Raw genomic sequence first — 226,862 nt, forward strand, 5'->3', positions numbered from 1 at the left:
TTACCCGGTCGTCCCTATCATGGATATCCTCTCCGAGTTCTTCGAGCGCACCCATCTCCAGGGCCGGCTGTTCTTCTCCGGCCGGGTCGACGGCACGCTCGTGCTCGACAAACCACCGGGCATGGCGTTCATCCACGTCATCAGCCAGGGCGGTATCGACATGATTCAGCCCGGCCTGCCGAAGATATCGATTGCCGAGCCCAGCGTGCTGTTTTGCCCGAGCAGTTGCCGTTACCGGTTGCGTTCCAGTTCAGCACAGGGCGCCGAGCTGGTCTGCGCCTCTTTCCAGTTCGGACGCAACACGCTCCAGCCCTTCCCCCTTGGCCTCAAGGAAACGCTGGTATTTCCCATCAGCGGCCTGGAAAACATTGCTCCGGTGATCGGCTCGCTGATCGGCGAATTCCAGGATCAGGCACCCGGCAGAACCAAGGCACTCAACCTGTTGCTCGAATACATCTTCGTACTGCTGGTGCGACGCTCCGTCGTCGAGCAAAAGATTTCCAGCGGCCTGCTCTATGCCTTGCAGGACGGGCGCCTTGGCGCAGTGTTCAATCGCATTCAGCAAGAGCCCGAAGCCGCCTGGACCGTGGAAAAACTGGCAGCGCTGGCTCACATGTCCCGCTCGAAATTCTCGGCGTACTTCACCCGGATCATGGAGGTCTCACCGATGGGCTACGTCACCGCGTGGCGAATGAAAGTCGCCCAGGACTTGCTGCGCGACGGTGTACAAATCAAAGTCATCGCTGCATCGGTCGGGTACAGTTCGCAAGCGTCGTTTTCCAGAACCTTCCTGAACGTGGTGGGCTCGCCCCCCGCCGAATGGCTCAAGCATGATAGCCGTGAGGAGATTCCCCCGGTGGTGGCCCACGTGCAGCAAATCGCGTCGGACGACGCACTTTAAAATCGCTTGATCTTCCAGCCCAAGAGAGCAAAGACATGATCACTTGTTATCTGAAATATGTACTCGATCCCTACCAGATCGCAGCGTTCGAACACTATGGAAAGTTGTGGATTCCCCTCGTTGAAAAATTCGGCGGCCAGCATCACGGCTATTTCCTGCCGTCCGAAGGCGCGAACAATATCGCCATGGCGATGTTCAGCTTTCCAAGCCTTGCCGCGTATGAGCGTTATCGCCAGGACTCGATGAAAGATCCCGAGTGCATCGCGGCGTTCAAGTTCGCCGAAGAGACAAAATGCATCCTCAGTTATGAGCGCAGTTTCTTCAGGCCCGTATTTGGCGATCAGGCGCAGCAACCGGCCTGATGTCGGTCGGCAGTGTGCAGCCCTACCCAGGAGAAATTGCATGGGTTCCTCTTACAAAACCGCACGATCCTGGCTGCAATCTCTGCTGCTCCTGACTATCGTCATTCCCGCCATGACCAGCGCCGAGCCACGGCCCGAACACATGGTCTATCTGCGCACGATCGCCCCCACCATCGAGCAGGACATCCGCTACGCCAGCGCCCACAACTTCACCGGTCATCCACTCGACGGGTACGCCGCCGCCGAGTGTCTGTTGACGCTGGATGCGGCTAAAGCGCTGGCACGGGTGCAGGCGTCATTGCAGGTGCAAGGCTATGGCTTGAAGGTGTTCGACTGTTATCGGCCCAGTCGTGCAGTCGCCGATATGGGCCGCTTCGCTTCCATGCCTGGCGACCCACGCAAGGCCGAGTTCTACCCACGCGTGGACAAGCAGGATTTCTGGCGCCTGGGGTATGTGGCACGGGTGTCGAACCACTCCCGCGGCTCCACCGTCGACCTGACACTCATCGGTCCGACAGCGATGCCCGCCGCAACCTGGTCATCCTCGGCGACGCAGGTCGATTGCACAGCGCCCTATGCCCAGCGCTGGCACGACGGCGCGCTCGACATGGGCACCGGCTTCGACTGCTTCGATGAGCGGACGCATACCGCCAACCCGACCATCAACGCGACCGCGAAGGACAATCGTCAGTGGCTAAGCCGTGCGATGGAAAAAGAAGGATTTTCCGGGTACTCGAAGGAGTGGTGGCACTTCACTTACACCGGCGCCGGAGCGCCGAACGAGGTCATGGATTTCCCGATTACACCGCTCAGCGCCAGCGAAGCGCTCGACGCCAGCCATCAGCTGATTGTGGTCACCAGCAAAAACTGGGATGACATCCAGGGCACCGCCCAACGCTACGAACGGGACGGCAAAACCTTTCGAAAATCGGGTAATGCGTTTGCGGTCGTGGTCGGCAAAAACGGCATGGCCTGGGGCAAGGGCTTGAGCAGCGATGAGCCAGGCGACGGGCCGGTCAAACGTGAAGGTGACGGCAAAGCGCCGGCCGGGGTATTCAAGCTCGGTACGGCATTTGGCTACGACAACACGACCGAAACGAAACTGCCTTACCTCGCCTTGACGCCGGCCATCGAATGCGTCGACGACAGCCACTCCGCACGCTACAACGAACTGGTCGACGGCTCGAAGATCGCAAAGGACTGGAACAGCGCTGAACGCATGCGCAGCGAGGAAGGCTATCGCAAAGGCATTGTCATCGAGCACAACACACCGGCGTCCCCCGCCTCGGGCTCGTGCATTTTCTTCCACATCTGGCGCAGCCCGACCTCACCGACGGCGGGCTGCACGGCCATGGATCAGGCGGACATTTCCCGTTTGTTCGACTGGCTCGATCCTCGCCAGTCGCCCCTGCTGGTGCAAATGCCCGAGGCGCAATACGAACACTTGCGTGAACGCTGGAATCTCCCGGAACGGTGAGGCATCAGCCTTGCTTCAAATCGAGGCAATAGGTGTAGTAACCCGTTTCGCGCACGTAGCCCAATGATTCATACAAGCGTTGTGCGCCGTGATTGTCCGTGGCCGTTTCCAGCGTCATGCCTTTCGCGCCGGTGAGCAACGCGAAGGTCCGCGCGGTGTTCATCAGTTGCGTCCCGACCCCGCGGCCTCGGGCCGCGGGTGCGGTGAACAGGTCGCCGAGCAGCCAGGTGCGATGCGCGTCGATGGAGGAAAACGTCGGGAACAACTGGACGAAACCCAGTGCTTCGCCGGTGGCGTCCTGGGCGAAGAAGATCACCGACTCATCCCGGGCGATGCGCTCGGCGATAAAGTCACGCGATTGCGTCAGGTTTGAGGGTTGGCCGTAGAAACCTCGATAGGCGTCGAACAGGCTGGCAACGTTGTCGAGGTGAGTGGCGTCGGCGCGATGAACCTGGACATCCATGGGAGAGGTCTCCATGAGACAACAGTGGTGTGTCGGGCAATGTCGATAAACGGCGTGACGATGACGCTGTAAACCGTCAGGTATCTGTCGTGATCCTGTTCACCGGTGCCGAACCGGAGGGCTTCGGGTTTAGGCAAGAGCATCCACGACGGGCTCGCCTTCATCCAGGCAAGGTCATTGCCAATCACGCCGTAACCGAGAACGGTTCTTGAGTGTAGTTCCGTTTCCGGGCGCTGCACGTCCCTTTGGAGTAAAGGGCAAGCTTCACGCCGCATAATTCCGTTCACATAGATCCGGGCCCGCGCTTAAGTGAACAGCATCGCCCTCGCCACAGGGTGTGTGGCTGACGTAAAGTCAGGGGACTTTCCGGAGTCCGACATGACCAAACCCGCGCCAACGATCTACCTGTCCGATACATCTGACCGGGCGCTGTTCGATCGGATCGCCGATGAATTGAGGCAAGCACTCGACGGAACGTGGGTTGTACAGGCCAGCGGGCTGGACCAGCGTTATTGGGATCTGGAGGCCGAGGGGCAGGTCATCACGCTGCACCTGGAACATTACCTGGGGATCATGCTGCTGGTGGATGACGCCGATCCCGACTGGGTGGCATCGGAACGCTTTCAGGCGTTGGTGCAGCGGTTGCAAGTGGGTGAGTTGCCGGCGATGGTGCCCTTGGATGCGCCATCGCCGGCAAGCCAGGTTCCTGTGAAAAAACGGTTCTGGCACTGGCGCTAGAACGTGATGGCCGCTGCGGGCGTCGCGTCGATCCGCGTCACCGAGCCGGTCAAATGCGCCAGGTCCTTGTTGTGCTCGGCGATGATGTCTTCGGCGGCGAGGTTTCCATTGTCTACCGTGGAGTGAGCGTCAGCCGCCAGCACCACGTCGTACCCCAGTTTCAGCGCCTGACGCACGGTGGCGTTGACGCAATAATCGGTTTGTAAACCGCAGATGATCAGACGTTCGAAATCCTCCTTCGGCAGCAATTTTTGCAGGTTGGTCTGGTAGAACGAATCCGGTGTGGTCTTGCGTACACGCCAATCCTTGGGCGAGACGTCCAGCCCCTCGGCCAGTTGCCAGCCTTTGGCGTTATGCGCCAATGGGCTGCCCGCTTCCTCATGCTGGATCAGCACCACCGGAATCCCGGCCTGTCGGGCGCGGGTGCTGAGACCGTTGATGGTGTCGATGACACGCGCAATCTCGAAGCATTCGTAGTCGCCAGCACAGAGCGCCTGCTGGACGTCGATGATTAACAGTGCAGTGGACATGATTCCTTCCTTGATCTGTCGGTAAGTCAGGGGACAGAAAGTAAATCCGCCCCCCTGCGAACACAACCCTTAGTAACCCAGCGACAACCCGGTGTTGCGACGCGGATCGTTCGCCCCGTAGAAACGGTTCTTGCCCACCGGTTTTCCGTCCAGCGACGGCGCGCCGACCAGAATCGCCGCGATATGGTTGGCATCCTGCGGCCCGGCGAACTTATGTCCCCAGCTTTCAAGCAGCTTCACGGTGTCCGGGCTGGTGGTGAAGGTTTCCAGGTTGGTCTCTTCCGGCAACCACTGCTGGTGGAAACGCGGCGCATCCACCGCTTCCTGGATGTTCATGCCATAGTCGATCACGTTGAGGATGGTCAGCAAGGTCGCGGTGATGATGCGGCTGCCACCCGGCGTGCCGACCACCATGACGACTTTGCCATCCTTGGTGACAATGGTCGGGCTCATGGACGACAGCGGCGCCTTGCCCGGCGCGATGGCGTTGGCCTCGCCCTGCACCAGGCCGTACATGTTCGGCACGCCGATTTTCGAGGTGAAGTCGTCCATTTCATCGTTGAGGATGACCCCGGTCTTGCTGGCCATGACGCCAGCGCCGAACCAGTCGTTCAAGGTGTAGGTCACCGAGACCGCGTTGCCCCATTTGTCGACGATCGAATAATGGGTGGTGTTGCTGCCTTCATGGGGCGCGACGCCGGGTTTGAGCTCGCGGGACACGCCGGCCTTTTGCGGATTGATGGCGGCGCGGATTTTGGTCGCGTAGTTTTTATCCAGCAGATGGGCGATCGGGTTTTTCACGAAATCCGGGTCGCCGAGGTAGCTGTTGCGGTCGACATACGCGTGGCGCATGGCTTCGATCTGGTAGTGCATGCCCTGCGCCGAGTGGTAGCCCAGGTCCTTCATCGGGTAACCGTCGAGGATGTTCATGATCTCGCAGATCACTACGCCGCCGGAGCTTGGCGGCGGTGCCGAGACCACGTGGTAGCCACGGTAATCACACTCGATGGGCGCCAGTTCGCGGGTCTTGTATTTGTCGAGATCGGCTTGGGTGATGATGCCCTTGTTGGCCTGGCTGGAAGTGACGATCGCGTCAGCCACCCACCCCTTGTAGAAGCCGTCGGCCCCCTTCTCGGAGATTTCCCGCAGGGTCTTGCCCAGGTCTTTTTGAACGAGTTTCTGCCCGACTTGCATCGGCTCGCCGTTGCTCAGGAAGATCGAGCCGGAATCCTTGATGTCCTTCTTGAACACGTCGGTGGCGTACTCCAGCAAATCGACATCGCCCTGCTCCAGTGTGAAACCGTCTTCAGCGAGCTTGATGGCCGGGGCGATCACTTCCTTGCGCGGTTTGGTGCCGTACTTGCTCAGCGCCAGCTCCATGCCGGATACCGTGCCCGGCACGCCTACGGCCAGGTGGCCACGGGTGCTGAGATCCGGCACGACATTGCCCTCTTTGTCGAGGTACATATCGGCAGTGGCGGCCAGCGGGGCTTTTTCGCGGAAGTCGAGGAAGGTCTTGCGCCCGTCCGCCAGTTGAATGGTCATGAAACCGCCGCCACCCAGGTTCCCCGCCGCGGGATACACCACCGCCAGCGCATACCCGACCGCGACCGCGGCATCGACGGCGTTGCCACCGTTCTTGAGCACATCCACACCCACGTGGCTGGCCAGGTGCTGGGCGGTGACCACCATGCCGTTTTCGGCGGCGACAGGCGCGACGGAGGCCGCGTGGGCCATCAGGCAACTGAGCGCCAAGGAGGTCGCGATGAGCGATTTGGCAAAAGGTTCGAACTTCATGAGTCGGTCTCTTTTTGTTTTTAGGGTCGGTAAAAAACAGAGAAAACGTGTCAAGAGCAGTACGCAGTATGGCTGGGATTGCGTATTGCGCCTCCCCAACGAGGCAGTATGCTTGTCCCCTGTTCACCCGTTTTGGAGTTCGCCGGCATGACGTTTACCTTCACCACCCTGGCCTCTCCGGTCGGCGAATTGAAGCTGGTCGCGAACGGTGCAAGACTCGCGGCCATCCTCTGGGAAAACGACAAACCGAACCGTGTGCGGCTTGGCCCGCTCAGCGAAGCTCCGGACAACCCGATCCTGGTTCGCGCCCGGCAGCAGTTGACGGAATACTTTGCCGGCACACGAAATCGCTTCGACCTGGAACTGGATTTCACCGGGACTGATTTTCAAAAGAAGGTGTGGCAAGCGCTGTTGACCATTCCCTTCGGCGAAACGCGCAGCTATAGCCAGATTGCCGAGCAGATCGGCAACCCGAGCGCGGTTCGCGCGGTGGGTGCGGCGAATGGCAAGAACCCGATCTCGATTGTTGCGCCGTGTCATCGGGTGATTGGCGCCTCGGGGAAACTGACGGGGTTTGCGGGTGGGCTTGAGGCGAAGGAATTGTTGCTGACGCTGGAGGGATGCGAATGGTCGGGCGCCAACAGGATGGGCGATTTGTTTTCGAATTAACGCCCGCTCCTTTGTGGCGAGGGAGCTTGCTCCCGCTCCAGTGCGCAGCACTGGCAAAATCCTGGATAAGGCTGAAGATTTTGGGACCGCTTCGCAGCCCGGCGCCAGCGAGCTCGCCACAGGGAGGATGACTCACGCCGAGAAGATGTTTTTCATCGCCGCATGCTGCAACAGCATGATGGTCTTCGCATCGCAGATTTCGCCACGATAAAACGCCTCGAGCGCCGCCTCGAACGACCACTCCAGCACTTCCAGCTCTTCGGTCTCTTCCTCCAGCCCGCCACCCTCGCCGACTTTCGATGAAGCGTCGTATTCGGCGATGAAGAAGTGCAGTTTTTCAGTCACCGAGCCCGGGCTCATGTAGGCCTCAAAGACCTTCTGCACATGGTGCACGCGGTATCCGGTTTCCTCTTCCGCTTCATCGCGTATGCGCGCTTCCGGCGCGGCACCTTCAAGCAACCCCGCCGCCACTTCGATCAGCAAACCGTCGTGACCGTTGACGAACACCGGCAAGCGGAACTGCCGGGTCAGTACGACGGTTTTTTTCTCTCGGTTGAACAGCAGAATCGCCGCGCCATTGCCACGGTCGTAGACCTCGCGGGTCTGGCGCTGCCATTCACCATTGTTGCGCTGGTAATCAAAGGTGATTTTCTTCAGCAAATACCAGTCGTGGGACAGCACCTGGGACTCGATGATGTTGACCCGTTCGGCTGTGTTCGGCATGACAAGGCGTCCTTAAATCGTCAGAAGACGCCCATCTTAGACGAAAAGACCTTCATGACAGTTGAGCCTTGTATTCCCTCTCATATTGCCCGGCGAGCGTTTCCTTCTGCTTGTCGTCGAGCAACTTGCCGGCCATCTGGAAGAACTTCTGCTCTTCCTCTTTCAAGTGGTGATGGACCTTCTCGGAGAGTTTCTTCGCGGTCGCCAGCCAGGCAGGGCTCGACATCTCGGTCTCGTCGAGCTCTTCCATCATTTCGTCCATCTCGTGGTGTTCGGAAATCGCATGGCGGCTGAGGTCGACACCGTTGTCGAATTCCATCAACGGCATATAGAAATGCCGCTCTTCAGCGGTTTCATGGGCCTGGAGTTCGGACTTGAGCTGTTTGTACGCTTCGACGCGTTCCGGGGTGTCGCCGCTGGTCTTGATCAGTGCATCGGCGTAGGTGCGTTGGCGGTCATGGCTTTCGCGCAAGGCTTCAAAAATGTTCAAGGCAGGTGGCCCTCATCGGTTGCGTTCTGGAATGACGCTGTAAAGGCTAGACATCTGCGCGCTGGCGACGGTTCCTCTGTTCGTCGGGGGGATAGAACAAACGTCGCGACCCGGATACGCTCGTGCCTCACTGCCATAAGGATGTAGCCAATGACATTAAGCATCGAACTGTTGCAAAACCCGACACTGGAAGATCGCGAGGCGATCCTTGCACCGTTGCGCGCCTACAACGTCGCGCAAGCGGGTGACGGCAAGGCGCAACCGCTGGCCTTGATGGTTCGCGATGACCAGGGTGAAACCCTGGGCGGACTGTATGGCCGGTTTTTCTATCAGTGGTTGTTTATCGAATTGCTCTCGGTGCCAGAACAGGGCCGGGGACAAGGCATAGGCTCCAGGCTGATGCAGATGGCCGAAGACCTGGCGCGGGAGAAGGAGTGCGTGGGGATCTGGCTGGACACCTTCGATTTTCAGGCGCCGGAGTTTTACAAGAAGCTCGGGTATAGCGAGTTGGGCCAGATCGCTGATTACCCGCCGGGGCACAAGCGGTTCTTCTTTCAGAAGCGCCTGATTAACAACGCCTAACCTGTAGGAGCCGGTTTGCTGGCTCCTACAAAGGGTATTGCGGTGTTCAGTAAATCAGAGGCAAGTCGCCAGTGCCGCCAACCGGCGCTTGGCGACAAAATCGTCATGCCGGGCGTAATAACTCAACGTCGTACCCGAGGCATCCGCGGTGATGTCCACAAAGGATTCCGCCGAACGCGTGTAAACAGTCGACCCGCCCTTCTTGCCCGGCTGCAGGTACGCGCCCGCATCGACGCCGAACACCGCTTCGTCCTGCCAGGAAAACTGCACGCACTGGGCAACGACCTTTTCCGGCTTGTCCGACGTCAGGGTTTTGTACGGGGCTCCGGTGCGGGCATCGTTCATTGCCGAACCGGCACATCCCGCCAGCAACGTTGCGGCCAGCGCCACCATCAGAATTCGCATTGCATGTGCTCATCAAGAAAAAGCGGACTGTATCACCGTGGGCAGGCGTATCGTTCTGCTTTACTTCATTTATACCGCGACACCGCGCAACGATTCGCGCACCCTGTCGCGCCAAACGCTGTATCGCCCCTATTTCCGGGCCTATTTTTTCTGGAACGTCCATGACACCCAACGCCGAGTTTTACAAACCGACCGCTGAATACGCCGACAAGCTGATCAGCCAGATCGGTCAGACGCCTTCCTGGATCGCCAAGCGAATCGGCGTCACCGACAAACGGATCCGTTACATCCTCGATGGCGAACGCACCGTGAAGGGCGAAACCACGCCGATCCAGATGACCTACCCGGAGCAGTGGGCCCTCGAATGCCTGGCCGCTGCGGCCAAGGCCAGCAAGAAGCAGTCTTCGTAACCCATTCTCAAGGAGCGACCATGGCGGCAACCGAACAGCAACACGAGCAGGCGCTGAGGAAGTTTCTCGATGAGCGCCCCGAGCTGCGCCACGAACTCGACAACCTCAACCCGCTGCTGGCCCAGGCCAAGGGTGAAACAGCGGCGCAATTTCGCGACGAACGCTTGCATGAAGCGTTCGAAGCCGAGGCCGAGCGCCTGGGCTTGTTCGCCTGGGAGCTGACGCTGCAACTGACGGCCGCGACGGCCGAGGATTATCAGGCCCAACGCATGGAAGTGCACAAGGAAGTAGCGGAAATGGCAGGGATGGACTGGCGGGACTATTGCGAGTTATATGGATTGAATCCGTAACCGTCACCGATCAAGGATCCCGCCACCGATGCTGCCTTCGTCCTCCACAACCCGCGCCAGTCCGGGGCACCTGCACACCCAGAAATGGCGCGGGCGTATCGGCCTGTCGCTGGTCGCCGCACTCTCCGTACTCGCCGGCATGACCGACGCCATCGGCTTCATGGCCAGCGGCGACTTCGTCTCCTTCATGAGCGGCAACACCACTCGCCTGGCCGTGGCGATCAGCGACGGCGATATGGGCCTGACGTTGCGCCTGCTGCTGCTCGTGGGGACGTTCATCCTCGGTAATGCCTTGGGCATTGTGGTCAGTCGTCTGGGCGGGCGTCGGGCGCTGCCGTTATTACTGTGCATCGCCATGCTGTTGTGTGCGGCCGCGGCCTGGCCCTATGACGAACAACTGCCGGCGCTGCTGGCAGCGATCATCGCCATGGGCATGCTCAATGCGGCCGTCGAAGAAGTGAACGGTCTGCCGGTGGGGCTGACCTATGTCACCGGCGCCTTGTCGCGCTTCGGCCGCGGCCTGGGACGCTGGATGCTCGGCGAGCGGCGCAACGGATGGCGGGTGCAACTGATCCCCTGGACCGGCATGTTTGCCGGCGCAGTGCTCGGTGCCGTGCTGGAACAGCATCTCGGGCTCCAGGCGCTGTTTGTCAGCGGATTGCTGGCGGGTGCGCTGGGGGCGCTGTCGTTGAAGGTTCCGCGGCGCTGGCAGTTGGGGTATATGCCGCGTTGACCCTGTATCGACTGTTCGGGCCTCATCGCGGGCTTGCCCGCGACGAGGCCCGCATAGACAACATCGATTTAGCCGCACCCGCGATAAAGCTTTATCATGGCCGCAGTTTTGCTGATCGAGTCCGTCATGAAGTTCGCCATCGCGCTGTTTTCCGCCGCCCATGCGCCCTCCTCGCGCCGCGCCTTGCTGTTCGCCCAGGCTGCGCTGGCCGGCGGGCATGAAATCGTCCGGCTGTTTTTCTATCAGGACGGCGTGTACAACGCTTCCAGCAGCGTGGTCACGCCGCAGGATGAGCTGGATTTGCCCAAGCAATGGCGCGCCTTCGTCACCGAGCACCAGCTGGACGGCGTGGTCTGCATCGCCGCCGCCCTGCGCCGTGGCGTGTTGAACGAAGAAGAAGCCGGGCGCTATCAGCGCGAGGCCATTGCCGTCGGCGCACCGTGGGAGTTGTCCGGGCTCGGCCAGTTGCATGACGCGGTGCAGGATGCCGACCGCCTGATCTGCTTCGGAGGTGCGTGACATGCCTAAATCCCTGCTGATCATCAGTCGTCAGGCACCGTGGTCCGGGCCGAGCGCGCGGGAAGCGCTGGACATCGTGCTGGCCGGCGGCGCGTTCGACCTGCCGATCGGCCTGCTGTTTCTCGATGACGGCGTGTTCCAGCTCGCCGCGAAACAGGACGCCAGGGCCCTGCAACAGAAAGACCTGAGCGCCAACCTGCAGGCGTTGCCAATGTTCGGCGTCGAAGACCTCTTCGTCTGTGGCGACAGCGCCGCTGAACGCGGTCTGGACCCGACCGGTCTGGCTCTCGAAGAAGCCCAGGTGCTGAGCGCCCACGACATCACCGCCCTCATTGACCGTTACGACCAGGTGATCACCCTCTGATGTCGACTTTGCATGTGTTGTCTCATTCCCCGTTCGGCGACGATCGCCTGACCAGTTGCCTGCGCGTGATCGGTGCAAACGATGCGCTGCTGCTGACCGGCGACGCGGTGTACGCGTTGCAGCCGGGCACCGTACCCTGCGACGCGCTGAACGCTCGCCACCCGACGCTGTTCGTGCTGGCCGAAGATGCCCGGGCGCGCGCGCTGGACATTCCTGACACCGCCAAGGCCATCGACTATCCAGCTTTCGTCGAACTGTCGATTCACTACGACAAGGTCAACAGTTGGCTATGAATTCACTGACCGTCGGCGCCCGCGCCATCGAGCTGGACAAGGATGGATTCCTGGTTGAATTGAGCGACTGGTCCGCTGAAGTAGCCCGTGCCCTCGCCGCCGCCGAAGACATCGAGTTGAGCCCTGACCATTGGGAAATCCTCGAACTGCTGCGCAGCTTCTACGCCGAATTCCAGCTGTCCCCGGCGACGCGCCCGCTGATCAAATACACCGCGTTGAAGCTCGGCCCGGAAAAAGGCAACAGCCTGCACCTGAACCGACTGTTCAAAGGCACCCCTGCCAAACTCGCCGCGAAACTGGCGGGCCTGCCCAAACCGACGAATTGCTTATGACCGACTACCCAGCGCTGACCCTCGAAACGCCCGCCGAACACCCCTTCGCCCAGTTCGTGCGGATCCTCGGCAAAGGCAAGCGCGGCGCCCGCGACCTGACCCGAGAGGAAGCACGCGAAGCCATGGGCATGGTGCTCGACGACAAGGTCGAAGACACTCAGCTCGGTGCATTTCTGATGCTGTTGCGGCACAAGGAAGAAAGTGCCGAGGAAATGGCCGGGTTCACCGAAGCCTTGCGTGATCGTTTGCAGGCACCGGCATTGAATGTCGATCTGGACTGGCCGACCTACGCCGGCAAGAAGCGTCATCTGCCGTGGTATCTGCTGGCGGCCAAGTGCCTGGCGCAGAACGGCGTGCGGATTTTCATGCACGGCGGTGGCGCGCACACCGCCGGGCGGCTGTACAGCGAGCAATTGCTGGACGAGTTGAACATCCCGCTGTGCCGCAACTGGCAGCAGGTCGGATCGGCCCTCGACAACGGCGGCCTCGCATTCATGCCGCTGGTGGATTGGGCACCGCAACTGCAACGCATGATCGACCTGCGCAACACCCTCGGCCTGCGTTCGCCGATCCATTCCCTGGCGCGCATTCTCAATCCGTTGCGCGCTCGATGTGGCCTGCAAAGCATTTTCCACCCCGGCTATCAGGCGGTGCACCGTGATGCCAGCGGCTTGCTCGGCGACACGGCGATCGTGGTCAAGGGCGATGGCGGCGAGATCGAGATCAACCCTGACGCCGACAGCCACTTGTATGGCACCACCGGCGGCGAGAGCTGGGATGAAGAATGGCCACAGCTGTCGAGCCAGCGCCACGTCAAACCCGCCTCGCTCGACCGCGGACATTTGAAAGCCGTATGGCGTGGCGACGTGGTCGACAGCTACCCGCAAATGGCGCTGATCGCGACCATGGCCCTCGCCTTGCGCGGCCTCGGCCAGACGCGCGAGCAAGCCTTCGAAACCGCCCAGCAGTATTGGGACGCTCGGGACAGATCGATTTAACCGATCATAACCCTCCAACCTTTGCGCTTTTTTATCGAACCTATCCGAATAGACTCCTCTCCAACGCTTATCGGTTGAGGAGTCTTGAACATGGGTTTGTTAGTTGAAGGTCGCTGGCGTGACCAGTGGTACGAAAGCAGCAAGGACGGCGCATTCCAGCGTGAACAGGCGCAGCGGCGCAACTGGCTGACCGCCGACGGCAAACCCGGCCCGACCGGTGTCGGTGGCTTTGCGGCAGAAGCGGGTCGTTATCACTTGTACGTGTCCCTCGCCTGTCCGTGGGCCCATCGCACGTTGATCCTGCGCAAACTCAAAGGCCTCGAAAGCCTGATCGACGTGTCCGTGGTCAGCTGGCTGATGCTGGAAAACGGCTGGACCTTCGACCAGCATTTTGGCTCGACTGGCGACAAGCTCGATCACCTCGACTTCATGCACCAACGTTACACCGCCGATACCGCCGACTATACCGGGCGCGTCACCGTGCCGGTGCTCTGGGACAAACAGCAGAATCGCATCGTCAACAACGAGTCGGCGGAGATTATCCGCATGTTCAATGGCGCGTTCGATGAGTTGACCGGCAATGACCTGGACTTTTACCCGGCGCCGCTACGGGGCGAGATCGATGCACTGAACGAACGGATTTATCCGGCGGTGAACAACGGTGTGTACCGCGCCGGGTTTGCCACATCGCAAAAGGCTTATGAAGAAGCGTTCGCTGAGGTGTTTGCCGAGCTGGATCGGCTGGAAGCGTTGTTAGGCGCTAATCGTTATCTGGTAGGCGAATACCTGACCGAAGCGGACATTCGGCTGTTCACCACGCTGATTCGCTTTGATGCGGTGTACTACGGACATTTCAAGTGCAACCTGCGGCGGATTGCCGATTACCCGAACCTGTCGAATTGGCTGCGCGAGATTTATCAGTGGCCGGGGATTGCCGAGACGGTGGATTTTACCCACATCAAGAACCACTACTACGGCAGCCACAAGACCATCAACCCGACGGGTATCGTGCCGAAAGGGCCGGAGCAGGATTTCAGCGCGGCCCATGATCGGGCACGGTTGAGCGGGAAAGGGGTTTGGCGCAAGGCCTGAGGTTTGTGCAATTTTAGAGGCCCCTAATCGCTAGCAGGCTAGCTCCCACACTGGATCTGTGTCGCTCACAAATCCCCTGTGGGAGCTAGCCTGCTGGCGATGCGACCGACCCGGTGTTCAGACCTGCGCCTGAGCCCCTTCAAACCACGCCAGTTTCTCGCGCAGCTGCACCACTTCCCCAACAATCACCAGCGTCGGTGCATGCACTTCATGCTCCGCCACCAGCCGTGGAAGATCGGCCAGGGTGCCGGTAAACACCCGCTGATTGACCGTGGTGCCCTGCTGGATCAACGCCGCCGGGGTATCCGCCCCGCGACCATGCTTGATCAACTGCTCGCAGATGATCGGCAAGCCCACCAGCCCCATGTAAAACACCAGGGTTTGCGCCGGTGCGACCAGATCGGCCCATGGCAAATCGGTGGAGCCGTCCTTCAAGTGGCCGGTGACGAACCGCACCGACTGCGCGTAATCGCGGTGGGTCAGCGGAATCCCGGCATACGCCGCGCAACCGCTGGCCGCCGTGATTCCCGGCACGACCTGGAACGGGATGCCATGGGCCGCCAGCTCTTCGATCTCTTCACCGCCGCGCCCGAAAATAAACGGATCCCCGCCCTTCAACCGCACGACGCGCTTGCCCTGCTTGGCCAGGTCCACCAATTGCTGGTTGATCTGATCCTGAGGCACCGCGTGATCGGCGCGACGCTTGCCGACGTACACCCGCTCGGCATCGCGACGGCACAAATCGAGAATCGCCGGCGCCACCAAACGGTCATACAGCACCACATCGGCTTGCTGCATCAGGCGCAAGGCGCGGAAGGTCAGCAGGTCGGGATCACCCGGCCCTGCACCGACCAGATACACCTCACCGGTTTTTGTCGGCGGCTCGCCAGCGATTTTCGCCAGCAGCAAACGCTCGGCTTCAGCGCCCTGCCCGGCCAGTTGCCGATCGGCGATCGGGCCCTGAAACACATCTTCCCAGAACGCCCGACGCTGCTGCACATCCGGAAGCAGGCCTTTGACCTGGTTGCGGAAACGCGCGGCCAGACCGGCCAATTGCCCGTAGGTGGAAGGAATCCAGGTTTCGATTTTCGCCCGGATCAGCCGCGCCAGTACCGGCGCATCGCCGCCGCTGGAGATGGCAACAATCAGCGGCGACCGGTCGACAATCGCCGGAAAAATCACGCTGCACAAGGCCGGCGCATCCACCACGTTGACCGGCACGCAGCGCCGGTGAGCATCGGCAGAGACTTGCGCGTTCAGCGGTTCGTCATCGGTGGCGGCAATGATCAGCCCGCAACCGTCCAGATCCGCCTCGACGTAACCGCGCAGCAAGCACTCGCCACCGCTGCCGGTCACCAGTTCACGCAGTTGCGGTTCGATTTCAGGTGCGACCACCCGCAGCAGCGCACCGGCATCGGCCAGCAGGCGGGATTTGCGCAAGGCAATCTCCCCCCCGCCGACGACCAACACACGACTGCCGCGAAGGTTGTGAAACAGCGGCAGATAGTCCATTTAGCCGATGACCTCGAGGCCACCCATGTACGGTTTCAGCACTTCAGGCACACGGATCGAGCCGTCGGCCTGCTGGTAGTTTTCCAGCACCGCCACCAGCGTACGACCGACTGCCAGACCGGAACCGTTCAGGGTGTGAACCAGTTCAGGCTTGCCGGTTTCCGGGTTGCGGAAACGCGCTTGCATACGACGGGCCTGGAAATCGCCGCAGTTGGAGCACGACGAAATCTCGCGGTATTTGTCCTGGCTCGGAATCCACACTTCCAGGTCGTAGGTCTTGACCGCACTGAAGCCCATGTCGCCGGTGCACAGTGCCAGGGTGCGATAAGGCAGCTCCAGCAGTTGCAGGACTTTCTCGGCGTTGGCAGTCAGGCCTTCCAGCGCTTCCATCGATGTCGAAGGCTCGACGATCTGGACCATCTCGACCTTGTCGAACTGGTGCTGACGAATCATGCCGCGGGTATCGCGACCCGATGCGCCGGCTTCGCTACGGAAGCACGGGGTGTGGGCGACAAACTTGATCGGCAGCAGCTTCGAATCGACGATCTCGCCGGCGACGATGTTGGTCAGCGACACTTCAGCGGTCGGGATCAGGTACAGATCGGCTTCGCCTTCGCGGGTGATCTTGAACAGGTCTTCTTCGAATTTCGGCAACTGGCCAGTGCCTTGCAGCGCCGGCGCCTGGACCAGATAAGGCGTGTAAGCCTCTTCGTAACCGTGTTCGCTGGTGTGCAGGTTGATCATGAACTGCGCCAGGGCGCGGTGCAGACGGGCGATCGGGCCACGCAGCAAGGCGAAACGCGCGCCGGACAGCTTGGCGGCGGTTTCAAAGTCCAGCCAGCCGAACTTCTCGCCCAGGGCGACGTGGTCCAGGACCGGGAAATCGAATGCGGTCGGGGTGCCCCAGCGGCGCACTTCGACGTTGCCGTCTTCGTCATCACCGATCGGCACGGACTCGTGCGGCAGGTTAGGAATGCCGAGCAGGATCGAATCCAGTTCGGTCTGGATCCCGTCCAGCTCGACTTTACCGGCGCTCAATTCATTCGCCATGCGCTCGACGTCCGCCATCAACGGCGCGATGTCTTCGCCGCGCTGCTTGGCCTGACCGATGGATTTGGAGCGCGCATTACGTTCAGCCTGCAGTGCTTCGGTGCGGGTCTGGACGGTCTTGCGCTGTTCTTCCAGCGCTTCGATGCGCGCAACATCCAGCGTATAGCCACGGGAAGCCAGGCGGTCCGCTACGTCCTGAAGGTTGCTACGTAACAGTTTGGAATCGAGCATGTCGGTCTCTCGTTATCAAAGTTTGGTCAAGGACAGGCCAGCCCAGGTGGCGAGCAGCCCGCCGAATACGCTGATGGCAGCATAGCCCAGGGCCAGTGGCACTTGCCCGCTTTCCAGCAGGCGCACCGTATCCAGTGAAAAGGATGAAAAAGTCGTCAGGCCCCCGAGGAAACCGACAATCAGCCCGGCGCGCACTTCGAAAGGCACTTCCGGGCGAATCAGAAACAGACCGTATAGAACGCCGATCAGCAAACAGCCGACGATATTAACGGCCAGCGTCGCGGTATAGAAGTGCCGCGGCCAATTAGCGTTGACCCAATTACCGGCGGCAAAGCGCAACAGTGTGCCGGCGACACCGCCGACGGAAACCGCAACGATCAATGGAAGCACTATTTTCTCCTTTGCCGGGGGCTGAGACGGTCCAGTTGCGCAAGGTGATTGAGCTTTTCGCCGATCTTCAGCTCCAGGCCACGGGGCACTGGCTGATAGAACGGTTGTGGTTCAAGCTCTTCGGGGAAGTAATCTTCGCCGGCAGCGTAGGCGTCCGGTTCATCGTGGGCATATCGATATTCATCGCCATAACCGAGTTGCTTCATCAGCTTGGTCGGCGCGTTGCGCAGGTGCAACGGCACTTCGAGCGAGCCATGTTCGGTGGCGCTGCGCATGGCCGCCTTGAAGCCCATGTACACCGCGTTGCTTTTCGGCGCGCAAGCCAGGTAAGTGATGGCCTGGGCCACCGCCAGTTCGCCTTCCGGACTGCCGAGGCGCTCCTGCACTTCCCACGCCGCCAGGCACAGGCTCAGGGCGCGGGGGTCGGCATTGCCGATGTCTTCGCTGGCCATGCGCACCACGCGCCGGGCGAGGTAAAGCGGATCGCAACCGCCGTCGATCATCCGCGCGAACCAGTACAACGCGCCATCGGGATTGGAGCCGCGTACCGATTTATGCAGCGCGGAAATCTGGTCGTAGAACGCTTCGCCGCCCTTGTCGAACCGCCGACGGGTGTCGCCGAGCAGACTTTGCAGCAGATCGACGCCGATTTCACTGTTGTCTTCGGCGAGATCCGAGGCGTTTTCCAACAGGTTGAGCAGGCGCCGGCCATCACCATCGGCGGCAGACAACAGCATCTGGAAACCTTCATCGCTGAGGGTCAGTTGCCGTTTGCCCAGGCCACGCTCTTCGGTCAGCGCGCGGTGCACCAGCTTGCGCAGGGCTGCTTCGTCGAGGCTTTTGAGCACATAGACACGGGCTCGGGAGAGCAACGCATTGTTGAGCTCGAATGAGGGGTTTTCCGTGGTCGCGCCGATGAAAATCAGCGTGCCGTCTTCAACGTACGGCAGAAACGCATCCTGCTGCGACTTGTTGAAACGATGCACTTCATCGACGAACAGGATGGTGCGCTTGCCATACTGTCCGGCTTGCTGCTTGGCGATTTCCACCGCCTGGCGGATTTCCTTCACACCAGCCAGGACTGCCGAGACCGTTTCGAAGTGCGCATCCGAGACTTCCGCGAGCAGCCGCGCCAGCGTGGTTTTACCCACGCCCGGCGGCCCCCAGAAAATCATCGAGTGCAGGGCACCCTGCTCGAGCGCTTCGCGCAATGGCTTGCCGCGAGCGAGCACGTGTTCCTGACCGACGTACTCATCCAGATTGGCCGCGCGCAAACGGGCGGCCAAGGGCTGGGAGATCGGGGCGCTGCGAAACAGGTCCATCACGTACGTTAAAACCTCGGTTAAGTACAACGCTCTCAAGCCTGCCGGAAACCTGTGGCGAGGGGATTTATCCCCGTTCGGCGGCGCAGCAGTCGCGAAATCATTGCATGCGGTATTCCTGATACACCGCACTGGCAGATCTGGGGCCGCTTCGCGGCCCAACGGGGATAAATCCCCTCGCCACAAAGGCTGACCCCGCAGGCTCTGCGTTTTACTCTTGAATGACGTCCGCACCTTTAGGAATGTCGAACTTGAATTTCGACGCAGGGATCGGCTCGTTGGCCTTCACGCCGGTAAACAGGATGTTGGTGCGCTGACCGACGCTGTCGATCAGTTGCATGTCGTTGACCAGGCCATTGCGGAACGACAGGCGCAGGCTGTCGAACAGGGTGTCCTTGGTTTTCGGCTTCAAGGTGAAGTCGATCACGCCGCCGGCTTCCTTGGCGCTGATGGCGAAGCTCTCGCTGATCTTGGACACATCACCCGACAGCAGCAACGCCGGCGTCTGGCTCAGGCGCAGGTCGAGGGTCTTGATGGTGGCCTGCTCCAGGTCCGGATCCCACAGCGTCACCTTCTTGCCGTCGGAAACCACGACCTGCTCGGCGGGCGCATCGGTATGCCAGTAAAACAGGCCCGGGCGCTGCAGAGACATTTCACCGGCCGTTTCCTGCAATTGCGTGCCGCTGCCATCGAGGGTCAGCTGCGAGAAACGCGCGGTCAGGGTCTGGGATTTTTCCAGCAGTTGGGTCAGACGCGTCACGTCCTTGTCGTCGGCGTGGGCCGAGAGCGTGGTCAAAGCCAGAACCGGCAGCAACAGCATGCGGATAAGACGCATGGGAGTCCTCATAACATTCGTGGGAGTTCGGGCGGCGCGTTACCGCGCCATCCTTTCAAATCAAATCAGTCGCGTACCGGGCCAGGGGCCAGGACTTCACGCGAGCCGTTGGTGTTCATGGATGTCACGACCCCGGCCATTTCCATGGCTTCGATCATGCGTGCGGCGCGGTTGTAGCCGATTTTCAGCTTGCGCTGAACCGCGGAGATCGACGCGCGACGGCTTTCCAGCACGAACTGCACCGCTTCGTCGTACAGCGCATCGGTTTCGGCATCGTCATCACCGCCGCCACCGCCATTCTCAAAGCCGCTGCCGGCCTCTTCGACACCCGCCAGGATCTCGTCGTTGTATTCCGGCGCACCGCGCAGTTTCCAGGCTTCAACCACCCGGTGAACCTCGTCATCGGACACGAACGCACCGTGAACCCGAATCGGCAGGCTGGTGCCTGGCGGCATGTAGAGCATGTCACCGTGGCCCAACAGTTGCTCGGCGCCGCCCTGATCGATGATGGTCCGCGAGTCGATTTTGCTCGACACCTGGAACGCCATGCGCGTCGGGATGTTCGCCTTGATCAGACCGGTGATCACGTCAACCGACGGACGCTGGGTCGCGAGGATCAAGTGGATACCGGCCGCACGGGCCTTCTGGGCGATACGGGCAATGAGCTCTTCAACCTTCTTGCCGACGATCATCATCATGTCGGCAAACTCGTCGACGACCACAACGATGGTCGGCAGTTTGGTCAGCAGCGGCGCTTCGTCGTGAATGCTTTCGCGCTTGTACAAAGGATCGGTCAGCGGCGTTCCGGCGTCCTGGGCTTCCTTGACCTTGGCGTTGAAGCCCGACAGGTTGCGCACGCCCATCTTCGCCATCAGTTTGTAGCGACGCTCCATCTCCGCCACGCTCCAGCGCAGGGCGTTGGCCGCGTCCTTCATGTCGGTCACGACCGGGCACAGCAGGTGCGGAATGCCTTCGTAGATCGACAGCTCGAGCATTTTCGGGTCGATCATGATCAGCTTGGCGTCTTCCGGGCCGGACTTGAACAGGATCGACAGGATCATCGCGTTCACACCCACCGATTTACCGGAACCGGTCGTACCGGCCACCAGTAGGTGCGGCATTTTCGCCAGGTCGGTGATGACCGGCTTGCCGCCGATGTCGTGGCCCAGGGCCAGGGTCACCGGGGATTTGAAGTTGTCGTACTCAGGGGTCGACAGCACTTCGGAGAAGCGCACAATCTGCCGGTCTTCGTTCGGAATCTCGATACCGACGGTGGTCTTGCCCGGAATCACTTCCACCACTCGCACGCTGGTCACGGCCAGGGAACGGGCGAGGTCTTTCGCCAGGTTGGCGATACGGCTGACCTTGACCCCGGCCGCAGGCTGGATTTCGTAACGGGTAATCACCGGCCCCGGGTGAATCGAATCCACCGAGACTTCGACACCGAATTCCTTGAGCTTGATTTCCAGCAAATGGCCGACGGCGGCCAGGGATTCAGGCGAGTAATTGAGTTGTTTCTTTTCTGCGGGATCGAGAATCGAGATCGGCGGCAAGGTGCCTTCGACGGCACTGTCGACGAACAGCGGCGCCTGCTTCTCTTTTTCCACGCGTTTGCTCGGCGCGGCGGGTTTCGGCGGCGCAGGGGCAATCACGGGCGGCACCTGCTTCTCGCGGTCCGACATGTGCTTGCTCAGGGCCTGCTCGCGCTCGATCAGGCGTTCCTTGACCTTGGCCTGCTCGCGCTTGTCGGTAACGGTCGGCGCGACCACGTCATGCACGCGATCGTCGACTTCACGCAACTGTGCCACCAGTTGCTTGCGTTCGACACGGGCGGCCCACCAGCGATTGGCCGCGCCCTGGAACAGTTCGAACAGGTCGAGGGTGATCTTGCCGGTGACGTCCATCACCTTGAACCACGACAGGTCGGTGAACACCGTCAGGCCGAACAGGAACAGGGCGATGAACAGCAACGTGCTGCCCTGAATGTTCAGCGCGTTCCTGGCCAGGTCGCCAAGGCTTTCACCCAGCGCACCGCCCGCACCGGCCGGCAGACCGGTCGCGGCGTGGAAATGGATGTGCGCGAGCGCCGCGCCCGACAGCACCAGGAACACCAGACCGATCAGGCGCCAGGAGAACAGCCAGCCGCTCCACTGCCACGGCTCGTGGCGTTGACGGAAGATCTGCCACGCCTTGATCGCCAGCAACAACGGGAAGATATAAGCAAAGTAACCCAGCACCATGAACAGGATGTCGGCGCTGTAGGAGCCGACCGGGCCGCCGAAGTTCTGAACATCGTCGATCTTGCTGTTATGACTCCAGCCCGGATCGTCCTTGCCGTAAGTCAACAAGGCCATCATCAGGAACAGGCACAAGCCGCCGATGGCGATCAATGCACCTTCCTTGAGTCGGTAGTGCAAATGCTGGCGCCAAAGCGGAACGACGGCTGGTTTAGGTGCTGCGGTGGATTTCTTCAAAACGCTTCTTTTCCTGCGCCTTTGGCGCGTCCATCTGTTGAATGACTATAAAAAACTGCCCAATCCAGGCAGGTAAAAAAGTTAACAGGCGCAACTGGGACTACTTTTAACACTGCACTCCGGTTTTTATAAACACGGTGCGCACTGAATATTCAAGTGACCGGCACGCATTGTACGGGTTTGTTCGTACGATGCCATGCTGGCAGGCCATGGATCAGCATAGCCAACGGCGCGTACCTGCGATTCAATTTGAGCACGCATTCTCTTTTGTGACAAAGGCTTATGAGGTGTTTTATGAGCGAATCCAAGCATTGCCGCCTGATCATTCTGGGTTCCGGCCCAGCCGGTTACAGCGCGGCCGTTTATGCCGCCCGCGCCAACCTCAAACCGGTGGTCATCACCGGGATACAGGCAGGTGGCCAGCTCACCACCACCGTCGAAGTCGATAACTGGCCCGGCGACGTCGAAGGCCTGACCGGCCCGGCACTGATGGAACGCATGCAAAAACACGCCGAGCGCTTTGACACAGAGATCGTTTACGACCACATCCATACGGCCAAGTTGCAACAACGCCCGTTCGAACTTACCGGCGACGGCGGCACTTACACCTGCGATGCACTGATTATCGCCACCGGTGCCTCGGCGCAATACCTGGGCCTGCCATCGGAAGAGACTTTTGCGGGTAAAGGGGTGTCCGCCTGCGCGACGTGCGACGGTTTCTTCTATCGCAATCAGGTGGTCGCTGTCGTCGGTGGCGGCAATACCGCCGTTGAAGAAGCGCTGTACTTGTCCAACATCGCCAAGGAAGTTCACCTGATTCACCGACGCGACAAGTTGCGCTCGGAGAAAATCCTTCAGGACAAACTCTTCGAAAAAGCCGCCAACGGCAATATTCGCCTGCACTGGAATCAAAATCTCGACGAAGTCCTGGGCGATGCCAGCGGCGTGACCGGCGCCCGCCTTCGCGACAGCCATACCGGTGAAACTACTGAGCTGCCGCTGGCCGGCGTGTTCATCGCCATCGGTCACAAGCCCAACACCGACCTGTTCATCGGTCAACTGAACATGCACGACGGCTATCTGCGGGTCAGGGGCGGCAGCGAGGGCGATGCCACGGCCACCGAGATCCCCGGCGTGTTCGCCGCCGGTGATGTGGCGGATCACGTTTATCGCCAGGCCGTCACTTCGGCCGGGGCCGGTTGCATGGCCGCGCTGGACGCAGAAAAATACCTCGACGACATTCCGACCGTTTGACGGCAAACTTCACGGTGGGCGCACCTGCCCACCACTGCCCTCCCCTTCTGTAAGCCCGGATGCCATGCTGACTTGGTTACAACGCAACACCCTGACGTTCCCGCCGCTGGAAAAAGCCATGCGCGATCCCAACGGATTGCTGGCTGCGGGCGGCGATCTGTCCGCCGATCGTCTGATTCAGGCTTATCGCCACGGTTGTTTTCCCTGGTTCTCGGAAGGCCAGCCGATTCTCTGGTGGTCGCCGGATCCGCGTACCGTGCTGTTTCCCGACGAACTGCACGTCTCGCGCAGCCTGAACAAGCTGCTGCGCCAGCAACGCTATCAGGTGACCTTCGATCAGGATTTTGCCGCGGTCATCCGCGCGTGCGCCGCACCCCGGGATTACGCCGACGGAACCTGGATCACCGAGGCCATGCAGAACGCCTACCTCGCACTGCACCAGCGTGGCTACGCGCATTCGGTTGAGGTCTGGGACCAGGGTGAACTGGTCGGCGGGCTGTATGGATTAGCGATGGGCCAGCTGTTTTTCGGCGAGTCCATGTTCAGCCGAGCCGACAATGCCTCCAAATTTGGCTTTGCCACCCTGGTCAAACATCTGAAAGACTCGGGTTTCGTGCTGATCGATTGCCAGATGCCCACCGACCATTTGCACAGCCTGGGCGCCCGGGCCATTCCGCGTCGCGAGTTTGCCCGCTACCTGACGCAGCATCTGGATCAGCCCAACCGCGCCAGCTGGGTTTGCTGAGCGACTTTTGCGCCGGTGGCTTACACTTAATTCAAAGCTTATCCCCGAGGGTTGATCATGACCGAGTTGGCGCGTTTGAAGTTTTATGCCACTCAGCCCCACTCTTGCAGTTATCTGCCCGAGGAGCAGGCCACGACCTTGTTCCTCGACCCTAGCCAGCCCATGGATGTGCATGTCTATGCAGACCTGTCTGAAATGGGTTTCCGCCGCAGCGGCGATCATCTTTACCGGCCTCATTGCCAGAATTGCAATGCGTGTGTGCCGGCGCGCATTCCCGTGGCGCAATTTACGCCCAACCGTCAGCAGAAACGCATTTTCAAGCGCAACGCCGACTTGCAGGTACGTCCCGCCAAACCCAAGTTCAGCGAAGAATACTTCGACCTGTACCAGCGCTACATCGAACAGCGGCATGCCGACGGCGACATGTACCCGCCGAGCCGTGACCAGTTCTCGACGTTCCTGGTGCGTGACCTGCCGTTTTCCCGTTTCTACGAATTTCGCCTGGATGGCCAACTGTTGGCGGTGGCCGTGACCGACTTGCTGCCGAACGGTCTGTCGGCGGTCTACACCTTCTACGAACCCTCTGAGGAACGACGCAGCCTGGGGCGCTATGCGATCCTCTGGCAAATCGCCGAAGCCCAGCGGCTGCAGCTGGAAGCGGTTTACCTGGGCTACTGGATCAAAAACTGCAAAAAGATGAGCTACAAGACCCAATATCGCCCCATCGAACTGCTGATTAATCAGCGCTGGGTCATCCTGAACTAGAACCCCTTGGCTTAAACCCCATTTTTCGGGCACAATGCACGCCGCTTTTGCCTGGCGCAGTTGCACCGGGCCATTCATTGGACACCGAGGGCTTTACTGCATGTCGAAAGAAGACAGCTTCGAAATGGAAGGCACTGTCGTCGACACCCTGCCCAACACCATGTTTCGCGTGGAGTTGGAAAATGGGCACGTCGTAACCGCGCATATCTCCGGCAAGATGCGCAAGAACTACATTCGTATTCTTACCGGTGACAAAGTGCGCGTCGAGCTGACGCCCTATGACTTGAGCAAAGGGCGCATCACTTACCGCGCTCGCTAATCAAGTCAATACAAGACGCCCGGCTTATGCCGGGCGTTTTTGTTTGCCCGGGATTTGACGAATTCCCCATGCAGGGCAGCGTACAAACTCCAGACAGCAAAAAGGCGCCTTTCGGCGCCTTTTGCTTTATTTCGATTGAACGTCAGGCCATTTCCGCCGTGGTTTCGAACTCGAAGGTCAGCTCGCCGTCCTTCAGATCGATATGCACCACACCGCCATGGTCGGCCAGTTCGCCAAAGAGGATCTCTTCCGCCAGCGGACGCTTGATCTTGTCCTGGATCAAACGCGCCATTGGTCGAGCGCCCATTGCCGAGTCGTAGCCACCCGCCGCCAGCCAGCTGCGCGCCGCATCGCTCACTTCCAGCTGCACGCGCTTGTCTTCCAGCTGCGCCTGAAGCTCGGTAAGGAACTTGTCCACCACGCTTTTGATGACCTCATGGCTGAGGCGACCAAACTGGATAATGGTGTCCAGACGGTTACGGAACTCCGGCGTGAAGCTCTTCTTGATCACTTCCATCGCATCGGACGAGTGGTCCTGATGGGTGAAACCGATCGAAGCACGCGCTGCGGTTTCGGCACCGGCGTTGGTCGTCATGATGACGATCACGTTACGGAAGTCCGCCTTGCGCCCGTTGTTATCGGTCAGCGTACCGTGGTCCATGACCTGCAGCAGCAGGTTGAAGACTTCCGGATGCGCCTTCTCGATTTCATCGAGCAACAGCACGCAGTGAGGCTGCTTGGTGATGGCTTCGGTCAGCAGACCGCCCTGATCAAACCCGACATAGCCAGGAGGCGCACCGATCAGACGCGATACGGTGTGGCGCTCCATGTACTCGGACATGTCGAAACGAACCAGTTCGATACCCAACGCCTTGGCCAACTGACGCGCCGCTTCGGTTTTACCGACACCGGTCGGGCCTGCGAACAGGAACGAACCGACAGGCTTGTCTGGCGACTTGAGGCCGGCACGTGACAGTTTGATCGCAGTCGACAGCGAGTCGATTGCGGCATCCTGACCAAACACCGTCAGCTTCAGGTCACGCTCGAGGTTACGCAGCAGTTCTTTATCGGAACTGGTGACGTGCTTAGGCGGAATTCGCGCGATTTTCGCGACGATGTCCTCGACCTGAGGCACTTCGATGCGTTTCACGCGTTTCTCGATCGGCTGCAGACGCTGGTAGGCACCCGCCTCGTCGATGACGTCGATCGCCTTGTCCGGCATGTGCCGGTCATTGATGTAACGCGAGGCCAGTTCGGCAGCGGCGCGCAGGGCTTCATCACTGTATTCGATATTGTGATGGAGCTCGAAACGCCCTTTCAGGCCGCGCAGGATGCCAATGGTGTCCTCCACCGAAGGCTCCGACACATCGACCTTCTGGAAGCGTCGTGCCAGGGCACGGTCCTTCTCGAAGATCCCGCGGAATTCCTGGAAGGTGGTCGAACCGATGCACCGGATATCACCGGACGACAGCAGCGGCTTGAGCAGGTTCGAGGCATCCATGACGCCACCGGACGCGGCACCCGCACCGATGATGGTGTGGATCTCATCGATGAACAGGATCGCCTGCGGACGTTTTTTCAGCTCGTTGAGCAACGCCTTGAAGCGTTTCTCGAAATCGCCACGGTATTTGGTCCCGGCCAGCAAGGCCCCCAGATCGAGGGAATACACCACGCTGTTGGCCAGCAGATCCGGCACCTGGTTGTCGACAATGCGCTTGGCCAGGCCTTCGGCAATCGCGGTTTTACCCACGCCCGCCTCGCCCACCAGCAGCGGGTTGTTTTTGCGCCGACGCGCGAGGATCTGCGCGACACGCTCGACTTCGAGCTCACGACCGACCAGCGGATCGATACGGCCCTGGCGCGCGAGTTCGTTGAGGTTGCTGGCATAAGCATCCAGAGGATTGCCTGAGGAAGAAGACTCACCGCCCTCGTCGTCCTGCATATCTTGCTCACCTTCAGAGTGATCGCCATGCCCCGGCACTTTGGAAATGCCGTGAGCGATGTAGTTGACGACATCGATGCGCGCAACGCTCTGCTGTTTCAGCAGGAACACTGCCTGACTCTCTTGCTCACTGAAGATCGCAACCAGCACGTTGGCGCCAGTCACTTCGCGTTTGCCCGAGCTCTGTACGTGGAAAACAGCACGCTGCAGGACACGTTGAAAGCCCAGGGTTGGCTGGGTCTCGCGATCCTCGTCATGAACGGGGATCAACGGCGTAGTGGAGTCGATGAACTCCTGCAGATCATGCTTGAGTTTGTCGAGGTTTGCGCCGCAGGCACGCAAAACGGTGGCGGCAGCCTCATTATCCAATAGGGCCAGCAGGAGATGTTCGACGGTCATGAACTCATGACGCTTCGAACGGGCTTCCTTGAAGGCAAGATTGAGGGTGACTTCGAGCTCGCGGTTTAACATAGCTTCACCTCATACCCAAGTGGTCGGCGATTAACCGTCCTTCTCGATTTCACAGAGTAGCGGATGCTGGCTTTCCCTGGCGTACTGGTTGACCTGCATGGCCTTGGTCTCGGCAATGTCGCGGGTAAACACTCCACATACTGCCCGCCCTTCTGTGTGGACGGCCAGCATGACCTTGGTCGCCAGCTCGCGATTCAGGTTAAAAAACACCTCGAGCACTTCGACGACGAAATCCATCGGTGTGTAGTCATCATTGAACAAAACCACCTTGTACATCGGCGGCGCCTGTAAAGCAGGCTTGGCCTCCTGAACAGCAATGCCTGCGGAATCGTCGTCGTGTAAATCAGGGCGATCCTGATTGAATGTTAGTCGAATCTGGCTGATTGCATGCATGGAAAGAAAGGTTCGTCAGTTGTGCGAATACAGTAGTGGGGACGGTCATGAACGATTTCAACACCGACTGCCTGGTCACCTTGACTATCGGCAAAACGGTGTTACAACCAATAGAGCCCACAGTGGGTAAAAAAGGTCCGCGGAGTCAATCTTATTTACAGGATCTGACTGCGGATGTACGGGATGATACTCCAGTGATGGAGTCTGTTGCAGAGGGATATGAACATGGCAGTCGGTAAGGTGAAATGGTTCAACAATGCGAAGGGATTCGGTTTCATTAACACCGACGCCAGAGAAGGTCGTGACGAGGATGGTAAAGATATCGATTTCTTTGCCCATTATTCGGCCATTGAAATGGACGGCTACAAGACCCTCAAGGCCGGGCAAACTGTAAACTTCGAGATCATCCAGGGCCCCAAAGGATTGCACGCCGTCAAGATCACGGCAGCGCCGACTGAGAATGATCACGCCAAGCCCTCCCATCATGGCCACCATGAAAAGGTATCGAACTGACGCGACCGGTCATCCAGTCATAAAAAAACCGCCCGAAGGCGGTTTTTTTGTGCCGACTCGCTTACATATGCGAAATCAGTGCATCACCAAAGCCGGAAGAAGACACCAGTTTCGCGCCCTCCATCAGACGTTCGAAGTCATAGGTCACGGTCTTCGCGGAGATCGCGCCGTTGGTGCCCTTGATGATCAGGTCTGCGGCTTCGGTCCAACCCATGTGACGCAGCATCATCTCTGCGGACAGGATCAGCGAACCCGGGTTGACCTGGTCCTTGCCAGCGTACTTCGGCGCAGTACCGTGGGTCGCTTCGAACATCGCGATGGTGTCAGACAGGTTGGCACCCGGTGCGATACCGATACCGCCCACTTCTGCCGCCAGGGCGTCGGAGAGGTAGTCGCCGTTCAGGTTCAGCGTCGCAATCACATCGTATTCGGCCGGGCGCAGCAGGATCTGCTGGAGCATGGCATCGGCGATGGCATCCTTGACGATGACGTTCTTGCCGGTTTTCGGGTTCTTGAACTGCATCCACGGACCGCCGTCGAGCAGGGTCGCGCCGAACTCTTCAGCCGCCACTTCGTAGGCCCACTCCTTGAAGGCACCCTCGGTGAACTTCATGATGTTGCCTTTGTGCACGATGGTCAGCGAATCGCGGTCGTTGTCGACCACATACTGCAGAGCTTTTCGCGCCAGACGCTTGGTACCTTGCAGCGAAACCGGCTTGATGCCGATACCGCAGTTTTCGTCGAAACGGATCTTGGTGACGCCCATTTCATCTTTCAGGAACTTGATGACTTTGGTCGCTTCCGGCGAACCGGCTTTCCACTCGATACCGGCGTAGATGTCTTCCGAGTTCTCACGGAAGATCGTCATGTCGACGTCACCTGGCTTCTTGACCGGGCTAGGCACGCCTTCGAACCAACGCACGGGGCGCAGGCAGACATAAAGGTCGAGTTGCTGACGCAGGGCCACGTTCAGGGAACGGATGCCACCACCGACCGGCGTGGTCAGAGGCCCCTTGATGGAAACAACGTAATCCTTGACTGCGTCCAGGGTTTCCTGAGGCAGCCAGGTGTCCTGATCGTAAACCTGAGTCGCTTTCTCCCCGGCGTAGACTTCCATCCAGGAAATTTTGCGCTCGCCGCCGTAAGCCTTCTTAACAGCAGCATCGACAACCTTGATCATGACCGGGCTGATATCAACCCCAATACCATCGCCTTCGATGAAGGGGATGATCGGGTTGTTAGGAACATTGAGAGAATGGTCCGCGTTGACGGTGATTTTGTCGCCGACTGCTGGAACCTGAATCTTCTTGTATCCCATGCTGAACTCCATTGTTTGGATTGAACATCTGGCTTCGTTCGAGCGTACCCCAGTTAAATCGGCACGCAAACCCTATGTTCCATCCATCTGCCGCAAAGCTGCATAGTTCGCGGCGTACAAGCCTGAAAGCAAAGGGAAAAGCGCCAAACTCAAGCACGGTGCAAGACTCTACGCCCCACGCTCCCCTGCGACCTTTAGACCAATGGACGAGAATCGTTGCATATGAACCATCGGCAGATTGCCAGCTACCTATGTATAATGCCGCCCGCTGACCACAGAGTCACGACGGCCGACCTCTCTAGCACGAGACTTTGGACCTGAAAAAGCAGGATTGTTATCGCAGTCCACCCGCTTGCCGCTCGACTGATGCACCCAACATCACCGCGCACAAACCTCGACATTCGGCTCATGGATGACTTTGAACGAACGCGCTTACCCGGCGCCCCTCGAGTTTCTGCGCACGCTTTAGCAAAGAAGAGAGAGTTAATCCGAATATGCCCACCCGCTCGAAGATCATCTATACCTTCACCGACGAAGCTCCCGCCCTCGCCACCTATTCACTGCTGCCTATCGTAGAAGCGTTCACCGCTTCGGCTGATATCGCCGTTGAAACCCGCGATATCTCTCTTGCAGGGCGCATCCTGGCCAGCTTCCCCGAGCAATTGGGTGATAAAGCCGTAGCCGACCACCTCGCCGAACTGGGCGACCTGGCCGTTACGCCTGAAGCCAACATCATCAAGCTGCCGAACATCAGCGCTTCGGTCCCGCAACTGCAAGCCGCGATCAAAGAGTTGCAAGCCCAGGGCTTCGCACTGCCGGACTACCCGGAAACCGTGACCAGCGACGCCGACAAAGAAGCCAAGTCGCGTTACGACAAGATCAAGGGCAGCGCCGTGAACCCGGTTCTGCGCGAAGGCAACTCCGATCGTCGCGCCCCGCTGTCGGTCAAGAACTACGCACGCAAGCACCCGCACAAAATGGGCGCCTGGGCTGCGGACTCCAAGTCCCACGTCGCGCACATGAGCACCGGTGATTTCTACGGCAGCGAAAAAGCTGCCCTGATCGACGCCGCTGACGCCGTCAAAATCGAACTGATCGCTCAAGACGGCACCACCACCGTCCTGAAAGAGAAGACCACCGTGCAAGCCGGTGAGATCCTCGATTGCGCGGTCATGAGCAAAAACGCTCTGCGCAGCTTCATCGCTGCCGAGATCGAAGACGCCAAAGCCAAGGGCGTGCTGCTGTCGGTTCACCTGAAAGCCACCATGATGAAGGTCTCCGACCCGATCATGTTCGGCCAGATCGTTGCCGAGTTCTATAAAGACGCACTGGCCAAGCACGCCGATGTGCTGGCACAGATCGGCTTCAACCTGAACAACGGCATCGGCGACCTGTACGCTCGCATCAAGGCGTTGCCTGCCGAGCAGCAAGCGCAGATCGAAGCGGACATCCAGGCGGTCTACGCCGTTCGTCCGTCGCTGGCCATGGTCAACTCCGATAAAGGCATCACCAACCTGCACGTGCCAAGCGACGTGATCGTCGACGCCTCGATGCCGGCGATGATCCGTGACTCCGGCAAGATGTGGGGCACTGACGGTCAGCTGCACGACACCAAGGCCGTGATCCCGGATCGCTGCTACGCGACCATCTACCAGGCGGTGATCGAAGACTGCAAGCTGCACGGCGCTTTCGATCCAACCACCATGGGCAGCGTGCCAAACGTTGGCCTGATGGCGAAAAAAGCCGAAGAGTACGGCTCGCACGACAAGACTTTCCAGATCAAGGCAAACGGCGTGGTTCGGGTTTCCGACGGTGCTGGCCGCACTCTGCTGGAGCAATCGGTTGAAGCCGGCGACACCTTCCGCATGTGCCAGACCAAAGACGCGCCGATCCAGGACTGGGTCAAACTGGCCGTCAACCGCGCTCGCGCCAGCGGCACGCCGGCGATCTTCTGGCTGGACCCGATGCGCGCCCACGACGGCGTGGTGATCGAGAAAGTTCAGGCTTACCTGAAGGATCACGACACTGCCGGCCTGGACATCCAGATCATGGCGCCAGTCGACGCGATGAAGTTCACCCTGGAGCGTACTCGCGCAGGCAAGGACACCATCTCGGTGACCGGCAACGTATTGCGCGACTACCTGACTGACCTGTTCCCGATCATGGAACTGGGCACCAGCGCCAAGATGCTGTCGATCGTTCCGCTGATGAATGGCGGCGGTCTGTTCGAAACCGGCGCTGGCGGTTCGGCACCGAAGCACGTTCAACAGCTGCTGGAAGAGAACTTCCTGCGTTGGGATTCCCTGGGCGAGTTCCTGGCCCTGGCCGCGTCCCTTGAACACCTGGGTGTGACGTACAACAACCCCAAGGCGCTGGTTCTGGCCAAGACCCTGGACCAGGCCACCGGCCAGTTTCTGGACAACAACAAGTCGCCATCGCGCAAAGTCGGCAACATCGACAACCGCGGCAGCCACTTCTACCTGGCGCTGTACTGGGCTCAGGCCCTGGCCGCCCAGACCGAAGACGCTGCACTGCAAGCGCAGTTCGGCGAACTGGCCAAGACCCTGACCGAGAACGAAGCAACCATCGTTGCCGAGCTCAACGCCGTTCAGGGCAAACCAGTGGACATCGGCGGTTACTACCACGCCAATGCCGAGCTGATCAGCAAGGCCATGCGCCCGAGCAACACTTTCAACGCCGCAATCGCTGCGCTGGTTTAAGGTTGTAAGGATGCAAAGAAGCCCCGGCCCTGTGCCGGGGTTTCTGTTTTTGAAGACAACACAAAACCCTGTGAGAGCTGGCCTGCCAGCGATAGCGGCTTATCATTCAACATTGATGGTGACTGACTCATCGCAATCGCTGGCAGGCCAGCTCCCACAGGGATAGTGTTTCAACCTTTGGAATTTGAGGAAGCTTCATGGACTGGAAACCCCACATCACCGTCGCCACCATTGTCGAAGACAACGGTCGTTTCCTGATGGTCGAAGAAACCAAGCACGGACGAACGGTGCTCAATCAGCCCGCCGGTCACCTCGACCCGGACGAAACCCTGATCGAAGCGGCCGTGCGCGAAACCCTGGAAGAAACTGGCTGGGATGTCGAAGCGACCGGCGTGGTGGGCATTTACCTCTACACCGCCCCCAGCAACGGCGTGACCTACCAGCGGGTCTGTTTCAGTGCAAAACCGCTCAAGCACCATCCGGACTATCAGCTGGACGACGGCATTGTCGGCGCAAAATGGCTGACGCGTGACGAATTGCTGGCACAGCGCGCAAACTGGCGCAGTGAGCTGATCATCCGCTGTATCGATGATTATCTGGACGGCCAACACTACAGTCTCGAACTGATCCGCCCTTCTCTTTAGCCTTGCGGGCTTCGGCCTGTTAGAATCGCGTCCTTTTTCAAGACACTCATTGAATCCCTATGCGTGATCCAGCCCCTTCTGACACACAAAAGAAGCGCGTCATTGTCGGCATGTCCGGCGGCGTGGACTCTTCCGTTTCCGCTCTCCTGCTGATCGAGCAGGGTTATGAGGTGGAAGGCCTGTTCATGAAGAACTGGGAAGAAGACGATGGAACGGAATACTGCACCGCCATGGACGACCTGGCGGATGCCCAGGCCGTGTGCGACAAGATTGGCATCAAGCTGCACACCGCCAACTTCGCCGCCGAGTACTGGGACAACGTGTTCGAGCACTTCCTGGCCGAATACAAGGCCGGCCGCACGCCGAACCCGGACATCCTGTGCAACCGCGAGATCAAGTTCAAGGCGTTCCTCGACTACGCCATGGTGCTCGGTGCCGACCTGATCGCCACCGGTCACTACGTACGCCGTCGCGACATCGATGGTCGTACCGAACTGCTCAAGGGCCTGGACCCGAACAAGGATCAGAGCTACTTCCTGCACGCCGTCGGCGGCGAACAGATCGCCAAGACGCTGTTCCCGGTCGGCGAACTGGAAAAACCACAGGTCCGTGCGATTGCCGAGAAATACGAACTGGCGACCGCAAAGAAAAAGGATTCCACCGGGATCTGCTTTATCGGCGAGCGCCGTTTCAGTGATTTCCTCAAGCAATACCTTCCGGCCCAGCCCGGCGAAATCAAGACCACCGAAGGTGAAGTCATCGGCCGTCACCACGGCTTGATGTACCACACCATCGGTCAGCGTCAGGGCCTCGGCATCGGCGGGCTGAAAGACGCCAGCGACGAGCCGTGGTACGTGCTGATCAAAGACCTGGAGCACAACGAACTGATCGTTGGCCAGGGCAATGACCACCCTTACCTGTTTTCCCGCGCCCTGCTTGCCTCGGACATCTATTGGGTCAACCCGATCGACCTGAGCGAGCCGCGCAAGCTGACCGCCAAAGTCCGTTATCGCCAGAGCGACCAGCCTTGCACGCTGGAAAAGACCGCCACCGGCTACCGCGCGGTCTTCGATGACCCGCAACGCGCGGTCACCCCGGGCCAGTCCGTGGTGTTCTACGACGGTGAAATCTGCCTTGGCGGCGGCGTAATCGAAGTGGCGGAACCGTGGACCAGCAAAGGCTCTCTTCAAGGCGCACAGCAATGAGTCCGACTCAGGAGCAACTGACGGCGCTGGGCGGCGTGTTTCTGGCCGCCGTTCTGGTGGACAAGATCGCCAAAACCGGCCAGACCACCGAAGCCGGCCTGACGTGCATGCTCGGCAGCCTGCTGATTCGCGACCCCAAGGACACGCTGGAAGTCTACGGCGGTGACGACATCAACTTGCGCGAAGGCTATCGCGCGCTGATCGGCGCCCTCGAGCGCGACCCGAGCACCCTGCAGCGCGAACCGTTGCGCTACGCCCTGGCGATGCTGGGGCTGGAGCGTCAACTGGCCAAGCGTGGCGACATGCTGGACGTGATCGGCAAGCGTCTGCCGCAGATCCAGTCTCAGGTCGAGCACTTCGGCCCGGCGCATGAAAACGTGATCGCGGCGTGTGGTGCGCTGTATCAGGATACGCTGAGCACCTTGCGCCAACGGATTCAGGTCCACGGTGATATGCGCAACCTGCAGCAACCGAGCAACGCCTCAAAGATCCGCGCGCTGTTGTTGGCGGGGATTCGTTCGGCGCGCCTGTGGCGACAGTTGGGTGGTCATCGCTGGCAGTTGGTGGTCAGCCGTCGCAAGTTGCTCAAAGAACTTTACCCGCTGATGCGCAGCAGCTGAACCGCGCCCGCGACACCGTTTTGTAGTCAGTAACGCGTAATACGCTGGTCAGTTGGCGACGGACCGGCGGATTTTTTCATGTATGATACGCGCCCCATTTCGTTGCCCGACTGTCCGAGAACACCCCATGCAGCTTTCTTCGCTCACTGCGGTTTCCCCTGTTGACGGCCGCTACGCCGGCAAAACCCAGGCCCTGCGCCCAATTTTCAGCGAATACGGTCTGATCCGTGCTCGCGTTCTGGTTGAAGTGCGCTGGCTCCAGCGTCTGGCCGCTCACCCCGCCATCAGCGAAGTGCCGGCGTTCTCCGCCGAAGCCAACGCCGTGCTGAACACCCTGGCGGAAAACTTCTCCCTTGAGCACGCCGAGCGTGTCAAAGAGATCGAGCGCACCACCAACCACGACGTCAAAGCCATCGAATACCTGCTCAAAGAGCAAGCGGCCAAGCTGCCGGAACTGGCTGCCGTCAGCGAATTCATCCACTTTGCCTGCACCAGCGAGGACATCAACAACCTGTCCCACGCCCTGATGCTGCGCGAAGGCCGTGATGACGTGATGCTGCCGCTGATGCGCCAGACCGCCGAAGCCATCCGCGAACTGGCCATCCGTTTCGCCGACGTGCCAATGCTGTCGCGCACCCACGGTCAACCGGCCTCGCCGACCACCCTGGGCAAAGAGCTGGCGAACGTGGTTTACCGCCTGGAGCGTCAGATCGCTCAAGTCGCTGCCGTTCCGCTGCTGGGCAAGATCAACGGCGCTGTCGGCAACTACAACGCTCACCTGTCGGCCTACCCTGAGATCGATTGGGAAGAAAACGCCCGCGCCTTCATCGAAGACGAGCTGGGCCTGGGCTTCAACCCGTACACCACGCAGATCGAACCGCACGACTACATTGCCGAGCTGTTCGACGCGATCGCCCGTTTCAACACGATCCTGATCGACTTCGACCGCGACATCTGGGGCTACATCTCCCTGGGTTATTTCAAACAGCGCACCATCGCTGGCGAAATCGGTTCGTCGACCATGCCGCACAAGGTCAACCCGATCGACTTCGAAAACTCCGAAGGCAACCTGGGTATCGCCAACGCACTGTTCCAGCACCTGGCCAGCAAGCTGCCAATCTCCCGCTGGCAGCGCGACCTGACCGACTCCACCGTTCTGCGTAACCTCGGTGTCGGCTTCGCCCACAGCGTGATCGCGTACGAAGCCAGCCTCAAAGGCATCAGCAAACTGGAGCTCAACGCTCAGAAAATCGCTGCCGACCTCGACGCTTGCTGGGAAGTATTGGCCGAGCCGATCCAGACCGTGATGCGTCGCTACAACATCGAAAACCCGTACGAGAAGCTGAAAGAGTTGACCCGCGGCAAGGGCATCAGCCCTGAAGCGCTGCAAACTTTCATCGACGGCCTGGACATGCCAGCCGCCGCCAAGGCCGAGCTGAAACTGCTCACCCCGGCGAACTACATCGGTAACGCTGTAGAGCAAGCCAAGCGCATCTGATCGACCGTTTTAACCGTTTGAGACGCCCGGCAGCGCCGGGCGTTTTTATTCCCGTCTGAAAAGTGCTTTTTTTCAATAGGTTACACATGAATCCTGATATTCCTCTTCAACTTCTGGGTGGCATCACGGCGCGCGAATTCCTGCGTGACTACTGGCAGAAAAAACCGCTGCTGATCCGTCAGGCAATTCCTGATTTCGAAAGCCCGATCGACGCCGACGAATTGGCCGGCCTGGCGCTGGAAGAAGAAGTTGAATCGCGCCTGGTAATCGAAAACGGCGAGCGCCCTTGGGAATTGCGTCGCGGTCCGTTCGCCGAAGACGAATTCAGCAAACTGCCGGAACGTGACTGGACCCTGCTGGTTCAAGCGGTTGACCAGTTCGTTCCGGAAGTTTCTGAGCTGCTGGAAAACTTCCGCTTCCTGCCGAGCTGGCGCGTCGACGACGTGATGATCAGCTTCGCCGCCCCGGGTGGCAGCGTCGGTCCGCACTTCGATAACTACGATGTGTTCCTGCTGCAGGGTCACGGCAAGCGCAACTGGAAAATCGGCCAGATGTGCGATTCCGAGAGCAAGTTGCTGCAACACGCGGACCTGCGCATCCTCGCTGATTTCGAAGCCACCGATGAGTGGGTCCTGGAACCTGGCGACATGCTCTACCTGCCGCCGCGCCTGGCCCACTGCGGTGTTGCGATTGATGACTGCATGACCTACTCGGTCGGCTTCCGCGCCCCGAGCGCTTCTGAAGTGCTGACTCACTTCACTGACTTCCTCAGCCAGTTCCTGACCGATGAAGAGCGCTACACCGATGCCGACGCCCTGCCGGCGGTCGATCCGCACCAGATTCAGCACGACGCCCTTGATCGCCTGAAAGCCTTGCTGGCCGAGCACATGAGCGACGAGCGCCTGCTGCTGACCTGGTTTGGCCAGTACATGACCGAGCCGCGCTACCCGGAACTCGTGGTAGGCCCGGAAGAGATCGAAGAAGACGACCTGCTTGCCAGCCTGGAGCAAGGCGCAATACTGATCCGCAACCCGAGCGCACGCCTGGCCTGGTCCGAAGTCGATGACGACCTGTTGCTGTTCGCCAGCGGCCAGAGCCGTTACCTGCCAGGCAAGCTGCGTGAGCTGTTGAAAATGATCTGTGCTGCCGACTCCCTGCACGCCGACAATCTGGGCGAGTGGCTGACCGACGAAGACAGCCGCGGCTTGCTGTGCGAACTGATCAAGCAAGGAAGCCTGGGGTTTGCTGATGAATAAAATTCACGTACGTGTCGCAGACTGGCAAAAGGATAACGCCGAGATCCGGCGCATTCGTGAGACGGTGTTCATCGCCGAGCAATCCGTTCCGCCTGAACTGGAATGGGATGCAGATGATGCAACAGCGGTGCATTTTCTGGCCTTCGAAGGCGACTTTCCGATTGGCACCGCCCGCCTGCTGCCCGACGGGCATGTTGGCCGGGTGTCGGTGCTGAAAGACTGGCGCGGCTTGAAAGTGGGCGATGCGCTGATGCAAGCGGTGATCGGTGAAGCCGAGAAGCGCGGCTTGAAGCAGCAGATGCTGAGCGCGCAGGTTCAGGCGACGGCGTTCTATGAGCGCCTGGGCTTCAGCCTGGTCAGTGAGGAATTCCTGGAAGCCGGGATTCCGCATGTGGACATGGTGCGACATTCCGCCTGAGCCCCTGTGGCGAGGGAGCTTGCTCCCGCTGGGGCGCGAAGCGGCCCCAAAAACGTTGGACGGCTAAGCAGCCCAGCGGGAGCAAGCTCCCTCGCCACAAAAGCTTCAAAGCACTGCACAAAACGCCCTGTCATCACATGATGTCGGGGCGTTTTGCTGTCTACGATTCAACTTGCCCCACGGCGGGCCGACAAACTGGCAAACTCAAGACATCAAGAAGTCGGAGATAACGGATATGTCCCTACGCACCCTGCTCACCACGCTGCTGTTGACCTGCAGTCTTTCGGTCATGGCCGCCACCGAGATCGTGCCGTTGAACTACCGCACCAGCGCCGACATGCTGCCGATGGCCCAGGATTTCATCGGCAAGGATGGCCAGGTCAGCGCCTATGGCAACCAGCTGATCGTCAATGCCGATCAGCGCAAGATCGACGAACTTAAAGCCCTTGTTGCCCAACTCGATACTCAGCCAAAACGCCTGCTGATTACCGTCGATACCAACGAAAACAACTTCCAGGGCGACCAGGGTTATTCAGTCAATGGCGCCAAACCGAGCCAGACCCGAATCATCAATCGCAGCACCGAAAGCCGTGACGGCGGCATTCAGCAAGTCCAGGCCAGCGAAGGCTCACCGGCACTGATCCAGGTCGGACAAAGCGTACCGCTGACCAGTACGCAGATCGACTCCTACGGCGACCTGCGCAGCCAGACCGAATACCGCAACGTCACCCAGGGTTTCTACGTTACCGCGAGCGTCACCGGCGACATCGTTCACCTGTCGATCAGTACCAACCGTGACCGCATGAGCCAGGAACGTCCCGATGTAGTGAATGTGCAAAGCACCGACACAACCGTCACCGGACGCCTGGGCGAATGGATCACCCTGGCCGGCGTGAACCGCCAGACTCAGGCCGACAAACAAGGCCTGACCCGCAGCTACTCGACCCAGGGCCGGGATGACATGACCCTGCGGGTGAAAGTCGATACTTTGGACTAAACCACCGAAAACTGACTGATTAGTCGTATTAGACCAAAGATGTAGTGCTTGAAAAAAAGCACTACAAAACGTTTGACGAGCCAAAAAAGCAAAGGCATGATGGCCTCGCTCCCGCTAATCAGGGGCCCTGGCAAGGGCCTTCGAAGCGATGCTCGCATCTACCCCGCGAGCCGTTTCGTGTCTGTACCGCCCACAAGGTGTGTTTGACGAGGTTGCCGACTGGAACGAAGTTGTCCCGAGGGACGGAAGCGTATTTAGGTAAACCCGGCATCACACTGAAGTTCGTATAGAGGCCCACGACGCCCGAATGCGCCCGCCAGTCCGCCCTTACCTGCTCACTTCCCCTCGAGCCCATCGTTCATCCTGTCGCCAATCCCGCCAAATACCCCTTGACCGCCTAAGCTTCTGGTCAGCGAGCTGCCTCATGCGCCCCTTTGAAATTGCGTGTTCGGCTGGAGCAGGAATTTTCCACCCAAGACCTATGCGACGAGGTTTATCTCCATGGCACTGACACGCGAACAGCAAATTGCAGCCCTCGAAAAAGACTGGGCTGAAAACCCACGCTGGAAAGGCGTGACACGCGCTTACTCCGCTGCTGACGTCGTCCGCCTGCGTGGCTCGGTTCAACCTGAGCACACCTTTGCAAAATTGGGCGCCGAGAAGCTTTGGAACCTGGTTACCCAGGGCGCCAAGCCGTCCTTCCGTCCTGAGAAAGATTTCGTCAACTGCATGGGCGCCCTGACCGGCGGCCAGGCTGTACAACAAGTCAAAGCCGGTATCCAGGCGATCTACCTGTCGGGCTGGCAAGTCGCGGCGGACAACAACTCCGCCGAATCGATGTACCCGGACCAGTCGCTGTACCCGGTGGATTCGGTTCCAACCGTGGTCAAGCGCATCAACAACTCGTTCCGTCGTGCTGACCAGATCCAGTGGAAAGCCGGTAAAGGCCCGGGCGACGAAGGCTACATCGACTACTTCGCTCCAATCGTGGCAGACGCTGAAGCCGGTTTCGGCGGCGTACTGAACGCTTACGAGCTGATGAAGAGCATGATCGAAGCAGGCGCCGCCGGCGTTCACTTCGAAGACCAACTGGCTTCCGTGAAAAAATGCGGCCACATGGGCGGCAAGGTACTGGTTCCTACCCAGGAAGCTGTGCAGAAGCTGACCGCCGCTCGTCTGGCAGCTGACGTTGCCGGCACGCCGACCATCATCCTGGCTCGTACCGACGCCAACGCGGCTGACCTGCTGACGTCCGATTGCGACCCGTACGACCAGCCATTCGTGACTGGCGAACGTACTCAGGAAGGCTTCTACAAAGTGCGCGCCGGTCTCGACCAGGCGATCGCTCGCGGCCTGGCTTACGCGCCGTACGCCGACCTGATCTGGTGTGAAACCGCCAAGCCGGATCTGGACGAGGCTCGTCGCTTCGCTGAAGCGATCAAAAAGGAATACCCGGACCAACTGCTGTCGTACAACTGCTCGCCTTCCTTCAACTGGAAGAAAAACCTGGACGACGCGACCATCGCCAAGTTCCAGCGCGAATTGTCCGCCATGGGTTACAAGCACCAGTTCATCACCCTGGCCGGCATTCACAACATGTGGCACAGCATGTTCAACCTGGCGCACGACTACGCCCGCAACGACATGACTGCCTACGTGAAACTGCAAGAGCAGGAATTCGCTGACGCCGCCAAGGGTTACACCTTCGTGGCTCACCAGCAGGAAGTGGGCACCGGCTACTTCGACGACATGACCACCGTGATCCAGGGTGGCTCGTCTTCGGTTACCGCGCTGACCGGTTCGACTGAAGAAGAACAGTTCCACTGATCTGACTCACCGAAACAAACGGCCGTTGCGGACCGAATAAAAGCTAACCGCAACGCCGCACATCTGACGCCCCGACTGGTTCGGGGCGTTTTTTTGCCTGTGATTTTTCACCGGCCCTGCAAACCCCTGCAGGAGTCCGGACAAAAAACCTTGATCCAGAGCATTCTTACGATCAGGAAAACACGGTAAAACGACCCTGCCCGCTACTTGCAGTAACGCGCATATAAGACAACTTTCCGGCCACCCACCCGCTAAACACTTTAAAAACCAAGCCAAACAATATTGATTATCATTTAGCTGCAACTATGTTCGTTACATTCCCTACAAAACAATATTGATGAAAACCCTGCTAATGCCCGCAACGCATGGGCTGCGTGGGTTGGGAGGCTTGCTATGTCCTTATTCCGCTAAATAATTTCGCTATCTGAATTTTACTTGCACGGTGTTGTGCCATAAAATCAGCGGGATTGATTGCTGCGACATATCGTCACTGCTTTGTTTCTTTTCAAGCTCAGAGACCTTTGCTCTCTGTTAAGGATTACCAGCATGCCCGAAGCGACAGGACTCATGGCCCACAACTGGGGCTTTGCCATTTTCCTTCTGGGCGTTGTCGGCCTGTGCGCCTTCATGCTCGGCGTCTCCAGCCTCCTCGGGTCAAAAGCCTGGGGCCGCAGCAAAAACGAACCGTTCGAGTCCGGCATGCTACCTACAGGTGGCGCCCGCTTGCGGCTCTCAGCCAAATTCTATCTGGTCGCGATGCTCTTCGTGATCTTCGATATCGAAGCCCTCTTTCTCTTTGCCTGGTCTGTGTCCGTCCGCGAAAGCGGCTGGACCGGATTCGTCGAAGCTCTCGTTTTCATAGCAATTCTGTTGGCAGGTCTTGTCTACCTGTTCCGAGTGGGCGCCCTTGACTGGGCTCCGGAAGCTCGTCGCAAGCGGCAGGCGAAGCTGAAACAATGAGGCTTTGGCAATGCAATACAATCTCACCAGGATCGACCCCGATGCTCCTAACGAGCAGTATCCGATTGGCGAACGGGAAACCGTTTCCGATCCGTTAGAAGATCAAGTCCACAAAAATATCTTCATGGGCAAGCTCGAAGACGTGCTTAACGGCACGATCAACTGGGGGCGCAAGAACTCCCTGTGGCCGTATAACTTCGGTCTTTCGTGCTGCTACGTGGAAATGACCACCGCCTTCACGGCGCCCCACGACATCGCGCGCTTTGGCGCCGAGGTTATCCGGGCATCGCCGCGCCAGGCGGATTTCATGGTTATCGCCGGTACCTGCTTCATCAAGATGGCGCCGATCATCCAGCGTCTCTACGAGCAAATGCTCGAACCTAAATGGGTAATTTCCATGGGTTCGTGCGCCAACTCCGGTGGCATGTACGACATCTACTCTGTCGTTCAAGGGGTGGACAAGTTCCTGCCCGTGGACGTCTACGTGCCTGGCTGCCCGCCCCGTCCTGAAGCTTTTCTGCAAGGCTTGATGCTCTTGCAGGAGTCGATTGGACAGGAGCGTCGTCCGCTTTCCTGGGTCGTTGGTGATCAAGGCGTTTACCGCGCCGAGATGCCTTCCGAGAAGGAAAAGCGCCGCGAACAGCGAATCGCAGTCACCAACCTGCGCAGCCCCGACGAAGTCTGATCCAGATCTGCTTCTTTAATAGAACGAGACACTGGCTTCATTCTTTACGTTGACCGAAAGCGATAAATAACCATGACTACAGGCAGTGCTCTGTACATCCCGCCTTACAAGGCAGACGACCAGGATGTGGTCGTCGAACTGAACAACCGTTTTGGCCCCGAGGCATTCACCGCCCAGCCTACCCGCACCGGCATGCCGGTGCTTTGGGTTGCCCGCGCCAGACTCGTCGAAGTCCTGACCTTCCTGCGCAACCTGCCCAAGCCGTACGTCATGCTCTATGACCTGCACGGCGTGGACGAGCGTCTGCGCACCAAGCGTCAAGGGCTGCCAAGCGGCGCCGACTTCACTGTGTTCTATCACCTGATGTCGATCGAACGTAACAGCGACGTGATGATCAAGGTCGCCTTGTCCGAGAGTGACCTCAGCGTACCGACCGTCACCGGCATCTGGCCGAACGCCAACTGGTACGAACGTGAAGTCTGGGACATGTACGGCATCGACTTCAAAGGTCACCCGCACCTGACCCGCATCATGATGCCGCCGACCTGGGAAGGTCACCCGCTGCGCAAGGACTTCCCGGCCCGTGCCACCGAGTTCGACCCGTTCAGCCTGACCCTGGCCAAACAACAGCTTGAGGAAGAAGCCGCGCGCTTCAAGCCTGAAGACTGGGGCATGAAGCGTTCCGGTGCGAACGAGGACTACATGTTCCTCAACCTCGGCCCGAACCACCCTTCCGCGCACGGTGCGTTCCGCATCATCCTGCAGCTGGACGGCGAAGAGATCGTCGACTGCGTGCCGGACGTCGGTTACCACCACCGTGGTGCCGAGAAGATGGCCGAGCGTCAGTCCTGGCACAGCTTCATCCCGTACACCGACCGTATCGACTACCTCGGCGGCGTGATGAACAACCTGCCGTACGTGCTCTCGGTCGAGAAGCTCGCCGGTATCAAGGTGCCCGAGAAGGTCGACGTCATCCGCATCATGATGGCCGAGTTCTTCCGGATCACCAGCCACCTGCTGTTCCTGGGGACTTACATCCAGGACGTCGGCGCCATGACCCCGGTATTCTTCACCTTCACCGACCGTCAGAAGGCGTACACGGTGATCGAAGCCATCACCGGTTTCCGTCTGCACCCGGCCTGGTATCGCATCGGTGGCGTCGCCCACGACCTGCCGCGCGGCTGGGAAAAACTGGTGAAGGATTTCGTCGAGTGGATGCCAAAGCGTCTGGACGAATACCAGAAAGCCGCGCTGGACAACAGCATCCTCAAAGGCCGGACCATCGGCGTCGCCGCCTACAACACCAAAGAGGCCTTCGAATGGGGCGTCACCGGTGCAGGCCTGCGTTCGACCGGTTGCGACTTCGACCTGCGTAAAGCCCGCCCGTACTCCGGGTACGAGAACTTCGAATTCGAAGTGCCGCTGGCCGCCAATGGCGATGCCTACGATCGTTGCATCGTGCGTGTCGAAGAAATGCGCCAGAGCATCAAGATCATCGAGCAGTGCATGCGCAACATGCCGGAAGGCCCGTACAAGGCGGATCACCCGCTGACTACCCCGCCGCCGAAAGAACGCACGCTGCAACACATCGAGACCCTGATCACGCACTTCCTGCAAGTTTCGTGGGGCCCGGTCATGCCGGCCAACGAATCCTTCCAGATGATCGAAGCGACCAAGGGCATCAACAGTTATTACCTGACGAGCGATGGCGGCACCATGAGCTACCGCACCCGGATTCGCACCCCAAGCTTCCCGCATCTGCAGCAGATCCCTTCGGTGATCAAAGGCAGCATGGTCGCGGACTTGATCGCGTACCTGGGTAGTATCGATTTCGTTATGGCCGACGTGGACCGCTAAGCATGAACAGCACGCTTATCCAGACAGACCGTTTCACCTTGAGTGAAACCGAGCGCTCGGCCATCGAGCACGAGTTGCATCACTACGAAGACCCGCGCGCGGCGTCGATCGAAGCCCTGAAGATCGTCCAGAAGGAACGTGGCTGGGTGCCTGATGGCGCGCTCTACGCCATCGGCGAGATCCTCGGCATCCCGGCGAGCGACGTTGAAGGCGTGGCCACTTTCTATAGCCAGATCTTCCGTCAGCCAGTCGGCCGTCACATCATTCGCGTCTGCGACAGCATGGTCTGCTACATCGGCGGCCACGAGTCCGTGGTCAGCGAAATCCAGAGCAATCTGGGTATCGGCCTGGGTCAGACCACCGCCGACGGTCGCTTCACCTTGCTGCCGGTCTGCTGCCTCGGCAACTGCGACAAGGCCCCGGCGTTGATGATCGACGACGACACTTTCGGTGATGTGCAGCCTGCCGGCGTTGCCAAATTGCTCGAGGGCTACGTATGACCCTGACTTCCTTCGGTCCTGCCAACCGCATCAAGCGTTCGGCCGAGACTCACCCGCTGACCTGGCGTCTGCGTGACGACGGCGAAGCCGTATGGCTCGACGAGTACCAGGCCAAGAACGGTTACGCCGCTGCACGCAAGGCCTTCGCCGACATGGCTCAGGACGACATCGTCCAGACCGTGAAAGACGCCGGCCTCAAGGGTCGCGGCGGTGCAGGCTTCCCCACTGGCGTTAAGTGGGGCCTGATGCCAAAAGACGAATCCATCAACATCCGCTACCTGCTGTGCAACGCGGATGAAATGGAGCCGAACACCTGGAAAGACCGCATGCTGATGGAGCAACTGCCCCATCTGCTGATCGAAGGCATGCTGATCAGTGCCCGCGCGCTGAAAACCTACCGTGGCTACATCTTCCTGCGTGGCGAATACACCACCGCCGCCAAGCACCTCAACCGTGCCGTGGAAGAAGCCAAGGCAGCCGGCCTGCTGGGCAAGAACATCCTGGGCAGCGGCTTCGATTTCGAGCTGTTCGTCCACACCGGCGCCGGGCGTTACATCTGCGGTGAAGAAACCGCACTGATCAACTCCCTTGAAGGCCGCCGCGCCAACCCGCGCTCCAAGCCGCCCTTCCCTGCCGCCGTTGGCGTGTGGGGCAAGCCGACGTGCGTGAACAACGTTGAAACCCTGTGCAACGTCCCGGCGATCATTGCCGACGGCGTGGACTGGTACAAATCGTTGGCCCGCGAAGGCAGTGAAGACATGGGCACCAAGCTCATGGGCTTCTCCGGCAAGGTCAAGAACCCTGGCCTGTGGGAATTGCCGTTCGGCGTCACCGGTCGTGAGTTGTTTGAAGACTACGCCGGCGGCATGCGCGACGGTTACAAGCTCAAGTGCTGGCAGCCAGGCGGCGCCGGTACCGGTTTCCTGTTGCCGGAACACCTCGACGCACAAATGTACGCCGGCGGCATCGCCAAGGTGGGCACCCGCATGGGTACCGGCCTGGCCATGGCGGTGGACGACAGCGTCAACATGGTTTCCCTGCTGCGCAACATGGAAGAGTTCTTCTCCCGTGAGTCGTGCGGTTTCTGCACCCCGTGCCGTGACGGTTTGCCGTGGAGCGTCAAGCTGCTGCGTGCGATCGAGAACGGCGAAGGGCAAGCCGGCGATATCGAGACCCTGTTGGGTCTGGTCGGCTTCCTCGGCCCGGGCAAGACCTTCTGTGCTCACGCACCGGGCGCCGTGGAGCCGTTGGGCAGCGCAATCAAATACTTCCGCCATGAGTTCGAAGCCGGCATCGCGCCTACCAGCGCCGTCGTCCCGCCTCTGGCCAGGCCGATCGTAGTCGGCGCGTAAACGCTTAAAAAAGCGAAGGGTCCGTGCCCTTCGCTTTGTCGTGTGATGACGCCGCAAGCGGCTGAGTTGATTCATGCGAATAACAAGATTCCATTAGCCACGCCCGCTGACACCGGGCCAACGAAGAACTTTGAACCATGGCCACTATCCACGTAGACGGCAAAGAGCTCGAAGTCGATGGGGCAGACAACCTGTTACAGGCGTGTCTGTCGCTAGGCCTCGATATCCCTTATTTCTGCTGGCACCCAGCCCTAGGCAGCGTTGGCGCTTGCCGCCAGTGTGCGGTCAAGCAGTACACCGACGAGAACGACAAGCGTGGTCGGATCGTCATGTCCTGCATGACGCCCGCCACCGACGGCAGCTGGATCTCCATCGACGACGAAGAAGCGAAAGTATTCCGCGCCAGCGTCGTTGAATGGCTGATGACCAACCACCCTCACGACTGCCCGGTCTGTGAGGAAGGCGGCCACTGCCACCTGCAAGACATGACGGTGATGACCGGCCACAACGAGCGCCGTTATCGCTTCACCAAGCGTACTCACCAGAACCAGCAACTGGGCCCGTTCATTTCCCACGAGATGAACCGCTGCATCGCTTGCTACCGCTGCGTGCGCTTCTACAAGGACTACGCCGGCGGCACCGACCTCGGTGTGTTCGGCGCCCACGACAACGTGTACTTCGGTCGCGTTGAAGACGGCACCCTGGAAAGCGAGTTCTCCGGCAACCTCACCGAGGTCTGCCCGACCGGTGTGTTCACCGACAAGACTCACTCCGAGCGCTACAACCGCAAGTGGGACATGCAGTTCTCGCCGAGCATCTGCCATGGCTGCTCCAGCGGTTGCAACATTTCCCCGGGCGAGCGCTACGGTGAACTGCGTCGTATCGAAAACCGCTTCAACGGTTCGGTCAACCAGTACTTCCTGTGCGACCGTGGCCGTTTCGGCTATGGCTACGTCAACCGCGAAGACCGCCCGCGTCAGCCTCTGCTGGCCAACGGCACCAAGCTGAGCCTCGACGAAGCGCTGGATAAAGCCGCTGACCTGCTGCGCGGTCGCAACATCGTCGGTATCGGTTCGCCCCGCGCCAGCCTCGAAAGCAACCACGCGTTGCGCGAGCTGGTCGGCGCCGAGCACTTCTACTCCGGTATCGAAGCCTCCGAGCTGGAACGCATTCGCCTGGTCATGCAGGTGCTGAAAGACAGCCCGCTGCCGATCCCGAACATGCGCGACATCGAAGACCACGATGCGATTTTCGTCCTCGGTGAAGACCTGACCCAGACCGCAGCCCGTATGGCGCTGTCCCTGCGTCAATCGGTCAAGGGCAAGGCCGAAGACATGGCCGACGCCATGCGCGTTCAGCCTTGGCTCGACGCTGCGGTGAAGAACATCGGTCAGCACGAACTGAACCCGCTGTTCATCGCCAGCCTGGCTGAAACCAAGCTCGACGACATCGCCGAAGAATGCGTTCACGCCGCTCCGGACGACCTGGCCCGCATCGGTTTCGCCGTGGCTCACGCCCTCGATGCCAGCGCTCCGGCGGTTGAAGGCCTGGACTCTGAAGCCCTCGACCTGGCCAAGCGCATTGCCGACGCCCTGCTCGCGGCCAAGCGTCCGCTGATCATCGCCGGCACCTCGCTGGGTTCCAAGGCGCTGATCGAAGCGGCCGCGAACATCGCTAAAGCCCTGAAGCTGCGCGAGAAGAACGGCTCCATCAGCCTGATCGTGCCTGAAGCCAACAGCCTCGGCCTGGCCATGCTCGGCGGCGACTCGGTCGACGACGCGCTGCAGGCAGTGATCGATGGCAAGGCCGACGCCATCGTCGTGCTGGAAAACGATCTGTACACCCGTACCGACAAAGCCAAGGTTGATGCCGCACTGACCGCTGCGAAAGTGGTAATCGTCGCGGACCATCAGAAGACCGCCACCAGCGATCGCGCGCACCTGGTGCTGCCAGCCGCCAGCTTCGCTGAAGGCGACGGTACGCTGGTCAGCCAGGAAGGTCGCGCCCAGCGCTTCTTCCAGGTCTTCGACCCGAAATACATGGACGCGAGCATCCTGGTTCACGAAGGCTGGCGCTGGCTGCATGCCCTGCGCGCCACCCTGCTGAACCAGCCGATCGACTGGACCCAGCTGGACCACGTCACCGCTGCCGTCGCTTCGAGCACGCCGCAACTGGCGCGTATCGTTGATGCCGCACCGTCCGCCGCGTTCCGCATCAAGGGCATGAAACTGGCCCGCGAACCGCTGCGTTACTCGGGTCGTACGGCCATGCGCGCAGACATCAGCGTGCACGAACCGCGTACCCCGCAAGACAACGACACCGCGTTCAACTTCTCGATGGAAGGTTACTCGGGCTCGGCCGAACCGCGTCAGCAAGTGCCATTTGCCTGGTCTCCGGGCTGGAACTCGCCGCAAGCCTGGAACAAGTTCCAGGACGAAGTCGGTGGCCACATCCGCGCTGGCGACCCGGGCACCCGCCTGATCGAAAGCAGCGGTGACTCGCTGAACTGGTTTGCCGCTGTCCCGCGCGCATTCAACCCGGCGCCGGGCACCTGGCAGGTCGTGCCGTTCTTCCACCTGCTCGGCAGCGAAGAGAACTCTTCGAAAGCCGCACCGGTTCAGGAACGCATTCCGGCTGCCTACGTGGCGCTGGCCAAGTCCGAAGCCGACCGTCTGGGTGTCAACGACGGTGCCATGCTGAGCTTGAACGTCGCTGGCCAGACCTTGCGTCTGCCACTGCGCATCAACGAAGAGCTGGGTGCCGGTCTGGTTGCATTGCCGGCCGGTATCGCCGGCATTCCGCCCGCGATCTTTGGCAAATCCGTTGATGGTCTGCAGGAGGCAGCGCTATGACTTGGTTCACTCCTGAAGTGATCGGTGTGATCATCTCGGTCATCCAGGCCATCGTGATTCTGCTCGCCGTAGTGGTCTGCGGGGCGCTGTTGAGCTGGGTCGAGCGTCGTTTGCTCGCCCTCTGGCAGGACCGTTACGGTCCGAACCGCGTCGGCCCGTTCGGCGCGTTCCAGATCGCAGCGGACATGATCAAGATGTTCTTCAAGGAAGACTGGACGCCACCGTTCGCCGACAAGATGATCTTCACCCTGGCACCGGTCGTGGCCATGAGCGCCCTGCTGATTGCCTTCGCGATCATCCCGATCACCCCGACCTGGGGTGTGGCGGACCTGAACATCGGCATCCTGTTCTTCTTCGCCATGGCCGGTCTGTCGGTCTACGCGGTGCTGTTCGCCGGCTGGTCGAGCAACAACAAGTTCGCCCTGCTGGGCAGCTTGCGGGCTTCGGCGCAAACCGTGTCGTACGAAGTGTTCATGGGCCTGTCGCTGATGGGCATCGTGATCCAGGTTGGCTCGTTCAACATGCGCGACATCGTTGATTATCAAGCCCAGAACCTGTGGTTCATCATTCCGCAGATCTTCGGTTTCCTGACCTTCTTCATCGCCGGCGTCGCCGTGACTCACCGTCACCCGTTCGACCAGCCGGAAGCGGAGCAGGAACTGGCCGACGGTTACCACATTGAATACGCCGGGATGAAATGGGGCATGTTCTTCGTCGGCGAGTACATCGGTATCGTGCTGATTTCGGCGCTGCTGGTGACCTTGTTCTTCGGTGGCTGGCACGGTCCGTTCGGCATTCTGCCGCAGATCCCGTTCATCTGGTTCGCGCTGAAAACCGCGTTCTTCATCATGATCTTCATCCTGCTGCGCGCCTCGATTCCGCGCCCACGGTATGACCAAGTGATGGATTTCAGCTGGAAGTTCTGCCTGCCGCTGACCCTCGTCAACATGCTGGTGACCGCTGCGATCGTGTTGCTCAACACGCCCGCCGTCGCGGCTCAGTGAGGATAGAGAATCATGAAGTACATATTTGACATCGTGCATGGCTTCTTCACCCAGCTTCGCAGCCTGGTGATGATCTTCGGCCATGCCTTCCGCAAGCGCGACACGCTGCAGTACCCGGAAGAAGCCGTGTACCTGCCGCCGCGCTACCGTGGCCGTATCGTCCTGACCCGCGACCCCGATGGTGAAGAGCGTTGTGTAGCCTGCAACCTGTGCGCCGTGGCGTGCCCGGTCGGCTGCATCTCGCTGCAGAAAGCTGAAACCGAAGACGGTCGCTGGTACCCGGACTTCTTCCGCATCAACTTCTCGCGCTGCATTTTCTGCGGCCTCTGCGAGGAAGCCTGCCCGACCACCGCGATCCAGCTGACACCGGATTTCGAGATGGCCGAGTTCAAACGTCAGGACCTGGTTTACGAGAAAGAAGATCTGCTGATCTCCGGCCCCGGCAAAAACCCTGATTACAACTTCTATCGTGTTGCAGGTATGGCGATTGCCGGGAAGCCGAAAGGCTCCGCGCAGAATGAAGCCCAGCCGATCAACGTGAAGAGCTTGCTGCCTTAAGGAAGAAAGATGGAATTCGCTTTCTATTTCGCATCGGGTATCGCTGTGGTGTCCACGCTTCGCGTGATCACCCACACCAACCCTGTGCACGCCCTGCTCTACCTGATCATTTCGCTGATCGCCGTGGCCATGACGTTTTTCGCCCTCGGCGCACCGTTTGCCGGTGTTCTGGAAGTGATTGCCTACGCTGGCGCCATCATGGTGCTGTTCGTGTTCGTGGTGATGATGCTGAACCTGGGCCCGGCCTCGGTTCAGCAAGAGCGCGTCTGGCTCAAGCCCGGCATCTGGCTCGGCCCGGTGATTCTCGGCACCCTGCTGCTGGTTGAACTGCTGTACGTGCTGTTCTCCCATCAGAGCGGCCAGGCCATCGGCCACACCACCGTAGACGCCAAGGCCGTGGGCATCAGCCTGTTCGGTCCTTATCTGCTGGTGGTCGAACTCGCCTCGATGCTGCTGCTCGCCGCAGCCGTCACGGCGTTCCACTTGGGCCGCAACGAAGCCAAGGAGCAATGACGATGCCTGCTATCCCTATGGAGCATGGTCTGGCGGTCGCCGGCATCCTGTTCTGCCTCGGTCTGGTTGGCCTGATGGTCCGCCGCAACATTTTGTTTGTGTTGATGAGTCTTGAAGTGATGATGAATGCCTCTGCACTGGCCTTCATCGTTGCCGGTAGCCGCTGGGCGCAGCCGGATGGACAGATCATGTTCATCCTGGTGATCAGCCTGGCAGCCGCCGAGGCCAGTATTGGCCTGGCGATTCTGCTGCAGCTGTATCGCCGCTTCCACACTCTCGATATCGACGCTGCCAGCGAGATGCGCGGATGAATCTTCTCTATCTGACTTTCGTATTCCCTCTCATAGGTTTCCTGCTGCTGTCGTTCTCCCGTGGACGCCTCTCGGAAAACCTGTCGGCGCTGATCGGCGTCGGTTCCATCGGCTTGTCCGCCATCGTCACGGCCTACGTGATCTGGCAATTCAATGTCGCGCCACCTGAAGGCGGTCACTACACCCTGGTGTTGTGGCAGTGGATGGCGGTGGAAGGCTTCACGCCGAACTTCGCGCTGTACCTGGACGGCCTGTCCGTAACCATGCTCGGTGTGGTCGTCGGCGTCGGCTTCCTGATCCACCTGTTCGCGTCCTGGTACATGCGCGGTGAAGCCGGTTATTCGCGCTTCTTCGCCTACACCAACCTGTTTATCGCCAGCATGCTGTTCCTGGTGCTGGGCGATAACCTGTTGTTCCTGTACTTCGGCTGGGAAGGCGTGGGCCTGTGCTCGTACCTGTTGATCGGTTTCTACTACAGCAACCGCAACAACGGTAACGCCGCACTCAAAGCCTTTATCGTGACCCGCATCGGCGACGTGTTCATGGCCATCGGCCTGTTCATCCTGTTCGCGCAACTGGGCACGCTGAACGTCCAGGAACTGCTGGTGCTGGCACCGCAGAAATTCCAGGCCGGCGACTTCTGGATGGTCATGGCCACCCTGATGCTGCTGGGCGGCGCTGTCGGTAAATCCGCGCAACTGCCGCTGCAAACCTGGCTGGCGGATGCGATGGCCGGTCCTACCCCGGTTTCGGCACTGATCCACGCCGCGACCATGGTGACCGCCGGTGTCTACCTGATCGCCCGTACCCACGGTCTGTTCACCCTGGCGCCGGAGATCCTGCACCTGGTCGGCATCGTCGGCGGCGTGACCCTGGTCCTCGCCGGTTTTGCCGCACTGGTCCAGACCGACATCAAACGTATCCTCGCCTACTCGACCATGAGCCAGATCGGCTACATGTTCCTGGCGCTGGGCGTCGGTGCCTGGGATGGCGCGATCTTCCACCTGATGACCCACGCGTTCTTCAAGGCCCTGCTGTTCCTTGCCTCCGGTGCGGTGATCGTTGCCTGCCACCACGAGCAGAACATCTTCAAGATGGGCGGCCTGTGGAAGAAACTGCCACTGGCCTACGCCAGCTTCATCGTCGGCGGCGCGGCCCTCGCGGCCTTGCCACTGGTGACCGCAGGTTTCTATTCCAAGGACGAAATCCTTTGGGAAGCGTTCGCCAGCGGCAACAACGGTCTGCTGTACGCCGGTCTGGTCGGTGCGTTCATGACGTCGCTGTACACCTTCCGCCTGATCTTCATCGCGTTCCACGGTGAAGCGAAGACCGAAGCGCACGCCGGCCACGGCATTGCTCACTGGCTGCCACTGTCGGTGCTGATCGTATTGTCCACCGCCATTGGCGCGATGATCGTTCCGCCGCTGCACGGTGTACTGCCGCAAAGCGTCGGCCACGCCGGCGGCGAAGCCAAGCACAGTCTGGAAATCGCTTCGGGCGCCATTGCCCTGGCCGGTATCCTGCTGGCCGCGCTGCTGTTCCTCGGCAAGCGTCGTTTCGTTACTGCAATCGCCAACAGCGGCATCGGCCGCTTCCTTTCGGCCTGGTGGTTCGCTGCCTGGGGCTTCGACTGGATCTACGACAAACTGTTCGTCAAGCCATACCTTGCGATCAGCCACGTACTGCGCAAAGACCCGCTCGACCAGACCATCGGTCTGATCCCGCGTATGGCCAAAGGCGGTCACACCGCCCTGAGCCGTACCGAAACCGGTCAACTGCGTTGGTACGCGGCCTCGATGGCAGCCGGCTCCGTGCTGGTCATCGGCGCCATCGTGCTGGTAGCGGTCTGAATATGAACCTTGCGAACTTGCGAAAGGAATTGAGCCCGTCATGATTCTGCCTTGGCTAATCCTGATCCCCTTTATCGGCGGCCTGCTGTGCTGGATGGGTGAGCGCTTCGGCGCTACCCTCCCCCGCTGGATTGCGCTGATCACCATGTCCCTGTTGCTCTCCCTCGGCCTCTGGCTGTGGGCCACCGGTGACTATTCATTTGCACCAAAGCCCGGCGCCGATCCGACCTGGGCGCTTGAGTTCAAGCACATCTGGATCGAACGCTTCGGCATCAGCGTGCACCTGGCCCTCGACGGCCTGTCGCTGCTGATGATCATGCTGACCGGTCTGCTGGGCGTACTCTCGGTCCTCTGCTCGTGGAAAGAAATCCAACGTCACGTTGGCTTCTTCCACCTGAACCTGATGTGGATCCTGGGCGGTGTCGTTGGCGTGTTCCTCGCCCTCGACCTGTTCATGTTCTTCTTCTTCTGGGAAATGATGCTGGTGCCGATGTACTTCCTCATCGCGCTCTGGGGTCACAGTTCTTCGGACGGCAAGAAAACCCGGATCTACGCGGCGACCAAGTTCTTCATCTTCACTCAGGCTTCCGGCCTGATCATGCTGGTGGCGATCCTCGGTCTGGTTCTGGTCAACTTCAACGACACCGGCGTGATTACGTTCAACTACGCCGACCTGTTGAAAACCAAGATGTCGCTGACCACCGAGTACATCCTGATGCTCGGCTTCTTCATCGCCTTCGCGGTGAAGCTGCCTGTGGTGCCGTTCCACTCCTGGTTGCCTGACGCTCACGCCCAGGCGCCAACCGCGGGTTCGGTTGACCTCGCCGGTATCTTGCTGAAAACCGCTGCCTACGGTCTGCTGCGTTTCGCCCTGCCGCTGTTCCCGAATGCCTCGGCCGAGTTCGCGCCGATCGCCATGACCCTCGGTCTGATCGGGATCTTCTACGGCGCGTTCCTGGCTTTCGCACAAACCGACATCAAGCGTCTGATCGCCTTCTCATCCGTTTCCCACATGGGCTTCGTACTGATCGGCATCTACTCCGGCAGCCAACTGGCGTTGCAGGGCGCGGTGATGCAGATGCTGGCGCACGGTCTGTCGGCCGCGGCACTGTTTATCCTGAGTGGTCAGCTGTACGAACGCACCCACACCCGCGACATGCGTGAAATGGGTGGCCTGTGGTCGAAGATCGCTTACCTGCCGGCCCTCAGCCTGTTCTTTGCAGCGGCGTCGCTGGGCTTGCCGGGCACCGGTAACTTCGTCGGCGAGTTCCTGATCCTGATCGGCACCTTCCCGGCTGCGCCTGTGGTCACCATCATCGCGACGTCGGGCCTGGTGTTCGGTTCGGTCTACTCGCTGATCATGATCCACCGTGCGTACTTCGGTCCGGCCAAATCGGACGCGGTACTGCATGGCATGGACGGTCGCGAAATGATCATGGTGGTCGGGCTTGCGGCGCTGCTGATCTACATCGGCGTGTACCCGCAACCGTTCCTCGATACCTCTGCTGCGACGATGCATGGCGTGCAGCAATGGCTCGGCACCGCCTTCACTCAACTCGCTTCGGCCCGGTAAGAGCGCTATGGAATTCACGACTCAACACTTTATCGCGCTAGCGCCGTTGTTGATCACCAGCGCCACGATCATCGTGGTGATGCTGGCGATCGCCTGGCGCCGCAACCACTCGCAGACCTTCCTGATTTCCGTGGCGGGTCTGAACCTGGCGCTGCTGTCGATCCTGCCAGCCCTGAAAGTCGCGCCACTGGCTGTGACTCCACTGCTGCAGATCGATAACTTCGCCTGCCTGTACATGGCGCTGATCCTGGTCGCCACCCTCGCCTGTGTGACTCTCGCCCACGCCTACCTCGGCGATGGCGGTTCGGGTTACCCGGGCAACCGCGAAGAACTGTACCTGCTGATCCTGATGGCCGCCGCCGGTGGCCTGGTTCTGGTCAGCGCGCAACACCTGGCCGGGTTGTTCATCGGTCTGGAACTGTTGTCGGTGCCGGTCTACGGTCTGGTGGCTTATGCCTTCTTCAACAAGCGTTCGCTGGAAGCCGGTATCAAGTACATGGTGTTGTCGGCCGCCGGCTCCGCGTTCCTGTTGTTCGGTATGGCCCTGCTCTACGCCGATTCCGGCAGCCTGAGCTTCGTCGGTATCGGCCAGGCCCTCGCGGCCACCGGCCTGCCAAGCTCGCTGGCGCAACTGGGCCTGGGCATGATGCTGATCGGCCTGGCGTTCAAACTGTCGCTGGTACCGTTCCACCTCTGGACCCCGGACGTTTACGAAGGTGCTCCGGCACCGGTGGCGGCGTTCCTGGCGACCGCGTCCAAAGTCGCGGTGTTCGCGGTGATGGTGCGTCTGTTCCAGATCTCGCCAGCGGCGAGCAGCGGTGTACTCAGCGACGTGCTGACCATCATCGCCATTGCCTCGATCCTGTTCGGTAACCTGCTGGCCCTGACCCAGAGCAACCTCAAGCGTCTGCTGGGTTACTCGTCCATCGCCCACTTCGGTTACCTGCTGATCGCCCTGGTGGCGAGCAAGGGTCTGGCCGTGGAAGCCATCGGCGTGTACCTGGTCACCTACGTGATCACCAGCCTCGGTGCGTTCGGCGTGATCACTCTGATGTCCTCGCCCTACAACGGCCGTGACGCCGATGCCCTGTACGAATACCGCGGCCTGTTCTGGCGCCGTCCGTACCTGACCGCCGTCCTCACCGTGATGATGCTGTCCCTGGCCGGTATCCCGCTGACCGCGGGCTTCATCGGCAAGTTCTACATCATCGCCACCGGTGTCGAGTCGCACCAGTGGTGGCTGGTCGGTTCCCTGGTACTGGGCAGCGCCATCGGCGTGTTCTACTACTTGCGCGTGATGGTCACCCTGTACCTGATCGAGCCAAACCTGCGTCGCCACGATGCGCAGCTGCACTGGGAACAACGTGCAGGCGGCGTGATGCTGCTGGCCATCGCCGCACTGGCGTTCTTCCTTGGTCTGTATCCGCAGCCGTTGCTGGTCCTGGTGCAACAATCGGGGTTGGCGGGTTGATCGCCTAGCGATACCCGGTAGAAAACAGAAACGGCACCTTCGGGTGCCGTTTTTGCGTTTGTGGGATTTGTTTCCGTTGCCCTGCCCTCTCCCGACAATCCCCGAAAGCTCTCGCCGTATTACCGGCCTCTTCCTACATCCAACATTGAGCAGTTGGAACGACGCATCTTTACCGCCTGCAAAAATTCTGGCTATATTTGTCCAGAATCTGAGGAGGAAGGAACCATGATCGTCGTTCCGTTAGCCGAAGCAAAAAATAATTTGTCCAAACTTGTCGACGACGCGGCAGCCGGCCAGACCATCACGATTTCCAAACATGGTCGCGCCCTTGCTCGACTGGTTCCCGTCGGGAAAACCTACGGACAGCGCATTGGAGCTATGAAGGGCAAACTTATACTTCCTCAAGACTTTGATGCTCCACTGCCCGACGAACTGCTGGATGCCTTTGAAGGAACTCATGAATGAGGGTTCTGCTCGATACCCATGTACTGCTCTGGACCCTTAGCGATGATCCCAAGCTATCTGGTAAAGCCAGAAAGCTCATCGAAAGCGCCGCCGACATTTACATCAGTGCGGCGACCTTCTGGGAAATGGCGATCAAGGTCGGGCTTGGGAAACTTAACGTTGATCTGGATGAAATCCGCCAATACTGTCTCGAAAGCGGGTTCATCGAGTTACCGGTAACTTCGGAGCATGCCATTGCAGTAAAAGACCTGGAACATCACCATCGAGATCCATTCGATCGCCTGATTGTTGCAACGGCCCTTACTGAACCCATGAAACTCCTTACCGCTGACTCAGTTGTTGCTCAGTACACGGATATGGCTGTTTTGGTCTGATCGCTCCACTCTAATTAATGCGCTGCCTCTAATGCCCTCATCGCGAGCAGGCTGCTCGCGACAGCGGCGGAACAGGCACTAATAAAAACGGCACCTTTCGGTGCCGTTCGCCTTTCTCGGTTCTGCGGTTTACTTACGTGCGTCCGCCCACGACTTCAGCAGTTCGTTGTAGCTCACGGTTTCGCCCTTCGGCTTCTCGTTCGCCAGTTTCGGTTTCGGTGCACCCGGTTGATCGAACCAGTATTGCGCATCGCGCTCGGGGTTCATTTTCGGGGCGCAGGTGGCTTGGGCTTTGGAGCGTTCCAGACGGGACATGATTGCGTCCTGGTCCTTGGCCAGACCGTCGAGCGCCTGTTGCGGGGTTTTGTCGCCGCTGGCGGCTTCGGCGATGTGGCTCCACCACAATTGCGCCAAACGCGGATAGTCCGGCACGTTGGTCCCGGTCGGGGTCCATTGCACGCGGGCCGGGCTGCGGTAGAACTCGACCAGGCCACCAAGTTTCGGCGCCAGATCGGTCATCGCTTGGGAGTTGATGTCCGACTCGCGAATCGGTGTCAGGCCGACAATGGTTTTCTTCAGCGACACGGTTTTCGACGTCACGAACTGCGCATAGAGCCAGGCCGCCAGTTTCTGCTTCTCAGGCGTGGATTTCATGAACGTCCAGGAACCCACGTCCTGATACCCCAGCTTCATGCCCTCTTCCCAATACGGACCGCGTGGCGAAGGTGCCATGCGCCATTTCGGTGTGCCATCGGCGTTCACCACCGGCAGACCCGGTTTGGTCATGTCAGCCGTGAATGCGGTGTACCAGAAGATCTGCTGGGCGATGTTGCCTTGGGACGGTACCGGGCCGGACTCGGAGAAGGTCATGCCAGCCGCTTCCGGTGGCGCGTAGGCCTTGAGCCAGTCGACGTATTTGGTGGTTGCAAAGACCGCCGCCGGGCCATTGGTGTCGCCACCGCGCGTCACGCTGGAACCGACCGGGTGGCAATCCTCGACGCGGATACCCCATTCGTCCACCGGCAAACCGTTAGGCAATCCCTTGTCGCCGCCACCCGCCATGGAGAACCAGGCATCGGTGAAACGCCAGCCCAGTGACGGGTCTTTCTTGCCGTAGTCCATGTGCCCGTAGACCCGCTTGCCGTCGATTTCCTTGACGTCTTCGCTGAAGAACTTGGCGATGTCTTCATAGGCTGACCAGTTCACCGGCACGCCCAGTTCGTAACCGTACTTTTCCTTGAATTTGGCTTTAAGGTCCGCACGCTCGAACCAGTCGGCGCGGAACCAATAGAGGTTGGCGAACTGTTGGTCGGGCAGTTGATAGAGCTTGCCGTCGGGAGCGGTGGTGAAGGAAAGGCCGATAAAATCCTTGAGGTCCAGGGTTGGCGAAGTGAAGTTCTTGCCTTCATTGGCCATCAGGTCGGTGATCGATTCCGTCTTGCCGTAGCGGAAGTGCGTACCGATCAGGTCCGAGTCATTGACCCAGCCGTCATAGATGCTCTTGTCTGACTGCATCACGGTCTGCAGCTTTTCCACCACGTCGCCTTCTTGCAGCAGGTCGTGGGTCACCTTGATCCCGGTGATCTCGGTAAAGGCCTTGGCCAGCACCTTGGACTCATATTCGTGAGTGGTCAGGGTTTCCGAGACAACCTTGATGTCCATCCCGCGAAACGGCTCGGCGGCCTTGATGAACCACTTCAGTTCCGCGAGCTGCTGATCTGCCGTCAGGGTGGACGGCTTGAACTCACTGCCAATCCATTTCTTCGCGGCGTCTTCATAGGCATCGGCCCAGGCCGAAGCGCTCAAACCGCTGAGTGCCAGCATGGCTGCCAATGAAATGCTATGTCGCAGCTTATTGTTTTTGTCGAACATAGAGACCTCCTTATTGGGTTTCGGAGCAACATTGCCGAGCGATTCGACTAGCCCCAACGCATCACAGCCAACAGCCACACCAGGGACAACGCGGACGCTACCCAGATGCTCCAGTCGGTGACGCCGATTACCAGCAAATGCAGGTAGGCGCTGCCGAGAAGACCGATAAACAGCCGATCGCCACGGGTGGTGGCAATCGGCAAGAAACCACGCCGAAGAATGCTCGGCGAACGCAATTCCCAGGTCGTCATGCCGACCAGGATCAAGGCAATGACACAGAAAAACGTTGCCGTCGGGACGGTCCAGCTCATCCATTCCATCATCAGTTCCTCATACCCGGCCCAGGGCAAAGCCCTTGGCCACGTGGTTACGGACAAACCAGATCACCAGCATGCCCGGCAGGATGGTCAACACCCCTGCCGCCGCCAGCACACCCCAATCGATACCGGATGCCGAGACGGTGCGCGTCATGACCGCCGCAATCGGCTTGGCATTCACCGACGTCAGCGTCCGCGCCAGCAGCAACTCGACCCAGGAAAACATGAAGCAGAAAAACGCCGTCACACCGATCCCCGAGCCAATCAGCGGCACAAAAATCTTCACGAAGAACTTGGGAAAACTGTAGCCATCAATGTAGGCGGTTTCGTCGATTTCTTTCGGAACGCCGGACATGAAGCCCTCGAGAATCCACACCGCCAACGGCACGTTGAACAGACAATGCGCCAGTGCCACCGCGATGTGCGTGTCGAACAGACCGATCGAGGAATACAGCTGGAAGAACGGCAACAGAAACACCGCCGGCGGCGCCATGCGGTTGGTCAGCAGCCAGAAGAACAGGTGCTTGTCGCCCAGGAAGCGATACCGCGAGAACGCGTACGCTGCCGGCAGCGCCACGCTCAGAGAGATCACCGTGTTCAGGCTCACGTAATACAGCGAGTTGAGGTAACCGGTGTACCAGGCAGGATCAGTGAAGATCACCTTATAGTTGGCGAAGGTGAAATCCTGCGGAAACAGGGTCAGGCCGCTGAGGATTTCGGTGTTGCTCTTGAACGACATGTTCAGCAGCCAGTAGATCGGCACCAGCAGGAACAGGATGTAGATCAGCAGCGGAATGAGCTTTCTTTTACTCATGGCAGACCTCAGCGGTTGGCGTCAGAGTGAGTCATGGCGGTGTAGAACAGCCAGGACACCAACAGGATGATCAGGAAGTACACCAGCGAGAAAGCTGCCGCCGGGCCGAGGTCGAACTGTCCGATGGCCATCTGCGTCAGGGTCTGGCTGAGGAAGGTCGTGGCATTCCCCGGCCCGCCGCCCGTGAGCACGAACGGCTCGGTGTAGATCATGAAACTGTCCATGAACCGCAGCATCACCGCGATCAACAGCACGCTCTTGAGCTTGGGCAACTGGATGTGTCGGAAAACTGCCCAGGCCGATGCCCGATCAATCCTCGCCGCCTGGTAGTACACGTCCGGAATCGCCCGCAGGCCTGAGAAACACAACAGCGCCACCAACGACGTCCAGTGCCAGACGTCCATCACCAGCACCGTGACCCAGGCGTCCATGGTGTTGGCCGCATAGTTATAGTTGATGCCCATCGCATTGAGGCTCGACCCGAGCAAACCAATGTCGGCCCGGCCGAAAATCTGCCAGATCGTCCCGACCACGTTCCACGGAATCAGCAGTGGAATCGCCAGGATGATCAGCACCAGCGACGACCAGCGGCCCTTGGTCGGCATGGTCAGTGCGATGGCGATGCCCAGCGGGATTTCGATCAGCAATACGCAGCCTGAATAGATGAACTGACGGAGCAACGAGTCGTGCAGCCGTGGGTCGAGCAGCACCTGTTTGTACCAGTCGGCACCGACGAAGTAGCGGCTGGACTGGTCGAAGATGTCCTGCACCGAATAGTTGACCACGGTCATCATCGGGATCACCGCACTGAACGCCACCAGCAAAAACACCGGCAGGACCAGCCACCAGGCCTTGTTGTTCTGCACCTTGTTCATGGCTGCACCTCCAGCAGGTAATCGTCGGCATAGACCATCAACCACTGCGCCGGGAAGCTGATGTACGCCGTGCCTTCCGGCACCGGTTTGTCTTCGGCCAGGCGCACTTTCAACGGCGCGCCGTCGAGGTTCAGGGTCATGATCTTGTAGGTGCCCAGGTCTTCAACGTGTACGACCTGTGCCTGCATCGCGTCATCAAACGGCTCGTCCCACACATGCACGAACTCCGGACGGATGCCGACTTTCAGGGTTTTCCACTCGGATTCGGCGATGCGTTGCAATTGCGCGTCAGACAAGGGCAAGTGCGTCGAAGCGAATCCGACGCCACCGGGTTGCGGTTGAACCTCGATCAGGTTCATCCCCGGGCTGCCGATGAAGTAGCCGACAAAGGTATGGCTCGGCCGTTCGAACAATTCTCGCGGCGTACCGAATTGCACAATCTGCCCGCCGTACATCACCGCAATCTTGTCCGCGAAGGTCGAGGCTTCGAGCTGATCGTGGGTGACGTAGACCATCGTGATGTTGAACTGCTCGTGGATCTGCTTGAGCTTGCGCCGCAGCTTCCACTTCAGGTGCGGGTCGATCACCGTCAGCGGTTCATCGAACAGAATCGCCGAGACGTCATCACGCACCAATCCGCGGCCCATGGAAACTTTCTGTTTTTCGTCGGCGGTGAGGTTGCGCGCCTTCTTGCTCAGCAGCGCCTGGAGGTCGAGGACCTCGGCAATTTCCTGCACCTTGCTGTGAATTTTCGCTTCGGCCATGCCCTGATTGCGCAGTGGGAAGGCCAGGTTGTCGAACACCGTCATGGTGTCGTAAACCACCGGAAACTGAAAAACCTGGGCAATGTTGCGCTTCTCCGGGGTCAGGTCGTTGACCGCTTTACCGTCGAACAGGACGTGGCCCTGGGACGGACTGAGCAACCCGGAAATGATATTGAGCAAGGTCGACTTGCCGCAGCCCGAAGGCCCGAGCAAGGCATAGGCACCGCCCTGCTCCCAGACGTGGTCCATCTCGCGGATCGCGTAATCCTCGGGACCGCTCGGCGTACGGGTGTAACTGTGGGCGAGGTTCTGCAAACGGATTTCGGCCATCAGGCAACCCTCGCGATACGGCGGCCGGGCGCCTGGACCAGTCGTCCCTGCGCATCGAACACAAACAGTTTATGGGTCGGAATGTAGATGCGGATCGGCGCATCGACGTCGTATTCGTGAACCCCGGGCAAATGCAGCACCAGCAGGAAATGCTCGTTGCGCACGTGCAGGAAGGTTTCCGAACCGCTGATCTCGGCGACTTCGACGGTCACCGCCAGTTCGAGGTCATCGTCGTTGCTCGGCACCAGCGAGATATGGCTGGGGCGCACGCCGAAGCGGAACTCGCCCTCGCCCACCGGGCGCAAATCCACGTTCAACGGGAAGTGCACGAAGTTGGCGAAGCTGACTTCGTTACCGGCAATCCGTCCGGGCATCAGGTTGATTGGTGGCTCGGAGAACAATTCTGCCGCCAGCACGGTTTGCGGCTGGTGATAGACCTCCGCAGCCTTGCCGCTCTGGATCACCCGGCCTTCGTGAAGAATGGTCGTGGTGCCACCGAGCGCCAGCGCTTCGTTGGGTTCGGTGGTGGCGTAGATGGCGATGGTGTGGCGCGCCTTGAACAACTCGCGCATTTCCTGACGCAGCTCTTCGCGCAGTTTGTAGTCGAGGTTGACCAGCGGCTCATCGAACAGGATCAGTTCGGCGTCCTTCACCAGCGCCCGGGCCATGGCCGTGCGCTGTTGCTGGCCACCGGAGAGTTCCAGCGGATAGCGCTGGAGAAACTTCTCGATGCGCAGCATCTTCGCCGTTTCCAGCACTTTGCTCTGGATCAGCTCGTTGGAAACGCCGCCCTGGCGCAACGGCGATGCGATGTTCTCGAACACCGTCATGGTCGGGTAATTGATGAACTGCTGATAGACCATCGACACGTTGCGCAAGCGCACCGGGCGTTGGGTGACGTCGACGCCGTTCATCAGGATGCGGCCGCTGTCGGGCTTGTCCAGACCGGCCATCAGGCGCATGAGGCTGGTTTTGCCGGACAGCGTGCGGCCGAGCAAAACGTTGAAGGAACCGGGTTCGAAACTAAGGCACGCATCGTCGATCCAGGTCTGGCCCTCGACGGTGCGGCTGACGTGCTCCAGAGTGAGTGACATGGCTCGGCCTTTTTATTATTGGAGTCAAGCGACCGGAGCTACAGAGCGACTTTCGTGCCAGAAATTGCAAGTTGTTGATCTGGCTTGAAAATCCTTCAACAAGCGAAAAAAATGGTTCGTTGCTGAACAGAAATGAACAACCGCGACTGAACAATTGAACAGTTCAACGGTTGACAATGAACAATAGTGAACAACACTCTACGGACTGTTTACGGCCCCACAAAGTCGTGGTGTGCCAGAACCATCACGTGCGACATTCAACGTGATGTGCAAAAAAACCATAAAAACAATAAAAGCTTGCTCAGAGATCGACTGCCATGGCCGCACCCGCCTCGCCGCTCTCCCACGACGCCATCATCCAGGACTCCTGGTCCCGTTGCCGCGCGTTCGGTCTCGATCACCAAAGCGCTCCGGCATTCGACCAATTGCCGGCCGAGGGCATCGCGCAGTTGCTGGAAAGCCAGCATTCACTGGTGCAGACCACCCACCAGGAAGTCCTGCCCTACTACGAGAACATCCTGAGCAATTCCAATTGCCTGATCATGCTCGCCGACAACCAGGGCCAGGTGCTGACCTCTTGGGGCACTCAGCGCTTCATCGAGCCGAGCCTGACCCGTGGCTTCAGCGCCGGCGCCAGTTGGATGGAGCGTTGTAGCGGCACCAATGCGATCGGCACCGCGCTGGCCTGCGAGCAGGCAGTGCACATCGAGCACGATGAACATTTCCTCAAGGCCAACCGCTTCATGACCGGTTCCGCCGCACCGATTTTCGATGCCGAACGCAAGGTGATCGCGGTGCTGGACGTGTCCAGCGACAGCTACCTGCCGCCGTCCCACACCCTCGGCATGGTCAAGATGATGAGCCAGACCGTGGAAAACCGGCTGATCCTCAACCTGTTCCATGGCCAGCATTTTCAACTGACATTCAACACCGGGTTGAACAACCTCGACAGCCAATGGGCGGGTTTGCTTATTTTCGATGAGAGCGGCCAAGTACTGTCCGCCAACCGCCGGGCCGACAATTTGCTCGGTATCAGTCTGTCGCGGGTCAGTATCGAGAGCCTGTTCAAGGTGTCGCTGCTGGAACTGCTGAATCAGCCGGACGGCTTGCCCTTCTCCCTCCAGGCCTCCGGGCGTAACCGCTTCCAGTGCCTGTTGAAACGCCCGAAACAGGCACCGATTCAGGCGCGGCTATTTTCTGAAACAAAGAGCGCCGAACCTGCCGCAAACGCGCCCGCCGCGATCAGCCTCAATACGCTGCACTTTGGCGACGGTCGCGTGGAAAAAGCCGTGCGCCAGGCCGAGCGCTTGCTGGAAAAAGACATTCCGCTGCTGATTCACGGCGAAACCGGCGTCGGCAAGGAAGTGTTCGTCAAGGCACTGCATCAGGCCAGCTCTCGCAGCAAACAGCCGTTCATTGCCGTCAACTGTGCAGCGATCCCCGCCGAACTGGTGGAATCCGAGCTGTTCGGCTACGAGAAAGGTGCGTTCACCGGCGCAAATCAGAAAGGCAGCATCGGGCTGATCCGCAAGGCTGACAAAGGCACGCTGTTCCTCGATGAGATTGGCGACATGCCACTGCCGACGCAGGCGCGACTGTTAAGGGTTTTGCAGGAACGCTGTGTTCAACCGGTGGGCAGCAGCGAGTTGTACCCGGTGGATATCCGCATCATTTCGGCCACCAACCGCTCATTGCGCGAGCAGGTTCAGTTGGGCCGTTTTCGGGAAGATCTTTATTACCGGATCGGCGGTTTGACCCTCGAATTGCCACCGCTACGGGAACGCAGTGACAAGCAGGCACTGTTCAAGCGCTTGTGGGAGCAACACCGCGAGCCGTCGCAATGGGCCGGGTTGAGTCGAGAAGTGCTCGAACTGTTCGGCCGTCATCCGTGGCCGGGAAATCTACGTCAGGTCAGCAGCGTGATGCAGGTGGCGCTGGCCATGGCCGAAGAACAGCCGGTGCGGCCGGAGCATTTGCCGGATGATTTTTTTGTCGATCTGGAGATGGAGCCGGTGGATTCGCCGGAAACCCTGGCGGTGGATTTGAATGATGCCGAGGATTTGAATCGGCAGTTGCAGGCGGCTGGGGGGAATATCTCCCATTTGGCGCGACGTCTCGGAGTCAGCCGCAACACCTTATACAAGCGGTTGCGCCAGGCTGAATGACCAGCCGCCCACACTGTTTGTGTTCGACTGGAGACCATCGCGAGCAGGCTCGCTCCCACAGGGAATCTGTGCCGCGCACAGCACTCAAACATAGCTAAGATCCAATGTGGGAGCGAGCCTGCTCGCGATGACGCCAGCCTGGGCACCGCTGCACTTGCTCCGACCCAAAAACAAAAACCCGCACAAGGCGGGTTTTGTTTTGCAGCAATCACAGCAATCAGTCAGCCAGACGCCAGGTCGTGCCGCCCTTGCCATCTTCCAGCACCACGCCCATGGCGGTGAGCTGGTCGCGGATCCGGTCGGATTCAGCCCAGTCTTTAGCCGCACGAGCCGCCAGGCGCGCCGCAATCAGCGCATCAACCTCAGCCGCATCGACCCGCCCTTCAGCACCGGCCTGCAGGAAGTCATCCGCCTCCAGCTGCAACACACCCAACACACTGGCCAGTTCCTTCAAGCGCGCCGCCAGCCCCGCCGCCGCGTCGAGATCGCTCTCGCGCAAACGGTTGATCTCGCGAACCATCTCGAACAGCACCGCGCAGGCTTCCGGCGTGCCGAAGTCGTCGTTCATCACCTGGGTGAAGCGCTCGACAAAGGCTTCGCCGCCAGCCGGCGCCACGCTCGGCAGGCCTTTCAACGCATGGTAGAAACGCTCGAGTGCGCCTTTGGCGTCCTTGAGGTTGTCTTCCGAATAGTTGATAGCACTGCGGTAGTGGCTCGACACCAGCAGGTAACGCACGACTTCCGGGTGGTACTTTTCCAGCACATCGCGGATGGTGAAGAAGTTGTTCAAGGACTTGGACATCTTCTCGCCATTGATGCGAATCATGCCGCAATGCATCCACGTGTTGGCGTAGGTCTTGCCGGTCGCCGCTTCGCTCTGGGCGATTTCGTTTTCGTGGTGCGGGAATTCGAGGTCGCTGCCGCCGCCATGAATGTCGAAGGTCTCGCCCAGGCAGCAGGTCGACATCACCGAGCATTCGATGTGCCAGCCCGGACGCCCGTCGCCCCACGGTGACGGCCAGCTCGGCTCGCCCGGCTTGGCGCCTTTCCACAGCACGAAGTCCAGCGGGTCCTGCTTCGACTCGTCGACTTCGATCCGCGCGCCGATGCGCAGGTCTTCGATTTTCTTGCGCGACAGCTTGCCGTAGCCCATGAACTTGGCGACGCGGTAGTACACGTCGCCATTGCCCGGTGCGTAGGCGTAACCCTTGTCGATCAGGGTCTGGATCATGGTCTGCATGCCAGCGATGTGATCGGTGGCCCGCGGCTCCATGTCCGGCTTGAGGATATTGAGGCGCGCCTCGTCCTCATGCATCGCGGTGATCATGCGTTCGGTCAGCACGTCGAACGGTTCGCCGTTCTCCCTGGCCCGGTTGATGATCTTGTCTTCAATGTCGGTGATGTTGCGCACATACGTCAGGTTATACCCGCTGAACCGCAACCAGCGGGTCACCAGGTCGAACGCGACCATGCTGCGGCCATGGCCAATGTGGCAGTAGTCGTACACGGTCATCCCGCAGACGTACATGCGCACATTGTTGCCATCCGCCGGCTTGAAGACTTCTTTGCTCTTGGTGAGCGTGTTGTAGATCGAAAGCACGTTAGAGGTTCCTTGAATCACTGGCCCCACGAATCACGCAAGGTCACGGTACGGTTGAACACCGGATGACCGGGTTTCGAGTCCTTGATATCCGCGCAGAAATAACCTTCGCGCTCGAACTGGAAACGGTCTTCCGGCTGTGCATTGCCCAGCGAAGGCTCAGCACGACAACCGGTCAGCACTTGCAGCGAGTCAGGGTTGATGTTGTCCAGGAAACTGGCGCTGTCTTCGGCCTTCTCAGGGTTCGGCGAGCGGAACAGGCGATCGTACAGACGCACTTCGCACTCGACGCTGGCCGCGGCCGGCACCCAGTGAACCACGCCTTTGACCTTGCGGCCTTCAGGGTTCTTGCCCAATGTTTCCGGGTCGTAGGAGCAACGCAGCTCAACGATGTTGCCGTCGGCGTCCTTGATCGCTTCGTCGGCACGGATCACGTAGCTGCCGCGCAGACGCACTTCGCCGTTCGGCTCCAGGCGCTTGTAGCCCTTTGGTGGCTCTTCCATGAAGTCATCGCGGTCGATGTAGATTTCACGGGAGAACGGAAGCTTGCGCACACCCAGTTCTTCTTTTTGCGGATGACGCGGCAGTTCGAGGTGATCGACCTTGTCTTCCGGGTAGTTGGTAATCACGACCTTCAGCGGACGCAGCACGCACATGGCGCGCGGAGCGTTCTGGTCCAGATCCTGACGAATGCTGAATTCAAGCATGCCGAAGTCGACCACGCCGTCGGAACGGTTGGTGCCGACCATGTCGCAGAAGTTGCGGATCGACGCCGGTGTGTAGCCACGGCGGCGGAAACCGGACAACGTGGACATGCGCGGATCGTCCCAACCGAAAACGTGCTTTTCATCGACCAGTTGCTTGAGCTTGCGCTTGCTGGTGATGGTGTAGTTCAGGTTCAGGCGGCTGAACTCGTACTGACGCGGTTTCGCCGGCACGGGCAGGTTCTCGAGGAACCATTCGTACAGCGGACGGTGGCTTTCGAACTCCAGGGTGCAGATCGAGTGGGTGATGCCTTCGATGGCGTCCGACTGACCGTGGGTGAAGTCGTAGTTCGGGTAGATGCACCACTTGTCGCCGGTCTGGTGGTGATGCGCGTGACGGATGCGGTACATGATCGGGTCGCGCAGGTTCATGTTCGGCGAGGCCATGTCGATCTTGGCCCGCAGCACGCGTGCGCCGTCCGGGAATTCGCCGGCGCGCATGCGGGCGAACCAGTCGAGGTTCTCTTCGACGCTGCGATCACGGAACGGGCTGTTCTTGCCCGGCTCGGTCAGGCTGCCACGGTATTCCTTGGCTTGCTCCGGGCTCAGGTCGTCGACGTAGGCTTTGCCGGCCTTGATCAGTTCAACGGCCCAATCGTGCAGCTGATCGAAATACTGCGAGGCGTAGCGCACTTCGCCGGACCATTCGAAGCCCAGCCATTTGACGTCGCTTTCGATCGCGTCGATGTACTCCTGGTCTTCCTTGGCCGGGTTGGTGTCGTCGAAACGCAGGTGGGTGACGCCGCCAAACTCCTGGGCCAGACCGAAGTTCACACAGATCGACTTGGCGTGACCGATGTGCAGGTAACCGTTGGGTTCAGGCGGGAAACGGGTGACGATCTGCGTGTGCTTACCCGAGTCCAGGTCCGCCTGGATGATCGGGCGCAGGAAATTGACCGGCACGGCAGGGCCGGTCTTGGAATTCGAGGTAGGGTCGACAGTGGGCTTGCTCATAGGATCCTTGAACGTACAAGTGCGCGGCCAGTTGGCCAAATCAAAGCGGCGGTTAAAACAAAGGGGCTTATCATAGCCGATGCTGTCAAGTCGCTGACAGTACAGGCCCGAAAACGGCTGCATTTAATCGGATGCAAATGAAAAACAGCCTCGAAATTCGCGCCCGGCACGCTAAACTGCGCACCTTGGCCGACACCGGCCGGACCGGTTGAGGGCTCAATAGCCCCGAAACCCACGAATTCCCAGAAAACGCATTACCTAAAAAGAGTCCCCGATCATGACCCAAGTCAAACTGACCACCAACCATGGCGACATCGTCCTGGAACTGAATGCCGAGAAAGCCCCGATCACCGTGGCCAACTTCATCGAGTACGTCAAAGCCGGTCACTACGAAAACACCGTTTTCCACCGCGTCATCGGTAACTTCATGATCCAGGGCGGCGGTTTCGAGCCAGGCATGAAAGAAAAGAAAGACAAGCGCCCAAGCATCCAGAACGAAGCCGACAACGGCCTGCCGAACGAGAAATACAGCGTGGCCATGGCTCGTACCATGGAGCCGCATTCGGCGTCCGCGCAGTTCTTCATCAACGTCGCTGACAACAGCTTCCTGAACCACAGCGCCAAGACCACCCAGGGCTGGGGCTACGCGGTGTTCGCCAAAGTCGTTGCCGGCACCGATGTTGTCGACAAGATCAAAGGTGTATCCACCACCTCCAAGGCCGGCCACCAGGACGTGCCAGCAGACGACGTGATCATCGAGAAAGCCGAGATCATCGAAGCGTGATACTGCTGATTTCAGACTTGCATCTGGAAGAGGAGCGCCCGGACATCACCCGGGCGTTTCTGGATTTGCTCGCCGGACGCGCCCGTTCGGCGAGTGCGTTGTACATCCTGGGCGACTTTTTCGAGGCGTGGATTGGCGACGATGCCATGACGCCCTTTCAGCGTTCCATCTGCCAGGCCCTGCGCGACCTCAGCGACAGCGGCACGGCCATTTTTCTGATGCACGGCAATCGCGACTTCATGCTGGGCCAGGCCTTCTGCAAACAGGCCGGCTGTACGTTGCTGAAGGACCCGAGTGTCGTGCAGTTCAACGGCGAGCCGGTGCTGTTGATGCACGGCGACAGCCTCTGTACCCGTGACGAGGCTTATATGAAGCTGCGTCGCTACCTGCGCAACCCGATTACCCTGTTCATCCTGCGCCACCTGCCCCTGCGCACTCGCCATAAACTGGCGCGCAAACTGCGCAGCGAAAGCCGGACGCAGACGCGGATGAAGGCCAATGACATCGTGGATGTCACGCCGGAAGAAGTGCCGCGGATCATGCAGGAATATGGCGTGAAGACATTGATTCATGGCCATACCCATCGCCCCGCCATCCACAAGTTGCAGATTGGCGAGCAAGCGGCCAAACGCATTGTGTTGGGGGATTGGGATCGTCAGGGCTGGGCGTTACAGGTGGATGAGCACGGGTTCGCACTGGCGCCATTTGATTTCGCTACCCCTTAAGATCAAAAGATCGCAGCTAAATCAATGCCCTGCCGCCGCAGGCCCGGCCTTCGCCGCAAACGGCGGTTTCGCCAGCCACACGATCACGATCAACCCCATGAACGCCCACCCCAGCAACGTGAAGTAATCCACGGTGGAAAGCATATACGCCTGACTCGTCAGTACATGATCGAGCTGCGCGTACGCCGGGTTGCTCGCACCGCCCAGGCTGTTCAACGCCTCCCGGGTCGCGGGCTCATAAGTGCTGATGCTTTCGCTCATGTAGGCATGATGCTGATCCGCCCGGCGAATCCAGATCCAGGTCGTCAATGACGCCGCAAAACTGCCGCCCAGGGTCCGCAGGAAGGTCGCAAGGCCCGCGCCGTCGGCGATCTGGCTCGGTGGCAGGTCCGACATCAAAATGCTCAAGGTCGGCATGAAGAACAGCGCCACGCCAATGCCCATGAACAGTTGCACCAGGGCGATGTGCTGGAAATCCACTTCGTTGGTGAACCCGGCGCGCATGAAACAGCTCAGGCCAATGGCCAGGAACGCCAGGCCTGCCAATAACCGCAGGTCGAACTTGTGCGCGTACTTGCCGACAAATGGCGACATCAACACCGGTAAAATCCCGATCGGCGCCACCGCCAACCCGGCCCACGTTGCCGTGTAGCCCATCTGGGTTTGCAGCCATTGCGGCAGGATCAGGTTGATCCCGAAGAACCCGGCGTACCCCAACACCAACACAATCGTACCGATGCGGAAGTTGCGATACGCAAACAACCGCAGGTTGACCACCGGGTGCTGGTCGGTCATTTCCCAGATCACGAACACCGCCAGCGCAATCGCGGAAATGGCCGCGCCGATGAGGATGAAATTCGACTCGAACCAGTCGAGGTCGTTGCCCTTGTCGAGGATCACCTGCAACGCGCCGACACCGATGATCAGCGTGATCAGACCGACGTAATCCATCGGCTGATAACTGGTCACCACCGGCCGCGCCTTGAGCTGCGAACGCACGACCATGACTGCGAAAATCCCGATCGGCACGTTGATGAAGAAGATCCACGGCCAGCTGTAGCTGTCGGTGATCCAGCCGCCAAGAATCGGCCCGGCAATCGGCGCAACCACCGTGACCATCGCCAGCAACGCCAGGGCCATGCCACGCCTGGCAGGCGGGTAGACCGCGATCAGCAGCGTCTGGGTCATCGGGTACAACGGCCCGGCCACCAGGCCTTGCAGCACCCGAAAACCGATCAGCTCCGGCATCGAGGTGGAAATGCCGCAGAGAAACGAGGCCAGCACAAACAGAATGGTCGCCCAGAGAAACAGCTTCACCTCACCAAATCGCCGGCTCAGCCAACCAGTCAGCGGCAGAGCGATGGCGTTGCTCACCGCAAACGAGGTGATCACCCACGTGCCCTGCTCCGAACTCACGCCCAGGTTGCCGGAAATCGTTGGCAGCGCCACGTTGGCGATGGTGGTGTCGAGCACTTGCATGAAGGTCGCCAGCGACAGGCCGATGGTGCTGAGCAGCAGGCTGGGCGGCGTGAAAGACGCGTTATTGCTCATCGCGAATCCTTTGAAACCTGATGGGCGCTGCGCCTGTTACAGACACAGCTGACCGTGTGGGAGCGAGCTTTTGTGGCAAGGGAGCCTCTGTGGTGAGAGAGCTTTGGTGGAACAGCTTTTGTGGCAAGCCAGCTTTTTGTGGCGAGGGAGCTTGCTCCCGCCGGGTTGCGAAGCGGCCCCAAAAGCTGTGCGACCGCTTCGCAGCCGAGCGGGAGCAAGCTTCACCCACACAGGTTAGGTGTCAGCGCTGAGCGGTTTTGCTGACCGCCGCGCTGTTGTCGTGGATCAACTGCGTGATCATGGCGTCGGCCTCTGCCAACTGCCGGTCATAGACGTTGGTGCTGAACGAAGCCTTTTGCGGCGGCTGTTGCGCCAGCACCGGACCGCTCTGGTCGCGCAGGTTCACATCGACCTGAGTCGACAGGCCAACGCGCAACGGGTGTTTGGCCAATTCTTCGGCGTTGATGTGAATCCGCACCGGCACACGCTGCACGATCTTGATCCAGTTACCGGTGGCGTTCTGTGCCGGCAGCAGGGCAAACGCGCTGCCGGTGCCGGCGCCGAGGCTGTCGATGGTGCCGCTGAACTTCACGTCGCTGCCGTAGAGGTCGGCCTGGATATCGACCGGCTGGCCGATGCGCATGTCGCGCAGCTGGGTTTCCTTGAAGTTGGCGTCGATCCACAGCTGATCCAGCGGAATCACCGCCATCAGCGCGGTACCCGGCTGGACCCGCTGACCGAGTTGCACAGAGCGCTTGGCGACATAACCGGTCACCGGTGCAATCAAGGTGCTGCGGGAATTGTTCAGGTACGCCTGGCGCAATTGCGCGGCGGCCGACATCACGTCAGGGTGCGACGACACCACGGTGTCATCCACCAGGGCGCTGGTGGTTTTCAGTTGCTGCTTCGCATTGGCCAGGGCGTTTTGTGCCGAGATCAGGTCGTCACGAGCGTGGGACAGTTCTTCCAGGGAAATCGCCCCGCCCGCCGCCAGGTTTTTCCGGCGGTTGAAGTTGTCCTGGGCCTTTTGCACTTCCGCCTGCTGAGCGTTGACCTGGGCTTTCATGCCGTCGACGTTGCTGTACAAACCACGAACCTGACGCACGGTGCGAGCCAGATTGGCCTGGGCACTTTGCAGACCGACCTGTGCGTCGTTCGGGTCGAAGTTGATCAGCACCTGGCCTTCATGGACCAGGTCGCCATCGTCGGCACCAATGCTGACCACGGTGCCGGTGACCAGCGGGGTGATTTCCACCACGTTGCCGTTCACATAGGCGTCGTCAGTGCTCTCGTTCCAGCGCCCGTAGAATTCGTGATAACCCCAGACGCCGACACCGGCGAGGATCACCACGATGGCGAGAACGACCAGCATGACCTTGCGTTTGCGCGGGTTGCTGGTGTCTTGCGCGTTGTCAGGGGTTTGGGTGTTTTCTGCAGTGGCCATGACCATCACCTTGAATTAGTTGTGCTGCGTGGCTGGGGTTGCGTTGGCCGCGGTCAGGGTGTCGCCCTGAAAACCGCCGCCCAGCGCTTGCATCAGTTGGATCGACAGGTCGATCCGCTCCGCATTCAGGTTGGCCAGCTGACGCTGGGCCTGGAGCAACTGCTGCTCGATGCTGAGCACGTCCAGGTAGTTTCCGATGCCGGAACCGTAACGCTGGACCACGGTGTTGTAAGAATCCTGGGCAATGTCGGTGGCGTGCTGCTGAGCGCCGATTTGCCGGCCGATATCGCGTAACTGATTGATGGTGTCGCTGACATCACCCAGCGCTCGCACCAGGCTTTTGTTGTACTGCGCCACCGCGAGGTCGTAATCGGCGTCCCGGGCATCGAGGTCGGCGCGCAAGCGGCCACCGTCGAAAATCGGCACCGAGATCGTCGGCGCGATGTTGAAGAAACGACTGGCCGAACCAAACATCGCATCACCCAACAACGATTCGGCACCGGCCGCGGCGCTCAGGTTGAGATTGGGATAGAACCGGGTTTTTCCGGCATCGATGTTCTTGCTCGCCGCCTCGACGCGCCAACGTGCGGCGACCAGATCCGGACGACGACCGAGCAACTCGGCGGGCAGGACCGATGGCAACGCGACGGCGCTGGCCTGAAGGATCTTCGGCCGGGCGATGTCGTTGCCGCGGTCCGGGCCTTTGCCGAGCAACACCGCCAGGGCGATTTTCGCGCTTTGCAGGCGTTTCTCAGCGTCGATCAGACTGGCTTCGGACGTGGCCTCGAGACTTTCGGTTTGCTGGAACTGATACTGACTGTCGATCCCGGAATTCAGGCGACGCTGGCTCAGATCGAGCATTTGTCTGGTGCGCTTGAGGTCTTCCTGGGCCAGGTCGTGAACGATATGCGCCTGCCCCAGATCGCTATAGGCGCGGGCAACGTCGGCGGACAACGTCAGTTGCGCCGCTTGCTGATCGACTTCGGCAGCGCGAGCCTGGCCCAACGCCGCTTCCCAGGCGTCACGCTGACCGCCCCAAAGGTCGAAGTTGTAATTGAAACTGGCGCCGATATTACGCACGGTGGAGTACGCATCGCCCTCGCCTCGCGGGTCTTGATCCCGCGCCAGACGCGAACGGCTGACGCCGGCGCTCGCATCGAGGGTCGGCATCCGCGCCGCGTCGGCAGCGTACGCAGCAGCGCTGGCCTGATGGGCGCGGGCGTCGGCGATCTGCATGTCCGGACTGTCGTGCAACGCTTCGCGGATCAGACCGTCGAGCTGCGGGTCGCCGAGGCTTTTCCACCAGTCGCTTTTCGGCCAGGCCGCGGGCGACAGGGTCACGCCGCTGAGGGATTGCCCGGCCTTGAGGGTTTTCGCATCGAGGCTTTTGCCTTCGGTGGTCAGGCCGCTGTAGCTGGCGCAACCGGCCAGGGTCATGGCCGCCAGCACCAGGCTCAGGCCGGCACGCAAGGTTTTGCCGCTCATTGGTCACCTACCCGCAGCAGCGTGATCGAGTCACCGGCTGCCACCAGAATTTTCTTCAGGATCTGTTCCAGGGTTTTCAGCTCGTCCGGAGTGATCGCGCCAGCCAGTTCGTTCATGGCGTCGGCACCGATTTCCGGCAGACGGTCGGTCAAGCGTTGGCCTTGCTCAGTTAACACAAGCTGCACCTGACGGCGATCCGCCTCGGAACGCTGGCGGGCGAGGAAGCCTTTCTGTTCCAGACGATCGAGCATGCGGGTCATCGAACCGCTGTCCAGCGACAGGTGACGGCACAGCTCGGCCGGGGTGTCGACACCGAACTGCGCCATGATGATCAGCACTTTGAACTGCGCGGCGGTGATGCCGTGGGGTTCCATGTGCGTGTCGATGATCCGGTCCTTGAGCAGCGCAGCGCGCCCGAGCAAGAGGCCGAGATGACACGTGTGGAATTCGTCCGGGGTGAAATGCTTCATCTGACCACCAATTAGCTGCCTAGGCAGAGAATGTATTTCGAGATGTTACTGCCTAGGCAGCGAATGTCAACGTAATAGTTAGGTTGCTTTGTATTTAGCGGATAAATGGCGGATTGGAAAAACAAAAAGATCGCAGCCTTCGACAGCGCCTACAGGTGTACACAAAACCCTGTAGGAGTTGCCGAAGGCTGCGATCTCTTGATTTTGAGGGGTCTAGAAATCCCGCTTGTAGAAGATATCCAGCGAACTGGCCACGCCACCCGCCGCTTCGAGGTAAACCTTCTTGCTCAGCTTGTAACGCAAGGCAATGGTGTTGGCCGGTTCGAACACACCAACGCCATAACGCAGGCTGAATTTCTCGGAAATATTGCCGCTGGCCACCACGCTCGTCGTATTGCCGCTGCCTTCGGTATCGAGCTGGAAATCCTGAATTCCCAGGTCGCTGGCCAGTTTGCCGGTGACCCCGGAACTGCCCATCAAACCCAGGCCGAGTGCGGCCTGCGCCAGCATGTTGTTGTCTTCACCGGTCGTACTCAGCGGACGCCCCAGCACCAGATACGACAAGGCCTGTTCCTGACTCATCGCCGGTTCGGAGAAAATCTGCGTGGTCGGCTGCTCGGCGCTGCCGCTGAGGCGAATGCCGGCGATGACGTCGTCGGTCTGGCGAATCGCCTCGATGTCCAGATACGGCTGATCGATCGGGCCGGCAAACAGCAAGCGCGCCCGACGCACCGTCAGCCGCTGGCCATAGGCGCGATAACGTCCGTCGTTGAGCCACAGCTCGCCGCGGGTGTCCATGTTGTCGCCGATGTGCACGTGCCCTTGCAGGTTGGCGGTGAGGCCAAATCCGGCGAAGCTCAGTTTGTCCTCGCCGACCGCCACATCGATGTCCATTTTCATCGCCAGTGGCGGTGTGCCCTCTTCGGTTTGCTGACCGATGATCACCGTGTCATCGGAGACCTTGACCGTCGATGGCGGTAGCTCGCGCACGGTGATTTCACCCCGCGGCACCAACACTTTGCCGGCAATGGCCAGCTCGTCGCCCTTCATCGAGATCTTCAGGTCCGGTGCGACTTCGAGCTTGGCGTACGGTTCGACCGTGACCGGCAACTGCGAGCCTTTGAGCGCCAGATCGACCACCAGCGCCTGACCCCAGGCGATACTGCCGGTCAAGCTGCCCTGCCCGCTCTTGCCGCTTTTCCAGCCGCCGTTCAATTGCACCGATTCACCGGCGATCAGCGCTTGAAGCTGCAAGGCTTCAAGGTCCATCGGCAACTCAGGCCCGGAGACTTCACCGTCGCTCAGTAACAGATTGCCGTTTACCAGAGGCGCCATCAGCGTGCCTGCGATCGTGCCGCTGCCATTCAGCCGTCCGGTCAGTTTCTCGACCATCGGCACAAACGGTCGCGCCACGGACAAATCGAGGCCATTGAGACGGAAAGAGCCACTCAGCGGCTTGTTCTTCGGCAGCGGATTGATCTGCGCCTGCACACTCAATTCGCCAAGCTTGCCGCCGACGAAGTTGAGGTCGGTGTCGATGCGTTTGGGCGTGAGTTTGCTGGTGAGTCTCAGGGTCTGGTACGGGAAATCCAGCCACTGATCCTTGTCCTTGATGCGCAAGGTGCCACCGCTGGCGTCGAGGCTGATCTGGCCGTCCGGGCCGCTGGCGGGCAGGTCCAGTTGCAGGTCGGCGTTGAGCCGGCCCTTCCAGGCGAAATCCTTCGGCAACCACTGCGCCAGGCTGTCGATCGGGAATTGCTTGAGGTGATATCGCAGCTTCGGCTCAGGCATCAGGCGCTGATCTTCACCGCACAGACTGGCCGGCCCGGACATCCAGCAATGGGCACCGAAGTTGATTTTGCCGTCCGCCAGCCGTTCAAGTTTCGCCGGACCTTGCAGTTTCCAGTCCTGACCGCCGGCCTGTATATCGCCACTGGCCAGACGTCCGCGCCAGTTGCCTTTGTCCAGATTGCCGTCGAAGCCAAGGGCCAACTTCAGCTGCGGGCCTTGCAGATCGAGCGCCAGTTTCTGATTCTTGATATCGCCCTGACCGCTGGCGGTCAGCGTGCCCAGCGAGGTGTCGCCCGCCTGGATGCCGCTGCCCTTGAGGTCGATTTTCGCCCGTTGCGCGCTGTCGAGGGTGGCGTCAAGGTTCAGGCTTTGCAGGCGATTGTCCTGGAACGCCAGCTGCGTGCCTTGCAGCCCGAGCTTGCCTTGCGGCGCCTTGAGCGTGCCGGCGACATCGACGCGGCCATTGAGCTGACCACGCAATTGCGGCCAGAGCTGGGCCAGGCGCGACAGCTTGATGTCGATCTGTCCGGCGAGCTTCTGTTGCAGGCTGCCCTTGCCGGTGATGCTGTTATCACCCAGACGGATTTTCAGCGCGCTGAGGTTCCATAGCTCACCGGCGCCATCGGCCTTCGCTTGCAGAACGGCCGGTTGGCCACGCAGTTTGCCCTTCAGATCGAGGTCTGCATTCAGGCTGAGCTTTTCATTCTTCATCTCGCCTTTGCTGCGCAACGGTCCGGCCAGGGTGCCCGGCAACTCCGCAACCCAATACGCCGGGTTGATCGCCGAGAGGTCGAGCGCGGTGTCCCAGGCAATGCCATCGGCAAATTGCAGGTTCAGGTGCCCTTCGGCCTTGCCCTGCCCGGCTTCGAGCTGGATTTGTTGCAGGTAGATTTTCGTCAGGTCACCGGCGAACGGGCTGCTCAGGCTGAACGCTCCGGCCGGGCCATCCAGCGCCGCTTTGAAGTTGCCGAGGTAGTTGCCGTCGGTGTAAGAGACCTCACCGTTGAAGCTGCGCAGGGCCACTTCCGGCTCATCGATCAGCGGATAAAGCCGGTGCCAGGGGAAATCCAGCCAGTCGATTTTCGCTGTGGCGTTCAGGCCTTTGCTCCAGTCCACAACGCCAGTGAGCTTGAGGCTTTGCTTGTCGTTGGCGGTCAGGTCCAGCGCGGCGATCTGCGCGCCGTTGGCGTCGACCTTGCCTTGCAGCGACAACGCGACCGGGCCCTGCTCGGCGGGCAGCGAGGCGTTGCCGCGCAACTGGTAGCCGTTTTTCAGGTCACCGTCGCCGGTGAGCTCCACTTGATTGAGTTGCAGCGTGTCCGGCAGATCAGCGCTGGGTTTAAAGCCGTCGGCGGTGATCCGCACCGTAGCCGGCAGATTGTCCACCAGCGGCTGCAACTCGCCGGTCAGTTGGCCGTTCAGGTAACCGCTGCTCTCGGCTTTCAGGTTCAGGGTTTTCAGCAGGTCGCCGTCAACCTTCAGGGCCAGCGCCCAGGGTTCAGGGGCTGGCAGGGTCAGTTTGCCTTCGGCCTTGATTGGCCAGTTGCCGGTGGGCTGCAGCAGGCCGGACAGGTTCAGGCTCAACTCGTCTCGTTGCAGTTGCACGGAGTCGATCTGCAACCCCTGTTCGGTCCAGTGCGCCGCCAGTTGCAGGCCTTTGAGTTCTTCGCTGCCATTGAACAGCAGGCTGCCGATCTGCACATCGCCCAGTTGAATGGCCAATGGCAATTTCAGGTCCGGCAGCGTGATCGGTCCGCTGTTTTCTTCGTCGGGGCCCGGCGGGAATTGCAGGCTGACCTGATCAGCCTTCAGTTGCTCGATGCACAGGGTCATGCGCGTCAGGCACAACGGCGACCAGGCGAAAATCACTTTATCCAGCTCAACCCGACTGGTGTCCTGCTGCCAGACCAGATGGTCGGCGCTCCACTGCCCGCCCAGTCGACCCTGGAAATTCTCGACGGTCAGACCCGGCACAAACCCGAGTGCCCAGCGGCTGCCGGTCGCCGTGCCCAGCACGGTGGTCACGGTCAGCAGTACCAGCATCAGCAGTGCCAGAATCGCCAGCAGCGTTACTTTCAAACCACGCTTCACAGCTCAGGCCCCATGGAAAAGTGCAGTCGAATACCGCCGTCGTCGTCCATCGCGTGGGCCAGGTCGAGGCGAATCGGCCCCACCGGTGATACCCAGCGCACGCCGATACCGACGCCGGTCTTGAGGTCGGGCAGTTCGAGTTTGTTGAAGGAGTTGCCCTGATCAATAAAGGTCGCAACCCGCCATTTTTCGGCGATGGAATATTGATACTCGACGCTGCCGGCAATCATGTAGCGGCCACCGATGCGGTCGCCGTCGGAGTTTTCCGGGGACAGGCTCTGGTAGTCGTACCCGCGCACGCTCTGATCGCCACCGGCAAAGAAGCGTAGCGACGGCGGCACCGATTTGTAGCCGTTGGTGGCACTGCCGCCCACCTGCACCCGACCGAGAAAACGGTGTTTATCGAACACCGTGGTCAAGCCTTTCACCAGCGCCGTGCCGTACAGCAGGTTGGTGTCTGAAGCCAATCCTTCCTTGGCCACTTTGGTTTCAAATTGCAGGCGATAGCCGTTGTGCGGATCGATGCGGTTGTCGCTTTTCAGGTACGAATAGCTGACGCCGGGCATCAGCAAGGTGCTCAGCCCCGAATCGTCGCCGAGCCGATACTCTTCGCGCTGCCATTTCAGCGACACCACCCGCTGCCAGCCGCTGGGCAACTTGCTGTGCCACTCGGGACCGAGGGTCAGCAACTTGCTCAGGCTGTCCTTGTCGGCAATTTCTTCACTTTGATAACCACCGGCGAAGCGCAGTTTGTCGGTCAGCGGCGGGTCGAGTGGAATGTCGTAGAACAGCCCGACGTTTTGGCGTGGCGCCGAGACTTCGGTTTCCCAGCCATAGCTGTGCCCTTGCGGGTTGACCCAGTGTCGGGTCCAGTTGGCCTTGACCCGTGGGCCGACGTCGGTGGAAAAACCCAGGCCGAGGCCCATTGTTCGTGGCTTGCGGGTTTCGAGTTTGACGTCCACCGGGATCACGTCGTTCCTGGACGCCGTGGGCGCGGCATCGACGCGCACGCCTTCGAAATAGCCGCTCGATTGCAGATTCTGGTTCAGTTCGGCGATCAGTTCGGAGTCATACGGCGCTCCCGCCTTGAACGGCACCATGCGTTGCAGCAGTTCTTCGTCGAACGGCGTATCCCCCTCGAAACTGACTTTGCCGAGGGCATAACGTGGGCCGCTTTCGTAGATCAGTTCGATGTCGGCAACGCCCGCTCGCGGGTCGACCGACAGCTTCTGCCGAGTGAAGTAGCCACTGAAAAAACCGAAACGCGAAGCCTGGTTCTGGATCAGCCGCTTGGCGTCTTCGTAGCGGCCATGATTGAGCACCGCACCGGTTTTCAGCGCGTCGCTTTTCGGTACACGAAAGGATTTGAGGGAAGCGGCAGGGCCGTCGATGCGAATAGTGACATTGCGCAAATGCACCGGCTCGCCCGGATCGACATTCATGACCAGGCGCGGCGTGTTGCCGCCCTTCACGTCCGTGTCGATTTGCGGCTGGTAATAACCCAGGGCCTGGGCAGCCTTGCGCGCCTGCTCTTCGGCGCCACGACTGAAGCGCAACAAGGCTTCTTCGTCACGATCGCCGAGGCTGCCGATATAGCCTTCTATATTGGCCTTCAGTTCGTCGTTGGACGGTTTGATCCGCACATCCAATTCACTTTGCGCCAGCGCCGCGCAGCTGGTGATCAGCATCAGCACGCCACTGGTAATTCTTCCTGGAAACTTCATAGGCGCGGATGCTATCACGAGCTTGGGAGCGTGATAGAGCCTCGTGTCCCGCGAAAGTTCTACCGTTTATGCCGAAGCGGTTTGCAACACTTGCGGATTGGCATGGAAAAACACATGTTCGCGGACCGGTCCTACGGCGACCTCGCCGATTTCTTCATAACCCTGACGCTTGTAGAACTCCAGATAACGCGGATTCCCGGTATCGAGCACCACACCTTCGGAGTGTTCATCGACCGCGCACCAGTTGTGCACCGCCTGCAACAGCTGCTCGCCGAAGTGCTTGCCCTGGAATTGCGGATGAATCCCCAGCAACGGCAGCAAGTGCACCGAGTCGGACGGCACGCACGCCATCACTGCATCGTGGTACTCGAGGTAGCGGCGCGTGCAGCGAAACCCGGTGCTGAGCACCATCCGCAGGCGCCACGCCCAGCTTTCGGTAATGCCCAGGCGACGTTGCGGCGGCGCGATCAGGGCAATGCCGATCAAGCGATCGTTGACCAGCAGGCCGATGGCCGGCAAATCCTGAAGAAAGTGCTGTTTGACCAGTTCGCGCACGGTGGCGCGGACCCGCTGTTCATAACCGGGGCGCTCGGCTTCGAAGAGGTAGCCGTAGGTCGGTTCGTGGCGGTAGGCCTGATAGAGCAGGGAGCGGGCTTCGCGGGAGTAGCCGCTGTCGAGCATGTGGATATCGGCGATGGCGGTCGAGGTTTCGGGCATAGCGGTAGATCTCCCCGGCACAGCTCGGGTGGCTGCGCTCTTATTGGTACGAGTTTGTCTGCGCCCATACAGTTCCTTGCTGATCTGGAATCAGTGCGGGTGCATAAGTCGTCATCGCGAGCAGGCTCGCTCCCACAAGGTATAGACCAGTCTCGATAATCGGGAGGTGACACCGATCAATGTGAGAGCAGCGCTGCGACGATTCGACTTGCTCGCGAAGAGGCCAGTACTGCCAATAAAGATCTGACAGAACACAGTAATTCGCCCCACCCCACCCTAGCCCCAATCCCACAGGTCAGCTAGCATCGCCCTTTTGCCAGGACTGCCGACCATGAAGATCGTCTCCTTCAACATCAACGGGCTGCGCGCTCGCCCCCATCAGCTGGCGGCGCTGATCGAAAAGCATCAACCCGACGTGATCGGCCTGCAGGAAACCAAAGTCCATGACGACCAGTTCCCGCTGGCCGAGGTTCAGGCGCTGGGCTATCACGTGTATTTCCATGGGCAAAAGGGTCACTACGGCGTCGCCCTGCTCTCGCGCCAGGAACCGCTGGCGCTGCACAAAGGTTTCGTCACCGATGAAGAAGACGCTCAGCGCCGCTTTATCTGGGGCACTTTCGCCGATGCCAATGGCGTGCCGGTGACCATCATGAACGGCTATTTCCCACAGGGCGAAAGCCGCGACCATCCGACCAAATTCCCGGCCAAGGAGCGTTTCTACAACGATCTGCAGCACTTGCTGGAAAGCCAGTTCCACAACGAACAGCCGCTGGTGGTGATGGGCGATGTGAACATTTCCCCGGAAGATTGCGACATCGGCATCGGCCCGGACAACATGAAACGCTGGCTGAAAACCGGTAAATGCAGCTTCCTGCCGGAAGAGCGCGAGTGGATGGCCCGACTGAAGAACTGGGGCCTGGTGGACAGCTTCCGTCACCTGAACCCGGACGTGTCCGACCGTTTCAGCTGGTTCGACTACCGCAGCCGCGGCTTTGAAGATGAACCCAAGCGCGGGCTGCGGATTGACGTGATCATGGCGTCCCACGGGTTGTTGCCGCGGGTGAAGGATGCCGGCGTGGATTACGAACTGCGCGGCATGGAAAAGCCTTCGGATCATGCGCCGATCTGGCTTGAGTTGAGCTGATCCGCCGAGCATTAGCGACAAACTACTATGGGAGCGCGCCCTTTGTGGCGAGGGAGCTTGCTCCCGCTGGACTGCGCAGCAGGCCCATTTTTCAGGGTCGCTTCGCAACCCAGCGGGAGCAAGCTCCCTCGCCACAAAGGCTCGCTCCCTTACTTAGTAACTGTCATCTTTCGGAAACCTTACTGACTTAATCTCCCGGCACTTTCTTTGTTCTTTAAAGGTACCGGCATGACGCTGCGCGTTCTATTCCTGTCAATGCTGTGCGCCGGGCTGCCAGTCACCGCGTCGGCCGGTGACTTGCCGACGCCCAAACAGGGCCCGGTTTTGCGCATCCAGGGTTCCAACACCATTGGCGCGGCATTGGGCCCGGCGCTGGTCGAGGGTTTGATGCGCGAGCAAGGCTTGCTCAAAGTCCACAGCGAAGCCCCGGACACCGCCAACGAGCTGCGTGTCGTCGGCGAAACCGCGCAGGGCCGCCGGGTCGAGGTGGAAGTCGCGGCCCACGGCTCAACCACCGGCTTCACCGCCCTGAAAAATGCCACTGCGGACCTGGCCGCCTCTTCGCGCCCGATCAAGGACAGCGAACTGCTGGCCCTGCAATCCCTCGGTGATCTGAAAAGTCCCGGCGCCGAGCAGGTCATCGCCATCGACGGCCTGGCAATCATCCTTCATCCGCAAAACCCGCTGAATCAACTCAACACCGAGCAACTGGCGCGCATCTTCAGCGGCGAAGCCCGCACTTGGGAAGAACTCGGAGGCATTGGCGGGCCGATTCACCTGTACGCGCGGGATGACCAATCGGGTACTTACGACACCTTCAAGGAAGTGGTGCTCAGCCGTCGTGGGAAAACGCTGAACAGCGCAGCGAAACGTTACGAATCCAGCGAGCAATTGTCCGACGCGGTCAGCCTCGACCCGCAAGGCATTGGCTTCATCGGCCTGCCGTACGTGCGTCAAGCCAAAGCCGTAGCAATTGTCGATGGCCAATCCCAGGCCATGATGCCGCTCAACAGCCTGATTGCCACCGAAGACTATCCGCTGTCACGCCGGCTGTTCTTTTACCTGCCGCCCAATAGCAAAAATCCCTGGGCCGAAGCCTTGGTGGCGTTCACCCAAAGCAGCAAAGGCCAGGCCATCGTCGCGGCCAACGGGTTTATTGCCCAGACCGTCCAGGCCATGGCCGTCACGCCGAATGCGCTGATGCCCGAGGGTTATCAGGCACTCAGCCGCCACGCCCAGCGCCTGACGGTGAATTTCCGCTTTGAGGAAGGCAGCGCGACGCTGGATAACAAGGCCCGGCAGGACCTGACGCGGGTGCTCGATTACATCCGGCAGAACCAGAAGACCAACCGGCAGGTGACACTGGTGGGGTTTGGCGATGCCAAAAGCGATCCGGCGCGGGCCGACCTGCTGTCGAAACTGCGGGCCATGGCGGTGCGGCGGGAACTGGTGAAAAGCGGCGTGGTGTTTCGCGAGATTCGCGGCTTTGGCGCCGAGATGCCAGTGGCGGCCAACAGTGCGGATGAAGGGCGGATCAAGAATCGGCGGGTTGAGGTTTGGGTGTACTGACTCAAAGAGACTTTGAATGTGTAACAAACCCTGTGGCGAGCGAGCTTGCTCGCGCCGGGCTGCGTAGCAGCCCCAAAAACCTTAAGTTCATGCAGATTTTTGTGAATGCTGCGCACTCAAGCGGGAGCAAGCTCCCTCGCCACAGGTTTTCGCCAATCAGCCGAGCAATTTCTCAAGCTGCGCCGTGGTATCCACCGCGCCCAGCGTTTTAGCGGCATCCAGCGCGGACACGCCATTGGCATCCTTGGCTTTCGGATCGGCGCCTTTGCTGATCAGGTAATCAACGATTTCCACGCGGTTGAACATCGCCGCCATCATCAACGCCGTGCGACCGTCAAACGACGAGCCTTCCACTTGCGCGCCACCTTCGACCAGCGCCTTGACCACGGCCAGGTCACCCTTGAACGCCGCCCCGGCAATCGGGCTCTGGCCGTTGTCGTTGCGGATCTCCGGGTCAGCCTTGTGCTCGAGCAGGACCTTCACGGTTTCCACATGGCCGTGGTAGGCGGCCAGCATCAGCAAGGTGTCGCCCTTGTGGTTGCGCAGGTTCGGCGGCAGGCCTTTGGTCAGCAGCGCAGCCATCATGGCCGCATCGCCCTCGCGCGCCTTGTTGAAGACCTGTTCGGCAAACTCGGCAGCTTCTTCGGGGGTCATCTGGCGGCTTTGATCGGACATTGGAGACTCCACTTACAGTTATTCGCAAAGCCGACAGTTTCCCGAGCGGCCCCGACACTGTCACTTCTTTTTTCTCAAGTCGCGCCATAGCCACATTCAATAGCGGTACTTGCCACCGTGAATGTCCGCCAGCAATTGTTCAGTGACCTGCACATAAGTCTCGGTCCCCGGCAACCAGGCGTAGATCGGATCATCCCCGGTTTTGCCTGGGTCGAAGGCTTCGTCCTTGAGCCGGGTCTTCTGGTATTTGAAGGTGCCGGTGGTCTCCATTTTCACTTTCACCCGCAGAAACAACGGCACCGCATACGCCGGCATGTGCTCGCGGGCGAAGGCCAGCAGTTCGCTGAAATCCAGGGTCGCCAGGGATTCGGCCGGCGTGATCGCCGCCATCCCGGCGCGCCCGTTGGTGTTGCGCACTTCCACGCCATAGGCCACGGCTTCGGAAATGTTCGGGTGCTGCAGCAAGATGTTCTCGACCTCGGTGGTCGAGACGTTTTCGCCTTTCCAGCGGTAGGTGTCACCGAGGCGATCGACGAATTGCGCGTGACCAAACCCGATATTGCGCAGCAGGTCGCCGGTGTTGAAGTAACGGTCACCCTTTTCGAATACGTCGTGGAGCACGACTTTTTCGGTCTTCTGTGGATCGGTGTAGCCGTCCAGGGGCGCCTTTTCATCGATCTTCGCCAGCAACAGCCCCTGCTCGCCCTTGGCCACCTTGCGCATGAAACCCGAGGCATCCCGCGTCGGCGCGCCGCTGTCGTGGTCGTAGGCTGCCAGTTCCCAGGACATCAGGGAAAAACCGACGGTGTTGTCGAAGTTGAGAATGTTGGTGAACCCGATATTGCCGTCGCTGGCGGCGTACAACTCGCAGATGTGGTTCACGCCAAAGCGCGTCTTGAATTCGCGCCACGCACCGGGGCGCAGGCCGTTGCCGATCATTTTCGTCACGCTGTGCTGGCTGTCGTCGGCACTCGGTGGTTGATCGACGAGGTAGCGGCACAATTCACCGACGTAACCGAGGGTGGTCGCCCGGTAGTTGCGCACATCGCTCCAGAACTGGCTGGCGCTGAACTTGCGGCGAATGGCAAACCCCGACGCCCCGCTGATGGCCGAGCCCCAGCACACGCATAGCCCCGTGGCGTGATAGAGCGGCAACGTGCAATAGACGATGTCTTCGGGGCGCATGTCCAGCGCGATCAAGCCAAAGCTCGCGGAGCTGCGCATCCAGCGGCCATGCTTGAACACGCCGGCCTTGGGCAATCCGGTGGTGCCCGAGGTGTAGATGTAGAAGCACGGGTCATCGAGAAAAACCTGCTGGCTGCTGGCAGGGTTGTCGCAGGGGCTGTCCGCCGTCGCCGACATCAGGTTGATGAAACCGTCGGGCGCAATGCCCGGTTGGTTGTAAGTGTCTCGGTCGGCGACAAACCAGGTCCGCGCCGCGTCGATCGAAACCCGCTCGCGCACCGCGCAAAACGCCGGCACCAACTCCTCACCGACAATGATCGCCGCAGGCGCCACCAGGTTCAGGCTATGGGCCAGGGTATCGCGCGTCTGCGAGGTGTTGAGCAAGGCGCTGATCGCGCCGACCTTGGCCACCGCCAGGATCGTCACCAGCAATTCCGGGCGGTTCTCGATGAAGACCGCCACCACGTCGCCCTTGCTGATGCCTTGGGCGATCAAGTGATGGGCAATGCGGTTGGCCCACTGATTGACTTGTGAATAGCTGAGTTTCACGGCGCCCTGCAGCAATGCGGCGCCCTCGGGATTGCGCAGCGTTGCCTGCTCGAAGCTCCAGCCCAGGCCACACGGTTGGGTCGGGTCCTTGACGTTGGCGGCCTTCATGCCCTTCACCACCCGCGGGATGGCTTTGGCGATCGCAGGCAGCTTGCGGAGCATCATGCCCCAGGTGATCGTGTCGTTCGTCGTGCGGCTCATGGTGGTTCCCGTGCGATTTTTTATTGTCGGGCGACGGTGATTGAGCCCGAAAATACGTCAACGGTTCTTGAGCTGTACACGCGGTTTTTGAAATGTTTTGTATCCGCGCCGGCATCGTGATCGCCCATGCCTCGATTGGTTCAATGGAATCGTCGGCAACCTCGCAAAATGCAGGATGCACGATGGCCATTCATGCAGATTGCACGAAAACAAAAAATGGGCATAAATTTAACTATTTGATTTATAACGATTTTTAAAAATTCAGGTGCTGGCACAATCACTGCAACTACCTCTGCATGCTTGCCATTCAAGAGCTTACGGAGCTGATAGACATGAACCTGATCCAAGAAAAATTTTCGTCCCTGTTCTCCAACTTCGAAGTCACCACCCAGCCTCGTCCGGACGGCGGCATTCTGCTGACCTTGCGCAGCACCGAAGGCAAAGTATTCAAACGTTCCATTTCCTACCAGCAATTGCATGCCGGTGATCAGCTGTCGTGGGTGATCAGCGCCATCCGCCGCGACCTGGCTGAACAGGCCAGCGAACTGCCGCAGATTTCCATGCTGCAGAGCCAGCAGCGGTTTGCATTGCCGACTTATCATTCGGCATAAACGCGCGCTCGCTGTAAACAAACAGGCCGTGACAGCTTTCGCTGCACGGCCTGAGTTGTTTCTGGAACTACAGCATTCCCCTGTGGGAGGTGTTCCGACAGTTAAAACGTGGAGGGATCGATTTTGGCGAAGCTGTCCACGGTCACGTGCCCCGCCAACTCCCCGCCTTCACGGGCCAGCCCACACGTCGCCATACCCGCCGCCCGCGCCGCGTCCAGCTCTTCGACGATATCGGACAGAAACAGAATCTGCGTCGCGTCAAAGCCAATCGCCTGGGTAATGCGCTGGTAAGACTGCGCCTCACGCTTGGGCCCCGACGTCGTGTCGAAATAACCGCTGAACAGTGGCGACAAGTCCCCCGCCTCCGAGCAGCCGAAAATCAGTTTCTGCGCCTGAATCGAACCGGAGGAATAAACAAACAGTTGGAAACCTTCCTGATGCCAGCGCTTCAGCGCCTCGACGGCGTCCGGGTATACGTGGCCTTTCAACTGCCCGGCCTGATATCCCTGCGCCCAGACCATGCCCTGCAACGCCTTGAGCGGCGTGGCTTTGCGGTCTTCGGCGATCCAGCCCAGGAGGATCTCGATAACGCGCTCAACGTCCGCGTCCGGCTCATTGTTGACCCGGCGAACGGCGGCCAGTTGCTCGGCCACATCGGCGCGCGTGGCGTGCTGGCGAACAAAGTCCGGCAGGTGTCTGGCGGCATACGGGAACAGCACGTCGAACACAAAACTCACCGCGCTGGTGGTGCCTTCGATGTCGGTGAGAATCGCTTTGATCGGCATCGACTCAGTCCTCAAGACGCGGGAAGCGGTTGGCGATGTCTTCGCCGGTGAAATTGGCCACCCAGCCTTCGGGATTGTTGAACAGACGAATGGCGACGAAATGCGGATGCTCGCCCATGTCGAACCAGTGCGGCGTGCCGGCCGGCACCGAGATCAGGTCGTTCTTCTCGCACAGCACGGCGTAAACGTAATCGTCGATGTGCAGGGTGAACAAGCCACGGCCGGCGACGAAAAATCTTACTTCGTCTTCACCATGGCGGTGTTCGTCGAGAAACTTGGCGCGCAACTCGGCTTTTTGCGGGTGGTCGCTGTTCAGGCTGATCACATCGACGGTGATGTAGCCGCGTTCGGTCATGAGTTTGTCGATTTGCTCCTGATACGCGGCGATCACCTCTTCCTGGCTGGCGCCGGGCTGGATTTTCGCCGCCGCTTGCCAACGGTCGAAGCGCACGCCCTGCTCGGCCAGGGTCGAGGCGATGTCTTCGAAATGGGTCAGCACCTTGTTCGGGATGTCAGGGCTTGAGACGTGGTAGACGGACAGGCTGCTCATCAGGGCAACTCCTTAACGGTTCATGCTTTGCGGTTTAAAACCGAGCGGGTCTTCAACTCGCACTCGAACAAAAATTCAAAGGCTTCGATCTGCCGCAGCGCATCGCTCATGCGCGCACCCCAGGTGTAGAGGCCATGACCGCGGATCAGATAGCCGACGCAATCGGGATGGGCTTCCAGCCAAGGCTGCACCTCGGCGGCGAGCCGCGCAATATCCTGATCGTTGTCGAAAATCGGCACGCGCACCCGGGATTCGTGGGTGGATACGCCGCTGAAGGCTTTTTGCAGTTCGTAGTCTTCGAACTCGATGAAATCTTCAGGCGTCAGGCGCGACAGCACCGTGGCGTTCACCGAATGGGTGTGCAGCACCGCACCGATTTCCGGGCGCCAGTTGTAGAGCTGGGTGTGCAGCAAGGTTTCGGCGGACGGTTTCTTGCCCGGCTCCAGGCTGTTGCCGGACAGATCCGTGGCCAGCACATCATCAAGGCCCAACTGACCTTTGTGCTTGCCGGATACGGTCAGCAAGGCTTCGGTGGGCGACAGCCGGGTCGAATAGTTGCTGCTGGTGGCCGGCGACCAGCCGCGGCCATACAGAAAACGCCCGGCGTCGATGATTTCCTGGGCGAGGTGTTCACGGGTAAGGCTCATGGCCTGTCCTCTTGCATACGTGTGGCAATGATAACGGCAGCGGCGAAGGCTGCGAGACTGGCAATACTAAAGGTGAACGTGGCCCCGAGGGCATTCCAGCTGTAGCCGGAGTACAACGCGCCCAGTGCGCCGCCGGTGCCGGCCAGCGCGGCATACAACGCCTGGCCCTGCCCTTGCTGGCGCGCACCGAAGCTACGTTGCACGAACTGGATGGCAGCGGCGTGAAAGCTGCCGAATGTGGCGGCGTGCAGCACTTGGGCAAACAGCAGCACCCAGACAAATTCAGCGAACGAACCCAGCAACAGCCAACGCAGGGCCGCCAGCAGAAAACTCGCCAGCAATACGCGGCGCACCGAGAAGCGCGCAAGGATCTTGCTCATGGCCAGGAACATCAAGACTTCGGCGACTACGCCGAGCGCCCAGAGCATGCCGATCAGGCCACGGCTGTAACCCAATCGCTCAAGGTGCAAGGTCAGAAAGGTGTAATACGGGCCGTGGCTCATCTGCATCAGCGCCACGCAACCGTAGAATGCCAACACCCCGGGATGGCGCAATTGCTTGAGAAAGCCGTCACCGGCAATCCGTTCGCCCTGAACGGGCTGGGCGTTCGGCACCCACAGGCTGCTGACCACGATCCCCGCCATGATCAGCACCAGCGCCACCGGGTAAATGTCGAGGCTGAGCCACTCGAACAAACGGCCCAGCGCCACCACGGTGATGATGAAACCGATGGAGCCCCACAACCGAATCTGGCTGTAGCGCTGCGTCTGGCCCTTCAAATGCGCGAGGGTGATGACTTCGAACTGCGGCAACACGGCGTGCCAGAAAAATGCATGTAACGCCATGACCATCGCCAGCCAGGCGTAGGACTTGCTGACGAAAATCAGCGAAAACGTCAGCAACGTGCAGACCGCGCCGAAACGCACGATGGCCAGGCGCCGGCCGGTGTAGTCACCGAGCCAGCCCCAGATGTTCGGCGCGACGCAACGCATCAGCATCGGGATCGCCACCAGCTCGCCGATGCGTGCGCTGGAAAAACCCAGGTGATCGAAGTACAGCGCCAGAAACGGCGCTGTCGAACCGAGCAAGGCGAAATAGAACAGATAGAAACTGGAGAGCCGCCAGTACGGCAGCGCCGCCACGGTCATCAGACCGCAGCGACTGTGAGGTCAGCCATTAAAGCTGACCCAGCACCGGCGTGCTCACGCGCACATCGGCATTCTGCCCACGGTGACGCAACAGGTGATCCATCAGCACGATGGCCATCATCGCTTCGGCAATCGGTGTTGCGCGGATGCCGACGCATGGATCGTGGCGCCCCTTGGTGATGACGTCCACCGGGTTGCCATGAATGTCGATGGAACGGCCCGGCGTGGTGATGCTCGAGGTGGGCTTCAGCGCCAGGTGCGCGACGATCGGCTGACCGGACGAGATACCGCCCAAAATGCCGCCGGCATTGTTGCTGAGGAAACCTTCCGGGGTCATTTCATCGCGATGTTCGGTGCCACGCTGGGCAACGCTGGCGAAACCGGCGCCGATTTCCACGCCTTTGACCGCGTTGATGCTCATCAGCGCATGGGCCAGTTCGGCGTCCAGGCGGTCGAAGATCGGCTCGCCGAGGCCCGGCATCACGCCTTCGGCGACCACGGTGATCTTCGCACCGACCGAATCCTGGTCGCGGCGCAGCTGGTCCATATAGGCTTCCAGCTCCGGCACTTTGTCCGAGTCAGGGCAGAAAAACACGTTCTCTTCCACCGAGTCCCAAGTCTTGAACGGGATTTCGATCGGGCCGAGCTGGCTCATGTAGCCACGAATGACGATGCCCTGGGTGGCCAGGTATTTCTTGGCAACCGCGCCGGCCGCCACGCGCATGGCGGTTTCCCGCGCCGAGCTGCGACCGCCGCCGCGGTAATCGCGTTCGCCGTACTTGTGGTGATAGGTGTAGTCGGCGTGGGCCGGACGGAACAGATCCTTGATCGCCGAGTAGTCCTTGGACTTCTGGTCGGTGTTGCGGATCAACAGGCCGATCGAGCAACCGGTGGTGCGGCCTTCGAAAACGCCGGAGAGGATTTCGACTTCGTCCGCCTCCTGACGCTGGGTGGTGTGGCGGCTGGTGCCGGGCTTGCGGCGGTCGAGGTCGCGCTGCAAATCCTCCAGGGAAATCTCCAGACCCGGCGGGCAGCCGTCGACAATGGCGACCAACGCCGGACCATGGCTTTCGCCAGCGGTGGTGACAGTGAACAGCTTGCCGTAGGTATTGCCGGACATGCAGGACGCTCCGTGAAATGAACCTGAATACTTAATGCGCGCCAGTATACGCAGGCTACCCAAGTAGTTCATCCTCGAACCTTATGGGTGCTCGCGAGTCCAACCGGCACCTTTGTAAATGATGGCGTGATGATGCTGCGAGTTTTAGCCTTGAGCCTTACCTTGTTTACCGGCTTTGTACAGGCCACTGTCCTGCAACGGCCAATCACGCTGGATACCGGCACCGGGGAGCTTTTCGGCTCGCTGTTGCTGCCGAAATCCGACAACCCCGTGCCGGTTGTCCTGATCATTTCCGGCTCCGGTCCTACGGATCGTGACGGCAATAACCCCGACGGGGGGCGCAATGACAGCCTCAAGCGCCTCGCCTGGGTGCTGGCCAAACACAACATTGCCAGCGTGCGTTACGACAAGCGCGGCGTAGCGGCGAGCCTCGCGGCGACCCCGGACGAACGCAACCTGTCGGTGGAAGCCTATGTGGCCGACGCCGAAGCCTGGGGCCGGAAGCTCAAGACCGATCCGCGATTCGGCCAGTTGATCCTGCTGGGCCACAGCGAAGGCGCGTTGATCGCCAGCCTCGCCGCGCCGAGCGTCGATGCCGCGGCGGTGATTTCCATGTCCGGCAGTGCTCGCCCCATCGATCAAGTGCTGCGCCAACAGTTGAGCAATCGCCTGCCACCGCCGCTGATGCTGCGCAGCAATGAGTTGCTCGACAGCCTCAAGGCCGGGAAAACCGACGACAACGTGCCGCCGCAGTTGCAAGTGATTTTCCGCCCGAGTGTGCAGCCGTACCTGATTTCGCTGTTCCGCCAGGACCCGGCGGCGGCGTTTGCCAAACTGAAAATGCCGGCGCTGATCATCCAGGGCAGCAACGACATTCAGGTCGGTGTCGACGATGCCAGGTTGCTCAAGGCGGCGAAACCCGACGCCGAACTGGCACTGATCGACGGCATGAACCACGTCTTGCGCATCGTGCCCAACGACGTCAAACGGCAATTGGCCTCTTATAAAGATCCGCAATTGCCGCTGGCGGCCGAGCTCGGCACGCGAATCCTCGGCTTTATTGACGGACTTCGCTCCAGTTAAGCTCTTTTGCCCTCCAGTCCTGAAAAAAACGGCCGATAAGCCTTTGTCGCCAGCGCCAAGACTGGCGACAAGCTGAGCTTGGACAGGATCTCGCCGTTATGACTGATACCCCGACTTCACCCGACACCACCGCTGAAAAAGACGCACCGCCAGTGGTTGAGCTGCCGTGGGCGGACGTCCACGTCGAGCACCACAAGATGCTCCGCCTGGCGCCGTTGCAGACCGATCGCAATACCGGCGGGCGGCCATTGCGCTTTGTTGAATTCGGCTATGCCGAACGCAACGACAAGCAGCGCAGCCTGTTGCGCATGACCATTTCGCTGCCCGGCCAGCGGGTGCGCAAGGAACAGAATCACCTCGACGTGTGGGTCGATCACACCACCAAGCGCGTGCATTTCGGGCCGGACAGCGGTTTGCAGATCGAACCGATGAACCGTGGCATCGGGCGCTACATGGCGGCCCAGGGCATTACCTGGGCGAAAAAGCGCTGGCCTGGCTACACCGTCGACGGCACTGACCTGAACAACAAGGATGCGCTGAACGAAGACACGCGCCTGCGCCGCGATCGTTTTCTGAAAGCGCATGGTTTTGAGGTGGCGTATGCCGATGCCCAGCATTTGAAGGGCAGCGTCAAAGAAGTGCAGGTAGGCGACCTGCTGGCCGACTGGAACAGCGAGAAGCTGCAGCAGGTGGAAATTCTCGAAGCGGCGCAGATGCTCCAGCAGGCCGAGCAGAATCTGGCCGAGCAGGAAGTGAAGCTGAAGAAACACGAGGAAAAGGTCAGCAAGTACAAGCGTGAAGACGCGGGGCTGCGTTTCACCATTACGTGCCTGGTGGCGTTTGCGGTGTTTCAGGCGGGGTTGCTGATCTGGATTGCGACGCACCGTTGAAGGCGTGAGACCGTGGCGCGACCATTCGCGAGCAAGCCCGCTCTCACAGGGGATTTGTGAACAACGCAAATCCAGTGTGGGAGCGGGCTTGCTCGCGAAGCTTCAGACGATTAAACGCGGGAAGCGAACAACGCCTGATGATCGCGGCACTGCTGCGCCGTCAACATGAACACGCCATGACCGCCGCGCTCGAAATCGAGCCAGGCGAAGTCGACCTCCGGGTATAGCGCCTCGACGTGAACCTGGCTATTGCCCACTTCGACAATCAGCAAGCCCTTCTCGGTCAGGTGATCCGCCGCTTCGGCGAGCATGCGGCGCACCAGGTTCAAACCATCGTCGCCACAGGCCAGGCCCAGCTCGGGCTCGTGCTGATACTCCTGCGGCATGTCGGCGAAATCCTCGGCATCGACGTAAGGCGGATTCGACACGATCAAGTCAAAGCGCTGCCCCGGCAAACCGTCGAAACCATCGCCCTGAACCGTGTATACCCGCTCATCGGCGCCATGACGCTCGATGTTCTTGTTGGCCACTTCCAGCGCTTCGAACGACAGGTCGGCCAGCACCACTTCGGCGTTCTGGAACTCATAGGCACACGCGATACCGATGCAACCGGAGCCGGTGCACAGGTCGAGAATCCGCGCAGGTTCGGCGCCGAGCCACGGTTCGAAACGCTTTTCGATCAGCTCGCCAATCGGTGAACGCGGGACCAACACACGCTCGTCGACAATGAACGACATGCCGCAGAACCAGGCCTCGCCCAGCAGGTAAGCAGTCGGGATGCGTTCCTCGATACGGCGCTTGAGCATGCGCTGCAGTTTGACGATCTCGTCCTCTTCGAGGTTGCAGTCGAGGTAACTGTCAGCAATTTCCCACGGCAGGTGTAACGCGCCCAACACCAGTTGACGGGCTTCGTCCCAGGCGTTGTCGGTCCCATGGCCGAAAAACAGATCCTCCCCATGGAAGTGGCTGACGGCCCAACGGATATGGTCGCGCAGGGTACGAAGACGGGAAGTGATCACGGGGGCAAACTCCAGAAAAAACGACTGGCGATTCTACCAGCCAAAACGCGCCACGACGACGCAGGAAAAACATCGGCTCAGAGGCAGGACACTTCCATTTTTCGCGTTTGCTATTGAACAAAACGAGTATCTTGACAACGCTGCGGGCCAGCAACGACGGCCCCTGCGATGGAAGCGATTCACAGAAGCGCTCAGCCAGAGGACAATGTCGCAAAAGCCCCACCCGAAGGAGCCCCAGAATGTCCGTTCCACAAACGATGTTTCAACTCAGCGGCCGCGGTTACGCAGCAGCCAAACTGGGTCACGCGACCCTTGTCATCATCGATGCCCAGAAAGAATACCTCAGCGGCCCCCTGGCCCTGGTCGGCATGGATGCTGCCGTCGCGAACATCAAGCAACTGGTGAGCGCTGCCCGCGCAGCCGGCCGGCCCATCGTGCATGTACGCCACCTCGGCACCGTCGGCGGGTTGTTCGACCCGCAAGGCGAACGCGGTGAGTTCATCCCGGGCCTGGAACCACAGGCCGACGAAACCATCATCGGCAAACTGCTGCCGAGTGCGTTTCACGGCACCGAGCTGCTGGAGCGCTTGCAGAACCTGGGTTCGCTGGACCTGATCGTGTGTGGTTTCATGAGTCATTCCAGCGTCAGCACCACTGTGCGCGCCGCGAAAAACCTGGGCTTTCGTTGCACCTTGGTTGAAGACGCCTGCGCAACCCGCGATTTGCCTTACAAGGGCGGCGTGTTGAGCGCAGACCACGTTCAGCAGACCGAAATGGCGATCATGGCGGATAACTTCGCCACCCTTGCCCTGACCCAAGATCTGATCTGATCGACGCTTGATGAGCGGTTCATGCCGCCGCTCATCCGCAAAAGCCTCTCATTAGCTGTAAATGTCATAGCCTCAGGAACATCCCGGTCAACTCCCGGTCGAAGGGCCGATACCCATTGAGGAAGGTCGGAATGAAGTTATCCGATGGTTTTGACGCACGCCGCTTGCGGCCCAAAGGCCAAAGCAACTGGCGTTTTCGATTCGGCGCAGCCTTTGCTGCCTTGCTGGCGACCTGCGGTGTGTTGCTGGCGATGGCCGGCGCCGCCAGCCTGCTGGGGCGCCCGCCGGCACTCGGCGAACTGAACGCCAGCCCGTTGGGCTCGGCAATCATTCTGGCGGTCGGTCTGTTCCTGCTCTACCTGGGCGTCTGGCTGTGGCGGCGTTGCCGTCGCCGCGCGCGCCAGTCGCGAGAGCTGAACATGTCCCCGCATTTGATGAAAAAACACGACTGAATTGATGGCTCGGCCCGCTTCGGGCCCCAATTGTTATCGATCGTGTCTCGACTTGGGTAAACTGGCCGCCCTTCGCGGAGGCTGACATGCAAGACGACGATTTTTCCCTGTTCAAAAGCGCGATCCAAGGCGTCAAGCCGATCAAGCACGACCGCGCCGAAACCGGCAAACCCAAGGCTGACCGCGCGCAGATCGCCAAGCTGCGCCAGGCTGCCACCGTGCGCACAGACGCCACCACCGTTGACGGTCTGTCCGATCAGTTCGTGATCGACGTGGGCCCGGAAGACGAGCTGATGTGGGCGCGCGACGGCGTTCAGGAAAGCCAGATGCGCAAGCTCAAGATCGGGCAGATCCCGTTCGAAGGCAGCCTCGACCTGCACGGCATGAGTGTGGAGAAAGCCCGGGAAACCCTCTGGGCGTTCCTGGCCGAAGCGACCAAATTCGAAATCCGCTGCGTGCGCGTCACCCATGGCAAAGCCGTGCGCCTGGACGGCAAGCGGCCAATGATCAAAAGCCACGTCAACACCTGGCTGCGCCAGCATTCACAAGTGCTCGGCTTCACCTCGTGCCAGGCCAGACACGGCGGCGCCGGAGCGGTTTATGTGATGCTTAAACGAACGATGATGGAAGGTCGCGACGAGTAAAGTCGTTGCGCCACGCTGGCTTGGCTTACGCTGACCACTCAGTACAGGGATCCCGGCTTGCAATGATATGGGAGCTCCCGTAATACTTCGCAGATGGAATTCAAAGACAGACTCAAAACAGCCCGCCAACACGCCAGGCTCAATCAGACCGAGCTGGCCGAGCGCGCAGGGCTGACGCAAACCTCAATCTCCGACCTCGAGCGCGGAAAATCAAAGGCAACAGCCTTTGTTGCCCAGATCGCGTCAGTGTGTGGCGTTTCACCAATGTGGCTGGCTGAAGGTGTCGGTGACATGCTTAAAGGCGTGTCCGATGCCGCTCCGTTGAATCGCCCCCCTCCAGGCATTTCGATGTCAGACATCGAGCCTTGGGACGACAACACCCCCCTGGATGACGATGAGGTGTATGTCCCCTTCCTGCGTGAAGTCGAGCTGGCGGCTGGTTCAGGCCGTTTCGTGATCGCAGAGAACGACAGCACCAGGCTGCGCTTCTTCAAGAAAGACCTGCGTCACAATAACGTGCAGTTCGACAACGCCAAGTGCGTGGTGGTGAGCGGGAACAGCATGCTCCCGGTTCTGCGCGACGGCGCCACCGTTGGCATGAACATCGGTAAGAACTCATTGGGCGACATCGTCGACGGCGACATGTATGCGATCAACCACAACGGCCAACTGCGCGTGAAACAAGTCTACCGACTGCCCACCGGCATCCGCCTGCGCAGCTTCAACCGTGACGAGCATCCGGACGAGGACTACACCTTCGCCGAGATCCAGGAACAGCAGATTGCGATCCTGGGCCATGTCTTTTGGTGGGCAATGTATTCGCGGTGAACCGGATTGCGGTGATGCGTGACGTTCAGTGCCATCACACTCAACACGGCAAATCGACGCCAACAAGTAGCCCGCCAAGTGCGGGCTTTTTTTGCACCTGAAATATAGGCACGGAATAAAATAAGGGAATACCCGTTTACTTGGAATATGGGAAAGCCTATATTTGTTTTCATGCCAACGGGAAATCGATCGGAGGCTGCCAACTATCACTTCTGCCCATTCACTGAGTGGGCAGTGGGATGTAGGCCTGCATCAAACACAAGGCTCACCAGAGCCAAAAGCGACATCAATGGACTGAGGCAAAAACCATGACTGTAGACATCAGCAACTTCACCATCGCTACCCCGCTGCCAATCTCCGACACCAACCCGATTGCACTTGAGCTCATCGGCTGGCGCGCGCTGATCGAATGCCCCGACGTCATCTCGATGCTTGATGATGGTTCGCTGCAGATGACGGCGCCGACACTTGGAGCCTCGAGCAAGAGCACGCATCGAACTCGCTGTGAGTGGAAGGAGCCAGGTTACTGGCTGTTCTCCAGCGCGGCGGACCACTGGAACCGCCAGGAAATGCGACTGACCAAAGTCAACTCGCTGCAGAAAGTCGTGATTGGCCAGATTCATGTGAAGGGTTCAGAACGACCTCCGGTAAAGGTGTTCTGGAACAAAGGAAAAATCACCATGGGTTTCCGATCAAGCTACCTCCAGGACGATCCGGTCAACTCGACGGTGTTGGAGAACGTACCGCTCGGCGCACTTTTCAAAATCAACATTCACGCCAACTCGAGTGGCGCCGTTTCTGTATCGGCTAGCTGTAACGGGGTCAAATCCACGTCCGCGATCATGCGTCTGGACAACACCTGGGACACGAAAACTCTCGCCTTTCACGGCGGCGTGTATAACCAGATCGATTACTCCGACACCACTGACCCGCTAGACGGTTCTGTCTGCATCATCAGCGACCTGTCGATCACCCACGCCTGATACCACCTGCTCGGCCAGATGAGCAAAACAAGGTTCAGGGAATCATCACTGCTGCAGCCTGGCGACAGGTTGTAGCGGGATGCGGATAAAATCCGACAGGCCCGCGTGACCGGCCAAAACACCTACGGACCGCAATGACCGATTTTGGGCTTCGCGCCCGCTGGCAATACAACTGCCGTCACACATACGCTACCATGTGCCCCATGTCGGGGATGAACCCTGCGTTTATTGCCACTCAACTCGGTCTTGGCGTTCAGATATTGCTATCGACCTGCCCCCGATGGAGCAACTCCAGCAGCGATTGGAGTGAACCCGGGAAGCCTGAAAAGAGCTTGATTGGCACACAATTGGTACAGACAGAAACAGTACCCCTCTGAAACCCTTATGGAATCAGCCTCTGTGACACTGGAACAGAATTACACCGCGATTCTCGGCCAATTGGGCGAGGACGTCTCCCGCGAGGGCCTGCTCGACACGCCCAAGCGTGCCGCCAAAGCCATGCAGTACCTCTGCCGCGGCTATGAACAGACACTCGAAGAAGTCACCAACGGTGCCTTGTTCAGCTCTGACAACAGCGAAATGGTGCTGGTGAAAGACATCGAGCTGTACTCGTTGTGCGAACACCACCTGCTGCCGTTCATCGGCAAGGCCCACGTTGCCTACATCCCGAGCGGCAAGGTGCTGGGGCTGTCGAAAGTCGCGCGGATCGTCGATATGTACGCCCGCCGTCTGCAGATCCAGGAAAACCTCAGCCGCCAGATCGCCGATGCGGTCCAGCAAGTCACCGGCGCCCTGGGCGTTGCGGTGGTGATCGAGGCCAAGCACATGTGCATGATGATGCGCGGTGTGGAGAAGCAGAATTCGTCGATGATCACTTCGGTGATGTTGGGTGAGTTCCGCGAAAACGCGGCTACCCGCAGCGAGTTTCTCAGCCTGATCAAATAATTGGCAACACAAGGAAAACCGGCATTCATCGCCGGTTTTTTTTCGTCTGTGAAAAATCAGGTAAGCTGCGCGCCTTCTTTCGCCCCGTGAGGCTTATACCGTGTTCGTAAAAGCGCTTCGTGTCGGCCTTGGCCAACTGATCATCTTCATCGATTTCATCACCCGCCCCGGCAAGAAGCAGCGCCCCGCTGCTGCTCAGGCCCAGATCGAAACGGCCGCCAAAAGCCTGACCCTGTATCAGTTCCACGCCTGTCCGTTCTGCGTGAAAACCCGCCGCACCTTGCGTCGCTTGAACGTGCCAGTGGCGCTGCGTGATGCGAAGAACAACGAGCAGGATCGCCAGGCCCTGCTGGAACAGGGTGGCAAGATCAAGGTGCCGTGCCTGCGCATTGAAGAGAATGGCCAGACCACCTGGATGTATGAATCCAAGGTGATCATTGATTATCTGGATAAGCGGTTTGCGGCAGCCTGAGGTTTTGGCGGTGTCCTTATGGACGCCACAAAATCCAGACAAATATAAACCGGCCCAATGGCCGGTTTATTTGTTTCTACCCTCCCCTCAAGCTGCGTTCGCCGCCTGCGCCTGACGCACCACCGCCGCCAATCGCTGCAGCCCTTCATCCAGCCGCGCCGGATCGATATGGCTGAAGTTCAGCCGTAGATGCCCCGGATGGTTATCCGGCTCGGGAAAAAACGGCTCACCCGGCATGAACGCCACATCCGCGACCAACGCTGCCTTGAGCAACGTCCGCGTATCCAGCGGTTGCTTCAATGTCAGCCAGAAAAACAGCCCGCCCTGCGGCACGTCCCAATCGGCCAGATCAGAGAAATGGGTTTCCAGCGCCGACTGAAACGCGTCCCGCCGAACCCGGTAGAAGTCCCGCAACTCACTCAGGTGCTGCTGGAATTTCTCTGTACCGATCCATTGCAGCGCTTGCCACTGGCCAACGCGATTGGTGTGCAAATCGGCGGATTGCTTGAGCTTCAGCAGGTGCGGAAACAGGTCAGGACTGGCAATCAGGTAACCGACGCGCAACCCCGGCAACAGGGTTTTCGACACGGTGCCGGTGTAGATCCAGCTGGTCTTTTTCAAACGACTGACGATCGGCGTGGCACTGCCGCCGTCGAATGTCAGCTCGCGGTACGGCTCGTCTTCGATCAGGGTGACACCGAACTCATCCAGCAAGGCTGCCACGGCGTCGCGCTTGGCTTCGCTGTAGCGCACCGCCGATGGGTTCTGAAAGGTCGGGATCAAGTAGATGAACGCAGGGTGGTGCTTTTCCAGGCGCGCGCGCAGTTCCACCAGATTCGGACCATCGGCCTCCAATGGCACGGTGATGCAGTCGGCACCGAACAGTTGGAAGATCTGCAACGCGGCCAGGTATGTCGGCGCTTCAAGCAGGATCTCGGTGCCTTTGTCGATGTAGAGCTTGGCCGCCAGATCGAGGGTCTGCTGGGAACCGCTGACCACCAGCACCTGGCTGGCCTCACACGGCACGCCCAATGCTCGCGCCTGCGCCGCCAACGCTTCACGCAGCGCTGGCTCGCCTTCGCTCATGCCGTATTGGCCCATGGACAGCGGCATGTCGGCCCATTCGACGGCTGGCAACATGGCTTCGGCCGGCAGGCCGCCGGCGAACGACATCACTTCCGGCCGTTGGGCTGCGGCAAGGATTTCACGGATCAGAGAACTTTTAAGGCGCGAGACACGTTCGGAAAAAGCCATGGGGGTCACCGGTAGCGAGGCCAGAGGAAAATAAGTCAAACTGGTTGACCGAAATTACGATAACCCGAACGGATACGTCAACATGCTTGACCTTAAAAATCCAATCTCCCAACAGCAGGCCATGGAAGCGTTTTTCTTCGGCTACCAGGCGTTTACCGCCAAGGCCGACGAAATGCTCGAGCGTCGCGGCTTGAGCCGGGTGCATCAACGCATCGTGTTTTTCATCGCCCGCTACCCGAACCTGAGCGTCAAGGAATTGCTGGCGTTGTTGGGTGTGAGCAAGCAGGCGTTGAACATTCCGTTGCGGCAGTTGGTGGAAATGCATCTGGTGGACAGCGTTGCGTCCGAGACCGACAAGCGTAAACGGTTGCTGCAACTGACCGGGGATGGCGCACGGTTTGAGCAGTCGTTGAGGCGCGAGCAAGTGAAATTGCTGGAGCGGGTGTTCGCCGAGGCTGGGGAGGTGGCGGTGAATGGGTGGTTGGCGGTGAATCTGGCTCTTGGGAAAAGTCAGGCTGTTGTTGATTGACTGTTCTGCCCCCATCGCCAGCAGGCTGCTCCCACAGTGATCTGTGGTTTACACAGAACCTGTGGGAGCCAGCCTGCTGGCGATGAGGCCCTCGAAGCCCATATATCCCTATCAGCGAACTTTTCGTCTACAAAATCAAAAACATTATTTGCATTATTTGTATACAAAAGCATAATCCACTGCGTGCGAGTTCCTGACCAACAGGTCAACAAATTCGCGAATGCCTCAAAGGGCCGCTGCCACCCTCATGGGTCCGGCCCTGGAAATAACAATAAAACTCTTGAGGAGTACTCGCTGTGGAAAGCCGCAAATCCGAAGCCCCGACGCTCGAACTCTCGCCGCCATTACGCAATGGCTGGCTGGAGCGCATCTTCAAACTCAGCTTGCACGGCACCACGGTGAAGACCGAGCTGATTGCCGGTCTGACAACCTTTATCACCATGGCTTACATCATCTTCGTCAACCCCAACATCATGGCTGACGCCGGGATCGATCACGGCGCCGCGTTCGTAGCCACCTGTATCGCCGCCGCGCTGGGCTGCCTGCTGATGGGCCTGTACGCCAACTGGCCGGTCGGCCTGGCGCCGGGGATGGGCTTGAACGCCTTCTTCACCTACACCGTGGTCGGCACCATGGGCTACAACTGGGAGACCGCCCTTGGCGCGGTGTTTGTTTCCGGGGTGTTGTTCATGATCCTGACCTTTTCCAAGATCCGTGAATGGCTGCTCAACAGCATTCCGGTGAGCCTGCGCTTTGCGATGGGCGCGGGGGTCGGTTTATTTCTCGGGCTGATCGGCTTGAAAACCGCCGGTATCGTCGTCGATAGCCCGGCCACCCTGATCAAGCTTGGCTCGTTGCGCGAACCTGGACCGCTGCTGGCCGCCATCTGCTTCCTGATGATCGCCGTGCTCAGCTACCACAAGGTGTTCGGTGCGATCCTCATCAGCATCATCACCGTGACGCTGGCCGGTTGGGGCCTGGGCCTGGTGCATTACGAAGGGATCATGTCGGCACCGCCGAGCCTGGCACCGACCTGGATGGCCATGAACGTCGCCGGCGTGTTCAACGTCAGCATGATCAGCGTGGTGCTGGCCTTCCTCTTCGTGCACATGTTCGACACCGCCGGCACCCTGATGGGCGTCGCCCAGCGCGCCAACCTGGTGAATGCGGACGGCCGGATTGAAAACCTTTCCCGTGCCATGAAAGCCGATAGCGCCTCCAGCGTATTCGGGGCGGTAGTGGGTGTTCCTCCGGTAACAAGCTATGTGGAAAGTGCCGCGGGCGTCGCCGCGGGTGGTCGGACTGGTCTTACCGCAGTGACCGTAGGTGTGCTATTTATTGCAGCCATGTTTTTCGCCCCGCTGGCTGGCATGATCCCTGCCTATGCCACCGCCGGCGCGCTGATTTATGTAGCAATGCTGATGATGGGTGGCATGGCGCACATTGAATGGGACGAAGCGACCGACAGCATTCCGGCGATCGTCACCGCGATCATGATGCCGCTGACCTTCTCGGTCGCCGACGGAATTGCGCTGGGCTTCATCACCTATGTGGCGCTGAAGGCCGGCACCGGCAAGTACAAGGACATTTCCGTCAGTCTGTGGGTGCTTTGCGCGATCTTCATTGCCAAGTTCATTTTCTTGTAAGCCGTACACGATTCAAAAACAGTGGTTCAAAACAGCCTCACCCCGTCGGGTGAGGCTTTTGTGCAAATGGAGGAAAGTGATGAGTCTGGAAACCTGGCTGCTGTTCAGCGGCGCTGCGCTGGTGGTGATCCTGATCCCGGGGCCCCTGTCTTTGCTGATGATCAGCAACAGTCTGAATTACGGCTTGCGTCGTTCTTACCCGGCGTTTCTGGGTGGCGTGTTTGCTTCGATCTGTTTGCTCAGTGCGTCGGCACTAGGGTTGGGTGCGTTGTTGCTGGCGTCGGAACAGCTGTTCAGCGCGCTGAAAATCGTCGGTGCGTTGTACCTGTTCTACCTCGCCTGGCAGAGCTGGCAGCAGTCGCGCCTGCCATCGGTCGGCGCTGAAGTGCCTCAGGCTGCGCCGGTTCCACGCTTCCGTGCCCTGTTCGGGCGCGCGTTCATGTTGGGTGCCAGTAATCCGAAAGACATTCTGTTCTTTGCCGCTTTCCTGCCGCAGTTCTTGAGCGCCGAGCAACCGTTCCTTCCGCAGTTGCTGGTAATGATCGCGACCTGGACCGTGCTGGATCTGCTGTGCAAATTGGCTTACGGGCTCGGTGCGCATGGTGCGGCGCGGTATCTGCGCAGTGGCAAGGGGCAGAGCTGGTTCAACCGGGTGAGTGCGGGGTTGTTCAGTGGTGCAGGGGCTGCGTCGCTGTTGAGCCGTTAAAGACCAAAAGCTCGCAGCCTCCTTGCACTCGACAGCTCCTACAAGAGGAATGCGTTTCCATGTAGGAGCTGTCGAGTGCAAGGAGGCTGCGAGATTTTTTCTACAGGCAAAAAAAAGCCCGCAGTGTGAGCGGGCGAAAGACCAAAGAAGCTATATGCGCAGTCGCTTCTCGGAGGAGACAGCTGCTTGGGGGATCAGCTGCCGCGGTACGTGGAATAGCTGTAGGGCGAAATCAGCAGCGGCACGTGATAGTGATCCTGCTCCGCAGAGATGCCGAAACGCAGCACCACCACATCCAGGAACGCAGGCGTAGGCAACTGAACGCCACGGGCGCGGTAGTAATCGCCCGCATGAAACTGAACCTGATAGACCCCGGTGCGGTAGTCATCGCCCTGCAGTAACGGAGCATCGACACGGCCGTCGCTGTTGGTGATCGCGCTGGCGACCAATTCCAGTTGCGAGCCCTCAACGCGGTACAGCTCGACCTTGATCGAGCTGCCCGGGCAACCGTGTGCAGCGTCCAAAACGTGTGTAGTCAAACGTCCCATTGATTCTGCGCGCCTGCCTGCGTGGAGCAGTCAGACCTCGCGCCTCCTGAAGTCAGTTGAAAAGGAGACCGCACCGATTCGGAGCACGAAAAGCTGCGGCGAGCGACTGATTAAGACACTTTTCATAAAAATTGTACACAATAAAAACGACATTTTTCGCCTGACTACCGCCATTCCGGATTTGCCAGCGAATCCGCGGGTAAACCATGCGACCCGAGGACCTTCCATCCATTAGCTGACCAATCAGGCAGGTTTCTTGCAATAACCTGTGAAGATGACAGTTGATGAAAAATGCGAAAATTCAGGCTTACAAAGTGGATATAAAGTTGTATACAATCAGTCCATCGCTGTGACGCCAGCCTGACTTCCCACTTGCAGGCACGCCACACAAACTGTCAACGAACAAGAAGGAAGACTGCAGTGAGCGCTGACTACCCACGCGACCTGATCGGTTACGGCAGTAACCCTCCTCACCCACACTGGCCGGGCAATGCCCGCATCGCCCTGTCCTTCGTCCTGAATTACGAAGAAGGCGGCGAGCGCAACATCCTGCACGGCGATAAAGAATCCGAAGCCTTCCTGTCGGAGATGGTCTCGGCGCAGCCGCTGCAAGGCGAGCGCAACATGAGCATGGAATCCCTTTACGAGTATGGCAGCCGTGCCGGCGTGTGGCGGGTTCTGAAACTGTTCAAGGAATTCGACATTCCGCTGACCATCTTCGCCGTGGCCATGGCCGCCCAGCGTCACCCGGACGTGATCCGTGCGATGGTCGATGCCGGCCATGAAATCTGCAGCCACGGTTACCGCTGGATCGACTACCAGTACATGGACGAAGCGCAGGAACGCGAGCACATGCTCGAAGCGATCCGCGTCCTCACCGAAATCACCGGCGAACGCCCACTGGGCTGGTACACCGGTCGCACCGGCCCGAACACCCGTCGCCTGGTGATGGAAGAAGGCGGTTTCCTCTACGACAGCGACACCTACGACGATGACCTGCCCTACTGGGAACCGAACAACCCGACCGGCAAGCCGCACCTGGTGATCCCCTACACCCTGGACACCAACGACATGCGCTTCACCCAGGTCCAGGGGTTCAACAAGGGCGACGATTTCTTCGAATACCTGAAAGACGCGTTCGACGTGCTGTACGCCGAAGGCGCCGAAGCGCCGAAAATGCTCTCGATCGGTCTGCACTGCCGCCTGATCGGCCGTCCAGCCCGACTGGCCTCGCTCAAGCGCTTTATCGAATACGCTAAAAGTCATGAACAGGTGTGGTTCAGCCGCCGCGTCGACATCGCTCGCCACTGGCACGAAACCCACCCGTACCAAGGGGCTGCAAAATGAGCCAGTTCCAGACACTGAAACCCTCGACCCTGAGCCGCGACGCATTCGTCGCCGCTTTCGCCGACATCTACGAACATTCGCCATGGGTGGCCGAGAAGGCCTTCGACCTGGGCCAGGACGCCTCGATCGATGAGATCGAAACCCTGCACCAGCGCATGAGCGACATCCTGTTGAGCGCCGATCAGCAAAGCCAACTGGCCCTGATCAACGCTCACCCGGACCTGGCCGGCAAAGCTGCCGTTCAGGGCCAACTCACCGAAGCCAGCACCAATGAACAGGCTGGCGCCGGTATTCACCAATGCACGGCCGAAGAGTTCCAGCGCTTCACCGAGCTGAACGACGCCTACAAGGCCAAGTTCAAGTTTCCCTTCATCATGGCGGTAAAAGGCAGCAACCGGCATCAGATCCTCGCGGCGTTCGAAACGCGCATTCACAACTCGGCAGATACCGAATTCAAATGCGCGCTGGCGGAGATCAACAAGATCGCCCTGTTCCGATTACTGACCCTATAGCGACCTTGGCCCGAGCGACACTGAACGCATACATCGCCCAGGGCCCTGAGAGCATCCCAAGCCAACTAATTAAAGGCAGACAAGAAGAATGAAAGCTTACGCCGTACCTTTCGAGAAGTTCGTCAACCTGGCCGACGCCCGCCTGGGCACCAAAATCATCTCGGTCACCGATGACTGGTTCGCAGACGCCAACCGTCTGTTCCAACCGACCCCGGCCGTGTGGAAGGAGGGCGTGTTCGATGACAACGGCAAGTGGATGGACGGCTGGGAGTCGCGCCGCAAGCGCTTCGAAGGCTACGACAGCGCCGTGATCCGCCTGGGCGTGCCCGGCTCGATCAAAGGCGTGGACATCGACACTTCATTCTTCACCGGCAACTTCCCGCCGTCGGCCTCCCTGGAAGCCTGCTTCCTCGCTTCGGGCGAACCGGACGAAAACACTCAGTGGACTGAAGTACTGTCGGCCGTCGAGCTCCAAGGCAACAGCCATCACTATCACGAAATCAATAACGACCAGGCCTTCAGCCACCTGCGCTTCAACATCTATCCGGATGGTGGCGTGGCCCGTCTGCGTGTGTACGGCATTCCGTTCCGCGACTGGTCCGCTGTCGGCGACAACGAGCAGGTCGACCTGGCCGCAGCCCTGAACGGTGGCCGCGCCCTCGCCTGCTCCGACGAACACTTCGGCCGCATGAGCAACATCCTCAACCCGGGCCGTGGCATCAACATGGGCGACGGCTGGGAAACCGCACGTCGCCGTACGCCGGGCAATGACTGGGTGATCGTCGCGCTGGGTCATGCCGGCGAGATCGAAAAAGTCATCGTCGACACCCTGCACTTCAAGGGCAACTACCCGGACACGTGCTCGATCCAGGGCGCGTTCGTCAAGGGCGGCACCGACAGCCAGATCGAAACCCAATCGCTGTTCTGGCGTGAACTGCTGCCGGCGCAGAAACTGGAAATGCACGCCGAACACACCTTCGCCGAGCAGATCAAGGCACTGGGCCCGATCACCCATATCCGCCTGAACGTGTTCCCGGACGGCGGCGTGAGTCGCCTGCGCGTATTGGGCAAGGTCGCTAAATAAGCGCAAACCCATCGCCAGCAGGCTGGCTCCCACATTTGGAATGCGTTCCCCTGTGGGAGCCAGCCTGCTGGCGATAGCAACAGAACCAACAACACAGAATTCGGATAAAAACAGCATGCGCACACTGACGATTGAACCGCTGACCAAAGAAGCCTTCGCCCCTTTCGGTGACGTGATCGAAACCGACGGCAGCGATCACTTCATGATCAACAACGGTTCGACCATGCGCTTTCACAAACTGGCGACGGTGGAAACCGCCACGCCAGAGGACAAGGCGATCATCAGCATTTTCCGCGCCGACGCGCAGGACATGCCGTTGACCGTCTGCATGCTGGAGCGTCACCCGCTGGGCAGCCAGGCTTTCATTCCGCTGCTCGGCAACCCCTTTCTGATCGTGGTCGCGCCACTTGGCGATGAACCTGTATCAGGCTTGGTCCGCGCCTTCGTCACCAACGGCAGGCAGGGCATTAATTACCATCGCGGCGTTTGGCACCATCCGGTGCTGACGATCGAAAAGCGGGATGACTTCCTGGTGGTTGATCGCAGTGGCACAGGCAATAACTGCGATGAGCATTTTTTCAAAGAGGATGAGCGTTTGATCCTCGCCCCCCACCAATAAGAGAAGGTCCGATCACTCGACAACAGAGTGACGGGCGAGAGGTAAAGACTGTGGAAGCACATCTGTTGGAATGGCTGAACCTGAGCGTGCGCTGGGTTCACATGATTACTGGCGTGGCCTGGATCGGTGCGTCGTTCTACTTCGTCTGGCTGGAGAACAACCTCAACCGGGTCAACCCGAAAAGCGGTCTGGCCGGTGATTTGTGGGCGATCCACGGCGGCGGTATCTATCACCTGGAAAAATACAAACTGGCCCCACCGACCATGCCGGACAACCTGCACTGGTTCAAATGGGAGGCCTACTTCACCTGGCTGTCGGGGATCGCGCTGCTGTGCGTGGTGTTCTACTCCAACCCGACGCTATATCTCTTGGCACCAGGCAGCAGCCTGACCGGCCCTGAAGGTGTTGCCCTGGGCATCGCTTCGTTGTTCGTCGGCTGGTTCGTCTACTCCTTCCTCTGCGACTCGGCGCTGGGCAAACGCCCTGCCCTGCTCGGTTTCATCCTGTTCGTGCTGATTATTGGCGCCGCCTACGGCTTCAGCAAAGTGTTCAGCGGTCGTGGTGCGTATCTGCACGTCGGCGCGATCATCGGCACCATCATGGTCGGCAACGTGTTCCGCATCATCATGCCGGCGCAACGCGCACTGGTGGCGGCGATCGCCGAGAACCGCACGCCGGATCCGGCGCTGCCGGCCAAAGGCTTGCTGCGTTCACGGCACAACAACTACTTCACCTTGCCGGTGCTGTTCATCATGATCAGCAACCACTTCCCGAGCACCTACGGCAGCCAGTACAACTGGCTGATCCTGGCCGGGATCGCGGTGCTGGCAGTGTTGGTGCGTCACTACTTCAACACCCGTCATGACAGCCACAAGTTTGCCTGGACCCTGCCCGTCGCTGCCGTGGGCATGATCTGCCTGGCTTACGTCACCGGCCCGGCGCAGATGCCGAGCGCACCGGAAGTGGCGAAGGCTCCTGGCACCATCGAGTACCAGCCGTTGCCGGAAACCGCCGTCGGCGGGGGGGCCAAACCCGCAGTCGCGAAACCTGCCGAAGCACCGGTCCAGGCGTCAAACGCCGGCCCGAGTTTCGACAAGGTGCACAGCGTAATCCAGGAACGTTGCTCGGTCTGCCACTCGGCCAAACCGACCAGCCCGCTGTTCAGTGCAGCACCGGCCGGCGTGATGTTCGACACCCCCGAGCAGATCCGCCAGAACGCGGCGCGCATCCAGGCACAAGCCGTCACCAGCCAGATCATGCCACTGGGCAACATCACCCAGATGACCCAGCAGGAACGTGACCTGATCGGCGCGTGGATTGTTCAGGGAGCTCCGACCAACTAAGCGTTGAAAAGCTTCGCGGGCAAGTCGGATCGCCGCTCCGCTCGCTCCTACGGATATGCAGTGTCCCTGTAGGAGCGAGCGGTGCGGCGATCCGACTTGCCCGCGAATGACCGCGCCGCGGTCAACCCTGATGCACAAAATCACAAGAATAAAAAAGATCCGAGGTGTTGCATGTCCGAGCTATCCGAAGCGCGCATCCCCGACGCACCCGCCATTCAGCGTTTGCCCCTTTTGCAACTGATCCTGGTCGGTCTGCAACATGTTTTGCTGATGTACGGCGGCGCCATCGCGGTGCCGCTGATCATCGGGCAGGCCGCAGGCCTGAGTCGTGAAGAAATAGCCTTCCTGATCAATGCCGACCTGCTGGTGGCCGGCATCGCCACCATCGTCCAGTCGCTGGGCATCGGCCCGATGGGCATTCGCATGCCGGTGATGATGGGCGCCAGTTTCGCCGCGGTCGGCAGCATGGTCGCCATGGCCGGCATGCCCGGCATCGGTCTGCAGGGGATCTTCGGCGCGACCATTGCCGCCGGCTTCTTCGGCATGATAATCGCGCCGTTCATGTCCAAAGTCGTGCGTTTCTTCCCGCCTCTGGTAACGGGCACCGTCATCACCTCGATCGGTTTGTCGCTGTTCCCCGTGGCCGTCAACTGGGCAGGCGGCGGTGCGGGTGCCGCTCAGTTCGGTTCACCGATTTACCTGGCCATCGCCGCGCTGGTGCTGGCCACCATCCTGTTGGTGCATCGTTTCATGCGCGGTTTCTGGGTCAACATTTCGGTATTGATCGGCATGTGCCTCGGTTATGCGATCTGCGGTGTGATCGGCATGGTCGACCTCAGCGGCATGGCACAGGCGCCATGGGTGCAGATCGTCACACCGCTGCATTTCGGTATGCCGAAGTTTGAACTCGCACCGATCCTGTCGATGTGCCTGGTGGTGGTGATCATCTTCGTCGAGTCCACCGGAATGTTCCTCGCGCTGGGCAAAATCACCGGCCAGGACGTCTGCCCACGGATGCTGCGTCGCGGCTTGTTGTGTGATGCCGGCGCGTCGTTTTTCGCCGGGTTCTTCAACACCTTCACCCACTCCTCGTTCGCGCAGAACATCGGCCTGGTTCAGATGACCGGCGTGCGCTGCCGCTCGGTGACCATCGTCGCCGGCGGCTTGCTGATCGTGCTGAGCCTGCTGCCCAAGGCAGCGTTCCTCGTGGCCTCGATTCCACCAGCGGTATTGGGCGGTGCAGCCATTGCGATGTTCGGCATGGTCGCCGCCACCGGAATCAAGATTCTTCAGGAAGCCGACATCGGTGACCGTCGAAACCAGTTGCTGGTGGCGGTGAGCATCGGCATGGGATTGATACCGGTGGTGCGTCCGGAGTTTTTTGCGCACCTGCCACTGTGGATGAGTCCGATCACTCACAGCGGCATCGCCATGGCGACGTTGAGCGCGCTGGCGCTGAACCTGCTGTTCAACATCCTCGGCGGCCGCGAACGCGCGGCGATCAACGACTGCCACGCGCACCCGCACTGATCGAACTCTGTGGCGAGGGGATTTATCCCCGCTGGGTCGCGAAGCGGCCCCAGCATTCTCTCAAGCAAACCGCATTCGCCTGTTTTACGGCTGCTTCGCAGCCGAACGGGGATAAATCCCCTCGCCACGAACAATAAAAACAAGAGGGAGCAACAGATGATTCGGACACAAAAAAACATGCTGTTGGCCGGCGGCCTGTTGGCCGCGAGCCAAGCCATGGCCGGCGATCTGCTGCTGTGGCAGACCAACAGCCTGAGCTATCTGTATGGCAAGGATTTCGCGGTCAACCCGTCGATCCAGCAGACGATAACTTTCGAACACGCCGACCGCTGGAAGTACGGCGACAACTTCCTGTTCGTCGACAGCACTTACTACAACGGCGAGAAAGACCGGAATAAAGGGGTGCACGCCTATTACGGCGAGTTCAGTCCACGCCTGTCTTTGGGCAAAATCCTCGACCGCCGTTTCGAATTCGGCCCGATCAAGGACGTGTTGCTGGCCATGACCTACGAGAATGGCGAAGATGACACCGAGGCCTATCTGATCGGCCCCGGTTTCGACCTCGCGGTACCGGGTTTCAACTATTTCACCTTGAACTTCTATAACCGCCAGACCGAAGGCTCGCGCCCCGGCGACGATGTCTGGCAGATCACGCCGGCCTGGTCCTACACCCTGCCAGTGGGCAATTCGAGCCTGTTGATCGACGGCTATATCGACTGGGTCGTGGATAACGACCAGAACTCACATGGCACCTACCACGCCAACCTGCACTTGAACCCACAGATCAAATATGACCTGGGGAAGTCCTTGGGCTGGCGGGAGAAACAAGTGTACGTCGGCGTCGAATACAGCTACTGGAAAGACAAATACGGCATCGAAAACAACGCCAACTTCGACACAAATGAGAACACCACCAGCCTGCTGGTGAAGGTGCACTTTTAAGATGACCCGCAACCGTGCTCCAAACCTGTCGTCGGTGCGCTGTTGCGGGGCACTTGAGACCTGGCCAAGGAGTCAGTATTCTCCGCGGCCGCCCGAATCCGCTTTAAAAAAAAGCCCGGATTTAATTCCTGACCAGAAAGCCAACTTATCCCGGCCCTGGACGGTAACAAGGCATTCCAACCCCCCTCTCAATCGACGGCTCTTGAGCCGCCGAACGGGAGTTTTTTTGCTTTTCGAAAGCCTTGGCGCAGCGCTTGCCAACAGCACTGAAGCTAACCGATTGGATGATTTTTTACCGCTACAGAAAAAGGCGCCACACCAGAGCGTCGATCTTAAAAAAACAACGTGGAACACCTACTTTTTGGGAGCAACCGAATGAAACGTACGTGCACTAGCCTGATGCTGGCCGGATCCTTGCTGGCCGGGGGCCAGGCCATGGCCGGCGACTTGCTGCAATGGCAGAACAACAGCCTGACCTACCTGTATGGCAAGGACTTCCAGGTCAACCCGCGCATTCAGCAGACCGTGACTTTCGAACACGCCGATGGATGGAAATACGGGGATAACTTCTTCTTCGTCGACAAGATCTTCTACAACGGCGAAAAGGATTTCAACGTCGGCCCGAACACCTATTACGGTGAGTTCAGCCCGCGTATTTCCCTGGGCAAGGTCCTGGACCAGAAGATAGGGTTCGGTCCGGTCAAAGACGTGCTGCTGGCCATGACCTACGAGTTCGGTGAAGGCGATACCGAGTCCTACCTGATCGGTCCGGGTTTCGACCTGGCGATCCCGGGCTTCGATTACTTCCAGCTGAACTTCTACAACCGTCAGACCGAAGGCCCTCGCGCCGGGGATAACGTCTGGCAGATCACTCCAGTGTGGTCCTACACCATTCCCGTGGGTGACTCGAACATCCTGATCGACGGTTTCATGGACTGGGTGGTCGACAACGATTCGAACTCAAAAGGCGACTACCACGCCAACCTGCACTTTAATCCGCAGGTTAAGTACGACTTGGGTAAAGCACTGAACATTGGCGAGAAGCAGTTGTATGTGGGGGTGGAATACGACTACTGGAAAAACAAGTACGGAATTGAAGACAGCCAGTACTTCAAGACTGATCAGAGCACGACGAGTTTCTTGGTGAAGTTTCACTTCTGATCAAAACTGATTAATAGATATCGCCCGGCAGCCAAGATACCGGGCGAACATCTTCGACGTCGCCGACCTTAGTAGTAAGCGCTTAGAAGCCGCTTCGATGAATTCCCTAAGCGTTGCTCAAAAACATCAAAATCAATAGGTTCTCCCGTACGCATATCGAAGACATTGTCCGGTAAAACGATCGTTGACCCAAAAGTTCCATTACCCACCGCTATCTTCGGAGGGGTCACTTCTTTCATTGAAACCTTTACATAGCTTTGCTTCTGCCCCTCAAGCAATACATCCAATAGTTCTACGGACATAACTTCAAACGCTGCACCGGGATTTGCCAGTGACTCAGATTCATAGAAAGGATAACCGCTTCGCGGGGATAAAGGAGATATGGGCTTAGGACTAAAATGCTGATTGACTTCAAAAATCACAGAAGTCTCGTCAAACTTACGATTTTCATCATTTGAGTGAAATCCCGCAAATTCTGCGGCAACGATAGGATTTTCGGTAAAAGAGGCGAAATCAGTATTGATCAATATATTCCCGACCCCCAATCGACCTTGCCTGAAAAAAGCACCCGACGTCCCTCTGCGCCCTGATCCCCCCCGATACAGTGTTACATCACCGGTGTGAGGAAGCGCGCTAACTATATCAGCCAAGTCATAAACGCGAGATACATTGTCGCTTGCTACGCGAGCATCTTTAGGAAAATAACTCTCGGAATACTCTCTCTCTTCCCCTAACCTTAGGTAGTCATTGACAAAGTACCCTGAGTCCGCGGCATAAGCCTCCAGATAAGTACGCTCATGCTTATCCGGAACTATATTTGACTCCTTTAGCAAAATTGTCTGTCGTGCACTTACAGCCGCCCCTTTAGTTTCCCTTGCTTTTTCATGATTGCTTACAAGAAGAAGATCATTAAAATCTGTCCCCGACAAACCATCCACGTCCTTGAGCGTCAGCGGGTTATTTAAGACATATCCAAATAAATTCAAACCGTTTACAAACCAGGCAGGATCTGGACTCACCCACCGCTGCAACCACGGTGCGCAGTACCGATACCCATAATAATAAAGCCCCGTCGCATCCCGCTCTTTACCCGAATAACGAATCGTCTTGTACTTGCCTTCCGTCTCGCTTGCCCCCGCCCACAACGCCGTCCCGCCAAACGCGTAATAAACCTCCCGACTCAGCACGCCACCCTGTTCATCCAACTCCAGCGTGCTGGAATTCAGGTGATTGCTCAGGCAAAACCGCAGCTGGTTATCAGGAACATCGCGAGGCAACTTCGTAACCCAGTGCAAGGCTCGAACCTGACTGCGCCCGGTTTCGACACTCACGACGTGCCGTTCTTCGCCAGTCGCCGAATCACGATGAATTTCCAGCCCCGGCAAGTAGAGAACTTCCGCCCGCAACGTACGACTCGCAGCCTGGGTCAGTCGGACCTTTCGCAGTCGATGCCCGGGACTGTCGTAGCAATAACATTCTGTATCGTCAGGGCCGTCGCCACGCCTGACCAGCGTGACCCGGCTTAACTGATTGCGAATGTCCCAACCCATCTTTTGGCCGCGCAACAACGCCAGTTGATTGCCATTGGCGTCGAAGCCGTCGACCAGATTGGCTTTTTCCGCAACACTGCGATTGCTGTCTGGCGAGGTAAACATCTCGAAGGTTTCTGCACCGCTGTGATGGCGGGTTTGCAGATTACCTGCTGCGTCGTAGTTGAAGGTCTGGATGTAATTGCGCAACTGGCTGGGATCCAGCGGCGTGGTTTGCCACGACGGCAACGCTGGGCCGTAGCTCGGCTGACTGACTTCGCTGCCGGTGGCTTCGATCAGTTGGTGAAGGCTGTCGTAGGTGTAGCTACAGACCGGATCGATTCGCTGATTGTTGAAATGACGCGTCAGTTGAGCCTTGTCTTCGATGCTGGTGATGTTGCCCATCGGATCATATGCATAATTAAAATCCTGAAGCGGCTTGCCCTCGACATTGCAAGATTGCAATTGCAGGAGGCGCCCGTCTTCACCTGCGTAACGGGCGGTGGTGGTGACGCCATTTCCAGCGCATTCGCTGACGACCCCGCCCAAGGCGTCGTAGCGGATCTCACTGACCAGCAAACGCGGCTCTTCCAAGGGCCCTGCCAGCTTCAGTCGGGCCTCACGTAATTGCCCTGCCCGGTCGTAAGTGAACGATCTGACGTTATCCATGGCATCAGTCTGACTTCGCATCTCCCCCAAAGGACCGTACAGCTGCGTCGTCTCGAACACTTCGTCTTCCAGTCCGGCATCGGCGAACGCGGACGACCAATCCGGCGGCTCCAGATCGCGCAGGAAACGCATTCGCTCCGACAGCAGCAAACCACCCACACCGTATTCGCAGAGGCGCCGACTGCCGGCCGGGTGGTCATGGCAGATCAGTTGTCCGCATTGGTTATGAACGGCGAACTCGTCATCGGCAGCACCATAGGTGAACCGATCAGATACCCGCGGCAGCTCGTCTGCCATCTGCTCAGTAACAGTTATTGCACGCTGAAGCTGATCGAATTCAGTGTGACGTTGACCGCCGCGACCATCCCAGGACGAGCAAACCGCATCCGCCTGATTAAACAAACTCAGTCGCCAACCGGCATCGACGCTGTCCACCAACAATGGCCGGCCCTGCAAATCGAATCCGGATTGAAGATTGGGTTTGGGTGCTGTTAACCACAGCCGTGGGTCCCAGGCAGCGAATTGCCGCCCGGCAGGATCGAAGTGGTTACGGGTAATGCGCGTATCAATCGATGTGTTCAGCGGAAGACGACAATAAGCGACATTTCGCACAGCCAACCCGCGCGGGTCCGTCACCGTCACTGTTGGCGTGTGAGCATCGATCCATTGCGCAGCAGCCATCTTGCAACCCTCTGCCGAGGGGCTTCAATCTGATCGTAGAGGCAAGTAAATGTCTACTGTCACAACTGACAGTTCAAGCGACTTCAGGCACCGTTAACCCAAGAAACCGACTCAACTCATCCCGCTTGGCCAATGCATCCCGCCGCCCCAGATCAATCAACTCGCTGCAATACCCCGCCTCGAACAGCAAGTAACTCAACACCCCCGCCCCGCTGGTCTTGGTCGCCCCCGGCCCGCGCAGAAACAGACGCAACGCCGCCGGTAACTCCTGACGGTGACGCGCAGCAATTTCATCAATCGGCTGGCTCGGCGAAATCACCAACACCTCCACCGGCGCTACGCCGAGCGCACGGGTCGGCGTGCCATCGGGCATCAGGTGACTGAACTGGTTCAGGCGCTGCAGCAACTCGATGTCGCTTTCCAGGCTGTCAATGAACGTACTGTTGAGCATGTGCCCGCCGATCTGCGCGAGCGTCGGTTGCTGGCCGGTGTAGGCGCGTTGCAGCGGTTGCTCGGGGTCAACGCCGCGTGGGTTGCCGCTGACGCCCACCACCAGCACGCGATTGGCGCCCAGGTGCAGGGCCGGGCTGATCGGCGCGGATTGGCGTACCGCGCCGTCGCCGAAATATTCTTCGCCGATTTTCACCGGGGCAAACAGTAATGGGATGGCGGAGCTGGCGAGCAAATGGTCGACGGTCAATTGCGTCGGCACGCCGATTCGCCGATGACGCAACCAGGCGTCGATGGTGCCCCCGCCCTCATAGAACGTCACGGCTTGTCCGGATTCATAGCCAAACGCGGTGACCGCGACGGCCTGCAACTGCTTGTGCGCAATGGCTTCGGCGATGCCGGTCATCTGCAGTTTGTCGTTGAGCAACCCGCGCAGCGGCGAGCTGTTGAGCAAGGCCACCGGCACCTGAGCGCCGATGCCGAGCAAACTGTGGCTGACAAACCGACTGGCCTGATGAATCACCCCCGGCCAATCGCTGCGCAACACCAGGTGACTGCGGAAACCCTGCCAGAAGGCTGTCAGACGCTCAATCGCGCCCCGGAAATCCATCGCGCCGCTGGCCAGACTGACGGCGTTGATCGCCCCGGCCGAGGTGCCGACGATTACCGGGAACGGATTGTCTGCCCCCAGCGGCAGCAGTTCGGCAATCGCCGCCAATACGCCGACCTGATAAGCCGCCCGAGCCCCGCCGCCGGAAAGAATCAACCCTGTAACCGGTTCAGCAGGACTCATCGCAACGCTCCATGGTGCTTGATGGGATAGGGGTTCAACCGCGTTTTGCGTACAGCTTGGGCTCGCCCGGCGGACGGCTCTTGAAGCGGCGATGGGCCCAGAGGTATTGCTCCGGGCAGTCGCGCAGCACGCCTTCGATCCATTGGTTGATCCGCAGGCAATCGGCTTCTTCGGTCTCGCCGGGGAAACCCTCGAGCGGCGCATGGATCACCAGTCGATAACCGCTGCCGTCCGCCAGACGCTCCTGGGTGAACGGCACCACCAGCGCCTTGCCCAGCCGCGCAAATTTGCTGGTGGCGGTGACGGTCGCCGCCTGAATGCCGAACAGTGGCACGAAGATGCTTTGCTTGGCGCCGTAGTCCTGATCCGGTGCGTACCAGATCGCACGGCCGGCCCGCAGCAACTTGAGCATGCCGCGCACGTCTTCGCGCTCCACGGCCAGCGAATCGAGGTTATGCCGTTCGCGGCCACAGCGCTGGATGTAATCGAACAACGGATTCTTGTGCTCGCGGTACATGCCATCAATGGTGTGCTGCTGACCGAGCAACGCCGCGCCGATTTCCAGCGTGGTGAAATGCACCGCCATCAGAATCACGCCCTTGCCGTCGCGCTGGGCTTTCTTCAGATGCTCCAGCCCTTCGACGTGGGCCAGTTTCGCCAGACGCTCCCGGGACCACCACCAGCTCATGGCCATTTCAAAGAAAGCGATGCCGGTGGAGGCAAAGTTTTCCTTGAGCAGGCGTTTGCGCTCGGCAGCAGACTTTTCCGGGAAGCAAAGTTCCAGATTGCGCCTGGCAATGCGCCGTCGGTCGCCCGCCGCGCGATACATCAATGCGCCGAGGGCGCGGCCGATTGACAGCAACGCCGGATACGGCAATTGAACAATCAGCCACAACAGCCCCAGCCCACACCACAGCGGCCAGAAACGCGGCATAAGAAATGTTTTTCGAAAACGCGGGCGATCCATTAAAGCTTCCGGAAAGACGATGGCCGCGCATTCTACATCGTTCGACCCGGCTTGCGGCTGGCGAGCGTTCTCGTTATAAGTCTCGGCACTTTTAGTGACAAGCCGTTGTATGCCGACCATGAGCCAAACCGACCTGCTAGACCAAGATCCCGTGTTCCAGTTGAAGGGCAGCATGCTCGCCATTACGGTGCTGGAGCTGGCCCGCAACGACCTCGAGAGCCTCGATCGGCAACTGGCCGCCAAGGTCGCCCAGGCGCCTGGCTTCTTCAGCAACGCACCGTTGGTACTGGCGCTGGACAAGCTTCCGGCCAGCGAAGGCGCGGTCGATCTGCCAGGCCTGATGCGCGTCTGTCGCCAGCACGGTCTGCGTACGTTGGCGATCCGCGCCAGCCGCATCGAAGACATCGCTGCCGCCATCGCGGTCGACCTGCCGGTGCTGCCACCGTCCGGCGCCCGCGAGCGGCCGCTGGACCCGCTTGAAGGGGCCGTTGCGAAAAAACCGGAACAACCGCCGGAACCGACGATCAAACCGACGAAAATCATCACTTCGCCCGTACGTGGCGGCCAGCAGATTTATGCACAGGGTTGCGACCTCGTCGTAATCTCGTCGGTCAGCCCGGGGGCGGAACTTCTCGCCGACGGGAACATCCATGTATACGGCCCGATGCGCGGTCGCGTACTGGCCGGGGTCAAAGGCGACACGAAAGCCAGGATTTTCTGTCAGCAAATGAGCGCTGAACTGGTCTCCATCGCAGGCCACTACAAGGTTTCGGAGGATCTGCGGCGCGACCCTTTATGGGGTGCCGGCGTACAGGTCAGCCTGTCGGGCGATGTGTTGAACATCATTCGGCTTTAACGGATACTGCCGCATTTTCCAAGCATCTCTAAAACGTAGCGAATACGGCTCAAACGAAGTAGGAAAAAGGCCAAAAGCAGTGTTTATCGAAGGTAAGCGCCGTTCTGGACCGGATTCCAGCCAAGGCTGTCCGACTGCAGTAGTTTTTCTAGAGATGTTTTTCAGGGGCTAAATGTCCTTTTTCCTTAGGGGTGAAACACCTTGGCCAAGATTCTCGTGGTTACATCCGGCAAGGGTGGTGTGGGTAAGACCACCACCAGTGCTGCTATCGGTACCGGCCTCGCACTGCGCGGTCACAAAACAGTTATCGTCGACTTCGACGTCGGTTTGCGTAACCTCGACCTGATCATGGGTTGCGAGCGTCGCGTCGTGTACGACTTCGTCAACGTGGTCAACGGCGAAGCCAACCTGCAACAGGCCCTGATCAAAGACAAACGCCTGGAAAACCTCTACGTGCTGGCCGCCAGTCAGACCCGCGACAAAGACGCGCTGACCGTCGAAGGCGTGGAAAAAGTCCTGATGGCGTTGAAGGAAGACTTCGAATTCGTGGTCTGCGACTCCCCGGCCGGCATCGAGAAAGGTGCTCACCTGGCCATGTACTTCGCCGATGAAGCGATTGTCGTGACCAACCCGGAAGTCTCCTCGGTTCGTGACTCGGACCGCATGCTGGGCCTGTTGGCCAGCAAGTCGCGTCGCGCTGAAAACGGCGAAGAGCCGATCAAGGAACACCTGCTGCTGACCCGTTACAACCCGCAACGCGTCAGCGACGGCGAAATGCTCGGCGTCGAAGACGTCAAGGAAATTCTCGCCGTGACCCTGCTGGGTGTGATCCCTGAGTCCCAAGCGGTACTCAAGGCGTCCAACTCCGGCGTGCCGGTGATCCTCGACGACCAGAGCGACGCCGGTCAGGCGTACAGCGATGCCGTTGAACGCCTGCTGGGTAAAACCGTGGAGCATCGGTTTCTCGATGTGACGAAGAAAGGATTCTTTGAGCGTCTGTTTGGAGGCCGGTAATGAACATTTTTGACTTCTTTCGTGCTAACAAGAAGCCAAGTACCGCCTCGGTAGCGAAAGAGCGTCTACAGATCATCGTGGCGCATGAACGCGGCCAACGCAGTACGCCGGACTACCTGCCCGCCTTGCAGAAGGAATTGGTCGAGGTGATCCGCAAGTACGTCAATATCGGGTCCGATGACGTGCACGTCGCCCTGGAAAACCAGGGTAGCTGCTCGATTCTGGAACTCAATATCACCCTGCCAGATCGCTGAGTCGATCCGGCAGGAGCCACGGCGACTCAGGCCCCCTCTGCCAATGGAGGGGGCCTGAGTCGCCGTTGGCGTTTGTTACGAGGCTGTTTTAATGCCGCTGTCCAACATCCGTATCATCCATCAGGACGCCGCCGTACTGGTGGTGGATAAACCGACCCTGTTGCTGTCCGTCCCCGGCCGGGCCGATGACAACAAGGATTGCCTGATCACCCGCCTGCAAGAAAACGGCTACCCGGAAGCCCGCATCGTCCATCGCCTGGACTGGGAAACGTCCGGCATCATTCTGCTGGCCCGTGACCCGGACACCCATCGCGAACTGTCTCGGCAATTTCACGACCGCGAAACCGAGAAGGCCTACACAGCCCTGTGCTGGGGTCAACCGGAGCTGGACAGCGGTAGCATCGATCTGCCGTTGCGCTACGATCCGCCGACCAAACCGCGCCACGTGGTGGACCACGAGTTCGGCAAAAACGCCCTGACGTTCTGGCGCGTACTCGAACGTTGCGGCGACTGGTGCCGGGTCGAACTGACACCGATCACCGGCCGCTCCCATCAGTTGCGCGTGCACATGCTCTCAATCGGCCATCCGCTGCTGGGCGACGGCCTCTATGCCCATGAGCAGGCGCTGGCCGCCTGGCCACGGCTGTGCCTGCATGCGAGCATGCTCAGCTTTACTCACCCGCAGAGCGGCGAACGCTTGCGCTTCGAGTGTCCGGCACCGTTTTAAGCGCAGCACACTTCTCCCCGTGGGAGCGAACCTCTGTCGCGAGGGAACTTGCTCCCGCTCGGCTGCGATGCAGTCGCAAAGCTGTTGGGGCCGCTTCGCGCCCCAGCAGGAGCAAGCTCCCTCACCACACCGGCTCCCACAAGGGATCATCTGCAGACGCAACCCCCTCAGCCCAACGCCAATTCTGCGACCAATACGTTAAACTGGCGCCATTGCTGTCTGGAGCTACTTATGCGCGAAGAGTTGAACCAAGGCCTGATCGATTTCCTCAAGGCCTCCCCTACCCCGTTCCATGCCACCGCCAGCCTTGTTCAGCGTCTGGAAGCGGCGGGTTATCAGCGTCTCGATGAACGCGAGCCCTGGTCCACCGAGGCCAACGGCCGTTACTACGTCACCCGCAATGACTCTTCGATCGTCGCCATCAAGATGGGCCGTCATTCAGCGCTGCACGGCGGCATTCGCCTGGTCGGCGCCCACACCGACAGCCCGTGCCTGCGGGTCAAACCCCAGCCGGAACTGCAACGCCAGGGTTTCTGGCAACTGGGCGTCGAAGTCTACGGCGGCGCGCTGCTCGCCCCCTGGTTCGACCGCGACCTTTCCCTGGCCGGCCGCGTGACCTTCCGCCGCGACGGCAAGGTCGAGAGCCAGCTGATCGACTTCAAGGCACCGATTGCGATCATTCCGAACCTGGCCATTCACCTCAATCGTGAAGCCAACATGGGTTGGGCCATCAACGCCCAGACCGAGCTGCCGCCGATCCTTGCGCAGTTTGCCGGCGATGAGCGTGTGGACTTCCGCGCCGTGCTCACCAACCAGCTGGCGCTGGAGCATGGCTTGAACGCCGACGTGGTGCTCGATTACGAGCTGAGTTTCTATGACACCCAAAGCGCGGCGGTCATCGGCCTGCATGGCGATTTCATTGCCGGCGCGCGCCTGGACAACCTGCTGTCGTGCTACGCCGGCCTGCAGGCCTTGCTGACGGCTGAAACCGACGAAACCTGCGTGCTGGTCTGCAATGACCACGAAGAAGTCGGTTCCTGCTCCGCGTGCGGCGCCGACGGCCCGATGCTTGAGCAGACCCTGCGTCGCCTGCTGCCTGATGGTGATGAATTCGTACGCACCATTCAGAAGTCCCTGCTGGTCTCGGCCGACAACGCCCACGGCGTGCACCCCAACTACGCCGACAAGCACGACGCCAACCACGGCCCGAAACTCAACGCCGGCCCGGTGATCAAGGTCAACAGCAACCAGCGTTACGCCACCAACAGCGAAACCGCCGGGTTCTTCCGCCATCTGTGCATGGCCGAGGAAGTGCCGGTGCAAAGCTTCGTGGTACGCAGCGACATGGGCTGTGGCTCGACCATCGGTCCGATCACCGCCAGCCACCTGGGCGTGCGCACCGTGGACATCGGCTTGCCGACGTTCGCCATGCACTCGATCCGCGAGTTGTGCGGCAGCCACGACCTGGCGCACCTGGTGAAAGTGCTGAGCGCGTTTTACGCCTGCCAGGAATTGCCGTAATCACCAAGCAAAGGAAATCTGCAGAGAATCCTCTGTGGCGAGGGAGCTTGCTCCCGCTCGACTGCCAAGCAGTCGCAAAACCGACGAATGCGGTCTGCCAGGAAGAACGCGATGGCTGGTGTTGGGGCTGCTCCGCAGCCCAGCGGGAGCACGCTCCCTCGCCACAATAATCCCGCGGTTCTCGCGGCTCATTCTGATACACATCACTACCGGCCACCCAAAACCCACCTAGACTTGAAATACCCCCTTAGACAAGGCAGTCGCCCATGATCTCGATGTCTTCATTCCACGCCATGCTGATCCCGATTCTTGCCGGGATGATCCTGCTGGCCATCGGCTTCAATTTCCGTGACAAGAATGTCGGCGTGTTCGCGATGTGGATCGGCATGCTGACCATCCTCGCCACCGTCGTCTTCAAGATCCTCGCCAAACTCAACGAATAAATCCTCGCCCCTCGCTCGCATTGATTTTGGCGGGCTCGTACACTCGGTCGATCTGCTCCTTTCAAGGTTGACCGCCTAGTGTTCGCTCGTCTTTTTGCCCTGCCCTGTCTTTTCCTCGTCTGCCTCATGACGCTGCTGCCGATCACGCCAGCCGAGGCCGCCGGTTTGCCGAGCCTGCTCAATGGCTCCGCGAAAACCCAGCCGGAGGCGCAAGAACCTCTGGGGCAATCACTCGACGAAGTCATCAAGTCGCTGGAGAACGATCAGCAACGCAGCAAGTTGCTGGCCGACCTGAAGAAGTTGCGCGACGCCACCAAAAAAGCCCAACCGACCAAAGAAGAAGGCGTGCTGGGCCTGATCGGCGGAACGCTGGCCAATTTCGAAAAACAGTTCTCCGGCGTCGACAGCCCGCTTACGCGCTGGTCCGAAGAATTCAATCTGGCCAAAGACGAACTGATAGCACTGGCGCTACCGGTCAATGAATGGCTGCCGATCATTTTTGCCTTCGCCATGATCCTGATGATCTGGAGCCTGCTGGCCGCCGCACTGATCTGGCTCGGGCACCGGGTGCGGATGCGCTTCGGCCTGACCGAGGAATTGCCGCAACACCCCAAGGCCCTCGACATGCTGCGGTTTGCCCTGCGCAAACTTGGCCCTTGGCTGATCGCCCTGGTCATCACGGTGTACATGAGTTACGCCTTGCCCTCGTCATTGGGCAAAAGCCTGGCCATGGTGCTGGCCTATGCGTTGGTGGTCGGCACGTGTTTTTCGGCGATCTGCGTGATCGCTTTTTCCCTGCTCGACGGTCCGCATCGTCACCGCGCCTTGTACATCCTGCGGCATCAGGCCTTTCGGCCGTTGTGGCTGATCGGCAGTTTCGCCGCGTTCGGTGAAGCCCTGAGCGACCCGCGACTGGTGACCAGCCTGGGCAGCCACCTGGCGCACACCGCCGCCACCATCGCCAATGTGCTGGCCGCGCTGTCTACCGGCCTGTTCATCCTGCGCTTCCGTCGCCCCATCGCCCACCTGATCCGCAACCAGCCGCTGTCCCGGCGCCTGACCCGCCGCGCCCTGAGCGACACCATCGATATTCTCGGGACCTTCTGGTACGTGCCGGCGCTGGTACTGGTGGCCATCTCGCTGTTCGCCACCTTCGTCTCGGCCGGCGACACCAGTACCGCACTGCGTCAGTCGCTGATCTGCACCGTGCTGCTGGTGTTGTGCATGGTCATCAATGGGCTGGTGCGTCGCCATGCGCTGAAACCGCAACGTGGCGTGAAGCGTCATGCGCTGTATTCCGAACGCCTGAAAAGCTTCTTCTATACCCTTGCCCATTTGCTGGTGTGGCTGGCATTCATCGAACTGGGCCTGCGCGTCTGGGGCATGTCGCTGATTGCGTTCACCGAAGGTGAAGGCCATGAAGTCAGCGTGAAACTGTTCAGCCTCGGCGGCACGCTGATTTTTGCCTGGCTGATCTGGATTCTCAGCGACACCGCGGTGCACCACGCCCTCACCCGCTCGCGCAAAGGCCTGGCCAATGCCCGCGCGCAGACAATGATGCCGCTGATCCGCAATGTGCTGTTCGTGGCGATCTTCATCGTGGCGTTGATCGTCGCCCTGGCGAACATGGGCATGAACGTCACGCCATTGCTGGCCGGCGCCGGCGTCATCGGTCTGGCCATCGGTTTCGGTGCACAGTCACTGGTCGCCGACCTGATCACCGGGCTGTTTATCATCATCGAAGATTCCCTGGCTATCGACGACTACGTGGATGTCGGCGGCCACCTCGGCACTGTCGAAGGCCTGACCATTCGCACCGTTCGCCTGCGGGACATCGACGGCATCGTCCACACGATTCCGTTCAGCGAGATCAAAAGCATCAAGAATTACTCCCGGGAGTTCGGCTACGCGATCTTCCGCGTGGCGATCCCCTCGAACATGGACATCGATAACGCAATCAAACTGATGCGCGACGTCGGCCAGAAGATGCGCAACGATCCGCTGCAACGGCGCAACATCTGGTCGCCGCTGGAGATTCAAGGGGTCGAGAGTTTCGAGTCCGGCAACGCGATACTTCGGGCACGATTCAAGACCGCGCCGATCAAGCAGTGGGAAGTCTCCCGCGCCTTCAACCTGTCCCTGAAACGTCACCTGGACGAAGCCGGGCTCGATCTGGCGATGCCGCGCATGACCGTGCAAGTGGTGACGGCGGGTGGCGGCCCGGCAACAGAATAACCGCCGCGACCCGATCGCCTGTAGCTGCTGCCGAGCCTGCGAAGCAAACCTGTGGCGAGGGAGCTTGCTCCCTCACCACAGAGCTAATCTCAGGCATAAAAAAATCCCCGAACCAGTCGGGGATTTTTTATGTTCGATCAATCAACCCGAAGGCGGATCAATCTTCGCGATAGCGACGCAGCTTCAACTGCTTACCAGCAACGCGAGTGTCCTTCAGCTTGGTCAGCAGACGCTCCAGACCATCTTCCGGCAGCTCGACGAGGCTGAAGCTGTCACGCACCTGGATGCGACCGATGGCTTCACGCGCCAGACCACCCTCGTTGAGGATGGCGCCCAGCAGGTTCTTGGCAGCGATACCGTCACGCGCACCCAGCGCGGTACGGCAACGGGCACGACCTTCGGCCAATGGAACCGGAGCGCGACGCTCACGATCACCACGGTCCGGACGATCACCGGTACGCTCTGGACGATCGCCGCGCGGTGCGTTGTTCGGCACCAGTGGACGTTCTTTCTCGATTGCAGCCAGGGTCAACGCCTGAGCATTGGTGGCCTTGCGCAGCAGAGCAGCGGCCAATGCACGCGGAGTGCAACCGATATCGGCAGTCAGGCGATCCAGCAGATCACCGTGAGTCGACTCGGCATCGCCAACCAGCGGCGACAGGCTGTTGGTCAGTTTCTTGATGCGCGCATCGAGAACTGCCTGAGCGTCCGGCAGGCGGACTTCGGCAACTTTCTGACCGGTTACACGCTCGATCACTTGCAGCATGCGGCGCTCGCGCGGAGTCACCAGCAGCAGTGCACGACCTTCGCGACCGGCACGGCCGGTACGGCCGATACGGTGAACGTAGGACTCAGGGTCGTACGGCATGTCAACGTTGAATACGTGAGTGATGCGCGGAACGTCCAGGCCACGAGCAGCAACGTCGGTCGCCACAACGATGTCCAGACGGCCATCCTTGAGGGAATCGATGACGCGCTCACGTTGGTTCTGGGCAATGTCACCGTTCAGCGCAGCGGCTTTGTAGCCTTTGGCTTCCAGGGCGCTGGCCAGGTCCAGGGTCGCTTGCTTGGTGCGCACGAACATGATCAGGGCGTCGAAGTCTTCGACTTCCAGCAGGCTCAATACAGCCGAGGTCTTCTGGTCAGCGTGAACCAACAGGTGAGCCTGTTCGATCGCGGTAACGGTCTGAGTCTTGGTCTGGATCTTCACGTGTTGCGGATCGCGCAGGTGGCGTTCGGCAATGGCACGGATCGACTGTGGCAGGGTGGCCGAGAACAATACGGTCTGACGGGTCGCTGGCAGAGCCTTGAAGATGACTTCCAGGTCGTCCATGAAGCCCAGCTTGAGCATTTCGTCAGCTTCGTCCAGAACCAGGTGGTTCACGGTCGACAGGACTTTTTCGTCGCGACGCAGGTGGTCGCACAGACGGCCCGGGGTGGCGACAACGATCTGTGCGCCGTTACGGATTGCTTTCAGTTGTGGGCCCATAGGCGCGCCGCCGTAAACGGCCACAACGGTTACGCCCGGCATTTGCTTGGCGTAGGTTTCGAAAGCGGTTGCTACTTGCAGCGCCAACTCACGGGTTGGCGCCAGGATCAGGGCTTGCGGCTCGCGCTTGGCAGGATCGATGCAATGCAGGATCGGCAGGGCGAACGCGGCGGTTTTACCCGTACCGGTTTGCGCCTGACCAATCATGTCGTGACCGGCCATGATGATCGGGATCGATTGCTGCTGAATAGCCGAAGGCTCTTCGTAGCCAGTCGCGATGACGGCTGCAAGAATATTCGGATTAAGATTAAAAGCGGCGAAGCCGCCGGTTTCCTGGGTCATGGGTCTGCCTCTAAGTGCATCCGCAAAGACCCATGCTCCAAAGCTGCGCATGCCGTGTAAGACTCAAGAGTCGCCCTGGCTGCTTTGTCGGCGGGGATTTGCGAAAACGAATGAATGAAAAAGATTCGTCAAGGGAGAGTCCGCTGTGCGGACGTGCAGCCGAAGCTGACTTCGGGGAATTGCGCTACCTAAACGCGGCCCGGTTAAAGGCCGGCGCGCACTATACCGGAATTCGCCCAAAAAGGGAGCATTATTTGTCGGAAATCTGACGCATACACCGTTATGTCACAGGCTTTGCAGATAATCGTGCAGCAGTCTATTTTTCAAAGGCCCGGCCCTGCTGGCGATGGCGCTAAAACGGTTCCCCCTTGTGACGCAGTCCTGCAGTCTCAAACCCCTTCCCGCTCGAGGAATTGCGTGATGAATCAACCCGTTACCAGCCGTGTGACCTGCGAACGGCACGGCCATGTCCTGTTGATCGGCCTGGATCGGGTGGCCAAGCGCAACGCCTTCGATCTCGACCTGCTCAATGCCCTCAGCCTGGCCTACGGCGAATTCGAGGCCGACAGCGAGGCGCGGGTGGCGGTGGTGTTCGGCCATGGCGAGCATTTCACTGCCGGGCTCGACCTGGTCAATGCCAGCGCAGCGCTGGCCGAAGGCTGGCAGGTGCCGCCCGGAGGGTGCGATCCGTGGGGGGTGTTTGCAGGTCCGCGCGTCAGCAAACCGGTGATCGTCGCCGCACAAGGTTATTGCCTGACCATCGGTATCGAGCTGATGCTGGCCGCCGATATCAACCTGTGTGCCAGCAACACCCGATTCGCCCAGAAAGAAGTCCAACGCGGGATCTTCCCGTTTGGCGGCGCGACGTTGCGCCTGCATCAGGTTGCAGGCTGGGGCAACGCCATGCGCTGGCTGCTGACCGGCGATGAGTTCGATGCCCATGATGCGCTGCACTTGGGCCTGGTGCAGGAAGTCATGGCCAGCGAGGATTTGTTGCCGCGGGCGATTGAACTGGCTGAGCGGATTGCCCGGCAGGCACCGCTGGGGGTTCAGGCGACGCTGATGTCGGCGCGGCAGGCACGTTATGAAGGGGAAACCGCGGCGGCGCAGGGATTGCCGGCGCTGGTGAAGAAGCTGTTGGCGAGTGAGGATGCGAAGGAAGGTGTGCGGTCGATGATCGAGAAGCGGCCCGGCGTGTTCAAAGGCTGCTGACAAGACGGCTTTTGTGGCTAGGGAGCTTCTGTGGTGAGGGGATTTATCCCCGTTGGGCTGCGAAGCAGCCCCAAAACCAGCGCCATGGCCATTCAGGCAGACCACATTCGCCGACTTTGCGACCGCTTCGCGGTCGGACGGGGATAAATCCCCTCGCCACAAGTGATCACACCCGCATCAGCTCGCCGGGCGAATCGCCTTGATCAGCGACTGCAACGAATACCCCAACCGCGGCGCCAGCTCTTCGGCCCGCGCAACCAATCCGTCCATGTCCAGGTCCTGATCCAGTTCCGAAGGCACGATCAGAATCACATTGCCCTCCTTCACCGGCAGCTCCCAGTAATGCCGATGATAAAGCCCGCGCAACAACGCCGCGCCCAAGGGTTTGCCGTCGTCGGTGGCCCATTGATTGATCACCAGCCAACCGCCCGGATTCAGGCGTTTCTGACAATTTTCCAGAAAACTCCAGGCCAGGTGCCCGACACCCGGCCCGACATCGGTATAGAGGTCGACGAAAATCAGGTCCGCCGGCTCTGCCGTCGCCAGCAATTCCAGTGCATCGCCAACCCGGATGTACAGTCGAGGATCGTCATCCAGCCCAAGGTATTCGATGGCCAGGCGCGGCACGTCGGGGCGCAGTTCGATGGCCTCGACATCTTCCAGCGGCAGGAATTTCAGGCAGGCCTGGGTCAACGTGCCGGCACCGAGGCCGAGGAACAGCGCGCTTTCCGGCTGCCCGTGACACAACGCACCAACAAGCATCGCCCGGGTGTAATCGTATTCGAGCCAGCTCGGGTCGGCGGTGAACACACAGCTCTGTTCGATGGCATCACCGAACTCGAGAAAACGGTAATCGGCCACTTCCAGCACACGAATCACACCGAACTCGTCCTGTACCTCGGCGAGCAGATGCTCGACGCGCTCCTCAGTCATTTCGTCTCCTGATCGTTACCAGGCCCGGCAACGTAGTACACCGCAACATGAGGCGGCAAAAGCGCGATTGTCCGCGAAGCGACGGGAACAGGTCACGCACTAATTTGCTGATAACATGAACACCCGAGCGTAAAACAACCGAGACCGTGATGAGCCAACCCTGGAGCCCTGACAGCTGGCGCGCCCTGCCGATCCAGCAACAACCTGTTTATCCCGACGCGGCGCATTTGCTGCACGTCGAGCAAACCCTGGCCAGCTATCCGCCGCTGGTGTTTGCCGGTGAAGCCCGGGAATTGCGCCGTCAGTTTGCCGAAGTGACACAGGGTCGCGCATTTCTGTTGCAGGGCGGCGACTGCGCCGAAAGCTTCGCCGAGTTCTCCGCCGCGAAAATCCGCGACACCTTCAAAGTGCTGCTGCAAATGGCGATCGTCATGACCTTCGCGGCCGGTTGCCCGGTGGTCAAGGTCGGGCGCATGGCCGGCCAGTTCGCCAAGCCGCGCTCGGCCAACGACGAAACCATCGACGGCGTGACCCTGCCGGCCTACCGGGGCGATATCGTCAACGGCATCGGTTTCGACGAAAAAAGCCGCGTTCCGGATCCGGAGCGGCTACTCCAGTCATACCACCAGTCCACCGCCACCCTGAACCTGCTGCGCGCCTTTGCCCAGGGCGGTTTTGCCGACCTGCATCAAGTTCACAAGTGGAACCTGGACTTCATCGCCAACTCGGCGCTGGCGGAAAAATACAGCCACCTCGCCGACCGCATCGACGAAACCCTGGCCTTCATGCGCGCCTGTGGCATGGACAGTTCGCCGCAATTGCGCGAAACCAGTTTCTTCACCGCCCACGAAGCGCTGCTGCTGAACTACGAAGAAGCCTTCGTGCGTCGCGACAGCCTGACCAACGATTACTACGACTGCTCGGCGCACATGCTGTGGATCGGCGACCGTACCCGCCAACTGGACGGTGCGCACGTCGAATTCCTGCGTGGGGTGAACAACCCGATCGGGGTCAAGGTCGGCCCGAGCATGAACCCGGAAGACCTGATCCGCCTGATCGACGTGCTCAACCCGGACAACGATCCAGGCCGCTTGAACCTGATCGCGCGAATGGGCGCGAACAAGGTCGGCGATCACTTGCCGGCACTGATCCGCGCAGTGCAACGTGAAGGCAAACAGGTGCTCTGGAGTTCCGACCCGATGCACGGCAACACCATCAAGGCCAGCAGCGGCTACAAGACCCGCGACTTTGCGCAGATTCTTGGCGAGGTGAAGCAGTTCTTCCAGGTTCACGAAGCGGAAGGCAGTTATGCCGGTGGCATCCATATCGAGATGACCGGGCAGAATGTCACCGAGTGCATTGGTGGTGCGCGGCCGATTACCGAGGACGGGTTGTCGGACCGGTATCACACCCATTGTGATCCGCGAATGAATGCTGATCAGTCACTGGAGCTGGCGTTTTTGATTGCCGAAACTTTGAAGCAGGTTCGACGGTAGTTTTTGATCGCCTGATGTACCGCTATCGCTAGCAGACTAGCTCCCACATGGTTTTGTGTACGACACAGATCCATTGTGGGAGCCAGCCTGCTGGCGATTAGACCAGATTAGTCACCCATCTATCTGTGCCAATGCCACCCGCAACCGCGCCGCACTCGCCCGCGGACAATTCAACTGAACCCGCTCCAACCCCAACCAATCCGCCATCCGCCGCAAATTGACCGCCAACGCCAGCATCCCCTCCTCGTCCAGCCCCGCTTCTTCCTCATGCACGGCATGCACTGCGAGCCGCCCCAATGCCCGTTCCGCGCGCAAATCCACCCGTGCGGCAATCCGCTCGTTGTGTAAAAAAGGCAGTACGTAATAGCCGTAGACCCGCTTGTCCGGCGGCGTGTAGATCTCCAACCGATAGCGAAAATCGAACAAGCGCTCGGTGCGACTGCGCTCCCAGATGAGCGAGTCGAACGGTGAAAGCAAGGCGCTGGCTTCGACCTTGCGCGGCACTTTGGGCTCCGGCAGGCAAAATGCCGGTTGCCGCCAACCCTGAACCTCGCAAGTCAGCAATTGCCCCGTTTCCACCAATTCTGCCAAGCGGGGACGCGCATCACCGGGGCTCAGGCGAAAGTAGTCGCGCAAGTCCTTCTCCGTCGCCACCCCCAAAGCATTCGCGGCATGCAGCAACAGCCCGCGCTGGGCCTCGTCCTCCGAGAGCAACGGCTGCTGCAGAATCGCGGAGGGAATGACCCGCTCCGGCAAATCATAAAGTCGCTCGAATCCACGTCGCCCAGCCACGGTCACCTCACCAGCGGCGAACAACCACTCCAGCGCATGCTTTTCCGCGCTCCAGTCCCACCAAGGTCCTGCCCGCTCCTGGCGCGTCGACAGACTCCCGGCACCCAGCGCGCCGAGCTCCTGAACCGAGGCCAGCACACGGCGAATGGTGTCCTGCTGCTCACGCCCGAATCGCGCCAGTTGCTGATAGATATCTTCACCCCGGGTCGCCCGCCGCATGCGCCAGCGCATCAACGGGTACATCGACAGGGGCAGCAACGAGGCTTCATGGCCCCAGTATTCGAACAACGTGCGTCGACGGCCCGAACTCCAGGCAGCCTGGTCGAGCAAGTCGGATGAGTAGTTGCCGAGGCGGGAAAACAAGGGAAGGTAGTGCGAACGCACCAACGCATTGACCGAATCGATCTGCAAAATGCCCAGCCGCTCGATCAGGCGATTGAGCTGGACCGCTTTGATCGTCGCCGGCGGCTGGCGCCCATTGAACCCTTGGGCGGCCAGCGCCAGGCGTCGAGCCTGTTTGATGGAAAAGGACAGCGTTGCGGGCATGAACATCTCCTTGTCTGCTCGCAACCTACCTTACCGGGAGACGGTTTGTGTAGTTGTGGGTTACTCATTTGTGCATCGGGTCATCCCAGAATGGGCGGATGGTTTCGTGCTCGACATCCGCGCGACTGAGCCCTATGTCCTTCAGTGCTTCGTCGCTCATGCCCGCCAACAACTCGCGTTCACGGTGCAATTCGTACCAGCGACTGATTTTGTGCAACAGATCTGTCACCACATGGATGGAATGTTTTTCTACTTCGACATAGCCTTTTTGACCTTTCATCTTGTTGCCCTCCGTTTGGGATGGCTCAAGTGTCGCGCCGGAGCTAAGATCAATCCAACGAATGTTTCTGATGCAATACATCTCGGAGATTGATCAATGTCCGCCTTCCCAAGTATCGATACCGAAGTGCTGCGCACCTTCGTTGCCATCGCCGATCAGGGCGGCTTTACCCGCGCCGGCGAGCTGGTGAATCGCACGCAGTCCGCCGTGAGCATGCAGATGAAACGGCTGGAAGAGGATGTGTTGCAGCGCCAGTTGTTTCAGCGCGACGGCCGTCAGGTGCGCCTCACCGCTGAAGGCCAGGTGTTGCTGGGCTACGCGCGGCGCATCCTCAAGCTGCACAGCGAAGTGTTCAACACGTTGCGCGAACCGCACATGGTCGGCATGGTACGCATCGGCACACCCGACGATTACGTGATGCGTTTTTTGCCGGGCATCCTGCGGCGATTTGCCCAGTCGTATCCGCTGATCCAGATCGAAGTCCACTGTGAATCATCAAAACAATTGCTGCTGCGCCAGGACCTGGACCTGTCCATCGTCACCCGTGAGCCGGGCAACGAGATCGGGCAACTGCTGCGCAAGGAACGTTTTGTCTGGGCCGAAGCGCAATGCTTCAGTGCCCATGAGCAAACGCCGCTGCCGCTGGCGATGTTCAACAGCGATTGCTTCTGCCGTTTATGGGCCTGCAATGCCCTCGATGCCATGGGCCGCGATTATCGCGTGGCCTACAACAGTTCAAGCCTGTCGGCGATCATGGCGGTGGTGAGTGCCGGCCTGGCCGTGACCGCACAACTGGAAAGCCTGATCACCCCCGACATGCGCATTCTCGGTGAAGCCGAAGATCTGCCGATTTTGCCCGAGGCGAGCATCATGCTGGTGCGCAACCTGCACAACCCGTCGCCGATTACCGAGTGCCTGGCCGAACACATCGTCGAAGGGTTCAAACTTTAAAGGCGAGCATCACCGCACACAGCACCAGGAAGCCACAGAACAGCGCGCGCAGCAGCCGCTCCGGTATGGTGTGGGCGATCTTCACGCCCCAACTGATGCTCAGCAGACCGCCGATGGCCAACGGCACACCGATCATCCAGTCCACTTGATGATGCACGGCATAAGTCACCAGCGTGACGCCCGTGCTGGGTAACGCCAGTGCCAGCGACAAGCCTTGGGCAACCACCTGGCTGGTGCCGAACAGGCTGGTCAGCACGGGCGTTGCCACTACCGCCCCACCCACACCGAACAATCCACCCATGGTCCCGGAAGCCGCGCCGAGCACGCCCAGCCATGGCCATGAGTAATTCATCTGCGAACTGACCGACACATTGGCGTAGAACATTCGCACCAGGTTGTAGGCCGACAGTGCGATCAGGAATGCGACAAATCCTACGCGCATGGTTTCCGCATCGATGCCCACCGCCCAGATCGACCCGATCCACGCAAAGCAAAAACCCATCGACGCCAGCGGCAGCGCGTGACGCAACTCGATTTTATTGCGCTGGTGATAGCGCCACAGCGCCAGCATCACATTCGGCACCACCATGACCAGCGCAGTGCCTTGGGCAATCTGCTGATCGAGCCCGAACAACACCCCCAGCAACGGAATGGCGATCAGCCCTCCGCCAATCCCAAACAACCCGCCCAGGGTTCCCAGGGCGGCACCGAATACCAGATACATCAAAAATTCAATCACGGCCAATGTCCTCTCACCTCAGGCGATCCATCCTACGCAGTCGGCGCTGGCGGGGAAACGCATAGCAACGCACAATGGCTGTGCCAACTTTGCATAAGCACTGACTACGCCATGAACCCCAATCAGTTAACCGAACAACTGGGCCTGTTCCTCGATGTACTGGAAACCGGCAGTTTCTCCGGCGCATCCCGCCGTTATCCGCTGACACCGTCGGCCGTGGCGCGGCGCATCGACAGCCTGGAAAACGCCGTCGGCAGCCAGTTGTTTATCCGCAGTACCCATGCCGTGCGCGCGACGCCGGCCGGGTTGGCATTCGCCGAACGGGCGCGGCGGATTGTGGCCGAACTGCAACTGGCGCGGGCCGAAGCGGTGTCCCTGAGCAGTGCGCCGGAAGGCCTGATACGGATCGACGCCCCCGCCGCGTTCGGCCGGCGGCACCTGGCGCCGGTGATCGCTGATTTTCTGGTGCTCTACCCCGGTCTCGATGTGCAACTGCACTTGATCGACAGTTTTGTCGACATGCAGGGTTTGAACCTGGGCAAGGTTGATCTGGTGCTGCGTACCGGGCAAATGGCCGACACCCGCCTGGTGGCCACACCGCTGGCGAGCATGGTGCGCATCGCCTGCGCCAGCCCCGACTATCTGAAGCGTCGCGGCGTACCGACCGACCCGGCGCAGTTGATTGAACACGACGGCCTCGACTGGGATGGCCTCGCCCCACCCTTCGCCTGGCGTTTCGAGCGGGATGGGCAAATGCAAACGCACCGCCCGTCGCGCATCCGCATGAGCGCCAACAATGCCGAGGCGCTGGCCTGCGGGGCATTGGCCGGGTTGGGTGTCGCGCATCTGCCGACCTGGCTGACCAGCGAATATTTGTTGCGTGGTGAGCTACTGCCCCTGTTTTGCGAAAATGGTCTGCCACCTTCGGACACCACCGGCATCTATGCCTTGCGCCTGGAGCAGCAGCCCAATTCCCGCAGTCGTTTGTTGCTGGAATACCTGAAAACCCGCTTCAGTCCGATTCCGCCATGGGACCTGGCGCTGCAAACCGACCTGGACCGGCACTAGTCCAGAATTGTCTGGCGCATTAAAGATTCGCCCGCTAGATTTATGACGATCACTGATCAAGGCTTCGAAATGAACACCGAGCGCAACACCTCCGATAACTGCGACGCCCTGCTGCTGGATAATCAGGCCTGCTTCGCCCTGCATTCCACCTCGCTGCTGATGACCAAGGTCTACAAGCCGCTGTTGCAAGCGCTGGGCCTGACCTATCCGCAATACCTGGCGATGATGGTGTTGTGGGAACAGGACGGTTTGACCGTAGGCGAAATCAGCACGCGCCTGCTGACCGATCCTGGCTCACTGACGCCACTGCTCAAACGCCTGGAAGCCGAAGGCTTGCTCAGCCGCACCCGCAGCCGCGAAGACGAGCGAGTTGTGATTGTCGAACTCACCGAACAGGGTCGCGCCTTGCGGGACAAGGCTCGCGGAGTTCCCCAGTGCATCCTCGGCGCCAGCGGGATGACGCTGGAGAGACTGCAGAAACTGCAGGCAGAGCTGCAAGTGCTGCGGAGCAATCTGCAAGACAGCCTGTAATCTTCAAACCATCACACATCCACTGTGGGAGCGGACTTGCTCGCGAATGCGGTGTGCCATTCAGCACATGTGTTGACTGACACACCGCATTCGCGAGCAAGCCCGCTCCCACATTTTTTTGTGGTGACCTCGGGACTCCGCTTCATCTGCCCCTCGCCTCGAAAAAATTTACTGCCCGAAAATCCTGCCTGAATCGCTCTAATTCCATAGTCTTGCCGGCAATCACTCCCGGGCCTCACCACGCTTGCCAAACTTTTTTCAAAATTTATCTTGTGCGCAAGATATTAGCGCGATACATTCACCTCGCACTTACTTAGCGCGCAAACATTTAGCGCAAACAAACAAATCCAAACGAGGCGTACATCATGCAAACTCTCTACACCGCAATCGCAACTTCCACTGGTGGCCGTGACGGTCGTGCGGTTTCCAGCGATAACATCCTCGACGTCAAACTCGCTACCCCGAAAGAACTCGGCGGTGCTGGCGGCGCAGCCACCAACCCTGAACAACTGTTCGCCGCCGGTTACTCGGCCTGCTTCATCGGCGCGCTGAAATTCGTCGCCAGCCAGACCAAACGCAGCATCCCGGCCGACGCATCGATCACCGCCCATGTCGGTATCGGCCAGATTCCTGGTGGTTTCGGTCTGGACATCGATCTGCACGTCAGCCTGCCAGGTCTTGAACAAGCCGATGCGCAATCCCTGGTCGATGCTGCCCACCAGGTCTGCCCGTACTCCAACGCCACCCGTGGCAACGTCGATGTGCGCCTGCACGTTACCGTCTAACTGCTGATTCCTAGACCAAACAGGAAACGAACATGAACACTTTCAGCAAAGTCTTGACCGGTACCCTTCTCGCCCTGTCCATCCACAGTGCATTCGCGGGCGACGGGGTTGAGCACAACACCCAGGCGTTCCTCGATGTTCTGAATGCCGGCACCGGCAAACCGATGGAACAGCTTTCACCGAAAGATGCCCGGGCCATCTTGGTCGGCGCGCAAGCCGGGGTGAAATTGACGCTGCCAAAAGCGGACGTCAGCCAGAAGACCATTCAAGTCGACGGCCAACCCATCAGCCTGACCATCGTCCGTCCGGCCGGGGTCAAAGGCGAGCTGCCGGTGTTCATGTTCTTCCACGGCGGCGGCTGGGTGCTGGGGGATTTCCCGACCCACGAACGCCTGGTTCGGGATCTGGTCACGGGTTCGGGGGCGGCGGCGGTGTTCGTCAATTACACCCCTTCGCCGGAAGCGCATTACCCGGTGGCGATCAACCAGGCTTATGCCGCGACCCAGTGGGTGGCTGAGCACGGTAAAGAAATCAATGTCGACGGCAAGCGCCTGGCCGTGGCCGGCAACAGCGTCGGCGGCAACATGGCGGCCGTGGTTGCGCTGATGGCCAAAGACAAAGGCACCCCGGCGATCAGGTTCCAGGTGCTGCTGTGGCCGGTGACGGACGCAAACTTTGAAACGGCGTCTTACAACCAGTTTGCCGAGGGGCACTTCCTCACCAAGAACATGATGAAGTGGTTCTGGGACAACTACACCACTGACGCCAAGCAACGTAACGAGATCTACGCTTCGCCACTGCGCGCGACCACTGCCCAACTCAAAGGCTTGCCACCTGCGCTGGTACAAACCGCCGGCGCCGATGTGCTGCGCGATGAAGGTGAGGCCTACGCCCGCAAACTCGACGAGGCCGGCGTGCCGGTGACGGCGGTTCGCTACAACGGCATGATTCACGACTACGGCTTGTTGAATGTGGTGAGCCAGGTGCCTGCGGTGCGTTCGGCGATGTTGCAAGCGTCTGAAGAGCTCAAGCAACACCTGAAATAAAGCAAAAAGCAAAAGATCGCAGCCTCGTTTCACTCGGCAGCTCCTGCAAGGGAATACAAAACTCATGCAGGAGCTGCCGAAGGCTGCGATCTTTTGATCTTGATATTCGGCCACAAAAAAGCCCGACTCAATGGTCGGGCTTTTTCATTCCTGAAGCGGTGCTTATTTAGCACGGCCTTTGTAGGAACCGCCTTCGCGGGTATCGATCTCGATCATGTCGCCGATTTCGATGAAGTCAGCAACCGACAGTTCGGTACCGTTCTTCAGTTTGGCAGGCTTCATCACCTTGCCGGAAGTGTCGCCGCGAGCGGAACCTTCGGTGTAGTCAACCTGACGCACGATAGTGGTCGGCAGTTCTACGGAAACCAGACGCTCTTCGAAGAAGATCGCTTCGCAAACATCGGTCATGCCTTCTTCAACGAAAGGCAGAACGGCTTCGATGTCTTCAGCGTTCAGCTCGTACATGGTGTAGTCGGTGGTGTCCATGAACGTGTAGGTATCGCCGCTGATGAAGGACAGGGTCGCTTCTTTGCGGTCGAGGATTACGTCGTCCAGTTTGTCGTCGGCGCTGTAAACGATCTCGGTCTTGTAACCGGTCAGCAGGTTTTTCAGCTTGGTCTTCATGATCGCGCTGTTACGACCAGACTTGGTGAATTCAGCTTTCTGAACCAGCCAAGGATCGTTTTCGAGACGGATCACGGTACCGGGTTTCAGTTCTTTACCAGTTTTCATTGCGAATATCCGAATTTGGATGGGATTTACAAAAATCTAGGCCGCGTATCATATCCAATTTAGGTAAAACTGTACCAGCGCCGCGGCAAGATCTGCCTGCAAGGCTTGTTCCAGACACCACGCTTCGGCATGTTTTTGCAGTTCCGGCCAGTGTTCACGGGTTGTCAGCCAGTGACCCGACATATCATGCCCGGCATTCCACGCACGCCAAAGACCGCTGATCGCCTCGCGGGCGGGCGCAGACAGGCCTTTTGTGTACAGCGTCAGGAACGCTTCGAGCTTGTCCAGGTGAATGTCTTCGTCCTGCCGATAGATGTGCCAGAGCAGTGGCCGGCCCGCCCACTGAGCGCGGACAAACGAATCTTCGCCGCGCACAGCGTTGAAATCGCAGCACCAGAGCAGGTGATCGTATTGCTCCTGTCGGACGAACGGCAGCACTTGCACAGTCAAGGCCTCGCGCACATGCACGGCGCCCGCCGCCAATCCCTCGACACCGAGCCAACGCTCGACATCACCCAGAATCCGCCCTTCGGGCACCAACAGATGCGTCGGTGTCGAATCGGCAGCCATCACATCCAGCCAGCTCGCCAGGCCGCTATTCTCATAGGCGAACAGCGAGATCAGCTGTGCACCTGGCGCGCGATCAATCCCTAACCCTTGCAGGAATTTTCGCTGAGCCTCGGGGCTTTGCTGAAATTGCCGGCGTCGCTCGAGCAATCCGCTTTCACGCAGCAAGCCACCGGTGCCCTTCTGGAAACCCGGAAAGAAAAAGTACTTCTGCACACTTTTGTATTTTACCGACGGCAAACCGTGGCAGCCGATAACCCAGTCTTCAGCACTCAGGTAATCAAGGTTCATCCACAACGGCGGCTTTTCCCGCGCGGCCATGGCGTCCATGTAGCCGCTCGGCAGCTGGCAGGCGAATGCGGCGATCACCACATCGGCGGCGTCGGTGGGTAACCAGTCGGCTGGCCATTGCCGGACTTCGACACCGTCCTGCCATTGCTGCGCGACATGGATGTCGATCTGCGGACAGAGTCGCTCGAAGGCCCGCAAGTCGTCGACCCACAAACGCACCGCCAGCGAATGCTCGGTGACCAGTTGTCGGGCCAGGCGCCAGGTCACGCCGATGTCGCCAAAGTTGTCGACCACGGCGCAAAAAATATCCCAGCGGGTTTTCAATTGAGGCATTCCAGGCTCCCGTTGGCAAAGGCGCCGATTGTCCGCATAAATTACTCCGTGCAGAAGAGCCGACGGCGATTAATCTTCATGCGACAATCGCCACTCGCCCGCGACCACCCGCCAGGAGGCAGTCATGCCCTACCGCCCCAACCCGCGCCGCCGCTTGCCGATTCAGCTCAATGCCCTGCAACTGACCGGCAGCATTGCCCTCGGATTGTGGCTGGGATTCCTGGCTATTGCGCTGACCTGCTGGCTCGCTTCCCGACTGTTGTTCAACGAGCAATTGGCGCCGGTCGCGCAAGCGATAGAGCAACTGGCGAAACCACCTGTGGTCGCGCAACCGGTTCCGGACATTCCACCCCAGAGCCCGCTGTTCGACCAATACGAAGAGAACCTGCGCAAGAACGAACAGCAGCAACGACTGGATCAGGCCCGCAGCACCCGCCGCAATCTGGCCAATCCGAAATGCCAGTTCTGGCTGCAGCAGGACCAGACCGCGCCAAGCGAAAAAAGCCGCGCCAACGTTCTGCAATTCTGCGATTGACAATGAATAAACAAGCCGTCCACCAATTGATTCTCGACAAGCTGCGAGTCGATCTCGACATCGCCGAACGTGCCGCGCAAACCGCGTACGAAACGGCGACCCACGAAGAAAACATCGCCGAAAACAAGTACGACACCTTGGGACTGGAGGCGTCATACCTGGCGGCCGGGCAGGCGAAACGGGTCGAGGAAATCAGGCAATCGCTGGCGCTGTGCCAGAGCCTGACGCTACGGCCTTACGACGATCAACGCGGCATCGAAGTCGGCGCCCTGCTGGGTCTGGAAGACGAAAAGGGTCGTGAACAATGGCTGTTTCTGGCCCCCGACGCGGCAGGCTTGAAGGTCGATCTTGTCGGGCAATGGATTACCGTCATCACCCCTCGCTCACCGCTGGGCAAAAGCCTGCTGGGCAAGTTCGAAGGGGACGAGGTGGAGATTCTGGTGGCGGGCGCTCGGCAACAGTTTTCTGTCACCGAGGTGGTGTAAACCGTAGATTAATGAACGGGCAGTTCGACGCCGTCGAACAGCTCTTCCAGTTCCTGCTTGTTGTGGCACTGAATGGCTTTGGCCATGACTTCGCGGGTCAGGTGCGGGGCGAATTTCTCGATGAAGTCGCACATGAAGCCACGCAGGAAGGTACCGCGACGGAAACCGATTTTGGTGATGCTGGACTCGAACAGGTCGCTGGCATCGAGCATCACCAGATCGCTGTCGAGTTTTGCATCAACCGCCATTTTCGCCACGATGCCCACACCCAGCCCCAGGCGAACGTAGGTCTTGATCACGTCGGCGTCGGCGGCGGTGAACACCACTTTCGGCGTCAGGCCGCGATGGCTGAAGGCTTCGTCGAGTTTCGAACGACCGGTGAAACCGAACACGTACGTCACGATCGGGTATTCGGCCAGTGCTTCAAGGGTCAGCTTCGACAGCTTGGTCAGCGGGTGGCCCTGAGGCACGACCACGCAACGGTTCCAGCGGTAGCACGGCATCATTACCAGGTCACCGAACAGCTCGAGGGCTTCGGTGGCGATGGCGAAATCGACGGTGCCGTCAGCGGCCATTTCGGCGATCTGCATCGGCGAACCCTGGTGCATGTGCAGCGCAACGTCCGGGTATTGCTTGATGAAATTGCTGATCACCGGCGGCAACGCGTAACGCGCCTGGGTGTGCGTGGTGGCGATCGACAGGGTGCCTTTCTTCTCGTTGGAGAACTCCTGGGCGATCTGCTTGATGCTTTCAACCTTGCGCAGGATCTCGCCGGCGGTGGTGATGATGCGCTCGCCGGCTGGGGTGACGCGGGTCAGGTGCTTGCCGCTGCGAGCAAAGACCTCGACGCCCAATTCGTCTTCCAGCAGACGGATCTGCTTGCTGATACCCGGTTGCGAGGTGTAAAGGCTTTGGGCTGTAGCGGAAACGTTGAGGTCGTGGTGCGCCACTTCCCAGATGTAGCGCAGTTGTTGAAGCTTCATATGAATCCCTCAAAGCAGGTAGACGCCACGGGCATCAGCGACGGTATATAACTATATTAATGGCTTGAAGAATAAATCTAGAACTTTTTTATCAGAACGCCACTATTCGTGTTCTGTGTCCTGTCTCGTAAATACGTTTCTCTTTTGACGAGTGGCTGTTGCCGCCAGGCAAGGCGCCGCGATGACTCATAGCCCGCTATGGTGAGGAGCGGCAACGCAGCATGGCAGAAACAGACGCCGTCAAAAAAGAAACAGTCTTTGCGAGGCAGGACACTAACGATCCCCTTGGCGACGGCGTTCCACCAGCGGCACCAGATAGACCGGGACCCGAGCCAACTGCAACACCCGCGCTGCGGTCCTGCCCAAAGGCGTTTCCGCGCCAGCACCATGGCTATGACTACCTACGATCAACAAATCCACGGAGAGTTTCTGCGCCTGGTCGAGAATCACCTGCGACGGATCGCCCTGAAGCACCCGCACCGCCTGAATCCGGTCCAGATCGTGCGCCCCCTCGTCCCCCAACTCCTCACGAAAACTGTCGAGCACCCGTTGCTCGATATTGGCAATGACGGTGTTCAGGCCCTGACTGTGAAACTCGTTCAACGCCTGTTCATCGAGGTAACTCTGAAGCACCGATTCGGCAAACAAACCCATCGGCTCAACCGCGTGCACCACATACAAGTCAGCATCGAATGTTCGAGCCAGCTCCAGGGCATGCTGCATCACTAAGGGCGCGTACAGGCCGAGGTCAGTGGCATACAGCATCGAACGAATCATATGACCTCCTCGAGTGCCAACATGGCGGAGATTGATTCAGCTTAGCAGTGCCTTGGCGAGTACGACGTCTCGCGTAACGCGTTGAACGGCGGGGTTAAACCTTTTGCTCGTTGCTTATGCCATGGGGCACATGGCCGGTAGCGACCACCTCACGAGCCAACTCGCAATGGCCGGCCTGATCGTCGAAAAACACGTCGGCGGCAAAGGCTTCGAGGAAAGCGGACTTGGTCAGGCCGCCGAGGAACAACGACTCATCCAGGCGAATGTCCCACTCGCGCAACGTGCGGATCACCCGCTCATGGGCCGGCGCCGAACGGGCGGTGACCAGCGCGGTGCGGATCGGACAGGCGTCCTCCGGGAACTCACGCTGCAACAGATTGAGCGCCGCGAGAAAGCCTTTGAACGGCCCACCGCGCAGTGGCTCGCGGGCACTTTCGCGCTCGCTGGCCTGAAACGCCTCCAGGCCGCCCGCCTGATAAACACGCTCCGACTCGTCGGAAAACAGCACCGCGTCACCGTCGAAGGCAATGCGCAATTCATCGCTCGCGGCACGGCTGGCACCGCCCGACAGAATGGTCGCCGCAGCGAAGCCGGCATCCAGCGCACTGCGCACGTCTTCGGCGTGGGTCGACAGAAACAGGTCGCAACCAAACGCTTTGAGATACGGGTACGGGCTGCGCCCACCGACAAATGCCGCACGGGAGATCGCCAGTCCGTAATGGTGAATAGAATTGAACACCCGCAGCCCGGTGTCGGCGCTGTTGCGCGACACCAGGATCACTTCGACCCTGGCGCGGCCGAGGCGGGTATTGAGGCTGAGGAGTTTTTCCACCAACGGGAAGGCATCACCGGGCTCGAGGATTTCGTCTTCGTGTTCGATCTGATATTGCCGATAGGCCTCGACACCGCTCGACAGGTAAACCTTGTGGCTTTCGCTCAGGTCGAACAACGCGCGCGAAGAAATCGCCAGCACCAGTTTGTCGTCAATCGTCTTTGCCATGCCCTTCCCCCTCGGGTTGATCGACTCAGGTATTCCGTCGATCGATAAAACTCAAACTGCGATACAACGCTTCTATTCGCGGCAGTTCGCAACCGGCGGCCTTGGCTGCCGCCAGTGGCCGGGCGTAAATGGCCGCCAGCTCCAACGGTCGCTTGTGCAGAAAATCGTGGTACATGCTCGGCCAGTAGTCCGGCATTTTTTCGGTCATCATGAACAGATAGTCCGCGTAACCCGCCGGCATGTCGTGACCACAGGCCTTGGCGCCCTGAACCACTTCGGCCATCAAGGCCTTGATCAGTTCCCGGCTGTCGGCATCGGTCATCAACGGTGTGGTGCCCGCGCCAAGCAGCACCGACAGGCCGTTGTAAGGGATATTCCAGACCAGTTTCTGCCAGCGCGCCTGATGCAGGTTCGGCATGGCCTGGGAGTCGATGCCGGCGCTGCGGAACAACCCGGCGCCTTCCTCGACAATTGCCATTCGCGCCTGTTCATCGGTGGCGGGGCCACTGTGGTAGCCGACGTTCACCGCGCCGAGGGCCTGATGAGTGATCGCACCCGGGCCCGTGCGATGGACGCAGATCAGGCAGAGTCCGCCGAGCAGGTGCAGGGAATCCGGGAGCAAGGCTCGCAGACTGTCTTCGACATCCAGGCCGTTTTGCAGCAACAGCACCTTGGCGTTCGGTGCCGCCGCTTGAATGATCGCCGGCGCCAGACCGGCATTGCTGGTGGTCTTCGCGCCCACCAGCAGCCAGTCGCAGGGCGGCATGTCTTCGGCCGACGAATAGGCCTGAACCGGATTCAACGTCAGCGCACCGTGCACCGCGCTGTCGAGTTGCAACCCGCGCTCGGCCACCGCCGAGAATTCGCTGCGCAACAGAAAATGCACGTCGAAACCGGCACGCGCGAGCATCAACCCGTAGAAACCACCGATTGCACCGGTTCCGATAATACCGATGGTCGGCCTGGCAACTGCACCCGTCATGGCAACTCCTCTGCTGTTCTGGTCAGCGCCTGACCCACGGCCGCATTGAGCTCGGTGCTGGTCAGGCGCGATTTTAATGCTCCGAAAAACTCACCGTCGCGCACCACAAACAGCGCCGGCAAATGAAAGACCTGATAACGCTCGACCACCCCGCCATTGTCCCCGGCATCGATCCAGCACAAACGATCGACCTGCAGATCGAGCCTTGGCAATTGCTCACGGGCAAAACGGCAGCTGGCACAGCCGACGCTGGTGAATATAACCAGCGACACCCCGCTCATCGCCAGCAACCGTTGGTCGGCGTCGAAATCGGTCAGTTCCGATTCGGCCACTATACTGGGGGAAACAATGTCAGATGGCCGACACATGGAGTCCGTGCTCATGGGACGTTTTATTCCTCATCCTGACGATGTGCCCGTCGAATTAACGTTGCTCAAACCTGAGTGTATTTCACGGCAACAGCTGCACACTATCAGCCTCGGGGGCATGGCTTGCAATTATCACCGCGCCTGGCGTCACGGCACGGCGCTGGAAGTTCGCATCCCGACCTTGAACCCCGATTTGCGTTTTCTGGGCTACGTCGCCTGGTGCCTGCGACGCAAACACGGTTATCTGGTGGGCATTGCCTTTGTTGACGAGCAGATGATGTTCAGTGCCCGAATGGGCGAACAGGTGTGCCAGATCGAACGTTACTGTCGCCTGCATGACGCCCACGACGACCTGCAGGAAACCCAGGCGCTGGCCCTCGAATGGGTCCAGCAGCACGCCGACGAGTTCTCCCACGATACGGTTCGCAAGGCATTTGCACAGGCGGTGATGGATTAAGGGACGTTATCAATTCGTTGCGAATGCCCCTAAAACCGCTGTCTGCCCATTGTCGAGCCACGGTGTAACGCGCTAAGGTTCCGCTCCCGACGCGCTTAATTTGCTGTGCTCCGCCGCGCGGGTTCGCTGGCGGCCGGCACCCGTGACCTGACGAGTAAACGATGGCTGATTTACCGATCAACGACCTAAACGTCGCCTCCAACGAGACGCTGATCACTCCCGATCAGCTCAAGCGTGATATCCCTCTGAGCGACGCTGCCCTGCGCACCGTCACCAAGGGTCGCGAAGTCATTCGCAACATCCTGGATGGCACCGACCACCGCCTGTTCGTCGTCATCGGGCCGTGCTCGATCCACGACATCAAGGCTGCCCACGAATACGCCGAGCGCCTGAAGGTATTGGCTGCGGAAGTGTCCGATACCTTGTATCTGGTCATGCGCGTGTATTTCGAGAAGCCACGCACCACCGTCGGCTGGAAAGGCTTGATCAACGACCCGTACCTGGACGACTCCTTCAAGATTCAGGACGGTTTGCACATCGGTCGTCAACTGCTGCTGGACCTGGCCGAGATGGGCCTGCCGACCGCTACCGAAGCCCTCGACCCGATCTCCCCGCAGTACCTGCAGGACCTGATCAGCTGGTCGGCCATCGGCGCGCGCACCACCGAATCCCAGACTCACCGTGAAATGGCCTCCGGCCTGTCTTCCGCCGTCGGCTTCAAGAACGGCACCGACGGCGGCCTGACGGTGGCGATCAACGCCCTGCAATCGGTTTCCAGCCCGCACCGTTTCCTGGGCATCAACCAGGAAGGTGGCGTGTCGATCGTCACCACCAAGGGCAATGCCTATGGCCACGTGGTGCTGCGCGGCGGCAACGGCAAACCGAACTACGATTCGGTCAGCGTCGCACTGTGCGAGCAAGCGCTGAACAAAGCGAAGATCAAACCGAACATCATGGTCGACTGCAGCCACGCCAACTCCAACAAGGACCCGGCACTGCAACCACTGGTGATGGAAAACGTCGCCAACCAGATCCTCGAAGGCAACCAGTCGATCATCGGGCTGATGGTCGAAAGTCACCTGAACTGGGGCTGCCAGGCCATCCCGAAAGACCTCGCCGACCTGCAATATGGCGTGTCGATCACCGATGCCTGCATCGACTGGTCCGCTACTGAAAACACCTTGCGCAGCATGCATGCCAAGCTCAAGGACGTGCTGCCGAAACGCGCCCGCACCTGATCACTTTTCAGCGCAAAAAAAAACGCCGGGCTATAAACCCGGCGTTTTTTTATGCGTTCGTTTTACTGGCTCAGCTTGGCCGCATGCCGCTGGTGACGCTCCATGTAGCGCTCCACGTAGGAACACGAAGGAATGACGGTGTAGCCCATTTCCTCGGCGTATTCCAGCGCCTTCTCGGTCAAGGCTGCCGCGATACCGCGACCACGCAAGGCATTGGGCACGAACGTGCGATAGATATCCAGGGTCTGTTTCCCGAGATCCATATAGGTCAGGTAGGCACGATGACCGTCCACATTGGTCTCGAACTGATGACCAGCCTGGTCATGGTGGATGGACAACGCCTCACTCATCACTACTCCTCGCGGGTCTTTGATTCCGACCCCTACCTTACCGATGTTTTTCCGGCGAAGGAACATCTACGCCACCCCGTGCCTGAATGGACACCGAGAAGAACAGCACCGATCTCGCGCAACCGAGCACGTATCAAATAGTAGGCACCATTGGCAGAAAATGCTCAAGGTACGCTCGTCATCATGCAAGGTTGGGTCGGTGCTGCTCCGGGGTTACGCAGGGGCGTGCTCGACCGAAGATCCCGGGTGGTCGATCGCCTGAACATTGCCGGATGTTGAGACTTAAGACGAGCGCCCTTCTTTTAAGTCACCTCAACTAGGAGAAAGATATGAGAGGTGCACCGCAAATCCCGAACAAAAGTGTAGACGAATCCATGTAGACAGACTTTAGCCAAGACCGTGAAAACACTCGCGGCTGCCGGAACTTTTTTGTGCCAACTCGCTCAGCGCGGGCTTTGCAGCTGGATATTTTTTAATCAAATGCAAGTAAAAGTTGCTCGAAAAAGAATCAACGCCTACAATTTTTTTTGCTTCTTGCTTTACGTCAGTTTACTTACGACAAGTAATGGGTAGTATGTACGCCGGCTATTTCCTCACTCTGAGGAGACAGCTACTTAATAGAAAGTCCTTGAAGGGGAACACGATGAACAACGTTCTGAAATTCTCTGCTCTGGCTCTGGCCGCAGTTCTGGCTACCGGTTGCAGCAGCGTATCGAAAGAAACCGAAGCACGTCTGACCGCTACTGAAGACGCAGCTGCTCGCTCCCAGGCTCGTGCAGACGAAGCTTACCGTAAAGCTGATGAAGCTCTGGCTGCTGCTCAAAAAGCACAACAGACTGCTGACGAAGCTAACGAGCGTGCTCTGCGCATGCTGGACAAAGCTAGCCGCAAGTAATAATCCTTCGGGATTATTATCAAGCCGACCCATTTTTGGGTCGGCTTTTTTATGGCCGGTCGTTTTGTACCCGCCATAAAAAACCCGCCGACGCAGCCTGCATCGGCGGGTTCTGTTCAAGCCTTACTGCAGCGGGTCGAGCGGTGCACTCGTCACCATCGGCGCCGAGGTATTCGGCACTCCGATTTCCACCGGCAGACCATCTTCGGCAGCAACCACGTCGCGGACCACATCCCAGTTCATGCGCAGGTTGTTGGTGATGTCCTCACGCTTGAGCATCGCGTTGATCACCGCAGTGTGTTTGTCGACCACAGAAGGGTTGCCCTTGTCGTCCAGCGGCGTGTGCGCTTCCAGATAGACCTTGCCGCCACTGACACCGAACTTGTACGGGTCGCTGATAATGCGCACCGACGTACCGACCGGCACCATGCTCGCCATTTCCAGCACGTTGTTGTTGAACATGCGGAAGCAACCGTGGCTGGTGCGCATGCCAATCCCGAACTTCTTGTTCGAGCCGTGGATCAGGTAACCCGGCGTACCCAGGTTGAACTTGAACGGCCCCAGCGGGTTGTCCGGGCCGGCCGGCACGACGTTTGGCAACGGATCACCGTCTGCAAGGTGCTCGGCCTTGATCGAGGCTGGAGGCGTCCAGGTCGGGTTCGGCGTCTTGGCCGTGATGGTGGTGTGAGCGATCGGTGAACCCCAACCCTCGCGACCGATACCCAGCGGGAAGGTGTAGACCACATTCCGGCCTTTCGGATAGTAGTAGAGGCGATATTCAGCCAGGTTGATGACGATACCTTCACGCGGTCCTGGCGGCAGGATGAAACGCGTCGGCAACACGATTTCGGTACCGGCGCCCGGCAGCCATGCATCGACGCCAGGGTTGGCCGCGACCATTTCCGAATAACCCAGATCGTAAGTGGTGCCAAGGTCGGCGAAGGTGTCTTCGTATTTGGCCTTGATGACCTGAACCTGGCCGACGATGTCTTCACCGGGCGGTGGCAGGGGCAACTCCAATGCGGCTACGGGACCTGCCACACAAAGGGCGGCAAGAGACAGGCAGCGGGTGACGGCAGGAAAGCGCGGCAACATCCGGTAAATCCTTCGCAGGGTCAGGGGATAAAAACGGGATTGTACACCGGCGCCCGTAAATTCGGGGAGTCGGCCGATAGCACGCTATCTTTATTGCCTCAAAGCTCGAAGCGCAGCTCTGGCCAGATCGGCGAAGTGCCGCGTTTCTGCGATTCCAGGATCGCCCGGCACAGCGAGCACAGGCGCTGGTCCTGGAAAACGCGGCGGTCGACGCTCGACCAGCGCGGCTGCGCCGGAAGCAGACTGCCACACAGGGTTCGATCGGCCGAGCCACCCAGCTCCAGTTGACGGGTCACCAGATGTACCCGCACTTCCTGGCAGGCGAACAGATCCAGCTGTTCGTCAGGCTCGATCAGTTGGTAGGCAAAAAGTGACCAGGCGGGACGCGGCATCGGGGGCTCCAAATCGGGGGCGCCACCTTAGCCGAAACGCCGCCGCTAGAAAAGCGTCAAAGCAGCGGTTTCAGTGTCGGCCAGACATTTTCCAGCAACTTGTCCTGAGCCCCCGCAGCGGGGTGCAGGCCGTCGGCCTGCATCAGGTCTGGATGACCGCCCACGCCGTCGAGAAAAAATGGCACCAGCGGGATTTTTTTCTCGGTGGCGACGTTGCTGTATACCTCGGCGAAGGCCTTGGTGTAGCGCGCGCCGTAGTTGGGTGGCAGTTGCATGCCGAGCAGCAGCACCTTCGCCCCACTGGCGCGGGAGCTGTCGATCATCGCTGCAAGGTTTTGTTGCAATTGCGTTGGCAGCATTCCGCGCAGGCCGTCGTTGCCGCCCAACTCGAGGATTACCAGCTCCGGTTTATGCTCTGCAAGCAGCGCAGGCAGGCGCGCCTGGCCTCCGGCACTGGTGTCGCCGCTGATGGATGCGTTGACCACCTTATCGTCGAAACCTTCGCGCTTGAGCCGTTGCTCAAGCAACGACACCCACCCAACGCGGGTATCCAGTCCGAAACCGGCGCTGATACTATCGCCAACGATCAGGACTGTACCCGCCGCTGCGTTCTGGGCCATGCACATCAGGGCCAGGCCAGCACTCAAAAACCACACACGCATCGGATTCTCCATGGGCGCAAGCATTCTCACCGCGAAGAACCTCAGCAAAGTGGTTCCCAGCGCGGAAGGTGAACTGACTATCCTGCACGAACTCAGCCTGGAACTGAACAAGGGCGACAGCCTGGCCATCGTCGGCGCGTCCGGTTCAGGCAAATCCACCCTTCTCGGCCTGCTCGCCGGCCTCGACCTGCCGAGCAGCGGCGAAGTCACCCTCGCCGGCCAAAGCCTGAGCAATCTCGATGAAGACCAGCGGGCGCGAATTCGCGCCGAACACGTGGGCTTTGTCTTTCAATCATTCCAGCTGCTCGACAGTCTCAACGCCCTGGAAAACGTCATGCTGCCACTGGAACTCGATGGCCGCAAAGACGCTCGCGAGCGCGCCACCGAATTGCTGCGAAGGGTTGGTCTCGGCCAGCGCCTGACCCACTCGCCACGCCAGCTCTCCGGTGGGGAACAGCAGCGCGTGGCGATTGCCCGTGCGTTTGCCGCCGAGCCCGATGTGTTGTTCGCCGACGAACCCACCGGCAACCTCGACAGCCATACCGGCGAGCGCATCAGCGACTTGCTGTTTGAATTGAACAAGGAGCGCGGCACGACCCTGGTGCTGGTGACTCACGATGAACGCCTGGCACATCGCTGCCGGCGCCTGATCCGACTTGAAGCCGGCCTGCTGGTCGCCCCTCTGGAGCCTTGATGGCACGCTTGCCGCTGTTGCGCCTGTTCAGTCTCGCCATTCGCCAATTGCTGCGCGACGCTCGCGCCGGCGAATTGCGGGTGTTGTTCTTCGCCTTGCTGGTGGCCGTGGCAGCGAGTACCGCCATCGGTTACTTCGGCGCTCGCCTGAATGGCGCCATGATGCTGCGTGCCACCGAATTCCTTGGCGCCGATCTGCTGCTTGAGGGCAGTTCACCGGCGCGGCCCGAACAGATCAGAAGCGGGACTGAGCTGGGCCTTGAACATGCGCAAGTGGTGGAGTTCTCCAGCGTCATCGCCACCGACAACGGCATTCAGCTGTCCAGCATCAAAGCCGCAGACGAGGTCTATCCCCTGCGCGGCGAACTGAAAAGCGCCCCCGCCCCCTTTGCTCCGGAAGAGACCGGGGGCGGACCGAAACCCGGCGAGGCCTGGGTCGAGGCACGATTGCTGACCGCCCTGGATCTGAAGATCGGCGACAGCATCGACGTCGGCATGCGCACTCTCAAACTCGCGCGAGTGCTGACTTACGAACCGGATCGCGCCGGCAATTTCTACAGCCTGACGCCGCGCGTGCTGATCAACCTCAGCGACCTCGCCGCCACCGGCGTGGTGCAACCCGGCAGCCGTGTCAGTTACCGCGAACTCTGGCGCGGCAAAGCCGAAGCGCTGGAAACCTATCGCCAACTGATCAAACCCGGCCTCGCCGCCAACCAGCGCATCCAGGATGCCCGCGATGGCAACCGGCAGATTGGCGGCGCGCTGGGTAAAGCCGAACGTTACTTGAACATGGCGAGCCTGGTGGCGGTCCTGCTGTCCGGGGTGGCGGTGGCGCTGTCGGCAACGCGTTTCGCCACCCGCCGCTTCGATGCCAGCGCGCTATTGCGCTGCCTGGGGCTGTCCCGCCGGGAAACCATGGTCCTGTTCAGTTTGCAGCTGACGGTGCTCGGACTGTTGGCCAGCATCAGCGGCGCGTTGATCGGCTGGCTGGCGCAGCTTGGCCTGTTCGCGCTGTTGCATGATTTGTTGCCCACCGACGTTCCACCGGGCGGCCTGTTTCCGGCCATCGCCGGGATCGGCACCGGGCTGGTGGCGCTGGCCGGTTTTGCCTTGCCGCCCCTCGCGGCGCTGGGCCGGGTTCCGCCATTGCGGGTATTGCGCCGCGACATGCTGCCGATTCCTTCCAGCACCTGGATGGTCTACGGCGTGGCCTTGGGCGCTCTCGGGCTGATCATGTGGCGCCTGAGCCTCGACCTGCTGCTAACCTTCGCCCTGCTCGGCGGTGGCGTGATTGCGGCGCTGGTATTGGGCGGCTTGCTGTTGCTGCTGCTGAAAAGCCTGCGCCGGATGCTCGCGCGTGCTTCGTTGCCGTGGCGTCTCGGGCTGGGCCAATTGCTGCGTCATCCACTGGCTGCCGCCGGACAATCCCTGGCCTTCGGTTTGATTCTGCTGTCCATGGCGTTGATCGCCTTGCTGCGCGGTGAGTTACTCGACACCTGGCAAAACCAGTTGCCGAAAAATGCGCCGAACTATTTCGCGCTGAACATCCTGCCGGCAGACAAACAGGCCTTCACCGATCGCCTGATCGAACTGTCAGCGCAATCGGCGCCGCTGTACCCGGTGGTGCCGGGACGGTTGATCAGCATCAACGGCGAGCCGGTGCAGGAGATCGTCAGCAAGGACTCGGCCGGAGATCGGGCAATCCAGCGCGACCTGAGCCTGACCTGGGCGGCGGACCTGCCGACGGGCAACAAGCTCACGGCGGGAAACTGGTGGAGCGAACAGCCTGCGGATGACATTCCCGGCGTGTCGGTAGAAGGCAAAGTGGCCGAAAGCCTGAAACTCAAGTTGGGCGATCACATGGTGTTTACTGTCGGCGGGGTCAATCGCGAAGCGAAAGTCACCAGCCTGCGGGAGATCAACTGGGACAACTTCCAGCCGAACTTCTTCATGATCTTCCAACCTGGGACATTGAAGGATTTACCAGCGACTTACTTGACCAGCTTCTATCTGGCAGCCGGTCATGACCAGCAGATTGTCGACCTGTCCCGCGCCTTTCCGGCGGTAACCATCCTGCAAGTCGAAGCGTTGCTTGCGCAACTGCGCAGCATCCTCGCCCAGGTCACTCTGGCGGTGGAATACGTGCTGTTGTTCGTGTTGGCGGCGGGGATGGCGGTGTTGTTCTCGGGCCTGCAAGCGACGCTGGATGAACGCATCCGTCAAGGCGCCTTGTTGCGCGCGCTGGGGGCTGAGCGACAGTTGCTGGTCAAGGCCCGGCGAATCGAGTTCGGCCTGCTCGGCGCGGTCAGCGGATTGCTGGCAGCGCTGGGTTCGGAACTGGTGAGCCTGGTGCTCTACCGTTACGCGTTCGACCTGCCCTGGCATCCGCATCCATGGCTGTTGGTACTGCCATTGATCGGTGCTGCGCTGATCGGCGGTGCCGGCGTGTTCGGTACCCGTCGAGCCTTGAACGCCAGCCCCCTGACAGTGTTGCGCGAGGGTTGATAGACTCAAGCCTCCTCAATCACAAGAAGTTGCCATGAGCCGTTATCGCCCTCCTCGCACAGCTGGCACCGCGCTGATCACCCCGGAAGGTGAAGCGCGGATGCGGGCCGAGTTCCATGAGCTCTGGCATGTGCGCCGACCGCAGGTCACGCAATCGGTCAGCGAGGCCGCGGCGCAGGGCGATCGCTCCGAAAATGCCGAATACACCTACGGCAAAAAGATGCTGCGCGAGATCGACAGCCGCGTGCGTTTTCTGACCAAACGCCTGGAAGCACTCAAGGTGGTCAGCGAAAAGCCCAGCGATCCGAACAAGGTTTACTTCGGCGCCTGGGTCACGATCGAGGACGAGGACGGCAAGGAGTCGCGTTATCGCATCGTCGGCCCGGATGAGCTGGACTTGAAACTGGGCCTGATCAGTATCGACTCGCCGTTGGCACGCGCCCTGATCGGCAAGGCACTGGACGCCGAAGTTCGAGTCCAGACGCCGACCGGTGAGCAATGCGTGTACATCGTGGCGATTGAATACCCCTAGGCCTCAGCGGCGGGTGATCAACCCTTGTCGGGCCACGCGGGTCAGTTGCTTGATCATTTCAGGCGCGTCTTCGAGACTGGGTGACTGAATCACCGCCAGGTCGAAGCTGTCGCTGGCAAATCGGGCCAGTGACTCACTGTCTTCGACAAACTGGATCAGGAACGCTGCAGGCCCGCCGGTGCGACGCGGCCAGCCATCCAGATAACGCAAGAGCGTCGGCTGATGTTTGCCGCCAAGCAGGATTTTTGGATTGCGCTGGGTAAGGTGTGCCGTGATCGGCGCGGGGCGTACAACGGGGTTTAGTGCATTCATCGTGTCGTGTCTCTGCCTCAAAAGTCTGCATGGCAGGTGAGAGGCAACACCGAACCAGCGCTTTAGCGGTATTTCGAAGCCTGTTTCAGGCTTCTATCGGCAACTGAATGAGTCACCTGGCGCCCCGCAAGTAGCTGTTTAAATCGGCGCATGAGCAGCATCCTAGAGAAGCTGACTGGACAGTGTCAAGAATGACGCACAACAAAAAGGCCCGCGCAATGCGGGCCTTTTCGTTGAGCCAGAGCGGTCAGCCAGCGATGGCGCGGTCGGCCGACAGTTTGCCGGCGCCTTCGATCAGCACGGCGATGCTGCCACCGAGCAGGGCCAGGGCGAATTCATAACCGTTGTTGGCCATGAACAAACCGTTAGGAAGGTGCACCGAGAAGATCGCCACCAGCGAGAGGAAAGCCAGGCCGAGGGCCGCTGGACGGACCAGCAAGCCGATGATCAAGGCAAGACCGCCGAAGAACTCAGTACCACCCGCCAGCGTCGCCATCAGGTAGCCCGGTGTCAGGCCGATACTCTCCATGTACTGCGCGGTGCCGGCCAGACCGTAACCACCGAACGCCCCAAAAAGCTTCTGCGCGCCGTGGGCTGCGAAGATGATGCCGACGAAGATCCGCAAAACAGTCAGGCCGTAGCCAGCGCGGGTAAACAGTACCTTGTTGATCAGTGAGCTCATGCTGTGTCATCCATTGTGAGTTTGTGTGTTGGTTGGCCGCCATATTAATCAATAAATCGAATGTTAAAAGCGCAATTTTTTCGTCATAACAATCAGTTTAGTCGATTATTTCCGTGAGGCCACTTTCTGCCCCTGGGGCTCCAACGACTCCCGTTCCCGATCGAACGCCAGGTAATACTTGTTCACGCTATTAACATAGCTGACGGGACCCATTCCCACCTGCTCCATGGCGATCCGCTCGACCTGGAAGAACCACTGATTGGGATTCAAACCACGCCGCCGCGCCTCGGCGCGCATGCCCTGAACCCGCTCCGGCCCGATGTTGTAGGCCGCCAGCACGAACGCCATGCGCTCACGCTCGTTGAGTTTGGGGCTGGCAAAAAACTTGCGGCGGATCATCGCCAGGTACTTGGCACCGGCCTGCACATTGGCATCGAGATTCTGAATGTTGCCGACCCCCACCCGCTGGGCCGCCGACGGGGTGATCTGCATCAGGCCGGTGGGGCCGCTACCGCTGCGGGCATTGGGTTGGAGCGCGGATTCCTTGAATGCCAGTGCCGCCAGGTTCAGCCAGTCCATGCCTTGAGCATCGGCGTGCTTCTGCAGTACCGGCCGGAGTTTTTCCAGGCGCTGGCGATCAGCCTTGGCCAATGGATAGTGCACTTGATACAAGCGACGATAGATCCTCAGGAAAGCCACATCCTGGTCCGATGGCTTTTTGTACCCAATGAGGAAGCGGTCGATGCTTGCCCGCAGCATCGACGCATCGCGGCGCACAAACCAGAACTCTTCCCCTGGCTCGCTGATCAGCACCTGCCGATCAAAGCGCAGCTTGGGCAGGATCTTGCCCCAGCGCTCGGCAATCGGTTGCTCGACAATGGTCAGGTGAAAGATGCCGCCCTGAACCATTTCAAGCACGTCTTCAACCGCCAGGCTCGGATCGACCCACTCGATTTTCACTGGCGCCAGCTTGTGCAGGGCGAGTTTTTGATTGATCTGACTGATCGCTTCCCCGGCGGCACTGCCGGTGGGCAATGCCAGGGTTTTACCGGAAAGTTGCTCAAGGTGGGTGTAGCGCTTCTCGCCTTTGATGCCAACCAGCACCAGCGGGATGTTGCTGGCAATAGGCTCACTGGCGCTGACGGCGTAACCCGGTTGCAGATCGAGCAATTCCCCCGGCGCAACCAGATCGCCCTCCCCGCGCTGTAATGCGCCAAGCAGTTGATCCTTGGCTTTGGGGATGATCTTGAGGGTGACTTCCTGACCGTCGCGGGCGTGGCCATTGAGGTATTGCTCGAAAGCACGCAACCGATGGTATTCGACGCCGATGGCCTGGCCCTGGACTTCGCCGGAGCTGTTGCGGCTCTGGTTGACGAGCACCTTCAGCACCCGACTGCTGCGGATTTCCTGCAGATCGCGCACCTTGACCGCCGGCACGGCTTGCAGTGGGCCGGCCAGACGCGCAACCGCGGGCATCGGCAACAGCAGAGAACCACACAGCAGTATCAAAATCGAGGGACGTGTCATCCACTCTCCGGAAAGAATACTGGGCCGATTTCAAAAATCTCCATGAAACCGAACGACAGAAACAGAGCGCCTTGAGCGCTGGCAAAGTGCGAAAGACTGGCACAGTGATGGCACGCTGACCACCCCGGCTTGCCTCGCGGCATCAAAAGACAGCTTTAACTCGTTGTAGTTCTTGGCTTTTCTTATAAATCTACAGCTCTGATATGCTTTCCAGCCTTTGGTCCGAGGTAGCACCATGCAACTCATCGATATCGGCGTCAACCTGACCAACCCCAGTTTTGCCGGCAAGCACAAGGCTGTACTCGACCGCGCGTATGCCGCCGGGGTCTGCCAATTGGTGCTCACCGGCACCAGTGTCGAGGGCAGTGAACAGGCGCTGGAGCTGTGCCAGCAACTGGATGACACGGCGCAACGGCTGTTCGCCACCGCCGGCATTCATCCGCACTCGGCCAGCGACTGGAACGCCGACAGCGCCCAACGTCTGCGCAGTTTGCTCAAAGAGCCAAACGTGGTGGCCGTAGGTGAATGCGGCCTGGATTTCAATCGCGATTTCTCCCCGCGCCCGCAACAGGAAAAAGTCCTGGAACAACACCTGGAAATGGCGATCGAGCTTCAACTGCCAGTATTCCTCCACGAGCGCGACGCCAGTCAGCGTCTTCTGGAAATTCTTCGGGATTATCGAGATCAGTTGCCGGCCGCCGTGGTGCATTGCTTCACCGGCGAGAAGAAAGCGCTGTTCAGCTACCTCGACCTGGACTTGCACATCGGCATCACCGGCTGGATCTGCGACGAGCGTCGCGGCACGCATCTGCATCCGCTGGTGAAAGAAATCAAGCGCGGGCGGTTGATGCTGGAGAGTGATGCGCCGTATCTGTTGCCGCGCAGCTTGCGGCCCAAGCCGAAGAATGGCCGTAACGAACCGGCGTATCTGACTGAAGTGTTGCGGGAAGTGGCATTGCATCGCGGGGAAAGCGAGGAAGAACTGGCGGCTCACAGCACCGCGTGTGCGCGAGCCTTTTTCGGGCTGCCTTTAATAGCAGGATGACGTATCGCGGGCCTGAAGCAGGCCCGCGATACAGCGGTCTTAGTGACTGCTGCGCATCATTTCCTTTGGCACGTACTTGCCGATCTCGAACTTGCCGATCGCCGCGCGGTGCACTTCGTCCGGGCCGTCGGCCAGGCGCAGGGTGCGCTGCATCGCGTACATGTAGGCCAGCGGGAAATCGTTGGAAACCCCTGCCCCGCCATGGATCTGGATCGCCCGGTCGATAACGCGCAAGGCCACATTCGGTGCGACCACCTTGATCTGCGCGATTTCGCTCTTCGCCACTTTGTTGCCGACGGTGTCCATCATGTACGCCGCTTTCAGGGTCAGCAGGCGAGCCATGTCGATTTCCATCCGCGAGTCGGCGATCTTGTCGATGTTACCGCCCAGACGCGCCAACGGTTTGCCGAACGCGGTGCGGTTCACCGCGCGTTTGCACATCAGTTCCAGTGCACGCTCGGCCATGCCGATCGAACGCATGCAGTGGTGGATCCGGCCAGGGCCAAGGCGACCCTGTGCGATTTCAAAGCCGCGTCCTTCACCCAACAGAACGTTTTCGTACGGCACCCGCACGTTTTCGAACAGCACCTCGGCGTGGCCGTGTGGTGCATCGTCGTAACCGAACACCGGCAGCGGACGGACGATCTTCACGCCAGGGGCATCCACCGGCACCAGAATCATCGAATGCTGGGCGTGGCGCGGCGCGTCGGGATTGCTCAGGCCCATGAAAATAAGAATCTTGCAGCGTGGATCGCAGGCACCCGAGGTCCACCATTTCTTGCCGTTGATCACCCACTCGTCACCGTCACGCACGGCGCGGGCGGCCATGTTGGTGGCGTCGGAGGAAGCCACGTCCGGCTCGGTCATGGCGAACGCCGAGCGGATCTCACCGCGCAGCAACGGTTCGAGCCAGCGTTGCTTCTGTTCTTCGTTGGCGTAACGCACCAGCACTTCCATGTTGCCGGTGTCGGGTGCCGAGCAATTGAACGGCTCGGGGCCCAGCAGCGAGCGGCCCATGATTTCTGCCAATGGCGCGTATTCGAGGTTGGTCAGGCCGGCGCCGAGTTCGGACTCAGGCAGAAACAAATTCCACAGGCCTTCGGCCTTGGCCTTGAGTTTGAGTTCTTCCATGATCGCAGTCGGCTGCCAACGGTCGCCCTCGGCAACCTGGCGTTCGAACACGGCTTCGGCGGGATAAACGTAGGTGTCCATGAACGCGGTCACGCGCTCACGCAGTTCTTGCACCTTGGGCGAATAAGCGAAATCCATGAGCAGCTACCTTCTTGAGGGAGGTTGTTTAGGTCATGCAATCGATGCTAGAACAGCTACGAAAATTTACCTAGCCTATTCTCGGCGTGTATTAACATTCATCACCGATATATGATCGGGTGATTGCCGAGGCCCACGGCCTCATCAAAACGCCCCAACAATAAGAGTGCAGCGCAATGAATCTGAGCAAGGTCGACCTCAACCTTTTCATCGTCTTCGACGCGATCTACACCGAAGCCAACCTGACCCGCGCCGGGCAGATTGTCGGCATTACTCAGCCTGCGGTCTCGAACGCTCTGGCCCGCTTGCGCGAGACGTTCAACGATCCGTTGTTCGTGCGTACGGCCCAAGGCATGGTGCCGACGCCGATGGCGCAAAACATCATTGGTCCGGTGCGCAACGCCCTCTCGCTGCTGCGGGTGTCGGTGCAGGAAAGCCGCATCTTCAATCCGTTGCAGGCAGTCAAGACGTACCGCATCAGCATGACCGACCTCACCGAAGCGGTGATCCTGCCGCCGCTGTTCCAGCGCCTTCGTCGCCTGGCGCCAACGGTCATCATCGAAAGCTTTCTGTCCAAGCGCCGTGAGACCACCAAGGAACTGGCGGCCGGGCGTCTCGACTTTGCGGTGGACGCGCCGCTCAACACCGACCCGCAGGTGCGTCACGTCAAGCTGATGGAAGACCGCTACGTGTGTGCCATGCGCAAGGGCCATCCGCTGGCGGGCAAGGAGAAATTCACCCTCGATGATTACCTGTCGCTGACCCACATCCATATTTCCAGCCGCCGCAGCGGTCTCGGCCATGTAGACCTCGCGCTCGGTAAAATGGGCATTCAGCGCAAGATCGCCTTGCGTTCCCAGCACTACCTGATGGCGTCGCAGGTGTTGCAGCAGACCGACATGGTCATGACTGTTCCGGAACGCTTCGCCCGTCGTCATGATTTGTATTCGGTGAACCTGCCGGTCAACGATGTACCACCAGTGGAAACCCACCTTTACTGGCACGAAAGCACCGACCAGGACCCGGCCAACCGCTGGATGCGCGAGCAGATGATCGAGCTGTGCCAGCAGGTGACGGCGCATGAGAAGAAGCTCGATAAGGTGTAAGGCAATGCACCGAGTTATCGCTAAATCGCAGGCAATTCGAAGAGGCCAGGGGTAACACCACAGAACCCCGCCCCTTGACGTATACGTCAACCTGCCTTTAGCTTAGCGCCATGACCTTTTTCGAGCGCTTCCATGAGCAGCCAGACCTACAGCATCTCCGACCTCGCCCGCGAACTCGACATCACCACGCGGGCCATTCGATTTTATGAAGAGCAAGGCCTGCTCAGCCCCGAGCGCCGTGGCCAGGAACGCATCTATTCGCCCCGGGACAAGGTCAGCCTGAAGCTGATTCTGAGGGGCAAGCGCATAGGCTTCTCCCTGGCCGAATGCCGTGAGCTGATCGAACTTTACGACCCCACCGGCGGCAACCAGAAGCAGCTGCAAACCATGCTCAACAAAATCGCCGAACGCCGCGAACAATTGGAACAGCAGATGCTCGACATCGAGCAGATGAAGCTGGAACTGGACACGGCGCAGGAGCGCTGCACCCAGGCTCTGGAAGAAACGATGAAAAGCCAGTCGGTGGTTCAGTAGGTCAACACATTCCTCTGTGGGAGCAGCTAGCCTTTGTGGCGAGGGGATTTATCCCCGTTCGACTGCGAAGCAGACGTCAACTTATTCATGCAGTTGGACTTTAAAGGGCGGGGCCGCTTCGCGACCCAACGGGGATAAATCCCCTCGCCACAAACCCGCTCCCACGGGTCAGTGCCAACATTCAGACAATCAGCACAGGTCGATTCCCATGTCTCTTCCAACCCACGTACGCCTGGTCGAAGTCGGCCCCCGCGACGGTCTGCAAAACGAAGCCCAACCGATCAGCGTTGCCGACAAGGTGCAACTGGTCGACGCGCTGACCGCTGCCGGCCTCAGCTATATAGAAGTCGGCAGTTTCGTCTCGCCCAAATGGGTGCCGCAGATGGCCGGCTCCGCCGACGTCTTCGCGCAGATCCAGCGCAAACCAGGCGTGACCTACGGCGCCCTCGCCCCCAACCTGCGCGGGTTCGAAGATGCGGTCGCCGCCGGGGTCAAGGAAGTCGCGGTGTTCGCCGCGGCCTCCGAAGCCTTCTCCCAGCGCAACATCAACTGCTCGATCAATGAAAGCCTGGAGCGCTTTGCGCCGATCATGGAGGCTGCCAAACAACACGGCGTCAGCGTGCGCGGCTACGTGTCGTGTGTGCTGGGTTGCCCGTATGAAGGTCACGTCGCACCGGAGCAGGTTGCCCGGGTCGCCCGCGAGCTCTACGCCATGGGCTGCTACGAAATCTCCCTGGGCGACACCATCGGCACCGGCACGGCAGGTGCGACGCGCAAGATGTTCGACGTGGTGTCCGCCGACGTGCCGCGGGAAAAACTCGCCGGGCACTTCCACGACACCTACGGCCAGGCCATGGCCAATATCTACGCCAGCCTGCTCGAAGGTATCGCGGTGTTCGACAGCTCGATCGCCGGTCTCGGCGGCTGCCCGTACGCCAAGGGCGCCAGCGGTAACGTTGCCACCGAAGACGTGGTTTATCTGTTGAATGGCTTGGGCATCGACACCGGTATTGATCTGGACGCCTTGATTCTGGCTGGCCAGCAGATTTGTACAGTACTGGGCCGTCCGACCGGTTCGCGCGTGGCCAAGGCTCGTAGCGCGCAATAAGTGCGCGGATGTGTCCAGGTGTTACCGCCATGTCGAAATGTGGGGGCTCAACCGAGTAACACGGAAACAAATTGTCGGGTTTTGACTGAGTGAAAAATCCGACAAAAACTTAAACCGTTGATTTTAAAGGTTTTTTAGAAGTTGGCACGGCTTCTGCTATCTCTATGGCATAACAAGAATAAAAAGCAGCAAACCAATAAAAATAAGACGAAACGACTCTGACATAACAAGAACAACACGGCAGAGACGCAGCTAACAGATTTTTTTGGAGAAGGTGTGCTTTTCAGGGTGCTTTTCGGAGTAACCCGCAACCGGGCAGAGAACAATAAAACTACCTTCAGGTAGCTCCCGAACTGGTTGGATCGCTCAGCGAAAAAGCAGATCAGCGCTCAAAAAAATACGTTTGCTCTTGATCCCGGATGGGGATCGATAAAAACAGCGGTAAAGGGTCACGGTTACCAAAAACAAAAACAGACCGCCCCTCAATAATAAAAAAAGAGCACACGCAACGAAAATTAAAGGGGAGCTTCGGCTCCCCTTTGTGCTTTCTGCGATTCAGGTTTTCCCCCAATCAAAATGTGGAGCGGGCTTGCTCGCGAATGCGATGCATCAGTCGACACATTCATTGACTGACACACCGCCTTCGCGAGCAAGCCCGCCCCCACATTGGTTTGTGATCAACCCTACTTGATGCGCAACTCCTCGATACTGATCTCGCGCATCCGGAATTTCTGGATCTTGCCGGTCACCGTCATCGGAAACTCCTCGACGAACTTGAAGTAACGCGGCGTCTTGAAGTGCGCGATGCGTTCCTTGCACCAGGCTTGCAGCTCCTGCTCCGTGGCGCTGTGGCCCGGGTGGAACTTGATCCAGGCGACAATCTCTTCGCCATAGCGCGAACACGGAATGCCGATCACTTGCACGTCCGCCACCGCCGGGTGGGTAAAGAAGAACTCTTCCAGCTCCCGCGGGTAAATATTCTCACCGCCGCGGATGATCATGTCCTTGTTGCGTCCGGCAATGCACACGTAGCCTTCTTCATTCATGCTCGCCAGATCACCGGTGTGCATCCAGCCCGCCTGATCGATGGCTTCGGCGGTACCTTGCGGGTTATTCCAGTAGCCGAGCATCACGCTGTAGCCACGGGTGCAGAGTTCGCCGATGGTGCCGCGCGGCACCAGGTTACCCGCCTCGTCGATGATTTTGCTTTCAAGCTGCGGTTGGGTGCGACCGACCGTGGTGACTCGCAATTCCAGCTCGTCTGAAGGACCGGTCTGCAAAGACACCGGACTTGTTTCCGTCATGCCGTAGGCAATTTGCACTTCACTCATGTGCATTTCATTGATGACCCGGCGCATCACTTCGATCGGACAGGTCGCGCCGGCCATGATTCCGGTGCGCAGGGTCGACAGGTCGAACTCGGCTCGCTGCGGCTGATCGAGCATTGCGATAAACATGGTCGGCACGCCATAGAGTGCGGTGGCTTTCTCCTCGGCGACAGTGGTCAGGGTCAGCAACGGATCGAACGCATCATTGGGGTAGATCATGGTGCTGCCGTGGGTGATGCAGCCGAGGTTGCCCATGACCATGCCGAAGCAGTGATACAGCGGCACCGGGATCACCAGCCGATCCTGGTCGGTCAGGCCGAGGCTTTCGCCGACCATGTAACCGTTGTTGAGGATGTTGTAGTGGCTGAGGGTCGCGCCCTTGGGGAAACCGGTGGTGCCGGAGGTGTACTGGATGTTCACCGGTTGATCAAAGTTCAGGCTGTCCTGACGCTCGCGCAACTGTTCGGCGGACACGCTGGCCGCGAGATCGGCCAGTTGCGACCAGGGCAGGAAACCCGATGGCGGTTGCGCATCCAGGCTGATGACCCCGCGCAGGTCAGGCAGGCGTTCACTTCGTAACTGTCCGATGGATTGCTCAGCCAGCTCGGGCACCAGCCCTTGCAGCATGCCGTGATAGTTGGAGGTCTTGAAAGAGCCCGCACAGACCAGCCATTGGCAACCCGATTGCTTCAACACGTATTCGAGTTCAGAGCTGCGATACGCCGGGTTGATGTTGACCAGAATCACGCCGAGCTTCGCGCTGGCGAACTGGCTGATGCACCACTGCGCGCAATTCGGTGCCCAGATGCCGAGGCGATCTCCCGCTTGCAGGCCCAGCGCCAGCAATGCCCTGGCATGCAGGTCCACCGCGTCGGACAGTTGCTGCCAGGTGAAACGCAGCTGTTGATGACGCACGACCAGCGCCTCTCCAGCCGAGTACTTCGCGACGGTGTTATCGAACGCCTGACCGATGGTCATCGCCAGCAAGGCTTTGTCCTGAGCACCACGGGTGTAGCTGCGTTGCGGGCTTGCACTGGGTTGATCCATGACGACCCCTATTGTCTTTATTGTAGGAGCGAGGCTTGTGTGGCGAGGGAGCTTGCTCCCGTTCGGCTGCGCAGCAGTCGTGAAATCATCAGCCAGGGTGCTTTCTGCTACACCTGACTTGCCGATTTGCGACCGCTTCGCGCTCGGACGGGAGCAAGCTCCCTCGCCACAGAATGCGACGCTGGTCTTTTCAGAACTGCCTCTACTCTCGCTCAAGTTGACGTTAACGTAAAGGGTGATTGACAGCCATTCGTCACAGGCTTACGTTAACGTAAAGGTGAGAGCTGCATCACGGCCCTCCCCGCCCTACAAAAAAGCCAAAAGGTGACCCATGAGCTACCCATCCCTGAACTTTGCCCTCGGTGAAACCATCGACATGCTGCGCGATCAGGTTCAGTCCTTCGTCGCCAAAGAGATCGCCCCGCGCGCCGCTCAGATCGACATCGACAACCTGTTCCCCGCCGACCTGTGGCGAAAATTCGGTGACATGGGCCTGCTCGGCGTTACCGTGCCGGAAGAGTACGGCGGTGCTGGCCTGGGGTACCTGGCCCACGTGGTCATCATGGAAGAAATCAGCCGGGGCTCGGCGTCGGTTGCCCTGTCCTACGGCGCGCACTCCAACCTCTGCGTCAACCAGATCAACCGCAACGGCAATCACGAACAGAAAAGCAAATACCTGCCGAAGCTCATCAGCGGCGAGCACATCGGCGCCCTGGCCATGAGCGAACCGAATGCCGGCTCCGACGTGGTGTCGATGAAACTGCGCGCCGACAAACGTGGCGATCACTACGTGCTCAACGGCAGCAAAACCTGGATCACCAACGGTCCGGACGCCAACACCTACGTGATCTACGCCAAGACCGACCTGGAAAAAGGTCCGCACGGTATCACCGCCTTCATCGTCGAACGCGACTGGAAAGGTTTCAGCCGCAGCAACAAATTCGACAAGCTTGGCATGCGCGGTTCGAACACCTGCGAACTGTTCTTCGATGACGTCGAGGTGCCGGAAGAAAACATTCTCGGCGTACTCAATGGCGGCGTGAAAGTGCTGATGAGCGGCCTCGATTACGAACGCGTTGTCCTTTCGGGCGGCCCGACCGGGATCATGCAGGCCTGCATGGACCTGATCGTGCCGTACATCCACGACCGCAAGCAGTTCGGCCAGAGCATCGGCGAATTCCAGCTGATCCAGGGCAAGGTCGCCGACATGTACACCCAGCTCAACGCCAGCCGCGCCTATCTGTATGCCGTCGCTCAAGCCTGCGAGCGTGGCGAAACCACCCGCAAGGACGCCGCAGGCGTGATCCTCTACAGCGCCGAACGCGCCACGCAAATGGCCCTCGACGCGATCCAGATTCTCGGCGGCAACGGCTACATCAACGAATTCCCGGCCGGTCGTCTGCTGCGTGACGCCAAGCTGTACGAAATCGGCGCTGGCACCAGTGAGATTCGTCGCATGCTGATCGGTCGCGAACTGTTCAACGAAACCCGCTGAGACGGAGCTGTCCATGGCTATCCTGCATACCCAGCTCAACCCCCGTTCGGCGGAGTTCGCGACCAACAGCGCGGCGATGCTCAAACAGGTCGACGCCCTGCACACCCTGCTCGCCCGAGTGCAGCAAGGTGGCGGCCCGAAAGCGCAAGAACGCCACACCTCGCGGGGCAAATTGCTGCCCCGTGAACGAATCAATCGCCTGCTCGATCCGGGCTCACCGTTTCTCGAGATCTGCCAACTGGCGGCTTACGAGGTGTATGGCGAAGACGTGCCGGCCGCTGGCGTGATCGCCGGGATCGGCCGTGTGGAAGGCGTCGAATGCATGATAGTGGCCAACGATGCCACCGTGAAAGGTGGCTCGTATTACCCGCTGACCGTGAAGAAGCACCTGCGCGCCCAGACCATCGCCCAGCAGAATCGCTTGCCGTGCATTTATCTGGTGGATTCGGGCGGCGCCAACTTGCCGCGCCAGGATGAAGTGTTCCCGGACCGCGAGCATTTCGGGCGGATCTTCTTCAACCAGGCCAACATGAGCGCCATGGGCATTCCGCAGATCGCGGTAGTCATGGGCTCGTGCACTGCCGGTGGTGCCTACGTGCCAGCGATGGCGGACGAAGCGATCATGGTTCGCGAGCAAGCGACGATCTTTCTTGCCGGTCCGCCGCTGGTAAAAGCCGCGACCGGTGAAGTGGTCAGCGCCGAGGATCTGGGCGGCGCCGATGTGCATTGCAAGATTTCCGGCGTCGCCGACCACTACGCCGAGAGCGATGAACACGCCCTGGCCATTGCCCGGCGCAGCATAGCCAACCTCAACTGGCGCAAGCTCGGTGAAGTCCAGCAACGCACGCCCATCGCCCCGCTCTACAACAGCGACGAGTTATACGGCGTCGTGTCGGCGGACGCCAAGCAACCGTTCGACGTGCGCGAAGTGATTGCGCGACTGGTGGACGGCTCGGTGTTCGATGAATTCAAGGCACTGTTCGGGACTACGCTGGTGTGCGGTTTTGCCTACCTGCACGGTTACCCGATCGCGATCCTCGCCAACAACGGCATCCTCTTCGCTGAAGCGGCGCAGAAAGGCGCGCACTTTATCGAACTGGCCTGTCAGCGAGGCATTCCACTGCTGTTCCTGCAAAACATCACCGGCTTCATGGTCGGCCAGAAATACGAGGCCGGCGGCATCGCCAAGCACGGCGCGAAACTGGTGACCGCCGTGGCGTGCGCCAAGGTGCCGAAATTCACCGTGATCATCGGCGGCAGTTTCGGCGCCGGTAACTATGGCATGTGCGGGCGGGCCTACGATCCGCGCTTCCTGTGGATGTGGCCTAACGCACGCATCGGCGTGATGGGTGCCGAGCAAGCGGCGGGCGTTCTGGTGCAGGTCAAACGCGAGCAGGCAGAGCGCAGTGGCCAGGGTTTCAGCGCCGAGCAGGAAGCCGAGATCAAGCAACCGATCCTCGATCAATATGAAGAACAGGGCCACCCTTACTACTCCAGTGCACGGCTGTGGGATGACGGTGTCATTGACCCGGCACAAACCCGCGACGTGTTGGCCCTGGCCTTGTCCGCGTCGTTGAACGCGCCAATCGAACCGAGCCGCTTCGGCGTGTTCCGGATGTGATCGGGAGAACCTCATGAGCGACTTCAACACCCTCGAGCTGCAGACCGACCCGCGGGGTTTCGCCACCCTGTGGCTGAGCCGCGAAGAAAAGAACAACGCGTTCAACGCTGAAATGATCCGCGAACTGATCCTCGCCCTGGACAAGGTCTCGGGCGATGCCAGCCTGCGGTTCTTGCTGGTGCGTGGACGCGGCAAGCATTTCAGCGCTGGCGCCGACCTGGCCTGGATGCAGCAATCGGCCGAGCTCGATTACCACACCAATCTCGACGACGCGCGGGAACTGGCGGAGTTGATGTACAACCTGGCCAAGCTGAAAGTCCCGACCCTGGCCGTGGTGCAAGGTGCGGCGTTCGGCGGCGCGCTGGGCCTGATCAGTTGCTGCGACATGGCGATCGGCGCCGACGACGCGCAATTCTGCCTGTCGGAAGTACGCATCGGCCTGGCGCCGGCGGTGATCAGCCCATTCGTGGTGCAAGCCATCGGCGAACGCGCGGCACGCCGTTATGCGCTGACTGCCGAGCGCTTCGGCGGGCAGCGGGCGCGGGAAATCGGTTTGTTGTCGGAGAGCTATCCGATCAATGAGCTGGAACAGAAAGTCGATCAGTGGATCGACAATCTGCTGCTCAACAGCCCCGCGGCCATGCGCGTCAGCAAAGACTTGCTGCGTGAAGTCGGCAACGGCGCGCTGACGCCGGCGCTGCGCCGCTACACCGAAAATGCCATCGCGCGAATCCGCGTCAGCCCCGAAGGCCAGGAAGGTCTGCGGGCCTTCCTGCAAAAGCGTCCGCCGAGCTGGCAGGCCGAAACCACCCCCAAGGAGCCGCGTTGATGAGCGCACCTGTTATCACCTCTCTGCTGGTGGCCAACCGTGGCGAAATCGCTTGTCGGGTGATGCGCACCGCCAAGGCGTTGGGCCTGACCACCGTCGCCGTGCACAGCGCCACCGACCGTGAAGCCCGGCATAGCCGCGAAGCGGATATCCGCGTCGACCTCGGCGGCAGCAAGGCCGCCGACAGTTACCTGCAAATCGACAAACTGATCGCTGCCGCCAAGGCCAGCGGCGCTCAGGCCATTCATCCGGGCTATGGCTTTCTGTCCGAGAACGCCGGGTTCGCCCGTGCGATCGAAGCAGCGGGCCTGATTTTCCTCGGCCCGCCCGCCTCAGCCATCGATGCGATGGGCAGCAAGTCCGCCGCCAAGGCCTTGATGGAAACCGCTGGCGTGCCATTGGTGCCGGGTTATCACGGCGAAGCTCAAGACCTCGATACCTTCCGCGACGCCTGCGGACGCATCGGCTACCCGGTGCTGCTCAAGGCAACGGCGGGCGGTGGCGGCAAAGGCATGAAAGTGGTCGAGGATGTCAGCCAACTGGCCGAAGCCCTGGCCTCGGCCCAGCGTGAGGCGCAATCCTCGTTCGGCGATTCGCGGATGCTGGTCGAAAAATACCTGCTGAAACCCCGCCACGTGGAAATCCAGATTTTCGCCGACCAACATGGCAACTGCCTGTACCTCAACGAACGGGATTGCTCGATTCAGCGTCGGCACCAGAAAGTCGTCGAAGAAGCCCCCGCGCCAGGCCTCAGCCCGGAACTGCGTCGCGCCATGGGCGAAGCCGCTGTGCGTTCGGCGCAGGCCATCGGTTATGTCGGTGCCGGCACCGTGGAATTCTTGCTGGATGCGCGCGGTGAGTTCTTCTTCATGGAGATGAACACACGCCTGCAAGTCGAGCACCCGGTTACCGAAGCCATCACCGGCCTCGATCTGGTGGCTTGGCAGATTCGCGTGGCGCGCGGTGAAGCGCTGCCGATGACCCAGGATCAGGTGCCGTTGATCGGGCATGCGATTGAAGTGCGGCTGTATGCCGAAGATCCGGGCAATGATTTCCTGCCCGCCACCGGGCGTCTGGAGTTGTATCGAGAGTCGGCTGAAGGTCCGGGGCGTCGAGTCGACAGCGGTGTTGAAGAAGGCGATGAGATTTCGCCGTTCTACGACCCGATGCTGGGCAAGCTGATTGCCTGGGGTGAGGATCGTGAGCAGGCACGCCTGCGCTTGTTGAGCATGCTCGATGAGTTCGCGATTGGTGGGCTCAAGACCAACATCAACTTCCTGCGTCGAATCGTGGGTCATCCGGCGTTTGCGGCGGCCGAACTGGATACCGGGTTCATTCCGCGTTATCAGGAGCAACTGCTGCCGGAGCCCTCGGAACTCAGCGATGAATTCTGGCAAGCCGCGGCGCAGGCGTTCGCCCAGAGCCAGCCTCGTTCACCGCGCGTCGATGACCTGAGTTCGCCTTGGGCCAACAGCAACGGTTTTCGGTCCGGCCTGCCGACCGAAATCACCTTGCACCTGAGTTGTGAAGGTCAGGACCGCGCATTGACGCTGGATGACCGCAATGCCCAAAGCGCGCAACTCAAGGGCGAGCAACTGCTCACCGAACGCAACGGCGTGCGCCGCCAGCATCGGGCAATCCGCCGGGACGGCATTGTGTATCTGCAATGGGAAGGTGAATTGCGCCGCATCGAGGCCTACGACCCGATCAGCGCCGTCGAAGCCAGTCACAGCCATCACGGCGGACTGACCGCCCCCATGAACGGCAGCATCGTGCGGGTGCTGGTGGAGGCCGGGCAAACGGTCGAAGCCGGGGCGCAACTGGTGGTGCTGGAAGCGATGAAGATGGAACACAGCATTCGTGCGCCACACGCCGGGGTGATCAAGGCGTTGTATTGCCAGGAAGGCGAAATGGTCAGCGAAGGCAGTGCGTTGGTCGAGCTGGAAGAAGCCTGAAATGGAGATCGGTCCTACGCCTCCCGAGGACCGATCTGATCAGAACCTGGCCGTTGCCTGAACCACTACGCCGATGATTCGGCAGGCTTCAGTGAAAAGGGCTTTCGGATATGTCGGATTGAGCGGGACCAGGTAACGCTGCCCGCCCTCTTCGATCAGCTTGCGAAAGGTCGCCTCGGTGCTGTCCGGCCATTGGGCAATCACCAGTTTTCCGGGCTCCGGCACAATGGCCGGGTCCACCAGGATCATCATGCCCTCGGCGATACTGACGCCAGTCGGTGCGGTCATCGCATCGCCCGTCACCCTCAACCAGAACGCCGCGCCCTGAGCGTGGTAATCGGTCAGCTCGAATCGCGCCTTGTCGTACACCGTCGGCTCGCCGTCGCGCACCTCGCAGGATTCTCGCCAGTCACTGACCGGGTAGCGGAAGTACGGGTTGTACTTTCGCACCAGATCCTGGCTGTCCTCCTTCGACGTGTCCGGCTCGCGGATAACCAGCGCCACTTCGAGAAATTCCATGCCCAGCGCGTGTAATACCCGGTTCATGTCATCGATGCCCGGCTGGCGGCGTTTGTTCAGCCAATGGCCTATGCCGCCCTGGGACATTCCGAGGCGCTCGGCGAGTATCTCTTGAGTGACGTTGAGTTCACTCATCTTGGCCTTGACCAATTCAATCCATTTATCCATGTGCGGCACGATACGTGGGCGCCTCTCCCCATCAAAACACAAATTGTAGTATTTAAATTCTCGTCACAAATACACTTCGTACTAGGATTGGATCACGGATCTGAATCTATCACGGAGCTTGCCATCGCCATGACTATCCCCAGCAACGACCTGCCCGATCTGCAAATCGACACCTCCCTCACCTCGCCAAAAGGCTCGGCTGCCGCACAACGGGCACTGGATTATTACTTGAAACCAGCTGTGTCCGAGGAGGTGGAAGAAGAGCGCTTTTTTGAGGTGAACCGCAACGTCAGCAGCGAGGAAGCGCTGGTGCGTGCTTCAGATCTGCTGTGCTGCGCCGCGGCCACGGCATCCGAATCGGCGAATAGTCTGCACGGTGTCCACCGGGCCCTGGCATTTTCGACGGTGCATATGATCGATATGGCCAAGGCGCTGCTGGATCGGTCCCTGGACGAGGATCATCACGCATAAGAAAGGAGGAGTAATTCGAGGGCGCGAAAAGAATTTTCCAATCGCGCAGATAAAATCATTTGACTTGCAAACGAGAATGATTATTATTGCATGCAGCTGATCGCGAGATCAGTCGATTGTCCAAGTGACCTTAGGTCGGTCTCCTGGACTATCTCCTCATCAGGCTAATCACGGTTTTTGACCCGGCTTTTTGCCGGGTCTTTTTTTTTGCCAGTTATTCTGGCTTGACCTTCAGGCTAATGAAGTCTTTATGTGCTGCAAATTCGATGGCGCGGATAATATCAAAAGAATATCTGTTGGCAAGAGAAGCCCGGCAACATTGGCCCAAACTCGCGAAAAATAGCACTTGAGAATCAATCGCGCAGTCTCTAAGCTGCGTCTGCGTCAAGGAGGACGCCCCCCGCTACACCCCGCAATTTCCCCCGGTTTTTCCCTTCCCAGCGTGTAAAGTAGCAGCCATAAAAATCATATTCAGGAATCGACTATGACCGTGGCTAAATCCTCTTTCAGCATCAGTGCAAACTTCGACAGCGGCAATATTGAAGTGCTGGATATCAGCAATCCGTTGCAAGCGTTGCTGGCCATCAAGCCTGACACCCGCAGCCAGCATTTCCAGTGGTTTCACTTCAAGGCCAGCGGGTTGCACGTCGGTCAGGAGCACTGGTTTCGTCTGAGCAATGCCAGCAAATCCTCATACAACAAAGCCTGGGATGGTTATCAGGCGGTGGCGTCCTATGATCACGTCAACTGGTTCCGGGTGCCGACCATTTTCGAAGGCGACTGCCTGCGTTTCAGCCTCGAAGCCACGGCGACCCACGCCTGGTTTGCCTACTTCGAACCCTACAGCCGTGGCCGCCATGACTGGTTGATCGAGCAGGCGCTGACCAAGGCCGGCACCGAACTGCTGGCCACCGGCAAAAGCGTTGAAGGGCGTGACATTCAGTTGCTGCGCAAAGGCACCGGTGCCGAAGGCCAGCGCAAGGTCTGGATGATTGCCCAGCAACACCCCGGCGAGCACATGGCCGAATGGTTCATGGAAGGTGTGATCGAACGCCTGGAAAGGCACGACGATCCGGTCCTGAACACACTGCTGGCCAGCGCCGATTTGTACCTGGTGCCAAACATGAACCCGGATGGCGCCTTCCACGGTCACCTGCGCACCAACGCAATGGGCCAGGACCTCAACCGCGCCTGGCAGAGCGCCAGCCAGGAAGTCAGCCCGGAAGTCCTGTTCGTTCAGCAGCAGATGGAAAAATATGGTGTCGACCTGTTCCTCGACATCCACGGTGATGAAGAAATCCCTTATGTGTTCACCGCCGGTTGCGAAGGCAACCCTGGCTACACGCCGCGGATCGAAAAGCTGGAAACTCACTTTCGCGATCACTTGAAACATTTGACCAAAGACTTCCAGACCAAACACGGCTACACCTGCGACGAGCCGGGCAAAGCCAACATGACGCTGGCGTGCAACAGCATTGGCGAGAAATTCGACTGCCTGTCGCTGACCCTGGAAATGCCGTTCAAGGACAACGATGACGCACCGAACCCGCTGACGGGCTGGTCGGGCAAGCGGTCGAAGCAGTTGGGCAAGGATGTGTTGACGACTGTTGCGGATATGGTTGGCACCCTGCGCTAACCAAGATCTAAAGATCGCAGGCTTCGCCAGCTCCTACACGGTTCAATGTAGGAGTGGGCGAAACCTGCGATCTTTTGGTGTTTACTCTGCCGCGACCCGCACGCAATCCTCAGGTCCCAACAAGCGCCCATCCTCGGCGCGCAACTCCAGTGCCCGGACAGGTCGACCATTATCCCGGTCAACCACCCGCGAGTGCGCCTCCCCGTCCTCATAAAAGAACGCCTCGCCCCACTGCCGCAAACCAATGATCAGCGGAAACAACCCTTTGCCCTTCTCCGTCAACACATATTCCTGATAGGCGCTGCCGTCCGATGCCGGCACCAGATCGAAAATCCCGTGGGTCACCAGCGTGCGCAATCGCGCCGAGAGAATATTCTTCGCCATGCCCAGACTTCGCTGAAACTCACCGAACCGGCGAATGCCGTCGAATGCATCGCGCACGATCAACAACGACCACCAATCGCCAATGGCATCCAGTGAACGGGCGACCGGGCATTCGGCGCTTTGCATGCTTGTGCGTTTGGCCATGACTGCGCCCTCGAAAACAAACGTGGTTGCAATATAAAACCAGTTTACTTACCGTACAACTGGTTTTATTTTGAAACCACATTGGGAGCCCGGCATGAAGCCCACTCAAACAACACTCAGCACTGGCGTTGTACTGCTGTTCGCCGTAGCCTGCGGCCTGGCCGTCAGTAACGTGTATTACGCGCAGCCCTTGCTCGATGCCATGGCCGAGGTATTTGCCATGGACCCGGCCACCATCGGCATCGTCGTCACGCTCACCCAGGTAGGTTACGGCGTCGGATTGTTGTTGCTGGTGCCGCTTGGCGATCTGCTGAACCGTCGACGTTTGATCGTCACGCAAACCCTGCTGTCGGCGCTGACCTTGTTGATGATCGCCCTCGCGTCGAACAGTACCTGGTTGTTGATCGGGATGACGTTGACCGGGTTACTGGCGGTGGTGACACAAGTGTTGGTGGCCTACGCCGCGACATTGGCCATCCCGGCGCAGCGCGGGCGCGTGGTCGGCGTGGTCACCAGCGGCATTGTTGTTGGCATTCTGCTGGCCCGGACAGTCGCGGGTGGGATGGCTGATCTGGCAGGGTGGCGGTCGATTTATCTGTTGTCGGCGGGGTTGACGCTTGTGATGGCGTTGCTGCTGTTTCGCGTACTGCCGAAACACGAGAACACGCAACCCGCCAGTTCTTATGCGACGTTGCTCGGTTCGGTGTTCACATTGTTCAAGGAAGAACCGGTGCTGCGTCAACGGGCGGTTCTCGCGTTGCTGACCTTCGCCAGCGCCATGGTGCTGTGGACACCCATGGTGTTGCCGCTGAGCGCCCCGCCGCTGTCGTTGTCCCACACGCAAATCGGATTGTTCGGACTGGCCGGTGCTGCCGGTGCATTGGCGGCTGCACGTGCCGGGCATCTGGCCGATCGCGGTTTGGGTCAATGGACCAGCGGGTTGTCACTGTTATTGATGCTGGTTTCCTGGTTGCCGATCGCCCTGACCCAATCCTCCTTGTGGGCCTTGCTGCTGGGTGTGATTACCCTGGATCTTGGCTTGCAAGCCGTGCACGTGACCAGCCAAAGCATGATCTACAGCGTGCGCCCCGAAGCCCAAAGCCGTCTTACCGCGGGTTACATGCTGTTCTATTCGATTGGCAGCGCGTTGGGTTCGATCGGTTCGACGGCGATGTATGCGTGGGGCGGGTGGCTCGGCGTTTGCCTGCTGGGGGCAGGTATCAACGCCGTGGCATTGGTCTATTGGTGGCGGACGCTGCCCACGAAAGCACACGAAACCTGTGGCGAGGGGATTCATCCCCGTTCGGCTGCGAAGCAGTCGTAATTTCATCCACTGCGGTTTATCTGACAAACCGCATTGGGGCTGCTTCGCAGCCCAACGGGGATGAATCCCCTCGCCACAATGGATTTCGGCAGATCAAATCAGGTGCGATCCTTGCCCCGCAACATGCTGTCCAGCACCTCATCACGCCGCACCCAACCATGAAACAACGCCGCCGCCAGATGCAGCAGCACGGTCAGAAACAGCAGATACGCCAGATACCCGTGCGCCTTGCGCAGGAACGCAAACAGCTGCGCATTCGCCGGCACGATCGAGGGCAACTGCAGCGAACTGCTGAGCATCACCGGGTCGCCCGCCGCCGAAATCATTGCCCAGCCGAGCAGCGGCAGGATAAACATCAAGGCGTACAGCAAGACATGCGAGGCCTTGGCCGCCAGCGCCTGCCAGCCGGGCAAGTCCGCAGGAAGCGGTGGCTGTCGGGTAGAAAAGCGCACGCCGAGGCGCACGATCACCAGCAGCAGAATCGCAATGCCCAGCGGTTTGTGCAGATGGATCAGCCATTCATGACGCTCTGATACAGAAGCGACCATGCCCGCGCCGATGAACAGCATGGCAATGATCATCAACGCCATCAGCCAGTGCAGCAGTCGCGCCAGTGGCGCGAAGTGGTTCGGTTGGGCGCTCATTGTTGAGCCTCCTGTTTAGCGGCGGGCAGTTGGCTGACTTCACTGGTGCGGCGCAAGTAGGAACTGGCGTAACCGGCAGAACGAGCGGCGAGCAACGGGTCGTCGGAACCTTCGATACCGGATGGCAAGACCAGCGGGTCATAGTTGATGTCCCGGCATTCGCCATTGAGTTGCGGCTGGGTGCTTTCGAGCACCAGCGTGCCAGCGTTCACCACTTTGCGACCTTCAGGCCAGGTTTTGCTGGCGTCGTTCACCGGATCAGCGGGGTCGGCCAGTGTGATCTGGAGCTTCCAACGCAACGGTCCTGCGGCGATCCGCTGAACCAGGTCTTTCTCGAGGAAGTCACCGCCCTCTGGGGCCGTAGCACCTGCTGCGTCCTGTGCCACCGGCACCATGCTCCAGCGCACCGCTTGCCGTTGCCCGGCGGCGTTGACCAGGTAAAACGCATTGACACTGTTATAGGTTTCCGTGACGTAACTGGCGGATGGCTTGGCGGTTTTGATCCAGGCCAGGAACGGGGCGGCTTCCGGGTGTGCACCGAAGAACGCCGGCACCGCTGCCGGGTTCGGTTTGCCGGTGGCCGGGTCTGGCGACTGGGCCTGCTGCAATTGGTAAAACGCTTCAGGCGTGCCCACCGGGAACACCGGCATGCTGTTCATCCCGGTACGCCACTGCTGGCCGTTGGCCTGGGTGAAACGCAGTGCGAGACTGCGGATCGGCACGCTGTTGTCCGGTGCGTAAGGATTGCCGGCCGGCAACGCGAAACGCCCCACAACCGGAGTCCGCGCGTCATTGAACACCTGAGCGCTGGAATAACTGCGCGCTTCACCGCTGCTCTCGAAGTGCCCGATCACGCATACCCCTTTGGAGTGATTACGCCGGAACCCCGGGTGCACGCCATTGTTGGTTTCCAACACGTTGATCAGTTTTTTCGGCGTCAGGCGCTGTGGGTCAAAGGTGCCGTTGACGTAGGCAAAAGCCCCGGCCACGACAGCGATCACCACGGCAATGCCGGCCAGGCGCAACGTCAGGCTCGCGGCACTCAACGGTGGCCGGGTGGGCGGTGATGAGCGATCTACCATGAAAGACTCCAGGGCCATGGGCCACAAGTGAGAAGGATCAAGCAGACGAACGCCATGCGGGTTTATTCCATCGCGCGGTATTTATTTTTTCGAGCGTGGAATAACCTCGAGTCCCGGGCGTCTCCCTAGTCCAGCGTAGTGACTAGTCAGAATGTGATGAACGATATCGACGAACAACTGAGTGAAATCATTCCCAGATTGCGCCGGTTTGCCGTGTCGTTGACGCGCAACCCCAGCAGCGCCGACGATCTGGTGCAGTCGTGCCTTGAGCGGGCGCTGTCGAGCTGGAGCGAAAAGCGTCCCGAGGGCGACTTGCGGGCCTGGCTGTTTTCGATTCTCTATCGGCAGTTTCTCGACGCTCACCGCCGCGCTCGGCGTTATGCGCGGATGCTCGAATTCTTTACCGGACGGGACGATTCCCAACCGTCGGTAGAACGCACCGTGATCGCCCAATCGACCTTGCAAGCCTTCGATCAGCTCAACTCCGAACAGCGCGCCTTGTTGCTCTGGGTATCGGTCGAAGGCCTGAGTTACAAGGAGGTCGCCGAGATTCTCGACGTTCCCGTCGGCACCGTGATGTCGCGCCTGTCCCGCGCCCGCCAGGCCTTGCGCCAACTCAGCGACGGCGAAATCACCCGCCCTTCTCTGCGGAGACTCAAATGATCAGCATGCCCCCGAGCGAGCGTGACCTGCACGCGTATGTGGACCACCAACTCAATGATGACGACCGACGCCTGGTGGAGACTTTTCTGGCCGGTAACGTGGAAATGTCTGCACAGGTCCGCGCCTGGCAGCAGGACGCCCAGCAACTGCGCGCGGCCCTCAGCGGCGCATTGCAGCAACCGGCCAACCCGGACCTCGACCCGGCGCTGATTCGCCAACGCCTCAAGCGCCAATCACGCCGTCACCTGGCCAGCGCTGCGGTGTTGCTGATCGCTGTGAGCATCGGCGGGATCGGCGGCTGGCAGGCGCGGGAGATGACCCTCCTCAGCGCTGCGGCACCGATGGCCGATGCGATGCAGGCTTATCGGCTGTTTGCCCAGCAAGGCATGCTGCCGGCCGATTACAAGGTCAGCGACGACGGTGATATGCAGGGCTGGCTCGACCGTTATTTCACCCAGGCCCATCGCTTGCCGGACCTGTCCGGCGCAGGGTTCAAACCGGTCAGCGGGCGCTTGCTCAGCACCGAACAAGGGCCGGCGGCGATGGTGGTTTACGAGGATCGCAGCGGGCACAAAGTCAGCTTCTACGTGCGCCCGCCGGGGCCGAGAAACTTCCTGCTGCCGAGGGGCAGTCGCAGTGACGGTGAATTACAGGCCGAGTATTGGTCGGGGAGCGGTTACAACTACGCGATGGTCAGCCCGACAGACACGCCTGCGGCGAAAATGCTCAAGCAAACCGTGCAGTTCTGAATACACCACCGTCCCCTGTGGGAGGATTGTTAACCGTATTCAACCCTGCCCGAAGACTTGAGATGGCCGGCGCAACAGCGGATCAAACGGATTGATCCGCGGCCCGATCAGCGCCGCTTCGCGCTTGAGCATGTCCACTACCGTGGGCAAACGATCCGGCCCGAGCCGATCACTCACGGTGGCAACACTCAACGCCGCCACCGCACGCCCTTCACGATCAAGAATCGGCACCGCCACACCAGCCATGCCCTGCAACACGCCGGTGTTGCGCCCGGCGTAACCGAGGGCACGCACGTTCTCGACTTCCGAGCGCAGGAACACCTCGTCATACAGGTGAAAATCCTTCAGCCGCGGCAAGTTGTAATGAATCACCGTGTCACGTTCCTCTTCCGGCAGGAATGCCAGGATCGCCAGACTGCCCTGCCCCACACCCAGCGCCACCCGCCCGCCGATGTCGCCGGTAAACGTACGGATCGGAAACGGCCCTTCACTGCGGTCCAGGCAGATCGCATCAAACCCGCTGCGCGCCAGCAAAAACAACGAATCCCCCAACGAGGCCGAGAGCCGCAGCAACGACGGCCGCACCAGCTCGCGCAGGTTTCCGGTGTTGCCGGCACGCGCTGCCAGGGCAAAAAAATCCAGGCTCAGGCGATAGCGTTTACTGCGCACGTCCTGCTCGACCATGCCCTCGTCCATCAGGCTGCGCAGCAGACGGTGCGTGGTCGGTTGCGACAAACCGATGCGCTGGGCCAGTTGCGTCACACGCTCGCCGCCCTCGACGGTGTCACCCAACGTGCGCAACACGGCAAACAGTCTTGAGACGGCACCGACGCCGACTTCATTTTTATTTTCATTCCGCTCAGTGGAATCAGTCATGTGATTTCTCGACGATTAATTTACTCACTGAATGAAACTAAAAATAACCATCGATTCAGTGAAATAGGCCATTGAGCCCATCCTAGTCTTCGTCCTAATCTGCGTCCACAGGGGCGATTCGAACAACAGCGGCAGCCGACTCAAGTCGAGCGCCAACGCACCCGGCAACACCTTTCGTATCTGCCCATACAAAAAAGCGCGACCTCAGGCCGCGCATAACAATCTCAGGTGGAGCGCAGTTATGGCTTTTGTGCAACTTGAAGGACTCGGCAAACGCTACGGTGAGATCGACGCCGTCGTCGCCACCCACCTCTCGGTCGAGAAAGGTGAGTTCGTTTCCCTGCTCGGCCCCTCCGGCTGCGGCAAAACCACCACCCTGCAAATGATCGCCGGCTTCGTCGAAGTCACCAGCGGGCGCATTTTGCTCGACGGTCGCGACATCACCCACGCAAAACCTGCCAGCCGCGGTTTGGGTGTGGTGTTCCAGAGCTACGCACTGTTCCCGCACATGACCGTCAAAGACAACGTCGCCTTCGGCCTGCGCATGCGCAAGGTGCCCAACGGCGAGTTGCAGCAGCGTGTGGACCGGGTGCTGAAACTGGTGCGTCTGGACCAGCACGCCGAGCGTTACCCTCGAGAATTGTCCGGTGGTCAGCGCCAGCGTGTTGCCCTGGCCCGAGCGCTGGTGATCGAGCCGCCGGTGCTGTTGCTGGACGAGCCGCTGTCCAACCTCGACGCCAACCTGCGCGAAGAGATGCAGTTCGAGATCCGCCGCATCCAGCGCGAAGTCGGAATCACCACGTTGATGGTCACCCACGACCAGTCCGAAGCGCTGTCCATCAGCGACCGCGTGGTGGTGATGCAGGCCGGGCGCATTACCCAGATCGATGCGCCCTACACCCTTTACGAACACCCGCGCACCGAATTCATTTCCGGCTTCGTCGGCAAGGCCAATCTGCTGCCCGGCGAGCGTGACAGTGCGGGTGTGGTTCAGGTGCGCAGCGGCGGTGAACTGACCCTCAGCCTGCGCCCGGAAAAAATCGATCTGCGGGAAAAAGATCACGGCCGTCTGCAAGGCCAGATCGTCAGCCGCTTCTTCCTCGGCAGCCAATGGCTCTACGGCGTATCAACGACCCTGGGCGAGCTCTGCGTGGTGCGCCGCAACGATGGCTCGGCGCCGATGAACGAAGGCACGGCCGTCGGCCTGGACTGGGACGCGGCGCTCCTGCGGGTGCTGAGTGTCGACGAGGTGTCGGCATGAGCACGCTCGTCGCCCTTCGCCAGGGACGCCAGGGTTACCTGTTGTCGGCACCGGCGCTGGCGTTGTACGTCTGCCTGCTGGTGATCCCGCTGCTGCTGACGCTGGTGTTGTCGTTCAACGTCTTCGACTACAGCTCGGGCATCAACGGTAACGCCTACACCGTCGACCATTACAGCAGCCTGCTGGGTGACCCGTACTTCTACGAAATTTTCCTGCGCACGTTCTGGATCAGCGCCCTGACCACCTTGCTGTGCGTGGTGATCGGCGTGCCCGAGGCCTACATCCTCAGCCGCATGGGCGCGCCCTGGCGCTCGATTTTCCTGATTCTGATCCTCACGCCGTTGCTGATTTCGGTGGTGGTGCGCGCCTTCGGCTGGAGCCTGTTGCTCGGCGCCGACGGCCTGGTCAACCAGACCCTGCAAGCCTTCGGTGGCTCACCGGTAAAGCTGCTCTACACACCGTTCGCGGTAGTGATCGCGCTGGTCCACGTCATGCTGCCGTTCATGATCATTCCGGTCTGGACCTCGCTGCAGAAACTCGACCCCGCCGCCGAACAAGCGGCGTTGTCCCTGGGCGCCAGCCATCTCACGGTGATGCGCAAAGTGGTGCTGCCGCAGATCATGCCCGGTGTGCTCTCCGGCACATTGATCGTGTTCGGCCTCGCCGCCAGCTCCTTCGCCATTCCCGGCCTGCTCGGCGGGCGCCGCATCAAGATGGTCGCCACGCTGATCTACGACCAGTACCTGTCGGAACTCAACTGGCCGATGGGCGCGGCCATCGCCGTCGCGCTGCTGTTGCTCAACCTGCTGATCATGCTGTCGTGGAACCGGATGATCGAAGGCCGCTACAAGAAGTCATTGGGATAACTCGTCATGTCCAAGAACGGTCCTTTCGCCCTGCTGTTCCATACCCTGGTGGTCGTGTTCATGTTGGCGCCGCTGGTGGTGGTGTGCCTCGTCGCGTTCACCCCGGAAAACACATTGAGCCTGCCGACCACTGAGTTTTCCTTGCGCTGGTTCCGTGCGGTGTTCGAGCGCGCCGACTTTGTCGATTCGTTTTACAACAGCCTGATCCTGGCGTTCAGCGCCGCCAGTCTGGCGACGTTGATTGCAGTGCCGGCAGCGTTGGCGATCACTCGCTTCGAGTTCCCCGGCCGGGACTTTTTCAACGGCCTGTTCCTGTCGCCGATCATCATTCCGCACCTGGTGCTGGGGGTTGCCCTGCTGCGTCTGTTCGCGCTGATGGGCGTCAACGGCAGCTTCGCCTGGCTGATCTTTGCTCACGTGCTGGTGATCACACCGTATGTGTTGCGTCTGGTGCTGGCGTCGGCCATCGGCCTGGATCGCAGCGCCGAACACGCCGCGCAATCGCTGGGTGCCGGGCGCTTCACGCTGTTCCGCCAGATCACCTTACCGATGATTTTGCCGGGGGTCGCCGGTGGCTGGCTGCTGGCGTTCATCAACAGTTTCGACGAAGTCACGCTGTCGATCTTCGTCACTTCGCCAGCCACGCAAACCTTGCCGGTGCGCATGTACGTGTACGCCACCGAATCCATCGATCCGATGATGGCGGCGGTATCGGCCCTGGTGATTGCGCTGACCGCGGCGACGATGATTCTGCTCGACCGGGTGTACGGCCTGGATCGGGTTCTGGTGGGTAAACAATGAGGGCGCCATGGCTCTGCTGAAACGACTGGCCGAAGGCGACCGCCCGGCCCTGGACTTTACCCTCGACGGCCAACCGGCCAGCGGGCTGCTCGGCGACACCGTGCTGACCGCGGTGCTGACGTGCAGCGAGCATTTGCGCGGCAGCGATTTCAGCGCCGAGCCTCGCGCCGGGTTTTGCTTGATGGGGGCGTGCCAGGACTGCTGGGTTCGGCTGGGCGATGGTCGGCGGGTGCGCGCGTGTTCGACGTTGCTCGAAGCCGGCCAGCACATCAGCCGCGAACCGGGGCGTGCCCTATGAACCCACCTTTCAACTGCCTCTCCCCAATCCCTTGTGGGAGCCAGCCTGCTGGCGATGACGGAGTATCAGCCTCCCCCATTTTTGAATGTGCCACCGCCATCACCAGCAGGCTGGCGCCCACAGGGTTTCAGCGGTGGTCGGCTCAAGGGGGGTGGGTATGAAGTCCGTGGTGATCATCGGTGCCGGGCCGGCCGGGATTCGCGCGGCGCAGACTTTGGTTGCGCATGGCATACGCCCGATTCTGCTGGACGAAGCCGCACGCGGCGGCGGGCAGATTTATCGGCGTCAGCCGGCGAATTTCAAACGTTCGGCGGTCAAGCTGTATGGCTTCGAAGCCCGCAAGGCGCAGGCGTTGCATCAAACCATTGATGAGTTGCGCGACCAGCTCGATTACCGTCCCGACACCCTGGTGTGGAACGCCGAAGACGGTGCACTCGACACCTTGCACGAGGGCTGCGCGGCACGCCTGGAATTCTCTCGGGTGATCGTCGCCACCGGCGCCACCGACCGGGTTTTGCCGGTACAGGGCTGGACGCTGCAGGGTGTCTATAGCCTCGGCGCCGCGCAGATCGCCCTGAAATTCCAGGGCTGCGCCATCGGTGAACGGGTGGTGTTCGCCGGCAGCGGGCCGTTGCTGTATCTGGTGGCGTATCAATATGCCAAGGCCGGCGCCAAAGTGGTTGCGGTACTCGACAGCTCGCCGTTCAGCGCTCAGGCCCGTGCCCTGCCCGTCCTGCTGTCGCAACCGGGCACATTGGCCAAAGGCATCTATTACCGCAGCTGGTTGACCGCCCACGGCATCCCGGTGCATCAGGGTGCAACCCTGAAACGCATCAACGGCGAACAACGGGTGCAGTCGCTGAGCTGGTCCAACTCAAGCGGCGAGCATTCGCTGGACTGTGATGCCGTGGCCTTCGCCCACGGCCTGCGCAGCGAAACCCAACTGGCGGATCTGCTCGGCTGCGCATTCGCCTGGAACCCGCTCAACCGCGCCTGGCTGCCGCAACGCGACAACACCGGTCGCAGCAGTGTCGCCGAGGTTTACCTGGCCGGTGACGGCGCCGGCATCATGGGCGCCGACGCGGCGGAAATGGCCGGCGAACGCGCCGCCCTCGCCTTGCTCGAAGACAACGACTACCCGATCGCGCCGCAGCGTGGCAGGCAATTGGAGCAGGCACTTGGACGGATCGATACCTTCCGTCATGGCCTGGAACGCGCTTTCGTATTCCCCGAAAACTGGGCGGCCGATACCGCTGACGACGTAATGATCTGTCGCTGCGAAGAAGTGCGCGCCGGGGACATCCGCGAAGTGGTGCGCGAAGGCCATTGGGAAATCAATCGGGTCAAGGCCCATTGCCGGGTCGGCATGGGCCGCTGCCAGGGTCGGATGTGTGGTGCCGCGGCGGCGGAAATCATCGCCTGCGAAAGTCAGCGGGCGGTGTCCGGGATCGGTCGACTGCGAGCGCAGGCGCCGATCAAACCGTTGCCGTTTGGTCTGGAGATCGAACCATGATCGAAGTCGATGCAGTCATCATTGGCGGCGGCATTGTCGGGGCTTCCGCTGCGCTTTTCCTGAGCCAGGCGTGCCGTCGCGTGGTGCTGCTGGAACGGGATTTTTGCGGCTCGCATTCCAGCGGCGTGAACTACGGTGGCGTGCGCCGCCAGGGCCGACCGCTGTCGCAACTGCCGCTGTCGCAACGTGCCCACGAGATCTGGAGCCGGTTGCCGCAGTTGATCGGCATCGACGGCGAGTACCAGCGCAGCGGCCACTTGAAACTGGCGCGCAGCCTCGATGACCTGCGCGCGTTGCAGGACTATGCCGCCAGCAGTCAGGGCTTTGGCCTCGATTTGCAGGTGTTCGATCGCAGTGAATTGCGCGCGCGCTTTCCGTGGGTCGGCGAGGTGGCGGTCGGTGCCTCGTTTTGTCCGGATGACGGTCACGCCAACCCGCGCCTGGTATCGCCAGCGTTTGCCCGTGCAGCACGGCGCCACGGCGCGCAGGTCCATGAACAATGCGCGGTGGGCGCGGTGGAGCACGACGGCCAGCGCTTTCGCATCAGCACTCAAAACGGTCTCGAACTGCGGGCCCCCTGGGTGTTGAACTGCGCCGGCGCGTGGGCGGGAAAACTGGCCGAGCAATTCGGCGAAGCCGTGCCGATGCACGCCGGGCACCCGGCGATGCTGGTCACCGAGCCGCTGCCGTGGGTGATGAACGCCAGCACCGGTGTCGAGGGCGGCGGCATCTATGCGCGCCAGGTCGCGCGCGGCAATTGTGTGTTGGGCGGCGGTCAGGGCTTTGCCCTCGACGACGCCCGCGCCCGCCCCGGTCAACACGCGGTGATCGAGATCCTGCGCCAGGCGGTCGAGCTCTACCCGTTTCTTGAAGGCGCCCAGGCGATTCGTACCTGGAGCGGCACCGAAGGTTACCTGCCCGACCGCCAGCCGGTGATCGGCCACAGTGGCACTCAACCCGGTCTGTTGCACGCGTTCGGCTTTGCCGGCGCAGGTTTCCAGATCGGTCCTGCGGTGGGCCAGGCGCTCACCGAGATCATCTGCAGCGGCGCTTCAACCACGTCGCTGGATGCGTTTTCCATCACCCGGTTTCACTCCATCTCCGTTGCTTGATAGAGGAAGGTCGCGCCAATGAATAACGTCAAACGCACTGCACTGCTCGGTATGTCCTGCTTGGGCGCCTTGCTCACGGTCACCCAGGCCCAGGCCGAGCCGACGCTTTACCTCGGCATGAACGGCGGGACCATGGAGCGGCTCTACGCCGACAAGGTGCTGCCGGTGTTCGAGAAAGCCAACAACGTCAAAGTGGTGATTGTGCCCGGCACCTCCGCCGATATCCTGGCCAAGGTCCAGGCCAGCAAAGGCAACCCGCAGATGCACGTGATGTTCCTCGACGACGGCATCATGTACCGCGCCATCGCCATGGGCCTGTGCGACAAACTCGAGGACAGCCCGACCCTGGCGCAGATTCCGGCCAAGGGCCGTATCAAGGACCAGGCCGTGGCGGTCAGCCTCGGTGTCACGGGGCTGGCGTACAACACGCGATTGTTCAAGGAAAAAGGCTGGGCCGCGCCGACCTCGTGGATGGACATGGCCGACCCGCGTTTCAAGGACAAACTGGTGTTCCAGTCGATGGCCTCGTCAACCTTCGGCCTGCACGGTTTCCTGATGTTCAACCGGATTCAGGGTGGCAGCGAAACCGACGTCGAACCCGGCTTCAAGGCGTGGCCGAACACTGTCGGGCGCAACGTGCTGGAATACATTCCGAGCTCGGCGAAGATTTCCGAAATGCTCCAGACCGACGAAGCGGCGCTGTTCCCGCTGACACCGACGCAAGTCACGGCGCTGAAACTCAAAGGCATGCCGATCGAGTACGCGCAACCGAAGGAAGGCGCGGTGGTGCTCAACGTTGCCGAATGCGCCATCGCCAACAACACCCAGCCGGAACTGGCGCAGAAACTCGCCGCGTTTCTGCTGACGCCCGAGGCGCAAGCCGCTGCGCTTGAAGATGGCGATCAGATCCCGTCCAACCCGAATACCCCGACCACCGACAAGACGCGCGGCCAGGTCGAGGCGATGAAGCAGTACCTGACAACGGCGATTGCCATCGACTGGGATCAGGTCAACGAACAGCGCCCGGCGTGGAATGCGCGGTGGAATCGCAGTATCGAGCGGTAGGCAACTGACGCGGCACTGTCAGTAAAACAATGCAAAACCCTGTGGGAGCGGCGGTGCGACGATTCGACTTGCCCGCTCCTACAGGTCCGCGCCAAGAAACAAACTTCACCGCCAGCCCCCCGTTTTGCACCCCGCACTTGTCTACACAACTGGCAGCCAATTTCCCGTATTGGTTACACTACGCCGCCGCAGCTCGGTGAGCCTGCCTGACGATAACGGGGTGATATCAGTGGCCGTTCGACCGCCTGACCGTTCGCGATTCACACCACGCTGGCCTGCGCTGCGCCGCCTCTTCGGCAAGGCATCGACCGCCTCCGCCAGTCATTGCGCGACGGGACGCGCCGTCCACGACTACTTTCGCCACAAGGCTCATTCCCAGGGTTACACACTCAGCCACAGCCAACAGCGCGTGATCGACTGCATGGCGCAGCACGCCGCGGTGCTGCTTGGTACTTCATCGAAACCATTGCCGGGGCTTTACCTGCATGGCGCCGTCGGTCGCGGAAAGAGCTGGTTGCTCGACGGTTTTTTCCAGGCCCTGCCCATCGCGGAAAAACAGCGCCTGCACTTTCATGAGTTTTTCGCCCGCCTGCACCAGGGCATGTTCAGTCATCGCGACCACCCTGATGCGCTGGCGACCACGCTGGACGAGCTGCTGAGCGATTGCCGGGTCCTGTGCTTCGACGAGTTTCACGTCCATGACATCGGCGATGCAATGCTCATTACGCGGTTGTTCAAGGCCCTGTTCCGCCGCGGCATCCTGCTGTTGGTCACGTCGAATTACCCACCCGAAGGCTTGCTGCCCAACCCGCTCTACCATGCGCGTTTCAAACCGGTGATCGACTTGATCAACGCCCGCATGCAAGTGATGGAAGTCGGCGGCCCTCACGATTACCGCAGTCAGGCGAGACATCACGCCCAGCAGCTGTTTACCCAAGGCCACTACATTTGGCCGGCCACCGTGGCACAGCGTCAGGCGTTCAACCTGCCCGAACCCGACGCGCCGGCCATTGCTCTGCCCGTCGGGGCTCGACATCTTCCAGCCCGGTATTGCGAAGGACGCACCATCGGATTCACCTTCGCCGACCTGTGCGACCACCCCACCGCGGTCATGGATTACCTGGAACTGTGCCGCCGTTTCGATCACTGGATCATCGACGGGCTGCCCAACCTCGCCGACTGCCCGATCGCCGCGCAGCAGCGCTTCATCAATCTGGTGGACGTTTTGTATGACCAGGACAAGCATTTGATCCTGCTGGGCCAGCGGTCGTTGCGCGAGAACCTGGGCGGCGATGCCATTGATCTGGCACGCACCCGCAGCCGGCTGGGGCAGTTGGTGGAGGTCAGGGAACCGGTCTGACCACAGGGCTTGCTCGCGCAGAGTTCCTGACCGTCACCGCATCTTTACCGCTATCATGTCGCCCTTTTTCAGGCCCCCGCGCCCTACCTTCGATCAATAGCGAATCTGTTCATGGATACCCTTGCGCAACTGCGCGCCGGCCTGCTGGCTGGCTCCACTCGCCTGGACCTGGCCGCCGGCCTGACGGAATTCCCCAGGGAAATCCTCGACCTCGCGGACTCGCTCGAGGTGCTCAACCTCAGTGGCAACGCCTTGAGCGCCCTGCCGGACGACTTTCACCGTCTGACCCGTTTGCGTGTGTTGTTCTGCGACCGCAACCATTTCAGCGAATTGCCCGCCTGCCTTGGCCAGTGCGCCGCGCTGACCATGCTCGGGTTCAAGTCCAACCGCATCGAAACCGTACCGGGCGCTGCGCTGCCACCGCTGTTGCGCTGGCTGATCCTCACGGACAACCGCATCAGCGAACTGCCCGCCGAACTGGGTGAACGTCCGCACCTGCAAAAGCTGATGCTGGCCGGCAATCGATTGCAGCGCTTGCCCGAGAGCCTGAGCAATTGCCATCGCCTCGAGCTGACCCGCATCGCCGCCAACCAGTTGACCGAACTGCCCGAATGGCTGCTGACCCTGCCAAGCCTGACCTGGCTGGCTTACGCCGGTAATCCGTTGGAAACAGAGGCGGATGCGGCCGTGCTCGAGGCCACGCCGACGATTCCCTGGTCGCAGCTCAGTCTGGAACAACAATTGGGAGAAGGCGCCTCCGGGGTCATTCATCAGGCGTTGTGGAAACAGGCAACGCCGGTCGCGGTGAAACTCTACAAGGGTGAAATGACCAGCGATGGCTCGCCGCTGCACGAAATGAACGCCTGCATGACCGCCGGTCTTCACCCTAACCTGATCCGGGTCGAAGGACGGATCATCGATCACCCGCAGGCGCAGGCCGGGCTGGTCATGGAGCTGATCGAACCGAGTTATCGCAACCTCGCCGGGTTGCCGAGCCTGGCGTCCTGCAGCCGCGATGTCTACGCCAGCGACACCCGCTTCAGCGCTGGCGTGGCCCTGCGGATCGCCTGCGGCATCGCGTCGGTGGCCGAGCATCTGCACCGTCAGGGCATCACCCACGGCGACCTCTATGGCCACAACATTATGTGGAACGAACAGGGTGATTGCCTGTTAGGGGACTTTGGCGCAGCGTCTTTCCATTCGACGGAGGACAGCCTTGAAAGCCGTGCATTGCAACGGATCGAGGTGCGTGCGTTTGGGGTGCTGTTGGGGGAATTGCTGGAGCGGATCGATTCGGGGTTGAGCGATGAGGTGCATGAGCGGCTGGAAGATTTGCAGCAGCGTTGCAGTCAGCCGGATGTGCTGGCGCGGCCGGGGTTCAGCGAGATTGTGCGGGAGCTGGCCAGGTTGAACTGAAGGTAATACAAAACCTGTGGAGAGGGAGCTTGCTCCCGCTCGGTTGCGCAGCAGCCGCCGCTTTTGGGACGGCTTCGCCGTCCAGCGGGAGCAAGCTCCCTCGCCACACTTAGATCTCAGCGATGTGGTTTAACCGGCCAACCCGACAAACATGTCCTGCACGTCATCGTGGTTATCCAGGCCTTCCAGGAAAGCTTCAACTTCAGCCATCTGCTCGTCGCTCAAGCCGCTGACCGGGTTCTTCGGCTTGTAACCCAGCTTCGCCGACAACACGGTGAAACCCTGCTCGGGCAAGGCTTTCTGTACCGAATCCAGGTCGGTCGCTTCGGTGATGAACAAGGTTGCGCCGTCGTCGGCAGGCTCGAAATCCTGAGCGCCGGCTTCGATGGCAGCCATTTCCGGATCGGCATCCGGGCTGTCCGGGGACGCCTCGATCATGCCCACATGGTCGAAATCCCAGGCCACGGAACCGGATGCGCCCAATTGCCCCTTGCGGAACGCGACGCGGATTTCCGCGACGGTGCGGTTGATATTGTCAGTCACGCACTCAACGATCAGCGGCACCTGATGCGGAGCGAACCCTTCATACGTCACGCGATGGTATTGCACGGTTTCGCCGAGCTGGCCGGAGCCTTTCTTGATCGCACGTTCCAGGGTTTCGCGGGGCATCGAAGCCTTTTTCGCCTGCTCGACCACCAGACGCAGGTGTGCGTTGGTGGCGGTATCGGCACCGTTGCGCGCAGCGATGGTGATTTCCTTCACCAGTTTGCCGAAGATCTTGCCCTTGGCGTTGGCTGCCGCTTCTTTGTGTTTAACCTTCCACTGTGCGCCCATTACTCACTCTCTTATCTGTGGCGCCGAGACATCTATTGGCCGACGCTTTGTGCAAGTTTATACGGCCTAAAGTTGGCAATCGACCAAAAATTCCATCTCGTCGAATCGACATCTTCACCGCTGGTTGTAGGGCGATTCTGAAAATTCGATTTGCGGTGACTACAAAGGGCCACGGTTTCGTACCCTCTGCGCCCGTACTCCCTGGCAGAAGCGCGTTCGAATGCACAACGACAAGGAAAGTCCCTTCACCCTGACACTGCTGAACGATAACTTGAGTTTGCAGGCGTTGCAGTTCCATGGCCTTGAAGCCCTCAACCAGCCTTACCGATTCGACATCGAAGTGATCGGCCTGGCGCCGGCCATGAGCCTGGATCGCCTGCTGCAACAACCGGTGTTCTTCAGCCTGGCAGAGGGCCAGGGCATTCACGGCATCATCCACTGCGCCACCCGCGAACATCGCGACCTGCACCGGGTCGGCTACAGGCTGGCGTTGGTGCCCTGGTTGCAAAACCTCGACCGGCAGCGTTGCCGCCGGGTATTTCATCAACTCGATGTGCCCGCCATCCTGCGCCAGTTACTCGAAGAAAACGGCCTGCCTGAAGACAGCTACCGCTTTGAACTGCCGAACGGGCGCTATCCCGCCAGGCCCTTGTGCATTCAGTTCGATGAGACGGACCTGGCCTTCCTGCAACGACTCTGCGAAGAAGAAGGCATCCACTATCACTTCGAACATCAGCGGGACGGTCACGTGCTGGTGCTGGCGGACGACAGCCTGAGTTTCCCTCAAGAACCGTTGCTCCTGCCTTTTCACGGCGATGCGTCTCCTACTGTGAACGTGCCGGTGATCAGTGAATTGTTCCAGTGCCACACCTCGCCCCCCCTCACCGCGCCCCTCGCCCCACATACGCTCGAACGCGACCAGCTCAGCCGCCGGACACTGGAACGCCTGCGCTGCCGGCATGGGCGGATGCAGGGCCAAAGCAACCAGAGCGCATTGCGCAGCGGACGAATCGTACAAGTGTCGGAACATCCGCTGCCGAACTTCAACGATCAATGGCTGCTGACCGAAATCCGGCATCAGGGCCGGCAGCCGTCGATTCTTGAGCGCAACGCAACCGACAGGGTGCGGCGTTACAGCAATCAGTTCACCGCCATTCCATGGTCAACGGTATTCCGGCCCGCGCTCACACAGGCCAGACCCACCATTCCGGGTTTCCAGACGGCCCGGGTGCTGGGCCCAGTCGGCCAGCCAGCGGAGCTGGATGATCAAGGCCGGATAAAGGTCAGGTTATGGCCAACCCCGCAGACCAAGGAGGACGAGTCCAGCGGATTCTGGCTGCCCATGGTCGTCGTTGCGCCGGATGGCCGGATCGATCCGTCCAGGCTGCCGGTCGCCGGAACCGAGGTGCTCATCAGTTTTCTCGACGGTGATCCGGACCGCCCCGTGCTGTACGCCACCGCAAACAGCCCGCCTCGCCCCGTCCCGCACCCCAGGGGCGATGACCGCCTGCTGCTTGACTGGCTGGTCAACCGCAAAACCTGATCAGCCCTTGTCTGCCTTGCCGGCTGCCGCCGCGAATTTCGCCAGGCGTACGTCCAGATGCCTTGGCCGGTGCCCGTGATCCTCGGCGCGCTCCTTGCGGCGGATGGCGTTGCGCACCATCAGCGAGCCCAGGTAGCGAATCGGCTCCGGCGGAAAAAAGCCCAAAGGACCGTTGACCAGCGGTGAACGGGTCCAGGCGTTGTCCAGCCCCTGGACCATCGAAGCGAGAATCTGCCCGCCCATATGGCACGGTCCGACTCCGCTGCCGGAATAACCAAAACCGTAAAACACATTGCCGTGGGCACTCATCTGACCGAAGAACGGCAGCCCTGTGACCGAGCGATCCGAAGGGCCGTTCCAGGTGGCCTCGACCTTGACCTCGGCAAACGCCGGAAAGAATTCGCTCAGGCTGTGCTTCAACACACCGGCATAGGGCGACGGCTGATCGAACACCGGCAGCATTCGCCCACCGTAGGCGAACGTGTTGCCGCCCTTGCCAAGCATGATCCGGCCGTCCGGGGTGTTGTGGTAGTAGTGCACGAAAATTCGCGAATCGAGCACCGTGACACCGCTGGTCAAACCGATTTCGTTGAGCAGATCCGGCCGCGGCTCGGTGATCAGCATGTCACTGGAGACAATCGCCACGCTGCGTTCGAACTGCGGGAACGCGCGGGCCATCCACGCGTTCATCGCCAGCACGACCCGGTCCGCGCGGACAGTGCCGTTCTTTGTTTGAATGCCTGCCGGCTTGCCCTCCTCCAGCCCGATCATCGCAGTGTTTTCATGAATCCTCACACCCGACTGCAACGCAACCCGGCGCAAACCGCGCACGAGCTTGCCTGGCTGCACGCTCGCGGCGGCCGGAGAAAACCAGCCTTCCAGGTGTTTGCTCGACCCGGCCATGCGTTGTACATCCGCGACCGGCCGCTGAGTGAAGGAGTTGATGCCGTTGCGTTCGAGCGCTGCGATCACCGCGTCGGTCGAACCGCATTGAGCGCGGTTGGTCGCCGTGTAGAGCGTGCCGTCGAGGCGGTAATCGGCGTCCACGCCGTACTGTTCGCAGAAGGTGCCAATCGCGTAAATGCTGCGCTCGGACTCCTTGACCAGACGTACCGCCTCTTCGACGCCGAACAACCTTTCCAGGGTGAAATACTTGGCCGACCACGACAGTGCACAACCGCCGTTGCGTCCACTGGCGCCGGCACCGCAGATGTCCGCCTCGATCAGCAACACATCCAGTTCCGGGTTCTGCTCCTTGAGCATGATCGCGGTCCACAACCCGGTGTAGCCACCGCCGACGATGCACACATCGGCGCGGGTATCGCCCACCAAGGGTTCGCACGGCGCGCAGGACTCGGCCGCCAGCGCCTGTTCCAGCCAGAAAGGTCTCATCGGTATTTCCTCAGGTACGCAGGGGTTTGACACTCATCGGCCGGTTAGGCACGAACGCACTTTTGGCCTGCAGGCCCGCCGGGCGGCTGTTCCAGTAAGGGATCAGCACCAGCGCAGAGAACAACGCGCAACCGGCGAAGATAATGAACACAGTGACCGAGTCGAAGTAACCCGGCAGCAAGCCGCCCAGAATCGCTCCGACCGAACCGCAACCGTTGACGAAGCCTGCCGACGTTGCGCCAGCCTTGGCCGTGCCGAAATCGATGGCTGCCGCGCCGCTGATCATCGAGTCCGGCCCGTACAGGGTCAGGCCCATGACGAACAACAATGCCACCACCAGCATCACACTGCCGGTGTGCAGTGCTCCCATGAACAACGCCAGGGAAACGGTCAGCGCCAACAGACTGAGCACGCAGGCCGGCATGCGCCGGGCACCAAACAGCTTGTCCGAAGCCAGCCCCAGCAAGATCGGCCCAAGCAGCCCGGCCAGTTCGAACGCCGTCGGAATGATCGCCGCACCGACTTTACCCACCGTCGGCATCTGCTCGAAAACGATCACCGGGCCCCACAGCAGAATCGCGTAGCGCGCCGGTTTCAGCAGGAAATACGCGAGACCGAGAATCAGCACCGTGCGATTGCGCAGGATTTCCCTCAGCGGTTCCAGCACGCTGATCTTGCTTTGAGCATGCGCCTCCTCGGCGGTCAGCTCCGGCTCAGGCTCCACCGCCGGCAAGCCGACGTCTTCGGGTTTGTTGCGTTGGAAAATAAAAAACAGCACGGCGACCAGCCCAACCACCGCCGCACTGGAAATGAACGCCGCGTGCCAGCTGCCGATGAGCGTGTACGCCCACCAACCGGCAAACGGCGAAGCCACGAGCCCGCCAAAGGCGTAGCAGGAACTCCATAGACCGAGCACCCGCCCGCGCTGTTCGGCGGGAAAGAAACTGCCGATGTTTTTGCACAACCCCGACCATCCGGTGGACTGGGCCAGGCCTTGAATCAGCATGCAGGTGGCGAAAATCGGTAACGTGGCAAAACTGCCCATCACCAGCGCGGCGGCGGCGGAAATCAGCAACCCGCCGAGCACCACGACCCGCGGGCCAAAACGGTCGGCAAGGATGCCCCAGGTGAATTGCCCGACGGCATAAGCGGCGAGGTAGATGGCGTCGAGGTTGGCCATGGCCATTTTGTCGAGGGTGAACGTGGGGTCTTCGGCGATCCCCAGTTTGGCCACGGAAAACGCTTTGCGGGTGAAGTAGAAAGCGGCGTAGGCGAGCCAGGTGATCGCGAAGATCTGCACGCGCCAACGCTTGATGGTGCCGATGTGCTTGTTCATTGTGGTTCTGACCTCAGGGTGTGAGTGTGCCGGCAGAATTTGAGAAATAACGCCTGTGTTTTTATTGTTGAGCACTGCGATATCGCTGCGTCCCTGAGGCGATACCGGTCAGATGAGTTCTGCAATTACACGCGCAGGCTCATGGTCACGGAGGCTGTTCGACCGACCAGTCACCGCAACTGAGGCCGATAAAAACAATTACTGATTAATAAGTGAAATCGATTTATCGTATTTCCAATATAAGCTCAGCTTGTTACTGGAGGTTTCGATGTCGGTTTCCCACGCCCAGCTCAAAGCCTTCCACGCCGTGGCCGTTCACGGAAGCTTTACCAAAGCCGCCGAGCGGCTTTTCCTCACGCAACCGGCGATTTCCGACCAGGTGCGCAAACTCGAAGAACGCTTTGGCGTGTTGCTGTTCCACCGCAACAAACGCTCGGTGCGCCTGACCGATCTGGGCGAACGCTTGCTCGGCATCACCCAGCGGCTGTTTGTGATTGAGGCCGAGGCGCAGGAGTTGCTGCAGGACTCCCAGGCGTTGCAGACCGGCAGCCTGATCCTGGCGGTGGATGCGCCGGTCCACGTCCTGCCGCAGATCGCGCGGTTCTGCGAGCGCTATCCCGGCATCAGCGTGAAAATCGAAACCGGCAACACCGATGAATCGCTGTTTCGGCTGTTCAACTATCAGGCCGACCTGGCGTTGCTCGGGCGCGAGGTCAGCGATGAACGATTGATCTCGGTCGCGCTGCGTAACGACCCGATGGTGGCGTTTGTTTCACGCAATCATCCGTGGGCCGACCGCGAGTCGATCTGCCTGGCCGACCTCGACGACACCCCGCTGGTGCTGCGGGAAATCGGCTCGGTGACGCGTCAGACGCTGGAGGAGGAAATGGCCCGGGCGGGGTTTCGCATTCGTCCGGCGATTCAGGTCGAAGGTCGGGAAGCGGCGCGTGAGGCAGTGGTCGTGGGGATTGGCGTGGGCGTGGTCTCGGCCGCGGAATTTGGCGCGGATTCGCGGGTGTGTGCGTTACCCATCACCGATTGCACACGGCGGCTGACGGAGACACTGGTGTGCTTGCGCGAGCAGAGTTCACGGCGGGTGGTGGCGACGTTTCTGGACATGGTTCGCGAGAGTTTGAAGTGAACGCACGGCGCCCTTGTAGGAGGTGGCAAAGGCTGCGATCTTTCGCACTTCAAGCGAGGCGCCAAGAAACGAATCCAATCCCTCATGGAAGCCGGAAAACAATGAAGACGACACAACGCATATCGATGCTTGCCGGGCTGCTCGCCCTCTCGTTTGGCGCTCAGGCAGAGCCATCGCATCTGGACAACATCATTCAGCAAGGCCAACTGCGCGTTTGCACCACCGGGGACTACAAACCCTATACCTTCAAAGCAGAGAACGGCGAATACTCGGGAATAGACATCGCCATGGCCCGCTCGCTGGCCGACAGCCTCGGCGTCAAGGTCGAGTGGGTGCAGACCACCTGGAAAACCCTGATGCCCGACTTGCTCGCGGGAAAATGCGACATCGGCATGGGCGGGATCTCGGTCACGCTAGAGCGGCAGAAAAAAGCGTTCTTCAGCACCACGCTGGACGTCGACGGCAAAATCCCCCTCGTGCGCTGCGAGGATCAGGCGCTGTACCAGACCGTCGAGCAAATCAACCAGCCTTCGGTTCGACTGGTCGAACCGGCCGGTGGCACCAATGAAGCCTTCGTTCACGCCTTCCTGCCCAAGGCGCAATTGAGCCTTCACGATAATGTGACCATCTTTCAGGAGCTCCTGGACAAGAAGGCCGACGTGATGATTACCGATGCGTCGGAAGCGCTGTATCAGCAGAAACTGAAACCTGGATTGTGCGCGGTGAATCCGGGGCAGTTCATGCAGTATGGCGAGAAGGCTTATTTGCTGCCGCGTGATGACATGACTTGGAAGTTGTATGTGGATCAGTGGTTGCATCTGGCCAAGGTGACGGGGAAGTACCAGAAGGTCTTGGGTGAGTGGATTGCGACGCCTGAGAGCAAATAGCCGTCCACGCTGGCAACGCCTGCGTTCGGCTGCGCAGTAGTCGCCCCCTCGGAGAACACGCAACGGCAGGAATACCGCGCCGTTGCGTCACACTCTAGTCGTCGTGCAACAACCCCGAGCTGTACTCGCCGAAGCTATTACCGAGCGCACTGCCATGGAAATTCAACTGACTGTGATTATTGGTAGGGCCCGGGCCAAAGCCGGCAGATGGCTGGAGGTCTTCTGAATAATTGCTTTGGGTGCTTACCCCCGAACAGGCGCTCAACAGCAACGCACCACCGATCAGCAAGGTTTTGGCGAGGTTCGAGATCATTTTTCCGTTTCCTGTGGGCTGGGGCGTGGTGATGTGAGCTTTGCTCGTCATCGTAGGCCCGGAAGCGGCTGCGCATTATGAAACTTTACAGGGCGACAGCATTGGTTCAGCTGCTGCGGTTTTGTTGATGCGAAAAAGGTCGCTCCCCAGACAAATCGTTGAAAGAGCAACGTCCTACACGACACTCGGAATTGTCCGTACACTTGTCCATTGCTGCACTTTTGTCACGAGGCCTATAGTCCACCCAACGCCCAAATGGCGTGTCGGGTTTGGCGACTCGATGGCAATTGAACTGAATCCTTCGACCATTTTCGAAGCGTTTCGGAACGCACTTAGCTGCCTGTTTTATGGTGGCTGTGCGCGGGAGACCTTCGGGTCTGCCGGTTTCTCCATTGCCCGGTTCGCCAACCCGCGTACAGCTACCACCCATTCGTTTGGCGACGAATGAGCAGTAGTTTTCTCAAATTAATGGAGCTTCACATGAAAGAGTTTATGGCTTTAACCAGCAATGCCGATGACCTTCCCTCGCTGTACGTAAACACCACCCAACCGCTGCATTCACTGCTTAGCACCGCACGCTACCGAATTGGCGCGGTAACGCAGATCCTCGAAAACCTCGCAATGCGCGGCGACATCACCACGGACTCGGTGATTCTCAGCGACTTCGCAATGCTTTGCTGCATACCGTTGCGTGATGGCTGTGATGTTCTGGATGTCGTTGCGCGACGTATGGATGCCGAAAAGTCCTGACGTCACAAAGGGGCGCCCTCCCCGGACGCCCCTTCGAACTCATGGATCACCCGAGCACGCGCTCAGAAACAAGCACCGACGATCAGCACGACGTTGATGATCTTCAAGATCAACTTGCAGTTCTTTGCGGGTACATGAGGGAAAACGAACGAAGTCTCGGCCAAACATAATGGCTTGTGAAATTTCATACGCTGCCGGAAACTCACCCCGCAACATTGGCCACTGGCCTGCAGCATGCAAAAAACGCGATACCAAGCACACGGAAAGAAAATCTGGTCGATACCTCGACCGAGCGCCACCCGAAAAAAGGACAGAACATGAGCAACACGGATGAATTGCAAACCGACACCGCCAGCCCAAAATGGAAAGAGCGTTTCGCTTTTTTTAATCAGAACGGCAGCCCCAAAAGTCCAAATTTCAGCTCGGCGCTCAAGCAACTACAGAGGGCAATATTCGACGAATGTCGCAGCAGATATTCGCTGAGGTCAGAGCCGGCAATATCAGCGTTGAGGACGCGACAAAATTCAGCAATGAGATGCGCAACAAAATCATGTTCGAACACCGCAAGCTGACCTCTGCACAGGGCCTGGCCATCGTGCAAAAAAAGAAGAAAACTGGGAAAACACACAGCGAAATCCTGAACGGAAAATCTCAAACCCAGTTCAACAAAAATTACGAACAACTTTCTAAGGCTCAACAGAAAGAAGTCTTGTACAAAGCTCTAGAGCGGTCTGGCAGTGCTAATGCCAAGTTCACTTCTGGCACCAAAATCATGTCCGTTATGGGCAAGGTTGGCATCATCATGACAGCGGTGCTTGCCACTTACCAAATACTGAACGCAGACGACAAGGCCAAAGAAACGGCCCGTCAAGCCACCATCCTGGGTGGTGGTGCGGCAGGGGGGGTTCTGGCGGGCTTGGGCATATCCGCTCTTTGTGGTCCTGGAGCTCCGGCCTGTGCCATAGCCGTTGTTCTCATTGGAAGCATTGCCGGTGGCATTGCTGGCGGGGTCGCGGCTGATACGTTCGACGCAGAGCTAGAGGAGCTGGCCCATTGGGACATATTTTGACTCCTGCGGAACGAGCGAACATCCAGATTGCGCTGGCAGAGGCCTTTGTAGACAGCGTTGTCGACTACGCCTCTATCGCAGAGCGAATCCGGGGCTATGACCCAAAGGTCGTTGAAGACATCTTGTACTCAGAGGTCGCGCCCGTGTGTTTCAGCAACCTTGAAACGCCCGTCCCTCCTGTTTGGACCGGTTTTCAGGATGAATGGTTACTGGATGAAATAGCCAAAGAACTCAAAGCGCGAGAAAGCAGTTGGCTACGACGTAGCTTCGACCGGTTAAAAGTTACATGGCTACGTTACAGCTACGGTTACATCTGGAAGGAGATCATGAAATTTCATCATTTTCAGTCATTGTAGCCCCCATAAGAATAGCCTCAGCCGGCGCAATAGAGCTTCTGAGATAGGGATTCGAACCCCGCGCTTGGACACCACCACCCTCCTTGCTCATTCGCCATTGAGCGAACTCCACCAGTTTTTGGCTGGTCAGCGCCGAGTCGCCGAGCTCGCCCAGCCAGGTGTCCTTGATAGCATTCAGCGTTGCGCTTTTGGTTTTGCCCAACGGACGGATCTTTTCGTACTCGTCCAGGCACTGCTCAATCATCTTCTTGACCGTCACACCCTTACGGTTAGCGCGTGCAATGGCACCAGGCTCGGCCAACTCCGTCTCGCGGCGCTTGATCCAAGCCTGGGCGACCTGCTTACGGTCGAACGTCTGGCTTTCCTGATAAACTGTCTTCCCGTCCCGATTGATCCGTATCTGCGCCGTGTAGGCCGTCGAATTGTCCTTGCGCTTGCGTGATGTGATCGTGCCCATTTCCAGTTGCTACATTGCCGAATTCGCTTGCTACATTTTAGCAACCGACTTCAGAAACAAGGAAAAATGGGTAAAAACCGCTGTATAAAAGATCAGTATCAATGAATTTCGAAAATCCTGAAGCGCCTGTAAACACTAGCCATGCCCGCTCCGAGCCGTCTCGCCGCTTCAGTGTGGCACCCATGATGGACTGGACAGACCGCCACTGCCGTTTCTTCCTGCGCCTGCTCTCCAAGCACGCCCTTCTCTACACCGAAATGGTCACCACCGGCGCGCTGCTAAACGGCGATCACGACCGCTTCCTGCGTCACAACGAAGCCGAACACCCGCTCGCCCTGCAACTCGGTGGCAGCGTTCCCCTGGACCTGGCCGGTTGCGCACGCATGGCGCAGGAGCACGGTTACGACGAGGTGAACCTGAATGTCGGCTGCCCGAGTGATCGGGTGCAGAACAATATGATCGGCGCGGTGTTGATGGGGCATCCGCAGTTGGTGGCGGATTGTGTGAAGGCGATGCGCGATGCGGTGTCGATTCCGGTGACGGTGAAGCATCGGATCGGGATCAACGGACGGGACAGTTACGAGGAGTTGTGTGATTTCGTCGGCACCGTTCGCGATGCCGGGTGCACGAGTTTTACCGTGCATGCGCGGATTGCGATTCTGGAGGGGTTGTCGCCGAAGGAGAACCGCGACATTCCGCCTCTGCGGTATGACGTGGCGGCGCAGTTGAAGAAGGATTTTCCGGAACTGGAGATTATTCTCAACGGCGGGATCAAGACGCTGGAGGCCTGTCACGAGCATTTGCAGACGTTTGATGGCGTGATGCTGGGGCGCGAGGCGTATCACAATCCTTATGTCATGGCCGAGGTGGATCAGCAACTGTTCGGCAGCACGGCGCCGGTGATCAGCCGGGCCGAGGCGCTGGCGCAATTGCGGCCTTATATAGCGGCGCATATTGATGCGGGCGGTTCCATGCACCACATCACCCGGCATGTGCTGGGGCTGGGCACCGGGTTTCCGGGGGCGCGCAAGTTTCGGCAGTTGTTGTCGGTGGATATTCACAAGGCCAAGGAACCTTTGGTGTTGCTGGATCAGGCGGCGGAGTTGCTGGAAGGACGCTAACGGTCACCCGGGTTGAACCTGCGCCCGGATTTGGCATCGTATTTACGGACACCGCGCCCCGCCATTCAAACAGCCGTTTTCAGGTTGTTGCCGCTGGGGCCTTCGATACGTACATGCACCCTTGAGTGGCTGTCAGCGCTCGGGTAATGTCATTAGACCCATAGGACAGAGCACGCCCATGACTTCCAAGCTGGAACAACTCAAACAGATGACCACCGTGGTTGCCGACACCGGCGACTTCGAAGCGATTGCTCGCGTTAAACCGGTGGACGCTACCACCAACCCTTCCCTGCTGCTCAAAGCGGCGGCCATTCCCGCTTATGCCGAGTTGCTGAACGCTTGCGTCAACGACTGCAAGGGCGACGTGGGCCTGGCCAGCGACCGTTTTGGCGTTGCGGTAGGGCAAGAGATTCTGAAGGTGATTCCGGGCCGTATTTCCACTGAGGTGGATGCGCGCCTGTCGTTCGACACTGACGCCGTATTGAAGCGTGCGCACCGTCTGATCGAGCTGTACGACAAGGCCGGCATCGGCCGTGACCGCGTGCTGATCAAGATCGCTTCCACCTGGGAAGGTATCCGCGCTGCCGAGATTCTGGAAAAAGAAGGCATCCAGACCAATCTGACGCTGCTGTTCTCGTTCGCCCAGGCGGCCGCGTGCGCCGATGCGGGTGTGTTCCTGATTTCGCCGTTCGTGGGCCGGATCTACGACTGGTACAAGAAGGCCAACGGCAACGACTACACCGGTGCGGATGATCCGGGCGTGCAGTCGGTGACGCGCATTTACAACTACTACAAGGCCAATGACTACAAGACCGTGGTCATGGGCGCGAGCTTCCGTAATCTGAATCAGATCGAGCAGTTGGCCGGGTGTGACCGTTTGACTATCAGCCCTGACTTGATCGACAAGCTGGCGGCGGACACAGGCAAACTGGAGCGTAAACTCGCTCCGGGTCATGCCGGCGAAGCGCGCTTGAACCTGAATGAAGCGCAGTTCCGTTGGTTGTCGAACGAAGATGCGATGGCAACCGAGAAACTGGCTGAGGGTATTCGTCAGTTTGCCCGTGATCAGGAGAAGCTTGAGTCGCTGTTGCAGGCCAAGTTGTGATGTAGTTTCGACGCCATGCAAAAAGGGCGAACCCATTGGGTTCGCCCTTTTTTTGTGCGGCTTTGAGGCAGATGAAGAACGGTGGCGAGGGAGCTTGCTCCCGCTCGGCTGCGCAGCAGTCGTAAAGCGATTAACCGGGATCTGGCTGACCCAACGAGGTGGATGTTTCAGGGCCGCTTCGCAGCCCAGCGGGAGCAAGCTCCCTCGCCACAGGGATCAGTGACGCTCTAGGGCATTCACCAGATCATGGAACGCTTCACGATTCGAATCGTTCAGCCCCATCAGGATCTTGTGCGCTTCAAGCACCTTGATCCGCACCACTTCCTCGGACTGATCCTGGTCAGGCAGGTCGGTCAGGCATTCAGGGCACGGAATCGGGCGGTCAACGATGTTGAACACCTGCTCGAAGCCCATGGACTGCAGCAGACGGGTGATGTCTTCGTGGGTGGTGACGACGGTCGGCAGCAGGCCGACCTTTTGCCGCGACAGGATCGACAGTTTGGCCAGCAGGCCAAGGGTAGTGCTGTCGATGCTGCGGGTTTCGGTCAGGTCGATCACGATCGCGTTGAAGTTCAACGCCGTGAAGATCCGCTCAATAGTCGCATCCAACGCCGAACACAGGGTCAGGCGAACTTCACCGACGAACTTCAGGACAAAGGTGCCGTCCTGCTCGGCGAACTGGATTCTACCGGTACTCATTGAAGATTCCTGCTCAACACCAACAGGGCGATATCATCCGGCATCTCCCCTAGCGTGGCCAATCCAAAAACCTGCCGCAGCCCATCCAGGGTGCCGCCCGCTGCCTTGACCCGTTGGGGCAAAGCCGCTTCTTTTTCTTTGAGTGTAGGCTCTGGCAAAAGGTCCAGAATGCCATCAGACATCAGCGTCAGGCTGAACGTCGGCGGCAGTTCCAGCACGTGGTCTTCGTAGGTGGCTTCATTGAAGAGGCCCACCGGCAGGCCACGCCCTTCCAGATAACGGACACTGTCTGGCGTGTACAACACAGGCAACGGCAAATGACCGCCGATGCTATAGGTCAACAAACCTGTCTCCTCGTCGATGACTCCACCGACCATTGTGACGTGTTTACCCAGCTTACAACTGATCAGCCCCCGGTTGATATGACCAAGGACCTCTGAAGGCTTGAATTCCGGCAATGTGCCGTTGCGCTTGGATTCGAACAGCAAGCGCGTGGTCATGAATTTCAGCAGCACGGTAACGAAGGCTGAAGAGGCGCCATGGCCGGAAACGTCCGCCAGGTAGAACGCTACCCGACGCTCGTCGACCCGAAAGTAGTCGACGAAATCACCCGACAGGTACAGCGACGGGATGATCTGGTGAGCAAACTGGAACTCGTCGATGGTCCACGGGCTGACCGGCAGCATGTTCATCTGCACCTGGCGACCGGCGTTCTGGTCTTCCTGGAGCAGGTTCAGGCTGGCTTCGAGCTCGCGATTGGCCTTTTCCAGCTTCTCGCGATAGCGCTGGTTTTCCAGCAGCAGGCGCGCGCGATCCAGGGCCCGGCGCACGGAGTGCTCGAGCACAGCCAGATCTTCGAGAGGCTTGATCAGGTAATCCGCTGCGCCCAGGCGCAAGGCCTCGACCGCGTCGTTCATCACGCCGGCACCCGACACCACAATCACAGGGGTTTGCGGTGACCGCTCGGTGACCTGGCGGATGAGTTCGAGTCCACCCATCTGCGGCATGCGAAGATCGCAGATGACCAAGTCGGGCTTGTCTTGCTCGAATACCTGAAGACCCTGCTGGCCATTGCTGGCCTGCAAGACGCTGAAACCACTGTCTTCCAAATAGGCGGCGAGGCTCGCGCGCACTACTTCGTCATCATCGATTATCAGCAGCGTGGCACTGGTTTTTGGCATGTGGGCAAACGGCGCCAGAATTAGGTTGGCGTAGCAGGCTGGGCAATTGACCCCGCGCACACTACTGGATTCGCTTTCTAGCCTCTCTGTTGCACCGCTTTCGGGCATTCACCCTACTCGCAGGCACACCAGAGGTGCCCTTCTAAGGCGCAGACGGTACTCCCATCCGCGGGGCGTTTCAAGCTCACGCCGATGGTCGCTTGACGTCTTTACTTGTCAAATCACCGGGAGTTATAAGAACAGGCAAAACCGTAACCCAATGGAAGGACCAAGCCCATGAGTCAAACCGATCGGGACTACAGCGAAAAGCGTGATTTCATCCGCATGCGGGTTGATGCCGACGTTGCGCTGATTCATGAAGGAGACGAGGTTGCAGGCGTCTGTATCGACCTTTCCAGCAGTGGCATGCAGGTTGAGGCGCCTCGTTTGTTCAAGGCAGGTGATCGCCTTAGCGTACGGATCGATTCCGATCATGCGGCACTCAAAGGCCTCGAGGCCGACACCGAAGTGGTGTGGGTCAAAGAACAGGACGGCGGCAGTCAGAAACTCGGCCTTACAATCTTGAAGATGAAATAACCGGGATCCAAAACCAAAGAAGGCGGCCAACAGGCCGCCTTCTTCGTTTTACCGGTCGTGATCAGAAATCGTCTTCGACCTGACCGTCCTTGACTTTGAATTCGCGGTTCTGCAAGTACGCATTGCGGATGAAGGTGTACTTGTCGCCAGTGATGAGCTTCTCGGCGGACAGAAGGCTGGCGCGGGTATCGACAATGTTCAGACCGAAGATCGAGTTACGCACCGGCACATCGTGAATGTACGGGTATGGGCCGGTGTAGCCATCGACGTATTTCGCCGGCGCATCACGCAGGGTGCTTGGGCCGAGAAACGGCAGCATCACGTACGGACCGCTGCCTACGCCCCAGTAGCCCAACGTCTGACCGAAGTCTTCGTCGCTGCGATTCAGGCCCATTTTGGTGCCCACGTCGAAGAAGCCCAGCACGCCAAAGGTGGTGTTGAAGATCAAGCGCGCGGTATCGACCCCGGCGGCGGCCGGTTTGGCCTGCAAGATGTTGTTGGCAAGGTTGGTGACGTCACCGACGTTGCGGAACATGTTGTGGATGCCGTCTTCGAGAAACTGCGGGGTGACGAACTGGTAACCCTGCGCCAAAGGCTTCAGCGCATAGGTGTCGACCACGTCGTTGAATTTGTAGATGGGACGGTTGATGCTTTCCCAAGGGTCATCTTCCGTGGCTGCCTGGGCAACGAACGGAGCCAGTAAGGCACTGGCGCATACACAAAGCTGAGCTAGATGATTGCTCCAGCGCATAGAAAACTCCTTGGTTTGTACTGGCGCGGGCGTCTTGGCCCGGGCATTAAGCTGGCTAGTATAAGATGGAAAAGCCGCTTTAGGCAGTATCGTGCGTGATGGCCTTCGGATGATTCGCCCTGAGTGTAAGTGATTCACATCTATGTCATCCAACTGTCACCGGCCGCGCATAGCCTTGTCGCTATTTCAAGGACGTTGATATGCCGCACGCCGAAACCTTGCCCCTCGCCACGCCCAGCCTGACCGCCGTCTTGTTCGGCCTCAGCGGTTGCCTGGTGGATTTCGGCGCCCGGACGCGTCAGCACGGCGTCCACTGTGCCGAGCACGCTGAGGTCACCCCGGGCGCCCTGGATAGTTTGCACAGCTTGCAACGTCAGCAGATTCCCTGCGCCTGGCTCGACGAACTCACCCCTGCCCTTAGCCATTCCCTGGCCGCCGCTCTGCCGGAATGGATCAAACCTTCGCAACACCCCGCAACAATCAATCCCTGGCCCGCGCCGAATGCGTGCTGGCAAGCCTTGATGGCGTTGAATGTCGAGCGCCTGGATGGCTGCGTGCTGGTCAGCGGCGAACCGCGACTGCTGCAGTCGGGCCTGAATGCCGGGCTGTGGACGATTGGCCTGGCCTCCTGCGGCTCGCTCTGCGGGCTGGCGCCCAGCGAATGGCAGGCTTTGAGCCAGAAAGAACGCGAACACCTGCGCGGCAAGGCGACAGTGCAGTTGTTCAGTCTGGGCGTGCATTCGGTGATCGATCACCTGGGCGAACTCGACACTTGCCTGGCCGATATCAGCCTGCGTCGTCTCAAGGGTGAAAAGCCCTGACCGGGATCATGCAGGTTTCGCGCGAGTGGATTAATCTAAAGGTCAGCCATAGACCTTTGGCACACTGCCGCGGTCTATGCCAGTGCCTATCGATAAAAGGAAGAACGCCATGCCTGCCCGCGAACTGCAACAACAGCTCAACACTCTGCGCGAGCAACTGGAACAGAATCCACCGCTGACCGAAGCCGAGCGCGAAGACCTGCATGCGCTGATGCAACAGATCGAACTTGAAATCGAGCTCGAAACCAAAACCCAGGACTCCAGCCTCGCTGACGGCGTAAACCTGGCCGTCGAACGCTTCGAACTCGAACACCCTGCCATTGCTGGCACCTTGCGCAACATCGTATTGACCCTGGGCAACATTGGGATCTGAACCCGCCGGATACAAAAAAGCCCCGCTATCGCTAGCGGGGCTTTTTCATATCTGCGATTTGCAACGCAATCCCTGTGGGAACGAGCCGGCTCGCGATTGCGGAGTGTCAGTCAACATCAATGCTGAACGAGCTGGACTCATGGCGAGCAAGCTCCCACATTGGTACTTTATTGACGGACCAGACGGTGGTTCGGCAATTGGACGTCTTCAGTGCTGCGATACGGATTGATGTCCAACCCGCCACGCCGTACGTAGCGCGCATACACCGTCAGCTTCTCCGGCTTCAGCAACCGTTGCAGGTCGAGGAATATCCGCTCCACGCATTGTTCATGAAAGTCCGAGTGCTGGCGAAAACTCACGATGTATTCCAGCAAACTCGCATGGTCCAGCGCCGCGCCACGGTATTCCACCGCCACGCTACCCCAGTCCGGCTGGCTGGTGACCGGGCAATTGGACTTGAGCAAATGACTGTGCACGCTTTCCTCGACAATGCGCGACTCGTCGCAACGCAGCAGCTCCGGCCGCGGATGCTCGTAGTTGCTGACGCTGATCTCCAGGTCATCGATGCACACACCCGGCAGCGCCACGACGCCTTCGGCTTCAACGTCTTTCAGGCTGCGAATCCGCACGCCAACCGGTTTACCCGCCGCAGCGGACAGGTCTTTCACCAGCGTCGCTTCAAGGCTCGCGGTGTCGGCAAACGGCGTCTGGTTCAGCGAATTGAGGTACAGCTTGAACGACTTGGATTCGATGATGTTCGGCGAATCCGCCGGGATGCTGAATTCGCCGATCGCCACCACAGGCTTGCCGGACGGCAACAGCCACGACAGCTCGAAGCAGTTCCAGAAATCCACGCCCTTGTACGGCAGGGTTTCAGCCGTCAGACCCAGCTCTGCCCATTTCGCGGTGCGCGGGATCGGAAACAGCAAGGACGGCGTGTACGTGGCGATGTATTCGCTGGATTTGCCCAGCGGCGAGTGTTCGGCTGCGGGATGCATGGCGGAAACCTGACTGAAGAATCAGCGGATTCTACCAGCCTTTGTGCCCGCCTTTGAGTGCTTACTGACTGACAGTCAACTTGCCGACCATGCCTGCCTGATAATGGCCAGGGATATTGCAGGCAAATTCCAGGCTGGTGGCCTTGGTGAAGGTCCAGGTCAGCTCCGCAGTTTTGCCAGGTTCAACGAGGACGCTATTCGGGTCGTCGTGTTTCATCATTCCGTGATCCATGCCAGCCATCGAACCGTGGCCCATTTCCTTCATGCCTGTAGGCGTGAGCATGCCGCTCTGATGCATCTTCAACATTTCCTGCTGATGTTTTGCATGCATCGCCGCATCGCCGAGGTTGAATTCGTGCAGCAACTGGCCTTTATTGACCAGAACAAAGCGAACTGTCTCACCCGCCTTGAAATCGATGGCCTTCGGAGTGAACGACATGTCGCCCATCACCACTTCGACGCTTCGATCAGCCTTTGCAGCCGGGGCCGGTTGACCGAAGTCGTAGGTTTGCGCCGGCGCTGCCCACGCCGGTGAGCTCAGCACCAGCAAACACGCGACCAGCATCAGAGGTTTGCGCAAAAACATAGTCGTACTCCAACAAGATAAGGTTCAGCCTGTGGAAAACTTTAAACTGCCGCCACTGCCCACAACCTGACAGCCAGATTACAACTTTGTCAGGTTGGACTGTACTGACGCTGCCCACGGTATAAAGCGTTCGTTCCACTTGCCTCGAGTCGCCCATGAAACTGCTGATCGTCGAAGACCAACCGAAAACTGGCCACTACCTGCGCCAAGGCCTGGCCGAGGCCGGTTTCAACACGGAGCTGGTGGCTGACGGCAGCACCGGCCAGCAATTGGCGCTGAGCGGCGATTACGCGCTATTGATCCTCGATGTGATGCTGCCGGGGCGCGATGGCTGGCAGATCCTGCAAGCCGTGCGCAGCGCCGGCCTCGACACGCCGGTACTTTTTCTGACAGCACGAGATGCGGTGGAGGACAGGGTCCATGGCCTCGAACTCGGCGCCGACGATTACCTGGTCAAGCCGTTCGCCTTCTCCGAACTGCTGGCCCGGGTTCGCAGCCTGTTGCGCCGTGGCAGTGCCGCGCCTCAGGAAACCAACCTGCAACTGGCCGATTTGCGCCTGGATCTGATCCGCCGCCGCGTCGAGCGCAGCGGCCAACGCATCGACCTGACCGCCAAGGAATTCGCCCTGCTGGAAATGCTCCTGCGACGTCAGGGCGAAGTGCTGCCCAAGTCGCTGATCGCGTCCCAGGTCTGGGACATGAATTTCGACAGTGACACCAATGTCATCGAAGTCGCCATCCGCCGCTTGCGCCTGAAGATCGACGATGAGTTCCCGAACAAGTTGATCCACACCGTGCGCGGCATGGGTTATGTCCTTGAAGAGCGTCCTGCCTGATGCGCCGACTGTCCTTGAGCAGCCGCCTGGCGCTGCTGTTTGCCGCCTGCACCGCCGTGGTTTCATTGTTCGCCGGGGTGTTGTTCAGTCGCGCCAGCGAGGCGCACTTCGTTGAGCTGGACCAGCAATTGCTGAGCGGCAAATTGATTGGTTTGCGTCGAGCGCTTCACGATCTTCAGTCCAGCGAAAGCGAAGTCAGGCTGGCGGAAGAATTGAACCGTCAGGCGGATCTTTCACTGAGGATTACCGGCAGCGACGGCCAGCGTTGGTATGACAGTTCGACGCGCTTGCCCGACAAGCTGCCGCACAAACCGGGCTTGTCGACCATCAATGACAACGACACCGACTACCGCGTCCTGAATGCGCCGTTGTTTGTGGACAAGCCTGACTCACCGCAATTGACCCTGCTGCTGGACATCACCCATCACCAGCATTTTCTGCAGCGCATGCAACACCTGATCTGGCTCACCGTGGGTTTGTCGGCCCTGGCCACGGCGCTGCTCGGTGCCTGGGCGGCGCGCAGCGGTTTGCGTCCATTGCGCCGCATGAGTGCGGTCGCACGCGGTGTTTCGGCGCAATCGCTCAACGCGCGCCTGCCCGAAGACGACATGCCGCCAGAACTCGCGGAAATGGCCCACCACTTCAACGCCATGCTCGGACGCCTCGACGACTCGTTTCAGCGGCTCTCGGCATTTTCTGCCGACATCGCCCATGAGCTGCGCACGCCGCTGTCGAACCTGCTGACGCACACCCAGGTCACCCTCACTCGCCCGCGCCCCATCGAGGATTACCGCGAAGCGCTGCACAGCAACCTCGAAGAAGTGCAATGGATGGCGCAACTGGTCAACGACATGTTGTACCTGGCCAAGGCTGACCATGGATTGTTGATGCCAAAACGTGAACAGCTGGAACTGGCGGAAGAAGCGGATGTGTTGCTGGAGTTTTTTGCACCGCTGGCCGAGGACGCCCAAGTGACGTTGAGCCGCGAAGGCACCGCGCGCCTGGTGGGAGACCGGAGTATGTTGCGCCGGGCGCTTTCGAATTTGCTGGATAACGCGCTGCGGTTCACGCCGGCCAAGGGTGAGGTCAGGGTGCGGATTGTTGAGCGACCAGAAGGTTTGAGCCTGACGGTTGAGAACAGCGGCGATGGGATAGACGGGGTGTTGCTACCGCGACTCTTCGATCGCTTCTACCGGGCGGATCCGGCTCGACAAGAAGGCAGCAGTGAACATGCGGGGTTGGGATTGGCGATTACCCAGTCGATCGTTCGTGCCCATGGCGGGCAGATTCGTTGCGAATCGGCCGATGGATGGACCAGGTTTGTGATCGAGTTGCCAAAGAGAGATTGAGGCAAGCAGTCTGGCCACATCGCGAGCAGGCTCGCCCCCACAGTAGATCGAGTTCAATCACACCGTAGTGCACGACTCATAACCCTGTGGGAGCGAGCCTGCTCGCGATGGCAGTACAACTGATTACGAATACCGCAACGCGTGAGCCGGCTCGATCTTCGCCGCACGCCACGCCGGGTATACCGTGGCAAGGAAGCTCAACACAAACCCCGCCGAGCAGATCAACAACACATCCCCGCCCTGCAACTCCGAAGGCAGGTTACTGACGAAATACACATCGGAACTGAAGATGTGTTGCCCGCTCACCCGCTCCATCCAGCCCACCAACTCACTCACGTTCAGTGCGGCGATCACGCCGAGCACGCCGCCGATCAAGGTGCCAACCACCCCGATCACCGTGCCCTGGACCATGAAGATCGCCATGATCTGTCGTGGCGTGGCGCCGATGGTGCGCAGGATCGCGATGTCCGCGCCTTTGTCGTTCACCACCATGATCAGGGTGGCGATGATGTTGAACGCCGCTACCGCAACGATCATCAGCAACAACAGGCCGATCATGGTTTTTTCCATTTTCATCGCGCTGAACAGGCTGCCCTGAGTGTGAGTCCAGTCGTCAGCCTTGTAAGCCGTGCCCAAGCCGCCAGCGATGTCGCTGGAAACCTGCGGCGCCGCGTACAAATCTTTCACCGCCAGGCGCACGCTCTGCACCTGATTCGGCTCCCAATGCTGCATCTGCGCGGCATCGGCGACGTGGATCAGCGCCATCGAGCCGTCCAGCTCGGCACCCACCTTAAACACGCCAACCACGTTCAGTCGCTGCATGCGCGGGGTAATTCCGCCCGGCGCGTTGCTGACTTCCGGCACGATCAGGGTGATCTTGTCGCCAACATTCAAGCGGAAGCGTCTTGCCGTGATCTCACCGATCACTACACCGAACTCGCCCGGTTTCAAGGCATCGAGACGGCCCTGAACGATGTGCTGGGCAACGATCGAGACCTTGCCTTCCAGTGCCGGATCGACGCCGCTGACCTGAATCGGCTGCATCGTGCCTTTATAGGAGAGCATGCCTTCCATCTCGGTGAACGGCACGGCGGCGGTCACTTCCGGGTTTTTCATCGCGGCGGCGGCCACCGGTTGCCAATCGTCGATCGGCTTGACGCCGACGATGGTTGCGTGGGGCACCATGCCGAGGATGCGCGAGCTCATTTCGCGCTGGAACCCGTTCATCACCGACAACACCACGATCATCGCCAGCACGCCGAGGGCGAGGCCGATCATCGAGGTCATCGAGATGAACGAAACAAAGCGATTGCGGCGCTTGGCGCGGGTATAGCGCGTGCCGATAAAGATCGATAACGGTCTGAACATTCGCTGGGGCACCGTATAAAAACAAAAAGACCCGACGTCTTTTCAGACATCGGGTTTCGACCAATCAGATAGGCGTCAGGCAACCTTCCTGCAAATGCAGGACGCGATCCATCTGGCGAGCCAGGTTCATGTCGTGGGTCACCACCAGGAACGCCGTGCGCATCGAGGTGCTGAGTTCCAGCATCAAATCCTGAATGCCTTGGGCGGTGTGGGAGTCGAGGTTGCCGGTCGGCTCGTCGAGCATCACCAGGCCTGGCTTGTTCACCAGGGCGCGGGCGATGGCCACACGCTGACGTTCGCCACCGGACAATTCCGCCGGTTTGTGCTCGAGGCGATGGCCCAGCCCTACCCGCTCCAGCAACGCCGTCGCACGCTGGCGCGCTTCCGGGATCGCGGTCTTGCCGATCAGCAGCGGCATGCAGACGTTTTCCAGTGCGGTGAACTCCGGCAGCAAATGGTGGAACTGGTACACGAACCCGAGGGAACGGTTACGCAGCAGGCCACGATTCTTCTCGCTCAGAGCCGAAAGCTCTTGGCCGTCGAGCCAGACGCTGCCCTTGGTTGGCGTATCGAGGCCGCCCAGCAGGTTGAGCAAGGTACTTTTGCCCGACCCCGACGTGCCGACGATCGCTACGCGCTCACCCGGATGCAGCTCCAGTTGCAGACCGGCCAGAACCTCTACCGACTCCGGGCCTTCCTCGTAGGATTTGCCCAGGTTGCGGCAGCTCAAGATTGCTTTATCACTCATGCCCGACTCACTCATAACGTAGCGCCTCCGCAGGCTGGGTGCGCGCGGCACGCCAGGCTGGATACAGGGTGGCGAGGAAACTCAGGATCAACGCGGCGGCGCAGACCATCAACACATCCTGGCTCTGCACTTGCGACGGCAGGTAATCGATGAAGTACACGTCGGCGTTGAGGAACTTGTGGCCGATCAGGCCTTCGAGGGCCGAGATTGCGGCACTGACGTTCAGCGCGGCGAAGATACCAACCACGGCGCCGATCAGCGTGCCAACCACACCGATGACGGTGCCCTGCACCATGAAGATCGCCATGATCGAACCCGGCGTGGCGCCGAGGGTGCGCAGAATCGCGATGTCGCCCTTCTTGTCGTTCACCACCATCACCAGCGTGGAAATGATGTTGAACGCAGCCACGGCAACGATCAGCAGCAACAGCAAACCGATCATGGCTTTTTCCATGCGGATCGCCTGATACAGGTTGCCATGGGTGCGCGTCCAGTCGCGGGCGTAGAAATGGTCTTCACCGAGTTGCTGGGCGATGTTCCATGCGGTACGCGGGGCCTGGAACAGGTCGTCGAACTTCAGGCGGATGCCCTGCACCTGATCCGGTTTCCAGCGGTGCAGCTTCGCCAGGTCCTGCAGGTTGGTGACGCCCAGGTAACCGTCGATCTCGCCCGCGCCGACATGGAAGATGCCGACCACGGTGAAGCGTTTCATGCGCGGGAACATGCCGGCCGGGGTCACGGTGACTTCCGGCGCGACGAAGGTCAGCTTGTCGCCAATGGCCGCGCCGAGCTTGGCGGCCGCCTTGTCGCCGATGACGATGCCGAAACTGCCCGGTGCGAGGTCATCGAGTTTGCCCTGCAGCATGAACTTGTCGATGATCGATACCTGGCGTTCCAGCGCCGGGTCGATGGCATTGAGCAGCACTTTGGAGACTTTGCCGTTGTTGGTCAGCAACCCCTGCATCTGGGTGAACGGCGCCACGGCCGTCACTTGCGGGTTCTGCTTGACCTTGGCGGCGAGGTCTTGCCAGTCGCTGATCGGCTCGCCGGACTCGATGGTCGCGTGGGGCACCATGCCCAGCACGCGGGTGCGCATCTCATGATCGAAGCCGTTCATGACCGACAGCACCACGATCATCACGATCACGCCAAGGGCAAGACCGATCATCGAAGTCAGGGAAATGAACGACACAAAATGATTGCGACGCTTTGCACGGGTATAACGCGTGCCAATAAATACGAAGAGAGGTCTGAACATGTCGGGGCTTGTTCGGAGGGAAAAGGAACGTCCTTGTGGCGGGGGTCGATAACCAGCTTTACACTCAGACCACCGCCGCTACCATGGGTTCGCCATGTCGACATTAGATGAAGAAGATCGCCGCGAATACTACCGTATCGAGGACACGATCGCACTGGAAATTCGGCCCCTGTCCGCTCCCGAAGCCGCAGGCCAGGAAGTGTTGCAGGATGCTTCCCCACTCTTCAACCTGCTCAGCGAACTGCACCTGAGCGAATTCGAATCGCAACACCTGTTGCGCCAGATCAGCGAGCGCGACCGCAACCTCGCGGCGTTCCTGAAATCCCAGAACAAACGCATCGATCTGCTCAGCCAGGTGATCGCCATCACCGTGCTCGGACAGATCGGCGAGCCGCAGCCTGTGATCATCTCCGAGGGTGGCGTCGACTTCCAGCACCCCACACCGATTGCCGCGGGCACGCACCTGTCGGTGAAACTGGTGCTGATGCCGCAAGCCCTCGGCCTGTTGCTGCGGGCGCGCGTTACCCATTGCGATCGCAAGGGCGACGGCTACGACGTCGGCACCGAGTTCGAACGTCCGACCGATGCCCAGCGCCAACTGCTGGCCCGCTACATTTTGCAGAAGCAGGCCCAGGAACGACGTCAGGCCCGCGAAAACGAATCAGGCATTTAAATTAAGGAAGAACCGTGACCCTCATCTACGGCCATCGCGGCGCCAAGGGCGAAGCACCGGAAAACACCCTGACCGGCTTTCAGGAATGCCTCAAGCACGGCGTGCGCCGCTGCGAACTGGACCTGCACCTGTCCATGGACAACGAGTTGATGGTCATTCATGACCCGACCCTCAAGCGCACCACCGACCGCCGCGGCAAGGTGGTCGAGCACACCGCTGCCGAGCTGGTGACCTACGACGCACGCAAGGGTGGCCCGGGCTGGATCAAGCCGTGCCCGATCCCGACGCTGGAAGAACTGTTCGAGAAATGCGACTTCGAGCACTGGCAGCTGGAAGTCAAAAGCGCTTCACGCACCCGCGCCGCGACCACCGTGTTGGCAATTCGCGAAATGGCCCAGCGTTTTGGCATGCTCGACAAGGTCACCATCACCTCGAGTTCGCGAGAAGTGCTGAAAGCGGCTTTGGACCTGGTGCCGGACGTGTCCCGCGGACTGGTGGCCGAATACGCCTGGCTCGACCCGCTGAAGGTCGCGGCAAGCTATGGCTGTGAAATTCTGGCGCTGAACTGGACCCTGTGTACGCCGGAACGCCTGGAGAAGGCGCAGCGTCAGGGGTTGCATGTGTCGGTGTGGACAGTCAACGAGCCCGCGCTGATGCGCAGACTCGCCGACTTCGGCGTTGACAGCCTGATTACAGACTTTCCCGGTTTGGCCACTGCCACGCTCGAGAATTGCTGAAATCGGTCTCCCCGGCCGGCTCAGGCCACCGGCCGGAGCCACTCAAAAAAGCCGGTTGAGGCCATCGTACGCCGCTACCCGATAGGCTTCGGCCATGGTCGGGTAGTTGAACGTCGTGTTGACGAAGTACTTCAGCGTGTTCAATTCGCCCGGCTGGCTCATGATCGCCTGACCGATGTGCACGATCTCCGACGCCTGATAACCGAAGCAGTGAACGCCCAGCACTTCCAGCGTCTCGCGGTGGAACAGGATCTTCAGCATGCCCTGAGGCTCGCCGGCAATCTGCGCACGCGCCATGCTCTTGAAGAATGCCTTGCCGACTTCATACGGCACTTTGGCCTGCGTCAGCTCCTGCTCGTTCTTGCCGATCGAGCTGATTTCCGGAATGGTGTAGATGCCGGTCGGCACGTCATTCACGAAGCGCCAGCTGTTGTTATCGACGATGCTGCCAGCGGCCGAACGGCCCTGGTCGTGCGCGGCACTGGCCAGGCTCGGCCAGCCGATCACGTCACCGGCACCGTAGATGTTCGGTACGCAGGTACGGTAGGCCTCGTCGACTTCGATCTGGCCACGGCTGTTGACCTTGACGCCGATATTTTCCAGGCCCAGCTGATCGGTGTTACCGGTTCGGCCGTTGCACCAGAGCAAGGCGTCGGCCTTGATCTTCTTGCCGGACTTGAGGTGCAGGATCACGCCGTTGTCCACGCCTTCGACGCGGTCGTAGTCTTCGTTATGGCGAACCGTGATGTTGTTGTTGCTGAAGTGGTAGCTCAGCGCCTGGGAAATTTCCGAGTCGAGGAAGCTCAGCAGCTGACCGCGGTTGTCTACCAGCTCTACCAATACGCCCAGACCGCTGAAGATCGATGCGTATTCGCAACCGATTACCCCAGCGCCGTAAACGATGAGTTTGCGCGGGGTGTGGCCGAGGCTGAGGATGGTGTCGCTATCGTAGATACGCGGGTGATGGAAATCGATGTCCGCCGGGCGATAAGGACGCGAGCCGGTGGCGATAATGATGTGCTTGGCCACCAGTTTTTCGACCACGCCATTGGCGCAGACCACTTCGATGGTTTGCTCGTCGGCAAAGCTGCCGGTGCCGAAGAACACGTCGACGCGGTTACGGGCGTAGTAGCCGGTGCGCGAAGCGACTTGTTTGGAAATGACTTTCTCGGCGCTTTTCAGTACGTCCGGGAACGAGAACCAGCGCGGCTCACCAATGGCCCGGAACATCGGGTTGGTGTTGAACTGCATGATCTGCCGGACCGAGTGACGCAGTGCCTTGGACGGGATGGTACCCAGGTGGGTGCAGTTGCCGCCGACCTGGCGACGGCTGTCGACCATCGCCACCTTGCGCCCTGCTTTGGCGGCGTTCATTGCCGCGCCTTCTCCCGCCGGGCCGGAACCCAGCACCACCACGTCGTAGTTGTAGACAGCCATGCGTACTCCTCAGAACAGGCCGCGGCGCCCTCGGCACCTGCGGCTAAATCACGCCGATCTGCGGCGTGAAGGAACAATTTGGGGCCAGTGCAGAACCCGGACACAGTCTATAGAAGCGTCAACGCCGCGCACATTAACCCTTGGTCGCGTCGTAGGCTACTTTTGCCTGCACTACAACGCCAGTCTTCAATGCGCGAATCGCCGCAATCATTCGGTTTTACCGCCACTGAGGCGTTCAAAAGCCTGATTGGTTCGTGTGACGAAACCTGTATCGGCACGAATCACAAAGAATGCACCGATATTGTGAGTTTCGGCATAGTCCCAACCCCGTTCAGGACCGAGAATCAGCAACAGCGTCGATAAGCCATCGGCCATCAACGCTGAAGGATGAATCACCGTGACCGACGCCAGGGCGTGTAAGACCGGCGCACCGGTGTGGGCATCAAGGGTGTGGGAATAACGTTTCCCATCCTGCTGAAAATAATTGCGGTAGTCCCCGGAAGTGGACACGCCATAGCCGTCCACATTGATGATGCGCTGAGCCACTTGCTGGTCATCGCGGGGCTCCTCCAACCCAATCTTCCAGGGCGCACCGTCGGGTTTCTTGCCCGCTGCCTTGAGTTCGCCAGTGACTTCGGCGAGGTAGTTGTGGATGTCCATGGCTTCGAGCCTTGCGGCAATGGTGTCGACCGCGTAGCCCGCCGCGATGCTATTGAAATCGACCTCGACGGCCGCGTCCTTGCACAGCCGATCACCCTCGATGCGCAAGTGGGTGTGGCCGACGCGTTGCTGCATCTCGGCAAGCGCTTCGGCGCTCGGGACTTTTTCTTCACGCGCCTGCGGACCGAATCCCCATAGGTTGAGCAGCGGTTCCACCGTCAAGTCGAAGGAGCCGTCGCTTTGGGACGACAACTGCTCGCCCACACGGATCAATTCGAGTACAGGGCGGGGCATGACCTGGCAGCGGCCGGCCGGCAATGCATTGAAGCGAGCAGTGTCCGAGTCGCTGCGATAGGTCGAGAATTGGCGATCCACTTCGGCGAGGATATTTTCTACTTCGACCTGCACCGCTTTCGGCCCGGGCGCAGAGGAATGTCTTACGTATTGGATGGAATAACGACTGCCCATGGTCGGGCCGTCGAAGCGTTCCAGGCTGGCGCCGTTGCCACAACCGGACAAAACGCCGGCCAGCACCATAAGTCCACCCCACCGTCCAGTTAACAAATCTTCATCTCCCCTCAAAACCGCGCCCGCCATTATGGGGCTCAGAGCGCATGAGAGCGAGATCTGCCAGCGCCCGTGAGCCAGACGCAAAACCTGTGGCCGCGAGAGCGACTTGCCGATCTCGTTCCCACAAGCGCAGCGTTTCAAACAAGATTTACCAGCGCGAGTACCTACAAATGCCTTCCAATACGAGCAACGGCAAAGCGATTTTTCGCGTCGTCAGCGGAAACTTCCTGGAGATGTTCGACTTCATGGTCTACGGCTTTTACGCAACGGCCATTGCGAAAACTTTCTTCCCCACCGACAGTGCTTTCGCCTCCCTGATGTTATCGCTGGCCACGTTTGGCGCCGGCTTTCTCATGCGTCCGCTGGGTGCGATTTTCCTCGGTGCCTACATCGACCGGCATGGTCGTCGCAAAGGGTTGATCATCACCCTCGCGATGATGGCCGCGGGCACGGTGTTGATTGCCTGCGTGCCGGGTTACGCCACATTGGGCGTGGCCGCGCCGCTGCTCGTGCTGTTCGGTCGCCTGTTGCAGGGTTTCTCGGCGGGCGTGGAGCTGGGCGGTGTTTCGGTGTATCTGGCCGAGATTTCCACACCGGGACGCAAAGGCTTCTTCGTCAGTTGGCAGTCCGCCAGTCAGCAAGCGGCGGTGGTTTTCGCCGGCCTGTTGGGGGTTGTCTTGAACCACTGGCTCAGCCCGGAAGAAATGGGTGACTGGGGCTGGCGCGTGCCGTTCCTGATCGGCTGCATGATTGTGCCGGTGATCTTCGTGATTCGCCGTTCGCTGGAAGAAACCCCTGAGTTCCAGGCACGAAAACATCGCCCTACCCTGCGGGAAATCGTCCGCTCGATCGGTCAGAACTTTGGCATTGTCATCGCCGGCATGGCATTGGTGGTCATGACGACCGTGTCGTTTTACCTGATCACCGCCTACACCCCGACCTTTGGCAAAGCCGAACTGCATTTGTCGGACCTGGATGCGTTGCTGGTGACGGTGTGCATCGGCCTGTCGAACTTTTTCTGGCTGCCGGTGATGGGCGCTGTGTCCGACAAAATCGGGCGAAAACCGCTACTTCTCGCAGCAACTATTCTGGCGATTCTCACTGCCTACCCGGCCCTGTCGTGGCTGGTTGCAAACCCAAGCTTTAACCATCTGCTGATTGTCGAGTTGTGGCTATCGTTCCTGTACGGCTCGTACAACGGCGCCATGGTCGTGGCGCTGACCGAGATCATGCCGGTGGAAGTTCGTACGACCGGTTTCTCTTTGGCCTACAGCTTGGCGACCGCAACCTTCGGTGGGTTTACACCGGCAGCCTGTACGTACCTGATTCATGTGCTGGACAACAAGGCAGCGCCGGGGATCTGGCTCAGTGGCGCGGCGGTGCTGGGATTGATTGCGACGCTGGTGTTGTTTAAGGGCAATCGGCATGAACTGCGGACTGCGCAAGCAGCGGTGGTCGGCCGCACCTGATAGATCGCCATCGCTAGCAGGCTAGCTCCCACACTGGATCTGTGGCGTTCACAAGCCCCCTGTGGGAGCTAGCCTGCTAGCGATGAGGCCGGTGCTGGCAACAACGATCCAACAGACACACAAACAAAAACGCCCCGACCAAAGTCGGGGCGCTTTCATTTCCAGCTAAGGCTTAGCGCGGGAATGCTGGCGGGTTTACCCCGGCCATGTCTTCCATCACGCGAACCACCTGGCAGCTGTAACCGAATTCGTTGTCGTACCAAACGTACAGAACAACGCGGTTGTCTTGAGTGATGGTTGCTTCAGCGTCCACAACGCCTGCGTGGCGCGAGCCAACGAAGTCGGTGGAGACCACTTCCTGCGAATTGACGAAGTCGATTTGCTTGTGCAGATCGGAGTGCAGCGCCATGTAGCGCAGGTACTCGTTCATCTCTTCACGGGTGGCGGCTTTCTCAAGGTTCAGGTTGAGAATGGCCATCGACACGTTCGGCGTCGGAACACGGATCGCGTTACCGGTCAGCTTGCCGGCCAGCTCAGGCAGAGCCTTGGCAGCAGCGGTGGCAGCACCGGTCTCGGTGATCACCATGTTCAGCGCGGCGCTACGGCCACGGCGATCGCCCTTGTGGAAGTTGTCGATCAGGTTCTGGTCGTTGGTGTACGAGTGAACGGTTTCGACGTGACCATTGATGATGCCGAACTTGTCATTCACAGCCTTGAGCACCGGCACGATGGCGTTGGTGGTGCAGGAAGCGGCGGACACGATCTTGTCTTCAGCGGTGATTTCACTGTGGTTGATGCCGTGAACGATGTTCTTCAGCTTGCCTTTGCCAGGCGCGGTCAGAACAACGCGGTCGATACCCGGGCACGCCAGGTGTTGACCCAGGCCTTCAGCGTCACGCCATACGCCGGTGTTGTCCACCAGCAACGCGTCTTTGATGCCGTACTGGGTGTAATCCACCTCGGTCGGGTTCTTCGCGTAGATCACCTGGATCAGGTTACCGTTGGCGGTAATGGTGTTGTTTTCTTCGTCGATGACGATGGTGCCGTTGAACGGACCGTGTACCGAATCGCGACGCAACAGGCTGGCGCGCTTGACCAGGTCGTTCTCGGCGCCTTTACGCACCACGATGGCACGCAGGCGCAGGCCGTCGCCGCCACCGGTTTTTTCGATCAGGATGCGCGCCAGCAGACGGCCGATGCGACCGAAGCCGTACAGGACAACGTCGGTTCCTTTGCGAGCGGTGGCGTTTTGCTGGCCAACCACATCCGCCAGTTCTTCACGGACGAACTGCTCGGCAGTGCGGCCTTTGCCTTCGACGCGGAATTTGAACGCCAACTTGCCCAAGTCTACCGAGGCCGCGCCGAGCTTGAGCTCGCTCATGGCTTTGAGCAGAGGGAATGTTTCGTGGACGGAGAGTTCGCTATCGTCGGAAGAACGATGGCGAGCAAAGCGGTGAGCTTTGAGAATCGCGATGACAGACTGGTTGATCAGGCTGCGGCCATAGATCGAGCTCACCACGTTGTTATTGCGGTAGAGCTGACCGATAAGCGGAATCATCGCTTCTGCGAGTGCTTCACGGTCGATCCATTCACCAAGACACTGGTCGGGCTTCTGAGTCACGGGAACCTTCCACATGTAGGGGCAGAAAAAAGGGGCTACATTATGCCGCCGAGTGCTCCCCGTAGCAATGCGCGCCTGTCGTGCGAGCCGTAACAAATTTCCGTTCAAAAAAATCACGCATTGCCGCAGCCCTGTAAAACCGCGGCTTTCAGCGCAGTCAATTTTTTGGAGACACCGCTGTCTTATCCGTAACCCTCCGTAACACTCGACCGTTTTGCCACTACATAATCAGTGATTTTCAGGAAAAAACGGGCGTTTTTTGTCTTTACCACTACATTTCGCCAAACCTGCGTAATAGACACAGTCAGCAACTGACAGGCGGCACCCGAGGCCGCTACAATTACCGACTTTGTCGCAACGCTTGGAGCTCAACCTTCCGTGCCCGTTCTGCGTCTACCGCTTCTCCCTGCCGCGGCAGGTAAACAGCACTGGGGCAACCTGCCCGGTGCCGCCCTGAGCCTGGCCATCGCCGAGGCCGCCAGCGCTGCCAAGCGCTTTACCCTGCTGCTGACTGCCGACAGCCAAAGTGCCGAACGGCTGGAACAGGAGCTGAGCTTCTTCGCCCCGGATTTGCCGGTGCTGCATTTCCCGGACTGGGAAACCCTGCCCTACGATCTGTTTTCGCCGCACCAGGACATCATTTCCCAGCGCATCGCGGCTTTATACAGGCTGCCGGAGCTGAGCCATGGCGTACTGGTGGTGCCGATCACCACAGCCCTACATCGCCTGGCGCCGACCAAATTCCTGCTCGGCAGCAGCCTTGTTCTGGACGTCGGCCAGAAGCTCGATGTCGAGCAGATGCGCACCCGACTCGAGGCCAGCGGCTATCGCTACGTCGACACGGTGTACGAGCACGGTGAATTCACCGTGCGCGGCTCGCTGATCGATCTGTTCCCGATGGGCAGCAAACTGCCCTTCCGGATCGACCTGTTCGACGATGAAATCGAGACGCTGCGCACCTTCGATCCGGAAAACCAGCGTTCCATCGACAAGGTGGACACCGTTCGCCTGTTGCCGGCCCGCGAGTTTCCGCTGCAAAAAGACGCGGTCACCCGTTTCAAGGCGCGCTTCCGTGAGCGATTCGACGTCGACTTCCGTCGCTGCCCGATCTTCCAGGACCTGAGCAGCGGGATTACACCGGCGGGTATCGAGTATTACCTGCCGTTGTTCTTCGACGAAACGTCCACGCTGTTCGATTACCTGCCCCAGGACACGCAAGTGTTTTCCCTGCCGGGCATTGAACAGGCGGCGGAAAACTTCTGGAACGATGTGCGCAATCGTTATGAAGAGCGCCGCGTCGACCCATCCCGTCCTTTATTACCGCCGGCCGAGTTGTTCCTGCCGGTGGAAGATTGCTTTGCCCGCCTCAAGAGCTGGCCGCGTGTGGTGGCCAGTCAACAGGATGTTGAAACCGGCGTCGGCCGCGAGCGCTTCCCGGCGCGGGAGTTGCCGAACCTGGCCATCGAGGCCAAGGCAACACAACCTCTGGCGGCGCTGGCCGGTTTCCTCGACGAGTTCCCGGGTCGCGTGCTGTTCACCGCCGAATCCGCGGGCCGTCGTGAAGTACTGCTGGAACTGCTCGAACGCCTGAAACTGCGACCGAAAACCGTCGACAGCTGGCCGGACTTTGTCGCGAGCAAGGAGCGCCTGGCGATTACCATTGCGCCGCTCGACGAAGGCCTGGTGCTCGACGACCCGGCGCTGGCGCTGGTGGCTGAAAGCCCGTTATTCGGTCAGCGCGTCATGCAGCGCCGTCGCCGCGAAAAACGCGCCGACGCCAATAACGACGCTGTCATCAAAAACCTCACCGAGCTGCGCGAAGGCGCGCCGGTGGTGCACATCGATCACGGCGTCGGTCGGTATCTCGGTCTTGCGACACTGGAAATCGACGATCAGGCCGCCGAGTTCCTGACCCTGCAATACGCTGAAGGCGCCAAGCTGTACGTCCCGGTCGCCAACCTGCACCTGATCGCCCGGTATACCGGCAGCGACGATGCCCTGGCTCCGTTGCATCGCCTGGGTTCGGAGACCTGGCAGAAAGCCAAACGCAAGGCCGCCGAACAGGTGCGAGATGTGGCGGCCGAATTGCTCGACATTTATGCACGCCGCGCTGCTCGTGAAGGCTATGCCTTCGAAGACCCGAAAGCCGACTACGCCACCTTCAGCGCCGGCTTCCCGTTCGAAGAAACCCCGGACCAGCAAACCACCATCGACGCGGTGCGCGCCGACATGCTCGCGCCAAAACCGATGGACCGCCTGGTCTGCGGCGATGTCGGTTTCGGCAAGACCGAAGTGGCGATGCGCGCCGCGTTCATTGCGGTGCATGGTGGTCGCCAGGTCGCGATTCTGGTGCCGACCACCCTGCTCGCCCAGCAGCACTACAACAGTTTCCGCGACCGCTTCGCCGACTGGCCGGTGACTGTGGAAGTGATGAGCCGCTTCAAGTCGACCAAGGAAGTGAATGCCGCCGTGGCGGATCTCGCCGAAGGCAAGATCGACATCGTCATCGGCACGCACAAACTGCTGCAAGACGATGTGAAGATCAAAAACCTCGGGCTGGTAATCATCGACGAAGAGCACCGTTTCGGTGTCCGTCAGAAAGAACAGCTCAAGGCCCTGCGCAGCGAAGTCGACATCCTCACGCTGACTGCCACGCCGATTCCGCGCACGCTGAACATGGCGGTGTCGGGCATGCGCGACCTGTCGATCATCGCCACGCCGCCGGCCCGTCGCCTGTCGGTGCGGACCTTCGTCATGGAGCAGAACAAGAGCACGGTCAAAGAGGCCTTGCTGCGTGAGTTGCTGCGTGGCGGTCAGGTCTACTACCTGCACAACGACGTGAAGACCATCGAGAAATGCGCCGCCGACCTCGCCGAACTGGTGCCGGAAGCGCGTATCGGCATCGGCCACGGGCAGATGCGCGAACGCGAACTCGAACAGGTGATGAGCGACTTCTATCACAAGCGCTTCAACGTGCTGATCGCCTCGACCATCATCGAGACCGGCATCGACGTGCCGAGCGCCAACACCATCATCATCGAGCGTGCCGACAAATTCGGCCTGGCGCAGCTGCACCAGTTGCGCGGCCGCGTCGGTCGCAGTCACCACCAGGCCTACGCGTACCTGCTGACACCACCGCGCCAGCAAATCACCCCGGACGCAGAAAAGCGCCTGGAAGCGATCGCCAATACCCAGGATCTCGGCGCGGGCTTCGTGCTCGCCACCAACGACCTGGAAATCCGTGGCGCCGGTGAACTGCTGGGCGACGGTCAGAGCGGGCAGATCCAGGCCGTCGGTTTCACCCTGTATATGGAGATGCTCGAACGCGCGGTGAAGTCGATCCGCAAGGGTGAACAGCCGAATCTCGATCAGCCGCTGGGCGGTGGTCCGGAAGTCAATTTGCGTGTACCGGCGTTGATTCCCGAAGACTACTTGCCGGACGTGCATGCCCGACTGATTCTGTACAAACGCATTGCTTCGGCCACCGACGAGGAAGGCCTGAAAGACCTGCAAGTCGAGATGATCGATCGCTTCGGCCTGCTGCCGGAACCGACCAAGAACCTGATGCGCATTACGGCGCTGAAGTTGCAGGCCGAACTGTTGGGCATCAAGAAAGTCGACGGCGGCCCGCAAGGCGGTCGAATCGAGTTCGCGGCGCAGACGCCGGTCGACCCGCTGACACTGATCAAACTGATTCAGGGCCAGCCTAAACGCTACAAATTCGAAGGCGCCACGATGTTTAAATTCATGGTCCCGATGGAGCGCCCGGAAGAGCGCTTTAATACTGTAGAGGCACTGCTTGAATGCCTCATTCCGAAAACTGCTTGAAGGACGCCGCATGCGCCTGTTTCGCTCACTGACTTTGCTGATGACCCTGGCCGCCCCCACAGCGTTTGCCGATGACCTGTATCAGATTGAAATGATTCTGGTCCGGCAGAACGCTGTGCCTGCCATTGTCAGCAAAGCCGCGCCGGAAGACTGGGCTGCCGGTGCCCAACCCGTCAGCAAGGACAGCCTGCGCACGCCAAGCCTGAATAGCGAAGTGGGAAAACTCACCGCCAGCAAAGAATACACCGTGTTGCTGCACAAGGCCTGGCAGCAGAACCTCGGCGAAGAAGCCCGCAAAATTGCAATCAGCGATGGCAAGGAACAGTTCGGCCAGTACCCGATCGAGGGCACGCTGAACCTGAAACTGGGACGCTTCACTGATGTTGACGCCGACTTCTGGGTCAACCAGATCGACGCCAATGGCCTGGTCACTGCCAGTGAACGCCTGAAAACAGAAAGCCATACCAAAAACGGACAACTGAATTTCCTCGACGCCGGTCATCTTGGAATGCTGATCAAGATCACCTCACTGACAGCCCCCGCACCTCGGCCAGTCCCCGATGAAATTCCGGACTGATTGAAGTCCTTATGCCCCCGACCCTGAGTAAACCTCTGGCGCCTTCCTGGGTCAGCCGATTCAAGGAACAGAGCCTGGAACGTGGCCGACGCTACGCGCTGGAGAATCGTGTCAGGATCGTCGAGGTCGGAGACGCAACCATTACCGCCGCCTGCGAAGGCTCTGGCGGCAACGTTTATCGTCAGACCATTCGCCTGCGCGAGTCGGCTAAAGCCACCTTGCTGATGGTCGACGCCACTTGCACGTGCCCGGTTCGCAGCAACTGCAAACATTGCGCCGCGGTGCTGCTGAAGGTGCAGGAAACCCTCGCCTACCCCGCCGCCGCGCAAGACGCCGAACTGCTGGAAAAACTTCAGGCCGTACTGGAAAACCGCAGCCCGAAAGCGCCGCCGCAAGTGCTGGTGGACAACGTGCAACCGGTGCCACGCCTGTGGCTGGCGAGCATCGAGTTCAGCGCCTTCGAACCGCGCAACGGCAAGATGCAGCGCTACATTCAGCATCGTGCAGCGCTGTCCTTCAATTACCTGGATGAATACGTCAGTGGACAGAAAAACGCCGACGTCCTGATTCGCCAGGAAACGCAGACGCTGCGGATAAAACGCCACCCGGAAGTCGAACAGACCTACAGGGAACAACTGCGAATCCTCGGCTTCAAGGTCGCCACCCGTCAAAGCAAAGCCCTGCCGGAAAGCGCCGGCGAACTCTACGAGATGGTCAACGACAGCGCCTGGCTGACCTTCACCCTCAATGAGCTGCCGAAGCTGCGCACTCAAGGCTGGGAGTTGCAGATCGACGAGGATTTCGGTTTCGACCTGACCGCCGTGGACGACTGGTACGCCACCGTCGAACAGGCACCGGAGCGTGACTGGTTCGATCTTGAGCTGGGGATCATCGTCAATGGCGAGCGCCTGAGCTTGCTGCCCATCCTGCTGAACCTGATGCGCTCCCACACCGAAATCCTCAACCCGGAACGTCTCGCCCGACGCCGCGATGACGAGTTGATTTTGGTGAACATCCCCAATCGCCCGAATTCCGAACACGGGCCGCTGCAAGTCGCCCTGCCCTTTGGCCGCTTGAAACCGGTACTGGCGACCCTCGGCGAGTTCTACCTGCAAGAACCCGGCGAGACCACGCTGCGCCTGAGCAAGGCCGACGCCACGCGCTTGAACCCTTTGGAAGACTTGCCGCTGCTCTGGGAAGGTGGCGAGCAGATCCGCACGTTTGCCCAGCGCCTGCGGGACATCAAGGATTACACCGCGACTGCACCGGAAGGCTTGAACGCAACATTGCGCCCGTATCAGCTGGAAGGCTTGAGCTGGATGCAATCGCTGCGGCAACTGGAAGTCGGCGGGATTCTCGCGGACGACATGGGACTGGGTAAAACCCTACAGACCCTGGCGCACGTTCTCAGCGAGAAAAACGCTGGACGCCTCGATCGACCCTGCATGGTGGTGATGCCCACCAGCCTGATCCCGAACTGGCTCGACGAAGCCGCGCACTTCACGCCGCAACTCAAAGTGCTGGCGCTGTACGGCGCCAGTCGCAAGAAGCATTTCGACACGCTGGCCGATTACGACCTGATCCTGACCACCTATGCACTGCTGCCCAAAGACGTCGAACGCCTGGCCGCGCAGCCGTTGCACGTCCTGGTGCTGGACGAAGCGCAGTACATCAAGAACCCCAACAGCAAGGCCGCCCAGGCTGCGCGCGAACTGAATGCGCGCCAGCGCCTGTGCCTGAGTGGCACGCCACTGGAAAATCACCTGGGTGAACTGTGGTCGTTGTTTCACTTCTTGCTGCCCGGCTGGCTTGGCGATGTGAAAAGCTTCAACCGCGATTACCGCGTGCCGATTGAAAAGCGCGCCAGCGAAGTCAGGCTCCAGCACCTCAATGGCCGGATCAAACCGTTTCTGTTGCGCAGGACCAAAGAACAAGTGGCGACGGAGTTGCCGCCGAAGACCGAGATCGTCCACTGGGTCGAACTCAACGAAGCGCAACGCGATGTCTACGAAACCATGCGCCTGGCCATGGACAAGAAAGTCCGCGACGAAATCACCCGCAAGGGCGTGGCGCGCAGCCAGATCATCATTCTTGAGGCGCTGCTGAAGCTGCGTCAGGTGTGCTGCGATTTGCGCCTGGTCAACGACGCTGCGCTGCCGGCTCGCGGAAGTACCTCGGGCAAACTCGATAGCCTCATGGAAATGCTGGAAGAATTGTTCGAGGAAGGTCGACGGATTCTGCTGTTTTCCCAGTTCACTTCGATGCTCGCGTTAATCGAGATCGAGTTGAAAAAACGCGGTGTTGAATATGCGTTGTTGACCGGGCAGACCCGTGACCGACGTTCTCCGGTGAAAGAATTCCAGAGCGGAAAGCGTCAGATCTTTCTGATCAGCTTGAAGGCAGGTGGTGTTGGCCTGAACCTGACCGAAGCGGACACGGTGATTCACTACGACCCGTGGTGGAACCCGGCGACGGAAAACCAGGCGACTGACCGTGCGTACCGCATTGGCCAGGAGAAACCGGTGTTCGTCTACAAGATGATTGCCCGAGGCACGGTGGAAGAGAAGATTCAGCACCTGCAGAAAGAAAAATCCGACTTGGCGGCAGGCGTGCTGGATGGGCGCAAGACCGGGGACTGGAAGTTGCAGAGCGATGATATTGAGGCCTTGTTTGCGCCGTTGCCGGAAAAGCTGGAGAAACGCTGAGAGGGGCGGCGTTTGGTGGATCGCCCACCTCGGAACGCCGCCCGGACCACGCCGGTGTTCCGAAGAAGGGGCCGACACAGCCAGAATTATCAGCTTCGGGCAAACTCCACCGCCTTCTGGAACTGCTCCTCCGTCGGACGCACCCCGGTATAAAGCACAAACTGCTCCAGCGCCTGGATCGCGATCACTTCCAGCCCGGTAATCACTCGCTTGCCTTCGGCGCGACCGCGCACGATCAGCGGCGTTTCCGAGGGGATCGCCACCACGTCGAAGACAGTCTGCGCAGCCGCAATGACCTCCCCGTCAAAGGCCAGTTGATCGGCCTCAGGCCCGCCCGTCATACCGATCGGCGTCACGTTGATCAGCATCTGCGGGCGTCGGGTGCCCAACTCGGCTTGCCACTCATAACCCAGTGACTCAGCCAGGGCACGCCCGGCGCGTTCGTTACGGGCGACGATCAGGCCGTTCTTGTAACCGCCATCGCGCAAGGCACTGGCCACCGCCTTGGCCATGCCGCCGCTGCCGCGCAGGGCAAAGGTCGATTCCTTGGGCACCTGATGGGTGTCCAGCAATTGAGCGATGGCGATGTAATCGGTGTTGTAAGCCTTGAGGTGACCATCGGTGTTGACGATGGTGTTGATCGACTGGATGGCGGCGGCGGACGCGTCCAGCTCATCGACCAGCGCAATACACGCTTCCTTGAACGGCATCGATACGCCACAACCGCGAATGCCCAGGGCGCGAATACCCGCGACGGCACCGGTCAGGTCCTGGCTGCGAAAGGCCTTGTAATAGAAATTCAGACCCAGCTGTTCATACAAGTGATTGTGAAATCGCAGGCCAAAGTTCCCCGGGCGCCCCGACAGGGACATGCACAGCTGAGTGTCTTTGTTGGGGTTCATCTGCATGAAGAATCTCCTTCGGTAGCACTTTCAGATGGACGGGATTAGCCATTCCATCGAGATCTGATCGATCATATCGGCGTGCCTGCTCGTGGCAGCGCACGTGGGTAAGGAAGCCGGTACAGACCTTACACAAAATTTACCCAACGGCTGTGCTGATTTTCAAAAAAACGCTGTCTTAGAAGTATCCCCGCGACAATCCTTGGGTCTATTGCAGACGCAAGCGCCGGGTTGAAGAACCGAGGAATGA

At 59.8% G+C, this 226,862-nt stretch carries 217 protein-coding genes and 4 pseudogenes; 134 read left to right on the forward strand and 87 right to left on the reverse strand.

Translation table 11 applies throughout. The features are described 5' to 3' along the window. Positions 1–19 precede the first annotated feature (19 nt). From ACM1ZW_RS29235 to ACM1ZW_RS29245, 3 genes are read left to right on the forward strand one after another with little or no spacing between them, the layout of a single operon-like run. Complete coding sequence (locus ACM1ZW_RS29235) at positions 20–901, forward strand: AraC family transcriptional regulator (RefSeq protein WP_416739891.1); 882 nt, start codon at positions 20–22, stop codon at positions 899–901. Between the two features lie 35 nt (positions 902–936). After that, complete coding sequence (locus ACM1ZW_RS29240) at positions 937–1,263, forward strand: NIPSNAP family protein (protein ID WP_017339563.1); 327 nt, start codon at positions 937–939, stop codon at positions 1,261–1,263. 40 nt (positions 1,264–1,303) lie between these two features. Continuing rightward, positions 1,304–2,740, forward strand: a complete 1,437-nt coding sequence (locus ACM1ZW_RS29245; RefSeq protein ID WP_416739892.1) for a M15 family metallopeptidase — start codon at positions 1,304–1,306, stop codon at positions 2,738–2,740. Between the two features lie 4 nt (positions 2,741–2,744). Here ACM1ZW_RS29245 and ACM1ZW_RS29250 read toward each other — a convergent pair whose 3' ends face one another. After that, positions 2,745–3,203 carry a GNAT family N-acetyltransferase gene (locus tag ACM1ZW_RS29250; RefSeq protein WP_414884319.1) on the reverse strand — a complete coding sequence of 153 codons (459 nt, stop codon included), beginning with the start codon at positions 3,201–3,203 and terminating at the stop codon, positions 2,745–2,747. Continuing rightward, positions 3,104–3,334: pseudogene (locus tag ACM1ZW_RS29255) on the reverse strand (hypothetical protein); the annotation flags it as partial. The gene ACM1ZW_RS29250 and the pseudogene ACM1ZW_RS29255, both read right to left, overlap by 100 nt. Positions 3,335–3,581: 247 nt before the next feature. Here ACM1ZW_RS29255 and ACM1ZW_RS29260 point away from each other — a divergent pair. After that, entirely contained in the window at positions 3,582–3,941 is a 360-nt protein-coding gene (locus ACM1ZW_RS29260; RefSeq protein ID WP_017339566.1) for a DUF3630 family protein, read from the forward strand. Here the strand turns inward: ACM1ZW_RS29260 and ACM1ZW_RS29265 are convergent. Together ACM1ZW_RS29265 and ggt are read right to left on the reverse strand one after the other, a co-directional pair. Continuing rightward, positions 3,938–4,471 carry a cysteine hydrolase family protein gene (locus ACM1ZW_RS29265; RefSeq protein WP_416739893.1) on the reverse strand — a complete coding sequence of 178 codons (534 nt, stop codon included), beginning with the start codon at positions 4,469–4,471 and terminating at the stop codon, positions 3,938–3,940. The genes ACM1ZW_RS29260 and ACM1ZW_RS29265 overlap by 4 nt on opposite strands. A gap of 69 nt (positions 4,472–4,540) precedes the next feature. Then, entirely contained in the window at positions 4,541–6,268 is a 1,728-nt protein-coding gene (gene ggt / locus ACM1ZW_RS29270; protein WP_414880059.1) for a gamma-glutamyltransferase, read from the reverse strand. 147 nt (positions 6,269–6,415) lie between these two features. Here ggt and ACM1ZW_RS29275 point away from each other — a divergent pair, with 147 nt between their 5' ends. Beyond that, positions 6,416–6,937, forward strand: a complete 522-nt coding sequence (locus tag ACM1ZW_RS29275) for a methylated-DNA--[protein]-cysteine S-methyltransferase (RefSeq protein ID WP_017339569.1) — start codon at positions 6,416–6,418, stop codon at positions 6,935–6,937. Between the two features lie 132 nt (positions 6,938–7,069). Here the strand turns inward: ACM1ZW_RS29275 and ACM1ZW_RS29280 are convergent, their stop codons facing one another. Next, complete coding sequence (locus ACM1ZW_RS29280) at positions 7,070–7,660, reverse strand: NUDIX domain-containing protein (RefSeq protein ID WP_414884316.1); 591 nt, start codon at positions 7,658–7,660, stop codon at positions 7,070–7,072. Between the two features lie 52 nt (positions 7,661–7,712). After that, a complete protein-coding gene (locus tag ACM1ZW_RS29285) occupies positions 7,713–8,150 on the reverse strand; it encodes a hemerythrin domain-containing protein (RefSeq protein ID WP_017339571.1) in 438 nt (145 codons plus the stop codon). A 150-nt stretch (positions 8,151–8,300) separates the two neighbouring features. Between ACM1ZW_RS29285 and ACM1ZW_RS29290 the strand changes: the two genes are divergently transcribed. Continuing rightward, positions 8,301–8,732, forward strand: a complete 432-nt coding sequence (locus ACM1ZW_RS29290) for a GNAT family N-acetyltransferase (RefSeq protein ID WP_414880061.1) — start codon at positions 8,301–8,303, stop codon at positions 8,730–8,732. Positions 8,733–8,786: 54 nt separating this feature from the next. Here the strand turns inward: ACM1ZW_RS29290 and ACM1ZW_RS29295 are convergent, their stop codons facing one another. Further along, entirely contained in the window at positions 8,787–9,137 is a 351-nt protein-coding gene (locus ACM1ZW_RS29295; protein ID WP_414884314.1) for a hypothetical protein, read from the reverse strand. A gap of 161 nt (positions 9,138–9,298) precedes the next feature. On the opposite strand from ACM1ZW_RS29295, the gene ACM1ZW_RS29300 reads away from it, so the two are divergent. The 9 genes from ACM1ZW_RS29300 to ACM1ZW_RS29340 all read left to right on the forward strand — a co-directional run bounded on the left by ACM1ZW_RS29300 (position 9,299) and on the right by ACM1ZW_RS29340 (position 14,228). Next, the gene (locus ACM1ZW_RS29300; protein ID WP_150582959.1) at positions 9,299–9,547 is read left to right on the forward strand and encodes a hypothetical protein; all 249 of its coding nucleotides are present in this window, start codon (positions 9,299–9,301) and stop codon (positions 9,545–9,547) included. 20 nt (positions 9,548–9,567) lie between these two features. Continuing rightward, positions 9,568–9,897 (forward strand): DUF6388 family protein, encoded by a 330-nt coding sequence (locus ACM1ZW_RS29305; protein ID WP_017339575.1) that lies wholly within the window; start codon positions 9,568–9,570, stop codon positions 9,895–9,897. A gap of 28 nt (positions 9,898–9,925) precedes the next feature. Beyond that, on the forward strand, positions 9,926–10,630 hold the full coding sequence (locus ACM1ZW_RS29310; RefSeq protein ID WP_414884312.1) for a YoaK family protein: 705 nt from the start codon (positions 9,926–9,928) through the stop codon (positions 10,628–10,630). A gap of 126 nt (positions 10,631–10,756) precedes the next feature. After that, complete coding sequence (gene tusD / locus ACM1ZW_RS29315) at positions 10,757–11,149, forward strand: sulfurtransferase complex subunit TusD (RefSeq protein WP_031319020.1); 393 nt, start codon at positions 10,757–10,759, stop codon at positions 11,147–11,149. 1 nt (position 11,150) lies between these two features. Beyond that, complete coding sequence (gene tusC / locus ACM1ZW_RS29320; RefSeq protein WP_017339578.1) at positions 11,151–11,513, forward strand: sulfurtransferase complex subunit TusC; 363 nt, start codon at positions 11,151–11,153, stop codon at positions 11,511–11,513. Beyond that, complete coding sequence (gene tusB, locus ACM1ZW_RS29325; RefSeq protein ID WP_017339579.1) at positions 11,513–11,806, forward strand: sulfurtransferase complex subunit TusB; 294 nt, start codon at positions 11,513–11,515, stop codon at positions 11,804–11,806. The genes tusC and tusB overlap by 1 nt, the downstream gene beginning before the upstream one ends. After that, complete coding sequence (locus ACM1ZW_RS29330; RefSeq protein WP_414880065.1) at positions 11,803–12,138, forward strand: TusE/DsrC/DsvC family sulfur relay protein; 336 nt, start codon at positions 11,803–11,805, stop codon at positions 12,136–12,138. The genes tusB and ACM1ZW_RS29330 overlap by 4 nt, the downstream gene beginning before the upstream one ends. Beyond that, complete coding sequence (locus tag ACM1ZW_RS29335) at positions 12,135–13,136, forward strand: glycosyl transferase family protein (RefSeq protein WP_414880066.1); 1,002 nt, start codon at positions 12,135–12,137, stop codon at positions 13,134–13,136. The genes ACM1ZW_RS29330 and ACM1ZW_RS29335 overlap by 4 nt, the downstream gene beginning before the upstream one ends. 90 nt (positions 13,137–13,226) lie before the next feature. Then, positions 13,227–14,228 (forward strand): glutathione S-transferase family protein, encoded by a 1,002-nt coding sequence (locus ACM1ZW_RS29340; RefSeq protein WP_414880067.1) that lies wholly within the window; start codon positions 13,227–13,229, stop codon positions 14,226–14,228. 117 nt (positions 14,229–14,345) lie between these two features. On the opposite strand, the gene cysG is transcribed toward ACM1ZW_RS29340, so the two are convergent. From cysG to ACM1ZW_RS29370, 6 genes are all read right to left on the reverse strand, one after another. Further along, positions 14,346–15,740 carry a siroheme synthase CysG gene (cysG, locus tag ACM1ZW_RS29345; protein ID WP_017339583.1) on the reverse strand — a complete coding sequence of 465 codons (1,395 nt, stop codon included), beginning with the start codon at positions 15,738–15,740 and terminating at the stop codon, positions 14,346–14,348. Beyond that, positions 15,741–17,021 (reverse strand): serine--tRNA ligase, encoded by a 1,281-nt coding sequence (serS, locus tag ACM1ZW_RS29350; RefSeq protein ID WP_414880068.1) that lies wholly within the window; start codon positions 17,019–17,021, stop codon positions 15,741–15,743. It abuts the gene before it with no gap. Positions 17,022–17,036: 15 nt separating this feature from the next. After that, positions 17,037–17,411 (reverse strand): fluoride efflux transporter CrcB, encoded by a 375-nt coding sequence (crcB, locus tag ACM1ZW_RS29355; RefSeq protein WP_017339585.1) that lies wholly within the window; start codon positions 17,409–17,411, stop codon positions 17,037–17,039. Next, on the reverse strand, positions 17,411–18,733 hold the full coding sequence (locus ACM1ZW_RS29360) for a replication-associated recombination protein A (RefSeq protein WP_414880069.1): 1,323 nt from the start codon (positions 18,731–18,733) through the stop codon (positions 17,411–17,413). The genes crcB and ACM1ZW_RS29360 overlap by 1 nt, the downstream gene beginning before the upstream one ends. A gap of 211 nt (positions 18,734–18,944) precedes the next feature. Beyond that, complete coding sequence (gene lolA / locus ACM1ZW_RS29365; protein ID WP_414880070.1) at positions 18,945–19,568, reverse strand: outer membrane lipoprotein chaperone LolA; 624 nt, start codon at positions 19,566–19,568, stop codon at positions 18,945–18,947. Positions 19,569–19,633: 65 nt separating this feature from the next. Next, positions 19,634–22,042, reverse strand: coding sequence for a DNA translocase FtsK (locus tag ACM1ZW_RS29370; RefSeq protein WP_017339588.1), 2,409 nt, complete (start codon positions 22,040–22,042; stop codon positions 19,634–19,636). 294 nt (positions 22,043–22,336) lie between these two features. Between ACM1ZW_RS29370 and trxB the strand changes: the two genes are divergently transcribed. The 4 genes from trxB to infA all read left to right on the forward strand — a co-directional run bounded on the left by trxB (position 22,337) and on the right by infA (position 25,125). Next, a complete protein-coding gene (gene trxB / locus ACM1ZW_RS29375) occupies positions 22,337–23,296 on the forward strand; it encodes a thioredoxin-disulfide reductase (RefSeq protein ID WP_416739894.1) in 960 nt (319 codons plus the stop codon). 64 nt (positions 23,297–23,360) lie between these two features. Continuing rightward, positions 23,361–24,041: a leucyl/phenylalanyl-tRNA--protein transferase gene (gene aat / locus ACM1ZW_RS29380; RefSeq protein WP_017339590.1), complete on the forward strand. Its 681-nt coding sequence runs from the start codon at positions 23,361–23,363 to the stop codon at positions 24,039–24,041. Positions 24,042–24,098: 57 nt separating this feature from the next. Then, positions 24,099–24,806, forward strand: a complete 708-nt coding sequence (locus ACM1ZW_RS29385; RefSeq protein WP_017339591.1) for an arginyltransferase — start codon at positions 24,099–24,101, stop codon at positions 24,804–24,806. A 100-nt stretch (positions 24,807–24,906) separates the two neighbouring features. Beyond that, entirely contained in the window at positions 24,907–25,125 is a 219-nt protein-coding gene (gene infA / locus ACM1ZW_RS29390) for a translation initiation factor IF-1 (RefSeq protein WP_002553999.1), read from the forward strand. 142 nt (positions 25,126–25,267) lie between these two features. Here infA and clpA read toward each other — a convergent pair whose 3' ends face one another. Then, a complete protein-coding gene (clpA, locus tag ACM1ZW_RS29395) occupies positions 25,268–27,538 on the reverse strand; it encodes an ATP-dependent Clp protease ATP-binding subunit ClpA (RefSeq protein WP_017339592.1) in 2,271 nt (756 codons plus the stop codon). A gap of 30 nt (positions 27,539–27,568) precedes the next feature. After that, on the reverse strand, positions 27,569–27,931 hold the full coding sequence (gene clpS / locus ACM1ZW_RS29400) for an ATP-dependent Clp protease adapter ClpS (protein WP_015094394.1): 363 nt from the start codon (positions 27,929–27,931) through the stop codon (positions 27,569–27,571). Positions 27,932–28,156: 225 nt separating this feature from the next. Between clpS and ACM1ZW_RS29405 the strand changes: the two genes are divergently transcribed. Further along, positions 28,157–28,444, forward strand: a complete 288-nt coding sequence (locus ACM1ZW_RS29405) for a cold shock domain-containing protein (protein WP_414884307.1) — start codon at positions 28,157–28,159, stop codon at positions 28,442–28,444. Between the two features lie 61 nt (positions 28,445–28,505). On the opposite strand, the gene icd is transcribed toward ACM1ZW_RS29405, so the two are convergent. After that, entirely contained in the window at positions 28,506–29,762 is a 1,257-nt protein-coding gene (icd, locus tag ACM1ZW_RS29410; protein WP_017339594.1) for an NADP-dependent isocitrate dehydrogenase, read from the reverse strand. A gap of 494 nt (positions 29,763–30,256) precedes the next feature. Here icd and ACM1ZW_RS29415 point away from each other — a divergent pair, with 494 nt between their 5' ends. From ACM1ZW_RS29415 to ACM1ZW_RS29530, 24 genes are all read left to right on the forward strand, one after another. Then, a complete protein-coding gene (locus ACM1ZW_RS29415; protein ID WP_416739895.1) occupies positions 30,257–32,482 on the forward strand; it encodes an NADP-dependent isocitrate dehydrogenase in 2,226 nt (741 codons plus the stop codon). Between the two features lie 197 nt (positions 32,483–32,679). After that, positions 32,680–33,126 (forward strand): NUDIX hydrolase, encoded by a 447-nt coding sequence (locus ACM1ZW_RS29420; protein WP_416739896.1) that lies wholly within the window; start codon positions 32,680–32,682, stop codon positions 33,124–33,126. A gap of 59 nt (positions 33,127–33,185) precedes the next feature. Next, positions 33,186–34,331 (forward strand): tRNA 2-thiouridine(34) synthase MnmA, encoded by a 1,146-nt coding sequence (gene mnmA, locus ACM1ZW_RS29425; protein ID WP_017339597.1) that lies wholly within the window; start codon positions 33,186–33,188, stop codon positions 34,329–34,331. Then, positions 34,328–34,951, forward strand: a complete 624-nt coding sequence (gene hflD / locus ACM1ZW_RS29430) for a high frequency lysogenization protein HflD (RefSeq protein WP_017339598.1) — start codon at positions 34,328–34,330, stop codon at positions 34,949–34,951. Before mnmA ends, hflD begins: the two co-directional genes overlap by 4 nt. A 127-nt stretch (positions 34,952–35,078) precedes the next feature. Then, positions 35,079–36,449 (forward strand): adenylosuccinate lyase, encoded by a 1,371-nt coding sequence (purB, locus tag ACM1ZW_RS29435; protein WP_017339599.1) that lies wholly within the window; start codon positions 35,079–35,081, stop codon positions 36,447–36,449. An 86-nt stretch (positions 36,450–36,535) separates the two neighbouring features. Beyond that, the gene (locus tag ACM1ZW_RS29440; protein WP_017339600.1) at positions 36,536–37,705 is read left to right on the forward strand and encodes a cupin domain-containing protein; all 1,170 of its coding nucleotides are present in this window, start codon (positions 36,536–36,538) and stop codon (positions 37,703–37,705) included. Next, positions 37,698–38,123 carry a GNAT family N-acetyltransferase gene (locus ACM1ZW_RS29445; protein ID WP_017339601.1) on the forward strand — a complete coding sequence of 142 codons (426 nt, stop codon included), beginning with the start codon at positions 37,698–37,700 and terminating at the stop codon, positions 38,121–38,123. The genes ACM1ZW_RS29440 and ACM1ZW_RS29445 overlap by 8 nt, the downstream gene beginning before the upstream one ends. Positions 38,124–38,358: 235 nt before the next feature. After that, positions 38,359–39,120 carry a secretin N-terminal domain-containing protein gene (locus ACM1ZW_RS29450; protein WP_416739897.1) on the forward strand — a complete coding sequence of 254 codons (762 nt, stop codon included), beginning with the start codon at positions 38,359–38,361 and terminating at the stop codon, positions 39,118–39,120. A 501-nt stretch (positions 39,121–39,621) separates the two neighbouring features. Beyond that, positions 39,622–40,947, forward strand: a complete 1,326-nt coding sequence (aceA, locus tag ACM1ZW_RS29455) for an isocitrate lyase (RefSeq protein WP_008032724.1) — start codon at positions 39,622–39,624, stop codon at positions 40,945–40,947. A gap of 546 nt (positions 40,948–41,493) precedes the next feature. Beyond that, positions 41,494–41,907 carry an NADH-quinone oxidoreductase subunit A gene (locus ACM1ZW_RS29460; RefSeq protein ID WP_003223812.1) on the forward strand — a complete coding sequence of 138 codons (414 nt, stop codon included), beginning with the start codon at positions 41,494–41,496 and terminating at the stop codon, positions 41,905–41,907. A 10-nt stretch (positions 41,908–41,917) separates the two neighbouring features. Then, positions 41,918–42,592: a NuoB/complex I 20 kDa subunit family protein gene (locus ACM1ZW_RS29465; protein WP_007946424.1), complete on the forward strand. Its 675-nt coding sequence runs from the start codon at positions 41,918–41,920 to the stop codon at positions 42,590–42,592. Between the two features lie 72 nt (positions 42,593–42,664). Next, positions 42,665–44,449, forward strand: a complete 1,785-nt coding sequence (gene nuoC, locus ACM1ZW_RS29470; protein ID WP_017339603.1) for an NADH-quinone oxidoreductase subunit C/D — start codon at positions 42,665–42,667, stop codon at positions 44,447–44,449. Positions 44,450–44,451: 2 nt separating this feature from the next. Further along, the gene (nuoE, locus tag ACM1ZW_RS29475; protein ID WP_007946422.1) at positions 44,452–44,949 is read left to right on the forward strand and encodes an NADH-quinone oxidoreductase subunit NuoE; all 498 of its coding nucleotides are present in this window, start codon (positions 44,452–44,454) and stop codon (positions 44,947–44,949) included. Further along, on the forward strand, positions 44,946–46,301 hold the full coding sequence (gene nuoF / locus ACM1ZW_RS29480) for an NADH-quinone oxidoreductase subunit NuoF (RefSeq protein WP_017339604.1): 1,356 nt from the start codon (positions 44,946–44,948) through the stop codon (positions 46,299–46,301). The genes nuoE and nuoF overlap by 4 nt, the downstream gene beginning before the upstream one ends. 137 nt (positions 46,302–46,438) lie before the next feature. Next, positions 46,439–49,153, forward strand: coding sequence for an NADH-quinone oxidoreductase subunit NuoG (gene nuoG, locus ACM1ZW_RS29485; RefSeq protein WP_414880073.1), 2,715 nt, complete (start codon positions 46,439–46,441; stop codon positions 49,151–49,153). Then, entirely contained in the window at positions 49,150–50,157 is a 1,008-nt protein-coding gene (gene nuoH, locus ACM1ZW_RS29490; protein ID WP_017339606.1) for an NADH-quinone oxidoreductase subunit NuoH, read from the forward strand. The genes nuoG and nuoH overlap by 4 nt, the downstream gene beginning before the upstream one ends. A 12-nt stretch (positions 50,158–50,169) precedes the next feature. Then, the gene (gene nuoI / locus ACM1ZW_RS29495) at positions 50,170–50,715 is read left to right on the forward strand and encodes an NADH-quinone oxidoreductase subunit NuoI (protein WP_007946418.1); all 546 of its coding nucleotides are present in this window, start codon (positions 50,170–50,172) and stop codon (positions 50,713–50,715) included. 9 nt (positions 50,716–50,724) lie between these two features. Further along, a complete protein-coding gene (nuoJ, locus tag ACM1ZW_RS29500; protein WP_084321326.1) occupies positions 50,725–51,228 on the forward strand; it encodes an NADH-quinone oxidoreductase subunit J in 504 nt (167 codons plus the stop codon). A gap of 2 nt (positions 51,229–51,230) precedes the next feature. Then, positions 51,231–51,539 carry an NADH-quinone oxidoreductase subunit NuoK gene (gene nuoK, locus ACM1ZW_RS29505; protein ID WP_007946416.1) on the forward strand — a complete coding sequence of 103 codons (309 nt, stop codon included), beginning with the start codon at positions 51,231–51,233 and terminating at the stop codon, positions 51,537–51,539. Further along, positions 51,536–53,389: an NADH-quinone oxidoreductase subunit L gene (gene nuoL / locus ACM1ZW_RS29510; protein ID WP_414884304.1), complete on the forward strand. Its 1,854-nt coding sequence runs from the start codon at positions 51,536–51,538 to the stop codon at positions 53,387–53,389. Before nuoK ends, nuoL begins: the two co-directional genes overlap by 4 nt. A gap of 40 nt (positions 53,390–53,429) precedes the next feature. Continuing rightward, a complete protein-coding gene (nuoM, locus tag ACM1ZW_RS29515) occupies positions 53,430–54,962 on the forward strand; it encodes an NADH-quinone oxidoreductase subunit M (RefSeq protein ID WP_017339609.1) in 1,533 nt (510 codons plus the stop codon). Between the two features lie 7 nt (positions 54,963–54,969). Continuing rightward, positions 54,970–56,433 (forward strand): NADH-quinone oxidoreductase subunit NuoN, encoded by a 1,464-nt coding sequence (gene nuoN, locus ACM1ZW_RS29520; protein ID WP_017339610.1) that lies wholly within the window; start codon positions 54,970–54,972, stop codon positions 56,431–56,433. 144 nt (positions 56,434–56,577) lie between these two features. After that, a complete protein-coding gene (locus ACM1ZW_RS29525) occupies positions 56,578–56,898 on the forward strand; it encodes a type II toxin-antitoxin system Phd/YefM family antitoxin (RefSeq protein ID WP_416740860.1) in 321 nt (106 codons plus the stop codon). Next, entirely contained in the window at positions 56,895–57,272 is a 378-nt protein-coding gene (locus ACM1ZW_RS29530) for a type II toxin-antitoxin system VapC family toxin (protein ID WP_414884303.1), read from the forward strand. The genes ACM1ZW_RS29525 and ACM1ZW_RS29530 overlap by 4 nt, the downstream gene beginning before the upstream one ends. A gap of 129 nt (positions 57,273–57,401) precedes the next feature. Here ACM1ZW_RS29530 and ACM1ZW_RS29535 read toward each other — a convergent pair whose 3' ends face one another. From ACM1ZW_RS29535 to ACM1ZW_RS29560, 6 genes are read right to left on the reverse strand one after another with little or no spacing between them, the layout of a single operon-like run. Then, positions 57,402–59,144 carry an extracellular solute-binding protein gene (locus ACM1ZW_RS29535; RefSeq protein WP_017339613.1) on the reverse strand — a complete coding sequence of 581 codons (1,743 nt, stop codon included), beginning with the start codon at positions 59,142–59,144 and terminating at the stop codon, positions 57,402–57,404. A gap of 47 nt (positions 59,145–59,191) precedes the next feature. Continuing rightward, positions 59,192–59,464 (reverse strand): DUF2160 domain-containing protein, encoded by a 273-nt coding sequence (locus tag ACM1ZW_RS29540; protein WP_031319023.1) that lies wholly within the window; start codon positions 59,462–59,464, stop codon positions 59,192–59,194. 10 nt (positions 59,465–59,474) lie between these two features. Next, positions 59,475–60,275, reverse strand: coding sequence for a carbohydrate ABC transporter permease (locus ACM1ZW_RS29545; protein WP_017339615.1), 801 nt, complete (start codon positions 60,273–60,275; stop codon positions 59,475–59,477). A gap of 8 nt (positions 60,276–60,283) precedes the next feature. After that, positions 60,284–61,150 carry a carbohydrate ABC transporter permease gene (locus ACM1ZW_RS29550; protein WP_008032762.1) on the reverse strand — a complete coding sequence of 289 codons (867 nt, stop codon included), beginning with the start codon at positions 61,148–61,150 and terminating at the stop codon, positions 60,284–60,286. After that, a complete protein-coding gene (locus ACM1ZW_RS29555) occupies positions 61,147–62,244 on the reverse strand; it encodes an ABC transporter ATP-binding protein (RefSeq protein WP_017339616.1) in 1,098 nt (365 codons plus the stop codon). Before ACM1ZW_RS29555 ends, ACM1ZW_RS29550 begins: the two co-directional genes overlap by 4 nt. Continuing rightward, on the reverse strand, positions 62,244–63,338 hold the full coding sequence (locus ACM1ZW_RS29560; protein WP_017339617.1) for an ABC transporter ATP-binding protein: 1,095 nt from the start codon (positions 63,336–63,338) through the stop codon (positions 62,244–62,246). Before ACM1ZW_RS29560 ends, ACM1ZW_RS29555 begins: the two co-directional genes overlap by 1 nt. 317 nt (positions 63,339–63,655) lie before the next feature. On the opposite strand from ACM1ZW_RS29560, the gene ACM1ZW_RS29565 reads away from it, so the two are divergent. Next, on the forward strand, positions 63,656–65,503 hold the full coding sequence (locus ACM1ZW_RS29565; protein ID WP_017339618.1) for a sigma-54-dependent Fis family transcriptional regulator: 1,848 nt from the start codon (positions 63,656–63,658) through the stop codon (positions 65,501–65,503). A 217-nt stretch (positions 65,504–65,720) separates the two neighbouring features. Here the strand turns inward: ACM1ZW_RS29565 and cysS are convergent, their stop codons facing one another. Together cysS and ACM1ZW_RS29575 are read right to left on the reverse strand one after the other, a co-directional pair. Beyond that, positions 65,721–67,103, reverse strand: a complete 1,383-nt coding sequence (gene cysS, locus ACM1ZW_RS29570; RefSeq protein ID WP_416739898.1) for a cysteine--tRNA ligase — start codon at positions 67,101–67,103, stop codon at positions 65,721–65,723. A gap of 17 nt (positions 67,104–67,120) precedes the next feature. Then, the gene (locus ACM1ZW_RS29575; RefSeq protein ID WP_017339620.1) at positions 67,121–68,821 is read right to left on the reverse strand and encodes a glutamine--tRNA ligase/YqeY domain fusion protein; all 1,701 of its coding nucleotides are present in this window, start codon (positions 68,819–68,821) and stop codon (positions 67,121–67,123) included. Between the two features lie 277 nt (positions 68,822–69,098). On the opposite strand from ACM1ZW_RS29575, the gene ACM1ZW_RS29580 reads away from it, so the two are divergent. Then, positions 69,099–69,605 (forward strand): peptidylprolyl isomerase, encoded by a 507-nt coding sequence (locus ACM1ZW_RS29580; RefSeq protein ID WP_017339621.1) that lies wholly within the window; start codon positions 69,099–69,101, stop codon positions 69,603–69,605. After that, positions 69,602–70,330: a UDP-2,3-diacylglucosamine diphosphatase gene (lpxH, locus tag ACM1ZW_RS29585; RefSeq protein WP_017339622.1), complete on the forward strand. Its 729-nt coding sequence runs from the start codon at positions 69,602–69,604 to the stop codon at positions 70,328–70,330. The genes ACM1ZW_RS29580 and lpxH overlap by 4 nt, the downstream gene beginning before the upstream one ends. A gap of 21 nt (positions 70,331–70,351) precedes the next feature. On the opposite strand, the gene ACM1ZW_RS29590 is transcribed toward lpxH, so the two are convergent. The 7 genes from ACM1ZW_RS29590 to ACM1ZW_RS29620 form a co-directional block, all read right to left on the reverse strand. Then, positions 70,352–71,881: a DHA2 family efflux MFS transporter permease subunit gene (locus ACM1ZW_RS29590; protein WP_416739899.1), complete on the reverse strand. Its 1,530-nt coding sequence runs from the start codon at positions 71,879–71,881 to the stop codon at positions 70,352–70,354. A 241-nt stretch (positions 71,882–72,122) separates the two neighbouring features. Continuing rightward, positions 72,123–73,325: an efflux RND transporter periplasmic adaptor subunit gene (locus ACM1ZW_RS29595; RefSeq protein ID WP_416739900.1), complete on the reverse strand. Its 1,203-nt coding sequence runs from the start codon at positions 73,323–73,325 to the stop codon at positions 72,123–72,125. A 15-nt stretch (positions 73,326–73,340) separates the two neighbouring features. Then, on the reverse strand, positions 73,341–74,810 hold the full coding sequence (locus ACM1ZW_RS29600) for an efflux transporter outer membrane subunit (protein WP_017339625.1): 1,470 nt from the start codon (positions 74,808–74,810) through the stop codon (positions 73,341–73,343). Beyond that, positions 74,807–75,280, reverse strand: coding sequence for a MarR family winged helix-turn-helix transcriptional regulator (locus tag ACM1ZW_RS29605; RefSeq protein WP_017339626.1), 474 nt, complete (start codon positions 75,278–75,280; stop codon positions 74,807–74,809). The genes ACM1ZW_RS29600 and ACM1ZW_RS29605 overlap by 4 nt, the downstream gene beginning before the upstream one ends. A gap of 213 nt (positions 75,281–75,493) precedes the next feature. Beyond that, a complete protein-coding gene (locus ACM1ZW_RS29610; protein ID WP_416739901.1) occupies positions 75,494–79,162 on the reverse strand; it encodes a translocation/assembly module TamB domain-containing protein in 3,669 nt (1,222 codons plus the stop codon). Further along, positions 79,159–80,886, reverse strand: coding sequence for an autotransporter assembly complex protein TamA (locus ACM1ZW_RS29615; RefSeq protein WP_414880079.1), 1,728 nt, complete (start codon positions 80,884–80,886; stop codon positions 79,159–79,161). The genes ACM1ZW_RS29610 and ACM1ZW_RS29615 overlap by 4 nt, the downstream gene beginning before the upstream one ends. A 66-nt stretch (positions 80,887–80,952) precedes the next feature. After that, positions 80,953–81,603, reverse strand: a complete 651-nt coding sequence (locus ACM1ZW_RS29620) for a GNAT family N-acetyltransferase (RefSeq protein WP_017339629.1) — start codon at positions 81,601–81,603, stop codon at positions 80,953–80,955. Between the two features lie 331 nt (positions 81,604–81,934). On the opposite strand from ACM1ZW_RS29620, the gene xthA reads away from it, so the two are divergent. After that, on the forward strand, positions 81,935–82,747 hold the full coding sequence (xthA, locus tag ACM1ZW_RS29625; RefSeq protein ID WP_017339630.1) for an exodeoxyribonuclease III: 813 nt from the start codon (positions 81,935–81,937) through the stop codon (positions 82,745–82,747). 228 nt (positions 82,748–82,975) lie between these two features. Then, on the forward strand, positions 82,976–84,316 hold the full coding sequence (locus ACM1ZW_RS29630) for a substrate-binding domain-containing protein (protein WP_017339631.1): 1,341 nt from the start codon (positions 82,976–82,978) through the stop codon (positions 84,314–84,316). A gap of 156 nt (positions 84,317–84,472) precedes the next feature. Here the strand turns inward: ACM1ZW_RS29630 and ACM1ZW_RS29635 are convergent, their stop codons facing one another. Both ACM1ZW_RS29635 and ACM1ZW_RS29640 read right to left on the reverse strand, forming a co-directional pair. Continuing rightward, positions 84,473–84,991: an ankyrin repeat domain-containing protein gene (locus ACM1ZW_RS29635; RefSeq protein WP_017339632.1), complete on the reverse strand. Its 519-nt coding sequence runs from the start codon at positions 84,989–84,991 to the stop codon at positions 84,473–84,475. Between the two features lie 96 nt (positions 84,992–85,087). Next, positions 85,088–86,926 carry a long-chain-acyl-CoA synthetase gene (locus ACM1ZW_RS29640; protein WP_416739902.1) on the reverse strand — a complete coding sequence of 613 codons (1,839 nt, stop codon included), beginning with the start codon at positions 86,924–86,926 and terminating at the stop codon, positions 85,088–85,090. 332 nt (positions 86,927–87,258) lie between these two features. Between ACM1ZW_RS29640 and ACM1ZW_RS29645 the strand changes: the two genes are divergently transcribed. Further along, positions 87,259–87,537 carry a DUF3509 domain-containing protein gene (locus ACM1ZW_RS29645; RefSeq protein WP_017339634.1) on the forward strand — a complete coding sequence of 93 codons (279 nt, stop codon included), beginning with the start codon at positions 87,259–87,261 and terminating at the stop codon, positions 87,535–87,537. A gap of 101 nt (positions 87,538–87,638) precedes the next feature. On the opposite strand, the gene mtnC is transcribed toward ACM1ZW_RS29645, so the two are convergent. Genes mtnC through aroC form a run of 5 tightly spaced genes read right to left on the reverse strand, consistent with a single transcriptional unit; the run spans position 87,639 to position 91,787 of the window. Next, positions 87,639–88,322 (reverse strand): acireductone synthase, encoded by a 684-nt coding sequence (gene mtnC / locus ACM1ZW_RS29650; RefSeq protein WP_416739903.1) that lies wholly within the window; start codon positions 88,320–88,322, stop codon positions 87,639–87,641. A gap of 4 nt (positions 88,323–88,326) precedes the next feature. Next, positions 88,327–88,872, reverse strand: a complete 546-nt coding sequence (locus ACM1ZW_RS29655) for a 1,2-dihydroxy-3-keto-5-methylthiopentene dioxygenase (protein WP_017339636.1) — start codon at positions 88,870–88,872, stop codon at positions 88,327–88,329. 20 nt (positions 88,873–88,892) lie between these two features. Then, on the reverse strand, positions 88,893–89,519 hold the full coding sequence (locus ACM1ZW_RS29660) for a methylthioribulose 1-phosphate dehydratase (protein WP_017339637.1): 627 nt from the start codon (positions 89,517–89,519) through the stop codon (positions 88,893–88,895). After that, positions 89,516–90,667 (reverse strand): MFS transporter, encoded by a 1,152-nt coding sequence (locus ACM1ZW_RS29665; RefSeq protein WP_017339638.1) that lies wholly within the window; start codon positions 90,665–90,667, stop codon positions 89,516–89,518. Before ACM1ZW_RS29665 ends, ACM1ZW_RS29660 begins: the two co-directional genes overlap by 4 nt. 28 nt (positions 90,668–90,695) lie before the next feature. After that, entirely contained in the window at positions 90,696–91,787 is a 1,092-nt protein-coding gene (gene aroC, locus ACM1ZW_RS29670; protein ID WP_416739904.1) for a chorismate synthase, read from the reverse strand. An 83-nt stretch (positions 91,788–91,870) separates the two neighbouring features. Between aroC and ACM1ZW_RS29675 the strand changes: the two are divergent. Then, a pseudogene (locus tag ACM1ZW_RS29675) lies at positions 91,871–92,870 on the forward strand (alpha/beta hydrolase). A gap of 98 nt (positions 92,871–92,968) precedes the next feature. Further along, positions 92,969–93,760 (forward strand): hypothetical protein, encoded by a 792-nt coding sequence (locus tag ACM1ZW_RS29680; RefSeq protein WP_414884292.1) that lies wholly within the window; start codon positions 92,969–92,971, stop codon positions 93,758–93,760. A 110-nt stretch (positions 93,761–93,870) separates the two neighbouring features. Here ACM1ZW_RS29680 and prmB read toward each other — a convergent pair whose 3' ends face one another. Then, a complete protein-coding gene (prmB, locus tag ACM1ZW_RS29685) occupies positions 93,871–94,779 on the reverse strand; it encodes a 50S ribosomal protein L3 N(5)-glutamine methyltransferase (RefSeq protein WP_017339761.1) in 909 nt (302 codons plus the stop codon). Between the two features lie 239 nt (positions 94,780–95,018). On the opposite strand from prmB, the gene ACM1ZW_RS29690 reads away from it, so the two are divergent. The 7 genes from ACM1ZW_RS29690 (at position 95,019) to ACM1ZW_RS29720 (ending at position 99,933) form a co-directional block, all read left to right on the forward strand. Next, entirely contained in the window at positions 95,019–95,609 is a 591-nt protein-coding gene (locus tag ACM1ZW_RS29690; protein WP_017339762.1) for a cysteine hydrolase family protein, read from the forward strand. Positions 95,610–95,740: 131 nt separating this feature from the next. Then, positions 95,741–96,061 (forward strand): hypothetical protein, encoded by a 321-nt coding sequence (locus ACM1ZW_RS29695; RefSeq protein ID WP_017339763.1) that lies wholly within the window; start codon positions 95,741–95,743, stop codon positions 96,059–96,061. Positions 96,062–96,147: 86 nt separating this feature from the next. After that, positions 96,148–96,705, forward strand: a complete 558-nt coding sequence (locus ACM1ZW_RS29700) for a Smr/MutS family protein (RefSeq protein ID WP_017339764.1) — start codon at positions 96,148–96,150, stop codon at positions 96,703–96,705. A gap of 93 nt (positions 96,706–96,798) precedes the next feature. Next, entirely contained in the window at positions 96,799–97,533 is a 735-nt protein-coding gene (locus ACM1ZW_RS29705) for an XRE family transcriptional regulator (RefSeq protein WP_017339765.1), read from the forward strand. A gap of 308 nt (positions 97,534–97,841) precedes the next feature. Beyond that, complete coding sequence (locus ACM1ZW_RS29710) at positions 97,842–98,516, forward strand: polysaccharide lyase family 7 protein (protein WP_084323848.1); 675 nt, start codon at positions 97,842–97,844, stop codon at positions 98,514–98,516. Between the two features lie 399 nt (positions 98,517–98,915). After that, positions 98,916–99,461 (forward strand): GTP cyclohydrolase I FolE, encoded by a 546-nt coding sequence (gene folE / locus ACM1ZW_RS29715; RefSeq protein WP_010456659.1) that lies wholly within the window; start codon positions 98,916–98,918, stop codon positions 99,459–99,461. Positions 99,462–99,561: 100 nt separating this feature from the next. Next, on the forward strand, positions 99,562–99,933 hold the full coding sequence (locus ACM1ZW_RS29720) for a glutathione S-transferase N-terminal domain-containing protein (protein ID WP_017339767.1): 372 nt from the start codon (positions 99,562–99,564) through the stop codon (positions 99,931–99,933). A gap of 87 nt (positions 99,934–100,020) precedes the next feature. On the opposite strand, the gene ACM1ZW_RS29725 is transcribed toward ACM1ZW_RS29720, so the two are convergent. After that, the gene (locus tag ACM1ZW_RS29725; RefSeq protein ID WP_416739905.1) at positions 100,021–101,187 is read right to left on the reverse strand and encodes a PLP-dependent aminotransferase family protein; all 1,167 of its coding nucleotides are present in this window, start codon (positions 101,185–101,187) and stop codon (positions 100,021–100,023) included. 82 nt (positions 101,188–101,269) lie between these two features. Here ACM1ZW_RS29725 and ACM1ZW_RS29730 point away from each other — a divergent pair, with 82 nt between their 5' ends. The 3 genes from ACM1ZW_RS29730 (at position 101,270) to ACM1ZW_RS29740 (ending at position 104,068) form a co-directional block, all read left to right on the forward strand. Continuing rightward, on the forward strand, positions 101,270–101,716 hold the full coding sequence (locus tag ACM1ZW_RS29730; protein ID WP_017339769.1) for a MarR family winged helix-turn-helix transcriptional regulator: 447 nt from the start codon (positions 101,270–101,272) through the stop codon (positions 101,714–101,716). A 296-nt stretch (positions 101,717–102,012) separates the two neighbouring features. After that, positions 102,013–103,362: an NCS2 family permease gene (locus ACM1ZW_RS29735; RefSeq protein ID WP_416739906.1), complete on the forward strand. Its 1,350-nt coding sequence runs from the start codon at positions 102,013–102,015 to the stop codon at positions 103,360–103,362. 79 nt (positions 103,363–103,441) lie between these two features. Next, the gene (locus ACM1ZW_RS29740) at positions 103,442–104,068 is read left to right on the forward strand and encodes a LysE family translocator (protein WP_017339771.1); all 627 of its coding nucleotides are present in this window, start codon (positions 103,442–103,444) and stop codon (positions 104,066–104,068) included. 194 nt (positions 104,069–104,262) lie between these two features. On the opposite strand, the gene uraH is transcribed toward ACM1ZW_RS29740, so the two are convergent. Beyond that, positions 104,263–104,616, reverse strand: a complete 354-nt coding sequence (uraH, locus tag ACM1ZW_RS29745; protein WP_017339772.1) for a hydroxyisourate hydrolase — start codon at positions 104,614–104,616, stop codon at positions 104,263–104,265. A gap of 420 nt (positions 104,617–105,036) precedes the next feature. Between uraH and puuE the strand changes: the two genes are divergently transcribed. From puuE to ACM1ZW_RS29790, 9 genes are all read left to right on the forward strand, one after another. Next, the gene (gene puuE / locus ACM1ZW_RS29750; protein ID WP_017339773.1) at positions 105,037–105,963 is read left to right on the forward strand and encodes an allantoinase PuuE; all 927 of its coding nucleotides are present in this window, start codon (positions 105,037–105,039) and stop codon (positions 105,961–105,963) included. After that, positions 105,960–106,475 (forward strand): 2-oxo-4-hydroxy-4-carboxy-5-ureidoimidazoline decarboxylase, encoded by a 516-nt coding sequence (uraD, locus tag ACM1ZW_RS29755; protein ID WP_017339774.1) that lies wholly within the window; start codon positions 105,960–105,962, stop codon positions 106,473–106,475. Before puuE ends, uraD begins: the two co-directional genes overlap by 4 nt. Before the next feature lie 88 nt (positions 106,476–106,563). Next, a complete protein-coding gene (gene alc, locus ACM1ZW_RS29760) occupies positions 106,564–107,559 on the forward strand; it encodes an allantoicase (protein WP_017339775.1) in 996 nt (331 codons plus the stop codon). A gap of 115 nt (positions 107,560–107,674) precedes the next feature. Continuing rightward, entirely contained in the window at positions 107,675–108,178 is a 504-nt protein-coding gene (locus ACM1ZW_RS29765; RefSeq protein WP_007898831.1) for an ureidoglycolate lyase, read from the forward strand. 50 nt (positions 108,179–108,228) lie between these two features. Beyond that, entirely contained in the window at positions 108,229–109,521 is a 1,293-nt protein-coding gene (locus ACM1ZW_RS29770; RefSeq protein WP_414880087.1) for a urate hydroxylase PuuD, read from the forward strand. Between the two features lie 171 nt (positions 109,522–109,692). Then, on the forward strand, positions 109,693–111,051 hold the full coding sequence (locus ACM1ZW_RS29775) for a nucleobase:cation symporter-2 family protein (protein WP_414884287.1): 1,359 nt from the start codon (positions 109,693–109,695) through the stop codon (positions 111,049–111,051). Positions 111,052–111,207: 156 nt separating this feature from the next. Next, a complete protein-coding gene (locus ACM1ZW_RS29780) occupies positions 111,208–111,993 on the forward strand; it encodes an outer membrane protein OmpK (RefSeq protein WP_414880089.1) in 786 nt (261 codons plus the stop codon). Position 111,994: 1 nt separating this feature from the next. Then, the gene (locus ACM1ZW_RS29785) at positions 111,995–112,372 is read left to right on the forward strand and encodes a hypothetical protein (RefSeq protein ID WP_416739908.1); all 378 of its coding nucleotides are present in this window, start codon (positions 111,995–111,997) and stop codon (positions 112,370–112,372) included. Beyond that, complete coding sequence (locus tag ACM1ZW_RS29790) at positions 112,369–113,154, forward strand: outer membrane protein OmpK (RefSeq protein ID WP_017339779.1); 786 nt, start codon at positions 112,369–112,371, stop codon at positions 113,152–113,154. The genes ACM1ZW_RS29785 and ACM1ZW_RS29790 overlap by 4 nt, the downstream gene beginning before the upstream one ends. 68 nt (positions 113,155–113,222) lie before the next feature. Here ACM1ZW_RS29790 and ACM1ZW_RS29795 read toward each other — a convergent pair whose 3' ends face one another. The 3 genes from ACM1ZW_RS29795 to ACM1ZW_RS29805 form a co-directional block, all read right to left on the reverse strand. Then, positions 113,223–116,033: an RHS repeat domain-containing protein gene (locus tag ACM1ZW_RS29795; RefSeq protein ID WP_416739909.1), complete on the reverse strand. Its 2,811-nt coding sequence runs from the start codon at positions 116,031–116,033 to the stop codon at positions 113,223–113,225. 73 nt (positions 116,034–116,106) lie between these two features. Then, on the reverse strand, positions 116,107–117,276 hold the full coding sequence (locus ACM1ZW_RS29800; protein WP_414880091.1) for a patatin-like phospholipase family protein: 1,170 nt from the start codon (positions 117,274–117,276) through the stop codon (positions 116,107–116,109). Positions 117,277–117,310: 34 nt separating this feature from the next. Beyond that, positions 117,311–118,243, reverse strand: coding sequence for a lipid A biosynthesis lauroyl acyltransferase (locus ACM1ZW_RS29805; RefSeq protein WP_017339783.1), 933 nt, complete (start codon positions 118,241–118,243; stop codon positions 117,311–117,313). Positions 118,244–118,361: 118 nt separating this feature from the next. On the opposite strand from ACM1ZW_RS29805, the gene minC reads away from it, so the two are divergent. The 7 genes from minC (at position 118,362) to ACM1ZW_RS29840 (ending at position 125,293) form a co-directional block, all read left to right on the forward strand. Then, a complete protein-coding gene (minC, locus tag ACM1ZW_RS29810; protein WP_416739910.1) occupies positions 118,362–119,099 on the forward strand; it encodes a septum site-determining protein MinC in 738 nt (245 codons plus the stop codon). Between the two features lie 201 nt (positions 119,100–119,300). Continuing rightward, positions 119,301–120,113, forward strand: a complete 813-nt coding sequence (gene minD, locus ACM1ZW_RS29815) for a septum site-determining protein MinD (RefSeq protein ID WP_017339785.1) — start codon at positions 119,301–119,303, stop codon at positions 120,111–120,113. Continuing rightward, on the forward strand, positions 120,113–120,367 hold the full coding sequence (gene minE / locus ACM1ZW_RS29820) for a cell division topological specificity factor MinE (protein ID WP_007944431.1): 255 nt from the start codon (positions 120,113–120,115) through the stop codon (positions 120,365–120,367). Before minD ends, minE begins: the two co-directional genes overlap by 1 nt. A gap of 91 nt (positions 120,368–120,458) precedes the next feature. Then, on the forward strand, positions 120,459–121,094 hold the full coding sequence (locus ACM1ZW_RS29825; RefSeq protein ID WP_017339786.1) for an RluA family pseudouridine synthase: 636 nt from the start codon (positions 120,459–120,461) through the stop codon (positions 121,092–121,094). Positions 121,095–121,325: 231 nt separating this feature from the next. Then, positions 121,326–122,615 carry a M18 family aminopeptidase gene (locus tag ACM1ZW_RS29830; RefSeq protein WP_017339788.1) on the forward strand — a complete coding sequence of 430 codons (1,290 nt, stop codon included), beginning with the start codon at positions 121,326–121,328 and terminating at the stop codon, positions 122,613–122,615. A 266-nt stretch (positions 122,616–122,881) separates the two neighbouring features. Next, complete coding sequence (locus tag ACM1ZW_RS29835) at positions 122,882–123,058, forward strand: hypothetical protein (protein WP_017339789.1); 177 nt, start codon at positions 122,882–122,884, stop codon at positions 123,056–123,058. 78 nt (positions 123,059–123,136) lie between these two features. Beyond that, complete coding sequence (locus ACM1ZW_RS29840; protein ID WP_416739911.1) at positions 123,137–125,293, forward strand: mechanosensitive ion channel family protein; 2,157 nt, start codon at positions 123,137–123,139, stop codon at positions 125,291–125,293. 157 nt (positions 125,294–125,450) lie between these two features. Here ACM1ZW_RS29840 and ACM1ZW_RS29845 read toward each other — a convergent pair whose 3' ends face one another. After that, complete coding sequence (locus ACM1ZW_RS29845; protein ID WP_017339791.1) at positions 125,451–127,124, reverse strand: DEAD/DEAH box helicase; 1,674 nt, start codon at positions 127,122–127,124, stop codon at positions 125,451–125,453. Positions 127,125–127,544: 420 nt separating this feature from the next. On the opposite strand from ACM1ZW_RS29845, the gene ACM1ZW_RS29850 reads away from it, so the two are divergent. After that, complete coding sequence (locus ACM1ZW_RS29850) at positions 127,545–128,336, forward strand: crotonase/enoyl-CoA hydratase family protein (RefSeq protein ID WP_017339792.1); 792 nt, start codon at positions 127,545–127,547, stop codon at positions 128,334–128,336. A 177-nt stretch (positions 128,337–128,513) separates the two neighbouring features. Here ACM1ZW_RS29850 and ACM1ZW_RS29855 read toward each other — a convergent pair whose 3' ends face one another. Next, positions 128,514–129,269, reverse strand: coding sequence for a spermidine synthase (locus tag ACM1ZW_RS29855; protein WP_414880093.1), 756 nt, complete (start codon positions 129,267–129,269; stop codon positions 128,514–128,516). Between the two features lie 149 nt (positions 129,270–129,418). On the opposite strand from ACM1ZW_RS29855, the gene ACM1ZW_RS29860 reads away from it, so the two are divergent. Then, positions 129,419–130,765 (forward strand): class II 3-deoxy-7-phosphoheptulonate synthase, encoded by a 1,347-nt coding sequence (locus ACM1ZW_RS29860; protein ID WP_017339794.1) that lies wholly within the window; start codon positions 129,419–129,421, stop codon positions 130,763–130,765. A gap of 111 nt (positions 130,766–130,876) precedes the next feature. Here the strand turns inward: ACM1ZW_RS29860 and ACM1ZW_RS29865 are convergent, their stop codons facing one another. Both ACM1ZW_RS29865 and ACM1ZW_RS29870 read right to left on the reverse strand, forming a co-directional pair. Continuing rightward, a complete protein-coding gene (locus ACM1ZW_RS29865) occupies positions 130,877–132,103 on the reverse strand; it encodes a winged helix-turn-helix domain-containing protein (RefSeq protein ID WP_414880094.1) in 1,227 nt (408 codons plus the stop codon). A 64-nt stretch (positions 132,104–132,167) separates the two neighbouring features. Beyond that, positions 132,168–132,383: a DUF1127 domain-containing protein gene (locus ACM1ZW_RS29870; protein WP_017339796.1), complete on the reverse strand. Its 216-nt coding sequence runs from the start codon at positions 132,381–132,383 to the stop codon at positions 132,168–132,170. A gap of 96 nt (positions 132,384–132,479) precedes the next feature. Here ACM1ZW_RS29870 and ACM1ZW_RS29875 point away from each other — a divergent pair, with 96 nt between their 5' ends. After that, the gene (locus ACM1ZW_RS29875) at positions 132,480–133,334 is read left to right on the forward strand and encodes a LysR substrate-binding domain-containing protein (RefSeq protein WP_414880095.1); all 855 of its coding nucleotides are present in this window, start codon (positions 132,480–132,482) and stop codon (positions 133,332–133,334) included. Here the strand turns inward: ACM1ZW_RS29875 and ACM1ZW_RS29880 are convergent. After that, complete coding sequence (locus tag ACM1ZW_RS29880; protein ID WP_031319035.1) at positions 133,324–134,073, reverse strand: sulfite exporter TauE/SafE family protein; 750 nt, start codon at positions 134,071–134,073, stop codon at positions 133,324–133,326. The two genes, ACM1ZW_RS29875 and ACM1ZW_RS29880, sit on opposite strands and share 11 nt — an antisense overlap. A 111-nt stretch (positions 134,074–134,184) precedes the next feature. Here ACM1ZW_RS29880 and ACM1ZW_RS29885 point away from each other — a divergent pair, with 111 nt between their 5' ends. The 4 genes from ACM1ZW_RS29885 to ACM1ZW_RS29900 all read left to right on the forward strand — a co-directional run bounded on the left by ACM1ZW_RS29885 (position 134,185) and on the right by ACM1ZW_RS29900 (position 137,503). Beyond that, positions 134,185–135,141, forward strand: coding sequence for a LysR family transcriptional regulator (locus ACM1ZW_RS29885; RefSeq protein ID WP_017339799.1), 957 nt, complete (start codon positions 134,185–134,187; stop codon positions 135,139–135,141). Between the two features lie 69 nt (positions 135,142–135,210). Continuing rightward, positions 135,211–135,672 (forward strand): MarR family winged helix-turn-helix transcriptional regulator, encoded by a 462-nt coding sequence (locus tag ACM1ZW_RS29890; protein ID WP_031319036.1) that lies wholly within the window; start codon positions 135,211–135,213, stop codon positions 135,670–135,672. Positions 135,673–136,037: 365 nt separating this feature from the next. Continuing rightward, complete coding sequence (locus ACM1ZW_RS29895; protein ID WP_017339801.1) at positions 136,038–136,457, forward strand: organic hydroperoxide resistance protein; 420 nt, start codon at positions 136,038–136,040, stop codon at positions 136,455–136,457. Positions 136,458–136,489: 32 nt separating this feature from the next. After that, positions 136,490–137,503: an alpha/beta hydrolase gene (locus ACM1ZW_RS29900; RefSeq protein WP_017339802.1), complete on the forward strand. Its 1,014-nt coding sequence runs from the start codon at positions 136,490–136,492 to the stop codon at positions 137,501–137,503. Positions 137,504–137,665: 162 nt separating this feature from the next. On the opposite strand, the gene ACM1ZW_RS29905 is transcribed toward ACM1ZW_RS29900, so the two are convergent. Further along, the gene (locus tag ACM1ZW_RS29905) at positions 137,666–138,235 is read right to left on the reverse strand and encodes an elongation factor P (protein WP_007943632.1); all 570 of its coding nucleotides are present in this window, start codon (positions 138,233–138,235) and stop codon (positions 137,666–137,668) included. Positions 138,236–138,283: 48 nt separating this feature from the next. Beyond that, entirely contained in the window at positions 138,284–139,426 is a 1,143-nt protein-coding gene (gene earP / locus ACM1ZW_RS29910; protein WP_414880097.1) for an elongation factor P maturation arginine rhamnosyltransferase EarP, read from the reverse strand. Between the two features lie 124 nt (positions 139,427–139,550). On the opposite strand from earP, the gene ACM1ZW_RS29915 reads away from it, so the two are divergent. Further along, positions 139,551–139,961, forward strand: a complete 411-nt coding sequence (locus ACM1ZW_RS29915) for a hypothetical protein (protein ID WP_017339804.1) — start codon at positions 139,551–139,553, stop codon at positions 139,959–139,961. A gap of 2 nt (positions 139,962–139,963) precedes the next feature. Continuing rightward, on the forward strand, positions 139,964–140,446 hold the full coding sequence (locus ACM1ZW_RS29920; RefSeq protein WP_017339805.1) for a GreA/GreB family elongation factor: 483 nt from the start codon (positions 139,964–139,966) through the stop codon (positions 140,444–140,446). A gap of 8 nt (positions 140,447–140,454) precedes the next feature. Here the strand turns inward: ACM1ZW_RS29920 and cysB are convergent, their stop codons facing one another. The 5 genes from cysB to ACM1ZW_RS29945 form a co-directional block, all read right to left on the reverse strand. Beyond that, on the reverse strand, positions 140,455–141,429 hold the full coding sequence (gene cysB / locus ACM1ZW_RS29925) for an HTH-type transcriptional regulator CysB (RefSeq protein ID WP_008148549.1): 975 nt from the start codon (positions 141,427–141,429) through the stop codon (positions 140,455–140,457). Between the two features lie 273 nt (positions 141,430–141,702). Beyond that, positions 141,703–142,206: a universal stress protein gene (locus tag ACM1ZW_RS29930; RefSeq protein WP_017339806.1), complete on the reverse strand. Its 504-nt coding sequence runs from the start codon at positions 142,204–142,206 to the stop codon at positions 141,703–141,705. 94 nt (positions 142,207–142,300) lie between these two features. Then, positions 142,301–143,206 (reverse strand): 5'-nucleotidase, encoded by a 906-nt coding sequence (locus ACM1ZW_RS29935; RefSeq protein WP_017339807.1) that lies wholly within the window; start codon positions 143,204–143,206, stop codon positions 142,301–142,303. A gap of 25 nt (positions 143,207–143,231) precedes the next feature. Continuing rightward, a complete protein-coding gene (locus tag ACM1ZW_RS29940) occupies positions 143,232–144,188 on the reverse strand; it encodes a putative 2-dehydropantoate 2-reductase (RefSeq protein WP_416739912.1) in 957 nt (318 codons plus the stop codon). After that, entirely contained in the window at positions 144,185–144,571 is a 387-nt protein-coding gene (locus ACM1ZW_RS29945) for a thioredoxin family protein (protein WP_414883511.1), read from the reverse strand. The genes ACM1ZW_RS29940 and ACM1ZW_RS29945 overlap by 4 nt, the downstream gene beginning before the upstream one ends. Here ACM1ZW_RS29945 and ACM1ZW_RS29950 point away from each other — a divergent pair. Together ACM1ZW_RS29950 and ACM1ZW_RS29955 are read left to right on the forward strand one after the other, a co-directional pair. After that, complete coding sequence (locus ACM1ZW_RS29950) at positions 144,570–145,013, forward strand: PilZ domain-containing protein (RefSeq protein ID WP_017339810.1); 444 nt, start codon at positions 144,570–144,572, stop codon at positions 145,011–145,013. The genes ACM1ZW_RS29945 and ACM1ZW_RS29950 overlap by 2 nt on opposite strands. 161 nt (positions 145,014–145,174) lie before the next feature. Beyond that, the gene (locus tag ACM1ZW_RS29955; protein WP_017339811.1) at positions 145,175–146,251 is read left to right on the forward strand and encodes a 3-deoxy-7-phosphoheptulonate synthase; all 1,077 of its coding nucleotides are present in this window, start codon (positions 145,175–145,177) and stop codon (positions 146,249–146,251) included. A 62-nt stretch (positions 146,252–146,313) separates the two neighbouring features. Here the strand turns inward: ACM1ZW_RS29955 and ACM1ZW_RS29960 are convergent, their stop codons facing one another. After that, a complete protein-coding gene (locus ACM1ZW_RS29960) occupies positions 146,314–146,601 on the reverse strand; it encodes a GNAT family N-acetyltransferase (protein WP_008057026.1) in 288 nt (95 codons plus the stop codon). A gap of 643 nt (positions 146,602–147,244) precedes the next feature. On the opposite strand from ACM1ZW_RS29960, the gene oprI reads away from it, so the two are divergent. Then, a complete protein-coding gene (oprI, locus tag ACM1ZW_RS29965) occupies positions 147,245–147,496 on the forward strand; it encodes an outer membrane lipoprotei OprI (RefSeq protein WP_002553018.1) in 252 nt (83 codons plus the stop codon). Positions 147,497–147,619: 123 nt separating this feature from the next. Here the strand turns inward: oprI and ACM1ZW_RS29970 are convergent, their stop codons facing one another. From ACM1ZW_RS29970 to ACM1ZW_RS29980, 3 genes are all read right to left on the reverse strand, one after another. Beyond that, complete coding sequence (locus ACM1ZW_RS29970; protein ID WP_017339812.1) at positions 147,620–148,591, reverse strand: L,D-transpeptidase family protein; 972 nt, start codon at positions 148,589–148,591, stop codon at positions 147,620–147,622. A gap of 98 nt (positions 148,592–148,689) precedes the next feature. After that, positions 148,690–148,983 (reverse strand): hypothetical protein, encoded by a 294-nt coding sequence (locus ACM1ZW_RS29975; RefSeq protein WP_003226812.1) that lies wholly within the window; start codon positions 148,981–148,983, stop codon positions 148,690–148,692. A gap of 56 nt (positions 148,984–149,039) precedes the next feature. Next, positions 149,040–149,645 carry an arylesterase gene (locus ACM1ZW_RS29980; RefSeq protein ID WP_017339813.1) on the reverse strand — a complete coding sequence of 202 codons (606 nt, stop codon included), beginning with the start codon at positions 149,643–149,645 and terminating at the stop codon, positions 149,040–149,042. A 10-nt stretch (positions 149,646–149,655) separates the two neighbouring features. Here ACM1ZW_RS29980 and ACM1ZW_RS29985 point away from each other — a divergent pair, with 10 nt between their 5' ends. Genes ACM1ZW_RS29985 through greB form a run of 3 tightly spaced genes read left to right on the forward strand, consistent with a single transcriptional unit; the run spans position 149,656 to position 153,375 of the window. After that, complete coding sequence (locus ACM1ZW_RS29985; RefSeq protein WP_017339814.1) at positions 149,656–150,339, forward strand: ABC transporter ATP-binding protein; 684 nt, start codon at positions 149,656–149,658, stop codon at positions 150,337–150,339. Beyond that, on the forward strand, positions 150,339–152,843 hold the full coding sequence (locus tag ACM1ZW_RS29990; protein ID WP_017339815.1) for an ABC transporter permease: 2,505 nt from the start codon (positions 150,339–150,341) through the stop codon (positions 152,841–152,843). The genes ACM1ZW_RS29985 and ACM1ZW_RS29990 overlap by 1 nt, the downstream gene beginning before the upstream one ends. Before the next feature lie 34 nt (positions 152,844–152,877). Next, a complete protein-coding gene (greB, locus tag ACM1ZW_RS29995) occupies positions 152,878–153,375 on the forward strand; it encodes a transcription elongation factor GreB (RefSeq protein ID WP_017339816.1) in 498 nt (165 codons plus the stop codon). Positions 153,376–153,378: 3 nt separating this feature from the next. On the opposite strand, the gene ACM1ZW_RS30000 is transcribed toward greB, so the two are convergent. From ACM1ZW_RS30000 to ACM1ZW_RS30010, 3 genes are all read right to left on the reverse strand, one after another. Further along, the gene (locus tag ACM1ZW_RS30000) at positions 153,379–153,687 is read right to left on the reverse strand and encodes a hypothetical protein (RefSeq protein WP_017339817.1); all 309 of its coding nucleotides are present in this window, start codon (positions 153,685–153,687) and stop codon (positions 153,379–153,381) included. A 247-nt stretch (positions 153,688–153,934) separates the two neighbouring features. After that, positions 153,935–154,369, reverse strand: a complete 435-nt coding sequence (locus ACM1ZW_RS30005) for a DoxX family protein (protein ID WP_017339818.1) — start codon at positions 154,367–154,369, stop codon at positions 153,935–153,937. A gap of 105 nt (positions 154,370–154,474) precedes the next feature. Further along, positions 154,475–155,896: a transglycosylase SLT domain-containing protein gene (locus ACM1ZW_RS30010; RefSeq protein WP_414880099.1), complete on the reverse strand. Its 1,422-nt coding sequence runs from the start codon at positions 155,894–155,896 to the stop codon at positions 154,475–154,477. A 235-nt stretch (positions 155,897–156,131) separates the two neighbouring features. Here ACM1ZW_RS30010 and ACM1ZW_RS30015 point away from each other — a divergent pair, with 235 nt between their 5' ends. Next, on the forward strand, positions 156,132–156,941 hold the full coding sequence (locus ACM1ZW_RS30015; RefSeq protein ID WP_416739913.1) for a TatD family hydrolase: 810 nt from the start codon (positions 156,132–156,134) through the stop codon (positions 156,939–156,941). Positions 156,942–156,980: 39 nt separating this feature from the next. On the opposite strand, the gene ACM1ZW_RS30020 is transcribed toward ACM1ZW_RS30015, so the two are convergent. Beyond that, positions 156,981–158,210 carry an acyl-CoA dehydrogenase gene (locus ACM1ZW_RS30020; RefSeq protein WP_017339821.1) on the reverse strand — a complete coding sequence of 410 codons (1,230 nt, stop codon included), beginning with the start codon at positions 158,208–158,210 and terminating at the stop codon, positions 156,981–156,983. Positions 158,211–158,386: 176 nt separating this feature from the next. On the opposite strand from ACM1ZW_RS30020, the gene ACM1ZW_RS30025 reads away from it, so the two are divergent. The 3 genes from ACM1ZW_RS30025 (at position 158,387) to ACM1ZW_RS30035 (ending at position 160,958) form a co-directional block, all read left to right on the forward strand. Beyond that, a complete protein-coding gene (locus tag ACM1ZW_RS30025) occupies positions 158,387–159,316 on the forward strand; it encodes a LysR family transcriptional regulator (RefSeq protein ID WP_008148497.1) in 930 nt (309 codons plus the stop codon). Positions 159,317–159,448: 132 nt separating this feature from the next. Beyond that, positions 159,449–159,850 carry a MerR family transcriptional regulator gene (locus ACM1ZW_RS30030; RefSeq protein WP_017339822.1) on the forward strand — a complete coding sequence of 134 codons (402 nt, stop codon included), beginning with the start codon at positions 159,449–159,451 and terminating at the stop codon, positions 159,848–159,850. A gap of 208 nt (positions 159,851–160,058) precedes the next feature. Then, the gene (locus tag ACM1ZW_RS30035) at positions 160,059–160,958 is read left to right on the forward strand and encodes a hydroxymethylglutaryl-CoA lyase (RefSeq protein WP_414883512.1); all 900 of its coding nucleotides are present in this window, start codon (positions 160,059–160,061) and stop codon (positions 160,956–160,958) included. Between the two features lie 683 nt (positions 160,959–161,641). Here the strand turns inward: ACM1ZW_RS30035 and ACM1ZW_RS30040 are convergent. Then, positions 161,642–163,333: an AMP-binding protein gene (locus ACM1ZW_RS30040; protein ID WP_416739914.1), complete on the reverse strand. Its 1,692-nt coding sequence runs from the start codon at positions 163,331–163,333 to the stop codon at positions 161,642–161,644. 331 nt (positions 163,334–163,664) lie between these two features. Between ACM1ZW_RS30040 and ACM1ZW_RS30045 the strand changes: the two genes are divergently transcribed. The 4 genes from ACM1ZW_RS30045 to ACM1ZW_RS30060 are packed head-to-tail and all read left to right on the forward strand — an operon-like array spanning position 163,665 to position 169,233. Then, positions 163,665–164,828, forward strand: a complete 1,164-nt coding sequence (locus ACM1ZW_RS30045; protein ID WP_017339825.1) for an isovaleryl-CoA dehydrogenase — start codon at positions 163,665–163,667, stop codon at positions 164,826–164,828. 13 nt (positions 164,829–164,841) lie between these two features. Next, positions 164,842–166,449 (forward strand): carboxyl transferase domain-containing protein, encoded by a 1,608-nt coding sequence (locus tag ACM1ZW_RS30050; RefSeq protein ID WP_416739915.1) that lies wholly within the window; start codon positions 164,842–164,844, stop codon positions 166,447–166,449. A 13-nt stretch (positions 166,450–166,462) separates the two neighbouring features. Beyond that, positions 166,463–167,278: a gamma-carboxygeranoyl-CoA hydratase gene (locus tag ACM1ZW_RS30055; RefSeq protein ID WP_416739916.1), complete on the forward strand. Its 816-nt coding sequence runs from the start codon at positions 166,463–166,465 to the stop codon at positions 167,276–167,278. Beyond that, the gene (locus ACM1ZW_RS30060) at positions 167,278–169,233 is read left to right on the forward strand and encodes an acetyl/propionyl/methylcrotonyl-CoA carboxylase subunit alpha (protein WP_416739917.1); all 1,956 of its coding nucleotides are present in this window, start codon (positions 167,278–167,280) and stop codon (positions 169,231–169,233) included. The genes ACM1ZW_RS30055 and ACM1ZW_RS30060 overlap by 1 nt, the downstream gene beginning before the upstream one ends. Positions 169,234–169,272: 39 nt before the next feature. Here the strand turns inward: ACM1ZW_RS30060 and ACM1ZW_RS30065 are convergent, their stop codons facing one another. Next, positions 169,273–169,920: a LexA family protein gene (locus tag ACM1ZW_RS30065; RefSeq protein ID WP_017339829.1), complete on the reverse strand. Its 648-nt coding sequence runs from the start codon at positions 169,918–169,920 to the stop codon at positions 169,273–169,275. 129 nt (positions 169,921–170,049) lie between these two features. Between ACM1ZW_RS30065 and ACM1ZW_RS30070 the strand changes: the two genes are divergently transcribed. Both ACM1ZW_RS30070 and ACM1ZW_RS30075 read left to right on the forward strand, forming a co-directional pair. Next, positions 170,050–170,391: a DUF6124 family protein gene (locus ACM1ZW_RS30070; RefSeq protein ID WP_017339830.1), complete on the forward strand. Its 342-nt coding sequence runs from the start codon at positions 170,050–170,052 to the stop codon at positions 170,389–170,391. A gap of 484 nt (positions 170,392–170,875) precedes the next feature. After that, positions 170,876–172,027, forward strand: a complete 1,152-nt coding sequence (locus ACM1ZW_RS30075) for a M14-type cytosolic carboxypeptidase (RefSeq protein WP_416739918.1) — start codon at positions 170,876–170,878, stop codon at positions 172,025–172,027. 81 nt (positions 172,028–172,108) lie between these two features. Here the strand turns inward: ACM1ZW_RS30075 and ACM1ZW_RS30080 are convergent, their stop codons facing one another. Next, complete coding sequence (locus ACM1ZW_RS30080; RefSeq protein ID WP_017339832.1) at positions 172,109–172,555, reverse strand: winged helix-turn-helix transcriptional regulator; 447 nt, start codon at positions 172,553–172,555, stop codon at positions 172,109–172,111. 94 nt (positions 172,556–172,649) lie between these two features. Between ACM1ZW_RS30080 and ACM1ZW_RS30085 the strand changes: the two genes are divergently transcribed. Beyond that, on the forward strand, positions 172,650–173,879 hold the full coding sequence (locus tag ACM1ZW_RS30085) for an MFS transporter (RefSeq protein ID WP_416739919.1): 1,230 nt from the start codon (positions 172,650–172,652) through the stop codon (positions 173,877–173,879). 98 nt (positions 173,880–173,977) lie between these two features. Here the strand turns inward: ACM1ZW_RS30085 and ACM1ZW_RS30090 are convergent, their stop codons facing one another. Both ACM1ZW_RS30090 and ACM1ZW_RS30095 read right to left on the reverse strand, forming a co-directional pair. After that, complete coding sequence (locus ACM1ZW_RS30090) at positions 173,978–174,523, reverse strand: cytochrome b (protein WP_017339834.1); 546 nt, start codon at positions 174,521–174,523, stop codon at positions 173,978–173,980. Further along, the gene (locus tag ACM1ZW_RS30095; RefSeq protein ID WP_414883517.1) at positions 174,520–175,605 is read right to left on the reverse strand and encodes a catalase family peroxidase; all 1,086 of its coding nucleotides are present in this window, start codon (positions 175,603–175,605) and stop codon (positions 174,520–174,522) included. Before ACM1ZW_RS30095 ends, ACM1ZW_RS30090 begins: the two co-directional genes overlap by 4 nt. Positions 175,606–175,761: 156 nt before the next feature. Between ACM1ZW_RS30095 and ACM1ZW_RS30100 the strand changes: the two genes are divergently transcribed. Both ACM1ZW_RS30100 and ACM1ZW_RS30105 read left to right on the forward strand, forming a co-directional pair. Next, entirely contained in the window at positions 175,762–176,268 is a 507-nt protein-coding gene (locus tag ACM1ZW_RS30100; RefSeq protein WP_416739920.1) for an RNA polymerase sigma factor, read from the forward strand. Beyond that, a complete protein-coding gene (locus ACM1ZW_RS30105; RefSeq protein ID WP_017339837.1) occupies positions 176,265–177,017 on the forward strand; it encodes an anti-sigma factor family protein in 753 nt (250 codons plus the stop codon). The genes ACM1ZW_RS30100 and ACM1ZW_RS30105 overlap by 4 nt, the downstream gene beginning before the upstream one ends. Positions 177,018–177,056: 39 nt before the next feature. On the opposite strand, the gene ACM1ZW_RS30110 is transcribed toward ACM1ZW_RS30105, so the two are convergent. Further along, positions 177,057–177,893, reverse strand: a complete 837-nt coding sequence (locus ACM1ZW_RS30110) for an IclR family transcriptional regulator (protein ID WP_414883518.1) — start codon at positions 177,891–177,893, stop codon at positions 177,057–177,059. 241 nt (positions 177,894–178,134) lie between these two features. Here ACM1ZW_RS30110 and ACM1ZW_RS30115 point away from each other — a divergent pair, with 241 nt between their 5' ends. From ACM1ZW_RS30115 to ACM1ZW_RS30155, 9 genes are all read left to right on the forward strand, one after another. Continuing rightward, a complete protein-coding gene (locus tag ACM1ZW_RS30115; RefSeq protein ID WP_416739921.1) occupies positions 178,135–179,154 on the forward strand; it encodes an ABC transporter ATP-binding protein in 1,020 nt (339 codons plus the stop codon). Next, entirely contained in the window at positions 179,151–180,020 is an 870-nt protein-coding gene (locus ACM1ZW_RS30120; RefSeq protein ID WP_017339840.1) for an ABC transporter permease, read from the forward strand. The genes ACM1ZW_RS30115 and ACM1ZW_RS30120 overlap by 4 nt, the downstream gene beginning before the upstream one ends. Positions 180,021–180,026: 6 nt before the next feature. Next, on the forward strand, positions 180,027–180,821 hold the full coding sequence (locus ACM1ZW_RS30125; protein WP_414880111.1) for an ABC transporter permease: 795 nt from the start codon (positions 180,027–180,029) through the stop codon (positions 180,819–180,821). Positions 180,822–180,828: 7 nt separating this feature from the next. Next, on the forward strand, positions 180,829–181,119 hold the full coding sequence (locus ACM1ZW_RS30130; protein ID WP_017339842.1) for a (2Fe-2S)-binding protein: 291 nt from the start codon (positions 180,829–180,831) through the stop codon (positions 181,117–181,119). Between the two features lie 157 nt (positions 181,120–181,276). Next, complete coding sequence (locus tag ACM1ZW_RS30135) at positions 181,277–182,632, forward strand: FAD-dependent oxidoreductase (RefSeq protein ID WP_416739922.1); 1,356 nt, start codon at positions 181,277–181,279, stop codon at positions 182,630–182,632. Beyond that, positions 182,629–183,744: an NAD(P)/FAD-dependent oxidoreductase gene (locus ACM1ZW_RS30140; protein WP_416739923.1), complete on the forward strand. Its 1,116-nt coding sequence runs from the start codon at positions 182,629–182,631 to the stop codon at positions 183,742–183,744. Before ACM1ZW_RS30135 ends, ACM1ZW_RS30140 begins: the two co-directional genes overlap by 4 nt. A gap of 18 nt (positions 183,745–183,762) precedes the next feature. Continuing rightward, positions 183,763–184,809 (forward strand): ABC transporter substrate-binding protein, encoded by a 1,047-nt coding sequence (locus tag ACM1ZW_RS30145; protein WP_017339845.1) that lies wholly within the window; start codon positions 183,763–183,765, stop codon positions 184,807–184,809. A 229-nt stretch (positions 184,810–185,038) separates the two neighbouring features. Next, on the forward strand, positions 185,039–186,169 hold the full coding sequence (zapE, locus tag ACM1ZW_RS30150; protein WP_017339846.1) for a cell division protein ZapE: 1,131 nt from the start codon (positions 185,039–185,041) through the stop codon (positions 186,167–186,169). 111 nt (positions 186,170–186,280) lie between these two features. Further along, positions 186,281–187,585: a protein kinase gene (locus ACM1ZW_RS30155; protein WP_414880114.1), complete on the forward strand. Its 1,305-nt coding sequence runs from the start codon at positions 186,281–186,283 to the stop codon at positions 187,583–187,585. Positions 187,586–187,714: 129 nt separating this feature from the next. Here the strand turns inward: ACM1ZW_RS30155 and ACM1ZW_RS30160 are convergent, their stop codons facing one another. Continuing rightward, positions 187,715–188,419 carry a YebC/PmpR family DNA-binding transcriptional regulator gene (locus ACM1ZW_RS30160; protein ID WP_008029612.1) on the reverse strand — a complete coding sequence of 235 codons (705 nt, stop codon included), beginning with the start codon at positions 188,417–188,419 and terminating at the stop codon, positions 187,715–187,717. A gap of 220 nt (positions 188,420–188,639) precedes the next feature. Here ACM1ZW_RS30160 and ACM1ZW_RS30165 point away from each other — a divergent pair, with 220 nt between their 5' ends. Then, a complete protein-coding gene (locus ACM1ZW_RS30165; RefSeq protein ID WP_416739924.1) occupies positions 188,640–189,962 on the forward strand; it encodes a type VI secretion system Vgr family protein in 1,323 nt (440 codons plus the stop codon). Here ACM1ZW_RS30165 and ACM1ZW_RS30170 read toward each other — a convergent pair whose 3' ends face one another. Next, entirely contained in the window at positions 189,963–191,360 is a 1,398-nt protein-coding gene (locus ACM1ZW_RS30170; RefSeq protein ID WP_416740861.1) for an FAD-dependent oxidoreductase, read from the reverse strand. 4 nt (positions 191,361–191,364) lie between these two features. Continuing rightward, positions 191,365–192,690: an MFS transporter gene (locus ACM1ZW_RS30175; RefSeq protein ID WP_414883523.1), complete on the reverse strand. Its 1,326-nt coding sequence runs from the start codon at positions 192,688–192,690 to the stop codon at positions 191,365–191,367. A 268-nt stretch (positions 192,691–192,958) separates the two neighbouring features. Between ACM1ZW_RS30175 and ACM1ZW_RS30180 the strand changes: the two genes are divergently transcribed. Together ACM1ZW_RS30180 and ACM1ZW_RS30185 are read left to right on the forward strand one after the other, a co-directional pair. Further along, on the forward strand, positions 192,959–193,831 hold the full coding sequence (locus tag ACM1ZW_RS30180) for a LysR family transcriptional regulator (protein ID WP_017339851.1): 873 nt from the start codon (positions 192,959–192,961) through the stop codon (positions 193,829–193,831). A 125-nt stretch (positions 193,832–193,956) separates the two neighbouring features. Then, positions 193,957–194,718: a transporter substrate-binding domain-containing protein gene (locus tag ACM1ZW_RS30185; protein ID WP_017339852.1), complete on the forward strand. Its 762-nt coding sequence runs from the start codon at positions 193,957–193,959 to the stop codon at positions 194,716–194,718. A gap of 94 nt (positions 194,719–194,812) precedes the next feature. Here the strand turns inward: ACM1ZW_RS30185 and ACM1ZW_RS30190 are convergent, their stop codons facing one another. After that, positions 194,813–195,031 carry a hypothetical protein gene (locus ACM1ZW_RS30190; RefSeq protein WP_414883524.1) on the reverse strand — a complete coding sequence of 73 codons (219 nt, stop codon included), beginning with the start codon at positions 195,029–195,031 and terminating at the stop codon, positions 194,813–194,815. Between the two features lie 480 nt (positions 195,032–195,511). Here ACM1ZW_RS30190 and ACM1ZW_RS30195 point away from each other — a divergent pair, with 480 nt between their 5' ends. From ACM1ZW_RS30195 to ACM1ZW_RS30205, 3 genes and pseudogenes are all read left to right on the forward strand, one after another. Further along, positions 195,512–195,781 (forward strand): short-chain dehydrogenase, encoded by a 270-nt coding sequence (locus ACM1ZW_RS30195; RefSeq protein WP_414880118.1) that lies wholly within the window; start codon positions 195,512–195,514, stop codon positions 195,779–195,781. Positions 195,782–196,211: 430 nt separating this feature from the next. Beyond that, a pseudogene (locus ACM1ZW_RS30200) lies at positions 196,212–196,850 on the forward strand (hypothetical protein); the annotation flags it as partial. After that, a complete protein-coding gene (locus tag ACM1ZW_RS30205; protein ID WP_031319042.1) occupies positions 196,835–197,206 on the forward strand; it encodes a DUF7079 family protein in 372 nt (123 codons plus the stop codon). The pseudogene ACM1ZW_RS30200 and the gene ACM1ZW_RS30205, both read left to right, overlap by 16 nt. A 58-nt stretch (positions 197,207–197,264) precedes the next feature. Here ACM1ZW_RS30205 and ACM1ZW_RS30210 read toward each other — a convergent pair. Then, positions 197,265–197,663 (reverse strand): annotated as a pseudogene (locus ACM1ZW_RS30210) (integrase); the annotation flags it as partial. Between the two features lie 101 nt (positions 197,664–197,764). Here ACM1ZW_RS30210 and dusA point away from each other — a divergent pair. Further along, entirely contained in the window at positions 197,765–198,784 is a 1,020-nt protein-coding gene (gene dusA, locus ACM1ZW_RS30215; RefSeq protein WP_416739925.1) for a tRNA dihydrouridine(20/20a) synthase DusA, read from the forward strand. A 178-nt stretch (positions 198,785–198,962) separates the two neighbouring features. After that, the gene (tal, locus tag ACM1ZW_RS30220) at positions 198,963–199,889 is read left to right on the forward strand and encodes a transaldolase (RefSeq protein ID WP_017339861.1); all 927 of its coding nucleotides are present in this window, start codon (positions 198,963–198,965) and stop codon (positions 199,887–199,889) included. A gap of 216 nt (positions 199,890–200,105) precedes the next feature. Here tal and rssC read toward each other — a convergent pair whose 3' ends face one another. Continuing rightward, a complete protein-coding gene (rssC, locus tag ACM1ZW_RS30225) occupies positions 200,106–200,588 on the reverse strand; it encodes an anti-sigma factor antagonist RssC (RefSeq protein WP_007935262.1) in 483 nt (160 codons plus the stop codon). Next, on the reverse strand, positions 200,585–201,769 hold the full coding sequence (gene rssB, locus ACM1ZW_RS30230; RefSeq protein WP_017339862.1) for a two-component system response regulator RssB: 1,185 nt from the start codon (positions 201,767–201,769) through the stop codon (positions 200,585–200,587). The genes rssC and rssB overlap by 4 nt, the downstream gene beginning before the upstream one ends. 276 nt (positions 201,770–202,045) lie before the next feature. Here rssB and ACM1ZW_RS30235 point away from each other — a divergent pair, with 276 nt between their 5' ends. Beyond that, a complete protein-coding gene (locus ACM1ZW_RS30235) occupies positions 202,046–202,345 on the forward strand; it encodes a PilZ domain-containing protein (RefSeq protein ID WP_017339863.1) in 300 nt (99 codons plus the stop codon). Positions 202,346–202,406: 61 nt separating this feature from the next. Here the strand turns inward: ACM1ZW_RS30235 and ACM1ZW_RS30240 are convergent, their stop codons facing one another. Beyond that, a complete protein-coding gene (locus ACM1ZW_RS30240) occupies positions 202,407–203,096 on the reverse strand; it encodes a VacJ family lipoprotein (protein WP_017339864.1) in 690 nt (229 codons plus the stop codon). 200 nt (positions 203,097–203,296) lie between these two features. Between ACM1ZW_RS30240 and ACM1ZW_RS30245 the strand changes: the two genes are divergently transcribed. Together ACM1ZW_RS30245 and ACM1ZW_RS30250 are read left to right on the forward strand one after the other, a co-directional pair. Then, on the forward strand, positions 203,297–203,917 hold the full coding sequence (locus ACM1ZW_RS30245) for an HAD family phosphatase (protein WP_416739926.1): 621 nt from the start codon (positions 203,297–203,299) through the stop codon (positions 203,915–203,917). Positions 203,918–204,026: 109 nt separating this feature from the next. Beyond that, positions 204,027–204,290: a DUF4404 family protein gene (locus tag ACM1ZW_RS30250; RefSeq protein WP_416739927.1), complete on the forward strand. Its 264-nt coding sequence runs from the start codon at positions 204,027–204,029 to the stop codon at positions 204,288–204,290. A 167-nt stretch (positions 204,291–204,457) separates the two neighbouring features. Here ACM1ZW_RS30250 and queF read toward each other — a convergent pair whose 3' ends face one another. Together queF and ACM1ZW_RS30260 are read right to left on the reverse strand one after the other, a co-directional pair. Further along, complete coding sequence (gene queF / locus ACM1ZW_RS30255) at positions 204,458–205,288, reverse strand: NADPH-dependent 7-cyano-7-deazaguanine reductase QueF (RefSeq protein ID WP_150631595.1); 831 nt, start codon at positions 205,286–205,288, stop codon at positions 204,458–204,460. A 61-nt stretch (positions 205,289–205,349) separates the two neighbouring features. Next, positions 205,350–205,874, reverse strand: coding sequence for a cupredoxin domain-containing protein (locus ACM1ZW_RS30260; protein WP_416739928.1), 525 nt, complete (start codon positions 205,872–205,874; stop codon positions 205,350–205,352). A gap of 155 nt (positions 205,875–206,029) precedes the next feature. On the opposite strand from ACM1ZW_RS30260, the gene ACM1ZW_RS30265 reads away from it, so the two are divergent. Next, complete coding sequence (locus ACM1ZW_RS30265) at positions 206,030–206,710, forward strand: heavy metal response regulator transcription factor (protein ID WP_414880125.1); 681 nt, start codon at positions 206,030–206,032, stop codon at positions 206,708–206,710. Next, on the forward strand, positions 206,710–208,059 hold the full coding sequence (locus ACM1ZW_RS30270; RefSeq protein WP_017339870.1) for a heavy metal sensor histidine kinase: 1,350 nt from the start codon (positions 206,710–206,712) through the stop codon (positions 208,057–208,059). Before ACM1ZW_RS30265 ends, ACM1ZW_RS30270 begins: the two co-directional genes overlap by 1 nt. 123 nt (positions 208,060–208,182) lie before the next feature. Here ACM1ZW_RS30270 and ACM1ZW_RS30275 read toward each other — a convergent pair whose 3' ends face one another. From ACM1ZW_RS30275 to ACM1ZW_RS30285, 3 genes are all read right to left on the reverse strand, one after another. Then, positions 208,183–209,427, reverse strand: coding sequence for a lipoprotein-releasing ABC transporter permease subunit (locus ACM1ZW_RS30275; protein ID WP_414883580.1), 1,245 nt, complete (start codon positions 209,425–209,427; stop codon positions 208,183–208,185). A 64-nt stretch (positions 209,428–209,491) separates the two neighbouring features. Then, on the reverse strand, positions 209,492–210,175 hold the full coding sequence (gene lolD / locus ACM1ZW_RS30280) for a lipoprotein-releasing ABC transporter ATP-binding protein LolD (protein ID WP_017339872.1): 684 nt from the start codon (positions 210,173–210,175) through the stop codon (positions 209,492–209,494). Positions 210,176–210,182: 7 nt separating this feature from the next. Next, positions 210,183–211,433 (reverse strand): lipoprotein-releasing ABC transporter permease subunit, encoded by a 1,251-nt coding sequence (locus ACM1ZW_RS30285; RefSeq protein WP_017339873.1) that lies wholly within the window; start codon positions 211,431–211,433, stop codon positions 210,183–210,185. Between the two features lie 94 nt (positions 211,434–211,527). Here ACM1ZW_RS30285 and ACM1ZW_RS30290 point away from each other — a divergent pair, with 94 nt between their 5' ends. After that, a complete protein-coding gene (locus tag ACM1ZW_RS30290) occupies positions 211,528–212,106 on the forward strand; it encodes a PilZ domain-containing protein (protein WP_416739929.1) in 579 nt (192 codons plus the stop codon). Between the two features lie 14 nt (positions 212,107–212,120). Then, positions 212,121–212,843 (forward strand): glycerophosphodiester phosphodiesterase, encoded by a 723-nt coding sequence (locus ACM1ZW_RS30295; protein WP_017339875.1) that lies wholly within the window; start codon positions 212,121–212,123, stop codon positions 212,841–212,843. 42 nt (positions 212,844–212,885) lie between these two features. Here ACM1ZW_RS30295 and sthA read toward each other — a convergent pair whose 3' ends face one another. Beyond that, complete coding sequence (sthA, locus tag ACM1ZW_RS30300) at positions 212,886–214,280, reverse strand: Si-specific NAD(P)(+) transhydrogenase (protein ID WP_007907752.1); 1,395 nt, start codon at positions 214,278–214,280, stop codon at positions 212,886–212,888. 207 nt (positions 214,281–214,487) lie between these two features. After that, positions 214,488–215,477, reverse strand: a complete 990-nt coding sequence (locus tag ACM1ZW_RS30305; RefSeq protein WP_416740862.1) for an FAD:protein FMN transferase — start codon at positions 215,475–215,477, stop codon at positions 214,488–214,490. Positions 215,478–215,680: 203 nt separating this feature from the next. Here ACM1ZW_RS30305 and ACM1ZW_RS30310 point away from each other — a divergent pair, with 203 nt between their 5' ends. Continuing rightward, on the forward strand, positions 215,681–216,979 hold the full coding sequence (locus tag ACM1ZW_RS30310) for an MFS transporter (RefSeq protein WP_414880129.1): 1,299 nt from the start codon (positions 215,681–215,683) through the stop codon (positions 216,977–216,979). 172 nt (positions 216,980–217,151) lie between these two features. On the opposite strand, the gene ACM1ZW_RS30315 is transcribed toward ACM1ZW_RS30310, so the two are convergent. Beyond that, entirely contained in the window at positions 217,152–218,615 is a 1,464-nt protein-coding gene (locus tag ACM1ZW_RS30315; RefSeq protein ID WP_017339878.1) for a glyceraldehyde-3-phosphate dehydrogenase, read from the reverse strand. 363 nt (positions 218,616–218,978) lie between these two features. Between ACM1ZW_RS30315 and mfd the strand changes: the two genes are divergently transcribed. From mfd to ACM1ZW_RS30330, 3 genes are read left to right on the forward strand one after another with little or no spacing between them, the layout of a single operon-like run. Continuing rightward, on the forward strand, positions 218,979–222,428 hold the full coding sequence (gene mfd, locus ACM1ZW_RS30320; protein WP_414884275.1) for a transcription-repair coupling factor: 3,450 nt from the start codon (positions 218,979–218,981) through the stop codon (positions 222,426–222,428). Between the two features lie 10 nt (positions 222,429–222,438). Next, complete coding sequence (locus ACM1ZW_RS30325) at positions 222,439–223,005, forward strand: CsiV family protein (protein WP_017339880.1); 567 nt, start codon at positions 222,439–222,441, stop codon at positions 223,003–223,005. A gap of 11 nt (positions 223,006–223,016) precedes the next feature. After that, positions 223,017–225,710, forward strand: coding sequence for a DEAD/DEAH box helicase (locus ACM1ZW_RS30330; RefSeq protein WP_017339881.1), 2,694 nt, complete (start codon positions 223,017–223,019; stop codon positions 225,708–225,710). 89 nt (positions 225,711–225,799) lie between these two features. Here ACM1ZW_RS30330 and ACM1ZW_RS30335 read toward each other — a convergent pair whose 3' ends face one another. Further along, positions 225,800–226,618: a shikimate 5-dehydrogenase gene (locus ACM1ZW_RS30335; RefSeq protein WP_414877975.1), complete on the reverse strand. Its 819-nt coding sequence runs from the start codon at positions 226,616–226,618 to the stop codon at positions 225,800–225,802. Between the last annotated feature and the right edge of the window lie 244 nt (positions 226,619–226,862).

The organism is Pseudomonas sp. NFX71 (assembly GCF_048079215.1).
Classification (GTDB): Bacteria; Pseudomonadota; Gammaproteobacteria; order Pseudomonadales; family Pseudomonadaceae; genus Aquipseudomonas; species Aquipseudomonas fluorescens_B.

Bases quoted from the DNA above. Each gene is read 5' to 3' on its own strand.
- ACM1ZW_RS30105 (WP_017339837.1), top strand. From the start codon at position 176,265: ATGATCAGCATGCCCCCGAGCGAGCGTGACCTGCACGCGTATGTGGAC.
- ACM1ZW_RS30135 (WP_416739922.1), top strand. From the start codon at position 181,277: ATGAAGTCCGTGGTGATCATCGGTGCCGGGCCGGCCGGGATTCGCGCG.
- ACM1ZW_RS29340 (WP_414880067.1), top strand. From the start codon at position 13,227: ATGGGTTTGTTAGTTGAAGGTCGCTGGCGTGACCAGTGGTACGAAAGC.
- ACM1ZW_RS29835 (WP_017339789.1), top strand. From the start codon at position 122,882: ATGATCTCGATGTCTTCATTCCACGCCATGCTGATCCCGATTCTTGCC.
- ACM1ZW_RS29825 (WP_017339786.1), top strand. From the start codon at position 120,459: ATGCCGCTGTCCAACATCCGTATCATCCATCAGGACGCCGCCGTACTG.
- ACM1ZW_RS29660 (WP_017339637.1), bottom strand. From the start codon at position 89,519: ATGAGCCTTACCCGTGAACACCTCGCCCAGGAAATCATCGACGCCGGG.
- ACM1ZW_RS30075 (WP_416739918.1), top strand. From the start codon at position 170,876: ATGACCGTGGCTAAATCCTCTTTCAGCATCAGTGCAAACTTCGACAGC.
- nuoJ (WP_084321326.1), top strand. From the start codon at position 50,725: ATGGAATTCGCTTTCTATTTCGCATCGGGTATCGCTGTGGTGTCCACG.
- ACM1ZW_RS29605 (WP_017339626.1), bottom strand. From the start codon at position 75,280: ATGAAGCATTTCACCCCGGACGAATTCCACACGTGTCATCTCGGCCTC.
- ACM1ZW_RS29970 (WP_017339812.1), bottom strand. From the start codon at position 148,591: ATGTTGCCGCGCTTTCCTGCCGTCACCCGCTGCCTGTCTCTTGCCGCC.
- lolA (WP_414880070.1), bottom strand. From the start codon at position 19,568: ATGCGTCTTATCCGCATGCTGTTGCTGCCGGTTCTGGCTTTGACCACG.
- purB (WP_017339599.1), top strand. From the start codon at position 35,079: ATGCAGCTTTCTTCGCTCACTGCGGTTTCCCCTGTTGACGGCCGCTAC.
- ACM1ZW_RS29785 (WP_416739908.1), top strand. From the start codon at position 111,995: ATGACCCGCAACCGTGCTCCAAACCTGTCGTCGGTGCGCTGTTGCGGG.
- uraH (WP_017339772.1), bottom strand. From the start codon at position 104,616: ATGGGACGTTTGACTACACACGTTTTGGACGCTGCACACGGTTGCCCG.
- ACM1ZW_RS30110 (WP_414883518.1), bottom strand. From the start codon at position 177,893: ATGACTGATTCCACTGAGCGGAATGAAAATAAAAATGAAGTCGGCGTC.
- ACM1ZW_RS29420 (WP_416739896.1), top strand. From the start codon at position 32,680: ATGGACTGGAAACCCCACATCACCGTCGCCACCATTGTCGAAGACAAC.
- ACM1ZW_RS30015 (WP_416739913.1), top strand. From the start codon at position 156,132: ATGCAACTCATCGATATCGGCGTCAACCTGACCAACCCCAGTTTTGCC.
- ACM1ZW_RS29805 (WP_017339783.1), bottom strand. From the start codon at position 118,243: ATGGATCGCCCGCGTTTTCGAAAAACATTTCTTATGCCGCGTTTCTGG.
- dusA (WP_416739925.1), top strand. From the start codon at position 197,765: ATGAATTTCGAAAATCCTGAAGCGCCTGTAAACACTAGCCATGCCCGC.
- ACM1ZW_RS29310 (WP_414884312.1), top strand. From the start codon at position 9,926: ATGCTGCCTTCGTCCTCCACAACCCGCGCCAGTCCGGGGCACCTGCAC.
- minC (WP_416739910.1), top strand. From the start codon at position 118,362: ATGAGCCAAACCGACCTGCTAGACCAAGATCCCGTGTTCCAGTTGAAG.
- ACM1ZW_RS29780 (WP_414880089.1), top strand. From the start codon at position 111,208: ATGATTCGGACACAAAAAAACATGCTGTTGGCCGGCGGCCTGTTGGCC.
- ACM1ZW_RS30060 (WP_416739917.1), top strand. From the start codon at position 167,278: ATGAGCGCACCTGTTATCACCTCTCTGCTGGTGGCCAACCGTGGCGAA.
- ACM1ZW_RS29360 (WP_414880069.1), bottom strand. From the start codon at position 18,733: ATGGACCTGTTTCGCAGCGCCCCGATCTCCCAGCCCTTGGCCGCCCGT.
- trxB (WP_416739894.1), top strand. From the start codon at position 22,337: ATGAGCGAATCCAAGCATTGCCGCCTGATCATTCTGGGTTCCGGCCCA.
- ACM1ZW_RS30140 (WP_416739923.1), top strand. From the start codon at position 182,629: ATGATCGAAGTCGATGCAGTCATCATTGGCGGCGGCATTGTCGGGGCT.
- ACM1ZW_RS30010 (WP_414880099.1), bottom strand. From the start codon at position 155,896: ATGACACGTCCCTCGATTTTGATACTGCTGTGTGGTTCTCTGCTGTTG.
- rssB (WP_017339862.1), bottom strand. From the start codon at position 201,769: ATGCCAAAAACCAGTGCCACGCTGCTGATAATCGATGATGACGAAGTA.
- ACM1ZW_RS29955 (WP_017339811.1), top strand. From the start codon at position 145,175: ATGGCTGATTTACCGATCAACGACCTAAACGTCGCCTCCAACGAGACG.
- ACM1ZW_RS29935 (WP_017339807.1), bottom strand. From the start codon at position 143,206: ATGGCAAAGACGATTGACGACAAACTGGTGCTGGCGATTTCTTCGCGC.
- ACM1ZW_RS29555 (WP_017339616.1), bottom strand. From the start codon at position 62,244: ATGGCCGAAATCCGTTTGCAGAACCTCGCCCACAGTTACACCCGTACG.
- nuoM (WP_017339609.1), top strand. From the start codon at position 53,430: ATGATTCTGCCTTGGCTAATCCTGATCCCCTTTATCGGCGGCCTGCTG.
- icd (WP_017339594.1), bottom strand. From the start codon at position 29,762: ATGGGATACAAGAAGATTCAGGTTCCAGCAGTCGGCGACAAAATCACC.
- ACM1ZW_RS30040 (WP_416739914.1), bottom strand. From the start codon at position 163,333: ATGGATCAACCCAGTGCAAGCCCGCAACGCAGCTACACCCGTGGTGCT.
- nuoF (WP_017339604.1), top strand. From the start codon at position 44,946: ATGACCCTGACTTCCTTCGGTCCTGCCAACCGCATCAAGCGTTCGGCC.
- ACM1ZW_RS29560 (WP_017339617.1), bottom strand. From the start codon at position 63,338: ATGTCACTCACTCTGGAGCACGTCAGCCGCACCGTCGAGGGCCAGACC.
- ACM1ZW_RS30055 (WP_416739916.1), top strand. From the start codon at position 166,463: ATGAGCGACTTCAACACCCTCGAGCTGCAGACCGACCCGCGGGGTTTC.
- ACM1ZW_RS29860 (WP_017339794.1), top strand. From the start codon at position 129,419: ATGAGCCAACCCTGGAGCCCTGACAGCTGGCGCGCCCTGCCGATCCAG.
- ACM1ZW_RS29850 (WP_017339792.1), top strand. From the start codon at position 127,545: ATGAATCAACCCGTTACCAGCCGTGTGACCTGCGAACGGCACGGCCAT.
- ACM1ZW_RS29245 (WP_416739892.1), top strand. From the start codon at position 1,304: ATGGGTTCCTCTTACAAAACCGCACGATCCTGGCTGCAATCTCTGCTG.
- ACM1ZW_RS29575 (WP_017339620.1), bottom strand. From the start codon at position 68,821: ATGAGCAAGCCCACTGTCGACCCTACCTCGAATTCCAAGACCGGCCCT.
- tusD (WP_031319020.1), top strand. From the start codon at position 10,757: ATGAAGTTCGCCATCGCGCTGTTTTCCGCCGCCCATGCGCCCTCCTCG.
- rssC (WP_007935262.1), bottom strand. From the start codon at position 200,588: ATGAGTACCGGTAGAATCCAGTTCGCCGAGCAGGACGGCACCTTTGTC.
- tusC (WP_017339578.1), top strand. From the start codon at position 11,151: ATGCCTAAATCCCTGCTGATCATCAGTCGTCAGGCACCGTGGTCCGGG.
- ACM1ZW_RS30325 (WP_017339880.1), top strand. From the start codon at position 222,439: ATGCGCCTGTTTCGCTCACTGACTTTGCTGATGACCCTGGCCGCCCCC.
- aceA (WP_008032724.1), top strand. From the start codon at position 39,622: ATGGCACTGACACGCGAACAGCAAATTGCAGCCCTCGAAAAAGACTGG.
- nuoH (WP_017339606.1), top strand. From the start codon at position 49,150: ATGACTTGGTTCACTCCTGAAGTGATCGGTGTGATCATCTCGGTCATC.
- ACM1ZW_RS29905 (WP_007943632.1), bottom strand. From the start codon at position 138,235: ATGAAAACTGGTAAAGAACTGAAACCCGGTACCGTGATCCGTCTCGAA.
- ACM1ZW_RS29705 (WP_017339765.1), top strand. From the start codon at position 96,799: ATGGAATTCAAAGACAGACTCAAAACAGCCCGCCAACACGCCAGGCTC.
- ACM1ZW_RS29940 (WP_416739912.1), bottom strand. From the start codon at position 144,188: ATGACGGGTGCAGTTGCCAGGCCGACCATCGGTATTATCGGAACCGGT.
- ACM1ZW_RS29600 (WP_017339625.1), bottom strand. From the start codon at position 74,810: ATGAGCGGCAAAACCTTGCGTGCCGGCCTGAGCCTGGTGCTGGCGGCC.
- nuoL (WP_414884304.1), top strand. From the start codon at position 51,536: ATGAATCTTCTCTATCTGACTTTCGTATTCCCTCTCATAGGTTTCCTG.
- ACM1ZW_RS29665 (WP_017339638.1), bottom strand. From the start codon at position 90,667: ATGACCGTGGCGGCGCTGCCGTACTGGCGGCTCTCCAGTTTCTATCTG.
- xthA (WP_017339630.1), top strand. From the start codon at position 81,935: ATGAAGATCGTCTCCTTCAACATCAACGGGCTGCGCGCTCGCCCCCAT.
- ACM1ZW_RS29280 (WP_414884316.1), bottom strand. From the start codon at position 7,660: ATGCCGAACACAGCCGAACGGGTCAACATCATCGAGTCCCAGGTGCTG.
- ACM1ZW_RS29260 (WP_017339566.1), top strand. From the start codon at position 3,582: ATGACCAAACCCGCGCCAACGATCTACCTGTCCGATACATCTGACCGG.
- ACM1ZW_RS30180 (WP_017339851.1), top strand. From the start codon at position 192,959: ATGTCGGTTTCCCACGCCCAGCTCAAAGCCTTCCACGCCGTGGCCGTT.
- infA (WP_002553999.1), top strand. From the start codon at position 24,907: ATGTCGAAAGAAGACAGCTTCGAAATGGAAGGCACTGTCGTCGACACC.
- ACM1ZW_RS30275 (WP_414883580.1), bottom strand. From the start codon at position 209,427: ATGTTCAGACCGTTATCGATCTTTATCGGCACGCGCTATACCCGCGCC.
- ACM1ZW_RS29775 (WP_414884287.1), top strand. From the start codon at position 109,693: ATGTCCGAGCTATCCGAAGCGCGCATCCCCGACGCACCCGCCATTCAG.
- ACM1ZW_RS29295 (WP_414884314.1), bottom strand. From the start codon at position 9,137: ATGCGAATTCTGATGGTGGCGCTGGCCGCAACGTTGCTGGCGGGATGT.
- ACM1ZW_RS30305 (WP_416740862.1), bottom strand. From the start codon at position 215,477: ATGGTGCTGGCCGGCGTTTTGTCCGGTTGTGGCAACGGCGCCAGCCTG.
- ACM1ZW_RS29405 (WP_414884307.1), top strand. From the start codon at position 28,157: ATGGCAGTCGGTAAGGTGAAATGGTTCAACAATGCGAAGGGATTCGGT.
- ACM1ZW_RS30185 (WP_017339852.1), top strand. From the start codon at position 193,957: ATGCTTGCCGGGCTGCTCGCCCTCTCGTTTGGCGCTCAGGCAGAGCCA.
- ACM1ZW_RS30085 (WP_416739919.1), top strand. From the start codon at position 172,650: ATGAAGCCCACTCAAACAACACTCAGCACTGGCGTTGTACTGCTGTTC.
- ACM1ZW_RS29290 (WP_414880061.1), top strand. From the start codon at position 8,301: ATGACATTAAGCATCGAACTGTTGCAAAACCCGACACTGGAAGATCGC.
- ACM1ZW_RS29545 (WP_017339615.1), bottom strand. From the start codon at position 60,275: ATGAGTAAAAGAAAGCTCATTCCGCTGCTGATCTACATCCTGTTCCTG.
- tusB (WP_017339579.1), top strand. From the start codon at position 11,513: ATGTCGACTTTGCATGTGTTGTCTCATTCCCCGTTCGGCGACGATCGC.
- queF (WP_150631595.1), bottom strand. From the start codon at position 205,288: ATGCATCCCGCAGCCGAACACTCGCCGCTGGGCAAATCCAGCGAATAC.
- ACM1ZW_RS29895 (WP_017339801.1), top strand. From the start codon at position 136,038: ATGCAAACTCTCTACACCGCAATCGCAACTTCCACTGGTGGCCGTGAC.
- ACM1ZW_RS30020 (WP_017339821.1), bottom strand. From the start codon at position 158,210: ATGGATTTCGCTTATTCGCCCAAGGTGCAAGAACTGCGTGAGCGCGTG.
- ACM1ZW_RS30250 (WP_416739927.1), top strand. From the start codon at position 204,027: ATGCCTGCCCGCGAACTGCAACAACAGCTCAACACTCTGCGCGAGCAA.
- ACM1ZW_RS29450 (WP_416739897.1), top strand. From the start codon at position 38,359: ATGTCCCTACGCACCCTGCTCACCACGCTGCTGTTGACCTGCAGTCTT.
- ACM1ZW_RS29975 (WP_003226812.1), bottom strand. From the start codon at position 148,983: ATGCCGCGTCCCGCCTGGTCACTTTTTGCCTACCAACTGATCGAGCCT.
- serS (WP_414880068.1), bottom strand. From the start codon at position 17,021: ATGCTCGATTCCAAACTGTTACGTAGCAACCTTCAGGACGTAGCGGAC.
- ACM1ZW_RS30335 (WP_414877975.1), bottom strand. From the start codon at position 226,618: ATGCAGATGAACCCCAACAAAGACACTCAGCTGTGCATGTCCCTGTCG.
- ACM1ZW_RS30245 (WP_416739926.1), top strand. From the start codon at position 203,297: ATGCCGCACGCCGAAACCTTGCCCCTCGCCACGCCCAGCCTGACCGCC.
- ACM1ZW_RS29795 (WP_416739909.1), bottom strand. From the start codon at position 116,033: ATGGCTGCTGCGCAATGGATCGATGCTCACACGCCAACAGTGACGGTG.
- ACM1ZW_RS30050 (WP_416739915.1), top strand. From the start codon at position 164,842: ATGGCTATCCTGCATACCCAGCTCAACCCCCGTTCGGCGGAGTTCGCG.
- ACM1ZW_RS30190 (WP_414883524.1), bottom strand. From the start codon at position 195,031: ATGATCTCGAACCTCGCCAAAACCTTGCTGATCGGTGGTGCGTTGCTG.
- ACM1ZW_RS30235 (WP_017339863.1), top strand. From the start codon at position 202,046: ATGAGTCAAACCGATCGGGACTACAGCGAAAAGCGTGATTTCATCCGC.
- ACM1ZW_RS30285 (WP_017339873.1), bottom strand. From the start codon at position 211,433: ATGTTCAGACCTCTCTTCGTATTTATTGGCACGCGTTATACCCGTGCA.
- ACM1ZW_RS29250 (WP_414884319.1), bottom strand. From the start codon at position 3,203: ATGGATGTCCAGGTTCATCGCGCCGACGCCACTCACCTCGACAACGTT.
- clpS (WP_015094394.1), bottom strand. From the start codon at position 27,931: ATGCATGCAATCAGCCAGATTCGACTAACATTCAATCAGGATCGCCCT.
- earP (WP_414880097.1), bottom strand. From the start codon at position 139,426: ATGCCTCAATTGAAAACCCGCTGGGATATTTTTTGCGCCGTGGTCGAC.
- ACM1ZW_RS30115 (WP_416739921.1), top strand. From the start codon at position 178,135: ATGGCTTTTGTGCAACTTGAAGGACTCGGCAAACGCTACGGTGAGATC.
- oprI (WP_002553018.1), top strand. From the start codon at position 147,245: ATGAACAACGTTCTGAAATTCTCTGCTCTGGCTCTGGCCGCAGTTCTG.
- ACM1ZW_RS29465 (WP_007946424.1), top strand. From the start codon at position 41,918: ATGCAATACAATCTCACCAGGATCGACCCCGATGCTCCTAACGAGCAG.
- ACM1ZW_RS30290 (WP_416739929.1), top strand. From the start codon at position 211,528: ATGTCGACATTAGATGAAGAAGATCGCCGCGAATACTACCGTATCGAG.
- ACM1ZW_RS29885 (WP_017339799.1), top strand. From the start codon at position 134,185: ATGAACCCCAATCAGTTAACCGAACAACTGGGCCTGTTCCTCGATGTA.
- ACM1ZW_RS29620 (WP_017339629.1), bottom strand. From the start codon at position 81,603: ATGCCCGAAACCTCGACCGCCATCGCCGATATCCACATGCTCGACAGC.
- ACM1ZW_RS29690 (WP_017339762.1), top strand. From the start codon at position 95,019: ATGTCCGTTCCACAAACGATGTTTCAACTCAGCGGCCGCGGTTACGCA.
- ACM1ZW_RS29730 (WP_017339769.1), top strand. From the start codon at position 101,270: ATGCTTGACCTTAAAAATCCAATCTCCCAACAGCAGGCCATGGAAGCG.
- ACM1ZW_RS29240 (WP_017339563.1), top strand. From the start codon at position 937: ATGATCACTTGTTATCTGAAATATGTACTCGATCCCTACCAGATCGCA.
- tal (WP_017339861.1), top strand. From the start codon at position 198,963: ATGACTTCCAAGCTGGAACAACTCAAACAGATGACCACCGTGGTTGCC.
- ACM1ZW_RS29945 (WP_414883511.1), bottom strand. From the start codon at position 144,571: ATGAGCACGGACTCCATGTGTCGGCCATCTGACATTGTTTCCCCCAGT.
- ACM1ZW_RS29830 (WP_017339788.1), top strand. From the start codon at position 121,326: ATGCGCGAAGAGTTGAACCAAGGCCTGATCGATTTCCTCAAGGCCTCC.
- ACM1ZW_RS29565 (WP_017339618.1), top strand. From the start codon at position 63,656: ATGGCCGCACCCGCCTCGCCGCTCTCCCACGACGCCATCATCCAGGAC.
- ACM1ZW_RS30090 (WP_017339834.1), bottom strand. From the start codon at position 174,523: ATGAGCGCCCAACCGAACCACTTCGCGCCACTGGCGCGACTGCTGCAC.
- ACM1ZW_RS30160 (WP_008029612.1), bottom strand. From the start codon at position 188,419: ATGGGCGCACAGTGGAAGGTTAAACACAAAGAAGCGGCAGCCAACGCC.
- minE (WP_007944431.1), top strand. From the start codon at position 120,113: ATGAACATTTTTGACTTCTTTCGTGCTAACAAGAAGCCAAGTACCGCC.
- ACM1ZW_RS29875 (WP_414880095.1), top strand. From the start codon at position 132,480: ATGTCCGCCTTCCCAAGTATCGATACCGAAGTGCTGCGCACCTTCGTT.
- ACM1ZW_RS30310 (WP_414880129.1), top strand. From the start codon at position 215,681: ATGCCTTCCAATACGAGCAACGGCAAAGCGATTTTTCGCGTCGTCAGC.
- ACM1ZW_RS29865 (WP_414880094.1), bottom strand. From the start codon at position 132,103: ATGCCCGCAACGCTGTCCTTTTCCATCAAACAGGCTCGACGCCTGGCG.
- ACM1ZW_RS29540 (WP_031319023.1), bottom strand. From the start codon at position 59,464: ATGGAATGGATGAGCTGGACCGTCCCGACGGCAACGTTTTTCTGTGTC.
- ACM1ZW_RS30175 (WP_414883523.1), bottom strand. From the start codon at position 192,690: ATGAACAAGCACATCGGCACCATCAAGCGTTGGCGCGTGCAGATCTTC.
- ACM1ZW_RS30120 (WP_017339840.1), top strand. From the start codon at position 179,151: ATGAGCACGCTCGTCGCCCTTCGCCAGGGACGCCAGGGTTACCTGTTG.
- ACM1ZW_RS29265 (WP_416739893.1), bottom strand. From the start codon at position 4,471: ATGTCCACTGCACTGTTAATCATCGACGTCCAGCAGGCGCTCTGTGCT.
- ACM1ZW_RS29765 (WP_007898831.1), top strand. From the start codon at position 107,675: ATGCGCACACTGACGATTGAACCGCTGACCAAAGAAGCCTTCGCCCCT.
- ACM1ZW_RS29590 (WP_416739899.1), bottom strand. From the start codon at position 71,881: ATGAGCAATAACGCGTCTTTCACGCCGCCCAGCCTGCTGCTCAGCACC.
- nuoK (WP_007946416.1), top strand. From the start codon at position 51,231: ATGCCTGCTATCCCTATGGAGCATGGTCTGGCGGTCGCCGGCATCCTG.
- ACM1ZW_RS29335 (WP_414880066.1), top strand. From the start codon at position 12,135: ATGACCGACTACCCAGCGCTGACCCTCGAAACGCCCGCCGAACACCCC.
- ACM1ZW_RS30100 (WP_416739920.1), top strand. From the start codon at position 175,762: ATGAACGATATCGACGAACAACTGAGTGAAATCATTCCCAGATTGCGC.
- ACM1ZW_RS29275 (WP_017339569.1), top strand. From the start codon at position 6,416: ATGACGTTTACCTTCACCACCCTGGCCTCTCCGGTCGGCGAATTGAAG.
- ACM1ZW_RS29330 (WP_414880065.1), top strand. From the start codon at position 11,803: ATGAATTCACTGACCGTCGGCGCCCGCGCCATCGAGCTGGACAAGGAT.
- ACM1ZW_RS29695 (WP_017339763.1), top strand. From the start codon at position 95,741: ATGAAGTTATCCGATGGTTTTGACGCACGCCGCTTGCGGCCCAAAGGC.
- ACM1ZW_RS29595 (WP_416739900.1), bottom strand. From the start codon at position 73,325: ATGGCCACTGCAGAAAACACCCAAACCCCTGACAACGCGCAAGACACC.
- greB (WP_017339816.1), top strand. From the start codon at position 152,878: ATGAGCCGTTATCGCCCTCCTCGCACAGCTGGCACCGCGCTGATCACC.
- ACM1ZW_RS30330 (WP_017339881.1), top strand. From the start codon at position 223,017: ATGCCCCCGACCCTGAGTAAACCTCTGGCGCCTTCCTGGGTCAGCCGA.
- ACM1ZW_RS29445 (WP_017339601.1), top strand. From the start codon at position 37,698: ATGAATAAAATTCACGTACGTGTCGCAGACTGGCAAAAGGATAACGCC.
- aroC (WP_416739904.1), bottom strand. From the start codon at position 91,787: ATGTCCGGCAATACCTACGGCAAGCTGTTCACTGTCACCACCGCTGGC.
- nuoE (WP_007946422.1), top strand. From the start codon at position 44,452: ATGAACAGCACGCTTATCCAGACAGACCGTTTCACCTTGAGTGAAACC.
- clpA (WP_017339592.1), bottom strand. From the start codon at position 27,538: ATGTTAAACCGCGAGCTCGAAGTCACCCTCAATCTTGCCTTCAAGGAA.
- ACM1ZW_RS30045 (WP_017339825.1), top strand. From the start codon at position 163,665: ATGAGCTACCCATCCCTGAACTTTGCCCTCGGTGAAACCATCGACATG.
- mtnC (WP_416739903.1), bottom strand. From the start codon at position 88,322: ATGCCGATCAAAGCGATTCTCACCGACATCGAAGGCACCACCAGCGCG.
- ACM1ZW_RS29300 (WP_150582959.1), top strand. From the start codon at position 9,299: ATGACACCCAACGCCGAGTTTTACAAACCGACCGCTGAATACGCCGAC.
- ACM1ZW_RS29235 (WP_416739891.1), top strand. From the start codon at position 20: ATGGATATCCTCTCCGAGTTCTTCGAGCGCACCCATCTCCAGGGCCGG.
- alc (WP_017339775.1), top strand. From the start codon at position 106,564: ATGAAAGCTTACGCCGTACCTTTCGAGAAGTTCGTCAACCTGGCCGAC.
- sthA (WP_007907752.1), bottom strand. From the start codon at position 214,280: ATGGCTGTCTACAACTACGACGTGGTGGTGCTGGGTTCCGGCCCGGCG.
- ACM1ZW_RS29530 (WP_414884303.1), top strand. From the start codon at position 56,895: ATGAGGGTTCTGCTCGATACCCATGTACTGCTCTGGACCCTTAGCGAT.
- hflD (WP_017339598.1), top strand. From the start codon at position 34,328: ATGAGTCCGACTCAGGAGCAACTGACGGCGCTGGGCGGCGTGTTTCTG.
- ACM1ZW_RS30080 (WP_017339832.1), bottom strand. From the start codon at position 172,555: ATGGCCAAACGCACAAGCATGCAAAGCGCCGAATGCCCGGTCGCCCGT.
- ACM1ZW_RS29980 (WP_017339813.1), bottom strand. From the start codon at position 149,645: ATGCGTGTGTGGTTTTTGAGTGCTGGCCTGGCCCTGATGTGCATGGCC.
- uraD (WP_017339774.1), top strand. From the start codon at position 105,960: ATGAGCCAGTTCCAGACACTGAAACCCTCGACCCTGAGCCGCGACGCA.
- ACM1ZW_RS29710 (WP_084323848.1), top strand. From the start codon at position 97,842: ATGACTGTAGACATCAGCAACTTCACCATCGCTACCCCGCTGCCAATC.
- ACM1ZW_RS29990 (WP_017339815.1), top strand. From the start codon at position 150,339: ATGGCACGCTTGCCGCTGTTGCGCCTGTTCAGTCTCGCCATTCGCCAA.
- ACM1ZW_RS29845 (WP_017339791.1), bottom strand. From the start codon at position 127,124: ATGACCCAGGAAACCGGCGGCTTCGCCGCTTTTAATCTTAATCCGAAT.
- ACM1ZW_RS29385 (WP_017339591.1), top strand. From the start codon at position 24,099: ATGACCGAGTTGGCGCGTTTGAAGTTTTATGCCACTCAGCCCCACTCT.
- nuoN (WP_017339610.1), top strand. From the start codon at position 54,970: ATGGAATTCACGACTCAACACTTTATCGCGCTAGCGCCGTTGTTGATC.
- ACM1ZW_RS29915 (WP_017339804.1), top strand. From the start codon at position 139,551: ATGCCCTACCGCCCCAACCCGCGCCGCCGCTTGCCGATTCAGCTCAAT.
- ACM1ZW_RS29870 (WP_017339796.1), bottom strand. From the start codon at position 132,383: ATGAAAGGTCAAAAAGGCTATGTCGAAGTAGAAAAACATTCCATCCAT.
- aat (WP_017339590.1), top strand. From the start codon at position 23,361: ATGCTGACTTGGTTACAACGCAACACCCTGACGTTCCCGCCGCTGGAA.
- ACM1ZW_RS29950 (WP_017339810.1), top strand. From the start codon at position 144,570: ATGGGACGTTTTATTCCTCATCCTGACGATGTGCCCGTCGAATTAACG.
- ACM1ZW_RS30095 (WP_414883517.1), bottom strand. From the start codon at position 175,605: ATGGTAGATCGCTCATCACCGCCCACCCGGCCACCGTTGAGTGCCGCG.
- ACM1ZW_RS30240 (WP_017339864.1), bottom strand. From the start codon at position 203,096: ATGCGCTGGAGCAATCATCTAGCTCAGCTTTGTGTATGCGCCAGTGCC.
- ACM1ZW_RS29460 (WP_003223812.1), top strand. From the start codon at position 41,494: ATGCCCGAAGCGACAGGACTCATGGCCCACAACTGGGGCTTTGCCATT.
- ACM1ZW_RS30145 (WP_017339845.1), top strand. From the start codon at position 183,763: ATGAATAACGTCAAACGCACTGCACTGCTCGGTATGTCCTGCTTGGGC.
- ACM1ZW_RS29800 (WP_414880091.1), bottom strand. From the start codon at position 117,276: ATGAGTCCTGCTGAACCGGTTACAGGGTTGATTCTTTCCGGCGGCGGG.
- lolD (WP_017339872.1), bottom strand. From the start codon at position 210,175: ATGAGTGATAAAGCAATCTTGAGCTGCCGCAACCTGGGCAAATCCTAC.
- ACM1ZW_RS29725 (WP_416739905.1), bottom strand. From the start codon at position 101,187: ATGGCTTTTTCCGAACGTGTCTCGCGCCTTAAAAGTTCTCTGATCCGT.
- ACM1ZW_RS29645 (WP_017339634.1), top strand. From the start codon at position 87,259: ATGAACCTGATCCAAGAAAAATTTTCGTCCCTGTTCTCCAACTTCGAA.
- ACM1ZW_RS29440 (WP_017339600.1), top strand. From the start codon at position 36,536: ATGAATCCTGATATTCCTCTTCAACTTCTGGGTGGCATCACGGCGCGC.
- mnmA (WP_017339597.1), top strand. From the start codon at position 33,186: ATGCGTGATCCAGCCCCTTCTGACACACAAAAGAAGCGCGTCATTGTC.
- nuoC (WP_017339603.1), top strand. From the start codon at position 42,665: ATGACTACAGGCAGTGCTCTGTACATCCCGCCTTACAAGGCAGACGAC.
- ACM1ZW_RS30035 (WP_414883512.1), top strand. From the start codon at position 160,059: ATGTCTCTTCCAACCCACGTACGCCTGGTCGAAGTCGGCCCCCGCGAC.
- ACM1ZW_RS29890 (WP_031319036.1), top strand. From the start codon at position 135,211: ATGAACACCGAGCGCAACACCTCCGATAACTGCGACGCCCTGCTGCTG.
- ACM1ZW_RS29640 (WP_416739902.1), bottom strand. From the start codon at position 86,926: ATGAGCCGCACGACGAACGACACGATCACCTGGGGCATGATGCTCCGC.
- ACM1ZW_RS30265 (WP_414880125.1), top strand. From the start codon at position 206,030: ATGAAACTGCTGATCGTCGAAGACCAACCGAAAACTGGCCACTACCTG.
- ACM1ZW_RS29790 (WP_017339779.1), top strand. From the start codon at position 112,369: ATGAAACGTACGTGCACTAGCCTGATGCTGGCCGGATCCTTGCTGGCC.
- ACM1ZW_RS29580 (WP_017339621.1), top strand. From the start codon at position 69,099: ATGACCCAAGTCAAACTGACCACCAACCATGGCGACATCGTCCTGGAA.
- ACM1ZW_RS29615 (WP_414880079.1), bottom strand. From the start codon at position 80,886: ATGAAGTTTCCAGGAAGAATTACCAGTGGCGTGCTGATGCTGATCACC.
- ACM1ZW_RS29740 (WP_017339771.1), top strand. From the start codon at position 103,442: ATGAGTCTGGAAACCTGGCTGCTGTTCAGCGGCGCTGCGCTGGTGGTG.
- ACM1ZW_RS29960 (WP_008057026.1), bottom strand. From the start codon at position 146,601: ATGAGTGAGGCGTTGTCCATCCACCATGACCAGGCTGGTCATCAGTTC.
- ACM1ZW_RS30030 (WP_017339822.1), top strand. From the start codon at position 159,449: ATGAGCAGCCAGACCTACAGCATCTCCGACCTCGCCCGCGAACTCGAC.
- ACM1ZW_RS29855 (WP_414880093.1), bottom strand. From the start codon at position 129,269: ATGACTGAGGAGCGCGTCGAGCATCTGCTCGCCGAGGTACAGGACGAG.
- cysG (WP_017339583.1), bottom strand. From the start codon at position 15,740: ATGGACTATCTGCCGCTGTTTCACAACCTTCGCGGCAGTCGTGTGTTG.
- ACM1ZW_RS30005 (WP_017339818.1), bottom strand. From the start codon at position 154,369: ATGAGCTCACTGATCAACAAGGTACTGTTTACCCGCGCTGGCTACGGC.
- ACM1ZW_RS30260 (WP_416739928.1), bottom strand. From the start codon at position 205,874: ATGTTTTTGCGCAAACCTCTGATGCTGGTCGCGTGTTTGCTGGTGCTG.
- ACM1ZW_RS30130 (WP_017339842.1), top strand. From the start codon at position 180,829: ATGGCTCTGCTGAAACGACTGGCCGAAGGCGACCGCCCGGCCCTGGAC.
- ACM1ZW_RS29930 (WP_017339806.1), bottom strand. From the start codon at position 142,206: ATGATTCGTTCGATGCTGTATGCCACTGACCTCGGCCTGTACGCGCCC.
- ACM1ZW_RS29415 (WP_416739895.1), top strand. From the start codon at position 30,257: ATGCCCACCCGCTCGAAGATCATCTATACCTTCACCGACGAAGCTCCC.
- nuoG (WP_414880073.1), top strand. From the start codon at position 46,439: ATGGCCACTATCCACGTAGACGGCAAAGAGCTCGAAGTCGATGGGGCA.
- ACM1ZW_RS30065 (WP_017339829.1), bottom strand. From the start codon at position 169,920: ATGGATAAATGGATTGAATTGGTCAAGGCCAAGATGAGTGAACTCAAC.
- ACM1ZW_RS29630 (WP_017339631.1), top strand. From the start codon at position 82,976: ATGACGCTGCGCGTTCTATTCCTGTCAATGCTGTGCGCCGGGCTGCCA.
- ACM1ZW_RS29700 (WP_017339764.1), top strand. From the start codon at position 96,148: ATGCAAGACGACGATTTTTCCCTGTTCAAAAGCGCGATCCAAGGCGTC.
- ACM1ZW_RS29635 (WP_017339632.1), bottom strand. From the start codon at position 84,991: ATGTCCGATCAAAGCCGCCAGATGACCCCCGAAGAAGCTGCCGAGTTT.
- ACM1ZW_RS30025 (WP_008148497.1), top strand. From the start codon at position 158,387: ATGAATCTGAGCAAGGTCGACCTCAACCTTTTCATCGTCTTCGACGCG.
- ACM1ZW_RS30270 (WP_017339870.1), top strand. From the start codon at position 206,710: ATGCGCCGACTGTCCTTGAGCAGCCGCCTGGCGCTGCTGTTTGCCGCC.
- cysB (WP_008148549.1), bottom strand. From the start codon at position 141,429: ATGAAGCTTCAACAACTGCGCTACATCTGGGAAGTGGCGCACCACGAC.
- ACM1ZW_RS30125 (WP_414880111.1), top strand. From the start codon at position 180,027: ATGTCCAAGAACGGTCCTTTCGCCCTGCTGTTCCATACCCTGGTGGTC.
- ACM1ZW_RS30165 (WP_416739924.1), top strand. From the start codon at position 188,640: ATGCACAACGACAAGGAAAGTCCCTTCACCCTGACACTGCTGAACGAT.
- ACM1ZW_RS29900 (WP_017339802.1), top strand. From the start codon at position 136,490: ATGAACACTTTCAGCAAAGTCTTGACCGGTACCCTTCTCGCCCTGTCC.
- ACM1ZW_RS29680 (WP_414884292.1), top strand. From the start codon at position 92,969: ATGACTGATACCCCGACTTCACCCGACACCACCGCTGAAAAAGACGCA.
- ACM1ZW_RS30000 (WP_017339817.1), bottom strand. From the start codon at position 153,687: ATGAATGCACTAAACCCCGTTGTACGCCCCGCGCCGATCACGGCACAC.
- ACM1ZW_RS29305 (WP_017339575.1), top strand. From the start codon at position 9,568: ATGGCGGCAACCGAACAGCAACACGAGCAGGCGCTGAGGAAGTTTCTC.
- ACM1ZW_RS30195 (WP_414880118.1), top strand. From the start codon at position 195,512: ATGAAAGAGTTTATGGCTTTAACCAGCAATGCCGATGACCTTCCCTCG.
- ACM1ZW_RS29550 (WP_008032762.1), bottom strand. From the start codon at position 61,150: ATGAACAAGGTGCAGAACAACAAGGCCTGGTGGCTGGTCCTGCCGGTG.
- ACM1ZW_RS29655 (WP_017339636.1), bottom strand. From the start codon at position 88,872: ATGAGCAGCCTGTCCGTCTACCACGTCTCAAGCCCTGACATCCCGAAC.
- ACM1ZW_RS29920 (WP_017339805.1), top strand. From the start codon at position 139,964: ATGAATAAACAAGCCGTCCACCAATTGATTCTCGACAAGCTGCGAGTC.
- ACM1ZW_RS30155 (WP_414880114.1), top strand. From the start codon at position 186,281: ATGGATACCCTTGCGCAACTGCGCGCCGGCCTGCTGGCTGGCTCCACT.
- ACM1ZW_RS29535 (WP_017339613.1), bottom strand. From the start codon at position 59,144: ATGTTCGACAAAAACAATAAGCTGCGACATAGCATTTCATTGGCAGCC.
- nuoI (WP_007946418.1), top strand. From the start codon at position 50,170: ATGAAGTACATATTTGACATCGTGCATGGCTTCTTCACCCAGCTTCGC.
- ACM1ZW_RS29985 (WP_017339814.1), top strand. From the start codon at position 149,656: ATGGGCGCAAGCATTCTCACCGCGAAGAACCTCAGCAAAGTGGTTCCC.
- ACM1ZW_RS30070 (WP_017339830.1), top strand. From the start codon at position 170,050: ATGACTATCCCCAGCAACGACCTGCCCGATCTGCAAATCGACACCTCC.
- ggt (WP_414880059.1), bottom strand. From the start codon at position 6,268: ATGAAGTTCGAACCTTTTGCCAAATCGCTCATCGCGACCTCCTTGGCG.
- ACM1ZW_RS30315 (WP_017339878.1), bottom strand. From the start codon at position 218,615: ATGTGGAAGGTTCCCGTGACTCAGAAGCCCGACCAGTGTCTTGGTGAA.